The organism is Paenibacillus sp. PK3_47, from assembly GCF_023520895.1.
GTDB lineage: Bacteria > Bacillota > Bacilli > Paenibacillales > Paenibacillaceae > Paenibacillus_AQ.
In genome coordinates, this window is the sequence record NZ_CP026029.1 from 2,535,911 (window position 1) to 2,766,596 (window position 230,686).

At 50.4% G+C, this 230,686-nt stretch carries 215 protein-coding genes, 1 tRNA gene, 3 rRNA genes, 2 pseudogenes and 3 riboswitches (2 of these 224 cut by a window edge); of the genes and pseudogenes, 103 read left to right on the forward strand and 118 right to left on the reverse strand.

Annotation, left to right across the window (positions count from 1 at the left end; translation table 11 throughout):
• Positions 1-173 carry the 5' end (the start) of an S-layer homology domain-containing protein gene (locus C2I18_RS11340; RefSeq protein ID WP_249901283.1) on the reverse strand. Its footprint begins 1,411 nt before the window's first position, so only the first 173 of its 1,584 coding nucleotides appear in the window; the start codon lies at positions 171-173; the stop codon falls past the left edge of the window.
• 269 nt (positions 174-442) lie between these two features.
• On the opposite strand from C2I18_RS11340, the gene C2I18_RS11345 reads away from it, so the two are divergent.
• Positions 443-1,399: a catalase gene (locus C2I18_RS11345; protein WP_249901284.1), complete on the forward strand. Its 957-nt coding sequence runs from the start codon at positions 443-445 to the stop codon at positions 1,397-1,399.
• Between the two features lie 156 nt (positions 1,400-1,555).
• A complete protein-coding gene (locus C2I18_RS11350) occupies positions 1,556-2,449 on the forward strand; it encodes a diacylglycerol/lipid kinase family protein (RefSeq protein ID WP_249901285.1) in 894 nt (297 codons plus the stop codon).
• Positions 2,450-2,496: 47 nt separating this feature from the next.
• On the opposite strand, the gene C2I18_RS11355 is transcribed toward C2I18_RS11350, so the two are convergent.
• Positions 2,497-3,036 (reverse strand): hypothetical protein, encoded by a 540-nt coding sequence (locus C2I18_RS11355; protein ID WP_249901286.1) that lies wholly within the window; start codon positions 3,034-3,036, stop codon positions 2,497-2,499.
• 124 nt (positions 3,037-3,160) lie between these two features.
• On the opposite strand from C2I18_RS11355, the gene C2I18_RS11360 reads away from it, so the two are divergent.
• From C2I18_RS11360 to C2I18_RS11380, 5 genes are all read left to right on the forward strand, one after another.
• Positions 3,161-4,075 (forward strand): phosphatidate cytidylyltransferase, encoded by a 915-nt coding sequence (locus C2I18_RS11360; protein WP_249901287.1) that lies wholly within the window; start codon positions 3,161-3,163, stop codon positions 4,073-4,075.
• 156 nt (positions 4,076-4,231) lie between these two features.
• The gene (locus tag C2I18_RS11365; RefSeq protein WP_249901288.1) at positions 4,232-4,768 is read left to right on the forward strand and encodes an RNA polymerase sigma factor; all 537 of its coding nucleotides are present in this window, start codon (positions 4,232-4,234) and stop codon (positions 4,766-4,768) included.
• Positions 4,761-5,210, forward strand: a complete 450-nt coding sequence (locus tag C2I18_RS11370; protein WP_249901289.1) for a hypothetical protein — start codon at positions 4,761-4,763, stop codon at positions 5,208-5,210. The genes C2I18_RS11365 and C2I18_RS11370 overlap by 8 nt, the downstream gene beginning before the upstream one ends.
• 21 nt (positions 5,211-5,231) lie before the next feature.
• Entirely contained in the window at positions 5,232-6,458 is a 1,227-nt protein-coding gene (locus C2I18_RS11375) for a multi-tm2 domain protein (RefSeq protein ID WP_249901290.1), read from the forward strand.
• Positions 6,459-6,485: 27 nt separating this feature from the next.
• Positions 6,486-6,764, forward strand: coding sequence for a hypothetical protein (locus C2I18_RS11380; protein WP_249901291.1), 279 nt, complete (start codon positions 6,486-6,488; stop codon positions 6,762-6,764).
• Positions 6,765-7,200: 436 nt separating this feature from the next.
• On the opposite strand, the gene C2I18_RS11385 is transcribed toward C2I18_RS11380, so the two are convergent.
• From C2I18_RS11385 to C2I18_RS11395, 3 genes are read right to left on the reverse strand one after another with little or no spacing between them, the layout of a single operon-like run.
• Positions 7,201-9,411, reverse strand: a complete 2,211-nt coding sequence (locus C2I18_RS11385) for a carbohydrate-binding domain-containing protein (protein WP_249901292.1) — start codon at positions 9,409-9,411, stop codon at positions 7,201-7,203.
• Positions 9,412-9,432: 21 nt separating this feature from the next.
• Entirely contained in the window at positions 9,433-10,116 is a 684-nt protein-coding gene (locus C2I18_RS11390; RefSeq protein ID WP_249901293.1) for a DUF4956 domain-containing protein, read from the reverse strand.
• Positions 10,109-10,852 (reverse strand): polyphosphate polymerase domain-containing protein, encoded by a 744-nt coding sequence (locus C2I18_RS11395; protein ID WP_249901294.1) that lies wholly within the window; start codon positions 10,850-10,852, stop codon positions 10,109-10,111. Before C2I18_RS11395 ends, C2I18_RS11390 begins: the two co-directional genes overlap by 8 nt.
• A gap of 267 nt (positions 10,853-11,119) precedes the next feature.
• On the opposite strand from C2I18_RS11395, the gene C2I18_RS11400 reads away from it, so the two are divergent.
• From C2I18_RS11400 to infC, 4 genes are all read left to right on the forward strand, one after another.
• Complete coding sequence (locus C2I18_RS11400; protein WP_249901295.1) at positions 11,120-11,797, forward strand: response regulator transcription factor; 678 nt, start codon at positions 11,120-11,122, stop codon at positions 11,795-11,797.
• The gene (locus C2I18_RS11405) at positions 11,797-13,116 is read left to right on the forward strand and encodes a sensor histidine kinase (protein WP_249901296.1); all 1,320 of its coding nucleotides are present in this window, start codon (positions 11,797-11,799) and stop codon (positions 13,114-13,116) included. Before C2I18_RS11400 ends, C2I18_RS11405 begins: the two co-directional genes overlap by 1 nt.
• Positions 13,117-13,294: 178 nt before the next feature.
• On the forward strand, positions 13,295-15,025 hold the full coding sequence (locus C2I18_RS11410) for a methyl-accepting chemotaxis protein (protein WP_249901297.1): 1,731 nt from the start codon (positions 13,295-13,297) through the stop codon (positions 15,023-15,025).
• 75 nt (positions 15,026-15,100) lie between these two features.
• Positions 15,101-15,619, forward strand: coding sequence for a translation initiation factor IF-3 (infC, locus tag C2I18_RS11415; RefSeq protein WP_249901298.1), 519 nt, complete (start codon positions 15,101-15,103; stop codon positions 15,617-15,619).
• Positions 15,620-15,667: 48 nt separating this feature from the next.
• Here infC and C2I18_RS11420 read toward each other — a convergent pair whose 3' ends face one another.
• The 7 genes from C2I18_RS11420 to C2I18_RS11450 all read right to left on the reverse strand — a co-directional run bounded on the left by C2I18_RS11420 (position 15,668) and on the right by C2I18_RS11450 (position 22,609).
• Positions 15,668-16,618, reverse strand: coding sequence for an EamA family transporter (locus tag C2I18_RS11420; RefSeq protein ID WP_249902086.1), 951 nt, complete (start codon positions 16,616-16,618; stop codon positions 15,668-15,670).
• Positions 16,619-16,701: 83 nt separating this feature from the next.
• Positions 16,702-16,812, reverse strand: a riboswitch (purine riboswitch).
• Between the two features lie 89 nt (positions 16,813-16,901).
• Positions 16,902-17,297, reverse strand: a complete 396-nt coding sequence (locus C2I18_RS11425) for a tetratricopeptide repeat protein (protein ID WP_249901299.1) — start codon at positions 17,295-17,297, stop codon at positions 16,902-16,904.
• Positions 17,298-17,709: 412 nt separating this feature from the next.
• Positions 17,710-18,528 (reverse strand): anti-sigma factor, encoded by an 819-nt coding sequence (locus C2I18_RS11430; protein WP_249901300.1) that lies wholly within the window; start codon positions 18,526-18,528, stop codon positions 17,710-17,712.
• Positions 18,521-19,102 (reverse strand): RNA polymerase sigma factor, encoded by a 582-nt coding sequence (locus tag C2I18_RS11435; RefSeq protein WP_249901301.1) that lies wholly within the window; start codon positions 19,100-19,102, stop codon positions 18,521-18,523. Before C2I18_RS11435 ends, C2I18_RS11430 begins: the two co-directional genes overlap by 8 nt.
• An 89-nt stretch (positions 19,103-19,191) precedes the next feature.
• Entirely contained in the window at positions 19,192-20,004 is an 813-nt protein-coding gene (locus C2I18_RS11440; RefSeq protein WP_249901302.1) for an alpha/beta fold hydrolase, read from the reverse strand.
• A 65-nt stretch (positions 20,005-20,069) separates the two neighbouring features.
• Positions 20,070-21,821: a sensor histidine kinase gene (locus C2I18_RS11445; protein ID WP_249901303.1), complete on the reverse strand. Its 1,752-nt coding sequence runs from the start codon at positions 21,819-21,821 to the stop codon at positions 20,070-20,072.
• A 2-nt stretch (positions 21,822-21,823) separates the two neighbouring features.
• Entirely contained in the window at positions 21,824-22,609 is a 786-nt protein-coding gene (locus C2I18_RS11450) for a response regulator transcription factor (RefSeq protein WP_249901304.1), read from the reverse strand.
• Between the two features lie 289 nt (positions 22,610-22,898).
• On the opposite strand from C2I18_RS11450, the gene C2I18_RS11455 reads away from it, so the two are divergent.
• Together C2I18_RS11455 and C2I18_RS11460 are read left to right on the forward strand one after the other, a co-directional pair.
• Positions 22,899-23,861, forward strand: a complete 963-nt coding sequence (locus C2I18_RS11455) for a peptidoglycan DD-metalloendopeptidase family protein (protein ID WP_249901305.1) — start codon at positions 22,899-22,901, stop codon at positions 23,859-23,861.
• A 26-nt stretch (positions 23,862-23,887) separates the two neighbouring features.
• Positions 23,888-24,652 carry an alpha/beta fold hydrolase gene (locus C2I18_RS11460; RefSeq protein WP_249901306.1) on the forward strand — a complete coding sequence of 255 codons (765 nt, stop codon included), beginning with the start codon at positions 23,888-23,890 and terminating at the stop codon, positions 24,650-24,652.
• Positions 24,653-24,784: 132 nt separating this feature from the next.
• Here C2I18_RS11460 and C2I18_RS11465 read toward each other — a convergent pair whose 3' ends face one another.
• The 6 genes from C2I18_RS11465 to C2I18_RS11490 form a co-directional block, all read right to left on the reverse strand.
• On the reverse strand, positions 24,785-26,083 hold the full coding sequence (locus tag C2I18_RS11465) for a glycosyltransferase family 8 protein (protein ID WP_249901307.1): 1,299 nt from the start codon (positions 26,081-26,083) through the stop codon (positions 24,785-24,787).
• A 120-nt stretch (positions 26,084-26,203) separates the two neighbouring features.
• Positions 26,204-27,244, reverse strand: a complete 1,041-nt coding sequence (locus C2I18_RS11470; protein ID WP_249901308.1) for a sugar phosphate nucleotidyltransferase — start codon at positions 27,242-27,244, stop codon at positions 26,204-26,206.
• A gap of 211 nt (positions 27,245-27,455) precedes the next feature.
• Positions 27,456-28,757 (reverse strand): putative bifunctional diguanylate cyclase/phosphodiesterase, encoded by a 1,302-nt coding sequence (locus C2I18_RS11475; RefSeq protein ID WP_249901309.1) that lies wholly within the window; start codon positions 28,755-28,757, stop codon positions 27,456-27,458.
• Between the two features lie 216 nt (positions 28,758-28,973).
• Positions 28,974-30,986 (reverse strand): helix-turn-helix domain-containing protein, encoded by a 2,013-nt coding sequence (locus C2I18_RS11480; RefSeq protein ID WP_249901310.1) that lies wholly within the window; start codon positions 30,984-30,986, stop codon positions 28,974-28,976.
• 143 nt (positions 30,987-31,129) lie between these two features.
• On the reverse strand, positions 31,130-33,334 hold the full coding sequence (locus C2I18_RS11485) for a response regulator transcription factor (RefSeq protein WP_249901311.1): 2,205 nt from the start codon (positions 33,332-33,334) through the stop codon (positions 31,130-31,132).
• A 355-nt stretch (positions 33,335-33,689) separates the two neighbouring features.
• Positions 33,690-34,595 carry an EAL domain-containing protein gene (locus tag C2I18_RS11490; protein ID WP_249901312.1) on the reverse strand — a complete coding sequence of 302 codons (906 nt, stop codon included), beginning with the start codon at positions 34,593-34,595 and terminating at the stop codon, positions 33,690-33,692.
• Between the two features lie 431 nt (positions 34,596-35,026).
• On the opposite strand from C2I18_RS11490, the gene C2I18_RS11495 reads away from it, so the two are divergent.
• A complete protein-coding gene (locus C2I18_RS11495) occupies positions 35,027-35,569 on the forward strand; it encodes a MerR family transcriptional regulator (protein WP_249901313.1) in 543 nt (180 codons plus the stop codon).
• A gap of 25 nt (positions 35,570-35,594) precedes the next feature.
• Here C2I18_RS11495 and C2I18_RS11500 read toward each other — a convergent pair whose 3' ends face one another.
• The 3 genes from C2I18_RS11500 to C2I18_RS11510 form a co-directional block, all read right to left on the reverse strand.
• Positions 35,595-35,831: an alpha/beta-type small acid-soluble spore protein gene (locus C2I18_RS11500; protein ID WP_481857935.1), complete on the reverse strand. Its 237-nt coding sequence runs from the start codon at positions 35,829-35,831 to the stop codon at positions 35,595-35,597.
• A 198-nt stretch (positions 35,832-36,029) separates the two neighbouring features.
• The gene (mqo, locus tag C2I18_RS11505) at positions 36,030-37,532 is read right to left on the reverse strand and encodes a malate dehydrogenase (quinone) (RefSeq protein WP_249901315.1); all 1,503 of its coding nucleotides are present in this window, start codon (positions 37,530-37,532) and stop codon (positions 36,030-36,032) included.
• A 189-nt stretch (positions 37,533-37,721) separates the two neighbouring features.
• The gene (locus C2I18_RS11510; RefSeq protein ID WP_249901316.1) at positions 37,722-39,101 is read right to left on the reverse strand and encodes an SMI1/KNR4 family protein; all 1,380 of its coding nucleotides are present in this window, start codon (positions 39,099-39,101) and stop codon (positions 37,722-37,724) included.
• A gap of 172 nt (positions 39,102-39,273) precedes the next feature.
• Between C2I18_RS11510 and C2I18_RS11515 the strand changes: the two genes are divergently transcribed.
• Complete coding sequence (locus C2I18_RS11515; protein WP_249901317.1) at positions 39,274-40,068, forward strand: AIM24 family protein; 795 nt, start codon at positions 39,274-39,276, stop codon at positions 40,066-40,068.
• Positions 40,069-40,428: 360 nt separating this feature from the next.
• Here the strand turns inward: C2I18_RS11515 and C2I18_RS11520 are convergent, their stop codons facing one another.
• The 9 genes from C2I18_RS11520 to C2I18_RS11560 form a co-directional block, all read right to left on the reverse strand.
• Complete coding sequence (locus C2I18_RS11520; protein ID WP_342760340.1) at positions 40,429-42,024, reverse strand: ABC transporter substrate-binding protein; 1,596 nt, start codon at positions 42,022-42,024, stop codon at positions 40,429-40,431.
• Positions 42,025-42,081: 57 nt separating this feature from the next.
• Positions 42,082-42,963, reverse strand: a complete 882-nt coding sequence (locus tag C2I18_RS11525) for a carbohydrate ABC transporter permease (RefSeq protein ID WP_249901318.1) — start codon at positions 42,961-42,963, stop codon at positions 42,082-42,084.
• A 39-nt stretch (positions 42,964-43,002) separates the two neighbouring features.
• Positions 43,003-43,923, reverse strand: coding sequence for an ABC transporter permease (locus C2I18_RS11530; protein ID WP_249901319.1), 921 nt, complete (start codon positions 43,921-43,923; stop codon positions 43,003-43,005).
• A gap of 155 nt (positions 43,924-44,078) precedes the next feature.
• A complete protein-coding gene (locus C2I18_RS11535; RefSeq protein WP_249901320.1) occupies positions 44,079-45,659 on the reverse strand; it encodes a response regulator in 1,581 nt (526 codons plus the stop codon).
• Between the two features lie 6 nt (positions 45,660-45,665).
• Complete coding sequence (locus tag C2I18_RS11540; RefSeq protein WP_249901321.1) at positions 45,666-47,411, reverse strand: sensor histidine kinase; 1,746 nt, start codon at positions 47,409-47,411, stop codon at positions 45,666-45,668.
• 257 nt (positions 47,412-47,668) lie between these two features.
• Positions 47,669-48,544 (reverse strand): AraC family transcriptional regulator, encoded by an 876-nt coding sequence (locus tag C2I18_RS11545; RefSeq protein WP_249901322.1) that lies wholly within the window; start codon positions 48,542-48,544, stop codon positions 47,669-47,671.
• A gap of 71 nt (positions 48,545-48,615) precedes the next feature.
• On the reverse strand, positions 48,616-50,970 hold the full coding sequence (gene helD / locus C2I18_RS11550) for an RNA polymerase recycling motor HelD (RefSeq protein WP_249902088.1): 2,355 nt from the start codon (positions 50,968-50,970) through the stop codon (positions 48,616-48,618).
• Positions 50,971-51,139: 169 nt separating this feature from the next.
• Positions 51,140-51,466, reverse strand: coding sequence for a sigma-70 family RNA polymerase sigma factor (locus C2I18_RS11555; RefSeq protein ID WP_249901323.1), 327 nt, complete (start codon positions 51,464-51,466; stop codon positions 51,140-51,142).
• A 138-nt stretch (positions 51,467-51,604) separates the two neighbouring features.
• The gene (locus C2I18_RS11560) at positions 51,605-52,396 is read right to left on the reverse strand and encodes a GNAT family N-acetyltransferase (RefSeq protein WP_249901324.1); all 792 of its coding nucleotides are present in this window, start codon (positions 52,394-52,396) and stop codon (positions 51,605-51,607) included.
• A gap of 221 nt (positions 52,397-52,617) precedes the next feature.
• Here C2I18_RS11560 and C2I18_RS11565 point away from each other — a divergent pair, with 221 nt between their 5' ends.
• From C2I18_RS11565 to C2I18_RS11580, 4 genes are read left to right on the forward strand one after another with little or no spacing between them, the layout of a single operon-like run.
• On the forward strand, positions 52,618-53,712 hold the full coding sequence (locus C2I18_RS11565; protein WP_249901325.1) for an iron-siderophore ABC transporter substrate-binding protein: 1,095 nt from the start codon (positions 52,618-52,620) through the stop codon (positions 53,710-53,712).
• The gene (locus tag C2I18_RS11570) at positions 53,705-54,742 is read left to right on the forward strand and encodes a FecCD family ABC transporter permease (protein WP_249901326.1); all 1,038 of its coding nucleotides are present in this window, start codon (positions 53,705-53,707) and stop codon (positions 54,740-54,742) included. The genes C2I18_RS11565 and C2I18_RS11570 overlap by 8 nt, the downstream gene beginning before the upstream one ends.
• Positions 54,739-55,773 carry a FecCD family ABC transporter permease gene (locus C2I18_RS11575; RefSeq protein ID WP_249901327.1) on the forward strand — a complete coding sequence of 345 codons (1,035 nt, stop codon included), beginning with the start codon at positions 54,739-54,741 and terminating at the stop codon, positions 55,771-55,773. The genes C2I18_RS11570 and C2I18_RS11575 overlap by 4 nt, the downstream gene beginning before the upstream one ends.
• Positions 55,774-55,775: 2 nt before the next feature.
• Complete coding sequence (locus tag C2I18_RS11580; protein WP_249902089.1) at positions 55,776-56,591, forward strand: ABC transporter ATP-binding protein; 816 nt, start codon at positions 55,776-55,778, stop codon at positions 56,589-56,591.
• Positions 56,592-57,197: 606 nt separating this feature from the next.
• Here the strand turns inward: C2I18_RS11580 and C2I18_RS29815 are convergent.
• The 11 genes and pseudogenes from C2I18_RS29815 to C2I18_RS11630 form a co-directional block, all read right to left on the reverse strand.
• Positions 57,198-57,461 carry a YiaA/YiaB family inner membrane protein gene (locus C2I18_RS29815; protein ID WP_481857936.1) on the reverse strand — a complete coding sequence of 88 codons (264 nt, stop codon included), beginning with the start codon at positions 57,459-57,461 and terminating at the stop codon, positions 57,198-57,200.
• A 78-nt stretch (positions 57,462-57,539) separates the two neighbouring features.
• A pseudogene (locus C2I18_RS29820) lies at positions 57,540-57,674 on the reverse strand (YiaA/YiaB family inner membrane protein); the annotation flags it as partial.
• 254 nt (positions 57,675-57,928) lie between these two features.
• Positions 57,929-59,662 (reverse strand): family 10 glycosylhydrolase, encoded by a 1,734-nt coding sequence (locus C2I18_RS11590; RefSeq protein WP_249901329.1) that lies wholly within the window; start codon positions 59,660-59,662, stop codon positions 57,929-57,931.
• Positions 59,663-59,708: 46 nt separating this feature from the next.
• Complete coding sequence (locus tag C2I18_RS11595) at positions 59,709-61,343, reverse strand: extracellular solute-binding protein (protein ID WP_249901330.1); 1,635 nt, start codon at positions 61,341-61,343, stop codon at positions 59,709-59,711.
• A 46-nt stretch (positions 61,344-61,389) separates the two neighbouring features.
• Positions 61,390-62,280, reverse strand: a complete 891-nt coding sequence (locus C2I18_RS11600; RefSeq protein ID WP_249901331.1) for a carbohydrate ABC transporter permease — start codon at positions 62,278-62,280, stop codon at positions 61,390-61,392.
• Between the two features lie 27 nt (positions 62,281-62,307).
• Positions 62,308-63,234, reverse strand: a complete 927-nt coding sequence (locus C2I18_RS11605) for an ABC transporter permease (RefSeq protein ID WP_249901332.1) — start codon at positions 63,232-63,234, stop codon at positions 62,308-62,310.
• Positions 63,235-63,258: 24 nt separating this feature from the next.
• Positions 63,259-64,557 (reverse strand): 6-phospho-beta-glucosidase, encoded by a 1,299-nt coding sequence (locus C2I18_RS11610; protein ID WP_249901333.1) that lies wholly within the window; start codon positions 64,555-64,557, stop codon positions 63,259-63,261.
• 41 nt (positions 64,558-64,598) lie between these two features.
• Positions 64,599-65,582 (reverse strand): N-acetylglucosamine kinase, encoded by a 984-nt coding sequence (locus C2I18_RS11615; protein ID WP_249901334.1) that lies wholly within the window; start codon positions 65,580-65,582, stop codon positions 64,599-64,601.
• A gap of 21 nt (positions 65,583-65,603) precedes the next feature.
• On the reverse strand, positions 65,604-66,593 hold the full coding sequence (locus tag C2I18_RS11620) for a LacI family DNA-binding transcriptional regulator (protein ID WP_249901335.1): 990 nt from the start codon (positions 66,591-66,593) through the stop codon (positions 65,604-65,606).
• Positions 66,594-66,854: 261 nt separating this feature from the next.
• The gene (locus C2I18_RS11625; protein ID WP_249901336.1) at positions 66,855-67,505 is read right to left on the reverse strand and encodes an SMI1/KNR4 family protein; all 651 of its coding nucleotides are present in this window, start codon (positions 67,503-67,505) and stop codon (positions 66,855-66,857) included.
• Between the two features lie 17 nt (positions 67,506-67,522).
• Entirely contained in the window at positions 67,523-68,032 is a 510-nt protein-coding gene (locus C2I18_RS11630) for an endonuclease V (RefSeq protein ID WP_249901337.1), read from the reverse strand.
• Between the two features lie 804 nt (positions 68,033-68,836).
• Between C2I18_RS11630 and C2I18_RS11635 the strand changes: the two genes are divergently transcribed.
• Positions 68,837-70,936 (forward strand): 5'-nucleotidase C-terminal domain-containing protein, encoded by a 2,100-nt coding sequence (locus tag C2I18_RS11635; protein ID WP_249902090.1) that lies wholly within the window; start codon positions 68,837-68,839, stop codon positions 70,934-70,936.
• Between the two features lie 141 nt (positions 70,937-71,077).
• Positions 71,078-72,571 carry a peptide MFS transporter gene (locus tag C2I18_RS11640; protein ID WP_249901338.1) on the forward strand — a complete coding sequence of 498 codons (1,494 nt, stop codon included), beginning with the start codon at positions 71,078-71,080 and terminating at the stop codon, positions 72,569-72,571.
• 72 nt (positions 72,572-72,643) lie between these two features.
• Here C2I18_RS11640 and C2I18_RS11645 read toward each other — a convergent pair whose 3' ends face one another.
• Entirely contained in the window at positions 72,644-73,015 is a 372-nt protein-coding gene (locus C2I18_RS11645) for a FlxA-like family protein (protein WP_249901339.1), read from the reverse strand.
• Between the two features lie 227 nt (positions 73,016-73,242).
• Here C2I18_RS11645 and C2I18_RS11650 point away from each other — a divergent pair, with 227 nt between their 5' ends.
• Together C2I18_RS11650 and C2I18_RS11655 are read left to right on the forward strand one after the other, a co-directional pair.
• Entirely contained in the window at positions 73,243-74,049 is an 807-nt protein-coding gene (locus tag C2I18_RS11650) for a class I SAM-dependent methyltransferase (RefSeq protein ID WP_249901340.1), read from the forward strand.
• A 164-nt stretch (positions 74,050-74,213) separates the two neighbouring features.
• Positions 74,214-74,831, forward strand: coding sequence for a hypothetical protein (locus C2I18_RS11655; protein ID WP_249901341.1), 618 nt, complete (start codon positions 74,214-74,216; stop codon positions 74,829-74,831).
• Positions 74,832-74,940: 109 nt separating this feature from the next.
• Here the strand turns inward: C2I18_RS11655 and C2I18_RS11660 are convergent, their stop codons facing one another.
• From C2I18_RS11660 to C2I18_RS11775, 24 genes and pseudogenes are all read right to left on the reverse strand, one after another.
• Entirely contained in the window at positions 74,941-75,210 is a 270-nt protein-coding gene (locus C2I18_RS11660) for a hypothetical protein (protein ID WP_249901342.1), read from the reverse strand.
• Positions 75,211-75,264: 54 nt separating this feature from the next.
• Positions 75,265-75,840, reverse strand: a complete 576-nt coding sequence (locus tag C2I18_RS11665; protein WP_342760341.1) for an ABC transporter permease — start codon at positions 75,838-75,840, stop codon at positions 75,265-75,267.
• Positions 75,841-75,974: 134 nt separating this feature from the next.
• The gene (locus tag C2I18_RS11670; RefSeq protein WP_249901344.1) at positions 75,975-76,820 is read right to left on the reverse strand and encodes an ABC transporter ATP-binding protein; all 846 of its coding nucleotides are present in this window, start codon (positions 76,818-76,820) and stop codon (positions 75,975-75,977) included.
• 137 nt (positions 76,821-76,957) lie between these two features.
• A complete protein-coding gene (locus C2I18_RS11675; protein WP_249901345.1) occupies positions 76,958-77,893 on the reverse strand; it encodes a LytTR family DNA-binding domain-containing protein in 936 nt (311 codons plus the stop codon).
• A gap of 126 nt (positions 77,894-78,019) precedes the next feature.
• The gene (locus C2I18_RS11680) at positions 78,020-78,424 is read right to left on the reverse strand and encodes a collagen-like protein (protein WP_249901346.1); all 405 of its coding nucleotides are present in this window, start codon (positions 78,422-78,424) and stop codon (positions 78,020-78,022) included.
• A 120-nt stretch (positions 78,425-78,544) separates the two neighbouring features.
• Entirely contained in the window at positions 78,545-79,078 is a 534-nt protein-coding gene (locus tag C2I18_RS11685; protein WP_249901347.1) for a P-loop nucleotide/nucleoside kinase family protein, read from the reverse strand.
• An 81-nt stretch (positions 79,079-79,159) separates the two neighbouring features.
• Positions 79,160-79,582 (reverse strand): VOC family protein, encoded by a 423-nt coding sequence (locus C2I18_RS11690; protein WP_249901348.1) that lies wholly within the window; start codon positions 79,580-79,582, stop codon positions 79,160-79,162.
• Between the two features lie 89 nt (positions 79,583-79,671).
• Complete coding sequence (locus C2I18_RS11695) at positions 79,672-80,637, reverse strand: sigma-70 family RNA polymerase sigma factor (protein ID WP_249901349.1); 966 nt, start codon at positions 80,635-80,637, stop codon at positions 79,672-79,674.
• Between the two features lie 200 nt (positions 80,638-80,837).
• Positions 80,838-81,728, reverse strand: a complete 891-nt coding sequence (locus C2I18_RS11700) for a DegV family protein (protein ID WP_249901350.1) — start codon at positions 81,726-81,728, stop codon at positions 80,838-80,840.
• A 315-nt stretch (positions 81,729-82,043) separates the two neighbouring features.
• Positions 82,044-83,219: a discoidin domain-containing protein gene (locus C2I18_RS11705; protein ID WP_249901351.1), complete on the reverse strand. Its 1,176-nt coding sequence runs from the start codon at positions 83,217-83,219 to the stop codon at positions 82,044-82,046.
• A 153-nt stretch (positions 83,220-83,372) separates the two neighbouring features.
• Entirely contained in the window at positions 83,373-84,587 is a 1,215-nt protein-coding gene (locus tag C2I18_RS11710) for a hypothetical protein (protein WP_249901352.1), read from the reverse strand.
• A 158-nt stretch (positions 84,588-84,745) separates the two neighbouring features.
• Positions 84,746-85,033 (reverse strand): Dabb family protein, encoded by a 288-nt coding sequence (locus C2I18_RS11715; protein ID WP_249901353.1) that lies wholly within the window; start codon positions 85,031-85,033, stop codon positions 84,746-84,748.
• A 28-nt stretch (positions 85,034-85,061) separates the two neighbouring features.
• The gene (locus C2I18_RS11720) at positions 85,062-85,406 is read right to left on the reverse strand and encodes a nuclear transport factor 2 family protein (RefSeq protein WP_249901354.1); all 345 of its coding nucleotides are present in this window, start codon (positions 85,404-85,406) and stop codon (positions 85,062-85,064) included.
• A 24-nt stretch (positions 85,407-85,430) separates the two neighbouring features.
• On the reverse strand, positions 85,431-86,231 hold the full coding sequence (locus C2I18_RS11725; RefSeq protein WP_249902091.1) for an SDR family oxidoreductase: 801 nt from the start codon (positions 86,229-86,231) through the stop codon (positions 85,431-85,433).
• Between the two features lie 188 nt (positions 86,232-86,419).
• Positions 86,420-87,154, reverse strand: a complete 735-nt coding sequence (locus C2I18_RS11730) for an amino acid ABC transporter ATP-binding protein (RefSeq protein ID WP_275100977.1) — start codon at positions 87,152-87,154, stop codon at positions 86,420-86,422.
• A 19-nt stretch (positions 87,155-87,173) separates the two neighbouring features.
• Positions 87,174-87,905: an amino acid ABC transporter permease gene (locus C2I18_RS11735; protein WP_249901355.1), complete on the reverse strand. Its 732-nt coding sequence runs from the start codon at positions 87,903-87,905 to the stop codon at positions 87,174-87,176.
• Between the two features lie 63 nt (positions 87,906-87,968).
• Entirely contained in the window at positions 87,969-88,811 is an 843-nt protein-coding gene (locus C2I18_RS11740) for a transporter substrate-binding domain-containing protein (RefSeq protein ID WP_249901356.1), read from the reverse strand.
• 107 nt (positions 88,812-88,918) lie between these two features.
• Positions 88,919-89,100: riboswitch (Lysine riboswitch) on the reverse strand.
• A 203-nt stretch (positions 89,101-89,303) separates the two neighbouring features.
• On the reverse strand, positions 89,304-90,950 hold the full coding sequence (locus C2I18_RS11745) for a catalase (protein WP_249901357.1): 1,647 nt from the start codon (positions 90,948-90,950) through the stop codon (positions 89,304-89,306).
• A 262-nt stretch (positions 90,951-91,212) separates the two neighbouring features.
• Positions 91,213-91,545: a chaperone CsaA gene (csaA, locus tag C2I18_RS11750; protein ID WP_249901358.1), complete on the reverse strand. Its 333-nt coding sequence runs from the start codon at positions 91,543-91,545 to the stop codon at positions 91,213-91,215.
• Positions 91,546-91,639: 94 nt separating this feature from the next.
• Positions 91,640-91,963 carry a putative quinol monooxygenase gene (locus tag C2I18_RS11755; protein WP_249901359.1) on the reverse strand — a complete coding sequence of 108 codons (324 nt, stop codon included), beginning with the start codon at positions 91,961-91,963 and terminating at the stop codon, positions 91,640-91,642.
• 341 nt (positions 91,964-92,304) lie between these two features.
• Positions 92,305-93,156 (reverse strand): SDR family oxidoreductase, encoded by an 852-nt coding sequence (locus tag C2I18_RS11760; RefSeq protein ID WP_249901360.1) that lies wholly within the window; start codon positions 93,154-93,156, stop codon positions 92,305-92,307.
• A 351-nt stretch (positions 93,157-93,507) separates the two neighbouring features.
• The gene (locus tag C2I18_RS11765; protein WP_249901361.1) at positions 93,508-94,083 is read right to left on the reverse strand and encodes a TetR/AcrR family transcriptional regulator; all 576 of its coding nucleotides are present in this window, start codon (positions 94,081-94,083) and stop codon (positions 93,508-93,510) included.
• A 66-nt stretch (positions 94,084-94,149) separates the two neighbouring features.
• Positions 94,150-94,700, reverse strand: a pseudogene (locus C2I18_RS11770) (ABC transporter ATP-binding protein).
• Entirely contained in the window at positions 94,700-94,990 is a 291-nt protein-coding gene (locus tag C2I18_RS11775) for a hypothetical protein (protein WP_249901362.1), read from the reverse strand. The pseudogene C2I18_RS11770 and the gene C2I18_RS11775 overlap by 1 nt, the downstream one beginning before the upstream one ends.
• Before the next feature lie 310 nt (positions 94,991-95,300).
• Between C2I18_RS11775 and C2I18_RS11780 the strand changes: the two genes are divergently transcribed.
• The 3 genes from C2I18_RS11780 to C2I18_RS11790 are packed head-to-tail and all read left to right on the forward strand — an operon-like array spanning position 95,301 to position 97,522.
• A complete protein-coding gene (locus tag C2I18_RS11780; protein ID WP_249901363.1) occupies positions 95,301-95,891 on the forward strand; it encodes a TetR/AcrR family transcriptional regulator in 591 nt (196 codons plus the stop codon).
• Positions 95,892-95,907: 16 nt separating this feature from the next.
• On the forward strand, positions 95,908-97,044 hold the full coding sequence (locus tag C2I18_RS11785) for an FAD-dependent monooxygenase (protein WP_249901364.1): 1,137 nt from the start codon (positions 95,908-95,910) through the stop codon (positions 97,042-97,044).
• Positions 97,045-97,096: 52 nt separating this feature from the next.
• Positions 97,097-97,522, forward strand: a complete 426-nt coding sequence (locus C2I18_RS11790) for a DUF3995 domain-containing protein (RefSeq protein ID WP_249901365.1) — start codon at positions 97,097-97,099, stop codon at positions 97,520-97,522.
• A 181-nt stretch (positions 97,523-97,703) separates the two neighbouring features.
• Here C2I18_RS11790 and rlmH read toward each other — a convergent pair whose 3' ends face one another.
• The 3 genes from rlmH to C2I18_RS11805 form a co-directional block, all read right to left on the reverse strand.
• The gene (gene rlmH / locus C2I18_RS11795; RefSeq protein WP_249901366.1) at positions 97,704-98,183 is read right to left on the reverse strand and encodes a 23S rRNA (pseudouridine(1915)-N(3))-methyltransferase RlmH; all 480 of its coding nucleotides are present in this window, start codon (positions 98,181-98,183) and stop codon (positions 97,704-97,706) included.
• A 417-nt stretch (positions 98,184-98,600) separates the two neighbouring features.
• Positions 98,601-98,774: a hypothetical protein gene (locus C2I18_RS11800; protein WP_249901367.1), complete on the reverse strand. Its 174-nt coding sequence runs from the start codon at positions 98,772-98,774 to the stop codon at positions 98,601-98,603.
• A 153-nt stretch (positions 98,775-98,927) separates the two neighbouring features.
• Complete coding sequence (locus C2I18_RS11805) at positions 98,928-99,278, reverse strand: ArsR/SmtB family transcription factor (RefSeq protein WP_249901368.1); 351 nt, start codon at positions 99,276-99,278, stop codon at positions 98,928-98,930.
• 498 nt (positions 99,279-99,776) lie between these two features.
• On the opposite strand from C2I18_RS11805, the gene C2I18_RS11810 reads away from it, so the two are divergent.
• Positions 99,777-101,306, forward strand: a complete 1,530-nt coding sequence (locus tag C2I18_RS11810; protein WP_249901369.1) for an MFS transporter — start codon at positions 99,777-99,779, stop codon at positions 101,304-101,306.
• A 252-nt stretch (positions 101,307-101,558) separates the two neighbouring features.
• Here the strand turns inward: C2I18_RS11810 and C2I18_RS11815 are convergent, their stop codons facing one another.
• Positions 101,559-101,726, reverse strand: a complete 168-nt coding sequence (locus C2I18_RS11815; protein ID WP_249901370.1) for a CxxH/CxxC protein — start codon at positions 101,724-101,726, stop codon at positions 101,559-101,561.
• 267 nt (positions 101,727-101,993) lie between these two features.
• On the opposite strand from C2I18_RS11815, the gene C2I18_RS11820 reads away from it, so the two are divergent.
• Together C2I18_RS11820 and C2I18_RS11825 are read left to right on the forward strand one after the other, a co-directional pair.
• Complete coding sequence (locus C2I18_RS11820) at positions 101,994-103,355, forward strand: DUF2252 domain-containing protein (RefSeq protein WP_249901371.1); 1,362 nt, start codon at positions 101,994-101,996, stop codon at positions 103,353-103,355.
• Between the two features lie 254 nt (positions 103,356-103,609).
• Positions 103,610-104,815, forward strand: a complete 1,206-nt coding sequence (locus C2I18_RS11825; RefSeq protein ID WP_249901372.1) for an IS4 family transposase — start codon at positions 103,610-103,612, stop codon at positions 104,813-104,815.
• A gap of 432 nt (positions 104,816-105,247) precedes the next feature.
• On the opposite strand, the gene cydC is transcribed toward C2I18_RS11825, so the two are convergent.
• The 7 genes from cydC to C2I18_RS11860 all read right to left on the reverse strand — a co-directional run bounded on the left by cydC (position 105,248) and on the right by C2I18_RS11860 (position 113,695).
• Positions 105,248-107,041, reverse strand: a complete 1,794-nt coding sequence (gene cydC / locus C2I18_RS11830; protein ID WP_249901373.1) for a thiol reductant ABC exporter subunit CydC — start codon at positions 107,039-107,041, stop codon at positions 105,248-105,250.
• On the reverse strand, positions 107,038-108,801 hold the full coding sequence (gene cydD, locus C2I18_RS11835; protein ID WP_249901374.1) for a thiol reductant ABC exporter subunit CydD: 1,764 nt from the start codon (positions 108,799-108,801) through the stop codon (positions 107,038-107,040). Before cydD ends, cydC begins: the two co-directional genes overlap by 4 nt.
• Positions 108,801-109,817, reverse strand: a complete 1,017-nt coding sequence (cydB, locus tag C2I18_RS11840) for a cytochrome d ubiquinol oxidase subunit II (RefSeq protein WP_249901375.1) — start codon at positions 109,815-109,817, stop codon at positions 108,801-108,803. The genes cydD and cydB overlap by 1 nt, the downstream gene beginning before the upstream one ends.
• Entirely contained in the window at positions 109,804-111,207 is a 1,404-nt protein-coding gene (locus tag C2I18_RS11845; RefSeq protein ID WP_249902093.1) for a cytochrome ubiquinol oxidase subunit I, read from the reverse strand. The genes cydB and C2I18_RS11845 overlap by 14 nt, the downstream gene beginning before the upstream one ends.
• Positions 111,208-111,434: 227 nt before the next feature.
• The gene (locus tag C2I18_RS11850; protein ID WP_249901376.1) at positions 111,435-111,665 is read right to left on the reverse strand and encodes a cold-shock protein; all 231 of its coding nucleotides are present in this window, start codon (positions 111,663-111,665) and stop codon (positions 111,435-111,437) included.
• A gap of 193 nt (positions 111,666-111,858) precedes the next feature.
• Positions 111,859-112,059, reverse strand: coding sequence for a cold-shock protein (locus tag C2I18_RS11855; RefSeq protein ID WP_039878010.1), 201 nt, complete (start codon positions 112,057-112,059; stop codon positions 111,859-111,861).
• 385 nt (positions 112,060-112,444) lie between these two features.
• Complete coding sequence (locus tag C2I18_RS11860) at positions 112,445-113,695, reverse strand: S1C family serine protease (RefSeq protein ID WP_249901377.1); 1,251 nt, start codon at positions 113,693-113,695, stop codon at positions 112,445-112,447.
• 370 nt (positions 113,696-114,065) lie between these two features.
• On the opposite strand from C2I18_RS11860, the gene C2I18_RS11865 reads away from it, so the two are divergent.
• Positions 114,066-114,272: a hypothetical protein gene (locus C2I18_RS11865; RefSeq protein ID WP_249901378.1), complete on the forward strand. Its 207-nt coding sequence runs from the start codon at positions 114,066-114,068 to the stop codon at positions 114,270-114,272.
• Here the strand turns inward: C2I18_RS11865 and C2I18_RS11870 are convergent.
• From C2I18_RS11870 to rpsF, 21 genes are all read right to left on the reverse strand, one after another.
• Positions 114,241-115,047, reverse strand: coding sequence for an MBL fold metallo-hydrolase (locus C2I18_RS11870; RefSeq protein WP_249901379.1), 807 nt, complete (start codon positions 115,045-115,047; stop codon positions 114,241-114,243). The two genes, C2I18_RS11865 and C2I18_RS11870, sit on opposite strands and share 32 nt — an antisense overlap.
• Positions 115,048-115,065: 18 nt before the next feature.
• Positions 115,066-115,809, reverse strand: coding sequence for a two-component system regulatory protein YycI (gene yycI / locus C2I18_RS11875; protein WP_249901380.1), 744 nt, complete (start codon positions 115,807-115,809; stop codon positions 115,066-115,068).
• Between the two features lie 118 nt (positions 115,810-115,927).
• Positions 115,928-117,205 carry a YycH family regulatory protein gene (locus C2I18_RS11880; RefSeq protein WP_249901381.1) on the reverse strand — a complete coding sequence of 426 codons (1,278 nt, stop codon included), beginning with the start codon at positions 117,203-117,205 and terminating at the stop codon, positions 115,928-115,930.
• Entirely contained in the window at positions 117,202-119,034 is a 1,833-nt protein-coding gene (gene walK, locus C2I18_RS11885) for a cell wall metabolism sensor histidine kinase WalK (protein WP_249901382.1), read from the reverse strand. The genes C2I18_RS11880 and walK overlap by 4 nt, the downstream gene beginning before the upstream one ends.
• The gene (yycF, locus tag C2I18_RS11890; protein ID WP_275100978.1) at positions 119,034-119,765 is read right to left on the reverse strand and encodes a response regulator YycF; all 732 of its coding nucleotides are present in this window, start codon (positions 119,763-119,765) and stop codon (positions 119,034-119,036) included. The genes walK and yycF overlap by 1 nt, the downstream gene beginning before the upstream one ends.
• 160 nt (positions 119,766-119,925) lie before the next feature.
• On the reverse strand, positions 119,926-121,476 hold the full coding sequence (locus tag C2I18_RS11895) for a M23 family metallopeptidase (protein WP_249901384.1): 1,551 nt from the start codon (positions 121,474-121,476) through the stop codon (positions 119,926-119,928).
• A gap of 310 nt (positions 121,477-121,786) precedes the next feature.
• Positions 121,787-122,422 carry a hypothetical protein gene (locus tag C2I18_RS11900; RefSeq protein WP_249901385.1) on the reverse strand — a complete coding sequence of 212 codons (636 nt, stop codon included), beginning with the start codon at positions 122,420-122,422 and terminating at the stop codon, positions 121,787-121,789.
• Between the two features lie 162 nt (positions 122,423-122,584).
• Entirely contained in the window at positions 122,585-123,871 is a 1,287-nt protein-coding gene (locus C2I18_RS11905; RefSeq protein ID WP_249901386.1) for an adenylosuccinate synthase, read from the reverse strand.
• 212 nt (positions 123,872-124,083) lie between these two features.
• Positions 124,084-125,445 carry a replicative DNA helicase gene (dnaB, locus tag C2I18_RS11910; RefSeq protein ID WP_249901387.1) on the reverse strand — a complete coding sequence of 454 codons (1,362 nt, stop codon included), beginning with the start codon at positions 125,443-125,445 and terminating at the stop codon, positions 124,084-124,086.
• 1 nt (position 125,446) lies between these two features.
• Entirely contained in the window at positions 125,447-125,893 is a 447-nt protein-coding gene (rplI, locus tag C2I18_RS11915) for a 50S ribosomal protein L9 (protein WP_249901388.1), read from the reverse strand.
• Positions 125,890-127,899, reverse strand: a complete 2,010-nt coding sequence (locus tag C2I18_RS11920) for a DHH family phosphoesterase (protein WP_249901389.1) — start codon at positions 127,897-127,899, stop codon at positions 125,890-125,892. The genes rplI and C2I18_RS11920 overlap by 4 nt, the downstream gene beginning before the upstream one ends.
• Before the next feature lie 11 nt (positions 127,900-127,910).
• Positions 127,911-128,807 carry a DUF2232 domain-containing protein gene (locus C2I18_RS11925; protein WP_249901390.1) on the reverse strand — a complete coding sequence of 299 codons (897 nt, stop codon included), beginning with the start codon at positions 128,805-128,807 and terminating at the stop codon, positions 127,911-127,913.
• Between the two features lie 27 nt (positions 128,808-128,834).
• Positions 128,835-129,137, reverse strand: coding sequence for a MazG-like family protein (locus C2I18_RS11930; protein ID WP_249902094.1), 303 nt, complete (start codon positions 129,135-129,137; stop codon positions 128,835-128,837).
• Between the two features lie 205 nt (positions 129,138-129,342).
• The gene (locus C2I18_RS11935) at positions 129,343-129,768 is read right to left on the reverse strand and encodes a CBS domain-containing protein (RefSeq protein ID WP_249901391.1); all 426 of its coding nucleotides are present in this window, start codon (positions 129,766-129,768) and stop codon (positions 129,343-129,345) included.
• A gap of 187 nt (positions 129,769-129,955) precedes the next feature.
• Positions 129,956-130,993 (reverse strand): LCP family protein, encoded by a 1,038-nt coding sequence (locus tag C2I18_RS11940; RefSeq protein ID WP_249901392.1) that lies wholly within the window; start codon positions 130,991-130,993, stop codon positions 129,956-129,958.
• Between the two features lie 425 nt (positions 130,994-131,418).
• Positions 131,419-133,134 (reverse strand): oligopeptide ABC transporter substrate-binding protein, encoded by a 1,716-nt coding sequence (gene opp4A, locus C2I18_RS11945; protein ID WP_249901393.1) that lies wholly within the window; start codon positions 133,132-133,134, stop codon positions 131,419-131,421.
• A 311-nt stretch (positions 133,135-133,445) separates the two neighbouring features.
• Positions 133,446-135,410 (reverse strand): endonuclease MutS2, encoded by a 1,965-nt coding sequence (locus C2I18_RS11950; RefSeq protein WP_249901394.1) that lies wholly within the window; start codon positions 135,408-135,410, stop codon positions 133,446-133,448.
• 418 nt (positions 135,411-135,828) lie between these two features.
• Positions 135,829-136,203, reverse strand: coding sequence for a VOC family protein (locus C2I18_RS11955; protein WP_249901395.1), 375 nt, complete (start codon positions 136,201-136,203; stop codon positions 135,829-135,831).
• 150 nt (positions 136,204-136,353) lie between these two features.
• Entirely contained in the window at positions 136,354-136,626 is a 273-nt protein-coding gene (rpsR, locus tag C2I18_RS11960) for a 30S ribosomal protein S18 (RefSeq protein WP_019914552.1), read from the reverse strand.
• A gap of 21 nt (positions 136,627-136,647) precedes the next feature.
• Entirely contained in the window at positions 136,648-137,148 is a 501-nt protein-coding gene (ssb, locus tag C2I18_RS11965; protein WP_249901396.1) for a single-stranded DNA-binding protein, read from the reverse strand.
• Between the two features lie 48 nt (positions 137,149-137,196).
• On the reverse strand, positions 137,197-137,481 hold the full coding sequence (rpsF, locus tag C2I18_RS11970; protein WP_189028975.1) for a 30S ribosomal protein S6: 285 nt from the start codon (positions 137,479-137,481) through the stop codon (positions 137,197-137,199).
• Between the two features lie 217 nt (positions 137,482-137,698).
• Between rpsF and C2I18_RS11975 the strand changes: the two genes are divergently transcribed.
• On the forward strand, positions 137,699-137,896 hold the full coding sequence (locus tag C2I18_RS11975; protein WP_249901397.1) for a YjzC family protein: 198 nt from the start codon (positions 137,699-137,701) through the stop codon (positions 137,894-137,896).
• Between the two features lie 364 nt (positions 137,897-138,260).
• Here C2I18_RS11975 and C2I18_RS11980 read toward each other — a convergent pair.
• The 4 genes from C2I18_RS11980 to C2I18_RS11995 all read right to left on the reverse strand — a co-directional run bounded on the left by C2I18_RS11980 (position 138,261) and on the right by C2I18_RS11995 (position 139,927).
• Positions 138,261-138,351 (reverse strand) — tRNA-Ser (locus tag C2I18_RS11980).
• 43 nt (positions 138,352-138,394) lie between these two features.
• Positions 138,395-138,607: a DUF951 domain-containing protein gene (locus C2I18_RS11985; RefSeq protein WP_249901398.1), complete on the reverse strand. Its 213-nt coding sequence runs from the start codon at positions 138,605-138,607 to the stop codon at positions 138,395-138,397.
• A complete protein-coding gene (locus C2I18_RS11990) occupies positions 138,607-139,659 on the reverse strand; it encodes a mechanosensitive ion channel family protein (RefSeq protein ID WP_249901399.1) in 1,053 nt (350 codons plus the stop codon). The genes C2I18_RS11985 and C2I18_RS11990 overlap by 1 nt, the downstream gene beginning before the upstream one ends.
• Before the next feature lie 10 nt (positions 139,660-139,669).
• Entirely contained in the window at positions 139,670-139,927 is a 258-nt protein-coding gene (locus tag C2I18_RS11995; RefSeq protein ID WP_249901400.1) for a putative Se/S carrier protein, read from the reverse strand.
• Positions 139,928-140,085: 158 nt separating this feature from the next.
• Here C2I18_RS11995 and yyaC point away from each other — a divergent pair, with 158 nt between their 5' ends.
• A complete protein-coding gene (yyaC, locus tag C2I18_RS12000) occupies positions 140,086-140,694 on the forward strand; it encodes a spore protease YyaC (RefSeq protein WP_249901401.1) in 609 nt (202 codons plus the stop codon).
• On the opposite strand, the gene C2I18_RS12005 is transcribed toward yyaC, so the two are convergent.
• From C2I18_RS12005 to rpmH, 12 genes are all read right to left on the reverse strand, one after another.
• Positions 140,666-141,166 carry a DUF4446 family protein gene (locus tag C2I18_RS12005; RefSeq protein ID WP_249901402.1) on the reverse strand — a complete coding sequence of 167 codons (501 nt, stop codon included), beginning with the start codon at positions 141,164-141,166 and terminating at the stop codon, positions 140,666-140,668. The two genes, yyaC and C2I18_RS12005, sit on opposite strands and share 29 nt — an antisense overlap.
• Positions 141,167-141,186: 20 nt before the next feature.
• On the reverse strand, positions 141,187-142,350 hold the full coding sequence (locus C2I18_RS12010) for an aminotransferase class V-fold PLP-dependent enzyme (protein WP_249901403.1): 1,164 nt from the start codon (positions 142,348-142,350) through the stop codon (positions 141,187-141,189).
• A gap of 92 nt (positions 142,351-142,442) precedes the next feature.
• On the reverse strand, positions 142,443-143,285 hold the full coding sequence (locus tag C2I18_RS12015) for a ParB/RepB/Spo0J family partition protein (protein ID WP_249901404.1): 843 nt from the start codon (positions 143,283-143,285) through the stop codon (positions 142,443-142,445).
• Positions 143,278-144,039, reverse strand: coding sequence for a ParA family protein (locus C2I18_RS12020; protein WP_249901405.1), 762 nt, complete (start codon positions 144,037-144,039; stop codon positions 143,278-143,280). The genes C2I18_RS12015 and C2I18_RS12020 overlap by 8 nt, the downstream gene beginning before the upstream one ends.
• Before the next feature lie 160 nt (positions 144,040-144,199).
• The gene (gene noc, locus C2I18_RS12025; RefSeq protein WP_249901406.1) at positions 144,200-145,015 is read right to left on the reverse strand and encodes a nucleoid occlusion protein; all 816 of its coding nucleotides are present in this window, start codon (positions 145,013-145,015) and stop codon (positions 144,200-144,202) included.
• Positions 145,016-145,325: 310 nt separating this feature from the next.
• Positions 145,326-146,048 carry a 16S rRNA (guanine(527)-N(7))-methyltransferase RsmG gene (rsmG, locus tag C2I18_RS12030; RefSeq protein WP_249901407.1) on the reverse strand — a complete coding sequence of 241 codons (723 nt, stop codon included), beginning with the start codon at positions 146,046-146,048 and terminating at the stop codon, positions 145,326-145,328.
• A 2-nt stretch (positions 146,049-146,050) separates the two neighbouring features.
• Entirely contained in the window at positions 146,051-147,937 is a 1,887-nt protein-coding gene (gene mnmG, locus C2I18_RS12035) for a tRNA uridine-5-carboxymethylaminomethyl(34) synthesis enzyme MnmG (RefSeq protein ID WP_249901408.1), read from the reverse strand.
• A gap of 59 nt (positions 147,938-147,996) precedes the next feature.
• Entirely contained in the window at positions 147,997-149,373 is a 1,377-nt protein-coding gene (gene mnmE / locus C2I18_RS12040) for a tRNA uridine-5-carboxymethylaminomethyl(34) synthesis GTPase MnmE (RefSeq protein WP_249901409.1), read from the reverse strand.
• A 157-nt stretch (positions 149,374-149,530) separates the two neighbouring features.
• Positions 149,531-150,265: an RNA-binding cell elongation regulator Jag/EloR gene (gene jag / locus C2I18_RS12045; RefSeq protein WP_249901410.1), complete on the reverse strand. Its 735-nt coding sequence runs from the start codon at positions 150,263-150,265 to the stop codon at positions 149,531-149,533.
• Positions 150,262-151,182: a YidC/Oxa1 family membrane protein insertase gene (locus C2I18_RS12050; protein ID WP_249901411.1), complete on the reverse strand. Its 921-nt coding sequence runs from the start codon at positions 151,180-151,182 to the stop codon at positions 150,262-150,264. Before C2I18_RS12050 ends, jag begins: the two co-directional genes overlap by 4 nt.
• Positions 151,183-151,268: 86 nt before the next feature.
• The gene (gene rnpA, locus C2I18_RS12055; protein WP_249901412.1) at positions 151,269-151,619 is read right to left on the reverse strand and encodes a ribonuclease P protein component; all 351 of its coding nucleotides are present in this window, start codon (positions 151,617-151,619) and stop codon (positions 151,269-151,271) included.
• 327 nt (positions 151,620-151,946) lie between these two features.
• Positions 151,947-152,081, reverse strand: coding sequence for a 50S ribosomal protein L34 (gene rpmH, locus C2I18_RS12060; protein ID WP_019914530.1), 135 nt, complete (start codon positions 152,079-152,081; stop codon positions 151,947-151,949).
• Between the two features lie 675 nt (positions 152,082-152,756).
• Between rpmH and dnaA the strand changes: the two genes are divergently transcribed.
• The 6 genes from dnaA (at position 152,757) to gyrB (ending at position 159,082) form a co-directional block, all read left to right on the forward strand.
• Positions 152,757-154,103, forward strand: a complete 1,347-nt coding sequence (dnaA, locus tag C2I18_RS12065; RefSeq protein WP_249901413.1) for a chromosomal replication initiator protein DnaA — start codon at positions 152,757-152,759, stop codon at positions 154,101-154,103.
• A 198-nt stretch (positions 154,104-154,301) separates the two neighbouring features.
• Entirely contained in the window at positions 154,302-155,444 is a 1,143-nt protein-coding gene (gene dnaN, locus C2I18_RS12070) for a DNA polymerase III subunit beta (RefSeq protein WP_249901414.1), read from the forward strand.
• 48 nt (positions 155,445-155,492) lie between these two features.
• The gene (gene yaaA, locus C2I18_RS12075) at positions 155,493-155,720 is read left to right on the forward strand and encodes a S4 domain-containing protein YaaA (RefSeq protein ID WP_249901415.1); all 228 of its coding nucleotides are present in this window, start codon (positions 155,493-155,495) and stop codon (positions 155,718-155,720) included.
• Positions 155,721-155,742: 22 nt separating this feature from the next.
• Positions 155,743-156,861 carry a DNA replication/repair protein RecF gene (recF, locus tag C2I18_RS12080; protein ID WP_249901416.1) on the forward strand — a complete coding sequence of 373 codons (1,119 nt, stop codon included), beginning with the start codon at positions 155,743-155,745 and terminating at the stop codon, positions 156,859-156,861.
• Between the two features lie 16 nt (positions 156,862-156,877).
• A complete protein-coding gene (gene remB / locus C2I18_RS12085; protein WP_249901417.1) occupies positions 156,878-157,126 on the forward strand; it encodes an extracellular matrix regulator RemB in 249 nt (82 codons plus the stop codon).
• A 45-nt stretch (positions 157,127-157,171) separates the two neighbouring features.
• Positions 157,172-159,082: a DNA topoisomerase (ATP-hydrolyzing) subunit B gene (gene gyrB / locus C2I18_RS12090; RefSeq protein WP_249901418.1), complete on the forward strand. Its 1,911-nt coding sequence runs from the start codon at positions 157,172-157,174 to the stop codon at positions 159,080-159,082.
• Between the two features lie 111 nt (positions 159,083-159,193).
• On the opposite strand, the gene C2I18_RS12095 is transcribed toward gyrB, so the two are convergent.
• Complete coding sequence (locus tag C2I18_RS12095; protein ID WP_249901420.1) at positions 159,194-160,075, reverse strand: YheC/YheD family protein; 882 nt, start codon at positions 160,073-160,075, stop codon at positions 159,194-159,196.
• Positions 160,076-160,361: 286 nt separating this feature from the next.
• Here C2I18_RS12095 and gyrA point away from each other — a divergent pair, with 286 nt between their 5' ends.
• The 6 genes from gyrA (at position 160,362) to C2I18_RS12125 (ending at position 170,301) form a co-directional block, all read left to right on the forward strand.
• Complete coding sequence (gene gyrA, locus C2I18_RS12100; RefSeq protein ID WP_249901421.1) at positions 160,362-162,899, forward strand: DNA gyrase subunit A; 2,538 nt, start codon at positions 160,362-160,364, stop codon at positions 162,897-162,899.
• Positions 162,900-163,082: 183 nt separating this feature from the next.
• Positions 163,083-164,180, forward strand: coding sequence for an HD-GYP domain-containing protein (locus tag C2I18_RS12105; RefSeq protein WP_249901422.1), 1,098 nt, complete (start codon positions 163,083-163,085; stop codon positions 164,178-164,180).
• Positions 164,181-164,563: 383 nt separating this feature from the next.
• Positions 164,564-166,120, forward strand: a 16S ribosomal RNA gene (locus C2I18_RS12110).
• 368 nt (positions 166,121-166,488) lie between these two features.
• A 23S ribosomal RNA gene (locus C2I18_RS12115) occupies positions 166,489-169,415 on the forward strand.
• Between the two features lie 75 nt (positions 169,416-169,490).
• Positions 169,491-169,607, forward strand: a 5S ribosomal RNA gene (gene rrf, locus C2I18_RS12120).
• Together the 16S, 23S and 5S rRNA genes form the textbook arrangement of a ribosomal RNA operon.
• Before the next feature lie 280 nt (positions 169,608-169,887).
• Positions 169,888-170,301 carry a hypothetical protein gene (locus C2I18_RS12125; RefSeq protein WP_249901423.1) on the forward strand — a complete coding sequence of 138 codons (414 nt, stop codon included), beginning with the start codon at positions 169,888-169,890 and terminating at the stop codon, positions 170,299-170,301.
• An 88-nt stretch (positions 170,302-170,389) separates the two neighbouring features.
• On the opposite strand, the gene C2I18_RS12130 is transcribed toward C2I18_RS12125, so the two are convergent.
• Complete coding sequence (locus C2I18_RS12130) at positions 170,390-170,914, reverse strand: hypothetical protein (RefSeq protein ID WP_249901424.1); 525 nt, start codon at positions 170,912-170,914, stop codon at positions 170,390-170,392.
• Positions 170,915-171,120: 206 nt separating this feature from the next.
• On the opposite strand from C2I18_RS12130, the gene C2I18_RS12135 reads away from it, so the two are divergent.
• The 10 genes from C2I18_RS12135 to rsmI all read left to right on the forward strand — a co-directional run bounded on the left by C2I18_RS12135 (position 171,121) and on the right by rsmI (position 178,794).
• Positions 171,121-171,306 (forward strand): sigma factor G inhibitor Gin, encoded by a 186-nt coding sequence (locus tag C2I18_RS12135; RefSeq protein ID WP_249901425.1) that lies wholly within the window; start codon positions 171,121-171,123, stop codon positions 171,304-171,306.
• A gap of 215 nt (positions 171,307-171,521) precedes the next feature.
• Complete coding sequence (locus C2I18_RS12140; protein ID WP_249901426.1) at positions 171,522-173,192, forward strand: aminotransferase class I/II-fold pyridoxal phosphate-dependent enzyme; 1,671 nt, start codon at positions 171,522-171,524, stop codon at positions 173,190-173,192.
• On the forward strand, positions 173,193-173,834 hold the full coding sequence (gene tmk / locus C2I18_RS12145; protein WP_249901427.1) for a dTMP kinase: 642 nt from the start codon (positions 173,193-173,195) through the stop codon (positions 173,832-173,834). It begins immediately after the preceding gene.
• 67 nt (positions 173,835-173,901) lie between these two features.
• Complete coding sequence (locus tag C2I18_RS12150; RefSeq protein ID WP_151737885.1) at positions 173,902-174,231, forward strand: cyclic-di-AMP receptor; 330 nt, start codon at positions 173,902-173,904, stop codon at positions 174,229-174,231.
• Positions 174,232-174,271: 40 nt separating this feature from the next.
• Positions 174,272-174,715: a YaaR family protein gene (locus tag C2I18_RS12155; RefSeq protein ID WP_249901428.1), complete on the forward strand. Its 444-nt coding sequence runs from the start codon at positions 174,272-174,274 to the stop codon at positions 174,713-174,715.
• 17 nt (positions 174,716-174,732) lie between these two features.
• Complete coding sequence (holB, locus tag C2I18_RS12160) at positions 174,733-175,707, forward strand: DNA polymerase III subunit delta' (protein WP_249901429.1); 975 nt, start codon at positions 174,733-174,735, stop codon at positions 175,705-175,707.
• Between the two features lie 136 nt (positions 175,708-175,843).
• On the forward strand, positions 175,844-176,644 hold the full coding sequence (locus tag C2I18_RS12165; protein ID WP_249901430.1) for a PSP1 domain-containing protein: 801 nt from the start codon (positions 175,844-175,846) through the stop codon (positions 176,642-176,644).
• A 28-nt stretch (positions 176,645-176,672) separates the two neighbouring features.
• Positions 176,673-177,038, forward strand: a complete 366-nt coding sequence (locus C2I18_RS12170) for an initiation-control protein YabA (protein WP_249901431.1) — start codon at positions 176,673-176,675, stop codon at positions 177,036-177,038.
• 80 nt (positions 177,039-177,118) lie between these two features.
• Positions 177,119-177,889: a tRNA1(Val) (adenine(37)-N6)-methyltransferase gene (locus C2I18_RS12175; protein WP_249901432.1), complete on the forward strand. Its 771-nt coding sequence runs from the start codon at positions 177,119-177,121 to the stop codon at positions 177,887-177,889.
• Positions 177,889-178,794, forward strand: coding sequence for a 16S rRNA (cytidine(1402)-2'-O)-methyltransferase (gene rsmI / locus C2I18_RS12180; RefSeq protein ID WP_249901433.1), 906 nt, complete (start codon positions 177,889-177,891; stop codon positions 178,792-178,794). The genes C2I18_RS12175 and rsmI overlap by 1 nt, the downstream gene beginning before the upstream one ends.
• 1,062 nt (positions 178,795-179,856) lie before the next feature.
• On the opposite strand, the gene C2I18_RS12185 is transcribed toward rsmI, so the two are convergent.
• The gene (locus C2I18_RS12185) at positions 179,857-180,111 is read right to left on the reverse strand and encodes an AbrB/MazE/SpoVT family DNA-binding domain-containing protein (RefSeq protein ID WP_019914502.1); all 255 of its coding nucleotides are present in this window, start codon (positions 180,109-180,111) and stop codon (positions 179,857-179,859) included.
• A 305-nt stretch (positions 180,112-180,416) separates the two neighbouring features.
• Here C2I18_RS12185 and C2I18_RS12190 point away from each other — a divergent pair, with 305 nt between their 5' ends.
• From C2I18_RS12190 to C2I18_RS12250, 13 genes are all read left to right on the forward strand, one after another.
• Positions 180,417-181,700: an HD domain-containing protein gene (locus C2I18_RS12190; protein WP_249901434.1), complete on the forward strand. Its 1,284-nt coding sequence runs from the start codon at positions 180,417-180,419 to the stop codon at positions 181,698-181,700.
• 54 nt (positions 181,701-181,754) lie between these two features.
• Positions 181,755-182,525, forward strand: coding sequence for a TatD family hydrolase (locus C2I18_RS12195; protein ID WP_249901435.1), 771 nt, complete (start codon positions 181,755-181,757; stop codon positions 182,523-182,525).
• A 198-nt stretch (positions 182,526-182,723) separates the two neighbouring features.
• Positions 182,724-182,953, forward strand: a riboswitch (cyclic di-AMP (ydaO/yuaA leader).
• A 289-nt stretch (positions 182,954-183,242) separates the two neighbouring features.
• Positions 183,243-184,430, forward strand: a complete 1,188-nt coding sequence (locus tag C2I18_RS12200) for a resuscitation-promoting factor (RefSeq protein WP_249901436.1) — start codon at positions 183,243-183,245, stop codon at positions 184,428-184,430.
• Between the two features lie 152 nt (positions 184,431-184,582).
• Positions 184,583-185,134, forward strand: coding sequence for a ribonuclease M5 (gene rnmV, locus C2I18_RS12205; RefSeq protein WP_249901437.1), 552 nt, complete (start codon positions 184,583-184,585; stop codon positions 185,132-185,134).
• Positions 185,131-186,015 (forward strand): 16S rRNA (adenine(1518)-N(6)/adenine(1519)-N(6))-dimethyltransferase RsmA, encoded by an 885-nt coding sequence (gene rsmA, locus C2I18_RS12210; protein ID WP_249901438.1) that lies wholly within the window; start codon positions 185,131-185,133, stop codon positions 186,013-186,015. The genes rnmV and rsmA overlap by 4 nt, the downstream gene beginning before the upstream one ends.
• Positions 186,016-186,099: 84 nt before the next feature.
• Positions 186,100-186,999 carry a sporulation peptidase YabG gene (gene yabG, locus C2I18_RS12215; RefSeq protein WP_249901439.1) on the forward strand — a complete coding sequence of 300 codons (900 nt, stop codon included), beginning with the start codon at positions 186,100-186,102 and terminating at the stop codon, positions 186,997-186,999.
• A gap of 263 nt (positions 187,000-187,262) precedes the next feature.
• Positions 187,263-187,538, forward strand: coding sequence for a biofilm formation stimulator Veg (veg, locus tag C2I18_RS12220; protein WP_019914493.1), 276 nt, complete (start codon positions 187,263-187,265; stop codon positions 187,536-187,538).
• A gap of 127 nt (positions 187,539-187,665) precedes the next feature.
• Positions 187,666-187,848, forward strand: coding sequence for a small, acid-soluble spore protein, alpha/beta type (locus C2I18_RS12225; RefSeq protein ID WP_249901440.1), 183 nt, complete (start codon positions 187,666-187,668; stop codon positions 187,846-187,848).
• Between the two features lie 178 nt (positions 187,849-188,026).
• A complete protein-coding gene (gene ispE, locus C2I18_RS12230) occupies positions 188,027-188,881 on the forward strand; it encodes a 4-(cytidine 5'-diphospho)-2-C-methyl-D-erythritol kinase (RefSeq protein ID WP_249901442.1) in 855 nt (284 codons plus the stop codon).
• Between the two features lie 86 nt (positions 188,882-188,967).
• On the forward strand, positions 188,968-189,795 hold the full coding sequence (gene purR, locus C2I18_RS12235) for a pur operon repressor (RefSeq protein ID WP_249901444.1): 828 nt from the start codon (positions 188,968-188,970) through the stop codon (positions 189,793-189,795).
• Between the two features lie 198 nt (positions 189,796-189,993).
• A complete protein-coding gene (gene spoVG / locus C2I18_RS12240) occupies positions 189,994-190,281 on the forward strand; it encodes a septation regulator SpoVG (protein ID WP_020425826.1) in 288 nt (95 codons plus the stop codon).
• Positions 190,282-190,450: 169 nt separating this feature from the next.
• Entirely contained in the window at positions 190,451-191,851 is a 1,401-nt protein-coding gene (gene glmU / locus C2I18_RS12245; protein WP_275100979.1) for a bifunctional UDP-N-acetylglucosamine diphosphorylase/glucosamine-1-phosphate N-acetyltransferase GlmU, read from the forward strand.
• Between the two features lie 92 nt (positions 191,852-191,943).
• Positions 191,944-192,897 (forward strand): ribose-phosphate diphosphokinase, encoded by a 954-nt coding sequence (locus C2I18_RS12250; RefSeq protein WP_249901445.1) that lies wholly within the window; start codon positions 191,944-191,946, stop codon positions 192,895-192,897.
• Positions 192,898-193,024: 127 nt separating this feature from the next.
• Here C2I18_RS12250 and C2I18_RS12255 read toward each other — a convergent pair whose 3' ends face one another.
• Positions 193,025-193,225: a hypothetical protein gene (locus C2I18_RS12255; RefSeq protein ID WP_249901446.1), complete on the reverse strand. Its 201-nt coding sequence runs from the start codon at positions 193,223-193,225 to the stop codon at positions 193,025-193,027.
• Positions 193,226-193,326: 101 nt separating this feature from the next.
• On the opposite strand from C2I18_RS12255, the gene pth reads away from it, so the two are divergent.
• The 36 genes from pth to lysS all read left to right on the forward strand — a co-directional run.
• Complete coding sequence (gene pth, locus C2I18_RS12260) at positions 193,327-193,887, forward strand: aminoacyl-tRNA hydrolase (protein ID WP_249901447.1); 561 nt, start codon at positions 193,327-193,329, stop codon at positions 193,885-193,887.
• A 71-nt stretch (positions 193,888-193,958) separates the two neighbouring features.
• A complete protein-coding gene (gene fin, locus C2I18_RS12265) occupies positions 193,959-194,189 on the forward strand; it encodes an anti-sigma-F factor Fin (protein ID WP_249901448.1) in 231 nt (76 codons plus the stop codon).
• A gap of 134 nt (positions 194,190-194,323) precedes the next feature.
• A complete protein-coding gene (gene mfd / locus C2I18_RS12270; RefSeq protein WP_249901449.1) occupies positions 194,324-197,848 on the forward strand; it encodes a transcription-repair coupling factor in 3,525 nt (1,174 codons plus the stop codon).
• The gene (locus C2I18_RS12275) at positions 197,835-198,929 is read left to right on the forward strand and encodes a peptidylprolyl isomerase (protein ID WP_249901450.1); all 1,095 of its coding nucleotides are present in this window, start codon (positions 197,835-197,837) and stop codon (positions 198,927-198,929) included. The genes mfd and C2I18_RS12275 overlap by 14 nt, the downstream gene beginning before the upstream one ends.
• A gap of 231 nt (positions 198,930-199,160) precedes the next feature.
• Positions 199,161-199,703: a stage V sporulation protein T gene (gene spoVT, locus C2I18_RS12280; protein ID WP_249901451.1), complete on the forward strand. Its 543-nt coding sequence runs from the start codon at positions 199,161-199,163 to the stop codon at positions 199,701-199,703.
• Positions 199,704-199,857: 154 nt separating this feature from the next.
• Entirely contained in the window at positions 199,858-201,525 is a 1,668-nt protein-coding gene (locus C2I18_RS12285; protein WP_249901452.1) for a putative polysaccharide biosynthesis protein, read from the forward strand.
• Between the two features lie 71 nt (positions 201,526-201,596).
• Positions 201,597-203,096 carry a bifunctional methyltransferase/pyrophosphohydrolase YabN gene (gene yabN / locus C2I18_RS12290; RefSeq protein WP_249901453.1) on the forward strand — a complete coding sequence of 500 codons (1,500 nt, stop codon included), beginning with the start codon at positions 201,597-201,599 and terminating at the stop codon, positions 203,094-203,096.
• Between the two features lie 335 nt (positions 203,097-203,431).
• Positions 203,432-203,704, forward strand: a complete 273-nt coding sequence (locus tag C2I18_RS12295) for an HU family DNA-binding protein (protein WP_249901454.1) — start codon at positions 203,432-203,434, stop codon at positions 203,702-203,704.
• Entirely contained in the window at positions 203,704-203,982 is a 279-nt protein-coding gene (locus C2I18_RS12300; protein ID WP_249901455.1) for an RNA-binding S4 domain-containing protein, read from the forward strand. Before C2I18_RS12295 ends, C2I18_RS12300 begins: the two co-directional genes overlap by 1 nt.
• 158 nt (positions 203,983-204,140) lie before the next feature.
• Positions 204,141-204,425: a sporulation protein YabP gene (yabP, locus tag C2I18_RS12305; RefSeq protein WP_249901456.1), complete on the forward strand. Its 285-nt coding sequence runs from the start codon at positions 204,141-204,143 to the stop codon at positions 204,423-204,425.
• Entirely contained in the window at positions 204,422-204,985 is a 564-nt protein-coding gene (gene yabQ / locus C2I18_RS12310; protein WP_249901457.1) for a spore cortex biosynthesis protein YabQ, read from the forward strand. The genes yabP and yabQ overlap by 4 nt, the downstream gene beginning before the upstream one ends.
• A 23-nt stretch (positions 204,986-205,008) precedes the next feature.
• On the forward strand, positions 205,009-205,341 hold the full coding sequence (locus C2I18_RS12315) for an FtsB family cell division protein (protein WP_249901458.1): 333 nt from the start codon (positions 205,009-205,011) through the stop codon (positions 205,339-205,341).
• A gap of 124 nt (positions 205,342-205,465) precedes the next feature.
• Complete coding sequence (locus tag C2I18_RS12320) at positions 205,466-205,966, forward strand: S1 domain-containing RNA-binding protein (RefSeq protein WP_249901459.1); 501 nt, start codon at positions 205,466-205,468, stop codon at positions 205,964-205,966.
• 340 nt (positions 205,967-206,306) lie between these two features.
• Positions 206,307-208,814 (forward strand): stage II sporulation protein E, encoded by a 2,508-nt coding sequence (gene spoIIE / locus C2I18_RS12325; protein WP_249901460.1) that lies wholly within the window; start codon positions 206,307-206,309, stop codon positions 208,812-208,814.
• A 655-nt stretch (positions 208,815-209,469) separates the two neighbouring features.
• A complete protein-coding gene (locus tag C2I18_RS12330; protein WP_249901461.1) occupies positions 209,470-210,216 on the forward strand; it encodes a vWA domain-containing protein in 747 nt (248 codons plus the stop codon).
• Positions 210,206-211,144, forward strand: a complete 939-nt coding sequence (locus C2I18_RS12335) for a serine/threonine protein kinase (RefSeq protein WP_249901462.1) — start codon at positions 210,206-210,208, stop codon at positions 211,142-211,144. Before C2I18_RS12330 ends, C2I18_RS12335 begins: the two co-directional genes overlap by 11 nt.
• A gap of 76 nt (positions 211,145-211,220) precedes the next feature.
• A complete protein-coding gene (tilS, locus tag C2I18_RS12340; protein ID WP_249901463.1) occupies positions 211,221-212,663 on the forward strand; it encodes a tRNA lysidine(34) synthetase TilS in 1,443 nt (480 codons plus the stop codon).
• A gap of 45 nt (positions 212,664-212,708) precedes the next feature.
• Complete coding sequence (hpt, locus tag C2I18_RS12345) at positions 212,709-213,248, forward strand: hypoxanthine phosphoribosyltransferase (protein WP_249901465.1); 540 nt, start codon at positions 212,709-212,711, stop codon at positions 213,246-213,248.
• A 109-nt stretch (positions 213,249-213,357) separates the two neighbouring features.
• Positions 213,358-215,412, forward strand: a complete 2,055-nt coding sequence (gene ftsH / locus C2I18_RS12350; RefSeq protein ID WP_249901467.1) for an ATP-dependent zinc metalloprotease FtsH — start codon at positions 213,358-213,360, stop codon at positions 215,410-215,412.
• 268 nt (positions 215,413-215,680) lie between these two features.
• Positions 215,681-216,619 (forward strand): quinolinate synthase NadA, encoded by a 939-nt coding sequence (nadA, locus tag C2I18_RS12355; RefSeq protein ID WP_249901468.1) that lies wholly within the window; start codon positions 215,681-215,683, stop codon positions 216,617-216,619.
• A 39-nt stretch (positions 216,620-216,658) separates the two neighbouring features.
• Positions 216,659-218,275 carry an L-aspartate oxidase gene (nadB, locus tag C2I18_RS12360; RefSeq protein ID WP_249901469.1) on the forward strand — a complete coding sequence of 539 codons (1,617 nt, stop codon included), beginning with the start codon at positions 216,659-216,661 and terminating at the stop codon, positions 218,273-218,275.
• Positions 218,265-219,140: a carboxylating nicotinate-nucleotide diphosphorylase gene (gene nadC, locus C2I18_RS12365; protein ID WP_249901470.1), complete on the forward strand. Its 876-nt coding sequence runs from the start codon at positions 218,265-218,267 to the stop codon at positions 219,138-219,140. Before nadB ends, nadC begins: the two co-directional genes overlap by 11 nt.
• Positions 219,137-219,904: a type III pantothenate kinase gene (locus C2I18_RS12370; protein WP_249901471.1), complete on the forward strand. Its 768-nt coding sequence runs from the start codon at positions 219,137-219,139 to the stop codon at positions 219,902-219,904. Before nadC ends, C2I18_RS12370 begins: the two co-directional genes overlap by 4 nt.
• A gap of 47 nt (positions 219,905-219,951) precedes the next feature.
• Positions 219,952-220,836: an Hsp33 family molecular chaperone HslO gene (hslO, locus tag C2I18_RS12375; RefSeq protein ID WP_249901472.1), complete on the forward strand. Its 885-nt coding sequence runs from the start codon at positions 219,952-219,954 to the stop codon at positions 220,834-220,836.
• 8 nt (positions 220,837-220,844) lie between these two features.
• Positions 220,845-221,789, forward strand: a complete 945-nt coding sequence (locus tag C2I18_RS12380) for a peptidylprolyl isomerase (protein ID WP_249901473.1) — start codon at positions 220,845-220,847, stop codon at positions 221,787-221,789.
• Between the two features lie 124 nt (positions 221,790-221,913).
• Positions 221,914-222,852 carry a cysteine synthase A gene (gene cysK, locus C2I18_RS12385; RefSeq protein WP_249901475.1) on the forward strand — a complete coding sequence of 313 codons (939 nt, stop codon included), beginning with the start codon at positions 221,914-221,916 and terminating at the stop codon, positions 222,850-222,852.
• 178 nt (positions 222,853-223,030) lie between these two features.
• Positions 223,031-224,650, forward strand: coding sequence for an anthranilate synthase component I family protein (locus C2I18_RS12390; protein ID WP_249901477.1), 1,620 nt, complete (start codon positions 223,031-223,033; stop codon positions 224,648-224,650).
• Positions 224,647-225,228 (forward strand): aminodeoxychorismate/anthranilate synthase component II, encoded by a 582-nt coding sequence (pabA, locus tag C2I18_RS12395; RefSeq protein WP_249901478.1) that lies wholly within the window; start codon positions 224,647-224,649, stop codon positions 225,226-225,228. The genes C2I18_RS12390 and pabA overlap by 4 nt, the downstream gene beginning before the upstream one ends.
• Positions 225,225-226,106, forward strand: coding sequence for an aminotransferase class IV (locus C2I18_RS12400; RefSeq protein WP_249901479.1), 882 nt, complete (start codon positions 225,225-225,227; stop codon positions 226,104-226,106). Before pabA ends, C2I18_RS12400 begins: the two co-directional genes overlap by 4 nt.
• Positions 226,103-226,954, forward strand: coding sequence for a dihydropteroate synthase (gene folP / locus C2I18_RS12405; RefSeq protein ID WP_249901480.1), 852 nt, complete (start codon positions 226,103-226,105; stop codon positions 226,952-226,954). Before C2I18_RS12400 ends, folP begins: the two co-directional genes overlap by 4 nt.
• A 30-nt stretch (positions 226,955-226,984) precedes the next feature.
• Positions 226,985-227,347 carry a dihydroneopterin aldolase gene (gene folB, locus C2I18_RS12410; protein ID WP_249901481.1) on the forward strand — a complete coding sequence of 121 codons (363 nt, stop codon included), beginning with the start codon at positions 226,985-226,987 and terminating at the stop codon, positions 227,345-227,347.
• Between the two features lie 9 nt (positions 227,348-227,356).
• Positions 227,357-227,908 carry a 2-amino-4-hydroxy-6-hydroxymethyldihydropteridine diphosphokinase gene (gene folK / locus C2I18_RS12415; RefSeq protein ID WP_249901482.1) on the forward strand — a complete coding sequence of 184 codons (552 nt, stop codon included), beginning with the start codon at positions 227,357-227,359 and terminating at the stop codon, positions 227,906-227,908.
• Positions 227,875-228,069 (forward strand): helix-turn-helix domain-containing protein, encoded by a 195-nt coding sequence (locus C2I18_RS12420; protein WP_481857907.1) that lies wholly within the window; start codon positions 227,875-227,877, stop codon positions 228,067-228,069. Before folK ends, C2I18_RS12420 begins: the two co-directional genes overlap by 34 nt.
• 45 nt (positions 228,070-228,114) lie before the next feature.
• On the forward strand, positions 228,115-229,131 hold the full coding sequence (gene dusB, locus C2I18_RS12425) for a tRNA dihydrouridine synthase DusB (protein ID WP_249901484.1): 1,017 nt from the start codon (positions 228,115-228,117) through the stop codon (positions 229,129-229,131).
• 202 nt (positions 229,132-229,333) lie between these two features.
• A complete protein-coding gene (gene greA, locus C2I18_RS12430) occupies positions 229,334-229,813 on the forward strand; it encodes a transcription elongation factor GreA (protein WP_249901485.1) in 480 nt (159 codons plus the stop codon).
• Positions 229,814-230,018: 205 nt separating this feature from the next.
• Positions 230,019-230,686, forward strand: the beginning of a protein-coding gene (lysS, locus tag C2I18_RS12435; RefSeq protein WP_249902096.1) for a lysine--tRNA ligase. 850 nt of this gene lie beyond the right edge of the window; 668 of the gene's 1,518 nt are visible here — the first part of the coding sequence; its start codon is at positions 230,019-230,021; the stop codon falls past the right edge of the window.

The window sequence follows — 230,686 nt, forward strand, 5'->3', positions numbered from 1 at the left end:
TTGGCTGGAGAAAAGCTTGTCTCCGAGGTACCGGTCAATATCCTTTGATTATATAAATCTATGATTTCATTCCGGGCATAGCTGGCTGCGATATCGTCAAAAGGCAGCACAGCCCCGGCAGATGCATGCTGAATATACACTCCGCCTGCACACCAGACGGCTGCCGCTGCCACTGCTATCCGGCCCCATAATTTTTTTATTCCGATTGTTCTCGGCTCCCTCTGGCTGCAATTTGCCGAAAGTATACCAAATCCGAGGTCTGTTATCACCGCTAAAATATTGGAAGAACAGATAATTGTCATTTTATTCAGCAAATACTGCAGCGCAGCAGTTTAACAAAAAATCCACGTGGTAATGAATGGTAATATAGCCAATTATCCGCTCTACAAGAACCGGATCCATAGCTTTAAGCTGATAACATTTACGGGAGGAGAGCTTCGTTATGCATATTTCAGATTCACGCGGAGTTTCCGCGCAGGCAGCCGGCCCTGATGCACTGGCCGCCCATGCGGTAGATGCCATCGAGGGATTATCGGGCATTCATCCGGGTTACCGCCGCGCCCATGCCAAGGGGATTTGCTGCCGGGCTGTCTTCCGGCCGAATGGCCTGGCTGCAGCATTCACTACGGCTCCGCATCTCCAGCTGCAGGAATCAGAGGCCATTGTCCGCTTCTCAGGCAGCTCCACTGACCCCGCGCTGGCGGATGTCCTTTCACCGGCCAAAGGAATGGCGGTACAGTTCTCTCTGCCTGACGGAGAAGTGAGCAGCCTGGTCGGGGTTACGATACCGGTCTTTTTCGCCCGTACCCCGGAATCTTTCGTGGACATTGTTCAGTCCGTTCATCAGGCGCGCAAGGGTAAGCTGGGTCCCATTGATCTGGTCAAAGAAATTACGGCGCACTTCTCCGAGAGTAAGGAAGCAATGCTTGCCGTCCGGCGGCTGAAGCCCCCGGCCAGCTATGCCGAATCTCATTATTACTGTATTCATGCTTACTTCTTCAAGGACCATGAGGGTAATAGCCGCCCGGTAAAATTTGAGTGGAAGCCGGATGCAGGCGTGCGGAGCCTGTCCGCCGGGGACGCTGCCGCACAGCCGGACAATTATCTGGAGGAGGAACTGGAGCTTCGCCTTAAAGATGAGCCGGCCGTATTCCAGCTGATCGCCGTATTCGGTGAAAAGGACGATCCAACCGACGACCCGACCCGGGCCTGGCCGGAGGACCGGCGGAGAATCGGCATCGGACGCCTGTTCATAACCGGTATCACCGGTGAACAGGAGGGTCTGGTAATGGATCCTTCCGCAATTTCTGAAGGAATGGCCTTATCGGATGATCCTATTCTTCATTTCCGGCACGCTGCCTACGCCGATTCCCACCGCAGACGCAGCAGAGAGCGCTGACAGACCAGCGGCCGACGGCCCACATGCAAAGAAGCGTCCGGACACCTGAGTGTCCGGACGCTTTCTTTTTGCACGGCAAGCTAGATCAAAGCCGGTTATTTCGGGTAATGGGTTGAAAAGAACCGTAACCTATGCCAATCAGAGAGGACGTTATGTATGCAGCATGCCATGATTATTATCAACCCTTCATCCGGCAAAGAGCAGGCCCTGGAGCATATTGCATCCGTAGAAGAAATTTTGCGGGAAAAAGGATATACGGTTACAGTCAATGAGACGGCAAAAATAGGCGATGCTACTGATTTCTGCATCACTGCGTGCGGGGAGGCTTATGATCTGGTCGTATCGATCGGCGGTGACGGAACACTCCATGAGGTCATTAACGGGCTCAGCGGCCAGACCCACCGGCCCAAGATTGGAATTATTCCGCTAGGTACGGTCAATGATTTTGCCCGCGCCCTGCAGATTCCGCTCGACCCCCTCCAGGCCATACAGACTTTAACCTCCTCCAGCGTGCAGCAGGTGGATATCGGCCGCCTGAACGACCGGATGTTCGTAAACGTGGTAGCCGCAGGTTCACTGGCTGAAGCAGTATCCGCCGTAACATCGGAGGATAAATCCAGACTGGGGGCTTTTGCCTACCTCAAGGAAGGCCTTAAGGATCTTACAGGCGCTAATACCGGACACCCTCTGGTCATCCGTCATGATGATAAGGTCTGGGAGGGCGAATCTCCGCTGTTCATTGCCGCTCTGACCAATTCTGTAGGCGGATTTCAAAGGCTTGCCCCGGAAGCCGCGGTCGATGACGGCCTGCTGCACTGCTATATCATCAAAGACCTGAACCTGTTCAAAACCCTCACCGTCAGCCTGTCTCTCCTGCTGGGCAATCTCAAAAACCACAAGGATGTCATCTACTTTACAGCCAGACAGGTCCATGTCAGCTCTGCTGATACCATTATGACCAATGTTGACGGTGAAGAAGGGCCTGCCCTTCCCATCCGGCTTAGTACTATCCCGCAATATGTGCAGGTCATCGTACCGGAGCAGGCTTAACCAGCGGATTATGGGTTCTGGAGATCTCTTAGCCTTCCCCGGGAAGGCTAAGTTGTACTATATTCACTTAATTTCCCTTCGTACACCAGCCGCAGCCGGCTGCTCTGCCGGAAGTCATCCGGTGTCACCAGTGCAGGCAGCTTATTCCACAGCTTGATCCCCGACCGGTCCAGAATTTCCGCAACAAACTGTGAGCAAAAGTATGAATTGCTGAACTCCACCGGCTCCTTGAGCGCAATGCCGATCACACCGAGAATGTTATACAGATATTTTTGGCGGCTGCGGATAAAAATGTGCAGCACCCGCTTCATTTTTTCCACTTCACGTCCGGACACTTTCAGCTCATAGAGGACACAAGTCGTATTCGGGTATTTGCTGAATGTGCCTGTCTTGATATCCTCCCGCACAAATCCGCCGTTCAGCGGGTTGTTCGCGTGCTTCCTCCCGAAGCTGTACAGCTCGGACAACTCCCGGTTAAAGGAGATCGAAGCATGATTATACGGCGCTCTTGTGTAGCCTTGAATGAGTCTCGTAAACAGCGTTCCGGTATTTGTAAGCAGGATATAAACTGAGCATTCCTCTGCCATTTCCAAAATTTCCCCTTATCAAGTTTGAAGGTTTCCTTCATAATGAAAAAGCTGTATCCTTAGATATCTTAACATAAGATCCCTTTTATGGGATCCTATCTCCTGATAAGTTGGTGATTTGCTGGTGAACAGGTCCCTGTTAACATTAGTGCTTATTTTTGCCGCCCTGTCGGTAATCCATCTCATGTATGCGCTGGTCAGCAAGCTGCAGAAGGACAAAGACTATACAGGCATCGGCTTCCGTATCAAGACGTGGTGGGGCATGCTTTTTGTTTTTTGCCTGGCCACCTTGTTCAATCCCGTCGTCTCTTTGCTGTCCTTGATGGCCCTCAGCTTCTTCTCGCTCAAGGAGTATTTCTCCATGATCCGTACGCGAAAAGCCGACCGCAGGCTGTTCCTGTGGGCCTATCTGTCGATTCCGCTGCAGTTCTACTGGATCTATATCGAGTGGTACGGCATGTTTATTGTTTTTATACCCGTCTATGTTTTTCTGCTGCTGCCGCTTCCGCGTGTGATCAACAAAGGTACGCTCGGATTTCTGCGCAGCGTCAGCTCCACCCAGTGGGGCCTTATGCTCATGGTGTTCGGGCTCAGCCACCTCGCCTATTTCCAGTTTGCCACTCCGGAGTACGGGGCGGGACTGGTGCTGTTCCTGGTCGTGCTGACACAGCTTAATGATGCAGTCCACTACCTGGCATCCATCTATTTCGGCAAAAGAAAAATCGTCCCCACAGCCAACCCCAGCCTGACCTGGGAGGGCTTTATCTGTGCTTTTATTGTAACGGCCGCGGTATCGTATCTGACTTATCCGTATCTTACGCCGCTTACGCCGCTGTTCGGCCTTCTGTCCGGAATGCTGATCAGCCTTAGCGGGTTTTTCGGCAGCCTGACCGTATCCGTACTCAAGCGGGACCTGCTGATCGGGGATGACGACAAGTTCGCCGCCCTGAGCAAAAGCTACCTGAGCCGGGTCGACAGTCTGGCCTACACCTCGCCGGTATTTTTCCACGTCATCCGTTATTTCTTTGATTTTATGTAACCTTCCATTCATGTGAGTTGTTTATAATAGACATTCCTTATTGATAAGGGTGTCTATTTTTTATGGATTATTTTTTTCAGGAAAGTGCAGGGTTTCGTAAAAAGGGTTCGTCTATTGGGGTGGGGAAGGAGGAGAGAAGTCATTGATGAAGCGAGCTTGATCGATCAAATCGTAAAGGGTGACCATGCCAGATTCCGTGAAATTATTGACACCTATGGCAGGCATATATACCAGGTGACCTACTCTGTACTTCACCAGGCGCAGGAAGCGGAGGATGCCGCACAGGAAGCCTTTCTGCAAATCTTTAAATCTCTCCCCCAGTACCGTTCGGAAGGCTTCAAAACCTGGATTACCCGCATTGCCCTGCACAAGGCTATAGATGCCAAACGAAGGCTGAACCGCAGAGCAGCGGAGGTTAACGGACCGGACGATGGAGTTCTCCACATCCCCGACCTTCAGGCCGACATTGTACATCAGCTGATGAAAAAAGAGCAGAAGGACATGCTTTTGCAGAAAATATCGTCACTTCCCCCGCAGCACCGGGACATTATCGTAGACTTTTATTTGAACGGCAAAAACTATGAACAGATTGCTGAGCACTCGCAGATTGCGGTCAAAACCGTAGAGTCGAGACTTTACCGGGCGCGGCAGTGGATCAGAACACACTGGAAGGAGACCTCGTGGCATGAATAACCGTGATCAGCAGGACTGGAAAAGATATATACAGGGAGAAATGTCTGATAAGGAGCGGGACGGCATAGATGAACTGCTTCTTGAGGATCAGGAAGCTCTGGACGCCTATCTGAGTGCCTTGGCACAATTCCCGGTGTCGTCACTGCCGGATCAGGATTCTTTTGCAGAACAGGTAATGGCACGAATTGCACCTCCGGATGCAGAGACCGTACCGCAGAAGCGCACACGCTTCCGTATACAAGGCCTGCTTCATCATAAAATGCTCCATTATACTGTCGCAGCCTCCATCACCCTGCTGTTTCTCTCCACTGGCGTATTTGACTGGCTCGCACCCGGACATTTGGAGCTGAATGCCGGAATACAGCAGCCGTACAGTGAGAAGATGGTGGAGAAAGCAACCGGATGGCTGGATGAAATGAAACCAGAGCCTTATAGAAAATAAACATGGAAGGATGGAACCAGCATGCAGCATAACCGCAGCAAAATGATGGCTTTTCTGCTAAACATGATACCGGGTTTGGGCCATTACTATTATAGAAGCCGTGTGAAGGGGTTTATTTACGGCTTTATCTTTTTCGGGCTGGCCGGATTCGGCTTTATTCTGGGGGTGGACGGGGAGGAGGATGTCGCGCTATTTTTCTTATTTATGGCTGCGGTCCTGTGGATGATCAGCATGTTTGATATGGTGATCAAGCTCCTGCGGGAACCGGATGTTCCGGCACATTATCCGCAATATCCGTATTATCCCCATTATCACAGCCAGATGCCGGGTCAGCCGGAAGGAACATTTGAGCCGCCGTTCGGCTATCCTCCGCCTGAGAGCTATGTGTATCCTGAACAAGGGCGGGGACAGGGCAGGGACAGCGAGCGGTTTTATACGATTCTCTTATCCTTCGTCCCCGGCTTGGGGCATTTGCATTTAGGCCTTTTACAGCGCGGTTTATCTTTTCTTATCGGGTTCTTCGGGCTTGCGGTCATGCTGTTCTTTGTTGCTGCCATTTCCGGCCGGGAGATCTTCCTCGTCTTCCTGCTCCTGCTGCCGGTCATGTGGCTGTACTGCATGTTCGATGCGGTCCAGCATGTGAGCCGCAAGCAGGCTGGCGAGATGCTGGAAGACAAGACGTTATTCGAACAGCTTGAGCACGGCAGAAGCACCGGCCAGAGAAGCAAGGTGTTCGCGACTCTGCTGGCAGCTTTTCCCGGAGCGGGACATATGTATCTCGGACTGCAAAAAAGAGGCCTGCAGCTTATGCTGATCTTCCTCGGAAGCATTTATATCCTGGATTTGATGAACCTCTCCTTGTTCCTGTTTCTTATTCCGGTTATATGGTTTTACAGCTTTTTTGACGGCCTGCAGCAGAGCAGCAAATACGGCAAAGAGGTGCTGTATGACAAGCCCGTGATCGAGAGCTGGACCCGGTATCAGGGCTGGGTCGGCTTTGCGCTCCTGTTCCTCGGCGTTTACTATATCCTGATCCGGCTCGTGCTCCCGGAATTCGGCGGACAATTCTATTATGTCATTCATCAGGTACAGTCTAATATGAACACGATCGTCGTTTCGCTGCTGCTGATTGGCGGGGGCATCCATTTGCTGCTGAAGTCACGGAAAAAGAATCACGACGGTGAGGCGTTTCTTAGGGACCTGGAGCGGAAAGCCGAAGCCCCGAACTTTCGTGATCCGCTCAAATAAGCAGAGACAGCAGGAGGTTTATCATCGATGTCTGAAATCTATTATTTGATTATCATTCTGTTATTAGTGGTTTACATTTTCATTTTGCAGAACAAAGTAAGCAGGCTGCAGAGTAAACTAACTCATTTCCCGGCCGCCAGCATGGACTCCAAACTGGACGATGAGGTCAGGACTATGCTTGCGCAGGGGAAATCCAACGTTGAGATCATAAAGCATGTCAGACAGGCGGCCGGGCTGGACCTTCTCCAGGCAAAGTTATACGTGGACCGCATTATGGAACGCAAAGAGTCAGGGTCTGGGGAATGAGTGCAGCGAACTTCAAGCCGGCAGCCTCTCCAGCTAAGTGGAATTTCTCCACCTAATCCTCTGGTAAATATGAGCATTGTAATTTTAGCGGGAAAAAGTCCACTTAAATGTACTGAAATAGTCGCTAAAGACCATTATCCACCCAAATAGCTGGAGAATTTCCAACTAAAGCTCATAAATGCTGAAAAAGGACCGGATTAGGTGGAGTAATTCCCACTAACCTCTTACAGCCGCTCACTGAAGCAGACCTTGCCGCATTGCAGAAGGGTACTGTAAATCAGCCAATCGAACCGCCTCATATCTACCTTTTCATGGGAATCAACAGACCCGCACCATTTGCATCCGCTGCAATTATGTACGCAGTTCCCATCAGGGAATAACAAAGCAGCACGTCCCTTATTCCGGGGACGTGCTGCTTCTTTATGGGCCTTCCCGCTTACATCGGGCTGGTGCCAGTGTCTTCTGTCGCTGCTGCATCAGGTCTTGCTCCCCGGCCGCCCTCAGGTCTGGTGCCTCCGCCGAAGCCTCCCCGGCCGCCCCCGCCCATACCTTGGGTGGCAGTGGTGACTCCGGATTCATTGAGCCAGGTAGTGATGCCTGAGATTTCGAAGGACACTACTTCCGTACCGCCGCTGTAAGCACCGTCTGCATACAGGCCGTCTACGGCTGTGCCGGTCGAAGATCCGCCAGTGGAGAGTGTGTAAGAACCGCCTTGCTTAAGATCAGGAGAGCTGATAACAATCGACCGGTAGCTCTTGGATGGCGCGAAGGTTGCAATGGTATTGCCGTCACTGTCCTTCAAATTGACCAGCTGACCGGCCTCCTGTGATTCGGTAAAGGTCATGGCGACCGAGTATTGGCTGGATGTGTCCGTTGGGGCCTGCAGCATTCCCGCACTGCCTGCTACGACCAGATAACCGCCCGTAGTCTCAAAGGTGCCGTCATAATCCAATCCGCCATTGCCGTCATTGGTGGGACCATTGGTAATTACAGTACCGCCGGACATCAGAATCGAACCGTTCGAATCGAGTCCGTCACCTGCAGCATCTACAGTCAATGTACCGCCGCTGATCGTCAGCATTCCGCTGCCGGAGCTTGCGAACTGGCCGGCTCCGCCCGTGGCCTGATCAGCATTAGTATCGCTGCCGCCTGCTACGTTGACGCCGTCATCAGATGCTACTACATGTGTCTCGCCGCCGGAGATGGTAATGTTCCCGCCTTCAATGCCCTCGTAGCTTTTCGTAATATTGATGACTCCGTCGCTGATGGCTGTCAGGCTGTCCGCATGGATGCCGTCATCACCAGCCGTAATCTGCAAATCACCGTTTGTGATGGAGACATTGCTGTTGCTGTGTACCGAATCATCGGCAGAATCAATCGTGAAGCTGCCGCCGTTAACGGTAAGATCGCCGCCGGCTTTCAGCCCTTTCGCACTGGTGGATTCTGTCTCTGTTGCAGCTGCAGCAGCAGTATCGGCCGCAGCTGCAGATCCGCTGACTGCTGCGGAATCAGCGGCTGCATCATCAGGAATCTCCGGCATATCTGCTGGCGGTTCCGGCATGTCTGCCGGTGGCGCAGGTACACCTGCCGGTGCAGCTGCTGTACCCTCCCCGGCAGGTGCAGCTCCCGGAGCCTGTCCGCGCATTCCGCCGCCCATTTTACCGCCCATACCGCCGTCCATGCCAGGACCGCCCTGGTCGCCTGTCTTCACTTCGGCATTGGCACTGCCTCCGCCGGTAATCAGGTTGTACGTACCGCCGTCGATGACCAGTGACGTTTCGCTCTGAATTCCGTCATTCGCAGCGGTAATATCAAAGGTTCCGCCGGCAATCGCAATGAAACCCTTCTCCGCATCTTCATCATTCGTCGATTTGATGCCGTCACCCTCTGCATTAATCGTAATACTGCCATCCTGTACAGCGATCAGATCCTTACCGACAATCCCGTCATCGGCAGCCTTGACTTCAATTGTGCCGGATACAATCTTCAGGTCGTCTTTACTTGTAATTCCGTCTTTATAGTTAGCGGCCACTGTAAGCTTGCCTGTACCGTTAATAGTCAGATCCGCCTTGCTGAAGATCGCCGCAATCGGCTCATCAGTCGATGCATCATCAAATACATAGTTGGCTCCGTCTGTAACAGAATTGCTTGTACCCTCCTGCAGAGTCATGATCACCTTACCGGCTTCCTTGATGTAGACCGGTGCACTGTCTTTATTGGTCAGCGCAGCACCGTTCAGCACCAGGTGAACGCTGCTTTTGTCCTGAACATCAATGATAAGCTGTCCGTCATTCAGCGTACCGCTGACAACATAGGTCCCTCCGGCCGAAATGGTTACCGCAGAGCCGGAAGCTGCCGCCCCGGAACCGCTCACGGTTGCACCGGTACCATTCAGTGTAATTGCAGTTGTGCTGTCTGCACTCCACGCTGTAGCCGTATCCTCTTCATCAAAGCTCACGAGATCGGCTGTTTTGACATAGGCCAGCTGGACATTTCCTGATGTCCCGCTCTGGGCTGCTGCCGTTACTGCTGCCGTAGTGGCAGCTGAAGCTGACTGATTTGCCGTGTTCCCTGCAGAGCATGCGGTCACCGCAGCTGCCAGCAGCAGAACCATGCCTAATTTACTTCCTAAAATTAATTTACTCATTGTAATCCATCCCTTCAGCTTTTAGTATTCTGTGGTCGTCGGGCTCATTGTCAGCGACAGATCCAGATTCCCGTTGCGGGTACGGATCGCATCCAGAAACTCCTTCTGGCTGATGTGTTCATCGAGAGTGACGCTGTAGACCAGTTCATACAGGCTGCCAAGCTCGGTCGTACGTATTTTTTTCAGCTCATAAGCGACATTGAATCTGTTAAATACTTCGGCGAAGGCTTCTTCATAGCCCAGATTTTCCGGGATGGTGACCTTCAGTGTCTTTTGCATCGTTTTTCTGACGCCAAAACCTGTGCGGTTCAGGATAAACATGATGATGCAGAGAATAATGGTGAACAGGACAGCATATCCGAATGCACCTACGCCGCAGGCAAGCCCGGAGGCCATGGTGAACAGGACAAAGGTGATATCCTTGGGATCGCCGGGCGCGCTTCTGAAGCGGATGATCGAGAACGCTCCCGCCAAGCTGAACGCTCTGGCCACGTTGCTGCCAATCAGGAGAATGATGATGGCTACAATGACCGGCAGCAGCACCATCGTTAAGGTGAAGCTTTGCGAATAACCGGCCGGGCTGGTCTTCATATAAGTCAGGCTGATCGCTGCCCCGAGCACCAGGGAGATCAGGATGGTCAGAACCGCATTTCCAAAAGTTAGCGCCGCAGTATCGGAAACGGTGGTAAAAATGGAATCAAGCATACAGTGCACTCTCGCTTTCTACTTTGCTGTTTCTCAGCATTTTTTTGTATTCATTGCCGTATTTGGAGAAGCTGGTCCGGTACATCTGGTGTTCGGAGAGCATTTTGGACAGCCAGACCGGAATGGTCTTCTCGGCTTTGACTTCCATCAGCCATTGTCCCGGCTCCATCAGCAGCTCGCCATAGGTGCCGTGCTCCATATTCAGATCACACCGCCGGCTTCTGATATTCGTATCAAAGGTGATGCGGAGATCCCGGTTATTTTTGCAGAACAGCGCCTTTCGGTCATAGGACAGATACACCATCGGCTTCAGATCGTAGCAGCTCAGGAAGTACCTGATTTCCTCAACCACCTGCTTGTTCATGTAGTCCTTGTATTCCGGCGGGATGCCGGTGCGGACAAAATCGTAAGCTTCATGCAGCTTAAGCGATGTTCTTCTTTTGTTGACGAGTCCGAAGACCTTCTTCTTGATTTCCAGGTAGACCTTCGAATCCTTATCCGGAACACCGTAGGCTCTGAGACGGAGTTTCTCTTTGTACTTGGGCTTCGACAGGCTGTTGCGGATCAGCGTATTGCTCGGTGTGTCATAGTACAGATTAGTAATGGAATAAAACTCATGCTGTTTGTTGAAATCATCCGGTTCCATATATTCAAGCAGCTCATTATAGATTTTGAGATACGACTCATTATCAAGCAGATATTTGTTCTCGTACCGGTTGAATACCTCGATCGCCATGGGGTTCAAATCCTTTCTGGTTCAGTGTTTCGTGTGCCGCACTTGGCTTATGAATGTATCTTAGCGTCCGAACCTTTAGTGAATCTTAAATGGTTTTACATGGTTCTGATTTTTTTACACGGAGTTAACAATTGGTTTGATATATAGTAGAAGGCTTATAATTTGTCCTGAAAAAAGAATTCATTAAGTTTCATTAAAGGTAATGTTGTTATAATGGCGTAAGCTTAAGAACTTACCAATCAAGCACAAGCAGGGGATGACTGACTAATGAGAATACTGATCGTAGAAGATGAGGTGCACCTGGCCGAGGCCGTGACCCAAATCCTGAAAAAGCATAACTACTCCGCAGACGCAGTCCATGACGGCAGAACAGGCCTGGATTACGCGCTGAGCGGGATCTATGATCTGCTGCTGCTCGACATCATGATGCCGGAGATGGATGGGATCAGCCTGCTGCGGACGCTGCGGACCCAAGGTATAGCGACACCCGTGATCTTCCTGACTGCAAAGGGTGAAACTGCGGATATGGTAACAGGCCTGGACTACGGGGCGGATGACTATATTGCCAAGCCCTTTTCATCAGAAGAGCTGTTGGCCAGAATGCGGGCGGTGCTGCGGCGCAAAGGCGAGGTGCTGCCGGATGATGCGCTGAAATTCGGGGATCTGGAGCTGAACACGACGAATTTGCGGCTGTCAGTGAAAGGCAAAGAAATGAAGCTTAACCTTAAGGAGAATGAGCTGCTGGAGCTGCTGATCGTACGCAAACAGTCGGTTACCTCCAAGGAGCAGATCATTGAGAAGCTGTGGGGCTTTGATTCCGAAGCCGAGCATAACAATGTCGAGGTCTATATTTCTTTTTTGCGTAAAAAGCTTACGTTCCTGGGATCAGCGGTACGCATCAGCACGATCCGTAACGTCGGCTATGTCCTAGAGGTGAATGCCTGATGTTCAAAAAGCTCAGAAACCGCTTCTTAATCGTAAACCTGGCGACCATCTCCGTAATGATGCTGGCTGCGTTTGCTACCATCTATATCATTAACTATCTGAACGTCCGCAATGATATTAATATGGACCTCCAGCGGATTACCGAAGCCTTCCAGAAGCCGGGCATCGGCGAGCACCGCGGCGGAGGAATTGACGGCGGTACCGGTGGCGCTGCTGAAGCGGGGATAGACGGCGGCATGCCGCGTCTGGATAGCGGGGCCTTCGGCAGAATGGGCGGTGGCAATCCGCCGCCGGAGCGTTCCATCTCCTTCATGATTGAAACAGATAACGAGTGGAAGCAGACCGGTACACCGGCTTCACAGTTCAGCATGGACGATGAATTTTATGCGCAGGCGCTGCAGGAAGCGGTAGACATGGACACCCCTACAGGGCGGTTCGAGCTGGACGGCAGTCTCTGGGCCTTTGAATCCAACCCGACCGCTGACGGGCACATGCTTGTCTTCCTGGACATTACCGCCCGGCAAAAGATTCTCACGAATCTGATCTATACCTTCACCCTTGTCGGCCTCGTCATGCTGGTTATTCTGTTCTTCACCAGCCGCTACTTTGCGAACCGTTCTATTAAGCCCGTACAGGAAGCCTTCGACAAGCAGAAACAGTTCATCGCCGATGCCTCCCATGAGCTGAAGACGCCGCTGGCTATCATTAATACGAATGCCGATGTGCTGCTCGCCAACGGGGAAGATACCATTCTTCAGCAGTCCAAGTGGCTGCACTATATCAAATCAGAGACCGCACGGATGGCCAAGCTGACGAATGATCTGCTCTATCTGACGGAGATGGATGATTCCCGCACCGGCATGATCCATGCGCCGTTCAACATCAGTGAAGCGGTGGAGAATATCATCCTGACGATGGAGGCCGTAATCTTCGAGAAGAATGTCGTGCTGGAATATGATATTGAGCCGGATTTGACTGTGCACGGCAACAGCGAGCAGATCAAGCAGGTCGTAATGATCCTTCTGGACAATGCGGTAAAATATACGGGTCCGAAGGGCGAGGTTACCCTCTCCTTGCGCAAACAGCATAACGATGTGCTGCTGTCCGTCACCAATACCGGCGAAGGCATTGCGCCTGAGCATCTGAACCGCATCTTCGACCGCTTCTACCGTACAGATACTTCACGGGCCCGCAAGCTAGGCGGCCACGGCCTCGGGCTGGCAATCGCCAAATCGATTGTGGAGCAGCATCACAAAGGCAAAATTTATGCCAAAAGTGTAGTCGGGGAATCCGCTACGTTTTATGTGCAGCTCGGTTAGAAAAAATCTTTGTTATATTCAGCAAAACGCCCGGTTATTTTCAGAAAACGGGCGTTTTTCGCCGTGTAAAGGGCCTCTCCCTGGTACCCTTTGCCCATTCCCGTATCAACCGGAAATTTTATTTAAAATTTAAAGCTTTCTTCGCTTTCTGCCGATAAAATAGTCAGATATGTCGACTTTGTTCGACAACTTGAGCCTGAAGTGGAGAAGTGATAAAAGCGTGAAAGCACGAAGCATTGGCACCAAGATCAGCCTGATTGTAATCGGAGTACTGTTAGTCTTTTCGGCGGCCGTAGTTTATGTGGTTATTCATGAAATGCAGGGTGGGATTAAAGCCTTTGCCCGGGAAAAAGCCAAAAGCGACCTGGAGCTGGCCGGAGGACTGCTGGATTATAAATACCCGGGGGACTGGGCTGTCAGGGACAACAGTCTGTACAAAGGCACAGCCCGGATATCCGGCAATAATGAGCTGGTCGACGAGATCGGACAGCTGACAGGAGATACGGTAACGATCTTTCAGCATGATGAACGGGTGGCTACCAATGTCATGATAGACGGGGAACGGGCAGTCGGAACCAAGGTGTCGGAGACGGTTGGGGAAGCCGTGCTGAACAAGGGGGAGCAGTATTACGGCGAGGCTAATGTGGTCGGTAAAACCTATCAGTCCGCTTACCGGCCTATCCGGAACGCCGGCGGTGACATTATCGGAATTTTCTATGTAGGTGCCCCGCAGGACATCATCGATGTCATTATCTCTTCATTTGTGAAGCAGTTCATAGGCGTAATGATTATTGCCATTGCTGCTGCAGTTGCCGTCCTGCTGTTCTATATCCGGCGGATGAGCAAGCGGCTGGGAAGCGTATCCGCGGCACTGCAGCGTGCAGGCAGCGGTGACTTCACCGTCGTAGTCAAGGACCGTGCACAGGATGAGATCGGTGACCTGGTTCACAGCTTCAACCAGATGAAAACGAGCCTGCAGGGGCTGATCCGGCACGGGATGGATAATGCAGCCAAGGTAGCTGCTTCTACAACCTCCATCATGGAGATTGCCGGGCAGACCTCGGCAGAATCGAAGCAGATCGCTGCAGCAATCGATGAGGTTGCCCGCGGCGCCGAGATCCAGACGTTCAGCACTGCAGAGAATCTGAAGGCGATGGAAGAGGTCTCCGTGGGCGTGCAGCGGATTGCTGAGAGCGCCTCAGAGATATCAGAATCCGCCCGCCATTCCAGGCAGCAGGCGGAGTCGGGCGCCCGTTATGTCAATGACACCGTTCAGCAAATGGACAATATTCATGCTTCAGCCCGGGAGGCTGATGAAATCATGCACCAGCTTGACGGACAATCACAGGAAATTGCCGGGATTCTGGAGGTGATCACCGGAATCTCCGGCCAGACCAATCTGCTGGCGTTAAATGCTTCGATTGAAGCAGCCAGAGCAGGCGAACATGGCCGCGGCTTTGCCGTAGTAGCCTCTGAGGTACGGAAGCTGGCTGAACAGTCCGGCAAATCATCAGAGCAGATCGCGGCATTGATCGGGCAGATGGAAGGCGGCATGAAGCGTTCCACGGAGGCAATCGCCCGCATGGTCGGTGAAGCCCGGAAGGGACTGGAGGTGGCCCGGGTGACCGAGAACAATTTCCGGGAGATTCTGCTGACGAGCGGTCAAATCTCTGCCCAGACGGAGGAAATGGCGGCAGCCTCGGAGCAGATGTCAGCTGGAGTCGAGCAGATCACCGCATCTGTCACCAATATCAGCGGGATTGCCCGGACTACCAGCGCCCATACCCGCCGGGTAGTCTCGGCAACTGCAGGACAGCTGAAGGGGATTGAGAGCATTAACAATTCTTCTGCAGAACTGGGGAAGGCTTCGGCAGACATGCAGCAGTCTCTTGAGAGGTTCACGGTTTAAGTCTTCTGAAATTGAAATCCGGATGCGTTCTGTATATGATATGTACATCAATACTACCGGGAGGCATCATTTATCGTGGCAGTACTCATCAATGAACAAATCAGGGCATCCGAGGTTGTCCTTACAGGCTTGAAAGGCGAAAAGCTTGGCGTCGTCTCCAGAGAGGAGGCGCTTGCCATGGCCCGTTCGGCCGGTGCCGATCTCGTGTGCACTTCGCTTATGAGCAGCCCGCCGCCCTGCAGCCTGATGGCCAAAGGCAAGGCAAAGGCGGCAGCACAGAAAGAAAATGCTGCAGCCCGGAAGGCAAGCGCAGGCAAAGCTGCGGGCGGAGGCGGCAAAGAAAAGGTCAAGGAGCTGCGCTTCACCGCGCATATTGAGGATCATGACTATGAGACCAAGCTGCGCCAGGCGGACAAGCATCTTCGTTCCGGTAAACCGGTACAGCTCGTGGTCAAAGCTTCAGGTGCGAAGGAAGCTGCGGCTTCCAAGGCAGTCATCGAGCGGCTGCTTGCCGATCTTAAGGAAGCCGGTGTGAAGGAAACCGGCATCCAGACGGGCGGCAAGGGCTCACAGGTCAAGGTGAATCCGCGGTAAACTAAAGGCAGCCTGGGAATCCAGGCTGCCTTTAATTATATCCACATTTTATGCTGAGGTAACGGTCTTAAGGCCTCTCCTCCGCATGTTATACAGCTCCGGAAGTACAACTCCCAGCAGCACCAGCACGACCCCTGCCCATTGCAGCCCGCTCACATGCTCCTTCAGCACGAATGAGGACAGCAGCACCGCTACCGGCAGCTCGGCTGCACCGAGAATTCCGGCCATGCCCCCTCCGATATGCGGGACACCGATTGCGAACAGCACCGGCGGAATGAACGCTCCGAACAGCCCCAGCAGGAAGCCGAACAGCAGCAGCTGGCCCCACAGGAGACCGTTAAACAAGAAATACGGCGGGAATAAAATGCACAGCAGCACAAATCCGCCTGTAACCATCCAGGCACTCCGGTATGCCGGATGCACTGCCGGCACAGCCTTGCCGCTGAAGATAATGAACATCGAGTAGCTGACGGCAGACAGCAGTCCCAGTGCAATGCCCAGCATATTGAACCCGGCTGCACCTTCTCCCAGCACACCTGCAGCCAGCAGGGTTCCTCCGAACAGCAGCAGCAGGGTCAGGACCGTAATTTTATCCGGACGCTGGCGTTTGCTGACGGCCTGAATCAGCACGCTGATCCAGGTGAACTGGAACAGCAGAATAATGGCCAGTGAAGCCGGAATGTAGCGCAGAGACTGGTAATACAGCAGACCGGTAACCACCGTCGGCGCTCCGGCCATCATCAGCAGAAGCCGCTGCTTCCAGGTCATCCGTGGTAATGCCTTTTTGGCTGCGGCTTTCGTGATACCTTGGCTCCGCTGTTTCCGCGTTTCTTTTACCCTGGTGTATAGAGCCAGCAGCCAGGCCAGTATACAGCCGGTCAGCAGCTGTGTACCGACCACTTCACCCAGCTGGTACCCTTCCCCGTAAGCCAGAACAACAATTGTAGATAAAATTCCATAGCTCATCGCACCGACCAGCACGGAAAGTAAGTACTTCATATCTTTCATATCTGTTTTGCCTCCTGAATACTATGAATCTGCCGTAATACGCAAAAAATCCTAACTCCGGAGACAAGCGCCAATTTTCTTGGGCTTATCATCGTAGTTAGGAAGTATAGGCTTCCTGTAGAAACCCCCGCCCTGTTGATGCCTTACGGCTGCGGGGTTATACGAGAACATTATATGATTAATTTGCATGACGACTTTTCATATATTACAGGGCAAGTGAGGCAGTGTCAATCCCCGGATATCCGCAGATCGGGTGCTGCAGCCGCCATTCCGCTTAGGAATCAGACTCTTCATCCTCGTCCCCGGCAGCAGGAGATGCCGCAGCTTCATTCCGGCTCCACTCCAGCATAGTCAGGATATCTTCATCTTCAGGGTCCATGCTGTGTGCGATCTCAAACTCTTTTACAGCTTCCTCATTGCGGTCCAGATAGTAATAGGCATAACCTACACGGAAGTGCCAAAGCGGGTTGTTTCTTTCCTTTTCATCAATCTTCATGAACCATTTAAGCGCTTCCTTATAACGTTCCAGATTATTCAGTGCTCTCCCCAAATGAACGGCCAGTTCATCGTCGATTAACGGTGTGGGCACTTCCTTGATCCGGTCTACGATTTGTTGAAATTCATCCTCTTCATGCCAAGCATTCAATTGTGCAATAAGCTCACTTCTCATTCCTGACGCCTCCCGGTTATAGGTAAAAATAGGATTAAAAGATCCCTTGTGTTTCTGAGTATCCTCATAAGAAATACTTTACCATTGTTGACGCAGGTTTTTCCAATATATCCGGAAAATCAGCTGTAACCGTATCTATCTGCTTTAAGGGCATGCTTCAAAATATGTAGTTGGATTTCCTCCACCTAATCTAATCCTTTTGCATCATTTGTGATGATTAGTTGGAAATCCTCCCTTTATTTCGGCGGTTACCTGCCCTTGGAGGCGAATCCGGTACAATTAAAGGGAGTTATTCCGGTTAGCAGTGCAATCCGGGTATTTGCCGGAGAATTAGCTGGAGGAATTCCACTTAGCGCCCGGCAAAAGACAAAGCCCCCTCTACCGAGGGAGCTTTATCGCAGCTTTTATAGGGTTACCCGTTCTTAATCGGTGCAGTAAGCACGGTCTCACCCCGCGGGGTGTCCCCGCCAGCGTCCGGCTCAAGCGTAATCATTACCGTATCGTAAGATTGCGGCTGGAACGAATAATAGAGCGCCCCGCTTCCGTCAAGCGGCACAAAGGTTCCCGCGTTCTGCGGCTTGTCCCCTTTGATCAGCCATACCTGGTAGACCTCAGTTCCTGTAGGCTCCGGCAGATTCTCCGCCTGTACTACAAGATGGCTGCTTCCGCTGCCGGCAGCAATGGTTGCCATGCCGCTTGCGGTATTCCCCTCCGCTCCCGGACTAAGCCGGGCTGACTCATTCACCTTCAGCTCATGCGCTGCCGCTGTGCCCGGGGCCGCCTGACCCTCCAGCCGCTCCACATCCTGCCGCAGCTGTCCGTTATAAATAATCAGACCCAGCACCGCAGCAGCGAGACCAAGGCTTACATACCGCCATAGGGGAATCCGCTTTGGCGGTACGCTGTTCCGGGTCTCGGTCTTCACAACCGGCCCGGCGGGAACAATCTTAGCCGGTTCCTTATCTATAGGGGGTTCTGCCGGAGGAGGCGGAGGATCCGCTTGCAGCATCCGGGACAATACACGCGCTTTCATTCCCGGAGGCGGCACGAGCCGCGGAGAACCAAGCGGAAGCAGGTCCAGCACAGCACGGTATTCGCTTACAAGCTTCCGGCAGTCCCCGCATTCCTCCGCATGATCCTCAAATTTCTCCATTTCCTCTCTGGTCAAGGCATCCAGAGCATATAGTTCTGCCAGTTCACATACAGATTCCTGCTCAAACTCTTCAGTCATGTGCATGCTCCCTCCTTCCCAGGCGGATCAGTCTTTTTCTAAGCTGTCTCATCGCCATTCTGACCCTGCTTTTCACCGTACCTGGCGGAATGGATGCAAAATCGGCTGCCTCCTGCTGTGTAAGCCCCTGATAATAAATCAGATCAAGCACCTGCTGCTGATCCCGGCTCAGCTCGCGCAGCGCTTCCCTGACCTGTTCTCCAATCATAAGCATTTCTGCCTGCTCTTCGGTTATGTCCTCAGGAACAGCGGCCATCTCCGGCACCTCTGTCTCCCCGTCCGGCTGGTCTTCTGCCGGTCTCTGCCTGTGAAGATGTTCCAGAGCGATACTGCGCGTCACTGCGAACATCCAGGCTGAGGGCTGGCTCCGGGCAGCATCTGACTGCCCTGCACTTTTCCAGATCCTCAGGAACAACTCCTGCATAACCTCCTCGGCTGCTCGCGGATCCTTCACAATCTGGCAGGCAAAGCTGTAAATAACCTGTTCATACCGGTCATATAGCTTGCCGAGGGCATCCGAGTCTTTATGCGCTATGCGTTCAATCAACTGCCCGTCGTAAGCTGCATCGTTCACTTTCAGTCCTCCCTTTTCCTCTGTCACCTCTACGCTGAGTGTTTGATTACCTTACATTTCACTGAGTATACCCCCTTTTGTTAAGAGGCTCAACTTGGATCCAAGGACAGGGACCGGATAAATTCCAGATACACTTGATTAAAAGCAGCAGGATTGTCGATATTTGCACAATGTCCGGCGCCGCTGATTTCAGCATATTGGGATTTCGGCTCCAGTCTCTGTAATCTTTGGCCGGCTGTCCGGATCAGCTCCAGATCATATGCTCCGCATACGATCAGCAGCGGATATTCTGCAGGTTCCACTGCCGGTCTGAACAGCTTGCCCATTCCCCCCATGGCCTTAAAGGATTGCCTGGTGAAGTGCCGGATACCCTCCCGGAAGGCTTCCTTTCCATTCTCCGAGTGTACTGCCGTTTCCACTACGTAACTTTTAAATTTCTCCATGGAGAAAATAATATAAATCAGTGAACGCAGCATTTCCTTCCTCTGTTTCCTGAGGATGTCCTTGTTGTCCTTATGGATGGAATATCCCCCGACGATGCAGACTGACCGGACTATGGACGGATACTGGCATGCTGCAGCCTGCGCAACGAGCGATCCGAGGGATACGCCCAGCAGATGGGCTTTAGCCACTTTATTTTCTGACAGGATGTGATGGATAATCTCCGGCATATGGCTGAAATCCAGGTTGGACTTCTCTGCCCTGGTGCTTCCGTGGCCAAGCATATCAATGGCGATCAGAAAATACTGGCTGCCTAACGCTCCGAACTGCTCCCTGAAAATATGATGGTCACTATAAGCGGCATGCAGCAGCACAATGGCCTCTCCATCCGGATTGCCGGTTGTATAATAGTACACCTCTGTCCCCTGAAAGGAATGCTTCCGTTCCGTCAGCTGTCCCATTTTATCCCCCCGTTTATGATCAGCATCTCTTTAGACCAGTCCAGTGTATGACGCAGGCTGCCGTCCTAGACTTTATAGTTCCAGCCAAGAATAATCTCCGTGCCTTCGCCCGGAGCAGAAACCACGTTAATTGTGCCGCCCATAGCCTCAACTAACCCTTTGGAAATCGCCATGCCGAGCCCCGTTCCATTTGCCGTCGAAGCCGTGTCGCCCCCGCGGTAATACCGCTCGAATAAATTGGCCGCTGTATGTTCATCCATCCCCTGTCCGTTATCCCGGAAAATAATAGCTATACCGCCGTTATCCTGCATTGCCAGCGTTACGGTTAAACGGGTGTCCGGCGAATTATGCAGCAGGGCGTTGGCAGTCAGGTTGCCGACTACCCGCTCCATCCAGGGAGGATAAATCTGCAGAATAATCTCCTTGTCCGCCGGCTGGCAGATGATCCTGTTCTCCCCGTACCCGGGATTCGCTGCCGCCTGCTCCAGCGCACCGGCCAACCAGGCATTCATCTCTACAGCTTCCAAATGCGGAGCCCGGATACCCGACTTCAACCGGTACGTCATGGCCAGATCACTGATCAGCAGATCCATATGCGCGGACTTTTCCAGCATGATGCCGGAAAATTTGCGGACTTCCTCCGCAGACCAGTCGTAGGTCTCCTCGGCAAGCAGATGGGCATATCCTTTGATGGAGGAGAGCGGTGTTTTGAGATCATGGGTAATGCCGGTAATCCATTCTTCCCGCAGCGTCTCCGTCTCCCGGCGCAGCTCCTCATCACGCCGCAGAATGCCGGAGAGCTTCTCGACCGAGAGCAGCACATCGGCAAAGGTATGATAGCGCCTTTTCCACCTGCCCGACTGCTGCCTGCTGCGCGGTCGCCCCTTGCGGTCTGCCGGCTCTGCATAAGCTCTCCGCCCGAGCGAATCGAGCCAGTCCAGCATATGCAGCATCGGGGCACCGAAGCGGTGTGCGTTCAGGAAGGCCAGCAGGGCGAACACCAGCAGAATGGCCGCAAGCATCCCTGCGATGCCGGTAAGTACAATCCTCATTTCTGCAGAGATAAAGGACTGTTCGGAGGACGTCCGGTTCGCCCCTGACGGCAGCCCTACCACCCAGGTCAGGCTTGTTGCCTCATCATAGCGGAATAACATGCGGTAACCGTATCTTTCTGTATACACAGTGCGTAATGCCAGCTCCTGCACAGTATATACTGCCGGTACTGTGTCCGGACGGTAGAGAGAGGCCAGCTCATGACCCTGCGGATCCAGCAGCTGTACATACCCCCCGAGGGCTTTAACCCGGCTCCCGGTCCCCTCAGGCAGCTTAAGCCTGCCGCCCTCATAAGAAAATGGCCCTGCGGCCGCTTCCTTCAGCAAGGGTTCAATTACCTTGGGCTCCCCGTACAGCAGCGTGTACATCCGTCCGTGCTTTTCCTGCATCCATAAATAAATTTCATAAGGAAAATCAAGCTCCATCCGCCAATAAGCCATCAGTTCACCCGGCAGATACTGCTGGGGGACATCGGCAGGAGTATTGTAGGACTGCTCCACGCTTCCGCTCTCATCCAGACTTTGCAGCCAGCCGTGATTCTGCTTAACCTGATTCAGCAGCTCCGGATCAAACCGGATGCCGTCTTCTCTCAGCTCGGACGATTCTACAAGCTGCTCCAGGCCGAATGAGGCAAAATTATCGGAAAAGTTAACCTCTGCCAGCCGTTCCAGCACCCAGAAGACCGTGACGGCTGCAATCAGCAGTACGCTGAATCCGGCAATCGCCGAGTGCAGCACGAACCTGAGCGTTAGTCGCCTTTTCATCTTCATGACTGTCTCTTGACCCTCCCGCTGCGCTGTACCAGCTTGTACCCGAGACCCCTGACATTAACCAGGTACTGCGGATTTGCAGGTTCAACCTCGATCCGTTCACGAATCCGGTGAATATGTACCATAACCGTGTTGTCGTCCCTCAGTGCCGACTCGCCCCATACCCGTTCGTACAGTTCGCTTTTGGTGAACAGCCTGTTGGGATGCTTGCAGAAAAACAGCAGCAGCTGAAACACGAGCGCCGGGCACGGTATGACTTCTCCCTCCACTCTCAGCTCACCCGCTGTCTCATCGACCTGAAACCTTCCATAGTCATAGCGGATGTTGGGCTGAACCTGGCCCTCACGGTCCTTGTCGGAAATAAGCTCTCCGCTGTCATTAGGAACCTGAACATTCGGACCTCCGGCCAGGCCCAGATAACGGCGCAGCTGTGAGCTGATCCGGGCTACCAGCTCCAGCGGGTTAAACGGTTTGGTTATATAATCATCGCCGCCGACGGCAAAGCCGGTAAGCTTGTCAAAATCAGAGACACGTGCGGACAGGAACAGCAGCGGCGCATTTGTCGTTTGCCGGAGAAAGGGACAGATTTCAATCCCGCTTCGCCCGGGAAGCATTACATCCAGCACAATCAGATCGTATACCTTGGCCTGACAGGCCTGTATAGCGGCTTCGCCTGTACCTGCCGAATCAATATTGGTGAACCCTTCCTTATGCAGCACTGTTTTTATAAGTCCGACAATGGATTCTTCATCATCGACCAGCAGAATAGCAGCATTCTTCACACCGTTTCCCCCTTAACCGGTAATCGCCATTATCATACCATGAGTTGCCCGGTCAGAACCGAAACCTTGCCTTAACAGAAGCTTAATTTGCAGCCTCTTTGTCCCGCCAAAATTAAGAAAGGGTTAAGCAGATGTTATAATCACGGAAATACTGCCCATGTACACTGAAGGAGGTGGTAGAAAGACAATAACCAGCAGGAGGAATCGTTATATGGGGAGAATTGGACAGTTAATAGCGGGAAGTACGGTCATGATACTTATATTATCTGCATGTGGAGGAGAGAAGGCATTGAATAACAACCCGGAAGCATCAGCACAGAACACACAGGCGGCTGAGAACACCGCATCACCCTCAGCCTCTGCCGTTAGTGACAGGAATGACAGTACCGTTCAGCCGGAGAATCTGGCTGAGGCCCTCTTAAAAAATAACTTCAGCGGAATCTATGCACGGTTCAGCCCTGAATTCAAACAGCAGGTCAGTGAAGCGCAGGTTGCAGAGATGGGGACTTCATTCATTGAAGGTGTACAGTCCTTTGAGCCCTCTTCGAATCTGACCCTAAACGGCACAGAGCAGCGGTCCTGGAGAAGTGATGCCGGTGACAAAGGAATCACTGCCGTCTTTGATGAGGAGGGTATAATTCTTGGCCTGCAGCTTACAGGCCTTGCTGCCTATCCCGAAACAGACGGGGCGCGGACTAAGACTGCCATTACCCTGCCGCTTAACGGAGAGTGGCTCGTATTCTGGGGCGGCAGCAATGTGCTGGACAATTACCACTATGAACACGTAAGCCAGCGGTACGCTTATGACTTTGTGCAGGCAGTAGACGGTTATTCCTATACAGGAGATCCTCTGATCAATGAGAGCTATCATGCCTTCGGCAAGGATGTCATTGCTCCCGCCGATGGAGTAGTAACGGAAGTGGTAAATGACATCCCGGATAACTCGCCGGTAGGCGTGATGAATGAGAAGGTCCCTGCAGGCAATGCCGTAGTGATTGACCATGGCGGGGAGTACAGCTTTCTGGCACATTTGAAACAGAGTTCCGTGACCGTTAAGAAAGGCGATCAGGTCAAAACCGGCGATGTCATCGGGCAGCTCGGCAACTCCGGAAATTCCAGCGAGCCGCATCTGCATTTTCAGGTATCGGACGGAGCCGACCTGTTCAGCTCCCGTTCCTTGAATATCCGGTGGAACGACAATCTGCAGCCGGTCAGAGGCCGGACCGTAACAGGGGGAGCAGCAACTCCTTAGAAGGTATACTGGTAAAGAGGTGAATAATGAAGCCTATTCAGAGGAAAATGATTCAGCTGCCTAGCGGCCGCCTGGAGTACGCCTGCTCGGGTGAAGGAGCGCCTGCCGTTATTCTGATCAACGGGGGAAGCGGTCCGATTGAAGGATGGTATAACGTGTTCCACGAACTGGCCGGGGATACCTCCGTTTTAGCCTATAACCGGTTCGGGGTTGGAAAAAGCGGCAAGCCTTCAGGGCCCCAGCACGGTCAGGCTGTCCTGGACACGCTTAGAGAGCTGCTTCAGGCAGCAGGAGTCCGTCCGCCTTATCTGCTTTCAGGCCACTCCTTGGGAGGACTGTACGCAAATCTGTTTGCCCGGAAGTATCCCGGTGAAACCGCCGGGTTAGTCCTGCTTGAAGCCAGCCACCCGCAGGACTTGCTTATCAATGACACCCAGAACGGATTCATCCGGACCCTGAACCGGCTGCTCCGGACAGTTGACCGCCTCTCCCCGCACAAAAAATGGGGCGAAGTTAACTTTGTAGAGGATACGGTCCGGCAGATCGGGGAGGCCGGCCCGTTCCCGGATATCCCGCTGGTGGTAGTCGCCGGAAGCAAAAAACCGCCGATGATGCCGGAGCAGGCCTACCGTCTAAGAACTGCCCATCAGCAGGACTTCCTGCAGCTTAGCAGCCAGAGCCGACTTATCACTGCTTCCCGCAGCGGACATTTTCCTCAGCTCTCCGAGCCTGAAATTGTTATACAGGCCGTTAAGGAGTGTCTTGCCATGGTGAGACATCACCAGAATTAGAATCTGGCCGGATCGCGGTCAATAATTACTGCAAAAAAGCCTTTGCTCCTGGAGCAAAGGCTTGAGTACCGCGTATACTGTACAATCAGCAGCGGTCCGCCCGGATAACCGGGCAGGCCGCTCTGCATTCTCTTACGCCGTACGTCTTACACGGTGGATTTTTTTGACAGGCACAGCTTTTTTCCGGGCATGAAGCTTCTTCCTTCTGATCAGCGCCAGTCTTTTTCTGGCCGCCAGCAGCGCCCTTCTTCTTTTTACATACCGGCGTTTAATCAGTTTGATGCGCTTTTTGGTACGGTATTTCGCACGCAGGGCTTTTTTGCGTCTCAGCTTCAGCTTCAGTTTTCTCCGCAGCCGCAGTTTCTTTCTTAATCTCAGCAATCTGCGCAGCCGTGAGCTGCGGTGCTTGCGTCTATGCGGCTTCACCTTCACCGGAGTGCTCTCCAGGACAGGCGGCACGATTTCCGGAGCAGCAGCTGTGAACTGGGGCAAAAGAGGCGGCGGCAGAATAACCGGTTCCTGAAACGGCGGCGGCGGGGTGTCTACATGCTGAATTTCCGGTACAGGCGGCGGCTCATACGCTTCTTCCGGCTGCACAGGGGGCGGATCAAATACGATATTGACCTGCTCCGGCTCGGAAGCCTGCTCCTGCACCACTTCCCTCGCCCATGGCGTCATCGCAAGGAATTTATAATACAGCCAGGCTGCCGGAGAATCGGAATCCCACCATTTATTGTCTCCGGCGAAATGGACGATTTTATTATCCAAATCGAGATCGGAATGAGCGAACGTGTTATAACGTAAATCCAGCTGCAGATAGTTGGAGCTGTAGATCGCGTTCAGGACATCCTGGTCAGGCATCGTGACGGTCGGGAAATGACGGAGGAAAGCCAGCATTTCTTCATACCAGGTCTGTTTGGCACGGATATTATCCAGATGAAACAGAATAACTCCTGAGTTAAAATACAGCTCCGCACTCAGCCCCAGCGAAACGAAGTACTCCATCAGATTCTGGCCCTGGTCGATGACTGCACCCAGATAGCGGTCCCCCAGATCAATGCTCCACAGTTCGTTAATATCCATATTGACCAGAATGTCGCAGTCCAGATAAATAACCTTTTCCGAGTGGATAAACAGCGGCAGCAGCAGCCGGTACATGCTCGCCATCGTCCAGAAGTTGATTTTATGCACGCCCGATGCCACTTCATACAAATCGTGGGGAACCGTAACATGATAAAAGTGGATGTTATGCCCGAATGAATCGGTCAGCTGGTTAAGCTTTAGTTTGTTCTCTTCACTGACGGAATCGTCATGTACAATGTGTACATTGATTTTATGTGCGGTATTGGCGAAGACCGAGGCCAGCACAACCCCCGCATGCTCCGTATAGCTTCCGTCCTTATCGTTGATCGTCAGAACCAACTCAATCATTCTCAAGGATCACCTACCCTTAAAATTGTACTGCTGCATAGTTACCTGATGCATTTGACTACTTTAAGTGTATGTTTACCCTGATAACTGGATTGGACTATTCCCCAGTGGGCAGACGATTTATTTTGTATCCTCTTCCGCTCCGGCACTCATTCTTGTAACAGATGCCCGGTCTCCCAGAATATGGCGGGCAGGCTGCTCCTGGATTTCCTGCTCCTGCAGCTGCACCTGGGATCCGAATATACTATCCTCTGCGTGAATTCGGGACAAGCGCACCCGGTCGGTCAGAATACTGTTGGACAATAGGCTGTCCTCAACCACACTGTCCGGGCCAATATACACATAAGGGCCGACTGTACTGTTCGTTACCCGGGCGCTCGGATCGATCTTAACGGGAGGAATCCACCGGACAGAAGGATCCATGCCGGCAGGCGCTGCCAGATTCAGCGGGTCATGCTCCATCTTGTAGCGGTTCGCGGCAAGCCAGCGTTCATGGGTCCCGATATCAAAGAAAGGCGCTGCAGCAATGCTGTAGGTAACCTGTCCGCCGTCTGAGATTAACATTTGAATCGCATCCGTCAATTCATATTCCCCGCGCGCTGATGGAGCGAGCCGCTTAATTGCCGGCCAGATGGCTGAAGTCAATGCATATACACCGACAATCGCCAGGTCTGACTTGGGCTCGCGCGGCTTCTCCTCCAGCCCTGTAATCTGCCCGCCCTCAATAGCCGCAACTCCAAACTGGCGGGGGTCCTTGACCTGCTGCAGCAGGATGGAAGCCGCAGACTTGTCTGCCTGCAGAGATTCAATCAGCGGTTCCAGCTCCCCCTCATACAGATTATCACCAAGCATCAATACGAAGGGAGAGTCTTCCATGAAATCCTCTGCGCTTTGGACAGCATGGGCCAGTCCCTTGGCTTCATTTTGCAGCAGGTAGGTTACCGAGACGTCCCACCGCTTCCCGTCCCCTATCATTTCCCGGATCTCTCCCTGCGATGGATTGACTACGATTCCAATATCACGAATTCCGGCAGCAGCAAGCTTTTTGATAATAGAGACAATGATTAATTCCCCATTAACCGGCAGCATGCACTTTGGCCTGGTGTAGGTCGAAGGCTGCAATCTCGTTCCCCTGCCGGCGCACAAGACTAATCCTTTCATAAACGTCCCTCCTGCTCTTAAAATCTTAAAGCGCTGGACACATTATCCATGTGTTCTTTTTATTTTATGCACAAGCTGTAAGGGGGCTTGGGTATATATTGGACAGCAATAACCTATTAATATATTCAGTGATAGGATTGCAGAAATCCGGAAAAAAAAACCAAATAACCCATCGACGGAGTCGGTGGGTTACGCAGCTTTCACAGAGAGCTTATGAAGGGAAAAACTTATGCTCAAACGTATCGCTGTCAACCGGCTTGGAGAACAGGTAGCCCTGGCCTGAATCACATTCCAGATCCCTCAGCAGCTTCAGCTGTTCTATAGTCTCCACGCCCTCACCCACCACTTCAAGACCGAAGCGGCGGCCCAGCATAATAATGGCCGAGATGATCTTCTTCTGCTGCTTCAGATTACGGTTAAGGAAGCTGCGGTCAATCTTCAGGCAGTCTGCCGGAAATAACTCCAGATACTGTACAGAGGTATAGCCTCTGCCGAAATCGTCGATGGAAATGCTTACCCCATAGGTCTTCACTTCCTGCAGCAGCGGCACTGCTTCTTTCATATTTCGCACCATGGCGCTCTCGGTAATCTCCAGCTCCAGAAAGGCACCGTCCAGATTATGCTGCTGCAGCGCTGCAGAGACAGCGTCAATCAGACCGGGCTGCAGCTGATGCGGGGATACATTGACTGACATGCGGAAGGGCTGCTGCTGGCGCAGGCTCCAGAATCTGGCCTGACGGCAGGCCTCCTCCAGTACCCAGCGGCCCAGATCATCAATCAGTCCGCTCTTCTCGGCCAGCTCAATGAACCGGTTAGGCATAATCCGTCCGTACTGCGGATGGTCCCAGCGCACCAAAGCTTCCATACCTTTGAGCCCTCCGCTCAGCAGATCGATCCGCGGCTGATAGAACAGCACCAGTTCGTTCCGCTCAATGGCCTGCTTCAGATCGCTCCCATGTAATTGGGGTTCTTCATCTGCGTCTTTCTTCTCCTGCTCATACAGAATAAAACGCTCCTGGGAGCCTGGAGCAACTTCATTCATCGCCTGCTCCGCCTGGGCCAGAATAGTGATCCAGGAATTTCCCAGCTCTGCAGCAATGGAAGCTCCGACACGGACGGTCAATTCGTACCTGGTTCCCTTGAGTACATACTCCCCTGTAAGAATGGTTGTCAGCAATCTGGCGATTCCACTGACCGTCTGCACTTCCGTCTCCCGGCAGACGATGATCATCCGGTTGCCGTCGGCCTTATACTTGCAGCTTGTATTGTCGAGCAGAGGAGACAACCGGCTGCCGGCTATCCGCAACAGCCCGTCTCTTGTATCCTTGCCTTCCTGGCGGACAATCTCCGCCAGCTGGTCAAAACTTAAGGAGAGAATAGAAAACGTCATAAAATTACTGCCATACGTCTCCCAAAGCTCGGGCCAGCCCATCAGCTCCGAAGGGGGCGGTTCCACCGGACAAGCTGCCATCTCCGGCAGTACTGACTGTATAAAATCATTGTTTCCAGACATCGCTTAACACCTCCATGGATTACGGAATGGCTGCGGCAGATACAGCACTTGCATGCCTTCTTCCTGCTGATGCTGCATACAGGTTCCATATGATGCTTTATGCTATAACAGGGCTGCCATGGAGGCCAGTTCAATCTTTTTATACAAAAATTTCAGGTCCAGACCGTCCGGAAGTCCCGGAATTATAAAACTTTCAAACCATTTTGGGTTTAGCTCTCACTCTGCTATGGTCTCCCACAGATCCTCAATCTCCACAGAAAGCGCTCTGGAAATGGAAGCAGCCGTAGTGTACTGCGGCTTTATAATTTTGCCGGTCCGGAGGTTGGAAATGGTAGCCAGGGAGAGACCGCTCCGCGCCGCCAGCTCTGAGGTGTTGATATCCAGCTCAGCCATAATAATACGCAAATTCCGTCCCGGGTCAGGATTGCCGGATCTTCTTCCTTTTGCCGACTCTTCTTTTAAAGTCAGGAGAACCGTTCTGCTCTCTGCCCCGTATGCTGTCCCTGTAATCGTGACTTCCTTCATTCCCGGAGCTGTCAGCCTCACCCCGCTTAGCGTAAAGGAAGGGTTGCCTGTCAGCGTCAGCTCTGCAATCTGTCCGGCAATCTTCTCTCCGGTTTCCGGTGAAAAAATGGCCCGCCATACGAAATCGCATCCCATGTCATCAATAGACAGCAGCCTGCGCATCGCCTGATTGATGTAGGTGAAAGATGCTTCGGTCTCACCCGTATCATCAAAAGCCAACAGAGCCATTGCATTCGTCGCACTGTCCATCAGAAGGCGTTCACTGCTGTGGCTCGGTGCGGTCTGGATCATATCGTTAACCAGCTGAAGCAGGATATGCACATTTACTACAGTACCCTCTTCCGTAGTATAGCCGGGTGAGAAGGTGGCAATGACCGGAACATGTCCGAGCTGCCGGTCTTTGACTGTCAGCTGATGGTGACTTACATTCCCCTCTAATGCCAGGGTGATTCCGCCATCCAGCAACTGCTGGCAACCGGGATCGATAATTTCCGGCGCATACTGTTTTACACCATCGGGAGGAAATAAGGTCTGAAACTGGAGATTCGTGTATATAATTTGCTGCGTATTCGCTTCTACTACAAACATAGGAAAAGGTACCTCTTCCACAAAATCATAAGAAGGGAATGTTTCACTTACAGGCTTGAGCATGCAGTTAACGGATATCACCTTATCGTTGAACATTACAGACATTCCATACAGCTCTGCAGTGATCTCGTCGCCCTGCCGGCTGATAAATCTCAGCTTTTCTTTCTGCATTTGGCCTGTACGGACATTTCTCATGAATTCAATCAGGGTAAGCAGATCCTGCGGAGAGACCAGCTCCGCCAGCATCCGGTTAACCAGCTGTTCATCGGGATACCCCAGCATCAGCCCGATCCGTTCGTCAGCCTTGATAATTTCTCCCGAGCTGCTGAGGACAAGCATAGCTTCCGTCTCGTCGTCCATTAAAGACTGGTACATAATACTGCGCAGCCGTTCCTTATAGAATCCCCTCTGTTTCAGCAGGAAATTGGCAAATAGAATAATTGTGATCAGCTCTACCATAAACAGAGCCATATGTAATAGGGGGATTTCAAGCTGTGAAGGTTCAGCAGAGCCGTCTGCGACAATAACCGGCTTAACGGTCAGCATGCTGACTATACGAAGTACAACAAGTCCAAGGCTTGCTATCAAAGCAGCCGCTACCCGGATGCCTGAAGTCTTCGGATGAAGGCTGTATTTATGAATAAGACGGACTACACTTAGTGCACCAAAGTATACGCCTGCGGCAATACAAGCCATCATAATCCTGTTAACTTCCAGCGTACCGCGAAACTCAAGGCTGTAGAAGCTGCCGAAATTAACTGCAAGGAAACCCAGCGTAAAAGACAGGATAACCAGCTGTTTGTACACCGGATGGTTATAGTTGCGCTTGTACAGCAGCCAGATTCCCGTATAGAACAGGATAAAGGTTAATGCCGCCACAGCAGTCATCCTGAATATGTTCATATATGATGGAGCACCGGCGAAGCCCAGCAGTTGAATGGTGAATACGGTCTGCAGACCCAGACTGACCGTAACTGCACTCAGAACAAACCATCTTTTTTTGTTGTTCCGGAGAATATGATAGTGATCCGTGAAGTCCAGCGTCATTATAAAGACAATAAAGCTGAGGATAATTCCCATGTAAAAGTGAGCACTCTGCCCTAACAGGTTGTCCATTAACATATCTCCTATCATTAGATATTCCAATCCAATTAAGGATATATATTTTTAACCTGTATGAAGAAGGTTTATATAGTAACCCATTCCTTAAAATGTATAAGACAGAGGGAGTATATTCCTTAAAATTTAAATATGCCAAGCTAAATTTTATGATTATACACAAATGCTATCGCATTTGAACGGTCGCTGACTCCTAATTTACTAAAGATGTTGGTTACATGATTCTTGACCGTATGTTCGCTGATAAACAGGGCTTTGGCAATCTCCTTGTTATTCATAGCCTCAAGCATAAGCTTGAGAATATCCTTCTCCCGCTGGGTGAACTTGCGGTCCTCGACTACCCGCTCAAAGACAAGCTCCCGGTTTTCCTGAAGCGCAGGTACTGCCTGGGGAGCTTTGACCATAATGCTGTGCTGGACCACCTCCCGCTGCAGCATGAATCTGCGGAACTGCTTACTCAGCTCGTGATCATACCGGGACAGGTCTGCATACGGGTTCGTATGATCAGTACGGGAATAGTTGAACGCAAGCGCGATTGTCTGTGCCTCCAGAGAACAGCGGGCCGGCTCCCCCGCTTTCAAGGCATCCTTAAGCAGCTGGTATTCCTCAATAATCCCGATCTCCTTATCAAAAATATCGGGCAGGAGGCCGATGAACTGATGATCAATACAGGATAAAAGACAGCTTCGTATAAGAAGACCGGCTTCCTCCTCATCCATCTTTCTCCAATTGGCGTACTCCATAATTAAGCTTCGTGCTTTATGGAGTAACTCATCCGATTCAGGGCGCTTCAGGATCATTACCGCACTCAGAAACTGGGCGATTTCATTTCTCATATCCTGCTTCTGTTCAAGATCATAAGCGGTCTGCAGGGCCAGTCCGCTGACCGCTTCAAGCATCTTGAGCATGCCCAGGTCAGGAGACTTTTGTCCTTCTCCGGCTACTTCGGCCAGCAGAACTGCATGGGTATTGGAGCCATAGCGGATGGGAACCTCCATAAACTTTTTCCCTTTGTCCACACTTACCCTGTATCCGCTTTTGTCACCGTCCGGGCCAGACCATTGGCCGGACACCTCTGCCGAGAAATAGCGCTGTACGATCTCCTCCACCCGGCTGTTCCCTTCAGCCTGCTCTACTCCCCTTGCCGCCGTATGATACTGCCCGGAGTTCGCGCTGCGGTACACAATAAGCGAGGACTGCAGGTCATCAATCGTACTCAGGCTGGTATCGACAATTCTTGACAGCAGACCGGGAATTCCCTCTGATGCCTGGGCCGCAGCCGTGAGCTCAACCAGCGGCCTGTACATATTCAGCTGCCGTTCCTGCCTGGCGTAATCCAGATGTTTTCCGGCTGCCGCCACGTATTGGCTTAGATAATATTTTTCAAATTCGGCACGCGGCCTGATTTTCATCTCCTGACTGTTACCGCTGCAGGAGATCCCGAATAATAGCCCCACATTCCTTCCTCCGGAGGCAACGGGAAAGCAATATACAGCTTCGAGCTCCGGAACTCCCCGGTTCAGAAAGTAAATGGATCTGGGGTCACGTGAAGCCTCAAGCCACTGTGAAGACGTGCTGCGCAGCACGGATTGTCCCAGGAAGCCCTCACCGGCCCAAAAGGTAGCCTGCAGCAGCTCCTCAGAAGCAGCTCCGGTAATATCAGTGATCATATATTTCCCCGGACTCTTCTCCACGGCAATTCCATAAATATCAGCCAGTTCGCTGGCGGCCAAAAATGCCCGGATTTCCTGATCAAATGCCAGGCCGGCATGTACGGATACAGGAGGCGCACCATTCAGGACGTCAACGGCAGCAGATATATTCTGTTCCTGGTAGTGGGCCTTCATGATTTGGTGAATCATGTCCCTCAGCTTGACGATACGCTCCTGTATTTCCATAATCTCAACGTATGATCTTTCAGGAGTAGATTCCAGTCTTCGCTGAACCAATTCAAGCTGCTCCGGGGCCAAAGCCGCCGCTTGCAGATTAATCAGCGGCTTTGTATGCTCCTGAACCAGAAAACCGGCCCATAAAAAATACTTAATACCGCTATTAGCCGATATCGGCGCGACAATTATTTTCATCCCGGGAATCCAGTCCTCATAAATCATAACAGCAGTCTGCTGCCTGAATCTCACAACAAGCTCCTTAAGCTCCTGTTCAATATACTGGATCGACATTGCCGAATAACGCCCCGGAATGTTGTCATGAAGCAGTACCTCACCATGCATACTTGTGATTAACAGGTTCAGTCCAGTGGAGAGAGAATAGCTGTGCAGCAGCTCCTCAAGCAATACTGCGGTCTCGGTGCCTAATGCCCGGCTCTTGATATCAGTATCATTCATGTATGATCCCCCATAATAAATTGTAGTAAGACAAATGAAGAGGAGAGACTCCCTGCATGGATGATTGCAGAAAAATGAAATATATTGATTAAGTATTTTATGTAATAACACCACCCTTTTATTTTATAGGAAAAGTCAAAAATCAGGAATCTATTCCTGTATTTTTTTAGGTAAAAAATCCGGCACTAACAGGGGTTATATATCATACTATTGCATGGCTGCCAAAGAGAAGGGAAGTTCAAAGATTTGTTTTAAACTTTTAAAAGAATCTGGGGCGGAATTTGTAAATTTGTCTATTTACAATTCGCTGAAAATAGGGTAGCAAATCTGGCGGCTGTTGGATGATGATTCACTTTTATTCAAAGACCTGCCTGCTTCTTATAATAAGCCCCTCTGTATCAGAGACGTTAAGCGGAGGACTGTATAGACTGCCCTGGACACAGATGATCCTCCCGGATCCCATGATTCTGCTCCGCTGGCCTTCTGTCTCCACGTTCAGCGCCTCAATCTTGAAATTCAGCCGGCTTCCTATTTCAATGATCGAATCGACCTTCTCCCACTGTCTGTTGTGGCCGGTATCCGGAGGAACAGCAATCTTGAGGGATTCAATGGGTAATGCGCTCAAATACCGGAGGGATGAAATTCCGTCACCGAAATAATCAACCTTCAGCCGGACACCCAGCCTGTTCAAGCGCTCCATCGCCTTATTCATTTCACTCAGGGTGCGGAATGCCTGCTTCTCAGCCACTTCCACAACAAGTATCCGGGGATCAGCGGCATGCTCTGCAATGGACTGTTCCAGGAGCCTGACGGTCCGGAGGGTAAGCTGCTCCGCAGGCACATTCAGCGCCATAAAGTATGGAACCTCATATTGTGACCAGTCCTTGATCTGCCTGCAGGTCTGATCGAACATCCACTCCAGCATCAGCGGGGCAGCTTTTGTTTCAGCGGAGAGATCGACGCCCTGATGCGGAGCAGGGACTTCCCCTCCATCGTTCTTCCAATTCAGGAAGACCTCGAATCCGACCAAGTGAGGCGATTCTGCAGAAAATATCGGCTGGTATGTCAAACTTAAAAGCTGCTCATCAAACGTTCCGTGTGAACCCTTTGCTTCAGCTTTTTCCGTGAGAGAAGCCTCCTGCCCGTAATGACCGCGTCTGATCCATAGAATAATGAAAAAAACTGCAACAAAAGCCAGCGCCACGCCATATCCGAACGTTAAGTTATCTTCCGTCTGCAGTATTACAGCCAACATTTTCATGATGGGGCAGGACTCCTTTTTGATCATTTCGCTCTTGATACTTTACATACTAAAGGCCATGGAACAATTAATACAGCAAAAAGCCTTGCAGCAAAAATTTGAGCCGTAAATCGCTAAAAGGTTAAAGTTTTAAAGCTGGCGATGGATTTGAAAAGATTAAAGAACCTGCTGCACTGTGAAGCTTCATGCCATTTCGACACCGGAGCGTCATTATTCCTAAAGTTCAGACACAATAACAGGCCGGCAGGCAGCAAAAAGAGCGCCGCACCGTAAGGTGAGCGCTCCATTTCATAATTTGGAGGTAAAAACCCGCATGATTGCTCGTAATACCACTTTGTTTAGCGAATCGGCACTTCCTTTGTCACCCTTGCAGGGAGGCGCAGATAAACAACGAATTAGTATAGCAAAATCACAGAAGCGGAGGAATACACATGGATATTCTGAAAACGAAAGAAGCCGCCGATCTGCTGTCGGTCAGCCAGACAACCATCAAACGCTGGGCCGCTATTTTCCCTGAATTCTTTCCCAAAGACCGGTTTGGCCACTACACCTTCTCGGAGCGGCAGGTCGGCCTGCTTATTCATATCAAGGACCGCATTGATAACGGGGAACAGCTGGACAGCATTAACCTTCAGCTGGCTCCGCAGGAAGAGGAGACGGCGCCAGAGCAAAGTCATCCTTCAGCAGCCATGCAGGCCGAGCCTATACAGGAGATGCACAGCCGTATGGACTACATTGAGCGCCTGCTTGAGCATAAGGCGGATGAAGTCGTCTCGGTCCAGCTGCTCCAGCAGCGCAAGGAGCTGGAGGATATGCGCCAGATGATCCAGCAGCTGGCGGTATCGCTGGAACATATTCAAAAGCCTGCCGGCAAACCGCTGCAGGCGGAAGGACTGCATCCCGCTGCTGCGGCCAAGCTGCAGACTCCGCCCAAAAAGCGCAGCCTGCTGCGCTCCCTGTTCTCACTTCTCTAAGCCTGGTGCTGTACAGCCGCGTCCTTTAAGGACGCGGCTTGTTAGCCAGCTGTTCCTGGGCCATGCGGATCATTTCCCGGACCATAGAACCGCCGATGGTTCCGCCTACATGTCCTGCCTGTTCCGTAGTCAGGCCTCCGTTATATCCCGGCTCCAAGGGGACGCCAAGCTCTTTCGCCACCTCGTATTTCACATCATCAGGATGTCCCGGATCAACGGCATATCCCTCCCGCTTCATGACCTCTGCCTTAAAGGACTGCATTCCCTGCTCTGCTCCCGGCACTGCATATCTGCGCTTTCTTCTGGCCACCAAGAACCCCTCCTCTGATATTTTCCTATAGGATGCACTTTGCAGGTTCTGTTTATCCGGTGCAGGGACTGGAGATCAGAAGACGCTACAAAAAGAGGAAGCATGCAGATGGCCACCACCGCACACTTCCTCTACTTGTATATAAATGATCTACCGCTCTGCACTCACCGTTTCCAGACCCAGCGTCTTCGTAATGGAGGCCAGTGTTTTCTTGAGCAGTTCCGGGTTAGCCTGCAAAGACACCCCGTAGGTAGGAATCATTTCCTTGATCTTGGGCTCCCATTCTTTGATGCGCTGCGGGAAGCATTTCTCCAGCACCTCCAGCATGACATGAACGGCAGTCGAGGCCCCCGGAGAAGCGCCCAGCAGAGCGGCTACCGACCCGTCGGCGGCGCTGACCACCTCGGTACCGAACTGGAGCGTTCCTCTGCCGTCCGGTGTATCCTTGATGACCTGAACCCGCTGGCCCGCCACGACGATTTTCCAGTCCTCGCTTTTGGCCTTGGGAATAAATTCGCGCAGCTCGTTCATCCGCTGCTCATTGGACAGCATCAGCTGCTGGATCAGATATTTGGTCAGGGACATTTCCTTTGCGCCTGCCGCCAGCATGGTGAACAGATTGTTCGGCTTGACGGAACCGATCAGATCCAGATTGGAGCCTGTCTTGAGGAACTTTGGCGAGAAGCCGGCGAACGGCCCGAACAGCAGTGCTTTCTGGTTGCCGATATAGCGGGTATCCAGATGGGGTACGGACATGGGCGGAGCGCCAAGCTTGGCTTTGCCGTACACCTTCGCATGATGGCGCGCGACAACCTCCGGGTTATGGCAGACCATGAACAGCCCGCTGACCGGGAATCCCCCGATATGCCTGGACTCCGGAATGCCGGTTTTCTGCAGCAGGGACAGACTTCCGCCGCCGGCACCGATAAAGACGAATTTGGCTGTATGGTATTCGACTTTGTTGCTGTTCAGATTATGCACCTTGACCTTCCACATCCCGTCACTGTCACGGGTGCGTTTGATATCCTTAATCGCATGCCTGTAGTTAATCTCTACACCGCTGCTCTGCAAATGCTCGAACAGCATGCGTGTCAGAGCGCCAAAGTTGACATCCGTTCCGGAGTCAATCCGGGTGGCAGCCACCGGCTCCTTCGCCGTGCGGCCATCCATCATCAGCGGCAGCCACTGCTTCAGCTTGGCAGGGTCATCAGAATACTCCATTCCCTGAAACAGCGGGTGATTTGATAGCGCTTTAAATCGCTTGTTCAAAAAGGAGACATTCTTCTCCCCCTCCACCCAGCTCATATGGGGAATAGGCATAATGAAATCCTGGGGCCGGCGGATCCGCTTGCGGCTGACCAGGTAGGACCAGAACTGTCTGGAGAGCTGGAACTGCTCATTAATTTTGACGGCTTTGCTGATATCAACGGACCCGTCAGGCTTCTCGGAAGTGTAATTGAGTTCACACAGGGCAGCATGCCCCGTCCCCGCATTGTTCCATTCATTTGAGCTTTCTTCCCCTGCGCTTGCCAGCTTCTCGAACACTTTGATTTCCAATTCCGGTGCCAGCTCTTTCAGCAATGCTCCCAGAGTCGCGCTCATGACTCCTGCACCTATCAAGATAATGTCTGTTTTTTTCTGTACGCTGCTCATAAAAAACCTTCCTTATCTCTCGAATATTTGCAAAAAAGAGCCGTCCGCAAAAACTAGCCGTCCGGGCTCCGCCAACATCAGCTCACAGACTATTAAAAGGTAATGTACTATTTCAGAACATTATATACAATTTAAAAGAATTTAAAAATCAAAAGTTCTCAGGGCTGCCGTGTTTCCGGTGAAGCTTAATCAAGCGGCTGCAGCCTTCAGCCGTTCAATGACCTTCCGGCCTGCCTCTTCTGTAAATGCCAGTCCCCCGTTCTGCCGGACAATCTGCCCCTCCTTGATCCGTCTGTCCAGCCAATCACTGATGAATCCCGGAGCATACCCGCCCTGGCCGAACTCGCCGCCGAAGGCGATCATCTGCGGATACACCTCAAGGTATATATCCCGGCTTGGCTGAGGGTAGGCATTGGTGTACAGCCAGAACTGCACATCATACATCAGCAGCGACAGCTCATCCGCATGGAAGGAGAAATACCCCTTCTCCTCAACAACCCTGGTGCATACCGCACGAATCCGTGATTCTAACTGTTCTGGCTGATCTGCCTTGCTGCACAGCTCTGCAAGCAGCGGAGAGAACCGTCCCTCTGTTACCTTGCGCAGATCTTCTTCTTTATCCTCTGCGGAAGTGTCGTATTCCTCCTCATCCACCAGGCCGCGGATAAAGGTCTCGAAATCAGGTGCCAGGTAGGTAATTTCGTAGTTATCCTCCTGGTCCACATGAATAACCTCCGGCTCCCCGTCCTTTCCGCAGTGGCGGTAATCCAGCATCACTACATCATGGCCGGCGGACGGGCAGTCACAGATGACTACACCGATATCCGGATACCCCCATTCCTCAATCATGAACCTGCTGCCTAATCCGCCCCCGATGGAATAGTCCTTCTCACGCCCGATCCCCATTATGGAGGTGATGGCAATATGGTCCTCCGCCCAGGAGGTTGCCTGGTCTGTAGGATAACATGTGCGGCGCGGCGCGCCTCCATTATGCTGCTTCATCAGTGCGATATAGGACTCCGGCAGCTTATAGCCGAGCTCCTCTTCTATCGAGGCTATAAGCTCATCGCTCGGCGGTTCAGAGACATAAGCCTCCAGGGCGTAGCTGCTGTCATCCCAGAAATCCGCCAGGTCCATGCCCTCAAAAGGAGGCGCCGCCGGAAGTGCATTTCTGCGCTGCCGGTCAAGTTCTCTTTTCTCCGCAGTCTGCCGCTCCTTCTCCAGCCCGCTCCGGCTCCAGTCCAGAAACCGGGCCGACTCCTTGTCATCCGGGTCCAAAGCAAGCGCTGCACTGAATACCTCCTCAGCTTCCTTATATCTTCTCAGGTAATAGTATGCGTAACCGGTGCGGTAATGCCACAGCGGATCGTTCACGCCCTGTCCGGCAATCTCCATAAACTGCTCCAGTGCTTCTTCATGGCAGTCCAGGTTGTTATAGGCTCTGCCGAGACTGCTGATGATATCGTAGGTTCTTTCCGCCGGAGGGATTTCCAGAAGTGTGTCTACTATTTTCCTGTGTTCATCAGCTTCATGCCATTCTGCCAATTGTGCCTTCAGCTTGGTATCCATTGTCCGCCGCTGCCTCCCATTGTTTAACCTATGATTCTCTTATTCTACCAGACATGGGACAGGCAAAGAAAATCAGACCCGCTAGGATTCCGGCTTTTGCTGTCGAATACTTAAACTTTAATGATATATTTGTAAAAATGCGCAAATTACACTACAGGAGGCATGGACTATTATGGCTTTTACTATCAATAATCTTAAAGATAACAGCAACGTTGTGATCAGGGAACAGCTTGGCGGATTTTCAGTTATTGAATATAAAGAAGATTTGAGCAGCACCAACATGATGGAGGCCCAGGCGAACTACTTCATGAGTAAAAGCAATATGCGCAACAAGCAGCTGATGATCGAACTGAATAACAGCGAGGTGATGCTAAGCGCCGGTGCTATGCAGTATATGGTCGGCAATATTGAAATGACCTCAGGCGTCAAAGGCGTCGGCGGGCTGATGAGAAACATCGTATCCAGCGCCGTATCCGGGACGAGCGCAATCAAGCCGCTGTACAAAGGCACAGGAACCATTCTGCTGGAGACTACCTACAAATACCTGTGGTTGATTGATGTTGATAATGACCATATTGTCATTGATGACGGCATGTTCCTGGCCTGTGAGAGCTCGCTTGAAGTGTCTGTCGCAGCACGCAAGAGCCTGTCCTCTGCCGCACTCGGCGGAGAAGGCCTGTTCAACCTGAGCGCCCGGGGCAAAGGCATTCTGGCACTGGAAGCGCCGATCCCGTCGGAGGAAGCCGTCGTCGTCGAGCTGCAGAATGATGTGCTGAAGGTGGACGGCAACTTTGCGCTGATGTGGTCCAACTCCCTGGATTTCACCGTAGAGAAATCCGGGAAGACCAAGATGGGCTCGGCCGCTTCCGGCGAGGGTCTGGTCAACGTCTACCGCGGCACCGGCATGGTATGGCTGGCACCGCTGATGCAGTACAGAAATAGCCTGTTTACACCTGCCGGCCAGTAAGGGGAGAAGCTCTTTCTGTGGGCGTTTCTATGCGCCGCATAACGTTTAGTTGTATTCCTTACAGTTAAAAGACTTCTAAACGTCGGATTAGGACAGTTAACTGTATTCTGTACAACTAAAAATGGCGGAAAGCCCTCATTTACGGAATTTAGAGATTTTTAACTGCAGAAAATACAGTTAAAGCTCTCCTGCTGTAAAAACAGCTGACTTTAGCTGCACGAAATGCAGCTAAAGTCTATTCGAAGGTCCCGCCAGGCATTCTGCAGCTCAAGCTTATTGTCCACAGCAAAACCTCCGCCCACCCGGGCGGAGGTTTTCTGGCTTCCTGCTGTTGCTCACACTCTTACTTGTACCTTGTTCCTACTTATTGGCCAGGAACGCATCAATCTGCGCCTGCAGCTCCGTCTGGATTTTATCGATACCGGCCGATTTCAGCTGCTTGTTCAGGTCTTCAAGACCTTTGTCGATGTCCTTAATAACGCCGTATTCCAGCGGAATCGCATAGCGCAGCATCACGTTGCCGACATTGGCAATTTCAGATTTTACTTTGCTGTTGTCGAACACGAACGTCTCCAGATCATAATGGTACACGCCTGCTTCCCAGCCTTTGGCGAGATCGGAAGCTTCCTGCGGGAAGGCTTCATTGTCACGGTTCAGCGGCGAGTTGAAGTTCCAGTTGGAGAAGCCTGTGTAGTTCGGGTTCTTCTCGAGCGCTTTATATTTGTCGTCGCCGACCGGCTCATAGTGCACACCGTTAATGCCGTACATCATCAGGTCATGCAGTTCCCGGTCATTTTGCATCAGGTTGATGAACATCAGGGAACGCTCCACATTTGCAGAGGTGGCATGGATCGACGTACCGTTCTGGGTAGAAATCGCGATTGATTTTTTCTTGCCCGGATTGATGTCAGCCAGTGCTACCTCGTAAGGGGAATTTTCCTGGCGCATCAAAGCCATCAGCGCACCCAGCGTTCCGTTATTGTGGGTAATCGATGCGGTTTTGCCCGCTTTAAAGTCGGCCTGATGATCGTTTTTGCTGTTCAGTACGTTCTTGGACCAGGCATTGTTATCGGCCAGATCTTTGTAATAGACCAGCAGATCTTTGAACTCCTGTGTCTCATAGACATTGAATACCTTCCCTGCCGGATCATCCAGTTTGAAGGCAAACGGAAGATCCAGATCGAACATGTTCCACTCGTTCTCCTGCTTCAGCAGTACACGGTCCAGATTGTGATATTTCCAGTCGCCGGTTTCCGGAGTGAACGGTGTAACTCCTTTTTCATTCTTGGCAACGGCCTTCAAGTATTCGGCATAAGTCTCAGGACTGTTGATTTCGGGAAGATTGTATTTCTTGCGCAGATCCTCACGGTACAAAATCAGCTTCTCAACCGTTTCCCCTCTATTCTGCGGTACCATATACAGCTTGCCGTTCACCTTGGCCTGATCCCAGCTGACTTCCGGCATGGCTGCCACAGTCTCCGGCATATATTTGTTCAGCAGCTCATCGGTCAATTCCAGGAATCCGCCCTTCAGCGCCTGATCATTGTAACCGGCCCAGTTCGCCGAATAGATCAGGTCAAAGTCCTCGTTAGCCGCCAGCTTCAGCGGATATTTCTGCGCCCAGTCGGACCAGTCCAGGAACTCGCCTTCCACTGTCGCATTGATTTTTTCCTTCAGAATCTTGTTGATCTCGGCAAACACACTGTCATAGTCAATTGGCTTGGGACCGACAAAAATCATCTTCAGATTCACTTCTTCGGAGGTATCGGCGGTGCCGTCAGTACCTGCATTGTCTGCGGGAGCTGTGGTTGCAGCGGCGTTGTCGCCCCCTGCTTCCGATGCATTATTTGTTGCCTTGGCAGGTGTATTGGCACTGTTATTGCTGCCGCATGCACTTAGAATCATTACGAAGGTTAACACGAGTGCCAGCATGACCATTCTATGTTTCTTCATCATCTCAAGCCTTCCCCCTTGTAGTATAAAATATATTTGATAAACCGGGCTGCCCCGGACTCATCCTTTCACTGCGCCAATCGTCAAGCCCTGTACAAAGTATCTCTGTACGAACGGGTAAGCCAGCAGAATCGGCCCGGTGGCTACAACGGTCATCGCCATCTTCAGGCTTTCGGTCGGAATCGCTGTGGTGACTACGGCGCCCGCGCCCATCATTGCCTTGCGCATACCGTCCATATTGCCGAGCATCTTGTACAGATAATACTGCAGCGGCATCAGCTTGTCGTCCGAGATGAACAGCAGCGCGTTATACCAGTCATTCCAGTAGGCAAGGGCCAGGAACAGTCCGATCGTAGCAAGCGCCGGTTTGGAGAGCGGCAGGACCAGACGGGCATAAATCCGGAAGTCGCCTGCGCCGTCAATTTTGGCCGATTCTACAATGGCTTCGGGAATGCTGCTCATGAACGACTTCATGACAATGATATAGAACACGTTCAGCATCAACGGAAGCACCAGGGCCAGCGGAGTATCCTTCATATCGAGATAGTTGACCATCAGCAGGTACCACGGAACCAGCCCGCCGCTGAACAAAGTCGTGAAAAAGAAGAAGAAAGAAAATCCGTTGCGCCATTTGAAATCCTTTCTGGACAGCGCATAGGCAGTCATTGAAGTAAGGAACAGCCCTAGTACGGTACCTGCTGTCGTCACCCCGATCGTCACCAGGTAGGCCTGGATCATCTGCTCGGGATATTTGAACAGAATGCTGTAGGCTTCTGTAGAGAACACCGTCGGGATAAACTGGTAGCCGTCCGTTACGATCTTGCTTTCTTCTGTAAGAGAGGACGATACGACAAGAATGAACGGAAAGATACATAGAACTGCCAGTATAATCAGCGATACATAGCCAATGCCAGAGAATATTTTACGGTCGAGCTGCTTCATCTCGTTACCTCCATTATCAGAACTGTACTGCTGGCCGTGTTAGAATAGGGCCCGGTCTTTATCATATCTGCGGACAGCGTAATTCACGCTCATGATGGTTATAAAGCCGAGTACGGACTGGAACACCCCTGCCGCGGCCGACATGCCGATATCATTTGAAGTAATCAGTGATCTGAATACATAGGTGTCGATGACGTCCGTCGAGGAGAACAGCAGGCCGTTGTTGCCGATCATGTTGTAGAACATCCCGAAGTCTCCGCGGAAAATATTCCCGACCGCCAGCAGCACCAGTATGATAATTGTCGGATACAGATTCGGGATCGTCACTTTCATAATCCGCTGAAAAATGTTGGCCCCGTCAATCTCGGCCGCTTCGTACATCTCGGTATCAATGCCCGTTATCGCAGCCAGATACATCACTGTCCCATATCCAAGGCTCTTCCAGGCCGAGACGAGGACCAGGATATACGGCCAGTAGGAAGGGGTATTATAAATATCGATAGGCTCCATTCCGAACCCTCTCAGCAGCGCATTCACCGTCCCGATATCGTAATTGAGCAGGTTATAGGCAATCGCGCCGACAACAACCCAGGAGATAAAGTAAGGAAGGAACAGCGCCGACTGTGTAAGCTTACGGAACCATTTGCCGCCGACCTCGAACAGCATGATTGCCGCAAAAATCTGCAGCGCATTGTTGACCACAATGAACGCAATGTTATACAGTGCCGTATTCCGTGTAACGCGCCAGGCATCCCCCGATTCGAAGAAAAAACGGAAATTCTCCAGCCCGTTCCAGGCACTCCCGAAGATACCGCCGGCATAATCGTACTTCTTGAAGGCAATGACAATACCCGCCATCGGGACATAGGCAAACAGGAGAAAAAAGGCAACGGCCGGTGCCAGCATCAGTAAGAGAACCTTATAATTTTTCAGATCGTTCCAAAATGTATGCCTTTTCATTTTTGCTCTCCTCTCTCTTCTCTATAGCTATCATTATAGAATCGCCTGCCCTGCAGGATAATTCAGCGGAACAACTAAACTTAATACTAATTCAACGATTTTTATATAAAAACAGGCCCCTGCCCCGATGGGACATGGACCTGCTGGCGGCCTGTTCAGATTTTGTGCCTTTTGCGGTACTCACCGGGCGACATGCCCATGTACTGCTTGAACTGGCGGTTAAAGTAAATAATATTTTTGTAGCCGGCCTGCTCGGCGATTTCATAGACCTTTTTGGTCGGATCCCCGAGCAGCTCACATACCCGCTTCATGCGCAGCTCAGCAACAAAATCACTGAAGAGACTGTTTGTTTCCACCTTGAACAAGTGGCCGAGATAATTAGGGCTGAATTCGAAATGGGCGGCCACCTCGTTTAACGTCACCTTTTGATCGAGCCGTTCTTTTACATAGCCGGTAATTTCGTCAATCAGCTTCCGCTTCTGCCTTTGCCGCTTCATATACAGCCGCTCGGACAGCTCAAAAAATCTTCTTCTCAGCCATGACAGAATATCATGCACCGTTTCGAACTGAAACAGCACGAAGGGATCATGGGCGTCCCAGTTCAGAATCTCGTATAAATGCTCGTTCATCTGCCGCAGATCGGCATGGAGCTTGGAGGTGATACGGATGATGAGATCGTACACGTCATTTTTGCGGGAAATTGCACAGTCTCCGGTGAACAGCTGCAGCAGGCAGTCATCAACAGCCGTCAGGTCATAGTCAAGCATCGCCTTCAGCATCCGGTCTACCGTCTCCTCGATATGTGAAGCCATCCGCTCCTTCGGGTGCCATTCGGAAGCATCCTTAATCAGCCTGTTCTTGCCGACAATCCACTTGATACTGAGCGCAGCCTGGGCCTGCCGGTACGATTCATGCAGCCTCACAAGCTCTGTGGTGTACATCCCGCTTCCCACCGTGACCGAAAGGGAGAACTCCTCATAGAACGCCTTGATCAACGCTTCCAGCAGGGCTGTGAAGACCTGCTCCTGAACCGCGGCAACAATTACAAAATGATAATCATATGTCATGATAACCATGCCAAGATTATGCTCTTGCACAAACGACCTGATGAACTGACTCGCACGGCTGCTCCATGCATGCCGCTCTTCCTCGCCTAAGGTTTGGATTTTCCAGGCCAGATCGTCAATCTCAATGACCGCAACCGCAGTACCGCCCTGAAGATACGGTGCCAGAAGACCCTGAATATGCGCTTCAGCCTGCCCCGGGGCAGATTCGCTGAACCAGCGCAGCAGCAGCTCCTGATTGACCAGCGTCAGTGTTTCCGACAAGGCGCTGTGCTGCCTGCGCTCCTTCTCAATCCTGTTGCAGAGCTCCTTCAGCATGTCGTCCAGCTCATCGTCATCGACAGGCTTGAGCAGGTAACCGGATGCGCTGAGCTGGATCGCCTCCTTGGCGTAGCTGAAATCCTGATGCCCGCTGATAAATACAATCTGCACCTCAGGGTACAGCTCCTTTGCCTTGCGTGCGAACTCCACTCCCGTCATAATCGGCATCCGGATATCGGAGAGAATAATGTCAATCCGGTGCTGTTCCATCAGCTTGAGCGCAGCAAAACCGCTGGTTGCCGTCCTCACGCTGCTTAAAGGGAGATGGCTGCTCCCGGCTACACGGCGTCTCAGCCATTCCAGGTCAACCGCTTCGTCATCCACCAGCAGCACATTTATCTCTATCGTCATCGTACGTTATTCCTCCCCCATAACTTCCCGGATTTCTGCATTATTGACCGGCAGGATAATCTGCACGGTTGTCCCGGCACCGAAATAGCTGCCGATATGAATCCCGAAATCACTGCCGTATCTCAGCTTGATTCTCTCCTCCACATTCCGCAGGCCATAGCTGCCCGAATTAGCCGGGTTGGAGCGCATTTTCCGCAGCGTGTCCGGGCGCATTCCGATCCCGTTATCGATGACCTTAAGCTCGATGCGGTCACCCAGCCGCTTGCCGGTAATACGGATCGCAATGCTCTCGCCGAACCAGGCGTGCTTGAATATATTTTCCACAAACGGCTGCAGAATCAGCTTGATGACCGGAACCTCCAGTATGCCAGGATCAATATCGTAATAGACCTGGACAGCGTCCGCATATTTTACCTGCTGAATTTCCAGATACATCTTGACCTGCTCCAGCTCCTTGTCCAGCGGGATGTAGACCTGCCCTTCATTCAGTGTCAGCCGGTAAAATTTCGAGAGGCCCCGCACCATCTTGGTCACCTTCTCAGCTTCCCCCAGATTGGCCAGACTGCCTATCGTCGACAAGGTGTTGTACAGAAAATGCGGACTGATCTGCGCCTGAAGGGCGTCCAGCTCGGCTTGTTTTTTCTGAATGCCCTGCACATAGACATCGCGGATCAGCTCCTGGATACTTGTGGCCATCTGATTAAACGCATTGGCAATATAGACAAATTCATCATTCCCCGCGAACCCGATCCGCTTGTATAGATTCCCTTCCTGAAAAGAGCGGGCCAAGGAGACGATGCGCTTGATTTTTTTGCCGGAAATGCGGGCGACCAGAAGGCCGATCACCGCCATCCCCAAAAAGCTGATCGCACACACCGTAGTTATGGCCTGCTGCATCCGGCTTGCGTCTTTGTTCAAATAGGCCTGCGGCACCCTCGCCTCGATCACATAACCTGTGATAGAGATATTCTCGCTGATCACCAGATAATCGCCCTGCTCTGCCTGTTCACCCCGCTTACGGGCCCCCTGTTCATACAGCGTCAAGCCGTTAGCCTGGTCAATCAGGCGGAGCTCAATACCCTGTTCTATCGGAAAGGTGGCAAAATTGCCAAACAGCTCGTCTATTCTTGCCGTAACACGAAGGTATCCGATGATGGCCGGGGCCACGCTCGAAGTCACCAGCTTGCGGACATACGAAATGTTGCCCAATTCCCGGTCTGTCCCTGTCTGCAGCCAGAAATTGTCCTTCTCATACGTCGAAAGTGCCCGGTACCACTGCGTATCGTCAATCACCTTATCAGGCAGCACATAATAATCACTCCGCCCGATAGGCTCCGTCATCTCATCGCCGGTAATTTCCAGCATCGTCTCATTAGCCGTATAGAGCGCCAGCCTCAGCCTGTTCCCGTACAGCTGCGGCGGTGCCTTCATGTAGGGGACGATATCATCCCGCATCTTCAGCATGTTCTCCAGCGGATCGCCCCGGAACTGCAGCGCATTCTGAAAGTTGCCGTTCACAAACAGCGAATTGCTCATCCGTTTGATCTCGTCAGTCTGGTATTCAATATTGTTGCGCGTCTGCTTCAGTGCCGTCCTCACATTGGTCTCCGCCATCTCCGTCCGGGATTCCACGAGCATCGTGTAGGCGATATAGCCGACCAGCATATCTGTCAGCAGAACCAGAATAAGATACGGAATCATCATCTTGTAGGTGAACGGAATATACTTTTTCCTGAACAATAACCTCTCCATGCGCAGCTCTCCTGTACAACAGATCTATGGTCATGCGATATGTTCATTCATTTTACAATGAATTGTAAGCGGTTACTATACTTTATGTATGGAAAATAAACAGACCGGCACTGCTTGCTTACCGGCAGGTTTATTAAAAAAGGCCACCCTATGGGTGACCTTGAATTCTGGAGCAAAATGCAATCACACGCGCCGCAGCCATATTCGGCTCAACAATCTGCAGTTTCCCACTGTGACTATACATATCAATCATACCCTTACCCTGCCTTCTTCCGGACCGGAATCCAGACCTCGCAGATCGCTTCTTCCTGTGTGCCATCGGCCCAAAAATACTTCTCCAGGCAAGGTCCCTCTACCTGCTCGAAGCCGGACGAGGGAAACCATTCAGAGTAAATCCTTCTCCACACACCCTTAATCTCCGGGCCTTCGAAGACAGCATAGGTCTGAGTGGGAATATAAAGGGTGGTCAGTTCCCCAACAGCTTTTGCATCTTCCGGCAGCTCTATCCCCATCAGATACCGCCTGCTCCCGTCTTCCTTAAAGTCATAGTGATAGCCGAATAGCAGTGAGCCATGCAGTCTTCCCGCTGATTCGTTAATCCGGTCATGCGTACCGTCCTTCCAGATCCTCTCCACAAACGCCGGGACTTCGGTATAGGGCTCCTTATGGATAAGGACATCCTGCCCTATTACCGTAGCCGCCTGTTCCTCCACAATGCGGTAATTCATTTCGGTCTCTCCCTTAATCTGAATTTGAAAGGAGATTCGGGAGAACGACTTCAGCTTTACGTTCGGTTTCTTCGCCATTTGCGGCGTTACTCCATGCAGGCGCTGGAACGCTCTGGTGAATGCCTCCGGCGTCTCATAACCGTATTTAAGCGCGATATCGATGACCTTGCCATCCGAGCCGGCCAGCTCCTCAGCTGCGAGCGTCAGCCGCCTGTTGCGGACATATTCAGTCACAGTAAAGCCCGTCAGCGCGTGAAATACACGCTGGAAGTGATACTTTGATGTCTGGGCTGCTGCGGCAATATCCTCAACTTCAACAGCAGAGCCCAAATGATGTTCCACGTAATCAATCGCTTGCTGAAGCAGCCTGATCGTCTCCACAGCCTCTCCTCCTTTCAATTCCATTGTAGAAAAACCGCTCCACAGCTTCCTGACCGGAAATGCTTTAATCTGTCCAGCGTGATTGCCGAAGCGCCTTATTCCCCAGTCTCGTAGAGAGATGCGTCCAGCGCCTGGATATAAGGCGTCCATTCCCCTGGCGTGTAGAGCAGCAGCCGGTGCATCGCGCGTGTACATGCCGTATAAAAGAGCTTCCGCTCGCTCTCCCGGTAATAAGCCTGCGAAGAGGCGTCGTACATCAGCACAGCATCAAATTCAACGCCTTTTGCCAGATAGGCCGGAATAACCGCAATTCCCCTCTCAAACGTCAGCGTCTCCTTGGTGATGAGCCGCAGGCCTTCACAGCCCTCGGCTGCCAGCGCTTCATAAGCTTCACGGCTTTCAGCAGCCGTCTTTGTAATGACGGCCATAGAGTCAAAGCCGTCAGCCGCAAGCTTTGCCAGGTCCTCCTTCATCCGCTGCGCCCGTTTGCCGCTGCCGCCATCCTTCCAGAGCTGTGGCTTGCCGCCGCTCCGGTTGAACGGCACAATCTCTTCTCCGGGCAGCATTGCCTTGGTAAACTCCACGATTTCATGCGTGGAACGATAGCTCCGGACAAGACGGAACAGCTGTGTCTCCGCTTCACCGTACAGCGAAATTAAAGGCGAATCCGCTCTATGCAGATCCGTTGCCTGGGGAAAGATTGCCTGGCCAAAGTCTCCGAGCACGGTCATACGGGCGCGGGGAAACAGCTGCTTAAGGAACTGGTACTGGAACGGCGAATAATCCTGGCCTTCATCAATAAAAAGATGCCGCACCTCTGTGTTCATCCGTCTGCCTTCCAGAAGCTCTTTCAGATACAGAAATGGAGTTGCATCTTCATAGAAAAGCTCAAGCAATTCCAGCTTCCCTTTCGTTTGCCGGCAGATTTCTGTCCACTGGACAGGTACTTCTGTCTCGTTTGTCATTCTCCTGTAGGCAGTCTCGTCCCCGAACAGCTGTCCATATAGGCCAACTGCATCTATGAACATGAATTTTTTCATTTCCCGCTTCAGTGGCCTGAAGTGCTCCTTCACAATCATTCGGCGCAGCAGCTCTTCTTCCTGCAAGGAGAAATCATATACTTCCTCCTCCTTCAGGTCCTTCTTAAGCAAGGCATTGTAGGCTTCGGCGTACTGCTCGTTGTCTAGGTAATCCAGTTCATCCTGAACCCACGGCTCTTCATATTCCTTACGCTCCAGTACCGCCAGCTCACGCAGCAGCCATTCCTGCAGCAGTGCTACACGGTTCTCCAGACGGATGGCACGGTCGTAGCTGTAGAACTGCGTCTTCATCTGCTCAGCTGTAATCAGCTCGCGGTCCCGGAACCGGACAGCACGGAATAACATCCCCTCTTGTTCCAGCCACTGCGCGTATTGATGAAGGGCATGCAAAAATGCCTCTGAAGCCTTATATTTGATCCCCTTGATTCGGGCTTCGTATGCCGGTGATGTTTCTGCTGTCAGTATATATTCAATCTGCCCGAACGGGTCCTCCAACGTGAGTTCCGACCCCAGCCAATGCGCGAGATATTCCTGAAAGGTGGTCTGCTGCATATTCTCTTCACCGAGCTCGGGAAGCACCGTAGAGACATAGCTGTTAAACATCGGATTCGGCGAAAATAGAACGATCTGGTCGGCTTTGAGTGTATCCCGGTGCTTATACAGCAGATACGCTACGCGCTGCAGCGCCGCAGATGTCTTACCGCTGCCGGCTGCGCCTTGAACAATAATCATGCGGCTTTTATCATCGCGGATAATGGTATTCTGCTCCCGCTGAATGGTCCCCACAATGCTCTTCATCTGCGCATCGGCTCCCTTGCCCAGCACCTGCTGCAGCAAATCGTCGCCGATGGTTAAGCTGGTGTCGAACACATTCTGCAGCTGGCCGTCCCGGATTTGATACTGCCGCTTCAGCGCCATTGTCCCCTTGATGGTTCCTCCCGGCGTTTCATAAGATGCAGGACCCGGGGAATAGTCGTAGTACATACTCGCAATCGGTGTCCGCCAGTCATACACCAGGAAATTCACTCCATCAGTATCAATAAAGGAGTTTACACCGATATACACCTGCTCGCTGAAGCCCGTGCCGTCTTCCCGGAAATCGATGCGCCCGAAATAAGGCGACGGCAGCAGGCGTGTCATGCTTTTCCAGCGCTGCATCCGTACCCGGTGGCTCCGCTCCCGCTCCGACAGCAGCTTCTCCTGCTGCTTGATGCTGTAGAAGGTATCTGCGAAATCCTCATAAGAGCTCGTATTAACCGTAACTTCCTCCCAGAACCGCTTGCGGAACTCTGTCACCTGGTCACGCAGCCCGGCAACCTCCGGCTCCCACTCGGCAATTTGTGAACGCAGCTTTTCTGTAACGGAATCCAGCCGTTCCTGCTCCTGCCGCCAGCCCTTTTCGTCGATCATCTTCCGGCCACATCCTTCATTCAAATTTGATGAAAAAGAAAGTTTGACAAACAGCTTTTCCCCATGGTAAGATTAAAGTGTAAATAAGATGTAATACTTATGACTTTTTTTATAAAAAGTCAGTTGATCCTACTATAACACAGTGCTTCATTGTACGCAATCCATACCTCTAACCCGGCAGCTTCTGCCGGGTTTTCTTGTTTTGGTGAACAGTTTGATAGGTCCGTAACGCCTTACGCTTCCAATTCCGCACCTGCCTCACGATCAACCCGTTGAACCATGCTGCAAAATTTTTGCCGGGATCGTACGAATGCAGGCTGCGGAACAGTTCCACGTACACCTCGCTCACAATATCCGCTGCGTCCTGCTGGCTCGGCGCGAGATAACGGATCAGCCTGTACGCATGATCGCGCGTCGATTCATATACAGTGTGAAATGCATCTTCATCCCCCTGGCTCATCCGGATAAGCAGCGGGGTCCAATCTGTTTCCTTCATAGGGCCGGCCTCCAATCGGGTCTTACAACGGTATATTGGCTCTCAAGGCTCAGAAAGGTTCATTTTCCGGAAAAATAATAGTTCATACATAACAAAACCACGTCCGCATAACGAGTGCTGTGGGGACGTGGCTGTTTATTATCTTTTCATCCAAAATGTATTCAGAAAGGCAGTCCTGAACCCCGACTTCGCCATATTCCCGTGGCTGGCTGAGCCGAACACCACATCCGTATACACCGACTTCACGCCAAGTTCCGCTGCATCCGCCAGCCTGTGCTCAAGCAGAGCCAGCTGACATCCCCTTCCGCGGTAAGCTTCGAAGGTATAATCGTTGGCAATATACCCTTCCTCCCCGTTCAGAAACAGCGATCCCATAGCCGCAGGCTGGCCCTTGATCCGGATCATGTAATTCAGAAAATCCTTTCTATAGAAATATTCCTTCGACCTTGCGGCCATTTCCTTACTGATCTCCATCCCGCCGCCGGATTGTCCGATCCATGCTATAAATTCCTCTGCATTCTCTTTTGTAACCCGTTCTATCTGAAACTCCGAAGTTTTTACACGCTCCCCTTGAGGATGTACATACATAAAAACAAGCTGCTCTGCAGGATAGAATCCTTTGTCACACAACGCCAGGCTTACCTCCTCCGTCATATGGTCGGGGGTCATATCAAAACATGGAGCAGCACCGGGATAATAACCGAGCAGTTCATCCAGTTTCCCCAGATCCTCCGGCCCGAAGCCCTTAATCCGGTTGTAATATGGCGATGCAGGGTCAGTTGGGTCACAAAGTAGCACGCATTGGCCAAGCTGCAGCACCTCAAGCTGTCTTTCCACCGGAACCAGAGAACGGCTTGCGTTCAGCCTGGTAAGCAGAATCTCCATATTTTCAATTTTCTTCAAGTATTCCGTCGGTTTTGTCTTATTCACAGCATGTTGCTCCTTAGTCAAAATAATTGCATACGCGGCCTTAAGCCCCTTTGAAGTGATTGTTCTCCCTCTATTTTACATTAAGTCAGATATTCACATTCTAATTAATTTAATTTCATAATTATTCATTGACATTCTGTCCAACCGATTATATATTTAGTGACAATGAGAATCATTATCGTAGAGAACAAAAATATTTTATATTAAGGAAGGAACCTCCCATGCACACAAAAAGAAAGCTCTCCATGAAGTCATTATTAATTCCATTTGTGCTTATTCTGGCACTGGTTGGCTGCTCTAATAATGAAGCAAGTCCAGCACCTTCCGCAGCTCCGGCGGCAACCGAAGCAGCTAGCACCGAAGCACCGGCAGCAACTGAAGCACCGGCCTCTGATGCTGTCCAGTATCCGATCACAATCAAACATGCTTTTGGTGAAACTGTCATTGAAAGCAAGCCGGAACGGGTAGCCACCATCCAGTGGGCTAACCATGACGTTGTTCTTGCGCTGGGAGTTGTACCTGTAGGTTTCTCGGCAGCGAACTATGGCGTCCAGGATGACAGCGGACTGCTTCCTTGGACAGCCGAAAAGCTGAAGGAGCTTGGCGTAACCGAACCTAATGTGTACCAGGATACAGACGGACTTGATTTTGAAGCCATTTCTGATTCCAATCCGGATGTCATTCTTGCAGCCTACTCCGGTATTACTCAAGAAGACTATGATATTCTGAGTGAAATCGCTCCGGTTGTAGCTTATCCGACAACGCCTTGGCTGACTACATGGCGTGAGCAGGTTATGCTGAATGCAACAGGCATGGGCATGGAAGCCGAAGGCGAACAGCTCATTAAAGATACCGAAGCCCTTGTTAAAGAAAAGGCAGCCCAGCATCCTGAATTTCAAGGAAAAAAAGTCGTTTGGGTGAATTTCTCCGCTACGGATATGTCCAAACTGCATCTTTATACGCCTAACGATCCGCGCGGTGAGTTCCTGATTGAGCTTGGCCTGGAATACCCTGAGAGTGTGACCAGCCAGATCACTGATCCTACCAGCTATTCTATGACCCTCAGCGCAGAGAATGCCGATATGCTCAACGATGCTGACATTATCATAGGGTATGGCGGCCAAGACTTGTATGAAGCTGTGAAGGCGGACTCCCTGCTCGGAAAAATCCCGGCCATCCAAAGAGGCTCTGTAGTCTTCATTGGTGACGGCACTCCACTGGCAGCTGCCGGCAATCCAAATCCGCTGTCGATCGCTTATACGATCGATGAATATCTTGAATTAATCTCAGGAGCTGTTGATAAGCTCAATGAATAGTTCATCTCTTCCGAACAAACGGCCAAACCTGCTTATTCCGAAGCACTTTAAGCTGGTTCTGGTTGTTTGTTTTGTAATGCTGGTCCTAAGTGTTGTTGCCTCTCTGGTCTTTGGCTCCCGGGTTGTGAGATGGAATGAACTGCTGGACGGTTTATTTCACCCAGATGTAGACTCTTACGGAGCCAACGTGGTTCGCAAAAGAATTTCCCGGACCGTTTTCAGTTTATTCTGCGGTTCGGCACTCGGGGTATCCGGCGCGCTGATGCAGGCCGTCACCCGTAACCCGATTGCCGACCCGAGTATTCTGGGAGTGAATACAGGCGCTTCCCTGTTCGTGGTCTGCGGTATTGCTTTTCTCCACATCAGCACGGCAAATCAATATATATGGCTGGCATTAGCAGGAGCTGCAGTTACTGCAGTTTTTGTGTTCGGAATCGGCTCTATGGGGCGTGGCGGAGCCACGCCCATTAAGCTTGTTTTGGCCGGTGCCGCCACTACTGCCGCCCTGTCGTCGCTGGTTACAGCCATTATGATCCCCCGCTCCTATGTTATGGACCAGTTCCGGTTCTGGCAGGTGGGAAGCGTCGGATCTGCAACCTGGAGCGGTATTTCTACGTTTATTCCGTTCCTGATTGTTGGAATACTGATAGGCCTGCTTGCAGCGCCGGCCCTCAATGCCCTGGCACTGGGAGACGATGTGGCAACCGGACTTGGCGTGAAGACAGGAACCTTACGTCTTATTGCCGCTATTGCCGGCATACTGCTCTGTGGTGCAGCGACTGCACTGGCAGGGCCAATTGGCTTTGTAGGGCTGTTGGCCACTCATGCCATCCGCCTGATTCTTGGGCCTGATCTGCGGTTTTTGATCCCGATGTCAGCGGTATCGGGCGCGGTTATCCTTACATTGTCCGATGTAATCGGCAGACTCGCCGGCAGTCCCGGAGAACTTGAAGTCGGTGTAGTTACAGCATTTATCGGGGCTCCTATTCTGATCATACTAGCTATGAGATCGAAAGTGCGTTCATTATGAAGAGTACATCATCCCTTGACTTTATTATCGCGGGCAGACGTCTCAGACGCCGCCGCTGGTTGCTTGTCACCGGCCTTCTCACGGCCCTTGCCATCATTCTCTGCTGTGCCATGCTGTTATTAGGGAATACCATTTATCCTATAAAAGATGTGATCCGGGCCCTTTCGGGTGAGCAGATTAAAGGTGTGTCCTTTGCGGTCAGCACTATACGTCTGCCAAGAATGCTGGCAGGTTTGTTTGCCGGCTTTGCCTTTGGCGTCGCCGGTCATACCTTTCAGACCATGCTGCGTAACCCTTTGGCCAACCCGAACGTAATCGGGATTACCTCCGGCTCAAGTGCGGCGGCTGTTTTTTGCATAGTCGTGCTTCATACAAGCGGAGCTGTGGTGTCTATTGCTTCCGTAGTCGCCGGTCTTGCCACAGTAATATTGATCTATGTATTATCCAGAGGCAAAACCTTCTCGATCGGCCGGCTGATCCTGGTCGGGATTGGTATACAGGCTATGCTGGATGCGGTGATCTCCTATCTCCTGCTGGTCAGCGCAGAACAGGATGTTCCTTCAGCCATCCGCTGGCTGTCAGGCAGTCTTAACGGTTCGCAGCTGAAGGAGCTGCCGCCGCTTGTGATCACAGTGATTCTTTTTGCCCCTATCCTGATCATTCTGGGTAAGCATCTTAGTATATTGGAGCTTGGAGAACAATCCGCTTCTTCGCTCGGCGTGAGTACTGACAGAACAAGAATTATCCTTATTTTCAGTTCCGTAATCATGATTGCTATTGCTACCGCTACTACAGGGCCAATAGCCTTTGTCTCTTTCCTTGCGGGACCGATCGCAAAAAGACTCGTCGGAATCGGCTTTTCCAACATTATTCCAGCCGGCCTTGTAGGCATTAACCTGGTGCTCGCGTCTGATCTGATCGGGCAGTTTGCTTTTGCATACAGATTCCCTGTGGGTGTCATTACCGGATTGCTCGGTGCGCCGTACCTGATCTTTTTGCTGATCCGAATGAATCGAAAGGGAGAATTATGATGATGAAACCGACACATGTATTTCAAGCCGAGCAGCTCGTCGCTGGCTATGAGAACAAAACCATTCTCCACGGCATTGACCTGGTCATCCCCAGCAATAAAATCAGCGTAATTATCGGAGCGAACGGCTGCGGCAAATCTACGCTTCTGAAAGCACTGGCCAGGCTGATTAAGCCTTCATCGGGAGCCATTACCCTTGACGGAAAGCCGATCCATAAGATCCCTTCCAAACAGCTGGCCCGTGTCGTCGGGCTGCTGCCGCAATCTCCGATTGTTCCGGAAGGCATTTCGGTAGCGGATCTGGTGGGACGGGGAAGATTCCCGCATCAGTCCATGTTCACCGGCTGGACCAAAAAGGACTACGAGGCTGTTGACGAGGCCATGAGCATTATGGATATTACCGAATTCGCCAATTATGATATCGACGAGCTCTCCGGCGGCCAAAGGCAGCGTGTCTGGATCGCCATGGCGCTGGCCCAGCAGACGGATATCCTGTTCCTTGATGAGCCTACGACCTTTCTGGATATCACCTATCAGGTGGAAATTCTCGATCTGCTCACCGACCTGAACCGCAAGCTTGGAACCACCATCGTCATGGTGCTCCATGATATCAACCTGTCTGCGCGTTACGCCGACCATATCTTCGCCCTTCATAAAGGCAAGCTGATCGCTGAGGGTGCCCCTTCAGAGGTAGTAACCAGTACGATGGTAAAGGATATTTTCGGGCTGGATTGTGCAGTCATTGAGGACCCTGTCTCGGGTTCCCCTCTGGTAGTGCCGAAGGGAAGGTATTATGGAAGCGGTGTGAGCGGAAGTTAATTGAAGGATGCTCCCGACATGCAAGTTAGAGGCCATTCCAAAGTCATTAAATGACTGCTTGGAATGGCCTTTTCTGTATGATCAAATGATTGTTTAGGGATGCTGGACTTAAAATATGGTACAGTTTAACAGCGCACTTCCTGCGGATGAAAATTACCGTCGAGGAGATTAGTAAGGAACAGGAAGAGGGAACTACAGACGCTGATCCGTTAGATGCCCCTTTTCCTTTCTCACGCTAACGGACCCTGTGTCCGTTATTTGCCGAAAATCGCCCCGTTTCACCCGCTAATGGACCGTAGTTCCCTTATTCTGCAAAATGTTGAATAAATGACGCTCTTTCGGATGAAATAACGGATCTAGGGTCCGTTAGAATTTTAAAACACACCTCTGGCGCAAAATAACGGATCCTTAGTCCGTTAGCGTTAGCACTGCCAAGTAATCTATGGGTTTTGTTGCGCATTAGGCAATGGGTTCGAACCGGCAATCGTTAACGTGGCGTTGTATGAAATCAAATACATATAAATAAGGCTGCCGAGACTTTCTCGACAGCCTGAAGCCCATCATACGATGGGCTTCTTTACATATGTAATCAATGTCACGAAACCATTACCCCTGAAACTCCCGTTTCGCTTCCAGCTCGGCAAGGATCTCCTTGTCTTCCGCGTTATCCCGCGTCACCTTCTGAACGCCGATGGCGCTGTAGGAGATGAGCAGAATTACGGCGATGTAATACCCTTTTACATTTAACTGAAATGGAGCATTGTAGAGTCCAATGAAGAACATCGCATACCCGATGACCAGGCCGGCAACAGCCATACCGGTGAACGCCGGAGTGTTCCGCATGCGGTGTCTGGGATTCTCCAGGCGCATCTCTCTGTCTTCCGTATTGTCCCGGACCACCTTCTGCATAAGAATACAGCTGATTGTAATCAGCACCATACAGAGCAGGTAGTATCCCTTCACATTTAATTCCCAGTTGTCGTTATACACCCCCAGACAGAACAGGAAAAGACCTGCTGCAAGTGCAAAATAGGATACTAATGTAAAAGCTGTTGTGTTACGTTTGCGGTAAACCTGATTCATCTAACGAACCCTCTCCCCCGGCAGAAATGAATGGCTTTATTCCTTCTCCACTATACCGTGGAACTCCGGTGAAATTCTACCCTGATGAGGGGTATACTGGAAAATATTTTGCATACTCTTCTGTCCCGGACTACAGTGCCGGCAGCAATAATGTTCCACGGGAAACATCTGTGAGACCGCAAACATCCCCTGTCACGCCTTCTGTACACATAGGCAATGACAGGGGCTGTACCCTTGCATACTTTTATCTGAGCTTAGTTCGTAATCTTCACATCGCTAAATACAGCCTTATTCCGTGTATCCTCTCCCGGATTGCTGAGTGCCAGGCCGATATATACCTGGCGGTTCATCGGAATCTGAATACTGCCTACCGTCTGCCAGCGCTTGCCGTCTGATGAGATGGCACCGGTAAAGTTATTTCCTTTTCTGCTCAGCTTCAGCCATTTGGGAGCAGAGGCATCTGCAGTCTGGTCAACTGTGGTGCCTGCACTCTCTGTACGGTACTGGAAGGTTGCTCCATTCTCAGGAGTAAGCATCATGTCGGCATGCTTCGCACCGTGTTCCAGCGACTCCCGGATCATAACACCGGCCTTGGCCCAACCGTCCAGCCGCTCTGTTGTCCGCAGTTGAACCACAATTTCTGCATCGCCACTCACAGGCTTATACACGTAATTCAGCTGGTCCGCTCTCCCCCAAATATCAGAAGAGTTGCTGCTCAGCGTAAACTGCTTCTTTGAAGTATTGTAGGTGGTGTTCCCCGGCATGGAGCCGATGTTTCTTGCTTTCCAGCCTGTCGGCAGCTGCGCCGGATAGTCATGTTCACCCGGAGTTGACCAGTCCGGTGTCGGCCAGGTTGTGCGTTCATCAATCTTGGCCAGCTCAGATTCCGGCCAGGTGCCGTAAGCAAAGAACGACAGACGCTGGACATCCGGATAATTCTCGCGGATTTCCTGGTAAATTTCCTGATATTCATCATCGGTCCAGTCATTGTCCAGCGTCGGTACGATTTGTACCGGTTGCCCGCTGATCCGGTCACTTGTATCCTTCAGGATGCCGTACTCCGTGCTGTAGACCCAGTCGCTGTTGAAACCCCAATCGTCAAAATAGGCCATCGGTGCAACAAAATCGATATAATCCTTAAATTCGGCTACATTCTGCCCCACTTCTATAAATTCCGGAGGCAAAATATACACGCCAAGCTGCACATCCGGTTTTGAGGACTGGGAAATATCCTCACGGATATCGCCTACGTACTGTCCGATTTGCTCGGTTCTCCACTCATTCCACTGCTGCCGCTGCGGGGAATCTGCAGCGAAATTAATACTCAGCGGTGAATACCCGAACTCTGCCTGATATTTGGCCACCGTATAATCGCTTACGTCCATGTTGTAATCGTCAAAACGGATCCAGTCCAGCACCACGCCGTCGACATCATAGTTCTCAATAACTTCCTCAATGATAGAACGCTCATACTGCTGTACTTCATGGTGAATCGGATTGACGAAATACTCACTGCCGTTAGAGCCTGTAAACGGCGCCTGTACACCGTTCACCAGTGACTGCATCTGCCATTCCTCATGCTTCAGGAAGGCCTCCTGATCATGGAACTGGGGAATCCAGGCATGAACCTTGATGCCCGCAGCATGGGCTGCCGTAATTACCTCCTGCAGGGCATCGAAATTCTCGTATCCCTGCGCAATCGGGGCAATATCACTCTGGTAGAACACCCGGCCGGAGTGAACCTCATCATCTTCATCCTGCTTTACGTTCATGCTGATAACATCGACACCGTAGCGTTCGGACATGTCGATAAAATCCTGGACATCCGCGCTGTTCCTGAATTGGTTCACCGTTCTTACAATGACTTCTGTTTCAAAAGGGGGGTTATCACCCTCTGCGGCCTCAACCGGAGCGAAGATACCCGGTACCGAGGAAACCAAAACCAGACTAAGTGCAGTAATAAACGTACTTTTCAGCGCAAATGACATATTCTCGCCTCCATATAAATAGTGTTATTCATATTTCAAACTTGAATTACTTGGTTGCGTTGATCTTTTGGACATTCTCCTGCCATTTTTCGGTTTTGAACTGAATCAGTTTCTCCAGTCCGGCTTTTTCGGCGTTCTTTTTAGCGCCTTCCAGAGCCGACAGCACCTCTTCATCTGACTTCGCCTGCACCATCTGGGCAAATGCCAGGGTATGAATATCACCGATATTCTGGGCGATAATGCCGGCTTCCGTATCCGGAAGCGGGTCAGTATTTACGAATTCGGTAATATCCAGAGAGGTTTTCCAGGTCACTGTGGATTGCGCTATCGTCTCCCACGACTTCTGGTTCTCGGAGAGCGAAGCTTCGAGACTCATTTTGGCCGTATCGATAAAGGTCGTATTACCCGCCCAGTTAAAGTCCTCGAATTTCCGCATCGTTTCCGTACGCTCGTTGGCCGCGGTCGTCTTGTATTTCTCGTTCGGTACCGGTGCACCCTCCGCATCTTCCTCATCCCAGTACAGGCCTTTCGGACCGAAGAACAGCACCTTCTGCCCCTCAGGACCTGTAATCCAGTCAAAGTAAGCGAAGATAGCCTCCGGGTCCTTAGCCTTGGTCGTAATGACATTAACATTCCAGCCCAGTGTCTCAAAGCCGCTTACAAAAATTTTGTTCTTATCCAGTCCGGCCTTATGAACCGGCCAGATAATTTCGTATCCGCTATCCGGATTGTTCGCCGTCAGCGCCCGGTGCCCCTCGGCCCCGTACGTAGTAATGTTGGATTCGACCATGACTGCTACCCGTCCGGTATTGACCTTCTCCTTGACCGCATCCTGGGTTTGCTGCAGGGCATCCTGGGTGATCAGCCGTTCGCGGAACAGCTTATTGATATACAGCATCATCTCCTCAAAGGCAGGATCATCATAAATCGGGACCAGCTTGTCACCTTCCGGATATCCAAGAAGGGAAATGAATTTGCTGGTGGCATTCTCCCTGAACCCGCCGTACATAATCTCAAGCCCTGCCCCCTTCTCCCCGACCTCCAGAGGCACTACATCCGGATACTTTTCTTGCACCTGGAGCAGATATTGGTACAGATCATCGAAGGTCTCGAGCTGCGGTCTGCCGAGCGCGTTATAAATATCTTTGTTGACCATCCAGCCGCCGTTACCGAATTGCCCTGAGGTGTACCAGTTCGGGATCTGATAGATTTTGCCGTCCTCTGAGCGGAGCAGATTCAGGGTGGACTCCTTTACATATTTCTTAAAATTCGGATATTTCTCATAGTAATCATCGAGTGCGACAAGTCTTCCGGCCTGCACGAGCCGTTCCACCGTAGATCCCCGGTCTGTGAAGATGACATCCGGCAGATCACCGCTGACGATCATGGTGTTAAGCTTCTCTGCGGCTGCCCCCCCGGACTGGATCGGTTCAACGGTCACCTTCCGGTTCTCCTGAATCCATTTGGTGGCCTCATTCTCCCCCCATGGCGCTGTAGTCAGCCAGTCGTAGTTCCCATAGAAGCTGAAGGAAGCAGGCTTAATGCCGGTGCCGTCATCTGTAACTGCCGCGTTATTCGTGCCTGACCCTCCTGCATTCTCCGGGGCGTCCGAATTCCCGCCTCCGCTGCAGGCAGTGAGAAGAAGCAGCAGGGAGACCATAAGCGGTGATGCCCATTTCATAGGATTGCGCATTCTTTTCCCTTCTTTCTACACGGTATGGAGACTGCTATTCTTTCAATGAACCGATAAGTACGCCCTTAACAAAGTATTTTTGCAGAAAAGGGTACGTTAAAATAATCGGAATCGTAGCGATCATCATCGTAGCCATGGTCAGCGACTTTGTGGTAACCGTACGGTTCCGGTTCATATGATCCAGCGCGATGGCATTGGATGAACCGATCTCGGTCATAATGTTGGAGTTCATAATTTGCCGCAGGAGGGTCTGTATAGGAAGCAGATCGTCAGTCGTAATATAGATCGCTCCTGTAAACCAGTCATTCCAGTGGCCCACTGCTGTAAATAAAGCAATTGTAGCGAGCACAGGACCTGAGACAGGAAGGACAATCCGGAAGAAAATGCCGTAATTGCTGCAGCCGTCAATTTTGGCCGACTCCTCCAGACCGTCAGGCAGAGCCGAGAAAAACGTGCGGATGACAATCATGTTGTAGACGCTGATGATGCTGGGGATGACCAGCACCCAAAAGGTGTCCAGCATACCCAGAGAGCGGATCAGCATATAACTGGGGATGAGTCCTCCGCTGAAGAACATCGTGATCATGAAGAAAACCATATATTGCTTGCGGAACAGCAGGGTCTTTTTGGCCATCCCGTAGGCTAACAGAGCTGTGAAGAAAACGGACAGCGCCGTGCCGCTCAAGGTGCGGAGAATGGTAATGAAGAAGGAATTGAGCAGACGGTGATCCTGAAATACAATATAATAGTTCTCCAGCGTATACTCTCTCGGCCACAGGGTTACACCGCCGAGCGCCGTATCGCTCCCCTCGTTGAAGGAGATGACCAGCGCGTTCCAGAACGGATAGAGCATAATAACCGACATCAGTATCAAGAGGAGATAGATCGTCCGCTGCATCATTTTGTCGCCCAGGCTTAGTCTCATTTGTTTACCCCTCCTATGGTTGTAGGTCTACCAGAGACTGACATCGGCCCGGCGGGCGATCTTGTTGGCTGTCACCAGCAGAATTACACTGATTACCGCTTTGAACAGCCCTACCGCTGTCGCATAAGAGAATCTGGCATTAAGTATCCCAACACGGTACACATAGGTGTCGATAACATCGGAGTAAGGCCGCAGGATCGGATTGGTGGCCAGCAGCAAAATGTCCTCAAAGCCTGCGCTGAGCAAATTGCCGATAGCAAGAATCATAAAGATGATGATAACAGGAGAAATACTGGGGAGTGTAATTAAGTAAATTTGTTTGAACCGGCTTGCGCCGTCTATAGAAGCAGCCTCATACATGGCCGGGTCGACACCCGCAATCGCGGCAAGATAGACAATGCTTCCAAAGCCGATCTCCTTCCACACATTGACGCTGACCAGAATGGACCAGAAGTACTCAGGTATCGCCAGAAAGTTAACCGGCTCCTGGGAGAGGTTCAGCCGTTCCAGCAAGTAGTTCACTGTTCCGTTATCTACGGACAGCAGCGAGAACACGAGTCCGGATACAATGACCCAGGACAGGAAATACGGCAGGTAGCTGACCGTCTGGACAAACCGTTTGAAGGCCATATTCCCGACTTCGTTCAGCATCAGTGCCAGAAGAATCGGAGCAGGAAAGGTAATAACCAGCTTCAGCAGACTGATCACAATGGTATTTCGCATCACATTCCAGAATTCCGGTGCTTCAAAGAACATTCTGAAATTCATGAATCCTACCCAGGGACTTTCCATCATACCGTTAAAAATATCGTACTGCTGAAAGGCCATCACCACGCCATACATCGGAATATAGCTGAATACCGCCACAAAAATAATTCCCGGCCAAACCATGGATTGTAAATCCAACTGATTGGTCAATTTTTTCCATACACTTGGTTTAACGGCCGCCTTCATCCGCTTTTCCTCCTCTGGCGCCTTCTAGTGAAATAACGGCAGATACGATTTGTTCTTCTCAATCATTTCATCCAGCAGCTGCTCCGCTACAGTAACCGAAGGCACCAGCGGATGATGGACCATCGCCTGCAGAGCAATGTCCCGGTCTCCGTGTACCGCTGCCTCGACCGTCAGGCTCTCATATTGCTTGACCGCAGCCAGCAGGCCTTTGACAGACTCCGGAATTTTGCGCAGCGGAACCGGCAGCGGCCCCTGCTTGGTCACTATACAGTTCACTTCAATCGAAGCGTCGTCCGGCAGGAAGTCAATAATCCCGTTGTTACGTACATTCAGTGTCTGGATATCGCGGGAATCATTATAGATGGAGCGCATCAACAGCACTGCCGCCTCCGAGTAGTACGCTCCGCCGCGTTGCTCCAGCTGCTTCGGCTTCTCCTTCAGCTCCTCGTCCCGGTACAGCTCGAACAGTTCCTCTTCCACCTTCTTCACCACTTCAGCACGCGAGCCGGTTGTAGCCGCTGCTTCCTTCTGTTCCTGCAGCATGTCATCCGTCATGTAGTAATAGCTCAGGTAGTAGGAGGGTATCGCTTTTAATCCGCTGAGAAACCGGTGATCCCAGGAATCAAACGGCACATTGCTAGCCTTGTAGCTCTGGGGATAGTCAATAAGCTCCTGCAGCTTGCTCTTTCCGTCAATCACGACATCTGATACCCAGTGCAGATGGTTGATGCCGACGAACTCCGAGTAGATCTTCTGGGCAGGAAGTCCGAAGAAGCCGGAGAGCCATTTTTGAAAACCGATCGGAGAATTGCACAATCCCACGCTTTTGACTGCGGAATATTTGTGAACCGCTTCAGTCACCATGCCGGCCGGATTCGTAAAATTCAGCAGCCAGGCATCCGGCGCCAGCTCTTCAATATCCCTGCAGATATCGAGAATGACCGGGATGGTCCGCAGGCCCTTCATCATTCCTCCGGGACCTGTCGTCTCCTGCCCGATCACGTTGTACCGGAGCGGGATCAGCTCATCCCATTTCCGCGCTTCCAACATGCCTACCCGGATTTGCGTGCAGACAAAGTCTGCTCCGGCAATGGCCTCCCTGCGGTTAAGCGTCTCTGTGACGGTAATCGGCAGACCGGACTTCGCAACCATCCGCTTGCTCAGTTCGGCAATCGTGTGCAGTTTCTCCCTTCCCTCTTCAATATCTACCAGCCACACTTCGCGGACAGGCAGTTCTTTATGATGAAGAATAATACCTTCCATGAGCTCAGGTGTATATGATGACCCTGCACCCACGACAACCAGCTTCAATGTTTCCTCCATGACAGACCCTTCCTTCGTCTTTTTCATTTTGGTGAGGCTAATTAATAGCCTGTTTTGTTGTGTACATTTTCCATTGATAAACGGTCAAGGATTGCTTGATTAACCTGCATTCCGCTGCTCTCCATCGCCAGCACAACTGAGCCGACAACCGGCTCGCGGGTTAAAATGGTTAAAGTGCCATTTGGAGCCGACTGCTTCACTCTCTGCTCAATGGCATGCCGGATAATCCCGGAGCGGTCTCCCTTGGTCAGCAGACTGCCTGCAAGTACAATGTCAAAGGAGTCCTTCTCCATATTCAGCTGCCGGATCGTTGCCGCCGCAGCCAGCCCCAGCTCATCCCCCTGCTTAACCAGCAGGCCGGTGGCTACCTGATCCCCTTCCTCAGCCGCCTGGAACAGCAGCTCGGCAATATGAACCGGCAACTCCCGGTAATGGTCCAGGTAATCCGCTCTCAGCTCCGCAACATCATGGTAGCCCAGCAGCCGGGTCAAGCGCTCGGTCAGCACCGTCCTCTGCTCTCTTCCTTCATCCGCCCGGAGAACACTGCGGAAGACCTCCACACTCAAATCATAGCCGCCGCCAAAATCACCAAACCGGTAGCCGAACCCGCCGCACTGGTAAGCAGCCCCCTTCCGGTTCTTGCCTGCACAATTCACGCCTGAGCCGCAAATCAGCACGATTCCATAACTTTTCTCTGTGCCTGACCGCAGTGCATTCCAGGTATCGCAGGAAATCTCTGTCCGGGGAAGCGCGAGACGGCTGATCATGGGCCGTAAAATCTGGAAATCCGTCTCTCTGTCTGCCCCTGCCAGACCAAACCAGGAGTACTCCAGCTGATCTTTGGAAAGCCCTGATGATCTAAGCGCTTCCGATACCGCCTGCCCCAGGCTTTCTTCTGCCTGCTCACGGTTCTTCTGATGATTTCCGTTCCCTCCCCGGCCAGCACCGATGATTTTGCCCTGTTCATCCGCAATCACCGCGTACGTCTTGCTGCCTCCTGCATCCACTCCCAAGAAATACTTCACAGATCAATTCACTCCTACTATTCAGGTTAATTTTACAGCTGCGGTCGATTCACGCACGAGAAGCTGGGGAGCGAGCTTCGTTATCGCGGCCGGCACCACCTCCCCATTGATTAATTTCATCAGCAGATCCACCCCAATACTGCCCATTTGCGCTTCTGGCTGCCTGACTGTCGTCAACCGCGGGTAAAACTCACCTACAAACTGCTGGTCATCAAAGCCGACTACCGAAATATCATGGGGTACCCGGATTCCCTCTTCACGGAGCGCCTGAACTACACCGAGAGCAATAAAGTCATCTCCGCAAAAAAAGGCTGTCGGCAGCTTATCTTCACGCATCCATCTCTTGGCTACTTCGTAACCCCCGCTTACCGTAAACCCGCAGGAATCTGTGCCGAAAGGAGTTAAGCCTGCTTCATCCAGTGCCTGGATGTAACCCCGTTTGCGTTCTGCAACACTCAGGAACACCGAGGGGCCGCCGATATAGGCAATCTGGCTGTGCCCAAGACCAATTAAGTGCCTGGTTGCTTCATAGCCGCCCTGGTAGTTATCGATTACGACACTGGGAATATCCTCATGCTGAAACTGGTTATCCAGCAGCACAAAAGGAATATTCTTTCTTCTCAGTTCCTCTACATATTCCTGCTCTTCAATCGGGGACAACAGGATAATCCCGTCTACTCGGTCCTTCTGGAACAGGAAGTTAGCGCCGCCGTCCTCATGCTCGGCGATGGATAAAGCCAGAAAGTAGCCCTGTTCCGCCAGCTTCCGGTTCACTACGCGGATTACGCGGTCATAGAAGGAGTCGTTGAAGTTGGTGATTGACATTCCGATAATGCCGGTCTTGCCGCGCACCAGACTCCGGGCTGCGGAATTAGGCTGATAGTTCAGCTCCTCCATCGCCTGAAGCACCTTCCGCCTGTTCGATTCGCGGACCGACGGCGAATTGTTAAGCACTCTGGATACTGTTACTACTGAAAGCCCTGATTTTTTGGCTACATCATGGATGTTCATCTAAGTTCCTCCTACACGTCCATCACCCAAAAGTTTAAACGTTTTAACTTTTGGGGTAAATAAAAAGATCCTTACATATGATGATATATCTGCGCCACGACTAATAAAATGGACAAGACATGTTAGCTATGTCTCTAACAAACAAATGAAAAAACGCGCTTAAAGTTAAAAGGTTTTTACTTTGGTTTGATAGTACCATCAACCCCAATATCCGTCAATACAAAACCTTCCATCAAATTTAATATTCTGGAAACAAACTTATCAACCTCTATTACAATCCTCTTCCGGCCTCGTGCTGCCGAACCAGACAATGTTATGGCCAAGGATAATTTCATCCAGCCAACGCTCGTACCAGTCCAGAAAGCTCTCCTCATAGACAAAGAAAAAGGGATGATCCGGATGAAAATCCGACGTATACACGACCCTTCCCTTATGCTCTCCTTTCACTACAAGATACATTTCATATTCACAGCCTTGGGTACCTATGCACAGCATACCGCCCAGTACCTTATTGCGTACCTTATCGTACTCTTCATCAGAGATATCCTCATCCCCGATCATGGGCCCGAGCAGCCCGTTCCATTCCTCCGGGGCCATCCCGGGGTGAAGAACAGCTTTGGCATGAAGTGCCTCGGGCTCGGTAAAAGATGCCGCCTTTCCAAATGAATAGATTCCATAGTAAGGTCCTGCCCCCCCGTTGCCGATTTCCGTCAGGAACTGCATATACGGCTCAGGCAGCGTAATCTGATGGCGGGTCTGCCAATCCGCGAGCTCTTGGGCTGCAAGCTTTTCCTTAACTCTGTACTGATGAGACGATGCTCCAAACACGGAGAAGCCGGCGTCTTTCTGCTTAGCCTGAATCAGTTTGCTTTTGATCCGGTCCGGCTGTGTTTCTTTGTTGCTATTCGGCATAGTGATCCCTCCTGTGGTTATAGATTGCCTTCCTTGGTTTGCCTGTCCAGCAGCTTCAGCAGATGCGGAAAACGGTGCTCTCCATGCATCTTCTGTACGTTCTCAGCGGCAGCAGCCAGACTCATACCTGCAGCGGTGATGTAGAGGGGCTTGGCACTCTTCCCCCGGTAAATCTTTTGAACAGCAGAGCCGTTATGATGGAAGGGCGTTTTGGCAACGCCGATTACGGGGATGTTCTCCGAGAAGTGAGTGTACACATAATGCCCCAGTCCCGGCTTCTGCCCATCGTTCAAATACACATAGCCGTCTACCACAATAGTATGTATGCCTTTAATATCCGTAAGCTTCAACAGCTCCAGTATGCAGGGCAGCTCGCGTTTATAGAAGGCACCCGGTTCGTACTCCTGCGGGTTTTCCGTATAATTTATAATAATATCAAGCGGACGGGCATCTTCCCAGCGTTCAAAAATAACCCCTGCCGCTCTGGCTCTATGCTCCTCATAATACACATCGATGGCGATGATCATGAACAGGTTGAACCTCCTTCTCAAGAGTGCATTCTGCGCACAGAGTGTTGGGAAACCCAGCCTTTTAAGGGTCTTGGGTTTCTTTGCTGTGTTTCCATGTCTGCGGATGCTGCATCCGTTATAGGCCTCGTCCTCTTTCGAGCGCTAACGGACACTGCGTCCGTTATTTTGCCGAAAATCGCCCCGTTGTCATCGCTAACGGACTGCAGTTCCTTTATTCCGCTAAATGATGGGAAAATAAAGCCCTTTCGGATGAAATAACGGATCTAGGGTCCGTTAGAATTCCAAAACACACCTCTAGCGTAAAATAACGGATCTGGGGTCCGTTAGCATTAGCCTTTCCAAGTCATTAATAGGTTCTGCGCACGTGATTTGATGAGTTGGGGCCAGCAATTATTAACGCGATGTCGTGTGAGATCAAAATTAGCATTCTATTTTATTACCCTGCTGGAAGAGTATACAACCGGCACCGCAAAAAACACGAAAGAACTTATAATGAGATGACATATTATTCGTGTTTAGAGCATTTCCGGCATTATAAAAGCCCATTTTTTCACATTTAGTTTACATTTCCGTTAAACTCGTCCTATAATTAGAGTATACTTAAAAATTTTAATACACAACAGGAGACATCAACTCATGCACACATCAGCGTTCAAACGTTTTACCAGCTTGTCCCTTCTTGTACTTTTAAGCGTAACCACATTCTTAGGTTCCTTCGCGATTCCGCGTGCTTACGCCGAGGATGCCCCGTCTGAAACTAACATTACGCTGCTCGGTACTTCCGACATTCACGGCCGGTTCATGCCTTGGGATTATGCCCTGGATGGTCCCAATACCACCGGAAGTTTGACCCAGCTGTATACGATTGTAAAAAAAGTGCGCGCCGAGAATCCCAACACCATCCTGCTGGATGCAGGTGACATGATTCAGGACAACTCTGCCGAGCTGTTCAATGATCAGCCTCAGTCCCCGATGATGGTGGCTATGAATGAAATGAACTACGATGCATGGGTAATGGGTAACCATGAGTTCAACTTTGGACTCGATGTACTTGAGAAGATCTCCTCCCAGTTTAAAGGCCAGCCTCTGGTAGGGAATGTGTTCAAAGAGAACGGTGAACGTTACAAGCCGGCCTATACCATTATTGAACGTGATGGAATTAAAGTTGGCGTTATCGGTATGAATACACCCATGATTACCGAATTCGAGAAAGGCACCAACCACCTGGACGGTGTTATTGTCAAAGACCCGGTAGAAGAAACCAAGAAAGCCATCGCCGAGCTGAAAGGCAAAGTCGATGTGATGGTCGGACTGATGCATATGGGCCTCGAAAATGAGAATGGCAAGCCAGGCACAGGTGTTAAAGACATTGCTAATGCCAACCCGGAGCTTGCAGCTATTTTTGCCGGTCACATGCACACCCTCGTTGAATCCGAGACTGTAAATGGCGTACTGATCTCCGAACCGAACAAATACGGAAGTCATATCTCGCGAATTGACCTGACCTTCACAAAGCAGGGAGATAAGGTTGTTTTGAAGAGTAAAGAGGCGAAGGCTTTGGCAGTCAAGAATGCTGACGGTACTTTTGAGGTCTCCGATCCCTCGCTGGAAACCACTCTGCAGCCTTTCCATGAGTTCGCGCGGGCCGATGCTAACATTGTCGTGGCACAGCTGAAAGGCACTAACCTTGTTCCGGCTGATGAAATCAAGGGAATTCCTGCGGTTCAGATTCAGGAGACTCCTCTATCTGACTTTTTCAGTGAAGTGATGCTTTATTACAGCAACGCTGATGTGGTCGCACACCAGATCGATAATGATAAGGCGAAGCTCGATGTAGGCCCTATTAAGAAAAAGGACATTGCCTTCAACTACCAGTATGCACTGGGTGAAGTAACTGTCTATGAAGTAACCGGCCGTGATCTGAAGGATTATATGGAGTGGTCTGCAGGCTACTTCAACTCTACCCGTCCAGGCGATGTCACCGTCAGCTTCGATCCGAAGCGCCGTGCATCCAAGTACAGCACCGACGATTTCTTCGGCGGCGTAACTTATGAGATTGATCTGTCCAAGCCTTACGGCAGCCGGATTACCAATCTGAAGGACAGCAGCGGCAAGGCTATCCAAATGGACGACAAGCTCAAGCTCGGTATGAATGCTTACCGGATGGAGGCGCTGATTGCCAAGGGCGGCGCGCTTGAAGGCAGAACGTTCCCACAGCTCTGGTCGTCCAAGGATGCGACAGCTTTTGGTGAAGACAAGGGTACTATCCGCAACCTGGCGATTTCCTATCTAAAAGATGTGAAGAACGGCGTCTACGAACCGGTCATCCAGCACAACTGGAAGGTAACCGGCGTGGATCTGGATGCTCCGGCACGCAAGGATGTCGTCCAGCTGATCAACGACGGGATTCTGACTGTACCAACAACGGAAGACGGCAAGTACACCAACATTGCTTCCATTAACGTGCTGGATCCGGTCACTGCGGATGAGATTGGTGATCTGTCTGTCAAGGCCAAGGTCGACGCAGCCCAGTTTGCCGGTGTCAAAACCAAGGGTGACTTTTACCAGCAGTTAAATCAGGCGAGACAGGCGGCAACTGTCCCTAAGCCTGAGCCCAAGCCTGTAACACCGGCACCCGTACAGCCAGCTCCTGCACCCTCTCCGCAACGAAGCAAGCCGGGAACAGGAACGGTTAAAGATACGAAGAATGCCCAAGCAAAGGTAACTGCCGCTTACCTGAACATCCGGAGCGGTGCTTCCTCCAAATCCCGGATCATTACTGCGGTTCCACGTGGTACAGTGCTTACTGTCCTCGGAACAGACAAATACGGTTGGGTTAAAATTTCATACAACGGCCGCACGGCTTTTGTCTACGGAAAATATGTAACCCTGCTCCCGTAACACAATTCAGGACAGTCCCTTAAAGGGGCTGTCCTTTTTTCGTTACGCTCTAGTCCAAACCTTTGATGATAACAGTTGAAATTAACCCATATTGGGCATTCTTACTAAGGGATACTCAACATCAAGGGAGGAAGCAGCAGGATGAGCGATATAGACAAGCAGAGAATTGTGGACAGTGTTCCGCAGCGGGGGTTTTTTGGACATCCCAGAGGGCTGTTTACCCTGTTCTTCACAGAGTTTTGGGAGCGGTTTTCCTATTATGGCATGAGGGCTATCCTTGTTTATTATATGTATTACGAGCTGAGTCAAGGCGGACTCGGCATGGACGAGCGCATCGCTCTCTCCATCATGTCTATCTATGGATCGCTTGTCTATATGTCCGGAATTATCGGCGGCTGGCTGGCGGACCGGATATTCGGAGCGTCAAAGGCTGTATTCTACGGCGGCATATTAATTATGCTGGGGCATATTACTCTGGCTATCCCGGGAAGCATTGCGTTATTTTTTGTTTCCATGGTTCTGATCGTACTGGGTACCGGCTTACTGAAGCCTAATGTATCCAGTATTGTAGGTGAGCTCTACAGCGAACATGATGAGCGCCGGGATGCGGGCTTCAGTATCTTTTACATGGGGATCAACCTGGGGGCATTCATCGCTCCGCTGATCGTCGGAACCGTCGGCATGGATTACAATTTCCACCTGGGCTTCAGTATTGCCGCTGTCGGCATGTTTCTGGGATTAATCATCTTTGTCTTTACCCGGAAAAATAGTCTCGGCCTCGCCGGCACACTGGTCGCAAGCCCGTTATCGCCAGCAGAGCGTAAAAAAACGTTCCTGGTCATCGGCACCGGCGCCTTGCTTCTCGCTGTTATCATTGCCATTACGGTTCCGTCAGGCCTGTTAACGTTTGAATCCTTTATCGTAATCGTGGGTATTCTGGGACTTCTGATTCCCACCCTTTATTTTATTGTTATGTACCGGAGCCTGCGGACTACAAGTGTTGAACGATCCCGGCTCATTGCTTATATTCCGCTGTTTATCGCAGCCATTATGTTCTGGGCGATCCAGGAGCAGGGGTCCACCATCCTGGCCAGTTATGCGGATAAGCGTACACAGCTTGATTTTGCCGGGATTCATATCTCGCCAGCCTGGTTCCAGTCTTTGAACCCTTTGTTTATTATTACGTTAGCGCCGCTGTTTGCCTGGTTATGGGTGAAGCTTGGTAAACGCCAGCCGACTATACCAAAGAAATTTGCCCTCGGTTTATTGTTCGCCGGATTGTCCTTCCTGGTCATTCTCCTGCCGGCTTACTTTGGCGGTGAGCGTGCCCTGGTGAATCCTTTATGGCTTGTGCTCAGCTACTTCATCGTTGTGCTTGGAGAGCTGTGCCTGTCTCCTGTAGGACTGTCTGCTACCACAAAGCTGGCGCCCGCCGCCTTCTCCGCCCAGACGATGAGCTTATGGTTCTTGTCCAATGCTGCCGCTCAGGCGATTAATGCACAGATTGCCAGATTCTATTCACCTGAGACTGAGATGCTGTACTTTGGCATAATTGGAGGAGCAGCGATTGTCCTGAGTATTCTGCTCTACGCGTTCTCCCCGAAAATTCAGGGGTACATGAAGGGGATACAATAGACTATTTTCATAAAAAAGGTGCGAAAGAACCGGTCCATAACCGGAATCTTATCGCACCTTCTATATTTTCAGCTAAATCAGCGCATCAAAATGCCCCTCCGCATTTACCGTCGCCGTCCGGGGATCGGTCAGGCCGATGTCTCTGAAGCCTCCCTTTAACTCCGTCCGCGGGAGCACAGGCTGATCCTGTACAGCAGCCGTTAAGGCATCAACGGAAGCTGTGCTCCCGATTCTCTGGGTCAGCTGGGCTTCGATCAGCCGGATTTGCCGCTGCAGCTGCTCCCGGCGGTTCACATTCTCTCCGCCCTGCCCCGCATTCACCCTTTCAAGCTCCATCATCAGCCGGTCCCGCTGCTTCTCCAGGGAACTGACATCGCTCTGTGTGCTGCCGTAAGCCGTAACGGCCTGTACCGGGCTGATGCCTGATACCGTCTGCATTCCCATACGCTGATCCTCCGATCATTTTTTCCCTATCCGGATTGCATACATCCGCAGGTTCTATCAAACCTATTACCCCTCCAGCTCCGTTTTGACAACAACCAGGCGCTAGTATATGGATAAATTTAGGTGGATGGGCTCCCGAATTAATGGTAGATTATTCTATGTTACACCTCAGAATGTGTGTTCGGGATAGTAGGACTAATACTATTATATTTGAGGAGTGTGTCTGCATGAACAAAAATGCTGTGCAAAGAACAAACGTGATAGGTGGCAGCGAAGCTGGTGTTGCTGTATCTGTCGACATGGATAAGGATGTTATTCACCAGACTAACAGCTTATTCTGGGATACTGCGGGAAATGAGATTTTAGGAGCAACATCACTGCCTTTATACGGGGCATTCGTCTCGGAAGAGCAATGCCGGCTCTTCGGTGATGTGTCAGGCACAAAGCTGCTGGAAATCGGCTGTGGAAGCGGTCATTCCCTGCAATATCTGGGTGAGCGAAAAGCGGGTGAGCTATGGGGTATGGATATCTCCGAAAACCAGATTGAGAAGACCCGGCAGCACCTGGAGGAGCACGGGCTTTCAGCACAATTATTCTGTTCTCCCATGGAAGATAAGTGCGGCATACCTGAAGATTATTTTGACTTTGTGTATTCCGTTTATGCCATAGGCTGGACCACCGACCTTGAGGGTACTTTTGAGCGGATAGCATCTTACCTAAAACTGGGCGGCGTATTTATCTTCAGCTGGTCTCACCCTATACATAAATGTGTTGCTGCAGAAAAGGATACGCTTGTGTTCAAAAAAAGCTACTTCGATGAATCCTGGTATTCGGTTGCCCTTGGCGACAGTACACTGACCTTGGCGGACCGCAAACTATCCACCTATATCAATGCTCTGGCAAAAGCGGGATTTGTCATTGAGGAACTGGTTGAAGCGTCGGATGAGGATCTGATGCAGTCGCAGGATAACGCTTTTGCCCGGAAGGCAGGAATGCTTCCGGTTACTTTTGTGATTAAGGCTCGGAAGTTGTAGGATTTCTGGACCTGACCGTTATTAAGGAAGTAAAGCACTTACTTTTTTATATGTTATGAAGAAAATAATATAAAAATTTGAAGCATATAAAAATTAGTCTTTCTTTTGCCGATATAACTATCCTTGCACAAAATACATACAACATAGGATAGGGAGCTGCAGGCATGGACATCTTAGATAGCTTATTAAAAACATTGCCGTTTTTTACCCAGACATTACGTGAAAAGGTCAACCTGCTGGTATATGACCGCACAAAAGTTCTTTACTTCGTACAGACCCGCGGCTTTAATCTGGAACAGAAGGTGAGCGATCCGCTGATCCCGGAGTTCCAGAACTTCGGAGCCCTTACTAACGGACGCGAGCCAAGCCTGGTACATATCGATGAAAAGTTATACGGATTTCCAATGGATACGATTAATATCCCCATTACCAATGACAGCAATGAAGTTGTGGCGGTTCTCTGCGCTACTTACGACCAGAGCAACCAGTATCAGCTTAACGCTGTTGTAGACGACAATCAGCACATCTCGAATGAGCTCATAGATATGGTGCAGAAGCTTTCCGTACACTCCAGAGAAGCTACAGCCGGGATCGAGGCTGCCCTGAAGGACGTTCAGGAATCCATCCGCAAAATGGAGGCAGAAATCAGCCAGATCTCCGCATCAGCGGCGGAACAAGCTTCTCTCGTGGAAGCTTTTACCCGGGTAATTGAGCGCCTTCATGTATCCAGTGAAAAAATGATGAGCGTATCAGGCAATCTGATTGAATACTCCGTGGAGTAATTCCGTCAGGTCATATAGAACAACAGATTTAGCCCCTTTCTGCCACAGCGGCAGAAGGGGCTTTTGACATAAACCGGCGCTTATACAGCTCCGGTTCAACTGGTCCAGACTAGTCGAATAGTGATGTGATACCCAGTGCAGCGAGCAAAAGCACGCCGATCCCCAGCAGGATGCCTCCTGTCAGCGAATACCGGGCTTCCCGCTGAAACGAAGCGGTACCGGGTCCTCCTGGTGCGGGCGGGCCGGGTTTGCCTACCACGCCTTCCTGACCGGTACGCTGGCCGGCACGCCGGCGCTGGTAACCGATAATAAGCAATACAATTCCGAGCAGGCATAAGAAGCTGCCGGGATAGACGAACGCCATCCACAGGTTGCCCATGATACACCTCCCTGCTTAGTTGTCTTGCTTATACTTAACCGGGTGAGCTTTCCTCTACTCATCCTTTAACCGCCGCTGATACAAAACCACAGATACAACCGTCAGTACAACCGTCCAGGCCAGAATAATCAGCAGGGGTTGTAACACATCTCCCGCCGTATAGCCAGTGCCCTGTATCCCCAATAAATTCACCAGCTGACTGCTTGGCATATAGTCCAGCACTTTGAGAACCGGATAATCCTCCTCCAGAACTGCTCCCCAAGGGGCCCCCATGAATATGAATGCCACAGGAAGTATAGCTAAGGAGGCATCCAGCACCGATTTGGAGAATAACCCGCAAATCGTTCCGGCTGCTATGTATAGAATAATTGAAAGAATAACAGCCGCCGCAAATGCCCACATACTGGCCGGCTCATAGCCGAACAGATACACGGCAATAGCCAGATCCACAGCAGATATGATAAAGACCAGGCTGCTTTTACCGATAAGTACGTCCATGGTCGTGGCCGGGGTCAACATTAATGACCGTAAAGTGTTGCGCTCCTTTTCTTCCGCAATCAGGCATGCCTGTGCCATACATGTTACCATCACAAACGATGAATTCAGCAGAAAGCCGATCGCTCCGGGCAAAGACGAGCCTCCGGCCCGAAAAAGAACTGCAAGCATGATTGGTACAATTAAAATAACAGAAATTGCATAATTTCTTGAAAACTCTTTATAATCCTTCACAAATATCGCCCGGACACGCTTTAATGAGATACTCATCATAGTAGCTCACTTCCTGTCATTTTAATAAAAATATCACCCAGACTCGGCTCTTTCGTCTCTATCCGGTCAATTAACCCTGCTTTCATCCAACCGGCAATCTGATCAGCTGTTTCCTCACCAATCGGGAGCTCGTGTGCTTCTCCATTGTTCAGGTCAATACACACTACGTTTTCCCGGTGCTGTCTTTTGAGCTCCTTGGGTGAACCGATGGCCCGGATTTGTCCCTGATACAAAATCGCTACCCGGCTGCACATCAATTCTGCCTCAGCCATATCATGCGTAGTCAGAAAAATTGTGGTCCCCTGCTCATTTAAAAAGCGTAAGCCTTTATAAATATGTGCCGAGTTTACCGGATCCAGAGCCGAGGTAGGTTCATCCAAAAATAATAATTCCGGCTCATGAATAACCGCACAGGCCAACAGGACGCGCTGGCGCATCCCTTTTGATAATAGACTGACTTTCTTTTTGCGCTCTCCGCTCAAGTTAACAAACTGCAGCACCTTATCGATTGCTGATCCCGGCAGATCATATAATTTCCGGTACAGGTTCAGATTCTCCTCAATCGATAACCTCTCATAGAGACCGCTGTTATCCGTCAGAATGCCAAAACGCATCTTTTGTACAGACTGCTGCATCATCTCCGCCGGCTGGTTAAATACATGTACCTGGCCACTTGTCGGTTTTAATTGCGCCGTTAAAATCTTGATTAATGTTGTTTTACCGGAACCGCTCGGACCCAGGAACCCGAAAATTTCACCTTTTGGAATCGAAAAGGACACATCTGCTAACGCATCTTTCGGTCCAAATTTCTTTTGAACACGTTCTACCCGGATAACGTCCATTCACACCACTTCCTTAGCGTTGATGACCTAATTATCTGGAAAATCCATGCTTACAGCCAGCAAAACCCGCTGAAAAGTAGCTTTTATCGCCTGAATGGTACCATTATCTGCTGACTGGTCCGGCATTCCGGCTGTAATTAAACGTTGAGCAGTGCTTTTAACTCCTGCAATTTGGACCGGGATAACGGAACGACGGCATCTTTATCTGTGTTTAACCGCAAGCTGTAGCTGTTCTTCGTCCATGTAATGATCTCTCTTACCTTTTGCAGATTAACGATGTAGGAGCGGTGGCATCTGAAAAATCCGAAGTTTAACAGTCTCTGTTCCAGCTCCGTCAGCGTTAAAGCACATTCGTAATTTTCACCGCCTACATGTACAAGGATCGAACCATTTACACTTTCTATAAAGTCAATTTCAGGCGGATTAAATAAAATCACTTTGTCGTTACGTTTGGTAGATATCTTCTGCAAGGTTATACTGGGCTCATCTTGTTTCTGGACTTCCTGCCTGTCCTCTTCGGAGTCCCGGATATCAAGCGGATGAAATCCGAGCTCGTTAAGCCGGTAGATGGAATCACAGGAAATAAGGGCATCCTCTAAATTCGAGGTTAGAATCAAGATCTGCTTATCGCTTGAGAGGTCATCTACAATCCGCTTAAAATGGCGGCGTTCCTGTTCCTCCAGGTAAAAATAAGGCTCTTCCAGCACAACTGCAGGCTGATACGCAAAAAAGACACGCAGCAATGTCACATACATTCTCCGGGATGGACTTAAATCCTTAATTTTTAGCTTCCGCTCTTCTTTTAATGCAAAATAATCTATTAACACATCGGTATGCTCATGCCTCTCCGTTACTTTAATTAAGAAAGAAATTAGCTCCTCCACCGTTAAACGCATATATTCGCTTTGCCCGGCCCGAAACAGATAATATTGCGCGGGATTCCCCATCTGCTCCATTAAAAGCTGCTTTCGCTTCAAATCCGTTATGATGCCAATGGATTGGCCCGGTGTACTACTGAATTCAATCTCCGGTACAAATACTTTTCCGTCATAAAATACTGGCTGAAATTGCATACCTTCCCCCCGCTTGATTCCTCTATAGGTTATATACAGAAATTATAAGGTTTGGATACCTTTTTGTCAGTTCAGGGTCCACAGCAAAAAGAACAGCCCGCGGGCTGTTCTCTTGATTGTCTGCCTCTAGAAGCATGTGAACGAGCTGATCCGGTTCAAATCAATGCCGAAATATGTCCAGAAGAAACCGGTCCATCTGAACCCTGCAATCGAATTACGCCCGACGAATACCGGGAAGAACCAGAACTGCTCGCCGTTGTTCAGCCAAACGTATGTGTTGCGGAACAGGCAGCGTCTGATCCCTCCGGGGTCGACGGCGAATGCGGAAGCCTGCATCTGCGGTACAAATTGCGGTGGAGGAGACGTTGGCGCTTGAACGCCTCCCGGTCCACCTCCCGGACTCCCCGGAAATCCTCCAGGTCCTCCGCCTGGCCCTCCTCCAGGAAACCCTGGCCCTCCCGGCACTCCGCCTGGTCCTCCCGGAATCCCCGGGAAACCTCCGCCGGGTCCCGGCGTTGGAAAAAATCCCATATGTGATCGCTCCTTTCAACTCATTAGGCATAATCATCATATGCATTCGCGGAGAAGGCGCTTGGGCGGATGCCTATATAAATTTACAGACCAGCCGAAACTATGCAGTCCCTTGATAATCTAGTTGTCTATGACAATTTCTCCTTCATTCTGCGGCTCTTCGAAGCCGTTAAGAAAAACCGTTAACAGCTCCTCTGTAATCGTAAAAGCAGCATTTGCATCAAAACGCTGGCTGCGGATCTTAAGCCGCCTGCGCAATTCAGCCGGGTTCACCTTCAAGTAAAGGAGCCGCCATTGCCCTCCGGCGTTTCCGATAAGCTGCTTATATTCATTTCTCTCTTGTCTGCTCCAAAAGCTGGAGTCCACCACAACCTGTTTGTGGTTTTGAATACAATGCACAATTTGATTACGCATTCTTATATGTGCTTCGTTCAAGAATTCCCTGTACTTGTCAACGGGGTAATCAATCCCGTACCGGCCATTAGCTGCCCATACCTCCTCATCAATGGACAGACGGATATACCCGTACTCCTCCATTTTTTGCGAAAAGGTGCTTTTTCCTGAACCGGCTATCCCGCACATTAATACAACTAAGGGCTTGTCTGGCTCACGTTCTGCATCTATCAAACGCTCCAGCTCCGACTTTTCTAACATTATGTATTCCTCCCCGTACGGCTTTTTGCACTTTATAAAAAAAGAGCCGCACGATCATCCTGTGCAGCTCTTGTCGGTCATTTAGCCTTCAAGCTCAGTATAGATTTGAAAAGTCACGCCGAATTTATCCGTAACATCGCCAAACCCGGGGCTGAAGGGTTCTTCTCTAAAAGCCATATTGACTTGACCCTCCTGCTGCAGGGCTTCAAAAATTGTTCTAGACTGCTCTACCTCGTTTGTTGTGATACAAATGGTGACCCGTTTTCCGCTTTCAAGAGGTGTTCCGGGTGGAGCATCCGACAGCATGAGCTCTGCCGCGCCAATTTTTAACTTGGCATGTGCCACCAGACTCTTCAAATCATCAGTGAACGTATCCGGCATGTCCGGCATGTCACCATAGGTCGTAATGGAGAGGACCTCTGCACCGATGGCTTGTTCATAAAACCGGATAGCTTCGTTCGTGCGCCCTTCCAGAGTGATATAGGGGGTAAGTTTTACCGTCATACATTGTTCCTCCTCAAGTTTGGATTGAACCCGATTTGTGTGATTCATAAATATGACGTTTCTGCAGCCGTAAAATCATCGGTAGCTCTTTAAATTTTATTAAGATCCAATTCAGCCGGCAATCCAAATGTAACGAATAATTCCGCATCAATGAAATGGTGGATATGAGCGATCTTGTTATGGCTAATCTCGAGAACATGAACAGCCCACGGAGCCAGCAGCCCGTCTTGCCCGCCCGGAACATACTGGGCAAATGCGGGACTATTTCCGTTTGCCCGGACCGGCAGCAGCCGGGAACCCAGGCAATGATTGCGTGTTGTATGGTAGAATGTCGAGAGATTCGGACTGCCGTGAACCCACATCGTAAATGGCGGCATCGACAGGCTGCCGTTCTCATTGAATAAAGCTAGTAGGGCATCAATATTGTACTGTTCAAAGGCTTCCACATAACGGGCAATCAGATCTTGGTCTGTTTCGGCATCTGTATGGTGCAATTGATCTGACCGAAGGTTGGACTGGCTGATTGTCGCCCTCGCCCGCTGCAAAGCGCTGTTAACCGCAGCTGTGGTCATCTCCATCGCTGCCGCGGTCTCATTGGCTGACAACCGGAAGACATCCTGCAGGATCAGGACGGCACGCTGCCGGGGCGGCAATAATTGCAGGAGTGCAATAAAGGATAACCGGATCGTCTCTCTGCTGATCAGAAGATTAGCCGGGTCGTCAACTATATCAGGAGCCGGCCATATCCAGGACTCCCGGGGCAAGTTGTCCCTGGGCTCTGTTATAACGGCAGCCGGTTCCGAGAGATCCATCGGAAGGGCCCGGCGTTTTGCACTCCTCAGCCTGTCCAGGCAGATATTGGTGGCAATCCGGTACACCCAGGCTCTGCGGGAAGAATGCTCCCTGATCTGATCCCAGCTCTGCCAGGCGCGAAGGATGGTATCCTGCACGGCATCTTCCGCTTCAAAAATGGACCCCATCATCCGGTAACAATATCCGGTTAACTCCGAACGCAGCTCCTGGAGCATGTCTATTTCTCCATGCTTTTGGCTCATTTTGCGCTTCCTCCTTTTTTGGCATGGAAAGGCCACCTTAACATAGCTGTTTATCACAATTAATAAGGGATATTATACTAAAAAATCTCACTATCTGGTACCAATCTATGTAAAGCGATATCTATAGGTAATACAAAAAACCAGCAGATCCGCTCGGGACTTGCTGGTTTTGTACAATTCAGTATTCTGCCGGGCTGGACTCAAACACTGAGTACAGGCTCCAGCACTTTATTGTGATCAGGGATGCTGTTAATGGCTGTGTTATTAATCCATGAAAGTGCGAGTGTACCCTCACCCATATGAACGCCTACGACCGGAACAAAAGTCATGATTTCTGTCCGCACAGAAGGCGACATTTCCTGGATAGCCGACTCCAGAATCAGCGCCTCTTCCCTATTGTTGGCATGCATAATGCAAATATCCTGGATTAGCCCGATATCCTTCTGGAGTGTCTCCAACAACCGTTGCTTCGTCTTCTTAAAAGTGCGGATTTTATCCACGACAACAATTTTACCCTCATCGAACTTCAGCAGCAGATGAATCCGCATCAGCTGCCCCAGCAGTAGCTGAGAACCGGAGAGCCGCCCGCTGCGGTGCAGCTGGCTCAGGCTGGCCGGGATCAGATAGAATGACATCTCTTTAATGATGTTCTCAATTCTGCTCTTGATCTCCAGCGCAGAGCAGCCTGCCTGCTGCCAGTGGATGCCGCGCAGAATCATCTCACGGATCGGGTAAGCGCCTACTTTTGAATCAATGCTGATTACGTTAACTCCAGCGATTTCTGCCCCCTGCATCGAGGTATGGTAAGTACCACTCAGCTCGGAGGAGCAGTGTATCACAATAATCTCGTCATACTCTTCTTTCAGGCGCTCATATAATTCCACGAATTCACCAATCGGCGGCTGGGAGCTGCCGACCTTATCATTCTGGCGCATTTTATCATAGAATTGATCGGCGTTGATATCGATACCTTCTTTATAACATTCATTATTAACAATCAGACGGAGCGGAACAATATAAACATGGTTATTCATGGCGAATTCAGAATCAATTGTGCTAGTGCTGTCGGTTACCCAGGCGATGGATTTCATAGTCACTACTCTCTTTCGTGAGGGATTGGCTACGATCAGAAATCAGCAGCTTTAACTATCTGTATATTCATAAATTATACAGGAAGCTAAGTATCCATATAGTGATTACGAGAGGATTCAGGCACTTTTTTTCTACTTAATTCGACATATATTCACATTATACATGATAAATATACCTATTAAAGAGCAGTCTCTGTATGGTATGTAAAGGCGGTCAGAGCTGCCGGAAGCGCAAGTCATTTTCGTTACTCCATAACGGCACACACCTGCTCTAATCCCTGTCTGTAAAAGAGTACGCCGCCTCCCTTTCAAAATTCACATAAGCACAAGCAATTCTGACACGCAGGTATCAGCAAACTTTTTTCCCGGATAGGCCGACAGTATGGTTAACTTCATTTTACTGACCTCATGTTCGATCTGCCCCATATGCTGCGAAAGCAAATAGATGCTGTTCTGGTCTGCAGCTTTCTTGGAATCAAAAGGCAGGTCTGCAAGATTAACATCTTCCGTTATCCATTCTGACTTATTATTAGTCTTCACCAGGTACGATAAGCGGATAGTTTTGATCCTTGCATTGTTCTCGTAGGTCTCCTTGCTTTTCATATAACCATTAATAATCCGTACACCCTCTACATAGGTACCTTGTTTAAACTCCAGAGTAAGGGTCTCCCCGATCCCTGTTCCTTTGGCGCCCTCAGCCCAAGCTGTGTTCAGCTTCCCGTCAAATATATTTGTAATTTTGTACTCTTTTCCCAGCTCCGTAGAGGCAGTTGCGCTCTTGAACTGATTTACCGGTATTTTAGAGGCTGTAATATGTCTGGATAATAAATACGCCTCATACTCATACTTGAACTCAAGCCGGCCAAGTTTCTTCAAATCGGCATTTTCCAGCTGGAGTTTAAGCAATCCTTTTTCGGTTTCTTTTGCGGAGGGAAGTGAGAATTGGAGAGAAGATCCGCCTTTTCTGACAATGTCGCGGTAATCCAATGTGATGTTTAGTTTGCCGGCTTTCCCATTCCCCCAATAGCCTGCCGGTGCCGCATCGTAACTGAAATGCCGGTCCCCGGACAGCAGTAACGGCTGACCAGAAATCATCCAGTCGTAAAATCCGGCGTTTACCGAATATCGTACTGTAAGCTTTTTGGTTTCTCCCTTTGCAAAATGAATGTCAGTTATGTATTCGCGGGTGACTTTCTGGACGATATATTCATCATCTATTACTTGGTTTACAGTTTTGGTTGTAAGCTTATTTTGTATGGGAAGTACTGTGGTGCCATCGGTAATCCGGAAATTATCTGCTCTGAACTCACAATTCGGTTCGCAGCCATGCTCATTCACGTAGAAATCAACAGGAAAAATATACGCCGTTGTATCAGCTCCGCCTTTATTAAGCAAAGTATACGCTGCAGTGATTTCTACCGTATCTCCCTTGATAATAAAAGACAGATTTTCCTCTTGAAGAAGAATATCTTTCTTCTGGGTGAATCTCATTCCCCCTCCTTCAACATTTGGCGATATATCCCCGGGGCCGCCGTTGGCTGTCGTATGAAGCGGCATGGCAACAAGAGCAACTATTCCGGCAATAAGCAGGACAGATAATATGCTGGTGAATTTACGGATAGCGGATCACCTCTTTAGTGGAAGTTAATAATCACGTGCGGCATCGAACCAGCCTTGAGCCATCTCCTCCGGTATGGGCCGGCCAATGTGGTGATTGGATTGACTGAGCTGCCATACGGCTTCGCCAAGGTCTTCTCTTTCGGCGGTTTCAATTCCTTTGAGGGTATTAAAGCGAACGGTAAAGGCGGTAATGGCCGCCTCAGCATCGGCCAAGCTGCGGGCCTCGGCCAAGGCTGCTAGTGCAGTGTTGTACGCTTCGTTAGCCGTCTTCGCCAGACGTTTTGGCCAGGCTGAGAAAGGGCGGCCATATTCAGCCGTCCACCACTCCGGCTTCCGCAGCTGACTCACTGAAGCATGATCTCCCCATGGGCGGGTATTGGCGCGGGTTTTCAATTGCTGTCTTAGACGTTTGCCAACGGTCTCCTCCACATTATAAGCGATGAATCTGTCGAGTAACGGCCACGTATCCAATGGAGGCAGTCTCTCCAGATCAGGCATGAAGCGCAGCTCCAGATTGGTTAAACGGGCCTGCCGGGCCAACAAGTCCAACTTACAGAAGTTCCCCCACAGACTCAGCGAGTCAAGATTCGGAAAACGGTCCAGGATGTCCAGCGAGATCGGCTGTCCTAACGGCGTGTTTTGCAGCGTCAGGCTTGTTACCTGCTGCAATTCTCCCATGTCAGGCAGCATAAAAGGAGGATCACTCCTGCGCCGGCTGGTACGCGGGGCCAGTGTCAAAGAAGACGGCAAAATGCCAGTGGCCGATAATCGTGACAGATCGCCGGACACTTTCAGATGGCAGGCCTCCTTTGGAAGCTTAAAGCTCATCCGCGCTGACGAATGGTCCAGATCCATATGCAGGCCATGAATAATGGACCTGCTGGCGTCCACCACCGTATCGGCAGACATGACCGGAGTCCATGCCATTTCTTCAATAGGACGTGTCTGTGCCCAATCCAGGAAGCCTGTGTCGCTGCCCGTATAATGCAGAAACCGCGGCCATGGCGACCCCGCCGGCGTAGCAAAGATATCGAATACGTTCCAATTGATCTGCGCGTCTGACGCTACGTGAAGGTCTGCTTTTTTGCCCAATTGCGATGGTCCGATAGACAGGCTTCCCACGCCGGGTTTCCTGACAAGAGTGTGGCTGCGGGGACCCGTCAGGTCGATGGGATAACTGCCTTCCTCGCTTACAGCAGCAGAAGGACGGGCTTGGTTATCGTTAGGCACTTCGATCATCCTTTCTTCTACTTTTAATCCGTATGCGGCACTGTCGCTGCTTATAAACTTTTCCTATTTTACTATAAAATGTGGTACCTTTTCATGGTGCTTAAAAAGAAAAAGTACCGATCTCACCTGACAAGTGCTCGGTACTCTAAAATATGCAATAAGTTTTTTCAGATATCGCAGCAGACAGACGCCTGTGTCTCCAGAACCGTGCCAATCCACTTGGCAACCTCCTGATGGGCCGGGTGTATCAGATATTCATCCATGTCCTCTAAGGAAGCAAACCTGGTGATCAGGATCACATCATATGCTGAAGGACCCGGGCGAACGTTAACTTCAGCCTGAACATCGAGAAGAACATCTATTTTTCCCCGGAGGCCCAGCAGTACGGTTTGAACTTGCTTGATATGCTCTGGGCTCCGGTCCTTCAGTTTCAATAACACATGATTTACTATCATTTTCAGTAACACCCCGCTTTTTGTCTGGTTACAGCCGTATGGCAAGCTGCTTAATCTTATCGTTACGAATCTGAAAGTGAAAGTTCAAATAAAGAGGGTCCGGGAGACCCGTTTTATCAAAGTCCCCGTCAACCTTAAAAACCACTATGGTTTCTTCCCCATGCTGTTTATCCTGCTCGGGTTCAAGCGTTATGTTAGCAGCAAAGTGGTGTTCGTTACTCCATTTTGTTATAGCAGCTTTGCCTGCCCACTCTTTGCCTTCATCGAAGACGAGAGCATCTTCCGAAAAGCAGTCGACATAAGCCTCCGGATCAGGTCTATTAGCAGCGGTGATAAAATCTTGTATAACTTGCGGAAGCAGGTTAGTCTTCATAAGATCAGCTCCTTTGCAATTTTGTTAAACGGTGCGGATGGTTCCGCCGTCAATGACATACTCACTGCCGGTAATATAAGAGGCTCTGCTTGACGCAAGGAAGGCTGCAAGCTCGGCAACTTCCTCAGGTTTGGCCGGCCGGCCGAGAGGAATACCACCCAGCTGGTCCATTAACAGCTGGCGGGCAGCGTGATAGTCCGTTCCGGATTGTTCAGCCATTCTTCCGATTAACCGTTCCGCCGATTCGGTTTCGGTAAATCCCGGCGCGAGTGTGTTGATTCTGATCCCCATAGGGCCGAATTGGGTCGCCAGGTTCTTACTATAGTTAACAAGCGCGGCTTTGGCAGCCGAATAAGGCATGGTCATGTTGCCGGGAAGCTTACGCTGAATAGAGGATATATGGACAATCACTCCGCTCTGCTGTTCCACCATGTAAGGCAAAAATCCGCGGTCGAGGCGGACGGAAGAAAACAGGTTGGCATCAAACGTCGTCTGCCAGTCTTCATCCGTTAAAGCTAAGGCTCCTGCTGTACTTGTGGAGGAACCCCCTACATTGTTAATCAAAATATCCAGACCGCCGAGTTGCTGGATCGTTTCCTGAACAAGATGATCTACGCCTTCCGGGAGGCCCACATCGGCCTGAATGAACCCTGCACCCTCCGGTAATGAATCCGGCAGTGATCTTGCCGCAGCTATAACTTCAGCTCCCGCCGCATGCAGACGCTTTACGATGGCCAGGCCGATTCCCCGCGTTCCGCCGGTTACCAGTGCCCTTTTGCCTGCAAATTCTTTGCTCATATCCAATAAGTACGGACCGTTATCCATCATTCTGCTGAATCCTCCTTAGTATGTTTTGAATACAAGGCTAGTGTAATCAACAGAACCTGACAGCTGCGTGTCCAGTTATGTAAAATATTTTCCGTGCTCACCTCAGTGCAAACAAAGAAGGCTTACTCCATTTTCTGCAAGTGGAATACGCCTTCTAAGTGTGATCAAGTTTATATAATTAAATTTTACTCTAAAGTGCGTTTTAGGAATTGTCTAGTACGTTCCTGTGTCGGATTACCAAAGATTTGTTCCGGACTTCCTTCTTCCGCAATAACTCCCTTATCCATAAAGACCACCCGGTCGGATACCTCTCTGGCAAATTCCATTTCGTGCGTAACAATCAACATCGTAAGGCCCGATCCTGCAAGCTGCTTCATGACTTTTAATACTTCCCCCACCATCTCGGGGTCAAGCGCTGAAGTCGGCTCATCAAATAACATAACATCCGGTTCCATGGATAGAGCTCTTGCAATCGCCACACGCTGCTTTTGGCCGCCGGAAAGCTGGTTTGGCTTCGCGTTGATATACTTGTCCATTCCAACTACCTCTAGGTATTTCATGGCTACTTTTTCGGCTTCTTCTTTGGAGCGTTTTAAAACTTTTATTTGTCCGACCATGCAGTTGCTAAGAACATTGTGATTGTTAAATAAGTTGAATTGCTGGAAAACCATCCCCAAATGCTTCAGATAATCCACTTTATTATGCTTTTCATCCAAAATATTTGTGCCCTGATAGATGATTTGCCCGCCTGTCGGTTTTTCCAAAAGATTAATACAACGGAGCAGAGTGGACTTACCCGATCCGGAGGAACCAATGATGGAGACAACTTCGCCTTTGTTGACTGAAAAATCAATGTCCTTTAACACCTCATGAGTACCAAAGAATTTACTTAAATGCTGAATCTCAATAATCTTTTCCACATACTCTCCTCCTTTCCGTCTATTTTTGTTTTACAATATCTCCGACCACGGTATAGTTACTGGAGCCCTCTAATTTTTTTTCGAAGTATAAAAGAATTCTGGTAATAATAAAGGTCATAACAAAATAAATCATACATGCTACGAAAAAGGATTCGAAATACCTGAAGTTATTTCCGGAAATCGATTTGGTCACGAAATATAGCTCGGTCACTGAAATGACATTCAGTACGGAGGTATCTTTAATATTAATAACAAACTGATTTCCTGTTGCCGGAAGAATATTCCGGATCACCTGCGGCAGCACGATATTCCACATGGTTTGTACATGGTTCATGCCTATGGCATGAGCGGCTTCAAACTGTCCTTTATCGATGGAAACAACCCCACCACGGACAATTTCAGCCATGTAAGCACCAGTGTTGATCGATACCACGATGATCGCTGCCACAAACACATTCATATCCAATCCGAACGCCAGCGCAGAACCATAATAGAATACCATTGCCTGTACAATCATTGGGGTGCTGCGGAAGAATTCAATATAGATGGACAGAAGAATGTTAACCGTTTTTAAAAATACCTTTTTTGCGCCGCGTTCAGGTACGGGAATGGTCCGTATAACGCCTGATATTAATCCAATAATGGCTCCGAGAATCGTCCCTATGAGAGCAATTACAAGTGTTGCGCCAGCACCTCTGAGAAACATAGGCCAGTTCTCTGAGATGATTTTAATGACCCACTCCAGGCTCATTTTTTATCCCCCTATACGGTATAAAACCGACTGTACGAAGAACTACAGCCGGTTTCATTAGTTTTATTGTGCTGCTGGTTGGTTCTGGATAGCGGCATCCATAATGCTTGTCCGTTCATCCTCCGGAATACCGGCCAGAATCTCATTAATTTTTTCTGTTAAGTCACTGCCCTTTTTAAGACCGACAGCGATCGCTGTATCATCTTCTGAGGTTTCAAATCCGTCTTCAAATTCAACCATTACAAAGTTTTCGTTAGCTGCTGCCGCGCTTACGCCTTCAGGGCGTTCTGATACGTATCCGTCAATAATACCTGATTCAAGAGCAACCCTCATGGCCGGGAAGTTATCCATCGCTGTTTTCTTGTCTACGCCTTCGATTTGATCAATGACGGAATAGTGGAATGTATTCAACTGAGCGGTTACTTTGGCTCCTTTGAAATCCTGGATGGAAGTAGCCCCTGCATATTGGCTGCCATTTTTCACAACCATAATCAGATTTGATTTATAGTAATTTTCCGTAAAATCAATGGTTTCTTTACGTTCTGCTGTAGGTGACATCCCCGCGATAATCGCATCAATTTTACCTGATACTAATGCCGGTACAAGTCCATCCCATTCTGTTTTCACAATCACTAATTCTTTGCCCAGTCCTTCGGCCACTTTCTTGGCGATTTCGACATCATATCCGCCTGCATATTCCGCAGAACCATCTATTTTAACAGCGCCATTCGAATCATCGTTCTGTGTCCAGTTAAAAGGTGCATACCCGGCTTCAAGACCTACCTTAAATGTACTGCTCTCCGACGATCCCGAAGTAGAAGCGTTATTGGACCCGCAACCTGCCAAGAGAAGTACCGTTGACAACATTAAAGCTATAGCGATTGTAAACCTGTTTTTCTTTTTCATATTATTTTGCCCCCTGTTGATCTGTAAACTTACACAAACAAAAAAGACCTGAGATAAACTCAGGTCGCAGTATGCGCAGTCGCCTTAAAGTTCCTCTCTTTTATCCCGAATGAGATAGCACAACTCAATGAACCACAAGGTTCATCGAGACAGTTCTGCAGTTCTTAACTACAGACCCAGCATGTATTATTGAGTATAATACACACTTCGGCGACATTTCCTTCTCCTTAGCATCATTGCGTTCTCAAGCTCACTAAAGACTGTTAAATACCGCGCCTCTACCCCACCAATAAAAAGTGAGGTCTTATTCAATTATCCTTATACTTTACAGCATTTTGGCGAGAGTCGTCAACCTGGTGTTTGGTGGAATTTTTTGCCGGGGATGTGGGAGAATGAATTCCTATCTATTCATATGTGGTACAAAAAAAGGTTACCCGGCTGATGCTCTTACGAGCCCATCGGGTAACCTTTATCAGGATCGGAGATTCGATATTAATAAGGATCCGCTTCGTGGCTTTTTTTCACGGCGTCTTTTACCGCTTGATTGGCATCGACTGAACCTTCGCCATATTTTGAGATGCCCGCTTCACGGCCTGGAATATTGTTTACTGTTTTCGTTTGTTCAAATTCTTTCATTTTGCTTTCAATGCCTTCCTTCACACGCCGGCCGTAGTCTTCATCGGCCTGCGTGAAGTGTTCAATCATGGCCTCCTGAATACGTTTATCACATATTGCAAGGGCCTGCGACAGGTTTTTAATCAATTCCTCCCGTTCCCAATCCTCAAACTGGCGGTACGTCTCACCCGCTTGACCATAGTTGTTCGGACGATCGATAGGTTCACTCATCACAGCCGCATTGTATGTTGGACGGTGTGGAGGGCGCTCTGCTTTACTTGCTTCCTGAAGGCCGCCAACCATGGACGGTTCATAGTTAATATGCGGGCTTTCTCCAGATTCCTTCGGATTGCGGGTATCCATTTGGCCCCGCTGCTGGTTCGTATGCACAGGCACTTTCGGTGCATTTACAGGCAGCTGTAAATAGTTCGATCCAACGCGGTAACGCTGGGTATCGGAATAAGAAAAGGTGCGGCCCTGTAACATTTTATCATCGGAAAAGTCCATTCCATCGACAAGAACTCCCGTCCCGAAAGCGGCCTGCTCAATTTCCGCATGATAATCCACGGGATTACGATCGAGAACCATTCGACCGACGCGCTGCCAGGGAAACTTATCTTCCGGCCACAGCTTTGTATCATCAAGCGGATCAAAATCGAGTTCCGGATGGTAATCATCCTCCATAATTTGCACAAAAAGCTCCCATTCCGGATAATCGCCACGCTCAATAGCCTCATATAAATCTTGTGTTGCATGACTAACATTTTTCGCCTGTATCGTGTCAGCCTCATCTTGGGTTAAATTGCGGATTCCCTGCTTAGGCTCCCAGTGATATTTTACAAGCACCGCATCGCCTTTTTCATTTACCCATTTATAGGTGTTTACACCAGATCCCTGCATATAGCGGTAAGTCGCAGGAATCCCCCAGGGCGAGAACAAAAATGTTATCATGTGGGTAGCTTCAGGTGTACGGGAAACGAAGTCAAACATCCGCTGTGGATTAGGTACATTCGAGGCCGGATCGGCCTTAAATGCATGAATCATATCAGGGAACTTCATCGCATCGCGTATGAAAAAGATTTTCAGGTTATTACCTACTAAGTCCCAGTTCCCGTCCTCCGTATACATTTTCACAGCAAAGCCGCGTGGATCTCTTGCCGTCTCCGGCGAGTCCTTCGCCCCTGCTACGGTGGAGAATCTGACCATTAACGGTGTCCGCTTTCCAGCCCCGGAAAACACCTTAGCCCGTGTATACTTCTCAACCGGCTCATTCCCAACCTTCCCATAGGTCTCAAAGTATCCAAACGCCCCCGCACCACGGGCATGGACTACCCGTTCCGGAACTTCTTCCCTGTCAAAATGGGAAATTTTCTCGATAAAATGATAATTCTCAAGTGTAGCCGGTCCCCGGTTACCAACGGTTCTGATATTCTGATTATCCGTTACCGGATGTCCCTGCCGTGTCGTCAAGGTTTCCCGTTGTACGTCCTTTTGTTCCTTTTGTTCCTTCTGCTCCTCAGACATGAAATGCCTCCTTCAGGTTTTATTAATATCATTACCCCTTGCTGGAAGATTTATGTATGTGTGGTCCGGAACTAAATAATTTCTGATGTGTGGGTCCTTTGCTCCCCGGTACAGAGTAGCTATGATCATGGAACGCATCTCTCGCCCCAAACAACATTGAGGGGCCCACTTAAGGTTCGATTCTCACCCGTTGGGGTGATCACCGCCAGTTTATAAGGTCATCCTAATCCGGATGGTCCCGCTTTTATTTATAGGCTTATTTCTACGCAATAGGAGTACCGTTAGGTATTTCAGTATCTGGCTTTAAAAGAACAACATCTCCTTTTTCCGGGACTCCTCCCAAAACTAATACCTCCGATTTGAATCCGGCAATACGCCGAGGAGGAAAATTGACGATTCCTATAATCTGCTTTCCTACAATTTCATCAATTTTGTATCGCTTAGTTATTTGTGCACTTGAAGATTTCATCCCGATTTCCGGTCCAAAATCAATCTTAAGCTTTATCGCAGGGATCTTTGCTTCTTCAAAAAATTCCGCTTCCTTAATCGTTCCGACACGAATATCTAGTGCAACAAAATCATCGATCGTTGCCAATGTTTTGCCTCCTCCTCTAAAGTTTTTAACCGCTCATGAAAATATCTCTCACGCTTACCGGCAGAACTTATTACGTTCCGCTCGGTGTTGCATTTTACTGCGCTGGGCGGAACGGCTGCAGGAGTGGAATCCCTTCCTCAACGGATCCCTCCATCAGTTCTAAGAGCTGGGGTACGAGTTCCTGCATCCGGGGGGCGCTCAGGTGCCGATCGAGGGCATCCCTGTTTACCCAGCGCTCGTAGATGATGAATGTACCAGGCTGGCCTTCTACCTCGTGAGCCTCGTAGTCAATGTTGCCCAGATCGTTGCGCGACGGGGTGACAGCAGCAGTCATGAATGCCTTCATCTCACCTTCTCTCCCTGCCTTAGCTCTCGCCTCCCAAAGTACAGTAACGTAATGGTTCTTTGTTTCGTTCATACTAATTCCTCCTAATTTATAAATACTCCGTACTTTTTGCTTATCGTCCAAAAGAATGATTAAAGCATGCGCCCGTCATTGGTGACATAGTATGAGCTGCATCATCATGGCTATTTTTCCATTTGACAATATATTAGGGATGTATTCATTAACAGGTGCCCCGGTTAAACTGCGGTCCTTAATCGCGATTTGCAAAATGGCATCCTCTTCTTTGATAACGCCAGCCTGATCATTAGACCACCTAAAGATCCACCTACAATAATGGCGTGTTCAAACTTGTTTTGTGGCATGATTCATTCCCCCATTTTAGCTTTCTGTCCAAGAGGCTCCGAAAATGTCTATTACTGCAGTTTCATCTGGCTGCGAAGCATCCGGTCGAGGAGTCTGTCCGGGAGAACACGGACCAGTCGGGTCAGCAGTGCCGAATCGCGACCGACCGTATAACGGGTGCGTGGCTTTCTTTCGTGGATTGCGCGTGAAATCACTGCTGCCACTTTCTCAGGGCGGATACCGTCCTTTGCCCACGTTTCAGCCTGAGCCTTGACAGCGTCAAAAAGACGATCATGGCGTCGGTGCTGGTCCGGCGTCATCAACTTGGCCAGCCGCTCCGCTGTCGTAATCCCTTGCTCCGACAGGCCAGTGCTGACACCACCCGGAGTGATCATGATTACCTTGAGGCCAAACGAGGACATCTCCCTCCGGAGACTGTCACTGATTGCTTCCATGGCAAACTTTGCTGCCGAATATATTCCGAAACCAGGCATGGAGATCTTGCCGCCAAGTGAACCAATATTAACTACGCGTCCGCCGCTGTTCAGCAAGGCCGGTGTGAGCGCCTGAATAACCGCGACCTGTCCGATCACGCTGACCTCGATCTGGCGGCGAAATTCATCAAGCGGAACCATCTCAAGAGGTGCATTAACGGCGATGCCGGCATTGTTGACCACTGCCCGCAAAGGGCGACCAAGCGGATCTTGCTTCACTCTTTCGGCTAGAGCCTTTAGTGTGTCGTTATTGGTAACATCGACGATCACCGGCTCAATATTTTTGTGTTTGATTTTGTCGGCGTCTTCCTGACGACGAACCCCCGCCAAAACGTGAAATCCTTCAGCGGCCAGCTGCTCCGCGGTAGCCCTACCGATGCCGCTGGACGTACCTGTGACCATGACCAGTTCTTGAGTTTTGAATGACATAGTAACCCTCCTAGGTTTGATAAGATATGGATCACGGTATAGCACTGCTATATGGTTATTATAGCAGTGCTATACGAGGTAGTCTATAGCGGTGCTATACTTATTTTTGAAGTGTTGTTCCACGGCCTGAATATTGTATTGGCGGGCGTTGCGTGACCACCCGGCACTCACGAAGTATCAAGACCGGAGGGGATGAGTTAGCACAAATCCAAGAGAACTAATGCTCGCATCCTCCAAATATAAAAGAAAGATCGCCATCCTCCTGGAGGTCCAGGTTGGATAGGCGATCTTTCTTTTACGTCTTCTAAATCAGGGCTTTGCCTGAAGTCTCCAGGCTCTGTCATCGAATCCTCATTTTGAATCGGCGTCTGGCCTTTGGAGCAAAATGATCTGCATTACGCTTTCCCGAATGAGATCAACGACGTCGGGTTGGGGTGGGGGTGCTTTACGAATCTGGGCCGTCACATACAGCCATGAGGCCGTATTGGCGGAAGCCCAGACCAGATCTGTCGCAGTCTGGGCTGACACAGCCAGTTTGCCTTCAACGGCGACTCTCTGAATATTTTGCACTAATGCTTGGTACGAATGATCTGCCGCCTCGATATGGGCGCCCTCCAGCAACCGCCCCATCATCGCCGCATAAATCCGAGGACGGGCTGCCGCGAACCGGACATAGTGATCCCATCCTTGCCGAAGAGCCGTCTCTGGAATGGTGGATTCTACAGCAGCCATCTTGCTTTCGAATAACTGTTTGAACGCTTTCACTACGGCTGCACTCAAGAGTCCATCGGCATTTCCGAAATGGTGATAGAGCGTAGGAGCCGATACCTGCGCGATCGCAGTTACGGCCCGTGTGGAGAATTGGGCCCCACCGTCCTCTTCGAGAACCTTAAGAGCAGCTTCCAGTATTTTGTCATATGTGTTCATATCCTTATTATAGCGGTGCTATACACATATGTCTATGAAGAAGGCAGTAAGTGCTTAGCATACAACTTAATGAACAGGTTCCAGCTCTGACAGAGATAACTTCCCATCTTCCATTCGGTATATCTTGTCGCAGTAGGTGAGCAGCCGCTCATCGTGTGTGACCAAAATCGCAGCTTTGCGGCGTGTTCTCACCTCATGGGCAATCAAGGAGACAACTTCATGGGCCCTTCAAGCAACTTTATGGCCATTTCCTTATCTTCTGCATGAACTTTTCCCGACATCCGTTTCACCACAAGCAACTGATCAAGAACGTTCAGGTATGGAACTAAATTCGAGGCCTGCATGATGAAGCCAATCTCATGCAAGCGGATATCGGATAATTGTTTGTCTGAGAGCTTCGATATGTCCTTCCCGTTTAAAAGAACTTCTCCCGTAGTGACTTTAAGCAATGCACCTGCAATAGATGAAAAGGTGCTTTTGCCTGAATCTGACGGTCCCACCACTGCAACGAACTCTCCTGGCTCCACTTTTATGGACACTTGGTCTAATGCCGCAATACGATCTAATCCTTCGTTGTAATATTTGGATGCTGCTGTTATTTGCAAGCCTTCAGTCATTACTCTACCCTCCCAAGCGCCTTAAGCGGATCAGTTTTCGAAATCGTACGAACGGATACCAACGAACTAAGTAATGAGATCACCAACAAAATAAGGGAATAGATGAACACCAGCTTCGTTTCCAGCAGGAACCGCATTCCTTTGGGCATGATTGCTGCTGTCCCATATGCCAATAGGATGCCCACAACCAAGTCGACGAAGCCCCATGGATACATAGACCCATGGTATCCAAGTTCAGCGGCGATTTCATCGACCTTTTCTCGGCTCTCGAAAACCAATGCAATCGCCATCTGGCATACTTGCTCGTATCGACGGATTCCTTCTCCGTGAACGTATTAAAGAATGCTTGATTGATCAGCATAACCTGCAGGTTGCCGCCGATTACGATGGCTACCGAATTCTCATTCTTTCATTTATACCTTTGTTTGTATAGACGACAGCCGATCCGGGAATTCATCTGTCCCATGGATTCGGAAGCGTAAATTTTGTACTTGTTAATTGTTTAAAGTCACCGAGCCCATTTGACAAAGTGAAAAAACGGCATTATTATGACTGTAGTCATAAAGTGAACGCGGTCATAACAAGAGAGAAGGTAAAATCATGCTTAGGGAATCGCGAAAAAAGGAATTAAAAAAGCAAATATTTCTACAAGCTCTCCAGCTTTTTCATGAAAAAGGGTTTGAGCAGGTTACTGTTCAGGAGATTACAACCAAATGCGGCATTGGAAAGGGAACCTTTTTTAATTATTTCGCTAAGAAGGAAGACATCTTGCTTTATCTTGGAGAATCCCAGATCGATTTGTTGCAACACAGCATAGAGAAGCATCAGAATATCGACCCTCCCAAAGAACAAATTAGACGCGTGATGGATGATCTACTTCTTCATTTTTCAGCACATAGCGAACTCATGAAACTGGCTACCCTGGAGATCATTAAATCAGCTTCACTTGCCGGAAAAGAATCAAAAAGCGTTCAAAAGTTACATATTCAGCTGGCATCCATGATCGACCGTGCCAAACAAAACAATAAACTGCATAGCCGTTGGGAAACGGAGGTCATTGCCACAACGATTGTCGGTGTCTATTTCCACACGATCCTGTCATGGACCCTGATGGAAGTCCAATATACAACCATAAGCGAATCATTTAGAAAACAATTTGATGTTGTATGGGAAGGTATTGATCGTAACTAGGAGGTGGAGATAGGTGATGTCAAAGGCAATCCTAATTATAGGTGGCGGAATTGCAGGTTTATGTACCGCGATCACCTTGCAGCAAATAGGGATGAAGGTAAAAGTATACGAAAAAAATACACATCCATCTGTTGCTGGGGCAGGTATCATTATCGCTCCGAATGCTCTGCAGGCGCTCGGTCCATACCGTATATCGGACGAAATCATCCGCCAAGGTAATCCAGGCCAAGGCTTCTATATATTATCGGATCGAGGTCGGCCTATCACTCAACTTACAATACCCTCCGGCTATGGCAGCTTGTACTCCATTCATCGCAAGGACCTCCATCAAATTCTTTTATCTGCACTCCCTCCCGGCACTGTAGAATGGGGAAAACCATTTTTGCAACTTGAGCAAAAGGATCACCAGGTGCGGGTTGCCTTTAGTGACGGCAGTGAAGCGATGGGCGACTTGGTCGTCGCTGCCGATGGCATTCACTCCAACGTTCGCAAACAGATTTTTCACAAAGATACATATCGCTATGCCGGCTATACCTGCTGGCGCGGTGTTGTTTCTGGTGAAGCTCTTCCTGGTTCATCTCATCATTTTATCGAGACATGGGGAACGAAAGGTCGTTTCGGCATCGTCCCGCTGCCAAATAATAAAGTGTATTGGTACGCGCTCATCAACGCCCGCCAGGGTGACCCCCGCATTGCAAATTATACTACTAAGGACTTGCATCACCTTTTCAAAAACTATCATGATCCCATACCCAGTCTATTGTTGAAAACGACACCTCATGACATGATCCATCGCGATATCGTAGATATAGCACCTATGGAACGCTTCTGCTCAGATCGAGTTGTTTTTATCGGCGATGCTGCTCATGCGATTACTCCTAATATGGGACAGGGAGCCTGCCAGGCGATTGAGGATGCACGTACTTTGGCCGAATGCCTTAGTGTACAAAGCAATTATCAGAGAGCATTTGCAGATTATGAGAACAGACGCAGAAAGAGAATCAAACAAATATCAGATCAATCATGGAAGATCGGGAAAATGGCACAATCGGAAAGTTTCCTGTTCACCAGTGTCCGAAACCAACTAATGAAGCATGCCCCTAAATGGATCTATCGAAACCAGGCAAAGCGCTTGTACCAATTTCAGCTCTAGGAATTAAGCCTTCACACCGTTTGTAAAGCCAACATAAAGAAGAGGTGGTAGATTGATAGATATTTTAATAGTAATAACGTCTTGTCTATTTATATTCATTGGTATATTACACGTCTATTGGGGATTTGGTGGGAGTTGTGGAATAAATGCGGCTCTTCCAACTAAAGATGACAGTATATCACCAGTTTTGCGACCAGGAGTATTAGGTACACTTTTTGTCGGATTACTTTGCTTCTTTGCATCTGTACTGCTGTTAGTTCAGACTGAAGTGTTCACAGCCATCAAATCCTCCCTTCTAACAGAATGGCTTTGTATAGCTGGAGGAGTTGTTTTCTTTTTACGTGCTATTGGCGAAGGAAGATATGTGGGATTTTTTAAAAACATCAAACATACTAAATTTGCAAAACTAGATACCGCCTTCTATTCACCTCTTTGTGTATGGATTAGTCTAATTTTTGTGGTAGCCTCATTTACCTGAGACTTTGACAATCAACATATTGATGAGTTAACTGTATTTCGAACAAAAATAGTAAATCTAATAATAAAAGCAATGGAAAATGAGTTCCATTGCTTTAGCCATTCCCTCCAACCAAGTCATAAAAATTGCCGAAGGTCTGATCCTTTGACTTCTCACCCTAATTGCAGCAAAATTGTTCGCCCTATTTGTGGTACGGTTCCCCCCGATTGATCTTCACCGCGCGGTAAATCTGCTCCACCAGCACCAGCCGCATGAGCTGATGGGGCAGCGTCATTCGGCCGAAGCTCATGCGCTGCTGCGCGCGGCGCATAACCTCATCGGAGAGCCCGTGGCTCCCTCCGATGACGAAGACGACATGGCTCGTCCCGTAGGTGCCGAGCCGGTCGATTTCCGCGGCAAGCTCCTCGGAGCTCCAGAGCTTGCCGTCGATCGCGAGCGCAATGACATGCGCCTCGCTCTTGATGTGCGCGAGGATCCGTTCCCCCTCGCGCCCCTTCACCTGAACAACCTCAGCATCGCTGAGGTTGTCAGGCGCCTTCTCATCCGCCACCTCTATAACCTGGAACTTAAGGTAAGGCGTCAGCCGTTTGGCATATTCCGCGATGCCGCTTACCAAATATTTTTCCTTCAATTTGCCTACGCCGATGATCTGAATGAGCATGTTATCCTCCGTATGCCGGCCGGGAGCCAGCTGCTGTAATTGTTAATGTATGTTAAAAAGCATCCGTCTGTTGTCAGACATGCCCGTTTGTATGGTGTTATTATAACTTGAGCATCCTCAGAGCCAAAGACCTCATAGCAGAACCTGCTTCATGAGGGTTCATCCGTCCTTAGCTGGATTTCCTCCACTTAATTCTTCCGGTTCTCACCGTTTACGATGATTAGTTGGAATTCCTCCAGCTATTCAGCAGCATTTATCCCTTTATCGGCACGTTAGGCGAAATTAGATGGAGTTTATCCCATTAAAACCATTTCTCCGCTGATTATTGAAAAATTAAATGGAGAAATTCCCCTTAGCTTAATCCGCACACCTACCTCATCAAATAACACTTATTCAGACCAGCTTCATTGTCCCGTACTAATTCGTTCTAAAATAAGCAAACCCGTAAAACACAGCCACCACAACCACAGCCAGAATGATAAAAGTTATAATTCCGTTTTTAAAAGACTTTCCTGAAGCTTCTCTGTACTGTTCTTCTGCTCGGCGCTTGGCTGCTTCTTCCTCAGGACCATTCAGGTTGTTAGGTTTCATGAACATAGCACACCATCTCCTTTATGCCCATAGTTTACCATAACTTCCACGATGGTGCTGACTGGTCTGCTGCTCAGAATTCCGCTCCCACACACAAAAAGACCCTGCTCATTACAGGGTCTTCCTCACACTCCAAGGCTCAAGAGCACAACTCTAAGCTTGCTCCTCCGGCTTCTCTACAAGCGCATCCGCCCCGCCGGCAGACTCATATGCCTCTAATATGGAATCAAGCACTCCGGGAAAACGCTCATTGAGATCATCCGTGCGCAGTGACAGAATGCGTTGTGTCCCCTGCGCACGTGTATAGACAACACCCGCTTCGCGCAGCGTCCGGGCATGGTGGGACATGGTAGATTTGGCTATCGGTACATTGAAGCTATTGCAGGCCTGCTCGCCATGCTTGCGTATTTCCGACACTACATACAGACGAATCGGATCGCTAAGTGCGTAGAGCACAGAAGACAGCTGGATGTCTTTGCGGTCCGGATGATGGAGCAGCTTCATAAGTAAGACTCCTTTGAGATATAGATGGGTGCTGAATTAAATCTCCTATATAGCAGCTTAGACTGGTAAACAATCAGATTACCCCACTATGAACTGCCGGTTATCTGGGATAAATCCCTTGGCTAAGCTTTAACTGTATTTCGTGCAACTAAAAACAACTATTTTTATGCCTGAAGAGTTTTAACTGCAGTTTTTGCAGTTAAAAATCACCATACTCCGTAATAAAAGGCTTTCCGCCAATTTTAGATGTACAGAATACAGCTAAACTCCCAAATCTGGCTTTTCACCGTCTTATAACTGTAGTAAATACAACTAAACACAAAGCACATCACACTAGTTCATTCGCCGAATAGGCTGCTAGTGCTGAGTTGCATGAGGTTGGTTACTTTAAATACAATACTCAATCTCCTAATTGCATTTTACATCAGCCCATGCTATATTTCAATTGTTCGTATGTAATCGAACTATCTAACATATAGCCTAAAGGAGTGGCAACCCATGAACTCGTCACATACAGCAGAGGATAGCGCAGACAACAATTCACATAAATCAGAGGTCGGCTCTGACAGCTATTCACTTGCAGCAGAGGGCAGCGCAAACGGCAGTTTACATACATCTAATAGCCACGCACATAGCGGCTCTGACAGTAGCCATGCCGCCACTGACACAGAGCCCTCTCTTCCCAGGGAAGGGCTGCTGACTCTCCTCTTCAGCGTTGCTGTTGTACTTGTCATTATGAATACGGCCATGTTCAACCTGGCCCTGCCGGATGTGACTGAAGCCTTTGGCATTACGGCCGCATCCGCATCCTGGATTGTTACCGGATACTCCATCATGTTCTCCATTGCTTCAATAACGTACAGCCGGCTGTCTGACTTCCTGCCGATCCGCCGGCTGCTGATTATCGGCCTGCTGACGCTGGGTCTTGCGGCTGTGGTTGGTTTCTTCAGCAGCAACTTTATTTTCCTGCTGATCGTGCGGATTCTGCAGGCATCCGGAGCGGGTGCAGTCATGTCCTTGTCACTGGTCCTGTTCACCCGCTATGTTCCGCAGGCCCGCCGCGGCAAGGCGATGGCGACCATTATGTCGGCCGTATCGCTGGGGCTAGGCCTCGGACCTGTAGCCGGTGGCGCCATCGTAGAGTATCTCGGCTGGACCTGGCTGTTCGCCGTCACCGCGGCCATTCTGCTGCTGGTCCCGCTGTTCATGATCCTGCTGCCTAAGGAAGTCCCCGCCCGCGGCTCGTTCGATGTGCTGGGCGGGCTGTTCCTCGGCGTCGGCACCACCGGCCTGCTGCTCTTCCTGACCAGCGGCATGTGGGTCGCCCTGATCGCCGGAATTGCTGCGCTTGCCCTGTTCGTCGGCCGGATCCGCAGCACACCAGATCCGTTCGTGCTGCCGGCGCTATTCCGCAACCGTTCCTATCTCGTGCTCGCGCTGGTCGGCATCGCTTCCTACCTGTGCAGCTTCGCGACACTGTTCCTGCTGCCGCAGATTCTGACCCACCGCTTCGGCTTCAGTGCAAGCCATGCCGGGCTGGTCATTTTCCCCGGCTCACTGCTGGCGATCTTCGTCTCCCGCTCCGTGGGGCGGATCATCGACCGCTACGGCAATGCCGGTATTCTGCGGTTCGCACCGCTGCTGGTGCTGACTGCAACCGTGCTGTTCGCACTGCTCGCCGGCCAGTCCTGGATTGCAGTCATGCTCGTCTACATGATCATGAGCTTGGCCTTTACCGCATTGTCCAGCAGCGTGTCCAATGAAATCTCGCGGATTCTGCCTTCGTCACAGATCGGCTCCGGAATGGGGCTGTACCAGCTGCTGCAATTCTTCAGCGGAGCCTTCAGCGTGGCTATGGCTGCGAGTGCTCTGGAGTGGCAGCAGGCATTGCCGTTATCTGCGGCCTACTCCAATATTTATTGGGGTCTCTCGATTGCCGCTCTAATCGCCATTGCCTCGGCAGTGGCTTACCGCCGGAGCAGCCGGAACGGCCCGCTTGCCGAGATGGCGGATGCAGCAGACGCCTGAGTCCGGCAACGCTTCTGATCCCTTCACTGCCAGTCCCCACCCGCAACGTTTATGATCTGCTGCCAGTCTCCATCGGCAGCCCTTCTAATCCTTCTGCTGCAGTCTCCACCGGCAGCATTTCTGATCCCTCTGCTGCCATCCTCCGTACCGCAGCGTGCCTCAATCCGCTGCCAACCCCCGCGCACGCCAAAACACCCTGCAGTCCGTATTTACGGCTGCAGGGTGTTTTTTAACAAAAGTTACAGCAGTCTCTCAGACCACCAAAAACTCCGCATTCTTCTCACATTCCGCACATTTCGCCGGCGGGTCCCAGTCCGAGAATTCTGTCTCCTTCAAGTCCACAACATCAGGTGCATCCTCGTACTCGTCCACAAATTTGTCGATGGCCAGCTCAACGTGTTCCTTACATACTACATACATTCAATCAAGCATCCCTTTCTGTGCCGCTGCGGCGTATACTTCTACTACTGTTCTACCATACTTCCCCGCAAAAGGAAACCTTCCGCAGCGTAAAAATCCGGCATATTCCCCGTTATCCCTGTCACGCAAATTTCTCAATATTTTTTGCAATCAGCCGTAGCGACTCCTGCCGGAACTCTCCCAGTATATCATGCCTGCTGAAATAGAAGTCTATGGAAATATTAGATATAATCAACTGTACCAGGCTGTAATCGAAAGGAGTATCTCATGATTAATCCATCCATCACCGAAGGCGTTATCCGTACACGCACCAAGCTGCGCAGAGATCTGCTGATCTCCATTTTTGATGAATTTGACGGCGGTATTATGGGGCTAAGCCCTGCCAAACGTGCGGAGAAATACCGCAAAATGTCGCAAAGCGCCTTTTCCTTCTACCGGGGCAGCTCTTATCTGTTCTATTTTGATGCGACGAGGCAGTACTTTCCCTATCACAGCGCTCCGGACCGCCCTACCTGGATTCAGGGGGATCTGCATTTTGAGAATTTTGGCGCGTTCCGCAGTGAATCGGGCGAGATTGTATACGATGTCAATGATTTTGACGAGGGCTATGTCGGTTCTTACCTGTATGACCTGCTGCGGATGGCAGCCAGTATTGCACTTGTCGGCAGGCAGCAGGGTTACGGCGAACAGGAGCAGCTGGAGTTTATTGAGCGGTATGCGCAGGCATATGCCAGACAGATCCGCCGTTTCTGCTCAGGCAAGGATAATCCGGGCAATTTCCTGATTGATGAGAAGGCCGCCAAAGGTCCGGTCAAAAAGCTGCTCCGCAAGCTTGAGAAACGCAGACAAGGACATTTTCTCGAAAAGGTTACCGCGCAGATGCAGCCGGGCAGAGTATTCCTGGAAACGACCGAGCTGGCGATACCGGGTGCTGCCGAGCAGGAGCAGTTAGAGAAAGCGTGGAGCTTTTACACAGAAACAGTGGTTGTCCGGAAGCTGAACGAGGAGCATTACCGCATTAAAGACATTGCCGTCAAACACGGCTCAGGGACTGCCTCCATCGGTCTCGACCGTTATTATATTCTGATTGAAGGCGGAATGGAGCAGGAAGGTGCAGATGACACGGTGCTGGAGGTCAAAGAGGTACGCGTTCCCGTCCCGGCCTATTTCATGCCTTATTCGGAGTCGTTCTGGCAGTCCTTCGGGCATCAGGGCAAACGTGTAACGGTGACCCAGCAGGCGATGCACCATAAGGCTGACCCTTACCTTGGATATATGACGATGGACGGCAGGGATTTTTATGTCAGAGAGCGTTCACCTTACAAAAAAAGACTGAAGCCCCTGGACATCACCTGTGCGGAGGATATGATCCGGGTGCTCGAAGTGATGGGCAGTCTGACCGCCAAAATGCATGCCCGGGCCGACGCTGACGTGAACAAGGGAATTCTCCCCTACCACAGCGAAAAAGAAATTGCCAAAGCGATGGGGCCGGATGCTGAAGCTTTTGCCCGTTATATCGCGCATTGGGCCTACGGTTATGCCACCCAGGTGGAGCGCGATTATGCCATGTTCACCGAGTGGGTGCAGGAGCATTACGGAGACAACCGTTCGGAGCTGGCTGTTGAGTAATCTGCATCTGCTCAAAAGCCGGTTAATGATCCCATCCTCATCCTCAGCTAAGTTTGGAAGTGTAGGTGCTGTTCCAATCACCAGGTGGATTTTCTCCACTAGACATGCGGCAAAGCTAACATGAAAATTTATTTGAAATAGTTAGCTAATTATGGATAAAAAAGATGAGTTTACTCTGGTGAAAAAAGAAAAAAAGCCCTAATGTAGAGAGAGTAGGCAGGTTACCCACATCTCTCCACAAAAGGAGCTCAACCATGGGTAACATATCGCAAAATTCAGTTTTACGCAAGTACTTACAGCATTTAATGTTAAATTCTTTTCGTTGTCCGTTCGCAGATCATTATGCTAAAAAACTTACCGTCGGAGCCGCGATTACACTTTTTGTAGAAGCTCAGTTGCAGCAAAGGCGTACTCTCTCCGACATTGTGCTCAATTTGGAAACGAATGCGGAGCTTCAGGACATTACCGGACTCACGACCATTCACGAATCGACCATGAACCGTAAGCTTGACACCATCCCTCTCGCTTATCTCGAGTGGTTGTTTGCCGAACTCGTTCAGGAGTTAAAAATGCGAAAAGCGAAAGCTAAGGGCATCAAGCACTTTGGAACGTTGGCACCTGTCGATTCAACCAGCCTTTCGCTACCCAAAATACTCGGCGACTGGGCGTTTTATCAAAACAAGACCAAGGGTGTCAAAATCCATACACGGCTGCTTTCGCTGGAAGCCGGGTGCCATTTTCCGGATGAGATTGTCCTTTCCACCATCGGTGTGTCGGATCAACAAGCGGTCAAATATCTCGTTGTCCCCGGAGAAATCACCTACATTTTCGACCGTGGCTACGTGCATTACGGAAACTTCAGAGAATGGTCGGAAGGAACGGTGCTGTTTGTTGCCCGGATCCGTGCAAAAACAAAGTACACCGTGCTGACCGAACATCCCGTTTCGGGTAGCAGCCATATGACTCGGGACGCTGACGTTGAGATTTTGGATAAAAATTCGGGCCAAACGTTTTGTGTCCGCCTTGTACAATTCCAAGATAAGCATGGAAAAATCTACGAGGTCATCACCAATCGCCAGGATCTTTCAGCCAAAGACATTAGTGAAATTTATCGCTGCCGCTGGCAAATTGAGCTGTTTTTTAAATGGATTAAGCAGCATCTGGCCACCGTAACTTTCCACAATCACCACCCGCATGCAGTGTGGGTCCAATGTTATATTGGAATCATTACGGCGTTGCTATGTCAGCTCATCCATTTAGAAGTACAGCCTACCCTAAGTGTGTGGAGCATGCTGCGAAAGATGAGATACTACGCCATGAAAGACTGGGATGTATTTGTTGAAGCGCTGAATCGCGAACCGACCCGTCGTTCTAAAGGGCGGCAAAAGATTCCTAGGCCCGCAGAAACTCCAGTACAAACGAAAGAAAAACGAGCGACGGTAAAAATAATTCTGGAATAACCAATAACATATACCTTTATTTGGTAACTAAACCTACGACTTAAGGAGCCACTGTTCTTTTTTCGTTGAGTCCACAAAGCTTACTGTAAAATTATTACTTTCGGTTTGGTTTAGCTCCCATGTAAGTTTGTATGCATGTCTAGTGGATTTTCTCCACTTAATTTCACCACTTTTCATTATTTACCTCAATTAGTTGGAAATACTCCAGTTAATATAGGCTTTTTCACCTCTCTAGAGACGAATTCAGTAGTTTTAGTGGAGTTTTTCCTACTAACATCTAAATACGGAGGGTTAAGCATTAATTAAATGGAGAAATTCCAACTAGATTGCCTGGCGCATCCGATAGTTGGCAGCTTGGCATCACTTATATAAAAAGAAGCTCTTTCCGGCCCCGGCGGGCGAAAGAGCTTCTTCTTCATTCCTGGTACAGTATTATTGTCCCGCTGCTGCATTTCCGGAGTAACCCGGCCGGTCCAGCTCATACAGCTTGCGGTAGCGCGGCTCCCTGGCCAGCAGTTCGGCATGGGTGCCGCGCATTTCGATTTTTCCGTTCTCCATAAAAATAATCTCGTCCATTCTTTCGGCTCCCACCAGATGATGGGTCACCCAGACAAGCGTCTTGCCGGCCATGGCCTCGAACATGGTGGACAGCAGCTCACGCTCAGTGCGCGGATCAAGCCCTACCGTAGGCTCATCGAGCACAACAACCGGCGTATTCTGCAGCAGGATACGCGCCAGCGCCATCCGCTGGCGTTCACCGCCGGAGAAACGCTGTCCGGCTTCGCGTACCGGAGTATTGTAGCCTTCCGGCAGCGAGGAGATCAGGGTATCCAGCTTAGCCAGCTCCGCTGCCCGCTTCACGGCTTCATCCGACGCCTCCGGATCACCGAGGCGGATGTTGTTCGCTACCGTAGTGTCGAACAGGTGAGGGCTCTGGTTCAGCACGGCGATGAGCTGCGGGATCTTATCCCCGAAGGCGGAAGTATCTACGCCATTAAGCTGCGCGGATCCGCTGGACGGGGTGATTACACCTTGAATGACCTTCAGCAGTGTGGATTTACCTGCGCCGCTGCGCCCGATAATGGCAACTTTGCGTCCCTGCGGAATGTCGAGATTCAGTCCCTGGATTGACCAGTCATCTCCGGCTCCATAGCGGTAACCTGCATCTGTAATCCGGATATGCGCCTTTCCGTCTGCTTGGATACTGCTGATTGCAGCGTCCGCCTTAGCGCTTATCTCTGCCGAACTTGCAGCAGCAGCGGGCACACCACTGCCTCCCTTTTCAACGCCCTCCAGACGCTCAAGAGAATTCCTGTACTGCGGAATTTTCTCCACCGCATCCGAGACCGGCAGGAAGGCATCAGCTACCGGGAACACTACCAGCACGAACGCGGCAATCAGCGTTCCGGCGATAGCGCCGTCTGCATATTGGCCGGCCGCCCAGTAGATCATCGACAATACGGCGAGGCCGACCACGGCCTGGCCGATGAACATGCGCAGCCGCGCCCAGCGGCGCAGTGCGCCATCTGTACGGGCGACAGCCTGCTCGTCCGCTTCATAAGTGTCCACGAACTGGCTCTGCCGTCCGCTGATGACCCAGTCGCCCATGCCAAGCACGGCGTCGGTCAGCTTCTGGTAGAGCCGGTTGCGTTCCTGCTTCACCTGGCGCTGGCGCTTCTGCGTCAGCAGCAGTGAGATCAGCGGCAGCACGAACACCAGCACCAGCATGTACAGTCCCATCAGCAGTGCAAAGGCCAGGTCGAACGTGCCCAGTGTGATTACCGCCGCTCCATAGATCAGCAGCGCAATGATACCGGGAAAGACAGTCCGCAGATATACATTCTGCAGGTACTCAATGTCATCGGCCAACATGCCGAGAATATCTCCGGTACGGAACCGGGAAGCCAGAAACAGTGCCTGCGGTTCCAGAATGTTATAGAGCCTGATGCGCATTCTGGAGAGAATTCTCAGAATCGTATCATGGGAGACCAGCCGTTCCACATAGTGAATGACGGCCCGGCTTGTCCCGAAGGTGCGTACGCCGACGATCGGAACATAGATCATCAGGATATTTTCCGGCGGTGTGGATGCCTTGGAGATCAGAAAGCCTGAAGTATACATCAATGACGAAGCCGAGAATATGGTCAGCGCCCCAAGCGCGATAATCAGCAGGAACCGCCAGAAATAAGAGGAGACATAAGGAGCAAACCATCCTTCACGTTTCACTGGAATCCCTCCCATTGCACTTGAATCAGCTCATAATAAACACCTTTACGCGCTACCAGTTCTTCGTGTGTGCCGGTTTCTGCCACCTTCCCCTGCTGCATGACAACAATCCAATCCATGTCGGTCATCCAGTGGAGGCGGTGCGTTGCCAGGAAGACAAGCTTGCCTTCGAACAGCGGCAGCATCGTTTCCTTGAGCTCATACTCGGTCTCAATGTCCAGATGCGCAGTCGGTTCATCCAGCAGCATCACCGGACGGCTGCTCAGCAGTGCACGGGCCAGTGCGACCCTTTGCTCCTGTCCGCCGCTCAGTGTCCGGCCGCCTCCGCCAATCATTTCATCCAGTCCATCCGGCAGTGAGCCCGCCAGCCCGGACAACCCGGCGGCAGCGACCACGCGTGCGACCTCTTCGTCCGATGCCTCAGGATAGTAGAACCGCACATTATCTTTTAGCGTTCCGCTAAAAATATACGGACTCTGCGGGATATACGAGGTCTGTTTGCGCCACTCCTCATCGGTAAGGGCACTGAGGCGCTGCCCGTTCAGCGTCACGCTGCCCGAGCTTGGATGCAGAAAGCCGCCCAATATATCTACCAGTGTTGACTTGCCTGCCCCGCTCTCGCCGATGATTCCGATTTTGGTATGGCCCCTGAATTCCAGGCTCACCCCCTCAAGGGACGGGATTCCTTCCTCCTCATACTTCACGCCGGCCTGCTCCAGCTTAAGCACACTGTCTTGCTGCCAAGTGAACTCCGTCTTGCCGGCAGGGACGTTCCCGTTTTCTGTGAGCCCCTCCGCTCCCAGCACCTTCGCCTTCACAGCTTCACGTTCAATAATGCTTGTCATGGCTTCACCAGCCTCCTTGCCGTCCAGTGTGGCATGAAAGTCCGCCCCCACCAGCCTCACCGGCAGGAAATATTCCGGTGCCAGAATCAGAATGGTCAATCCGGTGACCAGCGTCATCTCTTCATTAACAAGCCGTAAGCCCAGGCTCACCGCCACCGAAGCCACGGACAGCATGGTGAAAAAATCCATGGCGAACGAAGAGAGAAAAGCCACTCTCAGCGTGCGCATCGTTGCCGAACGGTACCGGTCGCTGACAGCAGCAATACTCTTGCTGTGGCTGCGGCTGCGCCCGAGGAACTTCAGTGTCTCCAGTCCGCGCAGCGAATCCACAAAATGATTGGATAATGTACGGTAAGACTTCAGCTGACGGTCCATCTGCTTGCGGGCCGTCACGCCAATCAGAATCATGAATACTACAATAATCGGCATCGTCAGGGTGAGAATGACCCCGCTGGCTGTATCCTGCATATAAATGTAGACCAGCAGCAGCCAAGGGGTGATTCCCATCGCAACCATCCGTGGAATAATCAGTTCAATATAGGTACGGTATTTGGTGACTCCTTCGAGCACAAGTGTGACCAGATCTCCCGTTCCCCGGCTCCCAGCAAGCCGCGGACCCAGCTGGAACAGCTTATCCATCATTTGTCTCCGCATGCTGCTGCCGGTGGCTTCCGCGAACCGGTAAGAGACCCGGCTCATGAGCATGGCACAGGCATGGCGGACAAGAAACGCAAGAAGGAACAAGAGCGAATCAGCCCCTTGTTCCTTCAGCGGTGCTCCTGCAAACAATGCAGAGACAACCTCCGCCAGCGATTTGGCCAGCAGAAGAATGGACAGGCTTTGCACCAGGGTAAGGAAGCCCACGATCAGAAAGACCGGCTTAACTCCTGCAACCCTAAGCAAATTTTTATCCATTAATATTCAAGATGCTCCTTTTCATGAACCCGCTTGTGGAAGATGAAATAGCTCCAGATTTGATATCCGAGCACGAACGGCAGCAGCGTCAGCGCTACAATCGTCATTACTTTAAGGGAATAGTGCCCGGAAGCGGCATTCGTAATCGTCAAGCTGAACGCGGCATCGATCGAGCTGATCATCACACGCGGGAACAGTCCTACGAAGATGGACAGTACCGACAGTGCCATAACCGCCCCGGTCATTCCGAAAGCCCAGCCGTCTTTTTTCTTAGTCATGAAATAACCCGACAGAACAAAGGCAGCAATGCCCAGAATAACCAGCACCATAAGCAGTGCTCCGCGGTGCTCGAAGATATCTGTCATGTAGTAGGTCATCACAACAAAGGCAACCAGCAGCGCAGCCAGCGGGAGCAGCAGCTTCTTGGCCAGCTTGCGCGCCCGGAGCTGAAGATCGCCGGTCGTACGGAGCGTGGTGAACATCAAGCCGTGTACCAGACAGAGCATGACCACTGTAATTCCTGCTACAACTGTATACACATTTACGATATCAAAGAATCCGGCATACATTTGCATTTCGCCGTCTATCGGCAGCCCCTTGATGAAGCTCGCGAACACTACGGCCAGCAGGAACGGCGGGAGAAAGCTGCCGAAGAAAATGCAGGCATCCCAGGTTCTTTTCCAGGCCAGCGAGTCACGTTTGCCTCTGAATTCAAAGGCTACGCCGCGTGCAATCAGCGCAAGCAGTGCGAAGACAAACGGGATATAGAATCCGCTGAACAGTGTGGCATACCACTCCGGGAACGCCGCGAACATCGCACCCGCGCCAGTCAGCAGCCATACTTCATTCGCATCCCAGAACGGACCGATGGAGTTGATGAGTACCCGGCGTTCTGTGTCATTTTTGGCCAGAATCTGTGTTTCCATTCCGACACCGAAATCGAAGCCCTCCAGAAAGAAGAAGCCGATAAATAACACTGCAATCAGCACAAACCACAATTCATTAAGAGAAAGCATGCGATCCCTCCTTAGTGTACGGATCATGTGATTCACCGTGATCGTGATCCATGGCATAAGGGCCTTTTTTGATAACCTTGATGAACAATCCGATCAGTACAGCACCCAATATTGCGTAAATTGCATTAAAAGTAATTACAGAGAACAGGATCGAACCGGCCGAAACGTTAGGAGACACACTGTCTTCTGTTGTCATTAAGCCGAATACCGTCCACGGCTGGCGCCCGATCTCTGTCATAATCCAGCCTGAAGTATTGGCGATTGGCGGAAGCAGCAGCCCCCAGAGCATAAACCGCAGGAACCAGGTGTTCGGACGCTCCATCTTTTTGCGCCACATCAGATACATCGCATACAGGCCAAGCACGATCATTAGTGTACCTGCGAGCACCATAATCCGGAAGCTCCAGAACGTGGTCCGTACAGGCGGAATATAGTTACCCGGGCCATACTGTTGTTCATACTCTGCCTGCAGCGTGTTCATCCCTTTAACATCACCGGAGAATTTACTGTAGGACAGGAAGCTCAGCAGATATGGAATTTTGATCTCACCGGAATTGGATTTATTCTCAGGATCAATAAAAGCACTGACGGTCCAGGCCGCCGGGTCACCGCTATCTTCCCATAGCCCTTCGGAAGCAGCCATCTTCATCGGTTGGGTCTCTACCAGGTACTGTGCTTGAGCATGTCCGGCCACAGCCACTCCGATGGAAGATACGATCCCGACAATTGCGGCAATTTCAAAAGATTTTCTGAAAAAAGGAACGTCCTGCTTCTTGAGCATTTTGTAGGCGCTGATCCCTGTTACCAGGAAGGCGCCAGTCGCATAAGCAGCGAGCACGGTATGCGGGAATTCCACCAGCAGTTGTCCGTTCGTAATCAGCGCAAAGAAATCATTCATTTCAGCCCGACCGTTATTAATAGCAAAGCCTACCGGATGCTGCATAAAAGAGTTAGCTGCCAGAATCCAGAATGCCGACAGCATTGTTCCGAAGGCTACCAGCCAGATGGACAGCAGATGGATCTTCTTGGATACCTTATCCCAGCCGAAAATCCAGAGTCCGATAAATGTGCTCTCCAGGAAAAAGGCCAGCAGCGCTTCAATGGCCAGCGGAGCTCCAAATACATCACCCACAAAACGGGAATAATCCGACCAGTTCATTCCGAACTGGAACTCCTGCAGGATCCCTGTTACTACACCTACCGCAAAGTTAATCAGGAAAAGCTTCCCCCAGAACTGTGCCATTCTTTTGTACTCTTCATTGCCTTTTCTGACATACATTGTCTCCATGATCGCAATCAGGAGCGCCAGACCAATAGACACCGGTACAAAGAAATAATGAAAAATTGTTGTAGACGCAAATTGTATGCGCGACAGCATGACTGCATCCATTTTTTCTTCCCCTTCTTTCTCCCTATTCAATATGTCTATTCTGTCAAAAAAGCAGCGGCTGAAGTGTGATATTTATCACATAAAACATCCCGTTTTGACCTAAAAAGCAATAAATTTGTGACAAATATCACAATATAACGTAAAGAAAGCAAAAAAAATAAGACGGTTTAACCGTCTCGGATTTGTTCATCGTATTTATATAGCGTCTTGACTCATAAAGGCATTGGTCAGGTAATGGAAATACCCTTTTTCAGCGATTTAAGATCGCCGTTGGAATTGAGCAGTTGCGGCAGCATCTTCATGCTGCGGACCATTGGAGCATGACAGAGACGGCAAGAAGGTATAGTTTCAAAGGCAAAGTTATCCCTCATCCATCCGTTACATCCATCATTGGTACAGGCCCAAATTGCGGTATTTTCCTCCGGTACTTCCTCCATAGGCTTCTTCCGGTAGTTCATTGCCGTTCCTCCCTTCCTTTATGTCACCCAGATACATCTCCTGATACGTAAAAAAGCATCTGCCGATGCCCCTTCTAAGATGTGTCAAATCCTGTTGTACGGTTGCTCTTTCTGATCGGTCAGTATATTATACTGCTGATCTTATAAAAAAAGACCGTCCCAACTTTCACAAGCGGGACGGTATCTTCTATTATTACAGTTTTACAACGTTTTCGGCTTGTGGTCCACGGTTGCCTTGAACAACGTTGAATTCAACGCGTTGGCCTTCGTCCAAAGTTTTGAATCCTTCGCCAGTGATTGCGGAGAAGTGTACGAATACGTCGCTTCCGCCTTCAACTTCGATGAATCCGAATCCTTTTTCTGCGTTGAACCATTTAACTGTACCTGTTTGCATGTGTGTTACCTCCACAAATTTAAATTAATATGTTCTTTTTATCTTCAAACAAAGAAAAAATTCACACATTGAAAAAGGTTGTAATGCCATTGACAGCCCTTTTCAATACGAGAATTAGGTATCAAATGTATGATTACTAACATGTTACCACACCTGAATAACAAAGGCAAGCCAGACATCCGAAATTCTCCGGTTTTTCCGTTATTAGGTCATCTTCCCAATGTAAGGGTTATCAGGTCGTAATGGACAGGTGGTACTGACTTATACTTTATATATACCCTGTTCATTTCACGTTGAAACGGGCCGCTCCTAAAAATTTATAAGAGCGGCTGGACCGCTTCACTTCATTCTGCTGCTTCACTATTATATACCGCTGTTCCGGTTATTATTCTTCCGGCTTCTCAAGAAGTTTGACTGTAACCTGGTTCATCTCACCGTTACGGTAATACGTTATCTTTAGATCGTCTCCGATCTTGGTCTGGTCATACAAGTACTTGCGCAGCGACAGTGTAGAAGTAATCGGCTCATCATCGAACTTGATGATAACATCGTTGAGTTGCAGGCCTGCCTCTTCAGCCGGTCCCACCGCATCCAGCACGACTGCACCGTCCTGCACACTGCTTGGCAGCTTGAGCTCCTTGCGCTGATCCTCGGCCAGCGGCACGTACGGGTTATTAAGATCCACAGTGTACACGCCCAGATAGGAACGGGCAATTCTTCCGTTAGCTGCAAGCTCATCCGCAGTCTCCATCACATGGTTGGCCGGAATGGCAAAACCGAGTCCTTCAACGCCTGTATCAGAAATTTTCATAGTGTTAATGCCGATCACCTTGCCGTCCAGATCGACCAGCGCTCCGCCGCTGTTGCCCTCATTGATTGCAGCGTCAGTCTGAATGACCTCCTGCTCCCAGTCATAGACGCCGTCCTGGTTGAGGGATACCGGAATAGGCCGCTCTGTGAAGCTTACAATTCCGGAGGTCAGGGAATCGCCAAGCCCCAACGGATTGCCGATCGCAATGACAGTCTCGCCCAGGCGGACCTTGGAGGAATCGCCGATTTGGGCAACAGACGTAATTCCCTTGGCACTAATAGAGAGTACCGCAATATCGCTGACCTTATCGGCACCTACAAGCTCAGCCTTATGTGTCTGACCGTCGACGGTAACCACCTCTAGCTTGCCTGATCCTTCAATGACATGATTATTGGTAATAATGAAAGCTTTGCTGTCATCTTTTTTATAAATAACTCCCGATCCCAGTGCCGATTCATCGAGAATGTTAAGTTCCTCATTATCTTCTTTATGATTGATAATACTCACTACTGCAGGACGGGCTAGGGCCGCAGCCTGAATAATCCGGTCATACGGATCACCGCTGCTTACTGTTACCTTATCAATGACCGGGGTCTCCCGTGCCTGTTCCTGATTCAGCTGGCCTGTTACCAGACTGAACAGCAGCACCGCAACCACCGCACTGATCACTGAACTGATCACCGATACCTGCCATGTAGACAGGCCGCGCCGTGATCTGCGCACTGTCCATTTGCTGCGGCTGGTCAGAACCTTCGGCGGCTCCTGCTCCCTGCTGCTGCGCCGCGGTACTTTGGTTGAATAGAAATCATCATCAAACAATCCCACCGTTACATCCTCTCCCCTCTATTGCTGCTGCATTCAGACCTGAACGCCAAGCAACCACGCCCGAGCTTTCCTCTGTATCTCTTAGACTCCCGGAAGCTCTAAAAAGTTTCACTATATTCATTCACCACAAAATTAGGTCTTGTAAGCGCAAGGGGGCTTTGATTCTTGCAATATATGAATTAAGAATAAGCTTGTATCCGGAATATTTTGCAACTTAAAAGACTACAATAATAGAAGAGCCAATGTCTTACGCCTGAAGGCGGTTCTATATAATTGTATCACAGGCTGAGGCATCACCCGCATTTTTTCTGCCGGAATAGTGATGCGAATTTTTTACATCTCGGGCTTCGGCCGTACAGGAGGGCTTACCTTGGAATCTTTTTCGACAAGCATGGATCTCGTGCAGTTTATCAGCAAGCTTGGGGATCTGAAGGATGAACATTATCATCTGGTCCTTGTCCAAAGCGCAATGATTGAGCTGCTGATTGACAAAGGACTGATCTCACGCCAGGAGCTGGAGCACAAAATTGCTGAAGTCGACCAGCTTATGACTGGCTCACCTTATCCCATGGCGTAGGCCGGTCATAATAGGTGTCGCATAATTTGAATTCACTGTCCTTATAAAAGCAGCCCCGGTCCTCCATTGCCCCGCGTACAGACATTTTGGCCAGGTCCATCATGTTATGATCCCGGCTCAGATGGGCAAGATAGGTCCGCTTGGTCCGCCCGGTCAGAATTTCGCTGAGCGCCGCACCGGCAGCTTCATTGGAGAGATGGCCCATATCGCCGAGAATCCGCCGTTTGGTATTCCAGGGATAACGCCCCATTCTAAGCATCTCTATATCATGATTTGCCTCCAGGACCAGCACATCTGAACCCTCTATGGCCGTACGTACTTTATCGCTGACATAGCCCAGATCCGTCGCTACACACAGCTTCTCCTTACCGTCATAGAAATTATAGCCTACCGGCTCCGCGGCATCATGGGAAATCGCGAACGATTCTACACGCATACTGCCAAAATCCTTATGCTGACCGGTCTCGAGAATAATCCGGTTATGCTCCTCGATCGCTCCGATCCCTTTTTCAATCGCTCCCCAGGTGTTGAGGTTGGCATAGATCGGAAGATCGTATTTGCGCGCAAAAGCCCCGAGTCCCTTAATGTGATCAGAATGCTCATGCGTCACCAGAATGCCGTCAATATCTTTACCTGTCAGCTCCCGCATGGCCAGCAGCTCATCCATCCGCTTGGCACTGAAGCCGACATCGATCATTAGTGTTGTTTCCCCGTTACGGACTACCGTCGCGTTACCGGTAGAACCACTGGACAGTACTGTAAATGAAATCCCCATATTTCTCTCCTGCTCCTTCTACTCTGTTGTCTTGGGACTGATGATGTCCGCGCTGATGGCATCCACATAATAGGCGCTGCCGTCCTCAAGAATGAACCGCCACATCGGCGATGCCACCTGGCTCTCGGAATTGAACAATTCGCCGTAATAGCCGAGCTCAATTTCCTTGACCACCGAGTTCACCGGAAAATACTTCTCTATTAAACTGCTCAGCGCCTGCGACGCCGGCAGTACCTTCTGCACATCCTCTGTGCTGCCCATCGGTCCGATCTCTATCTGCGGCCAGCGGTAGGCTACAATTTTCTGGTCACTGTTGATCAGCTCCAGCTTTACCCTGAACAGAGACCATTTGTTATCCACAAGCGGATGCAGCACGGATTTGCCGGGCTCGCTCTCCTGCGCATCAAACCGGTAATTGGCAATATCCGGGATCTGTCCCGCCAGCGCATTGCTGAGATCGGTGAAGGAAGAATAGATCAGGCTGCTGTTGACCGGCTCCTTCAGCTCAACCGGGGGCTGGCTTTGCTCTTCTCCGGAATAGCGGTACGTAATATCAGGAAGCTGCGGTGTAGCAGCCGGAATGGGACACAGCACACGGATGTTCTTCTGATCCATGGCCGCCTGTGTCTCGGCAGACAGGGAAGTGAAGTCCAGGTTGGCGCTGGCCTGATCACGCAAATCTATCCACAGCTGATAACACAGCAGCAGATTCAGTGCCAGAAAGGCGTATATCAGCACATTTTTTGCTCTGCCCCAGTCCATACTGATCCTCCTAAAATGGAATTTTTGAACGTTTAGTAAGCAAACTATTGAACAAAGTGTATTCACAGCACCTTCTGAATTTGGTCATAAATACACAATACAGATTAATTTATATAGCCTAGTCCAGCGTAACCATACTGCCGTCACTAAACGTAACCCGCCATACCGGCTGCAGCAGCAGCTGTTCCTCTTTTACAACGGGAAGATAAGCAGGGGTCAGATCTTTAATCGGCAGATCCGGGCTCAGCCGGGCCAGCCTATTCTCCAGCTCTTCGCCGCCGGGCAGCTCGGCCAGCTGTTTGACTGCCTGATCCTCCTCGGTGTACATCAGGGAGCGTTCATAAAAAGACACTGTACCCTGCTGCAGCTCGAGATTAATTACACCATACTGCATCTGCGGCACGCTGATAATCGGATAGGAACCGTAATACTGCTGAAAAGAAACCTTGCGCTCCTGTCTGCCTTCCTCCGTTGCCGCCAGCCGGTAAGTTCCATTCCATCCCCCGTGCTGGTTGACGAAATCGACAGCTTCCAGCGCATCCTTCGCAGGTGTGCTGTCTCCGGCAGGAAGCGCGGCCGGATCGCTGTAGCTCATCCAGTTCTGCTCCTGGTCCACCTGCAGGCTCTTCTTGCTGTCCGTGTATATCTTTGAGCCATCCTTCTCCGGGATATAGCGGGTGCTTCCGGCATCGAAGAAGAGATTGCTCTGCATTTGTTCAATCGTGTACATCCCGGATGGCATCTCTACTTTGACCAGCGATACTTTGTCCTGCGGCAGATAATAATCGCCGTTCACTGCCGTGTAAGGACTCCAGTTCTTGCCGAAATCGACATGCTGCTGCACGTCCTGTACGGTCAAATCGGCCTTTGCCGCTTCATAGACAATGTCGCCCCGGGTACTGAAAAAGACGGCATGTGCTTTAGAGTCATTTTTGACATTGTAAATCCAGATTCGGTCTATACTCTCACCTTCAAACAGTGAATCCGGAGACAGCTGCATCACGCGCTGCAGCAGCGTTACCGGAATACCCGAGCCAAAGGACAGCTCAATGCCTGAATTCTCACTGCGGATCTTGTCCCAGTCAAAGTCCTGTACCGAGCGCCGCTGGAAGCTCTCAAAGCCGCGTCCCTTCAGCCGGTTCAGGATCAGATCATAGAAGGTAGTACCGGGATAAAACAGGGTGTGCCTGTCCTCACCCATATGAATGATCATTTTATCAGGATAGAGCAGATTTTCAACCTTTTCTTCCGGCCCCATATTATCTGTCTTTACGTACAGATTCTTTGACATTACAGCCGAGTCGCTGCCAGGCAGCCGGTAGATCAGGTAATAGCTCTCTATAAGACTTCCAAGAACCAGCAGGGCCAGAACCCATGATTTCACTCTTTCCTTCACAGCGCACTCCCCCTTTGCTCCTGCAAAGGCAGCGTAAATGTTACCAGAGAGCCCTCATTCAGCTCGGATTGAAGGGAAATAGACCCTCCGTGCGCCTTAACAATTTCCCGGGCAATGGAAAGTCCGAGTCCAGTTCCGCCCATATTGCGTGAACGTGCCTTATCCACCCTGTAAAAGCGTTCAAATATCCGCTCAATATCCTTTTTCGGAATCCCGATTCCGGAATCCCGTACAGAGACAGCCAGCATTCCGTCGTCGTTCTTCAGCGCCTCCAATTGGATCGTTCCGCCTTCCGGCGTATATTTCAGCGCATTGGAGACGAGATTGCCCAGCACCTGATCAATCTGATCACGGTCGAGCCAGGCTGCTGCCACCTCTTCATGCACTCTTGTGCTGATGTGAATCCGCTTCTGGCGGATCTGGAAGGAGAAACGGTCCGCAACATCCTCCAGCATCTCCGCTATATCCGTCTGCTGGATACGCAGGCTGGATTCTTTGGAATCCAGCCTCGAGAGATGCAGCAGATCAGTGACAAGACGGATCATCCGCTCCGTCTCATTGCGGATGACGCCCACAAACCTTGAAGCCAGCTGCGGATCATCGAGCGCCCCGTCGTCCAGCGCCTCCACATAGCTCTTGATCGTTGTCAGCGGAGTCCGCAGCTCATGCGAGACATTCGCAACGAACTCGCGCCGCGATTCCTCCAGATTCTCCTGTTCGGTAACATCCTGCAGTACAGCAATCGTTCCGGCGATTCCGCCGCCTTCACGCCGGTGGATCGGAGTGAAGGTCACCCGGACAATATTCGCGTCCTCTTCGCCCATTGGGGACAAATGCAGCATCGCTGACTGTGCGTTACCCTGGGCAAGTGAATCGGACTGCTCCCGGTCAAGGCCCAGCAGCTCATCAAACGGGGCACCTTCCGGCAGCGGACCTTCCGAGCGGAGCATATGGGCTGCACGGGTATTCATCAGAATAACGACACCGCTCTCGTCAGTAGCCACCACACCGTCACTCATATTGGCCAGAATGGACGCCAGCTTCTCCTTCTCCTCTTCATTCTGTGATAAGGCTTCGCGCAGCCTTCCGGTCATATAGTTAAACGCCTGGCTGAGCTGCCCGATCTCGTCATTGCCGAACACCGGCATTTTGCGGTTGAACCGGCCCTCGGCAACTGCAGTGGCATGCCGGGTCATTTCCTTGATGGGATGTGTGATCGTATGTGCAAGAATGACACACAGCACAGCGGTAAGAGCCAGAGCCAGCAGCAATCCGGTCAAAAACACGCTGTTAATCCGGCTCATCGTAGCATACAGATCCTTCATATCCGCCGCAATGTATATTGCACCTACCACCTTATCTCCGGAGAGCACCGGCTTGGCCACAACCTTCTTGCGTACATTGTCATCAGCAATAATGTATTCTTCATTATCGCTGATGCCCTGCAGGGCGCGGCTGACTACCGTCTGCGTGTTGCGCTGGCCCACATAGTCATTTTGGGAGGGAACAGAGGTTGTAATAATCTTGCCGCTTGCATCCAGCACCTGAATTTCAGCTCCGCTGATGTACAGGTTGTTCACCATGCCCCGCAGACTTTCCACTGCGGTCTCATCTCCGGCCGACCCTGCTTCGCTGCCCAGCTTGTCTGCAGTCAGGATCGAGAGCATTTCCGCCCGTGCCTTGAGATCCTTGGTGAAATTATCAGTCAGGGAATTCTTCATGGAGCTGACAAAATACACTCCGATCAGCTGCATGGCAATGAGGATCAGCAAAACATAAATAATGATCAGCTTGGCCTGAATCGTCCGGAAAAAGGACATTACCTTCATCACAGTCCCCCGCTTTTGGGGCTATGCATCAAATAACCGAGTCCGCGCCGGGTAAAGATATATTCCGGTTTGCTGGGGTTCTCCTCAATTTTTTCTCTCAGGCGGCGGATCGTTACATCAACGGTCCGCACATCACCAAAATATTCGAATCCCCATACGGCCTGCAGCAGATGCTCCCGGGTCATTACTTTGCCGGCATGACGGATCATATAATAGAGCAGCTCATATTCACGGTGCGTCAGATCAAGCGGCTCGCCGTCCTTATAGACCATGTACATATCGGTATCGACAAACAGTCCGAAATGATGAACCCCCTGTTTGCTCTCTGTCCGTTCACTGAGGATATCCGGCGGTGACGGCTTATGCTGGCGGCGCATCTGCGCCTTCACTCTGGCCAGCAGCTCCCGTGTACTGAAAGGCTTGGTAACATAATCATCCGCCCCCAGCTCCAGCCCCAGCACCTTGTCAATCTCCCCGTCTTTGGCTGTGAGCATAATGATCGGAAGATCCAGATGGGCAGAGCGCACCTCACGGCAGACGTCCATACCATCCTTGCCCGGAAGCATGAGATCCAGCAGCATCAGATCGGGCCGTAAGGATAAAGCCAGCTCGACAGCACTATGCCCGTCAAAGGCGCAGATTACTTCATATCCTTCTTTTTCTAAATTGAATTTCAATATATCAGCAATAGGCTGTTCATCATCTACTACCAGAATCGTCCCCATCTGCATATGCTCAGCTTCACCTTTCTAAGCGTACTTATCATTGATTCCTTTATTTTAACATACCTGTGACCCGGTGCCACATCCGTCGGAACCATATCAATATATTTCTAACTTCAATATATAAAGCCGCCCGGAAATCTCCGGACGGCTGTGCTTATAAGAGGAATTATTTCAGATATTTAAGCGGATTGACTGCTGTTCCGTTCTTGCGGATTTCAAAATGCAGATGAGTGCCTGTGGAACGTCCGGTGTTGCCCATGATTCCGATCTTCCCGCCCTGTGAGAGGCGCTGTCCGACAGATACGGAGATACTTCTTAAATGTCCGTAGTATGTTACATATCCATTCTTGTGGTCGACGATGACTACATTGCCGTAGCCGCTCTGTACACCGGCAAAGGTGACGACTCCGGCGTCAGCGGCTTTGATCGTCCGGTTGCCGGATACAAGATCGATGCCTTTGTGGGCACGCCCCCACCGCTCGCCAAAGCTGCTGGAAAGGGTGGCTCCTGATACCGGCCAGGCGAACATCCCTGTTCCCTCACCGACAACCTTGGTTCCACTGTAGACTACCTCAGGCAGCGAAGCCTTCAGTACAGTCTGTCCGAGCCATTCTTCCTTCACAACGAGGCCGTTTTCCTTCGTGACCCGATACTCCATTTCCTTCAATCCGGTCTGTCCGGGGCGTACCACCTTACGTTTGCCCGCGGCCAGCTGATCGCTTTTACGTACGATGACTTCCGGCTCTGTAACCAGCTGCTCTGTAACTTGCTCAACAGTAACTACCGTAAGATCAGGCTGCGGTACAGTCAGCTGAAGCTCATCTCCGATCTGCAGGGTCAATTCCTTGACTTCCGGATTGTTGCTGAAAATCTCCGCCTGCGTAATCTCAAAGCGCTTGGCAATGCCGGATACGGTATCGCCTTCCTGTACGACATAGACCAGCGGCTCCGCTTCACCTTCAGTCAATACTTTGACCGCTTCCTCTACAGTAAGCACCTTATTAGGGTCTGCCTTGACCGGTACTACTGTAACCTCTTCCTGAATCTCGGCCGATTCAATCTTATCCGGACCTGCAGAAGCTGCTGCAGCCGAGGTTGTTGCCGCTGTTCTCTTCAGCTGTGCTCCCTGTGAGGCCTCTACCTGAGGCGCATAATGTTTCTTCACACCTTCGAGTACCGCATTGGCTGTAGCCTGGTCTTTGACAATCCCCAGAGCCTTTCCGTCCACAGTGAGCTGGACACCCACCGCATAGGCCTTAAGCATGCCGTCCAGCTTGTCCAGTGTAGCCTCGGTATCCACCTCCGGCTTATAGGCCCGCTCCGGTTCTGTTGTTATACCGTCCGTCTGCAGGACCATTTCCGAATCCGGATATTTAAGCTGATATTCCTTGCGCTTCTCTTCAAACAGCCGTCCCAGCTCAGCCTCCTGGCTGATTCTGCCGATCTCTTCACCCTTTACGAGCACCTTGTAGTAGGTTACCGTATTAGCGGCTACATACTTCTTCTCCGCTCCGATGATAAAGGCAGTCAGCAGTACCAGACCCGCGGAAGCCAATAACCAGGAGCGCCGGATTCTCCGGGGCTTGGTTTCCTGATAAAAGACATTCGTATCTCCCGGGCCATTACTGCCCTTTTGACCTTTTGCACCGGCTTCTGCGGGTGTGGCTTCACTGCTCCGCAGCTTCCCCATCCGGCGCATGAATTTAAATCCCTTCATGAAACTCTCCCTTTCAGTCAGCCCTTACACTTTCGCTTAAGCAGCGTTCAAGCCAGTTGTTCGACCCCTTTTATATACAGTGCTGCATCTATTTGTACGTTTGCATGAGTATGAATAATCCTGCTGTAGAGGACTAAAAATCTCCATTAAAAGGTTACAAAAAATTAACCGCTTTTAGTCCTTTTTTACTGTACCATAGGCTGCAGAAAAATTTCAACTTTGTCCACAGCACAAAACCCGCGTTTTTCGCGGGTTTTGTTAGTATTTATGCACTTTAAACAGCCCTTCCGTGTCCAAAAAGTGACATTTTTTAATTAGGCAGTTCTTGCGCAAAATTTGGTGTAAGCATTTTCATCAATGTATTATATTCCTCGTCACTTACATATTTAGCAATGACCTGCTGAAGCTCCAGCACTTCATTCTCGGTCAGCCCGTCTTCCATGGCAGTGGAGATTTTTTGCATTTCCTCCTGAGGAAGCTTGGTCATCAGAATATTGAAAATATTGGCTTTCTCGTCGGTGGGCAGACTGTTCTTCAAATCACTCATATCACCGGGTGTCATTACCAGCTGCTGTTCCTGCCCACCGCTGCTTTGCTCCTCCGCAGCATCGGCCTGCCCCATGACCGCCAGAGCATCTTCAGGCACTTTTTCCTCTACGGGTGCTCCGGTATTTTCGTCCTCTTCCTCTGTGTCCGTGACAGCCGTCGGAGCAGCCTTCTGATCCTCTCCAGAAGCCGCAGTATCCTCCTTCACCTTCGTTGCCGTTCCTGTCAGGCTTTTCATGAATCCGCCGATTCCCGGTCCTGGCGTATCCAGCTTAATATCAAAGCTTGCCAGCACCGAATGAATGTAAGTATTGACCACATATGCCGTAGTCAATATGGACAGTCCGCTCGCAAGCACGGCAACCAGACATACGCCCAGCAGATACTTTGCTATCTTCATCTTTACATTTCTCCCCTCGCATTTGTTCACAGTCCATTTTCCTGAAGAATCAGTGCGCTCTTCCTATCCTTCCAGTATTGACTGGAACATGCTTGGGGAAACCTTCATCTGCAAAAATCAAAACAAAAAGGGACCCCGCAGGGCCCCTTCAAAAGCTGTAACTTAAATATAGATAGGCAGTACTTGATTCGTCTGCTCGCGGTTACGGCCGACAGAGAAGATGGCAATCGGAATGCCTGTCAGCTCGGATACGCGCTCAACATATCTGCGTGTGTTCTCAGGCAGATCTTCAAGCGTCTTCGCGCCTGTAATATCCTCACTCCAGCCTGGAAGCTCCTCATACACCGCTTCACATTCGGCCAGCATCTTAAGGCTTGCCGGATAGTGGGTAATGACTTCACCGCGGTATTTGTAGCCTGTGCAGATCTTAACTGTTTCCAGGCCGCTAAGCACATCCAGTGAGTTAAGGGAGAGACCGGTAATTCCGCTGACCCGGCGGGCATGGCGTACAACGACACTGTCAAACCAGCCTACACGGCGTGCGCGGCCGGTTACCGTACCGTACTCATGACCAGTCTCACGGATATAATCACCTGTTGCATCGTTAAGCTCTGTAGGGAAAGGACCATCGCCGACACGGGTGGTGTAAGCTTTGGCTACGCCGATAACCTGCTGAATCTTGGACGGGCCGACACCGGAACCGATGCAGACACCCCCGGCCGAAGGATTCGAAGAGGTTACATACGGATAAGTCCCCTGGTCGATATCGAGCATAACACCCTGTGCGCCTTCGAACAGCACTTTGGAATCCGCATCAATAGCATTGTTCAGAATAACAGAAGTATCTGTAACGTAAGGACGGAGCACTTCGGCGTATTCCAGATATTTTACCAGGATCTCTTCTACATCCAGCGCTTCCGCTCCGTATACCTGTGTAATGACCTGATTCTTCTCCTGCACCAGATGGCGGAGTCTCAGTTCAAATTCTTCAGCGTCCATCAGGTCGGCAATCCGGATTCCGTTGCGTGCAGCCTTATCCATGTAAGCCGGACCGATCCCTTTGCGTGTGGTACCAATCTTGTTCGGGCCTTTACGGTCTTCTTCCAGGGCATCCAGGACCATATGGTACGGCATAATGACGTGAGCGCGGTCGCTGATTACCAGGTTTTTGGTATCAAAGCCATTCTCATGAATATAATTAATTTCTTGAATCAGGGCATCCGGGTTAATAACCATTCCGTTACCGATAACACAAGTTTTCTCTTTATAAAATACACCAGATGGAATCAAGCTCAGCTTGAACTTCTTTCCGTCAATCAGAATCGTGTGACCGGCATTGTTACCCCCTTGATACCGGGCGACCACATCTGCGCTTTCTGCCAGAAAGTCCGTGATCTTCCCTTTGCCTTCGTCTCCCCACTGTGTTCCCACGACGACTACCGTTGACATGTTCATTCCTCCGTAGGTGCTAGCAAGCACCATTATTTTTCATAATATGGGCTCTGTACGATGTTCCTATGTACCCAGCCCTCCGGACACCAAAGCGGTTTAACCCGCTAAAGCACAATAACCAGTGTAACAGCGGTACTTTTTAAAGTCAAATAAAAACGAACGATTACACAATGAAATGTGCAATCGTTCGGGTATTATACAATATTGATTTATCCGGCAAAAGGTTCGGCGTGTGCCCGCTCGTAGTTAACGAACTTGTTAAAGTTTTTGAGGAACACGAGCTCCACGGTGCCAACCGGACCGTTACGCTGTTTGGCAATAATAATTTCGATGATATTCTTCTTCTCTGTATCCTGGTTATAGTAATCATCACGGTACAGAAACGCAACGATGTCGGCATCCTGCTCGATTGATCCAGATTCACGAAGGTCACTCATCATTGGGCGTTTATCCTGCCGCTGCTCTACACCGCGGCTAAGCTGGGACAGGGCAATGACCGGCACATCGAGCTCACGGGCAATCTGCTTCAGCGTACGGGAGATATCCGAGACCTCCTGCTGGCGGTTCTCACCAGGCTTGCCCCGTCCCTGAATCAGCTGCAGATAGTCAATGACAATCATGCCAAGGCCCTTTTCCTTCTTCAGCCTGCGGCATTTCGCACGGATATCGGTAACTGTAATCCCCGGAGTATCATCAATATAGATTTCCGACTCGGATAAGGCCTGGATGCCCATCGTCAGCTTGGACCAGTCATCATCTTCCTTGATCTGGCCAGTACGCATAATATTAGCATCCAGATTAGCCTCGGCGCAGATCATACGCTGTACCAGCTGCGCCGCTGACATTTCCAGACTGAAAATCGCTACGGTCTCTCTGGCGCGGACCGCCACATTCTGGGCGATATTCAGCGCGAACGCCGTCTTGCCGACAGAAGGGCGGGCGGCCACAATGATCAGGTCATTGCGTTGAAATCCGTTGGTCATATGATCGAGGTCAACGAAGCCGGTCGGAATCCCCGAGGTGTTCCCTTTATTCTGATGGAGCATCTCCACACGGTCAAATACTTCCATTACGACATCACGGATTGCAATAAAGCCGCTGCCGCTGCGCCGGTTGGAGATTTCCAGGATCCGCCGCTCGGCATCGCTCAGCATGATCCCTACATCCTCACCGCCGGTATAGCCTTCGCTGGCTATCTGCGTTGCTGTACGGATGAGCCGCCGCAGCATTGCCTTTTCTTCAATGATCTGGGCGTAGTAATCCACATTGGCTGCGGTCGGTACTGCATGTGCCAGCTTAGCCAAATAGCTGACACCGCCGATATCCTCAAGCTCTCCCTTATCCTGCAGCCGGGAGGTCAGTGTAATCAGGTCAATCGGCTGGCTCTCTTCTCCAAGCTGCACCATCGCCTCAAAGATCATCTGATGCGGTTTGTCGTAGAAGTCTTCGGTATTCACCCGCTCCATCGCGGTAATCAGCGCTTCATCGTGAATCAGAATAGCACCCAGAACGGCCTGCTCGGCCTCCAGGTTCTGCGGGGGGATCCGATCGAAAAAGAGATCTCCGCCCATTTTACTCCTCCGTTACCTGAACCGTGAACCGGGCCTTTACTTCGGTATGCAGCTTAACGCCAACCTGGAAGGTGCCTACATGACGGATTGGATCATTCAGTTCAATTTTGCGCTTGTCGATCGTAATGCCCTGGGAGGAAGCCAGGAATTCAGCGATTTGTTTGCTCGTAATGGCACCGAACAGCCGGCCGCCTTCACCAGCTTTGGCTTTCATCGTCAGCGTCAGCTCGTCCAGCTTCTTGCCCAGCAGCTGTGCTTCTTCCTTCTCCTGATCCTTGCGGCGCTGTTCTGCAGCATTCTGGTTCTCCAGCGTCTTCACATTGCCTTCTGTAGCCGGACGGACCAATCCGCGCGGGAGCAGGAAATTCGTTGCATAGCCCTCGGATACCTCTTTAACCTGGCCTTTCTTGCCTTGACCTTTAACATCTTTTATGAAAATGACCTTCATTCGAATAGCCCCTCTTTCGCTTCAATTTCAGCCAGCACTTCCAGCAGTCTGGCCTCTGCTTCCTTGCATGTTCCTTCCAGCTGGACAGCCGCATTGGATAAATGCCCGCCGCCGCCCAGCTTTTCCATAACCACCTGTACATTCATCCGTCCCAGTGAACGGGCACTGATGCCGATCAGGCCGTCAGGCCGCTCGCTGATCACGAAGGAAGCTACAACATTGGTCATTCCCAGCAGCGTATCCGCCGTCTGGGCAATCAGGAGCTGCGGAATTTTCATCCCCGGTGATGTTACAACAAGCGCTATATGGTCGTACACCATCCGCGCATGTTTGATGATTTCCGCCTTGGAGATATACTCCTGCAGATCCTCCTTCAGCATCCGCTGAATCAGAATGGTGTCTGCCCCGATCCGGCGCAGGAATCCGGCTGCTTCGAATGTCCGCGATCCTGTATGCAGCGCAAAATGCTTAGTATCGACCGTTATTCCGGCGAGCAGCATCGTTGCCTCCAGCGGGCTGAGCTTGATCTTGTCATGGATGTACTGCAGCAGCTCGGTCACCAGCTCGCAGGTGGATGAAGCGTAAGGCTCAAGGTATACCAGCACGGCATCGTTAATGAATTCTTCGCCCCGGCGGTGGTGGTCAACAACCACAATCCGGCTGGCATACTGCACGAGACGCGGCTCCATCGTCATTGATGCTTTATGTGTATCCACTACGATCAGCAGTGTATGCTCAGTCATGACCTGCAGCGCCTGCTCTGTAGTTATGAATGTTTTATACAGCTCTTCATCACGTTTGATCTGCTCCATCATTCTTGTAATGGACGGATTCGGCCCTTCCATGACAATACTTGCTTCGACATTATACATTTGTGCGGCCTTTAAAAGACCAATAGCAGCACCGACAGCGTCGATATCCGGTGTCCGGTGGCCCATTATCAGCACTCTGTCGCTCTCCTGCATAAGATCGCGCAGCGCATGGGCGATGACCCGGGCGCGTACTCTCGTCCGTTTCTCGGCAGCATTGCTCTTGCCGCCATAGAAGGACAGCCGCTGCCCCGACTTCACTGCAGCCTGGTCCCCGCCGCGGCCCAGGGCCATGTCCAGGCTGGATTGCGCAAGCGCGCCCAGTTCACTGGCGGATTCCGATCCGTAAGCAAGCCCGATGCTAAGCGTCATCGGCACCTTCAGATCAGCGGTCATTTCCCGCACCTCGTCAAGAATGACGAACCGGCTCTCCTCCAGCGCCTGCAGACTGCGGTGATTCAGCAGCATCAGATAACGTTCCGAGGATAGTCTCCGCAGATAGACATCGAACTGCCTGCTCCATTCCGTAATTTCACTGGTGACCTTGGCAATCAGCGATGTGCGCTGCTGATCATCCATGCCCTGGGCAGCTTCATCCAGATTGTCCATCATCACAATGCCGATCGCCAGCTTCTCTTCCTCGTAACGTTCACGGAGTACGACAAGTTCAGTGATATCATCGAGGTAGAGCAGCCGCTCGCTTGGAATGGCTACCACCTGATAATACCGATCATCGACAACCACTTCATGCCTGATATCCTTAAGTGCATGATGGTCTTTGGCAGCCTCCCGTTTGGCCGGGGCGCCTGCGGTCAAAGAAGGCATAATATCCGGCAGCAGGTCCTGAAGCGATTCGCCCACCAGGGATTTGCGGGAAAAAATATCCCCGGCATTGCGGTTATTCCATTCTATTTTACGGTCTTCGCTGTACAGGATAATGCCAAGCGGAAGCATGCTGACCGCTTCGCCTTCCACCCGTTTGATCCGGAAGGACAGCCCGTTGATATATTCCACCAGATTCCGGCGGAATGAAATCTCCGCCTTCAGCATGGAGAAGCACAAGGTGCCGGCCAGGAATAAACTGGTGACGCCCAGAACCCAGTTATAGATACTGACCACTATAATAAGGACCAGCAGCAGCATAAACGCCCATACGGTATGATAGCCGTGCCAGCGTCTTTGCAGAAATTTAGGCATGAGCTCTCATCCTATCGTTTCGATTTCGTCACAAGCTCCCGCAGCGGGAACGCCATGTCAATAATACCGATAATCCACAAGCCCGGCAGCATAAGAACCGGCACCGTGAGTAGTATTGCCACAATCTTGCTCCATTTGCGCTCATATACGAGGAAGAACAGGAATCCGATGGTCTGGATCATGAATCCAATGCGCAGAAGCGGCAGCAGATTGGCGGAGATCATTAACATAAAGCTGCTGTCCGAAGCGCCGAACAGCATATTGATTACGACACCGAGCAGATAATACCAGATGAAGGATCTTGAAAGTCTCCATTCCCGTGCAGGCTTTAGTCGGGGCACTGCATAGTCCATGCTGTTCAGAATGGGACGAACAATCGAATGGGTGATAACTGCCATCATAAAGGAACTCACAATCAATGTCATTGGAATAATCTGAATGGTCATGTAGCTCAGCGTGTTCACATCTTCTGATGTGAAATTCAGATCTGCCATCAGCGGATTGACGGTACCCAGATCCGAGAGCGGCGAAGTGACCATCTGCAGCATATCATTCACATAGGTGGAGAGGTCAAAATTGAACAATGCTGTCCCGAGCAGCAGCAGCAGCAAAAACTCGCCTAAAATGGTAACCATGCCTGCGAGGATCGTCGACATGGCCGAAGCCCTTTTCCTGTACCAGCGTCCCATAACAAGGGCCGGGATCAGGAAATAGACCGCTAACAAAATATAAACAGGCGTGATCAAACCGACGATGACTAGTACCGGCACAAGATGCATGATGAACTGCCGGGTACTCAGGGTAGTAAACAGCACTACGGCCGGAATAATTAAAAATAGAGTTGTAATAATGAGCAGCGGGGTTGATAAGGATAGCAGCAGCAGCAGGTAAGCAACGCTCCATGCCACAGATGTCCAGCGAAATTTCAACAGTATTCACCTCTTACGCATATGGTCTTCTAACGCAGATATGTCCTGGTACCACTCTTCGAGCTGATGGCCTTCTTGTCTGTGCTTTCTCAGCTTCTCTGTTAACAGATCATCCAGCTCACGGTAGGGGATTCCCAATCTGCGCCCCAGAATATATGAGCTCATAATCAGGCTGGCCAGACTGTCGCCCACACGGGCGGTGCTGCCTTCCCATAATGCCTTGAATAACCGCGAGATTTGATCAATCACTTCGGTCTTTAACCACTCAATTACCTTGGCGCGTTTGGCTACATCCAGATCCCTCGGCACATTGGGCACGTTTCTCTACCTCCGGCAAAAAGCATTATTCTCCATTATAGCATAAATATTTCCCAGCTACACGGGACGCCCGCGCTTCTGGAGAGGGGCGGTTATCCGGGTAAAATAAGTGACCTATTTCCAAAAAAGGCCCGCATTCCGAGAGTTGCCGGAAGTACAGGCCTTAAAGCATTCTGCTTGTGCCGCAATCAGTAAGTTATAACGATTCCTGTGACTGGCGTGAGACAACCTTTTCACAATATTCAATAATCTGGCTCCGCCGGACAATGCCGATGAACCGGTTCATATCATCGACCACCGGCACAAAATTCTGTACCTTGGCCAGGTTGATAAGGTCCTCCATGTCGGCGTCAATCGATACCGGCAGATTATTCATCCGCAGAGGCACATCCTTAAGCAGAAATTTGGAAGCATTCTCAAAAGTAACCGTTCCGCCCGAATCCTTCATGTACCAGAGCAGGTCACCTTCCGTTACAGTTCCTGCATACTCCCCGTTCCGTCCAAGAATCGGCACAGCAGTATAGCGGTGAAACTCCATCCGCTCCAGGGTCTGGCGCAGCGTCGAATCCAGCGTGACGCAGGCCACTTCCTGTTTCGGAAGCAAAAAAAACGCAATATTCATCTCTTGATCCTCCTCAAAGAGTTCCGAAGGAATTGTCTTGTCTCTTTCCCTTGGCATAGGGCCACTGTAGTCATACGCTTCAGTCAGCAATTAGTTCCACTCTATTATACCATGAAGACAGTAAGCAGCAGCCACTAACGTTGCAAATGGCTGCTGCTTTTGTGGATATTGTATAAATAAAGACGGTTTACTGTGCTTGTGCTGTAGCTTTGGGCTCCAGTGCATTTTCGGCTTTACCCGGTTCAATCAGCTGGCTTGCCGGCGTGCTGGCTTTCATCCAGTTGTCAATCATGGCCTGGGCTTCGCTAAGGTCCTCTTCATCAATGACATCATAATACACACCATCAATGCGCTTGCCTTCCCCCATGACAGTGAAGCTGGAAATATCCATGTCTTTGCCGCCCATGAATTTCTTGGCGAGATCGATAATCATGGAAGGCTCCATATCTGTCTTGAAGTTTTCGCCCATAATGTCCAGCAGCTCGGGAATTTTGCCGATTTGGCTGATCGATAACATTTTATTCGCAACAACATCAATAAATACCTGCTGGCGTTTGGTCCGGTTAAAGTCACTGTCCTCCCGGTAACGGGTATAATTGAGCGCCTCTTCACCGCTGTAATTGGATTTGCCGCCCTCAATCGTGAACTTCTCATGGTCCTTGCCCTTATTGACGATGGTCTTCTTGATCGGCAGCGGAACACCGCCAATGGCATCCACCGCGTCCTTCAGCCCCTGAAAATTAATGGTCGCATAATATTGGATATCATGGCCCAGCAGCGCCTCCATCGTATCTTTGGCCATTTGCTGGCCTCCGAACGCATAGGCATGGGTGATTTTATCCTTCTTGTTATCCTTATACCCGATAATCTCGGTGTACGTATCGCGGGGGATGGATATCAGCAGCAGTTTGTAATCCTCAGGACGGACAACAGCATAGATCATCGTATCCGAACGTGCGGTTTCATTGCCGCGCTGGTCCGTACCCAGCAGCATTAAGGAGAACGGATCACTTTTGTATACGACAGGCTCCGGCTTAACGGTATTATCTTCTCTAACCAGAGGCTGATACGATTCCTCGGCCAGCTTACTCTCGACCTGATCCGACAGAAACAGATCAAAGGCCAAAACCGCCAGCGGCTTCTGGAATATAAACCCTCCGGCCAAAATAACCACTAAGGCTATAAGGGCTATATACCTTTTTTTCATTTTTTTCTTCTTTTTCATAAATAAATTCCTTCTTTATGGTGGAATATACAGACGAATGTCTGATCTATTTATAATGCTTGCCTGTGTCATACCAAGCAGTCATGACTGAACTTCTCTCGGCTGTTATGCTCTACCCCATCCGGTCTTAGTGTTCCCCCTTTCAGGATTAAGGGTCATTCTAAAAATTAATAAACCTGGGAATTTCCTTTGACACACAAACAATATTTCTATTGTAATCACTTGGCGTGCAAAAAGAAACAACAAATAACGACAGCTTCCGGACAGCGGCGGCTTCTATTCTATAATGTATATGACGAACAAAACTTCATTTTGATGCCTGTTTTACAAAAAAATTATAGCTGTACCCGGACAGAACCCCTTTAAAAACGAAAAACTGCAAGAGCTTTCATCCCGGGGGATGCCGCTCCTGCAGTCTTCTTCATCTAATTGACTTCCTTAATCCACCACTTATGAGGGCTCACAATATTTGTGATGGAATTGACCGTGACACCCTGCAGACGCTCGCTGACAGCCGTAATGGTTGAACGCTCGGCAATAAAAATCATCGGAACCTCTTCGTTCACCAGCTTTTGCCACTCGTAGTACACCTGCTTGCGGTGCTCGAAATCATAAGATTTGTTGCTTACACCTTCACGGATCAGCTCTTCACTGCGCTCTGAGGACCAGCGGGAATAATTCCACAGATCGGTAGAGCGCCACAGGCCCGAAGGATCTGGATCACTTGCCAGTCCCCACACGCCATTAAACAGCTCAACCGTGGGATCGTCATTTTCCACTGCTTCATAGAACGTGTTCAGTTCCTTTAGTGCCCCGCCGTTAAGCCGCACATCCAGACCTACAGCCCGCCAGTTCCGGATAATGGCCTCCGTCCGCTGTTCGGCCGTCGTACTGCCGCTCATCGCATCATAGTTGATGACCAGCTTTTGCCCCTCCGGATTCTCCCGGAGGCCATCGCCGTCTGTATCCGCGTATCCGGCTTCATCAAGCAGCGCCTTAGCCTTGTCCGGACTGTAAGGATAGGTATTGATCTCGGAGTCATCGATATTGGCCCAGCTGGAGCTTGGAATCGGCGTTTCAGTCAGGGTTCCAAGCCCGTAGGAAAACTGGTCAAGAATGCCCTGCCGGTCCAGTGCATAATACATCGCCTGCCTTAACTGCTTATCCGCAAATTTGGGATTATCCATAACATTCTGCTGTGCTTCTTCATCCCAGTGCCCGAATTTGAAGCCGATATATTCATAAGACAGCTCGGGTGACTGCATAACCGTTACATGGTCAAGCTCCTTCAGCGCTGCATAAGCATCACGGGGCGCAGTAGCGATATCAATGGCCTGTTCTGCAAAAAGCCCGGTAAATTCCTTGTCATCAATAACTTTATAGACTACACCGTCCAAAAGCGCCTTCCCGCGGTAGTAATCGTCGAACCGTTTCATTTCCACCAGCTGTCCCGGCTGGATCGCCGTAATCTCAAACGGGCCGATACCAATCGGCCGCTTGCGCACCTGGTCGCTGTCCGCCATATCTTTTACGGCAATGCCACTATAATACTTCTTGTTCATTGGATAAGGCCAGAGATTGTCAATGGTGTTCACCCGTGCCGCATTTACCGTTATCCTTATAGTGTAAGGATCTATAACCTTAATACCGGAAATCTCCTCTGCCTGTCCGTTATGATACTCTTCCGCTCCCTTAATCATCTCTACACTGTAGTAGCGTGAACCTGTATAGTCTGGGCTGGCAATCGTTTCGAGCGCAAATTTCCAGTCCTCCACCGTCAGCTCGTCCCCGTTATGCCAGCGTACTCCCGGACGGATTCTGAACGTGAACACCGTATGGTCTTCTGATTCCTGCCAGGTGGCAATATTCGGGACGGTGGTCAGATCCTCTTTTACAGTGAACATGCCTTCTGTTATGAAATCGAGTACGTTGGAATCATCTTCTCCCTCAAAAAAGGCCGGCTCAAACAAGCCCTGAAACGGTGAAGTATACGCATAGGTAACTGTACCGCCCGCTACGGCTTCGTCCGCCTTTTTGGCAAATCGCATTGCATATGGATCACTGCCGGGACCTGAGGAACCGCATGCTGACAGCACTAGCGCCATGACCATAAGCAATCCGCCAAGTTTTCGTCTAACCATGTATTCTTTCCTTTCTCAAGTCAGCCAGTAAAGAGACTTCCACAGAAGCCGGCTAATTCTTAATCAGTCAATTGTAAGCGCTCTCTAATATTGATTTTACTAAATTGTTCCTCTAAAAAGTCTATTCCTATTTCAATATAAGTTATATATATCACAACCTGCATAAATTTTTAATTCATTAGTTTTAACAAACAAACTATATATAGGATATACAATAATTGCACTAATGTGAAGCTTCATAATTGTAACCTCTTTCCTGAAGTGTCAAAAGGCCTGCCCTCGCGGGCAGACCTCAGCCGGTATTTTAACCGCTACAGCTCCTCTTCCTTGTGGACAATCGTCAATCCCTCCACATGTTTTTTCCTCATCAGCTTGCGCTTTTTACGGGTATCCTTGCTCTCAAAAATAATATCAAAATCATAATCCTCAGGATAAAGCTCCTCTTTGGAAAGGTAAGGCTTCAGCCTTTTATGGTTGATACGCATTTTTTGCTGCCGGATCATCACACCGACCATTCCCCGCGTGTCCCGCTTCTCGTACACAATTCCCCGTCTGCCCAGCGAAGTGACATATACCGCATCCCCTATTTCAAAAGAATGCTGCCGGACGGCTTCAGCTTGAGAATCTGACTCCGGCTCCGGCTCCGCTTTCTGAACCTGTTCTGAACTTTCAGGTGAGTCTATACGGCCCGGCTCCTGAACGCTTCCGTAATCCGGTATCCGGCTGGTCCACAGACCGCTGTTTTCCGGCCTCTGCTGCCGGGCTGCCAACTGGCGTGAACGTTCGATAACATTCTCCGGAATACCCAGCTTCTGCGCAATCTGCAGCGCATAGCTCTCCCCTGCTTCCCCGATGGTCAGGCGGTAGAGCGGCTGCAGCGTATCCTTGTCGAACTCCATCCGTGCATTCTGGAAGCCGGGAGTTGCGGCTGCAAAGGCTTTTAGCTCGTTGAAGTGGGTAGTGACAATAACATTTGCCCCTTTACGGTTCAGCTCCTCCAGAATAGCAATGGACAGCGCGAAGCCTTCCCCCGGATCTGTGCCTGCCGCCAGCTCATCGATCAGCAGCAGCACCCCTTTATTGGCATCCCGCAGCATTCCCTCGATGCTCTTCATCTGTGCGGAAAAGGTGCTCAGCGACTGCGTCAGGCTCTGTCCGTCCCCGATGACACTGATGACATCCGTAAATACGGGGAAATCGCTGCCCTCTTCCACAGGCACCAGCAGCCCGGATTGCACCATTACAGTCAAAAGACCCAGCGTTTTCAGCACGACCGTCTTTCCGCCGGTATTCGGTCCTGTGACGATCAGCGATTTGTACTCTCTGCCAAACTCCAGACTGACCGGCACCATGCTGTTTAGCTTGGGATGTCTGCCTCCGTTCATTTTCAAATACCCGTGTTCGTTCAGGCTCACTCTCCGTGCCCCAAGCGTCCGTGCATATTTCGCTTTGGCAAAAATAAAATCATAGGTGCCCGTTACCTCAATGTTCAGCCGCAGTGCTCCCTGCTCCTGTTCCACGAGACCGCTCAGCATACTGAGAATGATGCCCTCCTCCCGCGCCTCATCCGCTGTCAGCAGCTCCAGCTCGCCTTGAAGGGCAGCTATCTCATAGGGCTCAACGAACACTGTCTGCCCGCTTGTAGACTGATCCAGGACTGTCCCTTTGATCTGCTTATGATACTCACGCTTGACGGGAATAACGTACCGACCGCCCCGCATGCTGACCAGACTCTCCTGCAGGATAGTTTGATGTCTGGACATAATGCTCTCCAGCTTCCTGTTCAGCCGGTCTTTGGCCACAGCAATACGCTTGCGCACTCTTTCGAGCCCCTTGCTCGCCTGATCTTCGATTACACCGAAGCGGATACAGCGCTCAATCTCTTCTCTTACAGCCCTAAGCTCCATCAGCGATGCTGCATAAGCGGCAATACGCGGTGCTGTATGCTCCTTGGAGGCCATGTACTTCCGCAGCTGGCCGCAGCTGTGCAGAAAGGTGGATACTGCCATCAGGTCCTGCTCGTTGTACAAGTAGCCTGTTCCAAGCAGTGACATCATCCATTCAATGCCTTCAAGCGAAGGCAGCGGCACACTTGAGCCCTTTTCCAGCAGCTCCTTGGCCTCCTCCGCTTCCTCCAGTGCCCGGTGAATGGCAGTCAGATGGGTCATCGGCGTCATTTCACTTACATATCGTCTGCCCTCATAGGATACGGCATATCCCGCCAGGTCCTCTTTGATGTCCCCGTATTCCAGTGTATTTAAGCTTTGCAGGTTCAACTTACATCCTCCTCTAATCTTCTCCTGGTTCAGCAGGCTTTTTTCCTAACGCAAAAAAGGGCAAAGAATGCCACTACGGCAGTCTTTGCCCTCATTTATATGGTGTTGTCACTCTTGTGGAAAACAGAAAAAACCGTGCTGCAAGAGCACGGTTAATCACAAAGAGAACAACAGCCGTAAAGAGGCCATTATGACGCTTCGCGTGTTCTTAACTAAATCATCCACCATCAGTAATATACCGCCTTAGAGCAAGTCCCTCGGGACACACTCAAACAGAGCACACGTATCGTAACAAACGGGCCTGCTGCAGTCATTATTCAGGTGATATGAAATTGCTTAGTTAAGAACGCTCACCAACATCAAAATTTCCCCTTTATTCATTAGGATACCTGTAATTTACTACATTTGCAGAAGAAGGTCAATTGGCGGTAAAACAATTCATAACCCAGGTAATCCTGTTTCTGCCGTCAGTAACTTGTCCATGAAGCGCGCCGAAGAAGGTTTTTTGCAGCTCGACTGCCGCTTTACCGCCGTCGGCAATCAGTCTATCATAGATTCCGCGCAGCTGATCTTCATTATCCAGCGTCAAAATAATGCTCACATTATCCGTCTTGGCACCTTTGCCATAATCATCGGAGAAATGAATCGGATTCTGGCCAAGCCACAGCTCAGCATGCAGCAGCTTGCCCTGGTGTTCATTGAGAACCTTAACTTCTCCTCCAAAAATACTCTGGTAATATTCTACGGATTCCCGTACATTTTCGATAATTACATAAGGGCCTGCGCTGATCATACTCCATCCTCCAGTTTGTTCATTAAGTACAGCCTCATTTAAGCTGTCACATTATATTATATGTAATTAGCCTTGCTTCAACCATAGCCAGACCTCTTTCAGACGCAGCAAAAAAGCAGCCGGCTGGGCCGGCTGCTTCTATAAAACGTCCTATTCCGTTGTGTAAGGCAGCAGCGCGATTTGACGCGAGCGTTTTACAGCAATGGTCAGAGCGCGTTGGTATTTTGCACTTGTACCAGTTACACGACGCGGCAGAATCTTTCCGCGTTCGCTGATGAACTTCTTAAGAAGCTCAGTGTCTTTATAGTCAATGTGAGTGATTTTGTTCACAGTGAAGTAGCACACTTTTTTGCGCTTGTTGCGTCCACCACGACGTGCAGGTCTTTTGTCGTTGTCTCCGCCTTCTCTTTGTTTGAAAGCCATGTTCGTTTCAGTCCTTCCTTATTAAAATGGCAAATCATCGTCCGATATATCGATCGGTTTTCCATCGCCGGAAAAAGGATCTTGATTATTGTTGTTACGCGAGAAATTATTGTTATTTCCGCGTCCACTGTTACCGCCACCGCCATAGGCTGGTTCTTCAGGCATGCCTGCACCACTGGATGTATTTCCGCCTTCACGGTTCTGCGAGGATTCCAGGAAACGGACATTATCAGCAATAACTTCAGTTACGTATACACGTTTGCCTTCGTTATTCTCGTAATTCCGCACTTGGATGCGTCCTTCTACGGCTGCCAGACGTCCTTTGCGCAAGTAATTGGCACAGGTCTCAGCCAGCTGTCTCCAGGTTACTACCGGGATAAAGTCCGCTTCGCGTTCACCGTTCTGGCCCGTAAAGTTACGGTCTACGGCAAGCGTAAACTGTGTTACGGCGACACCAGCGGGAGTATAACGAAGTTCCGGGTCACGGGTCAACCGACCGATCAGAATGATACGGTTCAACAAATCTAGTCCCCTCCTTTACAGCGATTCACTACAAAGCTTGTCAAGATCTTAGGCAACGTCGTTCGTAATGAGATAACGAATAACTTCGTCGGAAATCTTCATGATACGCTCAAGCTCAGTAACTACTGCAGGTTCAGCAGTAAAGTTAACCAATACAAAAACGCCATCACGGAATTTCTTGATCTCATACGCAAGACGGCGTTTACCTTGCACATCGTGCTTTGTAATTTCTCCGCCGTTGGAGATGATGCCTTGGAATTTTTCGACTGCTGCTTGAACGGCTTCTTGTTCAATGTCAGGACGAATAATGTACATGACTTCATATTTGCGCATAATTTTCACCTCCTTATGGTCTGCGGCCCCTGATCATTGCCAGGAGCAAGGAACGAGCACAAACATAGACTCGCACCAAATTAGTTTACCAAATTGTGAATCTGATTGCAAGTCAAAATAATATCCGCTGATTATTGGGAGCTAATGGGCTACATGAACCCCCCCCGCCTGGCACACAATATAACCGCATTACTACATCATCTGAGGAGGGATTTACATGGGTGAGCAGACTGAGTATGAAAAAGGCGATAAGGCGCCTAACCCCGGAGTCTATACAGAAGTAGGGGAAGCCCGCAGCTTCCATACCCAAATCAATAATCCGAAACGGATTACGATGGAAAAGGGCGATACCTTTCCGGAGACGACGAACAAAAACCGCAAGTGGAAAAAGGTTGAAAAAGCACGGGTCCATTAATTTTTATAACACATGTATAGGGCAGCACATTCCGGACCATAATAATATCAGGCAGTACAAAAGAGAGGTGTGGTTCCGTTGGACTTCGTAGTCGAACAAATCACTGGGATTTCCGAATCGGCAACTATCGTAACACGGGAAGTGTAAGGCTGTACCCTTAAAAAAGGTTATCAGCTTCAGCAAAGCCCAATCACTTTAGACGCTTTAGACAAAGATCTTCCGAACATCATTGATGTACTGCCTCTGGAGAGGGACCGCAAGGTCCCTCTTTTTGCATGTCTTGCTTCATGTAATTATGCTGAAAACAAAAAAGCCTCCGCATCTTAAGCGAAGGCTTGAATTAACGAATTATAAAATGCTGTAGTGGCGGAGAGGGTGGGATTCGAACCCACGCACGCTGTGACACGCCTAACTGATTTCGAGTCAGCCCCCTTGGGCCTCTTGGGTACCTCTCCACAGCATGATTTATCATATCATGATTTATTTACTTTGGCAAGCTTAATTATTCAGCTCTGGCTGCTGCGTGGATCTCAGCACTTTTTTCATGTTCTTTTCGAACTTTGCGCGGGGAATCAGGACACTATGCTGACAGCCCGTACATTTAATCCGGATATCCATGCCCATACGGATAATCTCCATCTCATTGGTGCCGCACGGATGCGGTTTTTTCATCAGCACAATATCCCCCAGCTGAAAAACCTTACGTTCCATCAGTTTTCCCCCTCTTCTCCCTTTTCCTCTCTGGTAACGGCGATCTGCCGTCTGGGACTGGGTTCAGCCCGGCCCTGTGTATGCTGATCTTCTGCCCCCTCTTCTGCCTCCTGCGCCAGTCTCGCCTTCTCCGCAGCCTCAGCTTCCTGTGCAGCCTGTTCACGCGCTTTCTGCTCAGCCTCAGCCGCCTCCAGCTTGGCCTGATGCTCCAGCGCCTGCTTGATATCAGCCTGAATTTGCCGTTCTGCAATATCTCTGGCATTAGGCTGGCAATTCGCGGCTACCCGGATGACATACTCGGAAGTGCTCATGGACTGGATTCCAAGAATATTGGGGTAAGCAAGCACACTTTCATTACGCTCTTCAATGCCTTTCAATGCCTGGCCAATCAGCGCAAGCGTTGCTTCAAGGCCCCGCTCCATCTTTACAGGAACATCCACAACCGCCAGGGCATTAGCCAGTGAATAATTGGTTACATTGATGATTGTACCGTTAGGAATGATATGGACCTCACCGGTAGTACTCAGCAGACGGGTTGTCCGCAGCCCGATCATTTCCACCGTTCCTTTAAACGTCCCTGTCTGAATCACATCACCCACCGCGAACTGATCCTCAAAAATAATAAAGAAGCCTGTAATAACATCCTTGACCAAACTTTGGGCCCCGAAACCAATGGCAAGGCCAATAACCCCTGCACCTGCAATCAGCGGTCCCAGGTCAAAGTTGAATTCCGCGAGAATAAGCATGATCATAACGAAATTACATATAACGGTCACCACATTCTTCAGCAAACCGCCAACCGTTGAGAATCTGCGGCTGTGGGCAAGCGATCTTCCCCCGGTTTCCCGTTCCATAGAACGGTCGATGACACTATAGACAAGTTTAATGATTATCCGGGTGACAAGGAAGATCACAAGAATTCGCAGACCCGAAAACAGTACATTCGCCCACATATCCGCATTGCTCGCCCAGTTCCATAACCTGTCCTTGAACCGGACCACTTCCTGCACAGCTTCATCTGTAGCTGCTGATGCCAAAATCCACTCCTTCATATGGCCCCTCCTAATCTTCAATCATAGTATATCCGCTGCCATCCTTCAGCTTGCCGAATATGCCGCGGATTTCCACATTTTGTTCCCTCACAATCTCCCGCACCTCTTCGAGTGCCTGCTGACCGAACTGGATTGACATCGCACAGCCGGCTGTTATTTCCTTGGGTGTGGGGAAAATATCAATCTCGATCTCGGCATATTCCAGCAGCATTTCGGCCCGCAGTGCCTGCTGGGTGGAATCAAACGCAATCAGAAGCTCTTCCTCCATATTACGACTCCCTCTGGGCTTATTGTCCTATCTCTTGCCCGTGTAGTATAAAAAGTCTCTTTCATCCATATACTAGGATCATTAGCTCAGTTGCCAGAGTGAAAGAAAGAGTAATACTGATGCGTACCCTATACGTTCTGTCCAGAAAGGAAGATGGTATGAATTTCTCTTCTAAAGCTGCGCCGCTGCAAGAACTGTCCTGTCTGAAAATATCGCATACCGATCCTGATATCTATTCTGCTATTACACACCGTCTGCTGTTCCACTTCTCACGGACCCGCCCGGACACCCCGATTGTGATTGTCTGTGTAGGCACTGACCGCTCTACCGGAGATTCCCTGGGGCCGCTTGTCGGCACTTCCTTAGCCCGCTTTCACAGCCCCCTGTTCCATTTGTATGGAACACTGGACGAGCCTGTGCATGCAGTTAATCTCGAAGAGACGCTTGGGGCTATTTATGCCAAATATAACGATCCTTTTATCATTGGAATCGACGCCTGCCTGGGGCATTCGACCAGTGTAGGAAGCATACAGGTTGTGGACGGACCCTTAAGACCGGGTGCCGGTGTTAACAAACAGCTGCCGCCTGTCGGTGATATTCATTTGACCGGCATTGTGAATGTCGGCGGTTTTATGGAATATTTTGTATTACAAAACACCCGGCTTAGCCTGGTAATGCGGTTGTCCGATATTATTGCGACCAGTCTTTACTCTGCCCTCAAGCAGTGGAAACTTCATGCTAAATCTGCTGCAGCGCTTGAGCAATAACCTCTTTTTCCTCCGGTGATAAAGGATACTGGGACTCTCCACCCTCGACCGGTTTGGAGTAGATATAAGAGTTTTCCCTGTTATGCAGGCTGGTGAGCACAATACCATTACGGTTATCATCAACAATAGCCAGTGAGAAGCTCAGGTCATTGCCGCGCTCTCCAAAAGCATTATAACGCTTCACGGCTACCTTCGATTTCATGCCGCGGATTTTGCCCTGTGCCGCTTCCAGCAGTGCCTGATGTTCACGCTGGCCTTCTTCCAGCATGTCGCTTTGGGTTTTCAGATCAATCAGCAGGCTCTCGAGATCTTCCACTCCAGAACCGGCCATCATGGCTTCATATCTGCGGCGCATCTTACGAAGCTTTACCGCTTGGGTGATCTGAATGATTGCCATCACAACAATAACAGCAGCAAAGGCCATGATTACCCCTGCTAATTGTTCATTAATAATCTCATTCAATTCTGACATGTATGGACCATCCTTTTTAATTATCTGCTGCGGGTACGGCCATATAATTCCACCATCGCATCCAGCATTTTTGTAATTTCTTCGTTTGTTGTGCTGGGGCCTACGCTCGCTCTGACAGCTCCGCTCTTCAGTGTATCTGCAGCCTGGTGTGCCAGCGGTGTACAATGCATACCGGCTCGAACAGCGATGTTGTAATCACGGTCCAGCCGGTACGCGATATCAGCCGAATCCTGTCCTTCAATTATGAAAGACACGATCCCGCTCCGCGGTGCACCGATATCCGGACCCAGAATTCTCATTCCGGGTATTCCGGACAGTCCCTCCATCAGCTTTTGCGTCAGCTGCCATTCCTGCTCATGAATAGTAGACAGCCCAAGAGATTTGATCTTTCTAACTCCTGCAAGCAAACCTGCGATTCCCACAGCATTCTGAGTACCTGCTTCATAGCGGTCAGGACGTACAGCAGGCTGTGCACTATTTTCCGACTGGCTGCCCGTACCTCCGAGCATTAACGGTTCGAGGTCAAGTGCCGGTGATATATATATACCCCCTGTGCCCTGGGGACCAAGCAGCCCTTTGTGGCCGGGAAAGGCAAGCAGGTCGATATTCATCTTCCCTACATCAATGTCCAGTGAGCCTGCGCTTTGGGCTGCATCTACCAGAAACACAGCTCCTTGTGATTTCACTATATCTCCGATTTCCCCTATAGGAAGGATACTGCCGAGAAGATTGGAGCTATGATTACAAATCACCATTTTTGTATTTGGCTTAAAGCTTTTTTTCAGCTGCTGAAGATTTAGCTGCCCCTGGCTGTCCACCTGCAGATAATCGATATCAATACCTATGGACTGGCGCAAATATTCCAGCGGCCTGCGCACAGAATTATGCTCTGTCATAGTCGATATCACATGATCTCCTGCTTGAAGTGTTCCCCTGATAGCCATATTTAGCCCCATCGTCGTATTATGGGTAAAAGCAATATCCTGGGGATTGGACGCACAAAAAAGCTCGGCCAGCTGGCCCCGTGCCCTTACCATCACTCTTCCCGTACCTATAGCTAATGCGTGATTTCCGCGGCCTGCATTTGCACCGGAATGCTGCATTGCATCTATCATCGCCGCAGTAACTTCAGGCGGTTTCGGCCATGAGGTAGCCGCGTGATCCAGGTACACCAGTTGCTCCATCTTTTCACCCCTCTGTTCAGTTTAAAAAACATACCCCTCCATATCCGTATTAAGGATATCTCAGGATATGTTATGGGTCACAGATATCCGCATTAGTTGCCTAACAGTTCCAGTAGTCTTTCCAGGTCTTGGGGGCTGTAATAATTGATCTCGATTTTCCCTTTTTCTTTACCCTGTTTAATTTTTACAGTGGTTTTAAACCGTTCACGCAAAGTCTCCTCAACATTGTTAATGTAAGGATCCTGCTTGACCACCTTCGCTTTAATTCCATTAATCGGCTTGCGGTCCAGGTTCTTCACGATTTCTTCCAGCTGTCTAACGTTCCACTCTTGCTCTACACATTGTTCAGCCAAATGCTTAATCGTCTCTGGATCCTTCAGCCCCACAATGGCCCGCGCATGTCCCATGGAAATTGTTCCACGTGAAACATATTCTTTTACCTCTTCAGGCAAGGTTAACAAGCGTAAAAAGTTAGCAATATGCGATCTGGATTTACCGACCTTCAGTGACAGTTCCTCTTGCGTCAGGGAGAACTGATCCATCAACCCTTGATAAGCAACAGCAATCTCCATGGCATTCAAATTTTCACGCTGTAAGTTTTCAATAAGGGCAATTTCCATTACCTGCTGATCGCTTAGACTGCGGACTACCGCCGGGATGGTCGCTTTGCCGCAATACTGGGAAGCCCTAAATCTGCGTTCACCGGCAATGATTTCATATCCCTTCAATACACTGCGGACAATAATCGGCTGAATCACACCATGCTGTCTGATGGATTCCGCCAGCTCCTGAATTGCCTCTTCATTAAAGTCTTTTCGCGGTTGGTAAGGGTTCGCACGCAACTGGCCCAAAGGAATCTCCACAACCTTATCATCTTCATTGATAGATAAGGATGGAATTAACGCATCCAGCCCCTTCCCTAAACGCTTACTCATAAGAGATCACTTCCTTTGCCAACTCTAAATATACCTCTGCTCCTTTAGAGCGGGAGTCATACGTAATGATGGATTGTCCATGCGAAGGTGCTTCACTTAACCGCACATTGCGCGGAATAATGGTTCGATATACCTTTTCTTGAAAATACTTCTTAACCTCTTCTATTACCTGTATTCCCAGATTAGTCCGGGCATCAAGCATCGTTAAGAGAACCCCTTCAATCTTCAAATGCGGATTAAGGTTCTTTTGCACAAGTCTCACAGTATTAAGCAGCTGGCTCAACCCTTCAAGTGCATAGTATTCACACTGAATAGGAATAATGACCGAATCAGCAGCAGTCAGGGAATTTATAGTAAGTATGCCGAGCGACGGAGGGCAATCGATAATGATATAGTCATAATTGCTTTTAACCGTATTCAGTGCCTTTTTCAATTTCAATTCTCTGGAGATTGTGGAGACCAGTTCGATCTCTGCTCCCGCTAATTGAATCGTTGCCGGAATAATATGGAGTCCTTCGATCTGTGTTTCCAAAATTGTATCTTTAGGTTCTGCATCATTAATTAAAATATCATACACGCAATTTGCTACATCCGCTTTGTTCACACCTACTCCGCTTGTAGTGTTGCCTTGCGGATCGATATCGACAAGCAGTACCCGTTTCCCCAAAGTAGCCATTCCGGCACCAAGGTTGACTGAAGTTGTGGTTTTACCAACCCCGCCTTTTTGATTTGCTATGGCAATAATCTTGGACACTTATTTCACCTCGAATTGTTAGGAAAAATCATCTTGTAGGTCGTGTACTATTATGGTGTGACATTGCAGGGTAGTTTTGATGTTCATTATCGATACCCCCTGGTCCAGGTCACAGAAAAGGCGGCCAATCACCTCAGGGCCGCCTTCAGCTTTGAACAATTTATCTTTTAGGAATCTGAATCACAATCTCGTAGTGGTCACCGCGGTCGTTTTCGGAGGTTTTGATTTCCATACCTGAGCCTGTAACCATATCTATGGATTGACGAATTGTATTAAGCGCGAGGCGGACATCCTTCGTATAGGATACCCGTTTGGACTTCTTATGCTGTGTAACGGTCTTGTAAAAAGCAATTCGGGCTTCAGTCTGCTTAACGTTCAACCCTTTGGATATAATCTCAGCCAACACCTTCAACTGCATTTCCACACTATCCAGTGAGAGCAGCGAGCGGGCGTGCCGTTCAGTAATCTGGCGTTCCATAAGAGCTGTTTTAACCTCTTCAGGCAGCTGCAGCAAACGAATTTTATTGGCAATGGTAGACTGGCTTTTCCCAAGACGCTGAGCCAAGCTCTCTTGAGTCAACTGATGAATATCAATCAATTTCTGATAAGCAATGGCTTCTTCAATTGACGTTAACCCTTCACGCTGCAAGTTTTCGATCAGAGCAATAGATGCGGCCTGTGAATCATTGAATTCACGGACAATAGCAGGAATAGTGTCGAGACCAAGCTTCTTGACTGCCCGCCAGCGGCGTTCACCAGCAATAATTTCATACTGTGAATCACGCAGGCGCACCACAATCGGCTGAATAACACCATGTGTCTTAATGGTCTGGCATAGCTCGTCTATCTTCTCATCATCAAATATGGTCCGTGGCTGATAAGGACTGCTAATGACCTCATGAACCGGGATTTGTTTGATTTCTTCTCCGCTGCTCCGCTCGGTAAATCCAAAAAGCTTGGTGAATTGTTCTTTCATTCCGTTCATAACCACCTAATTTCGTTATAGTACGATCCTCTTGACCTTGCTTCTGGAAAAGCTCATCGTACAGCAATAAAACAGCCTGTGAAAGCAGGCTTAGAACTCTTGATCCTGTGAATAACACCCGGTTAGAAATATTGTCATTGTTTAAAACTCTTACTATATTATTCTATCATCTTTTCTCTCATAATCCTATTCTCCATAAAGACCTATTTTTCCTGCATCCAAAAAAAGATCAAGCCCTCATCTTAAATGAGCAGCTTGATCTTGAAGTTAAGCAATATGAGGTTTGTTTCACGTGAAACAATTAAATAAGCGGAGATTTAGCCGGAATACCGGCTTTGCGCGGATACTTGGCTGGTGTTGCACCTGTCTTACGGATCATAACAATATGGCGTGATGACTCCTCGACAGGCAGACTGAAGGACTCCACCTTTTGAAGCTCAGCACGCAGCTCCTTAAGACTTCGTTTGGCTTCAGCCAATTCCTCGGAAGGATCATTACCCTTCATTGCTGCAAAGATGCCGTCCTTTTTAGTGAAAGGCAGGCAAAATTCATTCAGCAGCGATAGACGGGCTACAGCGCGGGCGGTTACGACATCATAAGCATCCCGATGGGCAAAAACCCTGGATACATCCTCTGCCCGTCCATGGATCAACTGTACATCCTTTAACCCAAGCGTATCGCAAATATGCTGTAGAAAGGAAATCCTCTTGCTGAGCGAATCAACAATCATCAGCTTCAAATGGGGAAAACAAATTTTCAGGGGGATCCCCGGAAAACCAGCTCCCGAACCGATATCTGCCAAGCTGCTCACTTCATTCATATTTATATAGAAGGAAAGTGAAAGAGAGTCATAAAAATGCTTCATATATACTTGATCACGTTCCGTGATTCCGGTCAGGTTCATTTTTTCGTTCCAGGACACCAGCTCCTGAAAATACAGCCCGAACTGTTCCAGCTGCTTCGCTGAAAGCTCGATCCCTTGTTCTTTTAATAAATCAATGAACTGTGCTGCAGTGTTGTCCATAGTTATCCTCTCGCCGCCGTTACCCGGTTATAGTGCTCCAGATATACAAGCAGAATTGAAATATCAGCCGGTGTTACACCTGCGATCCGGGAAGCCTGGCCTATAGAAATCGGAGCGATTTGGGTCAGCTTCTGCCGTGCCTCCATGGCTAATCCGTGAATCTCGTTATAGTCGATATCATCCGGAATCTTCTTCTTCTCCATCTTTTGCAGTTTCTCTACATGCTGAAGCTGCTTCTCGATATAACCGGCGTATTTGATCTGAATTTCGACCTGCTCCTTCATCTCTTCATCCAGTTCTTCCGGAGACGGTGACACTTGATCCACGAAGCTGTAAGCAACCTCAGGACGGCGCATCAGGACAAGCAGATTACTTCCATCCACGATTGGAGCCGAATCGAATCCGGCCAATGCTTCATTAACTTCATTTGGCTTAATCTTTGTTTCTTGAAGACGGGCAATTTCGCGGTCTACCCGTTCTTTTTTATCCAGGAAGGCATCATAACGCTGCTGCGGTATCAGCCCGATTTCATAACCAATAGGAGTCAGACGCAGGTCAGCATTATCATGGCGCAGCAGCAAACGGTATTCAGCGCGTGAAGTAAGCAGACGGTAGGGCTCATTGGTTCCTTTAGTCACCAGATCATCGATCAGTACACCGATATAGCCCTGGGAACGGTCCAGTACAACCGGCTCCTTATCCTGCACCTTACGTGCTGCATTAATTCCCGCCATGACCCCCTGCCCTGCGGCTTCTTCGTATCCGGAGGTTCCGTTAATCTGTCCTGCGGTGAACAGTCCAGGCAGACGCTTCGTTTCCAGGGAAGGCCACAGCTGGGTAGGCACCATCGCATCATATTCGATAGCATAACCATTACGCATCATTTCAACCTTTTCCATCCCCGGAATCGAACGGAGAACGGAAAGCTGGACATCTTCAGGCAGACTGGTGGACAGACCTTGAACGTAGTATTCCGATGTGTTTTTACCTTCAGGCTCCAGGAAAATCTGGTGTTTCGATTTATCGCTGAAACGGACCACCTTATCTTCAATAGAAGGACAATAACGCGGGCCGGTACCTTCAATGATTCCTGTAAACATCGGCGCACGGTGAAGATTATCATTAATAATCTGATGAGTGACTTCAGAAGTATAAGTCAGCCAGCAGGGAAGCTGTTCATTCTGAGAAGATTTGGTCTCAAAGGAGAAGAACTTTGGTTTGTCATCTCCTGGCTGAATTTCCGTTTTTGAGAAGTCAATTGTATCTTTATGCACACGCGGCGGGGTACCTGTCTTAAAGCGCACGAGGTCAAAACCAAGCTCACGCAGGTTCTCCGACAGACGTACGGAAGGCTGCTGATTATTTGGTCCGCTCTCATACTGCAGCTCGCCCATAATCACTTTGCCGCGCAGATAGGTGCCTGTAGTCAAAATCACCGTTTTGCTGCGGTAGACTGTTCCGGTCTTGGTAATAACGCCGGCGCAGACTCCATCCTCAACAATCAGCTCTTCGACCATTCCCTGACGCAGAGTAAGATTTGGAGTCTTCTCCATAGTTTCCTTCATGGCATGCTGATACAGGAATTTATCGGCCTGGGCACGCAGTGCATGTACTGCCGGTCCTTTGCCGGTATTAAGCATCCGCAGCTGGATGAAGGTCTTATCTATATTGCGGCCCATTTCGCCGCCCAGTGCATCAATCTCCCGTACAACATGACCCTTGGCAGGTCCGCCAATCGACGGGTTGCAGGGCATGAATGCGACCATATCCAGGTTAATGGTAATCATCAATGTATTGCAGCCCATCCGGGCCGCAGCCAGAGCAGCTTCGCAGCCGGCATGGCCGGCGCCTATGACCACAACGTCATAGCTGCCTCCTTCATAACTCATATCTTGTTACCTCCTAAAGGTGTAGAAATTTATATACAGCTCATGCCTTCAAAGGCATGTTATTTACCTAAACAGAACTGCGAGAAAATCTGGTCCAGCAGGGAATCAGCAGCGGTATCGCCAATAATCTCTCCAAGCTGTTCCCAGGCCAGCCGCACATCAATCTGAATCATATCAATCGGAACAAGCATATCTGCAGCCTCATACGCATCCTGCAGGGACTTATACGCTTTTTTGAGCAGTGCGATATGCCGGACATTGCTGACATACGTCAGATCTCCGGATTCCAGCTTGCCGCCAAAAAAGAGCTCGGAAATCGCCTCTTCCAGATGGTCAAGCCCCTTCTCTTCCAAGACAGACATCGGCACAAGGCTCGACTCGTTAAAGTACGTAAGCAGCTTGGCCTTATCCAGACGCGGCGGTAAGTCCATTTTATTCATGATGACCAATGCTTGTCTACCGTGGATTTGTTCCATTAGTGCCAATTCATCTTCATGCAGCTCTTCACTGGCATTAAGTACAAGCAGAATCAGGTCTGCATCGCTAAAAGCGGCCTTGGAGCGTTCGACTCCGATTTTCTCCACCACGTCCATCGTTTCACGAATTCCTGCAGTATCGAGGAGCTTCAGCGGGATGTTGTTAATCGTCACATATTCTTCAATGACATCGCGGGTGGTTCCGGGAATGTCTGTTACAATCGCCTTATTATCCCGTGCAAGTGCATTAAGCAGTGAAGACTTGCCGACATTGGGCCGTCCTACAATCGCTGTCGTTATTCCTTCGCGCAGAATCTTTCCTTCACTTGCCGTCTTCAGGAGCTTGTTAATGCCCTCCATAACTTCACTGCTCTTGTCTTTGATAAAATCAGCCGTCAACGATTCCACATCATGCTCCGGATAATCGATATTGACCTCAATATGCGCAAGTGTCTCAATCAGTGTATGACGAAGCTGCTGGATACGCTGGGACAAAGAGCCGCTGACCTGCTTAAGCGCAACGGAAAAAGCCCGGTCCGATTTGGAGCGGATCAGATCGATAACCGCCTCCGCCTGGGACAGATCAATCCGCCCGCCCAGAAAAGCGCGCTTGGTGAATTCACCCGGCTCTGCAAGCCGGATATCCTGCTGAAGAAGCAGGTCCATCACTCTTCTTACGGAGATAACGCCGCCATGGGCACTGATCTCCACTACATCCTCTGTCGTAAAGGAACGCGGCCCCTTCATCACAGTTACCAGCACTTCTTCCATCAGTTCCCCGTTATCCGGGTCTATGATATGACCGTAATGAACGGTATGGGATTCTACTTGGGTCAGCGGTGTACGGCTGCGGAACAGCGGCTCCACCTGGGAAATGGCCCCGGGTCCGCTAACGCGGATGATCGCAATTCCCCCCTCACCTAAGGCCGTGGATACGGCGGCAATGGTATCACTAAGCATACTATATTCACCTCTATATAATCGATACTTTCTTATATGAAGAAGAAACGGAACCCCAGCCTGAAATGGATGGATTCCGTTTCCGCCACTCTTCATCCCTTGTGTAAAAAAACAATGACCCCTTACGTTGGTCAAGGAGTCATTGCGGCATATAATACTACTTCAATGTTATAACGACACGGCGGTTCGGTTCTTCACCCTTGCTCAGGGTATTGACCTGGCGGTGATCCTGCAGTCTGGAGTGGATAATCTTCCGCTCCTGCGGGGACATGGGTTCGAGCACAACCTCTTTACGCGTCCGGATGACCCGTGCCGCGAGCCTGTCGGCCAGCTCCTCCAGTGTCTTCTTGCGGCGTTCGCGGAAATTCTCCGCGTCCAGCACCAGCCGGATAAAACTGTCTGAATAACGGTTGGCCACAATGTTGGCCAAATATTGCAAAGCATCGAGAGTTTGTCCTCTTCTGCCGATCAGCAGCCCCAGATCCGGACCGGATATCTGCAGAATGGTCGATTCCTTGGTATGAACGATTTCTACTTCCACCGTGAGCCCCATGCTCTTGGCGACATCCACAATGAATTGAACGGCCTCCTGATAGGCTTCCTCCACCGGTTGTCCGGAATCTTGGCGCGGCACGCCGCCGACAGCCTCCTGTTTGCTCTCTCTGGTTGACTGCTGAGGCAGTGACGGAGCACTCGCCGCTGACGCCGGTGCGGCTTCGGGAATCAAGGTCAATTCAACCTTGGCGCCCTTCGCACCGATCAATCCAAGGAATCCTCTTGACGGCTGTTCAAGTACGTTGACCGTTACCCGGTCCTTTTGAACTCCAAGCTGGCTTAGTCCCCGTTCTACAGCTTCTTCAATGGTTTTCCCTGTTGCGACGATTTTGCTCATTTTGACTTTTTGGCCCCCTTCTTCTTCGCCTTACCGCTGTTGCCTTTGGCAACGGGAGTAACATCCTTGCGGGCACTTGTATCCTTGGACTTCGTCAGATTCACTTCTTTGCTGCTGGCAGCGCCTGCACCGGCATTTGCAACAGCCAGCTTGGCTGTATCGTTGTTACGGTATAAGAAGTAGTTTTGAACTATGGTATAGATGTTGCTGTACACCCAGTACAGAGGCAGAGCGGCCGGGAAGTTGTACGACATGATGAAGATCAGAACCGGATACACCATCATCATGAACTGCATTGGACCCTGCTGTTGTACCGGATTCATTTTCATCATCATACGGGTTTGCAGGAAAGTAGTTGCGGCAGCGAGCAGCGGCAGGATGAACAAATGGTCAGGCTGGCCGAGCTGGAGCCACAGGAAGGAATGCTCCCGCAGATCAGGGTTATAATAAATCGAATTGTAAAGTGCGATAAAAATAGGCATTTGCACGATCAGCGGCAGACAGCCGGCCATTGGATTAACCTTATTCTCCTGGAACAGGCGCATCGTTTCCTGCTGTACCTTCTCAGGCTGATCTTTATATTTTTTCTGGATTTTCTGGAGCTCCGGTTGAATGGCCTGCATCGCACGCGAGCTTTTCACCTGTTTCATGGTAAGCGGCAGGATCAGCGTGCGGACAATAATAACCATTACTAATACGGCTAGTCCATATTGTCCATTGAACCACTTAGCGAACGTATCGAGGGAAATGGCGAAATAATAAACAACGTTACTCTGCCAGAAGCCTCCATTCTTCAAATCCTCTGTAGTGTGCGTAACCGTTGATGACGGAGCGCAACCTGACAGAACAGCAATCATCAAAACCATTAACCCGAGGAGGAGAAACTGTTTTCCTCGTTTAGTCTTCAATAGAGACACTTCAAAACCCCTCTCTTCAACATTCCATTGCACCGTAAATCATACCATAATTATGAATACAAATAAACAAGCCTCTTATGCCGTCATTACTTGCGTGAGGCCTTGAGCAGCTTGGCTTTGCGCATGACATGAAGCGCGCTTTTCTCGAGCTCGGCGTAATCCATGGCGAGGGCGCCTTTTCTAACGATAAATACCATATCCAGCCCGCCGGCAATTTCGGGTTCATGATGGCGGACAATTTCCTTGACCAGCCGTCTCATCCGGTTGCGGACAACGGCGTTTCCAACCTTCTTGCTGACCGACACACCAAGCCGGAACCGCTCCACCTCTTTTCGGTTGAACCAATACACCACAAACTGATGATTCGCAAATGACTTCCCATGGCGGTATACGCGGCTGAAGTCGGCACGGTTTCTTAATCGTAAGCTTTTGTGCACGGTAAATCTCCTATCAAAGACCGGATCCTGGGAGTCCGGAAATTTTTCTTCTAATAGTATAGTCACCGGGGATACACCATAAACAGCTTGGCCCCCCGATATAAATTCATAATTTGGTAACATTCTTATACATTAAAAAAGCCCCGCAAAGTGAAGCTATCATCCTCTGCAGAGCTTAAGTAATTTACAGAACGCTGAAAAAAGCAGCCTCTTCATCATGAACAGGGCAGTCATTTTTAAGCAATATATAAGGAAAGAAGAAATTCTGAGGGGTTAGACTTCCTTATATTTAAAAAGGACCACAGCAGTGGTCCCTAGCGGCCTAACTTACGCACTCAAAACTTTTCTGCCTTTAAGGCGGCGGGCTGCCAGCACTTTACGGCCGTTTTTTGTGCTCATTCTTTTGCGGAAACCATGTACCTTCTTGCGTTTGCTCACATTCGGTTTGAACGTCGGTCTCATGTATTGCACCTCCCTTACAGGATCTTAATTACTGCCATATTAGCAGAAACGGTCTAAGCCGCTCTTTTGAGTAGGGACAGTATCTACAAGTATCATCAATTAAATTTGGAGACATATCCTCACAGAAAACACCTTTATATATTTAAACACATAATTAGGCAGAAAGTCAACCACCACTGTGCTTCCTTCCTCCCTCTTTTTTAGAGGCTTTTATCCACAGCACCCCGGCAAAAAAAATTAATCCACAGGGCTTAACAGTTATCCACCTGTGACTATTCGCAAAAGTCGACTACTCACATATGAGCACAACCTGTGTATAAAAATATCGAACCGGTGACGGAACCTGTCGAACGATAAACAAATTATCAACAATATGTAGTGTTGTTCCTAAAAATTATACACAAGTGATTGAATTTGTGGATAAAATAGCTCGGCTCATTGAAAAACAAGGGTGATTTTGCTATGATGGTATTACTTTTGAATGTGAATAGATTTGTTTGTTCTATATATTATCAACAAGCTGTGGATAAAGTTGTGAACAATTCAAATTTATCCATATTTTTTTGTCTCTTTATATTGCATACTGGGGATAATATTCAGCAGTAACCCATTTTCTTCGACATTTCCACTTCATGGCTGATGCCACATTTGGAAGATTTAAAGGAGTGACAGTCTGTGGACAGCCATACTTCCGAATTATGGCAGCAAATTTTATCGATTATTCAAACCAAACTAAGCAAACCGAGCTTTGATACATGGTTTAAAGCTACGAAGGCGATAACCTTCAATTCTCAGGCCCTGATCATCTCGGCACCTACAACTTTTGCCGTTGAATGGCTGGAAAGTCGTTACACAAAGCTGGTAGGAGCGACCGTGTTTGAAGTCACCGGACAACAGGTTGACGTGAAGTTTGTGATTGAGGAGAACAAGCCGGCAGAGCCGGTGATCCAGCAGGCAGCTCCTTCTCCCGCGGTATCCCGCGAAGAAGCGCAGACGCATCTGCTCAATCCGAAGTACACTTTCGATACGTTCGTAATCGGTTCAGGCAACCGGTTTGCGCATGCGGCCTCACTGGCCGTGGCGGAAGCGCCCGCCAAAGCTTACAACCCTTTGTTTTTATACGGCGGGGTGGGCCTCGGCAAGACTCACTTAATGCATGCCATCGGGCATTATGTGCTGGAGCATAACCCTAACAATAAGGTTATTTATATCTCTTCCGAGAAGTTTACGAATGAATTCATCAACTCCATCCGTGATAACCGCGGGGAGAGCTTCCGGAATAAATACCGCAACGTAGACATTCTGCTCATTGACGATATTCAATTCCTGGCCGGCAAAGAATCCACGCAGGAGGAATTTTTCCATACGTTCAACGCTCTGCATGAAGAGCGCAAGCAAATTATCATCTCCAGCGACCGTCCCCCAAAGGAAATTCCCACCCTGGAAGAACGGCTGCGTTCCCGTTTTGAATGGGGACTGATCACCGATATCCAGCCGCCGGATCTGGAGACACGGATTGCAATTCTCCGTAAGAAAGCCAAGGCGGAGAACCTGGATATTCCCAATGAAGCTATGATGTACATCGCCAACCAGATCGACACGAACATCCGTGAACTGGAAGGTGCTCTTATACGGGTTGTAGCCTACTCTTCTCTGACTAACCAGGACGTGACTACGCATCTGGCAGCCGAAGCGCTGAAGGATATCATTCCATCCAGCCGGCCGAAGATGATCACGATCGGTGATATTCAGCAAAAGGTCGGTGAATACTACAACCTGCGCATGGAGGATTTCAAAGCGCGCAAGCGTACCAAAGCCGTTGCTTTTCCAAGACAGATTGCCATGTATCTATCCCGCGAGTTAACCGATTATTCCTTGCCGAAGATCGGGGAGGCATTTGGGGGAAGGGACCATACAACTGTCATACATGCCCATGAGAAGATTACACAGTCTCTAAAGGTCGATCAGGAGTTGTACAAAGTGGTAAATAATCTTGCGGAGAAAATTAAAAATCCTTCCTAAGAGGAACAAAGAGCCTATACACAATCTATACACATGTGGGTAGGCTTAATTTTATGCGGTTCTCAGGAGTTATCCACATAAACGGAGCCCCTACTACTAATACTATTAAAGATCTATAATAATTCATCTTCTAAACAGCCTGCAGGAAGAAGAATTCAAAAGCGGCAATTTCCCAATTTTTCAGCTAGGAGTGAAATCATGAAAATAAGCATTCTTAAAAATGAACTCAACGAATCCATCGGACACGTTTCCAAGGCCATTTCCAGCAGAACAACCATCCCGATTCTGACCGGTATCAAGCTGGAGGTTAATCACCAGGGCGTTACTTTGACGGCAAGCGATACCGATATTTCCATCCAGTCTTTTATACCGGCAGAGAATGACAGCCATACGATCGTCAAAGTGGAACGGCCCGGCAGCGTTGTGCTTCCCGCCAAGTTTTTCGTCGAGATCATCAAGAAGCTTCCCTCCAAAGAAATTCATATGGAAGTGAAGGAGGGCTTTCAAACCTATATCTCTTCCGGTTCCACCGAAATCCAGATCGTCGGCCTTGATCCTGAGGAATTTCCTGTGCTGCCAAGCATCGAAGAGAACGACACCATCTCGATTCCCGGCGACCTGCTGAAAAATATGATCAAACAGACTGCCTTTTCCATCTCCACCCAAGAGACAACACCGATTCTGACAGGTATTCTGTGGAATCTTCAGGATAATGAATTCAAGTTCACCGCGACTGACCGCCACCGGCTGGCAACAAGAGCCGCCCATCTGGAAGGTACGGAGAATGTTCACTTCGGAAATGTAGTTATTGCCGGTAAAACGCTGAATGAGCTCAGTAAAATCATCCCTGACCAGAATATGCTGGTTGATATTGTCGTTGCCGATAACCAGGTGCTGTTCAAAATTGACAAGGTCCTGTTCTATTCCCGCATCCTGGACGGCGTATATCCGGATACTTCTAGAATTATTCCGACCAGCTACAAAACAGAACTGACTCTTGATACAAAAAAATTAAGCGAATCGATTGACCGCGCTTATTTGCTGTCCCGTGAAGAAAAAACAAATATCGTCCGCATGCAGACGCTGGAGAACGGCGATGTTGAGATCTCTTCCAGTTCCTCGGAGCTGGGTAAAGTCCGTGAAGAGCTGGAAGTCATTGATTTCAAAGGCGAACCGCTCAAAATCTCCTTCAACTCCAAATATATGCTTGATGTGCTGAAGGTTGTAGAAAGTGAGCAGCTCGTTATCGCCTTTACGGGAATGATGAGCCCGATCATTTTGAAGCCGCTGGATGAAAGCAAGAGCCTGTACGTCATTCTGCCATACCGCACAACCAATTAACGCCGCTGTCCATGAACTTGTGGATAAGTGGTGGAAAGGATAAAAAACATGAAAAAAATACTTATCCACAGTGGATATATTAAGCTGGACCAGTTTTTGAAACTCTCCGATTGTGTATCCACAGGGGGGATGGCCAAAGCGCTGCTGCAGGAAGGGCATGTGCTTGTGAACGGGGAAAAAGAAGACCGGCGTGGAAGAAAGCTGTACCCGGGTGATACAATAGAGGTTCAGGACAACGGCGTTTTCGAAGTTGAAGGCGGCGGAATAAAAGAGTAGTCACCCAAGGAGGAAGGGCTTCGTGTTTGTTAAAAATATCGGCCTGCAGAATTACCGCAACTACGGCCTGCTGCGTCTAGAGAACCTGGGCGATGTAAACCTGATCCTCGGTCAGAATGCCCAGGGCAAAACAAACCTCATGGAGGCCCTATTTGTCCTGGCCATGACCAAAAGCCACCGTACCTCCAAGGATAAGGAGCTCATCTCATTTGATGCTCCAGGTGGTGCGGCACAGATTACAGCCGAAATAGAACGTAAATACGGGGATTTGAAGCTGGAGCTGATCCTGTCCGCCCAAGGCAAAAAAGCCAAGATTAACGGACTGGAGCAGCGCCGGCTTAGTGAGTTTGTAGGATCGCTTAATGTGGTGATGTTTGCCCCCGAAGATCTGGAAATCGTAAAAGGGACACCGGGAATCAGACGCCGGTTCCTGGATATGGAGATCGGACAGGTGCAGCCAAGCTACCTTTTTCACCTGCAGCAATACCAGAAGATACTGGTGCAAAGAGGGAATCTGCTCAAGCAGTTATGGGGGAAGGAAGCCTCGGGCAAAGAGCTGCTGGAAATTTGGGATGCCCAACTTGTTGAGCATGGTGTTAAAATCGTCAAAAAAAGGAAACAATTCATAAAGAAGCTGCAAATATGGGCCGAGACCATTCATAAGGGAATTACGAATGGCGGAGAAGAGCTCAAATTACTGTATGTCCCTTCTTTTGGAGAACGCGATACGGAAGATGAAGCTGTCTTATTAGACAATTTTATGTTAAAGTTATCACAAACGAGAGAACAGGAAATCAGGCGCGGCATGACGCTGACGGGTCCCCATAGGGATGACCTGTCCTTTTTTATCAACGGAAGAGAAGCTCAGGTCTACGGTTCCCAGGGGCAGCAGCGTACGGCGGCTTTATCACTTAAGCTGGCGGAAATCGAGCTGATCCATGAGGAGATCGGAGAGTATCCTGTGCTGCTTCTTGATGATGTTCTGTCCGAGCTTGATCCCTACCGTCAGACCCAGCTCATAGAAACTTTTCAGAGCAAGGTCCAAACCTTCATCACCGCCACCGGTGTAGAGGGACTAAGCACCGACAAGCTGAAAGGCGCAAGCCTGTATCATGTCCATGACGGAAAAGTGGAGCTATAAAGAGCGGAGGAAGTCTATGTATATACATTTGGGCGGAGAAAAGGTTATTCGGTCCTCAGAGCTGATTGCTATCTTTGATATATCGATTGAGAAATCCTCCAAAGTGTCGAAGCAGTTCATTATTCATTCCGAACAGGATAAAAGACTGGAACGAATCGGTGAAGAGGAAGCGAAATCCATAGTCGTCACCAAAAATACTGTGTACTACTCCCCCATTTCCTCCTCCACTCTCAAAAAAAGAGCCAAAATCTTGTTAGAAATATAAAGTTTTGAAGTTATAAGAGATAATCAGAAAGAAGTAGGTGAAGGCATGTCAATGAATCAACCGACATATGATGAGAGCCAGATTCAGGTACTGGAAGGGCTGGAGGCTGTTCGGAAACGTCCCGGCATGTACATCGGCTCCACCAGCTCCAAAGGTCTGCATCATTTGGTCTGGGAGGTCGTCGATAATAGTATCGATGAGGCGCTGGCAGGTTTTTGCGACCGGATTCAAGTGATTATTCATGAAGATAACAGCATTACGGTTATTGATAACGGACGGGGTATCCCTGTCGGAGAGAACGTAAAGCTGAAGAAATCGACTCTGGAAGTTGTAATGACCGTTCTGCATGCAGGCGGTAAATTCGGAGGCGGTGGATATAAAGTTTCCGGCGGTCTTCACGGTGTAGGTATATCTGTCGTGAACGCGTTGTCCGAGAAAGTGGTTGTAACGGTCAAACGTGACGGCCATGCGTACCGGCAGGAGTACAGACGCGGTGCCCCGCAGTATGATATCAAGATTATCGGCGATTCCGACGAGACAGGAACGACTACAACCTTCCTTCCCGATCCGGAGATTTTCACCGAAACAACTGTGTATGATTATACGACCCTGCTTACCCGTATCCGTGAGCTGGCATTCCTGAACAAGGGAATTGAGCTTTCACTGACGGATGAACGGACCGGGACTTCCAATACGTTCAAGTACGATGGCGGTATCGTGGAATATGTGAAATATCTCAATGAGAAAAAAGAGGCGCTGCACGAGGAACCAATTTACGTGGAAGGCTCGCGTGATATGATTGCGGTGGAAGTGGCTCTGCAATATAACGATTCATATACCGAGAATATTTATTCTTTTGCCAATAATATTAATACGCATGAAGGCGGAACACATGAATCCGGCTTTAAGAGCGCATTGACCCGGATTATTAATGATTATGCCCGCAAGACCGGCGTCATTAAGGACAGCAGCGGCAACCTCACCGGGGATGATGTCCGTGAAGGACTAACAGCGATTATTTCTGTCAAAATTCCGGAGCCGCAGTTTGAGGGACAGACCAAGACCAAACTCGGCAACAGTGAAGTCCGCGGGGTAGTCGAGTCGCTGTTCGGTGAGAAGCTTCAGGAATTCCTGGAGGAGAACCCGGCTGTTTCCCGCCGTGTACTGGATAAAGCGCTGCAGGCTTCACGTGCACGTGAAGCAGCACGCAAAGCCCGTGAGCTGACCCGCCGCAAGAGTGCGCTTGAAGTCAGCGCCCTTCCGGGCAAGTTGGCCGACTGCTCTTCCAAGGACGCTTCGATCAGTGAGCTGTATATCGTCGAAGGTGACTCTGCCGGAGGTTCTGCCAAGCAGGGCCGCGACCGCCACTTCCAGGCGATCCTGCCGCTGCGCGGTAAGATTCTGAACGTGGAAAAAGCACGGCTTGACCGCATTTTGTCCAATGCCGAGATCCGCGCAATTATTACAGCTCTGGGAACAGGGATCAGCGATGAATTCGACCTGTCGAAGGCGCGTTATCACAAAATCGTCATTATGACAGACGCTGACGTAGACGGTGCCCACATCCGTACCTTGCTGCTGACCTTCTTCTACCGCTACATGCGGAAGATCATCGAAGCGGGCTTTATTTATATCGCCCAGCCGCCGCTCTTCAAGATTGAGCGCAACAAGGTAATCCGCTACGCACAGTCCGAGAAGGAACGTGACGAGATCATCGCCAGCTTCGGCGAGAACGTGAAGGTTAACGTACAGCGCTACAAAGGACTGGGAGAGATGAACGCGGAGCAGCTCTGGGATACAACGATGGACCCTGAGAGCCGCACCATGCTTCAGGTTACGATTGAGGACGCTATTCTGGCTGACGGTATCTTCGATACGCTTATGGGAGATAATGTGGAGCCGCGGCGTGAGTTCATACATGAACATGCCCAATCTGTGCGCAACCTTGATATTTAAATCAAGAACCTGTCACACCAGGCTGTGACGATGTTTCATACGGAACCTCCGGGTGCTATTCTCCAGATGAATAGCTGCCCGGAGGTTCTTTTATTGGGACGAAGATGCTGGTTAACGTTTAGAGAGGGACTTGCGGCGGGAGGAAGCTTTGGCGGTTGTTTTGCTTTTCTTAAGGCGTCCGTAAGCTACAGCGTAGCGGTGAATTCTGCGGTAGATCGATTTATCGGGAAACTGCTTGAACACCATAATGGCAGGAAGCGTATTGACCTCGAGCAGCCAAGGATCATGATGCTGGTCCAGCGCTACATCCAGACCAATTTCCTTGATGTCAGGATAGGCGGTTTCCAGCTGGGCGGCGATCCGTACTCCAAGGTTCTTCAGGTTTTGAACCGCTTTTGTCAGCTCATCCGGAATCATATGGCCTTTAAGCAGCGCTTTTACGGGCAGAACGCTGCCGCCGCTATGATAATTGGTGACGATTTTGAGCGGAGCGGCGACTCTTCCCACCATTCCTGTTGTCTCCCAGCCGCCTTTCAGATTTTTTTGCGTAAGTATCCTGAGGTCAAAGGGGCGGTCGTCATGACGTAGAAGATCAATACCCTGCTGGATCAGATAGACACGTCCCTGAATCCGCCGCTTAATCGCTGCATGAAGCAGTTCCGGTGAGGAGAAAGCTTCTGCATCCATATTATATCTGAGGACATACATGATCTGCTGGGAGAGGAGGGCTTCATTTCCCTCTGATTCACTATGCTCGGTACCCGGCTGCTGCTCGCTTGAACTTAAATGTACTATACGCTGTTCTGCCCGCATGACTCCGTTACCGTAGGTACCGCGGTCGGGTTTTATAAACACTGTTCCATACAGCCCGAGCAGTTCCTTCAGACTGTCCAGGCTATACTTCCGCGTTTCCGGAATGAAGACTGACAGCGGACGGTTTTGCAAAATGACTTTTGTTTTGGCCCATTTACTGGAGACCCTTTGAATCCTCATTATCTTCCTCCTTCAAAGCTGAAAATTCAGGACAAGACAACTAAATAATGTTATAATATAAGGATATGGGGTTATGACTTTTTGGACAAAAACAGGCCAGAAAGCTACTCTTCATGTCCTTACAGTCTATGTACCGAAGACATAAGCGGAAAGGGCAAATACCCCTGTCAATGCTAAAAGAAATCAAAAATAGAAGATATAAGACCATGGCGTTTAATTGTGCTACTTTTGTGAAAGTAATATAATAAAGGGTAGCGGTTTTTAACTGAAGGAGGTCCAGCAACTCATGGCTGAACAAAATAACCCGCAAATCAAAGATCGGGACATTGGTGAGGAAATGCGCGAATCCTTTATGGATTACGCGATGAGCATCATTGTCAGCCGGGCTTTGCCGGATGTGCGGGACGGACTCAAGCCTGTTCACCGACGCATTTTGTTTGCGATGTCGGAACTTGGGATGTTCTCGGATAAGCCTCACAAGAAATCAGCGAGAATCGTTGGTGAGGTTATCGGTAAGTATCACCCTCACGGGGACTCTGCTGTATATGAAACAATGGTACGGATGGCCCAGGATTTCTCCATGCGCTATATGCTCATAGACGGGCACGGTAACTTTGGATCGATTGACGGAGATATGGCTGCTGCAATGCGGTATACAGAAGCAAGGCTGTCCAAAATTGCCGGTGAGATGCTTCGGGATCTCAATAAAGAAACGGTAGATTTTGCACCCAACTACGACGGTGAAGAGAATGAGCCGGTAGTATTGCCTGCACGTTATCCTAATCTGCTCGTTAACGGGGTAGGCGGAATCGCTGTAGGGATGGCAACCAATATTCCTCCGCATAACCTGGGTGAGGTTATTGACGGTGTGCAGGCAATGATCAAGAATCCGGACATTACGCCTATGGAGCTCATGGAGTATATTCAAGGACCGGATTTCCCTACTGCAGGGTATATATTGGGCCGTGAAGGTATTCGCCAGGCCTACCGGACAGGCCGCGGATCGGTTACGATGCGCGCCAAGGCAGTCATTGAAGAGAATAACGGAAAAGCACGGATTATTGTGCACGAATTGCCTTATCAGGTCAACAAAGCCAGACTCGTAGAGAAGATTGCGGAACTGGTCCGCGAAAAACGGATCGAAGGCATTACCGATCTTCGTGACGAATCTGACCGCAATGGTATGCGGGTCGTGATCGAGATGAGACGGGATGTTAATCCGAATGTAGTCTTGAACAATCTCTACAAGCATACTGCAATGCAGTCCACCTTCGGCATTAATATGCTGGCTATCGTCGGCAAAGAGCCGAAGATTCTGAATCTTCGCGAAGTGCTGTATCACTATTTGCAGCACCAGATTGAAGTAATCCGCCGCCGGACAATCTTTGATCTCAAGAAAGCAGAGGCACGGGCGCATATCCTGGAAGGTCTGCGGATCGCGCTGGATCATCTGGACGAAGTCATTGCACTGATCAGAGCTTCCCGTACAACCGATATTGCCCGTGAAGGCTTGATTGAGACCTTCAGTCTCAGCGTTGAGCAGGCTCAGGCCATTCTCGATATGCGGATGCAGCGCCTGACCGGACTGGAACGTGAGAAGATTGAAAATGAATATAATGAGCTGATGGCCAAAATTGCCGAGTACCGCGAGATTCTGGCTAACGAGCACCTTGTGCTTGATATCATCAGCAATGAACTTCAGGAAATCCGTGACAAGTATTCGGATGACCGCCGCACTGAGATTACCATCGGTGAAGAGAGCATTCTCGATGAGGATCTGATCCCGCGTGAAGAGGTTGTAATTACTATTACCCACACCGGCTACATCAAACGCCTGCCAGTCAGCACCTACCGCAGCCAGAAGCGCGGAGGCCGGGGTGTTATCGGTATGGATACGAAGGATGAGGATTTCGTAGAGCATCTCTTCGTAAGTAATTCCCACAACTATCTGATGTTCTTTACCGATAAGGGTAAAGTATACCGGATCAAAGCTTACGAGATTCCTGAGCTGGGCCGTACGGCACGGGGAACACCGATCATCAACCTGATTCAGATTGAGCAGGGCGAGAAGATCAGTGCAGTCATCCAGGTTGAGGAGGGGGACAGTGATAAGTATCTGTTCTTTGCGACCCGTGAAGGGATAGTGAAGAAGACCCCTCTGGAAGATTACAATAACATCCGCAAAGGCGGACTTATTGCTATCAACCTGCGGGAAGAGGATTCCCTGATTGAAGTGAAGCTGACTGACGGTGAGCAGAATCTGATTATCGGTACTGCACGCGGGATGTCCATTACTTTCTCCGAGAACGATGTGCGTTCCATGGGCCGCAGCGCAACCGGGGTTAAGGGGATTACCCTTGACGACAATGACCATGTGATCGGTATGGATTGTGTCGATAAGGATCTGGAAGTGCTTATTGTAACGACTAAGGGTTACGGCAAGCGGACACCAGCGGCCGATTACCGTTCACAGACCCGTGGCGGTAAGGGCATCAAGACGATTAACCTTACGGATAAGAATGGTCCGGTAGTCGGTCTGAAGGTTGTTAAGAAGGATGAAGACCTGATGATTATCACGACAAGCGGTACCCTGATCCGTACAAGCATGGATGGTATCTCCACAATGGGCCGTTATGCGCAGGGCGTTAAGCTGATTAATATCCGTGAGGATGATGCGGTAGCGACGCTGTGCAGAGCAGACAAAGAGGAAGAGCTGCCTGAGCTTGAGGATGGCGAAGAGGTTCTAGGTGAAGCAGCAGAAGAAGCAGTAACGTCTGACCAGCCTGAATCTGATAACCAAGATGAAGAAAGCAACGAAGAATAATAGATAAGATTACAGAAAGGGCATGGGTTTCTATCAGAAACTCATGCTCTTTTTATATATGTGTAAATTTTTATGAGTAATGTCCCTGCTCTATCTAGTCGCCTGCAATTTTCCATACTATAATTAACAAATTAAATGTAATTCCTAAAAGCCAAGTGCCACAGAAATAGAGGGGCTGAGTTTATGCCGAGCATATCGGTAACAGAAGTTAAACCGGGTTCAAAGATCACTAAAGATGTTGTCACTCCCTTGGGCGGGGTATTATTTGCAAAAGGAAAAATCATACTGCCGCGCGATATTGAGATTTTGCAGGCTTTTCTGATTCAGCAGGTAGAGGTTGAAGGGGTGCAAGCTGAGAATAAATCTCCGGAGCCGGCGGCAGCTGCCAAGCAGTCATCCGTCAAAGCAGGTGCTACGATTAACCAGTCGCGGCTTGCCAAGACGAATTCCCCTCTTCATGATGAATATGAAAAAATGCTGGCGCTCATTAAAAAGAGCTATCACTCGGCCGCCGCCGCCGCGCTGCCTATTTTTGAACTGCGGAGCCAGCTGGAATCATTGATAAGTCAGCTCAAAGATTATCATGTCCTGAAGTTTGCCCCTAGGGTACTGCTTGATCAGGATTATAATTATCATAACGCAGTTCTTTCAGCTCTAACCTCTTATAAGATTGCCCAGTGGTGCGGATATCCGCAAAAGGATTGGATGCAGGCTGCCTTTGCCGGCTTGCTGCATGACATCGGTAACGTGAAGGTAGACAGCTCACTGCTGCAAAAGCCAACACCTTTGACTGCAGCGGAAGTAGAGGAAGTCCGCAGACACACTACCTACGGATACCAGCTGCTGAGGGGGGTTACAGCGATTAATGAAGGCGTAAGACTTGCGGCACTGCAGCATCATGAGAAAATTGACGGCTCCGGGTATCCCCTGCGGCTTGAGGGAAGCCAGATTCACTTTTATGCGAAGATTGTAGCAGTGGCAGATATATTCCATGCAATGACACTGGAGAAAGCCTACAGAAGAGCCCAGTCGCCTTATCTGGTTTTGGAGCAGCTTTTGGCGGAAAGCTTCGGCAAGCTGGATCCGGCCATCGTACAGACTTTCATTCAGAAGACAACGGATCTGCACAGCGGGACCAAAATAAAACTTAGCGATGGTCGTCATGGAGAGATCATTTTTACAGACCGCAGTAATCCTACACGGCCTATGGTTCAGGTAGAAGGTATGATTGTTAACCTGATGATGGAACGGAACCTGTACATTCAGGAAATCATCGCCTGAGAGGATAATCTAATTTTATTATCGAGACCGCAATAACTGAAGAATGCCTTCACGCGGAACAGAGAGTTGCGGTCTTATAGTCTATATATGAGTCTTCTAAAAAAGTACTTGCAAAGATAATTTATACGTGGTATATTCTATATCTGGCCGCGAAACATCAACGCTAAGCTAAAATAAGAAAATAAAAAAAAGCTTGCATTGATCGGTCGGATGTGATATAGTATAAGAGTTGCTGGTGACGAGATAATCGACACTAACAACGAGCTTGATCTTTGAAAACTGAACAACGAGTGAGTACCTGGAAATCACTTCGGTGAGATCCAAAAATGAGAATGCAAATTCTCGTCAGATGTTTCAAAATGAGCTATCGCTCTTTTCAATACTAATTGGAGAGTTTGATCCTGGCTCAGGACGAACGCTGGCGGCGTGCCTAATACATGCAAGTCGAGCGGAGCTAACGGTTTCCCTTGGGAAACCGTTGCTTAGCGGCGGACGGGTGAGTAACACGTAGGCAACCTGCCCCATAGCCTGGGATAACTACCGGAAACGGTAGCTAATACCGGATAATTTCTTTTTTCTCCTGAAGAAAGAATGAAAGACGGAGCGATCTGTCACTACGGGATGGGCCTGCGGCGCATTAGCTAGTTGGTGAGGTAACGGCTCACCAAGGCGACGATGCGTAGCCGACCTGAGAGGGTGAACGGCCACACTGGGACTGAGACACGGCCCAGACTCCTACGGGAGGCAGCAGTAGGGAATCTTCCGCAATGGGCGAAAGCCTGACGGAGCAACGCCGCGTGAGTGATGAAGGTTTTCGGATCGTAAAGCTCTGTTGCCAGGGAAGAACGTCCGGTAGAGTAACTGCTGCCGGAGTGACGGTACCTGAGAAGAAAGCCCCGGCTAACTACGTGCCAGCAGCCGCGGTAATACGTAGGGGGCAAGCGTTGTCCGGAATTATTGGGCGTAAAGCGCGCGCAGGCGGCGATTTAAGTCTGGTGTTTAAACCTTGGGCTCAACCTGGGGTCGCACTGGAAACTGGATCGCTTGAGTACAGAAGAGGAAAGTGGAATTCCACGTGTAGCGGTGAAATGCGTAGAGATGTGGAGGAACACCAGTGGCGAAGGCGACTTTCTGGGCTGTAACTGACGCTGAGGCGCGAAAGCGTGGGGAGCAAACAGGATTAGATACCCTGGTAGTCCACGCCGTAAACGATGAGTGCTAGGTGTTAGGGGTTTCGATACCCTTGGTGCCGAAGTTAACACAGTAAGCACTCCGCCTGGGGAGTACGGTCGCAAGACTGAAACTCAAAGGAATTGACGGGGACCCGCACAAGCAGTGGAGTATGTGGTTTAATTCGAAGCAACGCGAAGAACCTTACCAGGTCTTGACATCCCTCTGAATCCTCTAGAGATAGAGGCGGCCTTCGGGACAGAGGAGACAGGTGGTGCATGGTTGTCGTCAGCTCGTGTCGTGAGATGTTGGGTTAAGTCCCGCAACGAGCGCAACCCTTGACTTTAGTTGCCAGCAGGTTAAGCTGGGCACTCTAGAGTGACTGCCGGTGACAAACCGGAGGAAGGTGGGGATGACGTCAAATCATCATGCCCCTTATGACCTGGGCTACACACGTACTACAATGGCCGGTACAACGGGAAGCGAAGCCGCGAGGTGGAGCCAATCCCAGCAAAGCCGGTCTCAGTTCGGATTGCAGGCTGCAACTCGCCTGCATGAAGTCGGAATTGCTAGTAATCGCGGATCAGCATGCCGCGGTGAATACGTTCCCGGGTCTTGTACACACCGCCCGTCACACCACGAGAGTTTACAACACCCGAAGTCGGTGGGGTAACCCGCAAGGGAGCCAGCCGCCGAAGGTGGGGTAGATGATTGGGGTGAAGTCGTAACAAGGTAGCCGTATCGGAAGGTGCGGCTGGATCACCTCCTTTCTATGGAGAATCGTCTTCTGCAATGAAGACATTCAAATCTTAAATCTAACCGGTCGGTTAGTTACTCACTCGTTGCTCAGTTTTGAGAGTTTAAGCTCTCAACATTCTGTAACTTCTATCGACACAGCTGTGATTGACCAGAACTTACAGAAACTTGATCCTTGAAAACTGGATACCGAAACGAATTTGCGTTTTAGAACATTCCTTTAAGCTGAACTTGTGTAAACAAGTGAAGATTTAATAGCGATGCTGAAAGCGAAGGTTTTCGATTGTGAAGCGACTTTTGGCTTTGAATATTCTAGCGTACGGAGTGATCCGGACGCGCTATTCAAAACAAGATGAGCAAACAAGCGAAACACCGTAGCGTTGGTTAAGCTAATAAGAGCACACGGAGGATGCCTAGGCGCCAGGAGCCGACGAAGGACGTGGCGAACAACGAAACTGCCTCGGGGAGCTGTAAGCAAGCTTTGATCCGGGGGTGTCCGAATGGGGAAACCCGGCTGTGGTAATTCGCAGTCACTCACATCTGAATACATAGGATGTGCAGAGGCAGACCAGGGGAACTGAAACATCTAAGTACCCTGAGGAAGAGAAAACAATAGTGATTCCGTCAGTAGCGGCGAGCGAACGCGGAACAGCCTAAACCAGGGGGCTTGCCTCCTGGGGTTGTGGGACGTCTCACATGGAGTTACAAAAGAATATGGTAGGTGAAGAGGTCTGGAAAGGCCCGCGATAGAGGTAAAAGCCCTGTAACCTAAACTGTGTTCTCTCCGAGACGGATCCCGAGTAGTGCGGGGCACGTGAAACCCCGTATGAATCCAGCAGGACCATCTGCTAAGGCTAAATACTACCTGGCGACCGATAGTGAAACAGTACCGTGAGGGAAAGGTGAAAAGCACCCCGGAAGGGGAGTGAAATAGAACCTGAAACCGTGTGCTTACAAGAAGTCAGAGCCCGTTTTATGGGTGATGGCGTGCCTTTTGTAGAATGAACCGGCGAGTTACGTTTAACATGCAAGGTTAAGGTGAGAAGCCGGAGCCGCAGCGAAAGCGAGTCTGAATAGGGCGACTGAGTATGTGGACGTAGACCCGAAACCGTGTGATCTACCCCTGTCCAGGGTGAAGGTGCGGTAACACGCACTGGAGGCCCGAACCCACGTACGTTGAAAAGTGCGGGGATGAGGTGGGGGTAGCGGAGAAATTCCAATCGAACTCGGAGATAGCTGGTTCTCCCCGAAATAGCTTTAGGGCTAGCCTCGGTGAATGGAGTGGTGGAGGTAGAGCACTGATTGGGTGCGGGGCCCGCAAGGGTTACCAAGCTCAGTCAAACTCCGAATGCCATTTACTTCTTGCCGGGAGTCAGACAGTGAGTGCTAAGATCCATTGTCAAAAGGGAAACAGCCCAGACCATCAGCTAAGGTCCCCAAGTGTGTGTTAAGTGGGAAAGGATGTGGAGTTGCACAGACAACCAGGATGTTGGCTTAGAAGCAGCCACCATTGAAAGAGTGCGTAATAGCTCACTGGTCGAGTGACTCTGCGCCGAAAATGTAACGGGGCTAAACACACCACCGAAGCTATGGCTTGATGCGTATGCATCAGGGGTAGGGGAGCGTTGTGTATGCGTTGAAGGTGTACCGTAAGGAGCGCTGGAGAGTACACAAGTGAGAATGCCGGTATGAGTAACGAAAAGATCAGTGAGAATCTGATCCGCCGAAAGCCCAAGGTTTCCTGAGGAAGGCTCGTCCGCTCAGGGTAAGTCGGGACCTAAGGCGAGGCCGACAGGCGTAGTCGAAGGACAACAGTTTGAAATTACTGTACCACCGTAATCCGCTATGAGCGATGGGGTGACGCAGGAGGGTAGTGACGCGGACTGATGGATGTCCGTCTAAGCAGTGAGGCTGGTGTGTAGGCAAATCCGCACACCGTAAGGCTGGGCTGTGATGGGGAGCGAAAATTACAGTAGCGAAGGTCATGATCTCACACTGCCAAGAAAAGCCTCTAGTCAGGAGAAGGTGCCCGTACCGCAAACCGACACAGGTAGGCGAGAAGAGAATTCTAAGGCGCGCGGAAGAACTCTCGTTAAGGAACTCGGCAAAATGACCCCGTAACTTCGGGAGAAGGGGTGCCTCGGTAGGGTGAATAGCCCGAGGGGGCCGCAGTGAAAAGGCCCAAGCGACTGTTTAGCAAAAACACAGGTCTGTGCGAAGCCGCAAGGCGAAGTATACGGGCTGACGCCTGCCCGGTGCTGGAAGGTTAAGGGGAGTGGTTAGGGGTAACCCGAAGCTATGAACCGAAGCCCCAGTAAACGGCGGCCGTAACTATAACGGTCCTAAGGTAGCGAAATTCCTTGTCAGGTAAATTCTGACCCGCACGAATGGCGTAACGACTTGGGCGCTGTCTCAACGAGAGATCCGGTGAAATTTTAATACCTGTGAAGATGCAGGTTACCCGCGACAAGACGGAAAGACCCCATGGAGCTTTACTGCAGCTTGATATTGAATTTGGGTACGATCTGTACAGGATAGGTGGGAGCCGTAGAAGCAGGAGCGCAAGCTTCTGTGGAGGCGCCGTTGGGATACCACCCTGATCGTATCTAGGTTCTAACCTGGTACCCTAAGCGGGTACAGGGACCGTGTCAGGCGGGCAGTTTGACTGGGGCGGTCGCCTCCTAAAGAGTAACGGAGGCGTTCAAAGGTTCCCTCAGAATGGTTGGAAATCATTCGAAGAGTGCAAAGGCATAAGGGAGCTTGACTGCGAGACCTACAAGTCGAGCAGGGACGAAAGTCGGACTTAGTGATCCGGTGGTACCGCATGGAAGGGCCATCGCTCAACGGATAAAAGCTACCCTGGGGATAACAGGCTTATCTCCCCCAAGAGTCCACATCGACGGGGAGGTTTGGCACCTCGATGTCGGCTCATCGCATCCTGGGGCTGAAGTAGGTCCCAAGGGTTGGGCTGTTCGCCCATTAAAGCGGTACGCGAGCTGGGTTCAGAACGTCGTGAGACAGTTCGGTCCCTATCTGTCGTGGGCGCAGGAAATTTGAGAGGAGCTGTCCTTAGTACGAGAGGACCGGGATGGACGTACCGCTGGTGCACCAGTTGTTCCGCCAGGAGCATGGCTGGGTAGCTACGTACGGACGGGATAAGCGCTGAAAGCATCTAAGCGTGAAGCCCCCCTCAAGATGAGATTTCCCAACTAGTAAGACCCCTTGAAGACGACGAGGTAGATAGGTTGGAGGTGGAAGTGCAGCAATGCATGGAGCTGACCAATACTAATCGGTCGAGGGCTTATCCAAAATTAAAACGCAGATTTGTTTCGGATTCAGTTTTCAGGAATCAAGTTCCTGAAGCATTTGCACCGCAGATGCGCGTTTGGTGGCGATAGCGGAGGGGTTCCACGCGTACCCATCCCGAACACGACCGTTAAGCCCTCCAGCGCCGATGGTACTTGGACCGAAGGGTCCTGGGAGAGTAGGACGCCGCCAAGCACATCAAGCCATTGCTGATCACTCAGCAATGGCTTTTTTGTTGTGTTTAGAGACTGTTACTGAAATAACACCCGTTCAGTCCGCATAGTATGGTTTTAAAAAGTAAATAAAACGCTTACAATTGAGTGACATTTTTGTTACCGACGTTATACCGGATCAAAGTATAATAGAAAAGTGCAAATATTAAGCAGCGCCTTAATACGAATGAACTACCGGTAAATTCTAATAGAGAATTTTTTTGTGTCTTTAGATGCATGGTAGAGGTAAGGAGGTTTAAGGTATGAAGCAAGCCCGCCCCTTTTGGATATTATTCATTGTTTGTATAGTAGGTGTAATGCTGGTTGGCTGCGGAACAAAGGCGCCTTCCTGGGACAGCTTTGAGGGTGCTATGAATGAAAAAAGCTTTCCTGTCCCTAAGGAAGCCACTTCTCCGGACAGTACAACCACAAATGTGGCTATGGATTATGTGCGTTACTCTTTGCCGGGGCTTAAAGAGAAGAATGGCGTACCGGAGCCATACTTGGAAGCTATCAAGGCCTGGGGATGGGAAGAACTGAAGGAAGACGAATCAGAGAATTCCCGTGTTTTTCAAAAAGAGGGTCTGATTGTACATTTAACCGTGCATAACGATTATTTTATAGTAATGATTCCGAAGGAAAACAAGGTTTCCGTAAAAGGGCTTAAAAGTAAATAAAATAAACGCCGTCCGCTGCCGGACGGCGTTTATTTGGTTAGCGTATAATGTAGACGATTCGCAGCCATATGTATGCAGCATAAAGAGGTTACTGGGCGTAATAAGATACATCGGTCGGATTGAACTTTAACATTCCGCTTTTATCTTCCTGTTGCAATTTCATCAGCGTATACAGTCTCGGGAGCAGCAGCCAAAGATGGCAGAACACCATGGAAGAGGTGAAGGCAGGCGGAGACCAGACGACAAAAAGCGCAGTAATACAGAGCCCGATCCAGAAGTTATGAAGCTGGACTTTACGGAAAATTCCGTAGCTGATGTATTGTTCAGGCATATAGCCCAGCCAAGGAAGGCGAAGAGAAATTTTCCACCTTTTAACGATGGGATGACCCGTAATCAGCAAAACAGAACGTGAGACCACATACTGGATCCACAACAGAACGGGAGCAGCAACAGCTGCATAGAGAATACTCCACCAGGACAGGAATACAGTTTCCAGTACTATGAAGATAAGAGGGAGCGCCAAATAAATACGCAGCTTAACCGGCGTTAAGTTGATTTTTTTGATAAGCTTGTATTGATAAAATGTAGCTGCACCCTTAGTATTCGGTTCCATAAAAAAGATCTGACCTCCTTGCAAATACTCATGTTACTAATATCGGCGGACAGCAGCATTTTGTTAAACTTATTAAGGGAAGGCACCGCCGGGGGAGTACAGGAATATTATATTTTAGGCTAGGCGGATAGGAAAACACTATGAAAAGGTTTAAAATAATAGAATATGTAACATACTGTTCTTAAAAGAGTCAAGGTGGGATGATTATGGAACAGCAAACCGGACAGCCCTGCATTATTTGCGGACAGGTCAAAGAGGAAGGTATTGTGATTGTCTCCCATTTCATTTGTGAGGATTGCGAGAGTGAAATGGTGCGTACAGAAGCCGAGGATGCCAAATACCGTTTTTTTATCAGCCGGATGAAAAAGATTGAGCTGCAGAAAAATGCGTAGGCTCCACAAAAGGTGAAGATATCCATAGTGGTTAACAAGATCAGGCGGTGGTTATGTGTCGCGCGGGCTGCATAAGAAGTACTCAAGATAACGGTTCTCTGCCCTAAATGGTAGTGAGCCGTTTTGTTGTGTGAAGGATCGTTTTGAACGGAAGCATAGGCGTTGAGGCAGATTTGCGTTAAAATAGAAGGTAACCCCCAGGGAAGGAATAAACTATGGACAATTTACAGCCTGGCAGGGCACCTCTATACGAAATGCTGGAACAATATAGAGCTACAAATCATATTTCTTATCATGTACCCGGTCACAAGAATGGACAAGCTTACAGCGGGTCCCGGGGTGCCGGATATCTCGGTGAGGTCATGAAACACGACGTGACAGAAATTACAGGCACGGATGACCTTCATCATCCTGAGGGGATTATTCAGGAAGCCCAGGAGCTGGCGGCGGATTGTTTTGGGGCTGAGGAGAGCTTTTTTCTCGTGGGCGGAAGCACGGCAGGTAATCTTGCACTCCTATTGACGGTCTGCCCTGAGCCGGGAATGACACTGATTCTTCAGCGCAACGTCCACAAGTCTGTGATTCATGGGTTGATGCTGGCGGGGGCCAGGGCTGTTTTTCTGGAGCCGCTGATCGATGACGCCAGCGGTCTCGCCGTTGCTCCTGCGGCTGAAAGTGTGCGGGCGGCCCTTGCCGCCTATCCCGAAGCCGCAGCGGTGCTGGTCACCATGCCGAATTACTACGGCATGGGCAGCGACCTGGCGCCTCTGGCAGAGGCCTGCCACGACAGCGGGGTGCCCCTGCTCGTCGATGAGGCGCACGGCGCCCATTACGGGCTGCATCCGGCGCTTCCGGCAGGGGCGCTGGCCTGTGGCGCGGACGGCGTCGTGCAGTCCACGCACAAGATGCTTGCGGCGATGACCATGGGCGCCATGCTGCATGTACAGGGGCCGCGGCTCGACCGCACGCTCCTGCGGCAGCGGCTTGCCATGGTGCAGAGCTCCAGCCCATCATACCCCGTGATGGCTTCGCTCGATCTGGCCCGGCGGCTGGTGCACAGCCAGCCTGCCGGTGCCTTCACGGCGGGACTTGCCGCCGTGGACAAGCTCAGGCGCGGCCTCGCAGAGCAGCCGCGCTACGGGCTGCTGCAGCCGGCTGTGCCGCTGCAGCGTTCAGGCGGCGCTGCTGCAGCCGCCGGAGAAGGGACGCCGCCGCAGGGCACGGCGGCGTACTGCACGCAGGACCCTTTCAAAGCCGTCATTTATGACGCCGCCGGGGTCCTGACAGGCTTCGAGCTGCAGTGCAAGCTCGAGGAAAAGGGCATTGTGCCGGAGATGAGCGATCACCGGCATGTAGTGCTGGCCTTCAGCCTAGGCTCGAAGGCGGAAGAGACGGAGCGGCTGCTGGCTGCGCTGGCAGAGATTGAGGCTGAAGCGCCAGCCCGGCTGCCTGTATCAGACAAGAGTGGTGATAAGGGGCATGGGCTGCCAGAGTCGTATTCAGCCGCTGACTTTACCGGGACGGTGCCTGAACCTGCGTTATTCGATACGCCGGAGAATGGGCAGACCAGTACCGCAAATAATTCCACGTGGAACAATTTTAGCGGACACTCTGTTTCGGCACCGGTGTCTTTTTCCCTAAAACCGGTTGATCCAAGGGAAACAGAACCCATTCCACTTGAATACAGTGTAGGAAGAGTGGCAGCAGAGATGGTCATTCCATACCCTCCAGGCATTCCGCTGCTTTATCCGGGCGAAATCATTACAGAAGCTGTACAGCGCAGGCTCAGCAGCCTCAGCAAAGGCGGAGCCAAGTTTCAGGCCTGCAGCGATCCGGCCTTACAGCATGTCACAGTATACAACAATAAGAAGGGCGGAGAGGAATAAGTGGGACGCGAGGGTTTCTTCATTACTCTGGAGGGAGGCGATGGCTCAGGAAAAACAACAGTACTGGGGCGGGTAGCCGCATATCTCCAGAACCACTCCATGCCTTATCTCGTTACCCGTGAACCGGGAGGCGTTGAGATCGCCGAGAAAATCCGTTCGATTATTCTCAATCCGGCACACACAGCCATGGATGCGCGGACAGAGGCACTGCTGTATGCAGCAGCAAGAAGCCAGCATTTGGCGGAGGTAGTCGAGCCTGCACTGAAGGAAGGTCTTACTGTACTGTGTGACCGTTTTGTTGACAGCAGCCTGGTCTATCAGGGGCATGCCAGGGGACTGGGTATAGAAGAGGTCTGGAGCATTAACCGTTTTGCAATCGGCAGCCGGATGCCTGATCTTACGTTCTACCTGGATGTTGATCCTGAAGTAGGACTGTCGCGGATTGCCGCTAATGGAGAACGGGAGGTTAACCGGCTCGATCTGGAAAGCCTGGCCTTTCACCAGAAAGTCCGGGAAGGTTATCAGCTCATTGTGCAGTCAGATCCCCGGCGCATTGTAGTGCTTGATGCCAACCGTCCTGTCCATATGGTGGAGCAGGATATTGTCCGGACGCTGGAGGAACGCTTATTAAAGGGTTTTTGACTATTCTTGTCTAATATTAATAAGTGTGCTGCTGTACAATAACTAAATTGTAGGAGGGAAAACGAAGATGAATTTGATCATTGCCATTATCCAGGATAAAGACAGCAACAGGCTGTCCAGTGAACTAGTCAAAGCAAACTTTCGTGCAACCAAACTGGCAAGTACCGGCGGATTCCTGCGGGCAGGCAATACCACGTTTTTGATTGGTGTTGACGACTCCCAGGTAGAAGCTGTACTCGGCGTTATCCGCAACAGCTGCAAAGTCCGTGAACAGCTTGTTACTCCGGTTACACCGATGAGCGGTACAACGGATTCCTATTTGCCGCTTCCGGTTGAAGTGCAGGTAGGCGGAGCTACTGTATTCGTGCTTCCTGTCGACCGGTTCGAGCATTACTAAGCATCTACAGGCAATAAACAAATAAGGACGGTAGATACCTTTGAAGATAAATCCGGGCTACAGGCCCTTAAAGAGTGAACTCCCGAATGCTGACGGGGAACGCCGGCCTGTCCAGCAGAAGACATTCACGGATATCTTTCAGCAGCAGGGTGAGCAAAAAACCATAGATGAATTGAACCGCCAGATTAAGGATATCCAGCAGCAGGGCGACCGGTTAGCCAAGTCAATGACCGTCCGTGAACTGGCTATTTACCGGAATATGGTCAAGAAATTTCTGGAGGAGACTGCGCGCCGCGGGGTCATTCTGAAGGAAACGAAGGGCTGGGACCGGCGCGGCAGAGGCAAGCGTTACAAGCTGCTGGAGGAGATTGATGCTGCGCTGCTGAATCTTGCTGATGACCTGCTGGAAAGTGAACAGGGCCGTATTGATCTGCTGGGCCGGGTCGGGGAAATTCGCGGGATGCTGATTAACCTTGCTTTTTAAAAGAGTTGGAGGAATTTATGCCTTTTCATGATATATTAGGCCAGGAGGATGCCAAACGCCTGCTGCAAAATGCTCTGCGTAAGGATGCGGTCAGTCATGCCTATTTGTTCACCGGCCCCTCCGGAAGCGGGCAGATGAAAACGGCTTTGATGTTCGCCCAAGCGATATTCTGCACCAAATGCCAGGATGACGCTTGCGGCGAATGTCTCGAATGCCGGAAGGTGGAGCATGGCAATCACCCGGATCTGACACTGCTGAAGCCGGATGGGGCGAGTCTGAAGATCGACCAGATCCGTGAGCTGCAGCGCGTGTTTTCCTACCGGTCGGAAGGAACTAACCCGAAGGTCTATATTATAGAAGGAGCGGACAAAATGACGGTGCAAGCCGCCAACAGTCTGCTCAAGTTTTTGGAAGAGCCGCCCGCTCCTGCAGTGGGTATTCTGCTCTCCGAGAATATTAGTTCCCTGCTTCCGACGATACAGTCAAGAACTCAGCGCATTCCGTTCAGCCCGCTGCATCCGGAGATCATGCTTCAGGCATTATCATCGGAGGGGGTTCCGGCTCCGATGGCCCGGTGTGCGGTATCGCTGACCTCAGGACTTGACGGCTGCAGGGAACTTTTGGCACAGAATTGGTTTGCAGAAATGAGAAATCTAGTGTTACAATTAGCAAAGGAGTCTTTGGGCAAAGGCAGCACCGCGGTGGCGACCGCCGGGCAGAAGCTGTTCAAGACCGGGCTCGGTGAACATTTGGATATTCTTTTCAGCATGTTCCACCTGTGGTTCAAAGATATGCTCCACTTCCTGTACCGGAGACACGAAAGTATTGTTTTCATAGATCAGGTAGACTTTATTTCCAAGGCTGCCCGTCAGCGGAGTACGGAACAATGGGTGGCTTATATGGAATTCGCGGCGGAGAGCACACGCAAACTCCGTTCCAATGCCAACGCCCAGCTGTGTCTGGAGCAGTTCCTAATCCGACTGGAAAGTTAAAGGGTTATTATATATATCCTCCGGATCAAGCTTTGCCTGGGAGTATGGGTTTAACGTATAGGAAGGACAAGCATGGATCACCAGGGAGCGGACTTGCTTAGGGGTTCCTTTTACCGGCAAACAAGGGGGTTAATTTTTGTACAGCGTAGTAGGTGTCCGCTTCAAAAAAGCGGGTAAAATATATTATTTCGATCCGCTTGATTTTCCGATTGAACAGGATCAATGTGTCATTGTTGAGACGGCAAGAGGGGTCGAATACGGTAGAGTAGTCGTTGGCAAAAAAGAGGTGCAGGAAGCTGATGTTGTACTCCCGCTCAAAAAGGTCATGCGTATCGCCGGTGATACCGATGCACGCGTGGTCGAGGAGAACAAGAGCGCAGCGAAGGATGCTTTTACCACCTGTTTAAATAAAATCCGCGATCACGGCCTCAAAATGAAGCTGGTGGATGTGGAGTTTACATTTGACCGTAACAAAATCATTTTCTATTTCACTGCCGAGGGCCGAGTCGATTTCCGCGAATTGGTTAAGGACCTGGCAAGCATATTCCGTACCCGCATTGAACTGCGTCAGATCGGAGTCCGTGATGAAGCCAAGATGCTGGGCGGTTTAGGGCCATGCGGACGGGTGTTATGCTGTTCTTCCTGGCTTGGCGATTTTGAACCGGTATCGATTAAGATGGCCAAGGATCAGAATTTGTCGCTTAATCCAACGAAGATCTCAGGTTTGTGCGGAAGACTTATGTGCTGCCTGAAATTTGAGCATGATAATTATGAAAGTGTGAAGGAAGAAATGCCGGCGGTGGGCAAGATTGTCATCACATCAATGGGTGACGGCAAGGTTGTAGGAATTAATGCCGGAAACCGCACAGTCCATGTGCAGTTGTTCGAAGTGGGCAAAGTTAAGGAACTTCCAATGGATGATGTTGTCGTCAAGTAAACCATAAGGTTACTTTCGGGGTGGAAACTTGGAGAAGATAAATATATTTGCACACATGCAGGAGATGGAAGCGCAGATGGAAACGATGCGCGCAAGTCTCGGAGACTGGAAACAGACGGTTAAGGAACTGATGGAAGCGAATCAAAGGCTTAGCCTAGAGAATGAGCAGCTTCGCAAAATACTGAAAAGGGACGCACCTTTGGATCCTGCTGTCGATACGGCTGAGGCGGAAGCGCTTCTGGCGGCGTCAGAGGGAGCGGAAGAGGTTGTGGGAGAAGGCTATGACAATCTGGCCCGTCTGTACCATGAGGGATTCCATATCTGCAATGTCTATTTCGGGCATTTGCGTACAGAAGGTGACTGCTTGTTCTGTCTTTCTTTTCTTAATAAATAAGGATATCCAGCCGTAGGAGATTTCGCCTACGGTTTTTTTTGAATTTTATATATACTTAACAAAGTTTGTAGGAGATGACGATGACGAATTCTAAGAATGATACCTCTGTTCCTTTGCTCCCCTCGGAGCGGGTGGATGATCTGCTGACCCATGATTTGCGTATTATCCAGAGCGATGAGGTTTTTAGCTTCTCTATGGATGCGGTGCTGCTTGCCCGGTCCGCGGGAATACCGCCGCGCGGCAGAGTGCTGGACCTCTGTACTGGCAATGGGGTTATACCGATGCTGCTGACCACGCGTACCAAAGCTTCTATTGAAGGAATTGAGATTCAGCCCCGTCTGGCGGATATGGCCCGCCGCAGTGTCACCATGAACGGTCTGGAAGACCGGATCACCATTCATGAGGGGGATTTGCGCGAGCTGCATACTACGGCAGGTTATGGAGTATATGATGCCATCACTGTAAACCCGCCCTACATGCCGCTTAACGGCAGTGATCTGAAACTGAATACGCATCAGGCCATGGCCCGCCATGAAATCGGATGCACTCTTGAAGAGGTTATTCAGGCCTGTGTGCGGCTGGTCCGCACCGGCGGCAAAGTAAGCATGGTTCATAAACCTCAGCGCCTGGCCGACATCATCAGTCTTATGCGGCAGTACCGGCTTGAGCCCAAGCTTATACGCTTCGTGCATCCGCGGGCGCATCTGGAAGCCAATATGGTTCTGATTGAAGCTGCACGGGACGGGAAGCCCGAGGTGCGTTTACAACCTCCGCTTATCGTATATAATGAGGACAATCAATACTGTCCGGAGATTATGGACATTTACTACGGAAACAAAGAGGGTAACTAATGACTATATCATGCCAAAGCAGCTTTCAAAGCAGCAGTGAGGAACATAAACGGGAAGGAAGCGGCAGTCTCTATCTGGTCGCTACGCCTATCGGTAACCTGGAGGACATGACCTACCGCGCAGTGCGTACTTTACAGGAGTGCGATATCATTGCAGCGGAGGATACAAGACAGACGCGTAAATTACTCAGCCATTTCGATATCACGCCTTCCATGCTGTTCAGCTATCATGAGCATAATAAGGCAGCGAGCGGACCTGAGCTGATACGCTATATAATAGAAGGTAAAAATCTGGCCCTGGTCAGCGATGCCGGTCTGCCGGCCATTTCCGACCCTGGTGCTGATCTCGTAGCCCTGGCCGTTGAACATCATATTCCGGTCATTCCAGTACCAGGAGCCAATGCCGCTCTGTCCGCATTGATCGCTTCGGGGCTTCCGACAACCAGCTTTACCTTTGCCGGATTCCTTCCCCGGGAGCGGAAGGATATCCGTGCTGTATTATCAGGGCTTCGTTCAGTGCAGGGAACATTGCTGTTCTACGAGTCCCCGCATCGTGTGGCCAAGACATTGGTACATTTACAAGAAGCATTCGGCAACCGGCGTGTCGTCCTGGCCCGTGAACTAACCAAACGGTTCGAAGAGTTCCTCCGCGGTACTATTGAGGAGTGCATAGCCTGGCTGGAGGAGCATCCTCCGCTCGGTGAATATGTTATTGTGGTTGAAGGAGAAAGCAAAGAAGAGGCAGAGAAAGCGGAAGCTGCGTGGTGGCAGGAGCTGAGCATTGAGGAGCATGTCAGTCATTATGAAAATGGCGGAGTAGTACGTAAGGAAGCTATGAAAAAGGCTGCTGCTGACCGCGGGTTGGCCAAACGGGATATTTATAACGCATTGCTGGAGAGGGAGTAAGGGGTTAGAAAAGCTGAGGATGGTTAAAAAATAATTGTAGTTGTTACATGTATTAGATAAAAAGTACCCTTATATTGGTCATTTATGAAATTAGTACATTTATATCTATGGAAACCAAAACACTATAAGTTATTACCTGGGAACAAAGGTGCAATTTACATTTAAATCAGCACAGCGAGTGATTTGGCCAAATTAACTGTTTTATACACATTTATCCAATTTTATCAAGGCCGTTGCCGCACCAGGGTAAAGCGCATCCCGAAGGGACAGCGGTCTCAAGCTCGCCCGTCAGTCGCCAGCCAGTAACCAGTAAGGACCAAGTGCCACGGACGTGCCGACGTTAAGCGCATCCCGAAGGGACAGCGGTCTCAAGCTCGCCCGTCACTCGCCAGCCAGTAACCAGTGAGGACCAAGTGCCCCGGACGTGCCGACGTTAAGCGCATCCCGAAGGGACAGCGGTCTCAAGCTCGCCCGTCACTCGCCAGCCAGTAACCAGTGAGGACCAAGTACCCCGGACGTGCCGACGTTAAGCGCATCCCGAAGGGACAGCGGTCTCAAGCTCGCCCGTCACTCGCCAGCCAGTAACCAGCAAGCACCAAGTGCCGCGGGCGCGCCGACGTTAAGCGCATCCCGAAGGGACAGCGACCCTAAGCTCGCCCGTCACTCGCCAGTCAGTAACCAGCAAGCACCAAGTGCCGCGGGCGTGCCGACGTTAAGCGCATCCCGAAGGGACAGCGGGTTCACCGTCATTCGCCGCACGGGAGTACCTGCGCAGCCGCCATAGGCGAATTGCCTATGGCGAACCCCTGGCATGGCAAGGCCCCGAGGGCTTGCCCGAAAGAGGGCCGGTCTTGCGCCGACCGTTACTGACTTCCGCACTGCCGGACAATTCGACAAGCTTCCGGGTGTCCAGAGGGCCGGGGCCCTTGGGGCCCTCCCTGCAGGGAGGGTTTGGGAGGGTCAAAAAGAGGCAAAAAAATACCCCCCAATCAAGGGAGGCCAAGGAGATATAAAAAGGTTAGAATTAACAATTTGATTAGTTCTTATTATACCCTATTTGTTTTAGTTTGTCACAGGGGTAGGGATGGCAGAAATACATTCGTGACAAACAATTTTGCCTTTGAAATAGGTAACGTTCTCAGCATTGCCGCAGAAAATGCAGGCAGGCTCATATTTCTTAAGCATGATCCGCTCACCGTCCACGTAAATTTCGAGCGCATCCTTTTCTCCAATGCCCAGTGTACGGCGCAACTCAATCGGAATAACAACCCGTCCAAGCTCGTCTACTTTTCTTACAATTCCCGTTGATTTCATCATTGCAATCTTGCTCCTCTCAATGTTCAAAGGCCGTCATTATTCGACATTGTTCACCGTTTTATGATATTCATAATACCAACCATTCCCAAAACAGTCAACCTTTTTTGAGCCGAATTTTAGGGAATTTTTGAATAAAACTTTGATCTGCTTACGGTTAACCTGATTCCTCAAAAATCAGGAATAAATTGACTTGTCGATTACACTCCTGATAAATTGTCATCATTCGACAAAGTGCGACATTATTCTTTGTTATACTCTTTATTCCAGTTGATTTCTAATCCTATTATCAAAAAGGAGTTGACCACATGAAGCAGCTGCTGTCAGAAGAAAAGGTATTTAAAGATCCCGTTCATAATTATATTCACGTACAGGACACAATTATCTGGCGTCTGATTAATACGAAGGAATTTCAGCGTCTTCGCCGGATCCGCCAGCTTGGCACCTCTTATCTCACATTTCATGGAGCGGAACACAGCCGTTTTTCACATTCACTTGGTGTGTATGAAATTACGCGGAGAATCATATCCCAGTTTGAACGGAGCAAATACAAAGACTGGATGCCGGAGGAGAGCCTGTTAACCCTCTGTGCGGCGCTGCTTCATGATTTGGGTCATGGGCCATTTTCCCATTCTATAGAAGAAGCTTTTGAAATGAATCACGAGGACTGGACCTGCCGGATTATTCTGGAGGATACAGAGATCACTTCGATTTTGAAGGATGTGGCGGAAGATTTCCCGCAAAAGGTAGCTTCAGTCATTGCCAAAACCTATGAACATGAAATTGTTGTCAATTTGGTGTCAGGCCCTCTGGATGCGGACCGCATGGATTACCTGCTTCGTGATGCATACTATACCGGAGTCAACTACGGCACGATAGATATCGACCGGATTCTGCGTATGCTTCGGCCTTACAACGGACGGGTCGTCGTGAAGGAATCAGGTATGCATGCGATTGAAGATTATTTAATGTCACGGTATCAGATGTACTGGCAGGTGTATTTTCATCCGGTTACACGCAGCTCGGAGATTATCCTGCGGCAAATTTTCCGCAGAGCCAAGGAACTGGTGGAGTCCGGTTATACGTTCGGCTTCATGATCGATCCTTTAAGTGATTTATTTGCAGGCGATGTAACGGTTCAGCAGTATCTGCTGCTTGATGAAGCGCTGGTACAGACAGCCTTTATGCAGTGGACGCTGGAAGCGGACGAGTTGCTGAGCGACTTGTGCAGCCGTTTTATTCATCGTAAACTGTATAAATATGTAGAGGTAGAGAATCTGGATTCTGACACGATCGACGAAATCCGCCGGAGCTTTTCCGGGGCCGGCCTGCTGCCGGATTACGACCTTGAAATCGATTATCCGACAGATCTCCCTTATGACGTTTTCCGTCCGGGAGAGGGCTTTGACAGCAAGCAGATTTTGCTGCTCGACCGTCATGACCAGCTGCGGGAAATCTCCGAAGTCTCGGATATTGTGCGCTCAATCAGCGGAATTCACCGCGGCAGATATCATCTGTATTTTCCGCAGGATAAGCTGCAGAAAGCCCTCCCAGGTCTTCCGGCATCGATTGCAGAAATCTTTGAAAAATAATACAAAAAATTATGGAATTCATCATAGAAATCAGAATATGGAGGGAATACCGCTATGCGTTTGTTCGACACTCATACCCATCTGGATGCTCCGCAATTCGACGAGGACCGCGAAGAGGTAATCGCCCGGGCCTTGGAGGCAGGCGTTACCAAGATGATCAATATCGGATTTAACCGGGAAACGATTCCAAGTACTATGCAGCTCGCCGAATCGCATGATTATATTTATGCAGCCGTCGGCTGGCATCCCCAGGATGCAATTGACATGAAGGAAGGAGATCTGGAGTGGATCGCATCCTTGTGCAGCCATCCCAAAGTAGTCGCCATCGGCGAGATTGGGCTTGATTATTACTGGGACACTTCTCCCAAAGAGGTACAGCATGAGGTGTTCCGCAAGCAAATCCGGCTGGCCCGCGAGCTGAAAATGCCAATTAGTATTCATAACCGTGATGCCCATGAGGATGTGGTGCGTATTTTGCGTGAGGAAAAGGCAGACGAGATCGGCGGAGTCATGCACTCGTTCTCCGGGAGCTGGGAAACGGCCAAAATGTGTCTCGATCTCGGGTTCCATCTGTCCTTCGGAGGGCCGATAACCTTCAAGAATGCCAGGGTGCCCAAGGAGGTTCTCGCCCAGACCCCGCTGGACAGATTACTCATCGAAACGGACTCTCCATACCTTACACCGCACCCGTTCCGGGGCAAGCGAAATGAGACTGCTCATGTGAAGCTGGTAGCTGAGGCAGCCGCGGAAATAAAAGGGATTGATTTACAGGAATTAGCTGAAATTACGTATGCGAACGCACTGGAACGATTTGGGATTGTCTGAAAACGGGAGTAAAACAGGTGAAAAATAGAGTATAGCCGACCTATTAAACTTTTTTAATAAAAAAATGGCCGATTATTACAAATTTTTAATCATTTTTTTGCTTAAACGTGGTTGAACCGTCCTTTACAACATGCATCAAAACAGGATATCATCTTTTCAGTGCAGTGAGCTGTTGTTACTGTGACAGTCACTGATTCATGGATCGTCTCGCTGAGTCTCCGTACGGAGAACGGGGGAACCAATATTGCACTGCTGCATGCCAGTACATAGAGTACAACACGTAATATGCGCAGACATTATTTGATTTCTTCACGTGGTCTTTGGGGTGAATTTGAGGGCAACCGCCATGAGCGGGTGACCTGAGATAGGGCGTCTCTCTTATGCCCGAACCCGACAGCTAACCCCGTAAGCGCAAAGTAAGAGAGGCAACCTCGTGCATAACATTCCCGCGTATTCTGACATCCGGAGAAGCCACGAAAGAGTCCTCTATGAACTCTTTTTAGGCTTCTTTTGTTTTGAATAATGCGAATGAACCCGGCATACTGTTATATAACAGTGTTCTGGAGCCACTATGCCGAGCAGGCGATCCATGAGCAGGAAACGCTGAAGCAATGCGGGCGTATCCTGTTGCAATCTCAAACCTAGTTTCGTCACAAATGATGCAGTCTACATGATATACAACTTGGACGACGGGGCTATGTAAGGAGGATGGAGAGAATGGGCGTATTCCAACCAGAAGTATCCCATGATTCGCAATCATCCAGCAGGTCTTTCGCATTACGGTGGAAGCAAGTGAATCCTCGCGTACTTTCGCTTGCAGGTGTGGTATCAATCGTTATCGCGCTGCTTATTCTGCTGTACGTACACGGTCAAGGCAATAAAGTAATAAATTTAGTAATAGACGGGAAAGTGCTGACGCTGGAGACGCGTGAGGCACTGCTCAGTGATGTGCTGGCCAAAGAACAGATTACAGTCCAGCCGCATGATAAAGTATCCATAGGCCTTGGCGATGAAATACAAGACGGTGACCGTGTCGTCATTACCCGCGCGCAGGCGATTAGTCTTACTGTAGACGGGGCAACCAAAACACTGTATACCACCGAGAAATCGCTCGGGGATGCCATTACCAAGCTGGGCTACAGCCTGGAGGGCAACGACAAGATTTTCCCTTCGCTTGATACCGCAGTATCATCCGGTATGGAGGCCAAGATTGTCCGGATCACCAAGCAAAAGGTAGAACGGACGGTAAGCTTGCCTTTCCGGGTTATCAAAACCGCAGACCCTTCCCTGTACGTAGGGGACAACAGAGTTGCACAAGCAGGCAAGCCGGGTGCCATTGTCCAGCACATCGAGAAGATCTATCAAGATGGTGAGCTGGTTTCCATGAGCATGGTCGGCAAGGAAGTTGAGACGGTTACCAAAGACAAGATTATTGCCGTTGGTACGAAGCCGGTTCCTAAGCCCGTTGTAGTTGCTGCAACAACATCCAAACCAAAAACAACTTCCAAAACCACCGCAAAAGCAGCAACAACTGCAAAATCTGCAAAAGCTGCAAAAACCAGCAACGTCGTGCACAAGGCAGGCGTAGACTTCCAGTACAAAAAAATGATTAAAAACGTATCCATGACGGCATACTCATCTGAAGAGCCGGGCATTGGAACACGGACTGCTTCCGGCACACGCGTAACGGAAGGCCGTACTATTGCTGTAGATCCGAATGTAATTCCTATCGGCTGGTGGGTGTACATTGAGGGATTAGGATTCCGCCGTGCAGAGGATACCGGCGGTGCCATCAAAGGCAATAAGGTGGATGTATACTACGATTCACTGAGCCATGCCCGTAACTTTGGGCGTAAATCCCGGACTGTTTATGTGATTGGACCTGTAAAGCCGGAGCTCAATTAGCATGTTACAGTCTTTTGCAAATTAGCAGGTAATAAGCTATAGTGAGGGTAGCACTTAACGAACGGATGCTGCTCATCACTTATACATTCTTTAGCCAATAAGAAGGGGAGCGAATCCTCTTCTTTTTGTGTTGTAAGGGAAGGAGCCGGAAGATGATCAAGGAATTAATTGTGGTGGAAGGTAAAAGCGATACGGTTGCCGTCAAGCGTGCGGTAGAAGCCGATACGATAGAGACAGGCGGTTCTGCAGTGGACCGCAGGGTGATTGCCAAGATTGCGCTGGCCATGGAGCGCAGGGGAGTTATTATCCTCACGGATCCGGACCATGCCGGTGAACGCATACGCAAAATTGTGTCTTCCAAGGTGCCCGGTTGCAAGCATGCCTTTATACCGGAAAAGGATGCTACACGCAAAGGGGACATAGGGGTGGAGAATGCTTCCCCGGAGGCTATCCGGCATGCCCTTGCCCATGTGCATACCTCCTTTGAAGGGGCTCCGGCACTGATTGGCATGGATGAGCTTATTGCTGCCGGAATGATTGCCCATCATGAGGCGGCTGAACGCAGAATGGCGCTGGGTAATCTGCTTGGCATCGGATACTGCAACGGTAAACAGCTATACAAGCGGCTGGCTATGTTTGGCATCACGCGGGAGGAGTTTCAGGCTGCTCTCGCACAAATTGAACAGGGAGGCATTACCTCATGAGCGGCAATGATCATATCTCATCTCCATCAAGGACCAAAGAAATTATCCAGCGCTATGGATTCTCATTCAAAAAAAGCCTGGGCCAGAACTTTCTGATTGATCAGAACATTTTGGACAAAATCGTCGACGCGGCAGGATTAAGCAGCGAAAGCGGTGCTCTGGAGATCGGGCCGGGAATCGGTGCCCTGACTGAGCGGCTGGCAATGACCGCCGGAGCGGTGACCGCTGTGGAGATTGACCGGAGACTGATTCCAATTCTGCGGGATGTCCTCTCCTCCTATCCCCATGTAAAGATCCGGAATGATGATGTCCTCAAAGTTGACCTTAAAGAGCTGTTCGCCGAGGATTTTGCGGGAGTGAACAAAGTCAGCGTTGTCGCCAACCTGCCCTATTACGTAACCACTCCGATCCTGATGAAGCTGCTTGAGGAGAAGCTTCCGCTGGATAATATCGTGGTCATGATCCAGAAGGAGGTTGCCGAACGCATGGCAGCCTCCCCGGGAGGAAAGGAATACGGGAGCCTGAGCATTGCTGTGCAGTACTACAGTGAGCCGGAGCTGGTTACGATTGTGCCCCGTACGGTATTCATTCCGCAGCCTAACGTGGAGTCCGCTGTCATCCGTCTGAAGGTCAGAGACCGTCCGCCGGTAGAAGTGGAGAATGAGAAGCATTTCTTCGAGGTGGTGCAGGCTTCCTTCACCCAGCGGCGCAAGACGATTGCCAACAACCTTAAGGCACGTTTCTTTCCGGGAGAAGGACGGGAACGCCTGGAGGCGCTGCTGGCCGAGGCTGGCATAGAGCCTACACGCCGCGGAGAGACGCTGAGCCTTGCAGAGTACGCAAAGCTAAGTGCTGTGCTGCTGGCTGCAGGAGTCGTGTAAGAGCAGGAAATACTTTTAAAATCATGCTCTATAAGAACCAACCGTGACCTTTGCCCATACGATGGGGGTAGAGGTGGTGTTGTCATGAATTTAGGAGATCTGGTCGTTCGCAAATCTTATGGTGGAGATGTAACGTTCAGGGTTGAGAATATTGTGCAGAACAGGGCCGTCATCAAAGGCACAGAATTCCGCCTGCTGGCGGATTCCCCCCTGAATGACCTGGTACAGGTGCCGCCTACCCGTATTACACAGCGGGGGCAGCGGGCACAGATCAAGGCTGATGAATCGCTGACCCAGCTGAGAAAGGACCGGCAGGAGCAAAGCAAGCGCAGCGGAGAGACTGTTACAGGCGCCTGGAACCAGTCTCCCAAGGAGCCGGCTTATTTTGAAGTGCCGGGCAAGGTGCTGCATCTGGACGGAGATGCATTGTATTTGAACAAAAGCCTCAGCCTGTATGAGCAGCTGCGGATTCCGGCAGAGGGCCATCATGTGCATGAATCCAAAATGGCGGATACCCTATACCGGCTTTTGCCCAGAGTACGTCCCGATATTGTGGTAATCACCGGACACGACGGTGTACTAAAGCAGCCCCATGCATACGATCTGTACAGTCTGGCCAGCTATAAGAACTCGCAGAATTTTGTAGCAGCTATCCGTGCGGCAAGGGAGTATGAGCGTAATTTTGATGCGCTGACTATCGTGGCAGGCGCCTGCCAGTCCCATTTCGAGGCGCTGCTGGGTGCAGGAGCCAATTTCGCCAGCTCTCCGGGGAGGATTCTGATTCATGCACTCGATCCCGTGTATATTGCAGCGAAGGCTTCCTTCACCTCCATACGCGAGTCTGTAAGCCTCAGTGATGTGCTGAACCATACAATCAGCGGCAACCAGGGGATGGGCGGGATCGAGACCCGGGGCAGCTTCAGAATCGGAATGCCGCGGCTGCAGGACCTGTCCTCGTTAAAAGTAACACCATCAGTGGTGTAGTCTGCATTTTTTTGAATGGCCAGGAGCGGAAAAGGGAAGGATAAGCGCAAAGCTTATCCTTCCCTTTTTGCTGCTGTGTGTGAATGGAGCAGGTTAAGCTTAGGCGCGATTATTACCGCTAACAAGGAGCCTTTATCAGTATGTACCGGGATCAAAAAAATTCCGTTGACATCCATTTTGGCATCCACTATAATTATTTGTTTGGTTTGACAATGTTTGTGAAAAGTTGTATAATGGACAAGGAAAGAGGTGGTCGTCAGGCAATGGCTAATAACGCGCTGTTGGAAATTAAACGCAGTCTCGAAGCTCACGTCGGTCATAAGATCACGTTGCGGGCAAACGGGGGGCGTCGTAAAACCGTTGAACGTACCGGTGTCCTGGAAGAAACGTACCCTTCTGTATTTATTGTCAAACTGGATCAGGAGCAGCAAACCTTTAAGCGTGTCTCCTATAGCTATGCCGATATACTTACCGAATCTGTGGAAATCACAGTTTGCGAAGATGACGGGCAGATGCGGATTATGTATATTAAAGCTTAATGTTACACAATGACAGCCCTCCTTGCGGAGGGCTGTTTTTATTGCGTCCTGAATGGTGAGTGTCAGCTGGCAGCATACTAAAGGAGTCTTAACTCATCATCTACTACCATGAAGGAGGAATTGTGTAATGAGCCGCAGAAGAAGGGGTATGATGTCCGAGGAACTGAAGACAGAGCTGGCCAAGGAGCTGGGCTTCTATGAGACCGTTGAGCGCGAGGGCTGGGGAGGAATCCGGGCACAGGATGCCGGGAATATGGTTAAGCGGGCCATCCAGCTTGCCGAGCAGGCTGCCGCTGCAAGAAAACTGTAATGCTTATCAGGCCAATACAGGATTACGGACAGGGAACCGCCTCGCGGCGGGACCCTTTTTATGCATATCTGAAAGTATATATATGGCTCCCGAACTTTTGTTAATGGACTTCGTAACAAGTTTCTCATATAATATGTTAAGTTGTTTTTACGGGAAAAGCTGAAGGTGGGTGAACGCCTTGAAAATGTATGAAAAAGCGCCAGCCAAAATTAATTTGATGCTGGATGTGCTGCATAAGCGTGCAGATGGTTTTCATGAAGTGGAAATGATTATGACGATGGTGGATCTGGCGGACCGTCTGGAGCTGTCGGAGCTGAAGCGTGACTCCATTATTATATCGAGCCAGGCGGGATATATCCCGCTGGATGAGAAGAACCTGGCCTTTCAGGCGGCGAGGCTTATTAAAGACCGTTATAACGTCAAGACTGGCGTACATATCCATCTGGACAAAAGAATTCCTGTTGCTGCCGGCCTGGCCGGAGGCAGCAGCGATGCCGCGGCTACGCTGCGCGGCCTGAACCGGCTCTGGCGCCTGAATATTCCGGCGCAGGAGCTGCAGGAACTGGGCGCCGAGCTTGGCTCGGACGTCCCGTTCTGTGTCACCGGCGGGACTGCCCTGGCCACGGGCAGAGGAGAACGGCTGACCCCGATTGCGGGTCCGCCGCAGTGCTGGGTCATCCTGGCCAAGCCGCCGATCAATGTATCGACGGCTGAGGTGTACGGACGCGTACGCGCGAATAACATCGCTGTGCATCCGTCCGCATCCCGGATGCAGCAGGCCCTCGAAGCAGGCGACTTTGCTGCCGTCTGTGCAGGCCTGGGCAACGTGCTGGAGGATGTAACCCTGAAGCTGCACCCGGAGGTGCAGCAGCTGAAGGAAGCGATGGTGAAGCTCGGCGCGGACGGCGTGCTGATGTCAGGCAGCGGGCCTACAGTATTCGGGCTGGTGTCGAAGCAGTCCAAGGTAGCCAGAATTTATAACGGTCTGCGCGGCTTCTGTAAGGAAGTCTATGCCGTCCGTTCTCTGGGCTGATCACCGGAAATCGTTTCTTCTTGTATAAATCCGTACAAAAATGATATTATTTGATAATAATATTCGGTTTTGGCGAGGAGTACTTTGTGAAAAAACTAAAAAGAAGCCAACGTTTGGTAGATATGACACAATTTTTACTGGAGAAGCCGCATGATTTGCTGCCGCTGTCCACATTTGCCGACCGGTATGGAGCAGCGAAGTCATCGATTAGTGAAGACCTGGCAATTATCAAAGAGGTATTTGAAGGCGAAGGCATGGGTGAATTACAGACCCTGGCTGGTGCAGCGGGCGGTGTCCGTTACATCCCCCGGATGCCTACAGATATGGCACTGGACTTTGTGAACCGGTTATGCGGACAGCTTGAACAAAGCGACCGGATTCTGCCCGGCGGTTATTTGTATATGTCCGATCTGCTCGGCCTTCCGTCACTGATGGAGCAGGCCGGCAAAATTATCGCCACAGCCTTTTATGGTGTGGAGATCGATGTAGTCATGACAGTGGAGACCAAGGGGATTCCGCTTGCCTACGCTACAGCGGCCCAGCTCGGCCTTCCGGTAGTACTGGTAAGACGTGACCACCAGGTTACAGAAGGATCGGCAGTAAGCATCAATTATGTGTCAGGCTCGCACAAGAGCATACATACGATGTCGCTCTCCAGACGTGCGCTGCCGGAGAAGTCACGGGTCCTGATCGTGGATGACTTCATGAAGGCAGGAGGCACTGTACGCGGTATGGTTGACCTGCTGGGAGAGTTCAATGCAGAGGTGGCCGGTGTAGGAGTGCTGGTGGAGTCCGGAGCCGTAGAATCCGAGGAGCGTCTGCTCCATGATTATGTGTCACTGGTCAAGCTGATCGAGGTGGATTCCAAAGTGCGGCGGATTTCGGCGCTGCCGGGAAACTATTTCTCTTCCTAAGTTAGAGGAATTCTTCGCAGAGGCAGTGGAAGTTAATGTCGAAACCGTAGATAAGCGAACGAAACCTGTCGAAAACAATGGCTGTGCAAAAATAATCTTCTTCAGCAGTCATTATTTGGAATCAAAAAGAAGGATTTCGCCTTGCAGTGTGGAATTATACACCAAGCTCTTGAAAGGAAAAAGGTGGTGAACACACACATGCAAATTACGGATGTCAGACTCCGCCGCGTTAACTCTGAGGGGAGAATGAAGGCAATCGCATCCATTACCATCGATAACGAGTTTGTTGTTCATGACATTCGCGTCATCGACGGTAACAACGGGATGTTCGTTGCTATGCCCAGCAAGCGTACACCGGACGGTGAATTCCGCGATATCGCACACCCGATCTCTTCGGGCACACGCGAGAAGATTCAATCTGCGGTTCTGGCCGAGTATGACCGCGCTGCTACTGAGGAAGAAGAAGTCATTGAAGAGGGAGCTTAAGCACTGATGCTTACTCTGAGCTTCAACTGCCCGTTTCGGGCGGTGTAAGGCCAAGCCGTTTTTATTGGGGTTCGAAGAAAAGGGAACCATGCCTGCATGGTTCTCTTTTCTTTTTGCCCGGAATGAGATATATTCAGTAGTGAACTCAAGAAGTGGGAGGTTGGCATTCTTGAAAAGAATGGCTGTTGTACTTGCTGCAGGTCAGGGCAAGCGCATGAAATCTAAATTATACAAAGTGCTGCACCCCGTCTGCGGCAAGCCGATGGTAGGGCACGTAGTTGATACAGTAAAAGCGACCGGATGCCAGCGTACGGTTGTCGTTGTCGGACACGGCGCAGAGAAAGTCAAAGCTTATATAGGCCAGGATGCTGAATATGTTCTGCAGGAAACCCAGCTGGGAACCGGTCATGCTGTCAAGCAGGCCAAGGATCTTCTCGGCGGTGAACAAGGTACAACCATAGTCATTTGCGGGGATACACCGCTGGTTACAACCGAAACACTGGAAGGAATTATGGCGCTTCATGAGGAGAAATCTGCTGCGGCAACGATTTTGACTGCTGTGATGGAGCAGCCGGCAGGTTATGGACGGATTATCCGCGGAGAAGACGGCAGCGTGCTGAAGATTGTGGAACAGAAGGACTGCACCACTGAAGAGGCCGCTGTTAACGAGATTAATACAGGCACCTATTGTTTTGATAACGCGAAGCTGTTCGCGGCGCTGGAGAAGGTAACCAACACCAATAACCAGCAGGAATACTACTTAACCGATGTAATCGGCATACTCCGGGCACAGGGGGATATCGTTCTGGGATATCAGGCTCATGATGCTGCGGAGTCAATTGGCGTTAATGACCGTCTTGCCCTGTCGGAAGCGGAACAACTAATGCGTCAGCGGATCAACAGAAATCATATGCTGAACGGGGTAACTTTTATTGACCCGGCCTCTACTTATATCGGTGCTGACGTTATCATTGGCGCGGATACTGTTCTTTATCCGGGAGTCACACTCAAAGGCAAAACTGTCATCGGAGAAGATTGCGCAATTGGACCTGCCAGTGAAATCGAAGACTGTGTAATCATGGACGGTGCCTCAGTGAAGCACTCCGTGCTGTGTCAGGCAGAGGTTGGCGCACGGACTAGTGTCGGTCCTTTTGCTTACCTGCGTCCGGGGGCTTCCCTGGGTGAAGACGTCAAGGTCGGAGACTTCGTGGAGATCAAGAATGCCACGATCGGCAACGGCTCCAAGGTATCCCATTTGAGTTATATCGGTGATGCAGAGGTCGGAACGAATGTAAATATTGGCTGCGGTGCAATTACCGCTAACTATGACGGGTATAATAAAGCTAAGACAACGATTGAGGATGATGCCTTTATCGGCAGCAATGTTAACCTGATCGCCCCGGTTACAGTGGGCAAGGGCGCATTTGTTGTTGCAGGATCAACAATCACGCGCTCTGTTCCGGAGAATGATCTCGCCGTTGCCAGAGTCAGACAGGAGAACAAGACGGGATATGCCGAGAAAGTGCGCGCCCGTGCCAAAGCAAAGAAGGAACAGTCTGGTCAATCGTAAAAGGCCAATGCTATAGCGCCGGCCGTAAGCGGATGATGCTTGCGGGCGGCGCTGCTTGGAAGCTAAATTCCGTCACGGAGGGTTTATATTTTATGACTTATTGTGATTCCAAACTCAAAATTTTTACCTGTAACTCCAATCCTAAGCTGGCCAGTCAAATCGCCGATTATATCGGAATTCCGATGGGCGAATCACACACCACCAGCTTCAGTGACGGTGAAATCCAGGTCAAGCTCTCGGAGAGTGTCCGGGGCTGCCACGTCTACATTGTACAATCCACCTGCGGTCCGGTTAATGACAACCTGATGGAACTGCTGGTTATGGTAGACGCGCTAAAGCGTGCTTCCGCTAAGAGCATTAATGTGGTTATCCCTTATTACGGTTATGCGCGGCAGGACCGCAAGGCGCGTTCACGCGATCCGATTACGGCCAAGCTGGTAGCCAACCTGATTGAAAAAGCAGGGGCTCACCGTGTAATTACAATGGACCTTCATGCGATGCAGATCCAAGGCTTTTTCGATATTCCGGTCGATCATCTGCTCGGGGTTCCGATTCTTGCCCAGTACTTCCGCTCCAAGCAAATTGAGAATCCGGTAGTTGTATCTCCGGACCACGGCGGTGTAGTACGGGCCAGAAAGCTGGCTGATTTCCTGAATGCTCCACTGGCGATTATCGACAAACGCCGTCCGGAGCCGAACGTCAGTGAGGTTATGAACATTATCGGGAACATCGAAGGCAAAACAGCGATTCTGATCGATGACATCATCGATACAGCGGGAACAATTGTACTTGGCGCCAATGCCCTGATGGAAGGCGGCGTGAAGGAAGTCTATGCCTGCTGTACCCACCCGGTATTGTCCGGTCCTGCACATGAACGTCTGGAGAACTCTCCGATCAAAGAAATCATCGTGACGGATACTATTCCAATCCGCAGCAGCAATCCGACGTCGAAGCTTAAAGTGCTGTCCGTGGCCCCGCTTATGGGCGAAGCCATTATCCGTGTACACGAGGAGCTGTCAATCAGCAAACTGTTCGAAATCGAATAAACTGTCTATGATGTCCTAATGTGATGTTATAACAGCTTGTTTTTGTATCAAAAAGGGTTACACCTCCGGTGAACGGAAGATGTAACCCTTGTCGGCGTGATGCCGGCTGAAGCTTGGCCTCCAGCCGCTAGTACCCCGGACGGGAGACAAAAGTGAACAAACTGCGGTTATAAAGCGTGCCCTGCAGTTCAACAAAGCCTTCATCCGCCGCTGTCACTATGCCGATGGCAACGTGCTCACCTTCCCTGTAAATCTGTACAGGCACAGCGAACTGGATATGGTACTGGAAATGGCGCTGAAGTGTTAAGATGTCACCCGGATGCAGCATCGTTCATCACCTGTCTTTGGAGTATAAACCTGATAGAACCCATTGTACCAAAAACAGAACTCTTCTGCTTAAGAGAACGAAGGGAAAGGATAAGCCTCATCATGAAATGGATTGTTGGACTCGGAAATCCCGGACCGCAGTACGCCAAGACCAGGCATAACGTCGGCTTTATGGCGCTTGACGAGCTGGCGGCAAGAAACGGGATTACCTTTAACCAGAATAAATGCAAGTCGGTCATCGGTGAGGGTGTCATCGGCGGCGTCAAAACCGTACTGATCAAGCCCATGACTTATATGAACCTGTCCGGTGAAGCGGTCCGCGCATATATGGAATACTATAAAGTGAATCTTGAGGATTTGATTGTCGTTTATGATGACCTGGATACCGAGATCGGCAAGATCCGGCTGCGTTACCAGGGAAGTGCAGGCGGGCATAACGGGATCAAGTCGATCATCCAGCATACAGGCACGCAAAGCTTTAACCGTGTGCGGATGGGGATATCCCGTCCGGAGCCGGGTTTCGCCATTGTGGATTATGTACTCTCCACCTTCCCCAAGAAGGAAGGAGAACTGCTTAAATCCATGATCCTCGATACCTGTGATGCTCTGGAGTACAGCCTGCAGCATACCTTTGAGCAGACGATGGCCAAATTTAACGGCTAAGGCTTTACAGGCTAAATACGTCCGGTGCAGGGCATACTGAACGGTATATACTACCTTCAGGAGGCATATAGATGGCAATACACTATGTATGCAGGCACTGCCGGACATTTTTGGGAAGCATCAATAGAAGCAGTATAACGGAAGCGCAGCTTGGACTGCATTCCTTGACTCCTGCGGAGCGCAGAGATATCATAGCGTATGATTCAGATGGCGAGATAACGGTAAAGGTTACTTGTGACTACTGCAAGGAAGCCTTGGAGAACAACCCGGAGCTCAGCTTACTGGCCAGTCCGCTTCAGTAAGGTGGAAGCGCCTGTCTCTATCGTCATCCGCAAGCCTTGGCTTTATCGCTGAGGCTTGTTTTCGATTCTAATCATAATAGGTGGCGGTGTTCCCAGGATCACCGTCATCCTGTTTAGTAAAAGAGGTGTCTTAAGTGTTACAAGGTCTTATAGAAGCTTTTTCCAAAGATCCGGATTTTCAGTCTATCACCCGCGGGATTGCTGCAGGAATGAAGGAGCAGCTTGTATCGGGTCTGTCCGGTTCAGCAAGACAAATTATGCTGGCGGCACTGCATAACGACACGGAGCGTCCGCTGCTCATCGTGACTCATAATATGTTCTCGGCGCAGAAAATGGCCGAAGATTTGCAGGAAGCGCTTTCCCCTGACCGTGTTCTGCTGTACCCTGCCAATGAGCTGGTGGCTGCAGAGGCCGCGGTATCCAGCCCCGAGACGCTGGCCCAGCGCATTGATGTACTGACAAGATGCGCCCAGGGCTTCCGGGGAGTGGTTGTTGTCCCGTACTCCGGCGTCCGCCGGCTGCTGCCGTCGCCGCATGTAATGGCAGAGGCACAGGTTACAGTCACTCAAGACGGAACCCTGTCTCTGGATGAATTCCTGATGTCCATGATTGAGATGGGCTATGAACGGGTGGAGCGGGTGGAAAACCGCGGAGAGCTGAGTGTAAGGGGCGGTATCGTCGATTTTTATCCGATGACCTCCTCCCTTGCTTACCGTGTGGAGCTGTTCGACGATGAAGTGGATTCCATCCGGACCTTTGATCCGGCGGACCAGCGTTCCATTGATAAGGTGCGCAGTGTAAAAATCACTCCGGCCAAAGAGATTATTGCCGACCAGTCGCGTCTAGACTCCGCTGCATCGGAGGCGGCGGCCATGCTGGAGCGCCAGCTGGAGAAAATGACTGACCGCCAGGCAAAGCTGCGCTTGCGTGAGGAAATCGGGCGTGAGCTGGAAATGCTGCGGGAGGGAACCTATTTTCCGGAAAACTATAAATATATCAGTCTCTTATATCCGGAACGTTCGCACTTATATGATTACATGGCAGAGGATACGCTGCTGGTGCTGGATGAGCCGGCAAGACTGCTTGAGACAGCCAGACAGCTGGAACGGGACGAGTCGGAATGGAATCTGCATCTCCTGCAGAACGGCAAAAATCTGCCTGACCTGCATCTTTCAGTAGATAATGATGTAGTGATGTATAAGCGTCCGTTCCAGAGTCTGTTTATGTCGATCTTCCTCCGCCAGGTTCCGCATATCCAGCCGCAGAATATCCTCAGCTTTATCAGCCGGGGAATGCAGGATTTTCATGGCCAGATGAATGTGCTGAAATCGGAGATGGAGCGCTGGCATAAATCCGGTGTGCAGGTGATGATGCTTGCCGGAAGCGAGGAGCGGATCGAGCGGGTCCGCCGGGTGCTGTATGACTACGGTATTGAGGAGCCGACTATTGTTCAGGGCAATCTCGGCTCCGGCTTTGAGCTGCCTTCCATCCATCTGGCTGTGATCACGGAGGGGGAGATGTTCTCCCAGAAGCAGCGCAAGGCACGCAAGGTTTCCAAGGGAATCGACAACGCGGAGCGGATTAAAAGCTATACGGAGCTGAAAATCGGCGATTATGTCGTTCACCAGAATCACGGGATCGGCAAATATATGGGAATCGGCACACTTGAAGTTAGCGGTATTCACCGTGACTATATGCATATCCTGTATGCCGGAGGCGACAAGCTCTCTGTACCGATTGACCAGATCGATCTGATCCAGAAATATGTCGGTTCGGAAGATAAAGAACCTAAGGTGTATAAGCTTGGCGGAAACGAATGGGCGAGAGTGACCAACAAAGTCCGCTCTTCCGTCCAGGATATCGCTGATGATCTGATTAAGTTATATGCCGAACGGCAAAGCGCCCTCGGTTACGGCTTTGAGAAGGACACGGAGGAGCAGCGTGAATTTGAAGAGATGTTCCCGTATGATGAGACACGTGACCAGCTGCGTGCGATCGAGGAGATCAAGAAGGACATGGAACAGAACCGGCCGATGGACCGGCTGCTGTGCGGGGACGTAGGCTACGGCAAGACCGAAGTGGCCATCCGGGCTGCATTCAAGGCGGCTATAGAGGGCAAGCAGGTGGCTGTACTTGTTCCGACGACTATTTTGGCCCAGCAGCACTATGAGACCTTCCGTGAACGGTTCGCTAATTATCCGCTGAACATTCAGGTGCTCAGCCGTTTCCGCAGCCGCAAAGAACAGAACGAAACCATTAAAGGCGTCCGTCAGGGCACCGTTGATGTGGTGATTGGTACACACCGGCTGCTCTCACAAGACATGGTCTTCAAAGATCTTGGCCTGCTTATTGTCGATGAAGAACAGCGTTTTGGTGTGACACATAAGGAAAAGCTCAAGAAGCTGAAGACGAATGTCGATGTTCTGACACTTACAGCAACACCGATTCCGCGGACGCTGCATATGTCCATGCTCGGCGTCCGTGATTTGTCAGTTATTGAGACTCCGCCGGAGAACCGCTTTCCCGTACAGACGTATGTGGTGGAGCACAGCCAGACGCTTACACGTGAAGCGGTGGAGCGGGAGCTGGCCCGCGGAGGCCAGGTCTATTACCTCTACAACCGTGTACAGGGCATTCAGGAAATGGCTGCACAGATCTCCATGCTTGTCCCTGAGGCGAGAGTCGGCATCGGCCATGGCCAAATGTCAGAGGCGGAGCTGGAGAAGACGATCCTTGACTTCCTTGACGGTGAATATGATGTGCTTGTCAGCACAAGCATTATAGAGACCGGAGTAGATATTCCAAACGTTAATACCCTTATTGTGCATGATGCCGATAAAATGGGATTGTCCCAGCTCTATCAGCTGCGCGGACGTGTCGGCCGTTCCAACCGGATCGCCTATGCTTATTTTACCTACCAGAGGGACAAGGTGCTGACAGAGGTGGCTGAGAAGCGCCTGCAGTCAATCAAAGAGTTCACAGAGCTGGGCTCAGGCTTCAAGATCGCCATGCGCGACCTTTCCATCCGCGGAGCGGGGAATCTGCTCGGTGCCGAGCAGCACGGGTTCATTGCTTCCGTCGGCTTTGATCTGTACTCGCAAATGCTGGCCGAAGAAATCCGCAAACGCAAGGTTACTGTACTGGGTGAAGAGGATACTTCGCTGAAGCAGGGCAATACGGTGATTGATCTGTCGATTGATGCCTATCTTCCGTCCGAGTATATTTACGACAGCATCCAGAAGATTGAAATCTACAAGAAGGTTGCGGCAGTATCTGCTTTTGAGGATACGGCAGAGCTTGAGGATGAGCTGCTTGACCGTTTCGGGGAGTTGCCTGAGGCTGTAGTCAATCTGTTATCTGTTGCCCGCCTGAAAGTATACGGCAAGCTCTATGGACTGGAATCGATAGTCAGACGCGGCGATGAGGTGCTGCTGAACTTCCATGAAGGCAGCACGAACGCCTTTGATACGGCAAAACTCGCTAAAGTTGGAAATAGCTTTGAAAGACGTGTACAATTTGATAAAGATGCTAAAGCAAGCATCCGCATTAAATCTAAAGATCTCAGTGACAAGCAGCTGCTTGATCTGCTGGAGCAGTTTTTGGCTGCGGCCAGACAGTCTTTAAAATCGAAGGGAGAACTACACAATGTCATCAAATAAATCAAAGTCCTGGAAAGTGCTGCTGGTCTCGCTGGCAGCGGCAATTTCCTTTTCTATGCTTTCGGCCTGCAGCAGTAATAACAACAATACTGAAGCTGCCGAAGATAATAGCACAGCTATTGCCACCTACAAGGGAGGCACCATCACCGAGCAGGAGTTCGATGCGGATACCCGCGTAATGAAATTCCTCTCCCCGCAGCAGGCACAATACCTGGAAATTGATGCGTTCAAAGAGTCGATTCTGAAGCAGGAGGTTGCTTTTGAATATCTGGCCGGCCAGGCAACGGATGAAGCAAAGGAGCAGGCGGAGAAGGAAGCCGAAGCTCAGGTCAGCGATTTGAAGACCGGTTTTGGCGACGCTTATGAGAGCGAGCTGGAGAAGCAGAATCTGACCGAAGCCGATGTTAAAGCTTATATGGTGCGCGTGCTGACCGTCTATCAGGACATGCTGCTCAAAGTGACTGATGATGAAGTGTCCAAGGAATTTGAAGCAACCAAAGGGGACTTTACTGTAGCTACGCTGCGTCATATATTGATCGGCCTGACAGATCCCGAAGGCAAGGAGCGTGCTGATGAAGATGCGCTGAAGCTCGCCAATGAAGTTAAGGCCAAGCTGGACGGCGGAGCGGATTTTGCTGAGGTAGCCAAAGAGTACACAGAAGATACAGCCTCCAAAGAAGCGGGCGGACAGATCAAGGACAGAGAGCTGGGCGACTTTGTAGAAGAATTCAAAGCAGCTGCACAGACGCTTCCGCTGAACACCGTCAGCGAACCCATCAAAACAACCTACGGATACCACGTCCTGTTGGTGGAGTCCCGTACGGAAACAACGTTTGATAAGCTGACCGACGAGCAGAAGGAAAAAATCAAGGGATCGCTCGCTTCCCAGAGCCTTGAGTCTTTCCTGGAGAATGATCTTGAAAGCCTCGACATCAAAATCAATCTGCCTCAAAGCTCCCCTGCAGCAGAGGAATCCGGAACAGCCGGTACAGAAACAGAGCCTACCGCTGCTCCAAGCGCTGAAGCAACAGATGCACCAGCAGCAACAGATGCCCCTGCTGCAACGGAAGCAGCTGAATAATCAAATAATTACGGACAAGCCATCCTGACGCTTCGTAGCGAGGGATGGCTTTTTTGATTGATGACTGCCTTGATTTTCCGGTATTTTGTTGATGAATGGCAGATGGATGTATAAGGAACTGGGAAGCGATGAATACTATGGGCAGATATTACGATAATCACTGGGATTATCCTTCCCATAATGACAGTAGTTGGAACCATTACTTCTTAAGAAAGCGGGGCAACATGTGAAATGAAAGCTACTGGTATTGTTCGCCGTATTGACGACCTCGGCCGAGTTGTTATCCCTAAAGAAATTAGACGCACGCTGCGTATTCGTGAGGGGGACCCGCTGGAGATTTTTGTCGACCGTGACGGTGAAGTCATCTTGAAAAAGTATTCGCCGATTGGTGAGCTGGGTGACTTCGCCAAGGAGTACGCAGAATCACTGTATGAAGGCACAGGGCATATCACAATGATCACTGACAGAGACAGCTTCATTACCCTTGCCGGAGGCTCGAAAAAGGATTACCTGGAGAAACCGGTAGGCCAGCTGCTGGAGAAGGTGATGGAAGGCCGCAAGACTGTGCTGGAAACAAACAGCGGCGGCTATGACATCAGCAAGGATCATACAGAGCAGCTGTCGAGCTATGTAGCAGCTCCGATCATCTCCAGCGGTGACCCGATCGGCTGTGTAGTACTGCTTAACAAGGATGATTCGGTAAAAATGTCGCAGCTGGAAATTAAAATGGCTGAAACCGCCGCCGCCTTCCTGGGCAAGCAGATGGAGCAATAACAGCATTGGTGCCTGAAGACCCCGCTTTCCTTTAAGCTATTCAAAGGGAGAGACGGGGTTTTGTGGTTTTTAGGGTATGGGGAAAGGGGAGCATGCGTTATAATATAGAAATTCATCCTATTATAGCAGTTAAGGCTGTAGAAGCAGGTATATTATGAAATCGAGCAAGCAAGGCTCCAGATTGCTGCAGGGTGCGTTTATTCTTAGCGCAGCAGCAATTATTTCCAAGCTGATCGGCACGCTCCAGAAAATCCCGCTGCAAAATCTGGGCGGAGATGCCGTATTCGGTATTTATAACACTGTAAATCCGCTGTATACGATGCTCATAACGGTTGCGATGCTGGGCCTGCCGGCGGCAATATCGAAATTTGTAGCCGAGGCTTCGGCAGGCAGAGATGAGGAAGCGGGCCGGCGTATTCTCCGGCTGTCCGCAATGCTGACCGCCATGAGCGGTATAATCATCGGGATATTGACCTATTTCGGTGCCCCGGTGATCGCAGCATGGGTAGGCAACTCTCAGGTCATCCCGGCACTGCGCCTCAGCGCCTGGGGATTGGCCATAGTTCCGCTGATGTCGGCACTGCGCGGTTATTTCCAGGGACTGCATAACATGGTGCCTACAGCCGTGTCACAGGTTATTGAGCAGTCTGTCCGTGTCTTTGTGATGATTGCACTGCTGCTGTATATGACGGACAGAGGCGCAGATGCAGCGAGCATTGCCGCCGGTGCGATGCTCGGCTCTGCCGGAGGCGGGGCAGCGGGGCTCATTGTTATGCTGGTCTTCTTGCGGCGGCACCGTTTACGCGGAAGCTTAGAAGCCGCTCCGCAGATTCCGTCAGCTTCTGAATCGGCGGAAGTCCAGCTTGCAGCAGGCATTGCAGGACAACAAGGCGGATTCAATGTACGCAGACTGCTGGCCTACGGGCTGCCGGTTATGCTCGGGGCGCTGGCCGTGCCGCTTATCGGCCTGGTCGATGTCTTTACCGTGCCGCGCCTGCTGTCGGAAAGGGCGGGCGAAGCGGAGGCGATGGCCCAGTTCGGGATTTATAACCGGGGCCTGCCGCTGGTTCAAATCGTAACCATGCTGGCAACCTCGCTGTCCGTGGTGTTCATCCCTGCCCTTGCAGAAGCGAAATTCCGCGGGGACCACCCGCTGATCCGGACCCGCTGCAGCCTGTCGCTGCGCTGGTTCTGGCTGCTGGGCCTGGCCGCTTCCGTAGGCCTGGCTGTTCTTGCAGAGCCGGTCAATGTGGCTCTGTACGGCGATGCTGCAGGCAGCAGCACGATGGCCTGGCTGGCCTTTACCGCCGCCGGCGGTACGGTCAGCATCATCTCTGCCGCGCTGCTGCAGGGGCTTGGCGCCGTGCGCGCGCCGGCGCTGCACCTGATGGCCGCCGCTGCGCTGAAGGCGGCCCTGAACCTGCTGCTCGTGCCGCAGCAGGGCATTACCGGCGCAGCCATCGCCAGCGTGGCTGCGCACCTGTTCGCAGCAGCGCTGAACGTGCTGCTGCTGCACCGGCAGGGCCATCTGCGGCTGCGCTTCGCAGATGCCCTGCTGAAGCCCGCGGCGCTGCTCGCGGGCCTGGGGCTTGGCGCCGTGCTGGTAAGCTTCGGCGCCGGCGCAGTGATGGAGGCCGCCGGGATTGGCGGCGGCCGGGCGGCAGCCCTGGTAGAGACCCTGCTGGGGGTGCTGGCGGGCTGCCTGGTTTTTGCCGCAGGGGCGATAGGCCTGCGGCTGCTCAGCGAAAGCGAACTGCGGCAGCTGCCAGGCTTCGGCCCTAAGCTTGCCGACAAGCTGAAGAAGCTGCGCCTGTTCCCTTAAGGCGAATCGCAGACTGGACTGCTGCAGCAGCGGCAGGACCGGAGACAGTATAAAGGAGTGGAATAATAAGCATGGGTGCTATATTAACTGTTGTCGGCCTCGGCTCGGGAAATCCCGACAGGCTGACGCTCGGTATCATTAAGAAGCTGAAGGGTGCATCGGCGGTGTATGTAAGGACCGCAGAACATCCGGTCATGGCAGCTTTGTCGGAACTTGGAATTGCCTCGCAATCCTTTGACAGCCTGTATGAGTCACTGTCTTCTTTCCCGGAGGTATATGAAGCGATCACCTCCAGACTGATTGAGGAGGCGGGCTCCGCGCCGGACGGTACGGAAATTGTCTATGCGGTTCCGGGTCACCCGATGGTGGCGGAATCGGCAGTTTCCCTGCTGCGGGAGCGCTGCCCCGGCACAGGGATCGAACTGCAGATTCTTGGCGGGGAGAGCTTTCTGGATGAAGCCTTTGTCCGTCTTGGCTTTGACCCGATTGAAGGCTTTCAGCTGCTTGATGCTTCCGGCATCCGCAGCTCCCAGCTTCAGCCGGAGCTGCATACGCTGATCGGACAGGTCTATGACAGCTTCACTGCTTCGGAGACCAAGCTCTGCCTGATGGAGCTGTATCCGCCTGAATATGAGGTCATTGTGGGACATGCCCTGGGGGTGGAAGGCGAAGAGAGCATCATCCGTGTCCCGCTGTATGAGCTGGACCGCCTGGAGGGTTACGGGAACCTGTCGCTCGTATATGTCCCGGCAAACCGTGCAGACAGTGCCCGCAAGCGCACCTTCGCCCGGCTGCATGAAATTGTTGATATTCTGCGCAGCCCGGAAGGCTGTCCCTGGGACCGGGAGCAGACTCATGAATCGCTGCGCAAGAACCTGATTGAAGAGACCTATGAGGTGCTGGAGACGATTGACGAGGACGATCCAGACCATATGAAGGAAGAGCTTGGCGACCTGCTGCTGCAGATTATGCTGCACTCCCAGATGGAAGAGGAGCTCGGGACATTTAACGTCTACGACGTGATTGAAGGCCTCAATGACAAGCTGATCTTCCGCCATCCGCATGTGTTCGGTGACAAGAATGCTGAGGATGCCGAGGAGGCGCTGCAGAACTGGGAAGGGATGAAAGCAGAGGAGAAGCGGCGCAAGGGCGTTAAGCCAGAAGCTGAATCTGCACTGAGCGGAGTGCCCCGCGATCTGCCGGCGCTGATGAAGGCGTACAAGCTGCAGAAAAAAGCCTCCAAGGTAGGCTTCGACTGGGATAACACCGGGGATGTGCTGGCCAAGATCCGTGAAGAGGTGGATGAGCTGCAGGAGGCCATTGAAACCGGGGCACCGGCCGAAGAGCAAATGCTGGAGCTTGGCGATCTGCTGTTCGCGGCAACGAATGCTGCCCGTTTTATTGGAGCGGACCCGGAAGAAGCACTGACACGCACCAACCGTAAATTCGTATCGCGTTTCCAATACATCGAGCAGCGTCTGCTTAGTGAAGGAAAAAGCGTGAAGACTAGCAGCCTTGAAGAGATGGAGCAGCTGTGGCAGGAGGCGAAGGCTGAGGAGCGTAAGGCCTAAACCCCAGCTCTATCTTTTCCTTCTATGATAGGAACTGGTATAGGCAGCGCAGCTTACGGCAATGCTGTGAATGGAGTATAGGCCTCTGATTTAAAACATAATGAGAGGTTTATATGGTAATAGGCACGAATGCCGCTTATTTCAGACACCGTTATTTGGGATAGAGCTGTGTTCTCCGGCTGTTCTCCTTTATTTTTTGAAAAAACGGGGAGCCATGGCAGGAATTCAAGGCGGCATCCAGAATATCATAAAGACGAAATGACGAATTGCGGCAGATCTTGGCGCAGCTTGGCGTTTCATTTATTTTTTCGTATCTATAGGAGGAACTTCAAATTATGAACAAGACAGATCTGGTCAACAACATTTCCGAAAAAAGCGGATTGGCAAAAAAAGATGTAGAAGCAGTATTGAACGGGGTTCTGGGCGAAATTACAGAAGCTCTGGCTAAAGGCGATAAAGTTCAATTGATCGGGTTCGGTACTTTTGAAACCCGCAAACGTTCCGGCCGCACCGGCCGTAACCCGCAATCGGGCACACCTATTGAGATTCCTGAATCCACTGTACCGGCCTTCAAGGCTGGCAACAAGCTTAAAGAAGCCGTTAACTAATGCGTCTGGACAAATTCCTGAAAGTGTCCCGTCTGATCAAGCGCCGCACAGTGGCCAAGGATGTGTCCGAACAGGGCCGGGTACTGATCAACGGGCGGGAATCGAAACCCAGCAGTACGGTAAAAATCGGTGATGAAATCACCGTGCAATTCGGTCAGAAACTGGTGACGGTCAAAGTGGAAAAGCTGGTTGAAACAACCCGCAAGGACGAGGCCGCCGGTATGTATACACTGCTCCGCGAAGAGCCCGTTGCCAAGAGCAACGGTCTTGACTGGTGAGAACGGATTGTCTCTGGAAAAAGAGAAGCGCAGCTCTGCTTATGCAGAGCCTGCGCTCTTTTTTATGAGGAGATACAGTCTCTCAATTTGTAGATGTTCTGTGTTCTATAACGCTCCCCTCCGCCATAGATTAGAATCAAGAAGGAGGGGTACATGCTATGATCGATCCAGCCAAGGTTACCAAACAACATGATCTGCACATGCGCAGCCGCAAACAATTGGAGCTGACAGGCGTGCAAAATGTGGAGAGCTTCGACAGTGAGGAATTTCTGCTTCGTACGGAGCTTGGTCATCTCACCATTCGCGGGAATCATTTACATATCAAAAATTTAAGTCTGGAAAATGGGCTCCTGTCTCTGGAAGGCAATGTCCATTCCCTGATTTATCTCGATCCCGGTTCACAGGCCAAAAACAAGGGAATCCTCGGCAAGCTGTTTAAATGAACCCTTCAATCCAGTGGATAACACTGCTCTACATGATGCTGGCGGGTACAGCCATGGGACTGACCTATGACGGCTACCGGGTGCTGTCGCTGAAGCTCAGCTTTCCCAAATGGCTTAACGCATTTCTTGATCTGCTGTATTGGATCTGGGCTGCACTGCTGGTCTTTCGCATGCTTTATGCCGGAAATCAGGGAGAATTGAGGTTTTATGTCTTTGTCGGACTCTTTCTGGGTGTATGGATCTATTTTTTGATCTTCAGTGTTACGGTGCAGCGTTTTGTGGTAATGTTAATTCAGTCGGTTCAGTATACGTGCAGACTGCTGTGGAGATTCATAGTGATATTGATAGGCGTGCCGTTTCTTTGGCTGTGGCGTCTTTTAAGAGGAACGCTGCTGCTGCTGGGCCGGATCCTGTTATTTATTTTGAAGATTCTCCTGCGTCTAACGAAGCCAATATGGGTACTTCCTGTAAGATGGATCTCTCCATATATGTCCCGGCTCTTATCCAGCGCATGGGCACGGAAATTCACTGCATGGATGGGAAGATGGCGGAAACGCTGACCTTGATACTGGAGGTACGCTGCATGAACAGATTTATTGCTGAAGAGAAGAAGAACAACAAAGCTTCGGCTACCGGGGCAAAAAGAAGAAAATTCATCTGGATTTCTGTAGTTGCCGTCTTTTTCAGCTGGGCCGGGTATACCTACTTTGCCCAGAGTGCAGCGATTGCAGAGAAAAGCGGACAGCTCGTGAAGAAGCAGGAAAGCAGTGAGAGCGTTACCGCTTCCCTCAACCAGCTGAAATATGAAGTATCACGTCTGAACGATGATGAGTACATCGGGCAGTTAGCCCGTAAATGGTACAATATGTATCCTCAGAACGAACTGCCGATCCGTACAGAGCAATCAGGACAATAAAGCAGGCCAAAAGGGGCTTCTGCTGTGTTGCCTTGCTTTGTTCTTTACTGTATAATCAAATCACCGCAGACTGGATGGACTTTATATTCGTCTGTATATTTTTAAGGGAGGATCATTTTATTCTATGGCAATTGAAGTGGGCACCAAGTTAGAGGGCAAGGTGACAGGCATCACGCATTTCGGAGCATTTGTGGATCTGTCAGGAGGTGTCACAGGTCTCGTTCACATTTCGGAAATCGCCGATAACTACGTCAAGGATGTTAACGATCATTTGAAGATTGGTGATGTAGTTACCGTCAAGGTGATCAATGTTGACAAGGACGGTAAGATCGGACTTTCCATCAAGCAGGCCGTTGATAAGCCGGCATCTGAAGTACGTCCCCCCAGAGCTCCAAGACCTGAACGTCCAAGCGGCGGAGACCGTTTCGGCGGCGGTGGCGGCAGTGGTGGAGGCGGCGGTGGTTACAATCGTGAACGGGGTGGGCGTCCATTCAAGCCTGCAGCCGGTAAACCTTCATTCGAGGATAAAATGTCACGCTTCCTGAAAGATAGCGAAGAACGGATGTCTTCGATCAAGAAGAACACAGAAGGAAAGCGCGGAGGCCGTGGAGCCAAACGCGTATAATTATTGCTAGCTCATCATAAATAACCGCAGGGCATCCGCCCTTGCGGTTTTTTTGTCGGTACAGAACAAATTGCCGACAGCATCCCTTGGATTCTCACAAACAACAAGGGCAATCGCTGACGAATACCGGATGTGAAAATGCGCCAGTGTGACGGAACTGTGATCTATTTATCTATCAACCTGCTGTGCCGCAAGGGTTACAGGAGTTTTCCCGGAGATTGTCGGGACAGGCTTTTTTGTCGGAAATTTTTTACAGATTGCCCTGTGATTCTGACAAACTTTCTTAAGACCCCCGCTATATAATGAGGACCATAAATTCTCAAACGGGTGGTGCAGAGGAATGAATAAAGGCAATGTGGTAAGTTTACCGGATTGGGTTAAAGCAGGAAATAAGGACAAGGTACGGAAAGAAGCGTGGAGTACACGGGTCAGAAACTGGAGTGTACAGCAGCCGTTCATACAGTTCATTACAGTGAAAAAGTGGATGCTCCTGCTGAGCCTTATGGGCTTTTTACTGGGCCGTGCCATGATTTTGGACGAGCTGACCCCCTTCGCTGCGGCTTACTTTGCCGTTATTATGTTCATGCGCAAAGATTCTGTACTTCCTGTAGCCGCAGCTGTTATTTGCGGAAGCCTGTTCACCCCGTTCCCCGGTGCTGTAGTCATTGCCTCACAGCTGGTTATTTTTTTCCTCTTATACAAAGGGCTGGAGAGCTTCCAGCGTGTAGAACTCTCCTACGCACCGCTGATGGTGTTCGTCTCTTCTTTTATGGTCGGACTGTTCCAGATTGTAATCGGTCCTTCCTTTGCCTGGTATCCGCTGATGATGTCTACACTGGATGCTCTCCTCGGTTTTGTGCTTACACTTGTATTCCTGCAGGCACTCCCCCTGTTTACCTTCAAGCAAAGAAGCCGGGCGCTGCGGAGTGAAGAGGTGCTCTGCCTGATTATTCTGCTCGCCTCCGTGATGACCGGTCTTGTAGGCTGGACAGTTAACGGACTATCTCTGGAGCATATCCTGTCCCGTTTTCTTATCCTGATCTTTGCCTTGGTCGGTGGTGCTCCGCTTGGTGCGGCCGTGGGGGTTGTTACCGGACTGATTCTCAGTCTGGCCGATATCGGCGCGTTCTATCAAATGAGCCTGCTGGCCTTTTCCGGTATGCTTGCAGGAATGATGCAGTCCGGACGAAAAGGTACAGTCTCCATTGGAATGCTGCTGGGATCATCCATACTGTCTGTCTATTTCATGGGCCCGGGCGATGTGATGTCCTCCACCTGGGAGACCTGTGCGGCGGTAATATTATTTTTGCTTACACCAAAAACAATGATTTCGGCTATTGCCAAATACGTCCCGGGAACCGCCGACCACAGCCGTTCCCAGCATGAATATGCACGAAGAGTAAGAGATATTACAGCTGAAAGGGTAACGCAGTTTTCACAGGTGTTCCAGCAGCTGTCCAGCAGCTTTGGCCAGATTCCCCGTGCTGCTGAAGCAGGCAAAAGCGACCGGGAAATGGAAGACTTCATGAGCACTGTTACAGAAGGCGCCTGCTCTGGTTGCATCCGGCGGTCGCATTGCTGGGATGCCAAGTTCTATCAAACCTACAGATATATGACGGATATGATGACCACCGTAGAAGAATGCCCGGATATCACCGCAGCCCAGCTTCCTCCGGAATGGAGCCGGATCTGCGGAAGAACGGGTGAAGTGCTGGAGGTAATGAAAGGCCAATATGAACTATACCAGCATGATATGCGCTGGAAGAAACAAATATACGACAGCCGCCAGTTTGTAGCCGAGCAGCTGTCAGGTGTATCACAGGTAATGGAGGACCTGGCGAAGGAGATCAAACGTGAGGGACAGGCCATGTACCGGCAGGAGGGCCAGATCCGTGAGGCGCTGGAGCAGCTGGGGCTGTCCATTCACAGTATTGAAATATTGAGCCTTGATCCCGGACGGGTGGAAATTGAGGTGGTGCATGCCTACACCCGCGGATTTGACGAATGCCGCAAAATGATTGCCCCGCTGCTCTCCGATATTCTGGAGGAAAACATTTCAGTGGTAAGCGAAACGGCTGTGCATCCGCGTGAGGGCCTGTCGATGGTGACCTTCGGATCAGCCAAGGCTTATGAGGTAAGCACAGGGGTGGCGGGAGCAGCCAAAGGCGGTGACATGTATTCCGGAGACAGCTTCAGTACAGTGGAGCTTGGAAACGGCACCTTTGCTGTCTCGATCAGCGATGGGATGGGCAACGGGGAGCGGGCGCGTCTGGAGAGCAGCGCTGCGCTGTCCATGCTGGAGAAGCTGCTCCAGTCCGGCATGGATGAGAAGCTTGCGGTGAAGTCCGTCAACTCCATTCTGCTGCTGCGTTCGCCTGATGAGTTTTATGCGACGGTTGATATGGCACTGATCGACCAGTATTCAGCCCAGACTACATTTATGAAAATTGCCTCTGCGCCAAGCTTTATCCGCCGCGGCAGCGAGGTGATCCCGATTACGTCCAGTAACCTGCCAATCGGTATCATCAAGGATATTGATGTCGATCTCATCAGCATGCAGCTGCGTCCGGGCGATATTCTGTTTATGATGACTGACGGTATTTACGATGCCCCCGGATATGCCGTTAATAAAGAAATATGGATGAAACGGCTGATCCAGGAGCTGGAGGGCGATGATCCGCAGGATATGGCTGACAGCCTGCTGGAAAAAGTCATCCGTTACCAGGGCAATGACATCCATGATGACATGACCATTGTCGTCAGCCGGGTGGATCACTATCATCCGCAGTGGTCCAGCCTGCATATGCCCGGGATCGGACGGATGGACCGCCCGCGCACAGTAAGCTAATCTGCCATTAAAGGGGGGTTTGATGCTGCACCGGAACCAATCTAGTCTTGTCGAAGAGGAATTTCTCCATCTAATTCTCTGATAAATAGCCGTATTAAGATGCTAGTGGGAAAAACTCCACTTATTTATACGGGATAAGTCTCTAAAAACATGTATCAGCCGAAGTAGCCGGAGGATTTCCAACTAAGCTTCATAAAACGGGAAAAATGATAGGATTAGCTGGAGGTATTCCAACTAAGTATTGTCTCCATCTATTTTGAACTGTGTTAGATCTATCAGGACAATTTATTATTAGAGATTCATTAGGATATGCGAGTCGAATCGTGAGACCTGCTATCCCTGCCCCTCCCCGTTTCAAAAGCCGCTGGCTCAGCGGATTAAAGGAACTGAATGATTTTGGATGAGAATATACGGATCGGAGAGGAATTTTGGAGCTGTAGAAGCGTTAGCGTTCGCCTTTGTCCCCGGATTTTTACCTTATAGCATAATTATTAAATCTGGGGACAACAGCGATCGGAAGCCCAAAAGTTCCTTGGAGTGACGCATTTCGCAGACTTTAATCTTTTAATTCTGTGTTTTCCGTTAAGCGGCGTTTGAAATCTCTCTACCTTGGATATGCTAGAAACAGATACAAGGCAAAGGGGAGTGTATGGCCGTGAAGCAAATCCTGCTCATTACTGACGGTTGTTCGAACGTGGGAGAAAGTCCGGTGATGGCTGCGGCACATGCCCGGCAAGAGGGGATCACCGTCAACGTAGTCGGAGTCGTTGATTATGGAACCATCGGGGAGCTGGGCAGCCGCGAGATTGCCGATATTGCCAAAGCCGGAGGCGGGCTCAGCCGGATCGTCGGTACGCCGCAGCTTGCCCAGACGATTCAAATGCTGACCCGCAAAACCGTGGTTCAGACCATTCAGCAGGCGGTTAATAAGGAGGTAAAAAAAATACTGGGTGAAGGCTCACTGGAGGAGCTTCCGCCGCTGCAGCGCTCACAGGTTGTAACAGTAGTGGATGAGCTGACAGAGACCACGCCGCTGCGGATTGCACTGCTGATTGATGCCAGTGCCAGTATGAAGCCGAAGCTTGGTGCAGTGGAAGATGCCATCCGCGATCTGGCGCTCAGCCTTGAGGCGCGCGAAGGGCAGAGCGAGATAGCCGTGTTCCATTTTCCCGGACGGCCGGGGAGTGAGGATGCCGAGCTTGATTTGGACTGGACGCATAACGTATCTGAAGTCCGCTCGCTGTTTACCAGACTGAAGATGAAGGGGGCTACCCCGACGGGCCCTGCTATTTTCAAGGTGCTCGAACATTTCCATTGTGATAAACTGGATGAATATCATGACAATCGCCATGGCGAGGATCGTAATGAAAGAGAAGGGATGATTGGTGGGTATGTTGTCTAATCCGCCCTATCCTGCAGGCACTGTGATTACCGGCAAATGGCGGGGAAACCGTTATGTCGTGGAACGGATGCTGGGAAAAGGGGCGAACGGAACTGTATATCTCGTGCAGAGAGAGGGCAGGCAGGGGCGGTATGCGCTGAAAATCGGTAACGATACGCTTGAGCTGCAATCCGAAATCAATGTGCTCACCTCTCTGCAGTCCTGCAGGAAGCGCAGCGAGCATCGTGCCCGCCGCGAATCGCCCATGTCCTCTTATTTGTTAGAGTCTGATGACTTCAAGAACGGAGATAATGTTCCCTTCTATGTAATGCGTTATGTGGAGGGCAGGCAGCTGCATCACTTTTTGGCCAAAAACGGGGCCTCCTGGCTGGGCCTGGTCGGACTCAAGCTGCTTGAGAAGCTTCAGAAAATTCACGAATGCGGTTTTGTGTTTGGCGACCTCAAGCCGGAGAATGTGATGGTCTCCAATTACGGTGAAGCTGAGCTCATTGATTATGGGGGAGCCAGTCCCATGGGGCGCAGCGTAAAGCAGTTTACCGAATGGCATGACCGCGGATTCTGGAATGCGGGAAGCCGTACGGGCGATGAGGGGTACGATCTTTTTGCTTTTGCTGTACTATGCCTCCGTCTGCTGAATGAAGAAGGGCTTAAGGCCGCTGCCCAGCAGCTGCCGCAGACAAGAAGTGCCGAGGAGCTTATGCGGCTGGCGAGAAGCCTGCCGGATAAGAAGCTGTCCTCATGGCTGTGTCTTGCTCTAAAAGGCGGGTTTGCCGGATCGGCAGAGGCCTTGCAAATCTGGAGGGAACATATTTACCGGATGCGCAAGCAGCCTAAAGACAGCATTGCTACGCCCCGCTGGCTGAAGAACACATTCGCCTTATCCTTGTTTGTACTGATCTTTACAATTTATTGGTTGTTCCGTTTTTGACATTATACATATACCTCGATGCCGGATGTGCCGGACTGAAATTACGGGATGGATCGAGTAAGAAGGGAAGCTGCGTATGGAGCAGATGAATGAAATCGTGGAATCCGTATTGGAGTCTGCAGCCGAGCATAAGCTGTTTGGCCCCTATGACACCATTGTAGTCGCAGTTTCCGGAGGACCGGACTCTGTGGCTCTTTTGCGTATTCTGCACGAGATATCCCTGACCCGGACACCTCTTAACCTGATATGTGCACATGTGAATCATGGATTCAGGGCAGAATCCCGGGAGGAAGCGGAATTCGTCCGGTCGCTTGCCGGAGAGCTGGGCATACCTTTTGAGCTGGCTGAATATGATATTCCCGCTCTGGCCAAAAACAGCGGGCTTGGTCCCGAAGGAACCGCCCGGGAGAAAAGGTACCAGTTTCTGATAGAAACCGCGAAACGCTACGGCGCCCGTTCTGTTGCGCTCGCTCATCATGCAGATGACCAGGCGGAGACTGTACTTATGCGGCTGCTGCGCGGCAGCGGCCCCTCCGGCCTTGCCGGCATGCGCTGGAAAAGAACTGAAAAAAATGTGGAACTGATCCGCCCCTTTCTGCGTATTAACAAAACAGCTCTTGTCACGCTATGCCAAACCGGGGGATTTTTCTATGTTGAGGATGCCACTAATCTGCAGACAATATATAAGCGCAATGCAGTCAGGCTGGAGGTTCTCCCCATGCTGGAACAGCACAACCCCAAGGTGAAGCAGTCACTTCTGCAGTTAGCGGAAATTGCAGGGGCTGAAGATGATTTTATGGAGGCGAGCGCAGCCAAATGCTTCGATGAACTTGTTTCGGTCGGGCAGAGTAAATACACCTTTAACAGAGCTGCATTTGCAGCCGTACCCTCCGCTTTACAACGGCGTTTGATTAAACTAATATTAAATTATCTGTCGGCGGATTCCTCATCCTTGGATTTTTCCAAGATTGAAGCGGTGCGCCGGGGGACGCTGCAGAATGATCCCACCGTATGGAGTCTTGATTTAGGCGGGGGTCTGGTCTGTGTGCGTCAATATGATACGGTTTTGTTCTCGTCCAAGCCTCAGCAGCGGAAGTTAAGCTATACATATCGGATGTCTTTGCCTAATTCCCGGCTTAAACTTAAGGAAATAGGAAAAGTAATGACGATGACGGTGCTGGAGAAAGAAAGTTTTGTGGTACAGGGGGAAGACATTGGGAAGATGTCAGCCTGGTTCGACGGCGATGAGCTTATCCTTCCGCTGACCATTCGTTCCCGATTGCCTGGAGATACCATAAGGGTTATGGGATTAAACGGAAGCAAAAAGGTAAAAGATATTTACATTGACGATAAAATACCTTCTTCCGAACGCTCAGCCATTCCCCTTGTTTGTGACGGCCTGGGCAATATCGTCTGGATTCCGGGCGTTAGACGCTCGATGCATGCTGCAGTAGGGCGGCACACGGCCTCGGTTCTTCTCTTATCTCTGGAGGAAATGGAGAACGGTGAAGAAGCGTAATGGTCGAAGTAAGTCTTTCATAGTATAACTTAGGAGGTTCGCAAGTTGCAGAATGATATTCAGGAAATCTTGATCAGCGAAGAGGAAATTCAACAAAGAATCAGGGAGCTTGGCGCCCAGCTGAGCGCAGAATATGCAGGACGCACGCCATTAGTCATTTGTGTACTAAAAGGCGCGTTTATCTTTATGGCAGATTTGGTTAAAGTGATTACAGTACCTGTTGAAATGGACTTCATGGCGGTATCCAGCTATGGCGGTACAACAAAATCATCCGGTGTAGTCAAAATCATCAAGGATCTGGATACATCGGTTGAAGGCCGAGATGTTCTGATTGTCGAGGATATTATCGACAGCGGTCTTACACTCAGCTATTTAATGGATATGCTGCAGGGCCGCAATGCTGCTTCTGTCAAAGTAGTCACTCTGTTCGACAAGCCGTCAGGCCGCGCAGTGAATCTTGAAGCCGAATATACCGGCTTTGTGATTCCGGATGCATTTCTGGTGGGCTATGGACTGGACTATGCCGAGCTGTATCGGAACCTCCCTTATGTCGGTGTGCTGAAGCCTGAAATTTATTCCAAATGAACTACTCGACAGCCTTAGATCTACGGATCAGAATCCCGGCCTCTGACAATTTGAGGACTCCGGGCAGGCTATGGTACAATAACTTGAGCGTTGTGAGAGGAGGTAGGGGATGAATCGGTTCATCCGGAATTCTGGTTTTTATTTGATTTTATTTTTAGTTGTGGTGGGCATTGTCCAGTTTGTCAGCAATGGAAATGAATCCGCCGATTTCCCTAGATACGATGAGTTAAGGCAAGAAATGAAGGACAACAATGTGAAGAGCCTGACGATTCAGTTTGAAGGTAACGCGTTTCTGGTTACAGGCGAATATAAAGAACAGCCGACTGATGCAAAGTCCAAAAACTTCTCCACATATGTTCCTCCTACAGATAATGCCGTCAATGAACTCATAGGCTTCAGTGAAGCCAACGGTGTGGAACTGACCCAGAAGAAAATGGAAGGCGACAGCATCTGGCTGACATTCCTTTCTTCCATTATTCCGCTGGTTATTATGTTCATCCTGTTCTTCTTCCTGTTTAACCAGGCGCAAGGCGGCGGCGGCAAAGTCATGAACTTCGGCAAGAGCAAGGCCCGGTTATATAATGAAGAGAAGAAGAAGATCAGCTTTGAGGATGTTGCCGGAGCTGATGAAGAGAAGCAAGAGCTGGTCGAAGTCGTGGAATTCCTGAAGGATCCGCGTAAATTCGCTGCAGTAGGCGCCCGTATTCCTAAAGGCGTACTGCTTGTAGGCCCTCCAGGTACCGGTAAAACGTTGCTGGCCCGCGCGGTAGCAGGTGAGGCCGGTGTTCCGTTCTTCAGTATCTCCGGTTCCGACTTCGTGGAAATGTTCGTCGGTGTCGGTGCTTCCCGGGTACGTGACCTGTTCGAGAACGCCAAGAAGAATGCACCATGTATCATCTTTATAGATGAGATTGATGCAGTAGGCCGTCAGCGCGGCGCCGGACTCGGCGGCGGGCATGACGAACGCGAACAGACACTCAACCAATTGCTCGTCGAGATGGACGGCTTTGGCGGTAATGAAGGCATTATTATTGTCGCGGCCACCAACCGCGCAGACATACTTGATCCGGCACTCCTCCGTCCTGGACGTTTCGACCGTCAGATTACGGTTGACCGCCCTGATGTGAAAGGCCGTGAAGCTGTACTGAAGGTTCACTCCCGCAACAAACCGCTGACCAAAGACGTTAAGCTTGACGTGATTGCCAAGCGGACTACCGGATTTACCGGTGCGGATCTGGAGAACCTGCTTAACGAAGCAGCCCTGCTCGCTGCCCGCCGTAACCGCAAGGATATCGGCATGCGCGAAGTAGATGAGGCGATCGACCGTGTAATCGTAGGTACCGAGAAGCGCAGCCGCATTATCAGTGACCGCGAGAAACGTATTGTAGCTTATCATGAAGCTGGACACACGATTGCAGGATACTTCCTGGAGCATGCGGACATGGTTCACAAGGTTACCATTATCCCGCGCGGACGTGCTGGCGGATATGTTATTATGCTTCCGAAGGAAGACCGGATGCTGGTTACTAAGCAGGAACTGCTTGATAAAGTAACAGGACTCCTCGGCGGACGTGTTGCCGAAGAAATGTTCATCGGCGAGGTTGGTACTGGAGCATACAGCGACTTCCAGCAGGCAACCGGCATCGTGCGCAGCATGATTATGGAATACGGTATGAGTGACAAGCTGGGACCAATGCAGTTCGGCACTTCCCAAGGCCAGGTCTTCCTCGGCCGTGATATCGGGCATGAGCAGAACTATAGTGATTCCATTGCTTACGAAATCGATCAGGAAATGCAACGCTTTATCCGTGAGTGCTACGAACGCTGCCGTGAGCTGCTGACGAAGTACTCCAAGGAAATGCACCTGATTGCGAATACACTCCTCGAGAAGGAAACGCTGGAACTTGATCAGATCAAAGAGCTGATCGAACAGGGTTACCTGACTGAGGACGGCAAACGTGAGGATGCTCCCGCAGTGACTCACGAATCCGGAGAACCGGTAATCGATTCTATCGGCGATGTTCGTGTCCGCATTCAGGGCAAGGATGATGTACCTCCTGCTGCTCCGGATCTGACCAAGGATATCCCGAACAATCCAAATCCGGATGATAACAACAATAATTCAGGAAATGGCAACCAAGGCGGAGGCGGCAACCTCGTCTAAATGGTCCGGTCTGAATAAATAAGAAGTTAGCTCAACCGGAGAACCCCAGGTTCTCCGGTTTTTTTTATTAGAGGCATCTTACATTACATTGTCCTTCCCCAGTTACATTGACAGGGGGTGGAACGTTGTGTACATTAGTGATTAAATATTAAATTATAGTTAAGTTTGGCAACGGCAGACGAGCAGCTGTGCAGAACAGTTATATTCAGGCATCTGGGGATGAAGTGCAGGCTTACAGGCTGTGAAGAAATAAGGGGGAGAACTAACCGTGGAAGCTCTGGCGCTAGAGCGCAAGCAGGAACAGAACCGAGAACTTCGTGTGCGCCTCGAACAGCTTAAGAAGGAGCGCAATGCAATCATTTTGGCTCATTATTATCAGCGTGATGAAATTCAGGAAGTAGCGGATTTCCGGGGGGACTCTTTTTTACTCGCTCAAAAGGCGGCAGAGACCGATGCGGAAGTAATCGTATTCTGTGGTGTTCATTTTATGGGGGAAAGCGCTAAAATTCTGGCGCCGAACAAAACCGTGCTTATTCCTGATGAGCGTGCGGGCTGTCCGATGGCTGATATGGTCAACGTAGACGGTCTGCGCAAGCTGAAGGCACAGCACCCGAATGCCAAAGTTGTAACCTATATCAACTCTTCAGCTGAAATCAAGGCAGAGACAGATATCTGCTGCACATCTGCCAATGCCGTTAAGGTAATAGAGTCGCTGGATGCCGAAGAAATCATTTGGGTACCGGATAAGAACCTGGGGCAATATGTTCAGGACCAGACAGGCAAAAAGCTGATTATCTGGGAAGGCTACTGCAACACGCATGATATGCTTACCGTCAAGGATGTAATAGAAATGAGATCGAAATATCCGGAAGCTGAATTTGTCGTTCATCCCGAATGCCGCCCGGAAGTGGTCGCTATGGGTGATTATGTGGGCAGCACCACCTCCATTATTGAGTATTGCCGGAAATCGGACCGCCGGCAGTTCATTGTCGGAACTGAGGACGGCACAGGGTATCAGCTTCGTAAGGACAGCCCTGATAAGGAGTTTCATTTTGCAACCAAATTTCTTGTCTGCCCTAATATGAAGGTTAATAATCTAAAAAAGCTGGTAAAATGCCTGGAGACGATGAAGCCGCAGATTTATGTACCGCCTGCTGTCGCCGACAAGGCCAGAACTTCCCTAGAGCGCATGCTACAAGTCCGGTAGCATGCGCTACTCTTTCGTTGAAACAGGTGAAAAGCGGTCATGATTCCTCAATATTTAGTTGATTTTGATCTACGCGAGCTTCCTGCAATAAAGACGGAGTGCCTTGTGATCGGCTCAGGTATCGCCGGAATGTTCACGGCCATCAAAGCCGGTGAAGACAGACATGTCGTCATGATTACTAAGAAATCGCTGCTGGAGAGCAACACAAGATATGCTCAGGGAGGTATTGCTGCTGTCATAGCCGAGGATGATTCCCCGGCTTACCACCGTCAGGATACGTTAATGGCCGGAGCAGGGCTGTGTTCATCAGCAGCCGTTGATGTACTGGTGAATGAGGGACCGGCTGGGGTGCGTGAACTAATCCGGTTGGGGACTATATTTGATGAGGAAGACGGAAATCTGGCCCTGACCCAGGAAGGCGCCCACAGCCACCGCCGCATTCTTCATGCGAATGGTGACGCAACAGGATATGAAATTGTACGCGCCCTGGGAGAACAGGCCCGCGAGCATGAGAACATCGAAATATGGGATGATCATTTCGTAATTGATCTGATTACCGAAGAAGGGGAATGTGTAGGCGCACTGGTCCAGCGGCCGGACGGCAGCAGGCTGTTCCTGCAGGCGGATGCAACTATACTGTGCTCTGGCGGAGCCGGTCAGTTGTACCGCTATACGACCAATCCTGAGGTTGCCACAGGGGATGGCGTGGCTATTGCCTACCGGGCCGGAGCGCATATCCGTGACATGGAGTTTATCCAGTTTCACCCTACAGCACTCAGTTACCCCGGAGCTCCAAGATTTCTGATCTCGGAGGCCGTGCGCGGAGAAGGGGCAGTTCTGCGGAATATTAACGGCGAGCGCTTTATGGAACGTTATCATGTTCTGATGGAGCTTGCGCCCCGTGATATCGTGGCCCGTGCCATTGTCAGTGAAATGGAGCTGACCAAATCTACATTTGTATATCTTGATATTACACATGAATCGGCGGATAAGGTCAAACACCGCTTTCCGACGATCTACGAGACATGCATGAGTTATGGACTGGATATTACAAGTGACTGGATTCCTGTGGCCCCAGCTGCGCATTATATGATGGGGGGAATCAAAACGGATCTGAACGGGGAGAGCAGTATCTCCCGCCTGTTCGCCTGCGGTGAGGTCTCTTCCACCGGTCTGCATGGCGCAAACCGTCTGGCAAGCAACTCATTGTCCGAAGCCATTGTATTTGGAGGGCGGATTATTGAGCGAATCCGCAGACTGGCTCCGCTGAGCAGAGAGGTAAGTCTGCCGGCTGTCAGTCATGGCCGCACGGGGTATCCGACACAGGCTATTGTGGAACGGCGGCTGAAGCTGCAGAAGATTATGGTCCGTTACGCCGGTCTGCGGCGCAATAAAGAGATGCTGAACAAAGGGCTGGAGGAGCTGAAGCGGCAGCTGCCGGTTTTTGCTTCAGCGCTGACCAGACGTGAAGAATATGAGTTTGCGAATATGCTTACCTGCTGTTTGCTAATTACCGGCTCAGCTTTGGCCCGGGAGGAAAGCCGCGGTGCGCATTACCGTGAAGACTTTCCGCAGCGTAATGATGAAGTGTGGCAGAAACATTTGCTCCAGATCCGCGATCTGGGCATAGTGGAGGAATTAAGTGATGATGTTTAACGGATATAATGAAGAGCTTGTGCAGTTAATCAAAAGCTGGCTTCAGGAGGATGTGGGATCAGGAGATATAACGACCCGCACGACGATACCGGCAGGACATGAGTCCAAAGGAATTATACATGCCAAGGAAGACGGTGTGATTTGCGGAATTCCTGTAGCGGAGCTGGTCTTTGAAATTGTCGACCCTTCGCTTGTATTTACGGCAATGGTACAGGAAGGGCAGCGCGTATCCAAAGGCACTGTCATTGCAGAAGTTGAGGGCAGCACACATGCAATTCTTACCGGGGAGCGGCTGGCGCTCAATCTGATGCAGCGTCTGTCAGGCGTAGCGTCACGTACGGCAGCTTTCGTGCAGGAGCTTGCCGGACTGCCGGCCCGTCTGGTGGATACCCGCAAAACCACACCCGGCCACCGGATGCTGGAGAAGTATGCGGTGCGTATCGGAGGCGGGGCCAATCACCGTTTTGGATTATATGATGCAGTCATGATTAAGGACAACCATATTAAAGGGGCCGGCGGGATTCTTCAGGCTGTAGGACGGGCCCGGGCGAACATTCCGCATACGATGACCATTGAAGTGGAGACGGAAAGCCTCGAGCAGGTGGAAGAAGCACTGACGGCAGGAGCCGACATTATCATGCTTGATAATATGGAACCGGAACTGATGAAGGAGGCAGTCAGAAGAATCAAGACCAAGTCCCCGCATGTCAAAACAGAGGCCTCCGGAAATGTCACTCTTGCGACTGTACGCAAAATTGCTGAATCTGGTGTGGATGTCATTTCAGTGGGCCGGCTTACCTACTCCTTCACCAGCCTGGATATCAGTCTGGACCTGAATGCGAAGAAGGAGGATTCTCTCTCATGATGCTCGCCGTTGATATCGGCAATACCAACATTGTACTCGGTGTATACAAGCAGCGTGAGCTGCTGCACCATTTCCGTCTGAATACTGCGCGCCAATCGACTGTCGATGAATACGGAGTGCTGATTTATAACTTGTTTAATATGTCAGGCCTTTCTTTAAAAGATGTGGAGGGGGTCATTATCTCCTCCGTCGTTCCTCCTCTTGTTCAGGTCATTGTGGAGATGTGTGAGAAATATATCGGCAAAGATCCGCTGCTGGTAGGTCCCGGAATCAAAACCGGGCTGAACCTGCGTTACGAAAACCCGCGTGAAGTGGGTGCTGACCGGATTGTAAATGCGGTTGCCGCTATTGAACGGTATAAATGTCCGCTGGTTGTCGTTGATTTCGGGACGGCGACTACCTTTGATTGTATTGACGCCGGTGCGAACTATCTGGGCGGGGCAATTGTACCCGGACTGGGGATTTCCACGGAGGCCTTGTATCAGCGGGCGTCCAAGCTGCCGCGGATTGAACTCGAGAAGCCTAAAAAGGTGATTGGCCGCAATACGGTGCATGCGATGCAGGCCGGAATTATTTTCGGATATGCCGGCCAGGTTGAAGGTATCGTACGGCGCATCAAGCAGGAAATGAATGCCCCAGTTCTGAAGGTGATCGCTACCGGCGGCCTAGCTCCGCTCATCGCGGGTGAAACGGATTGTATCGATGAAGTAAATCCAATGCTGACGCTTGAAGGTCTGCGTATTATTTATGACCGCAATAAATAAGATAAAGAAGCCCTGAGCGGCTATGAGACAGGAGGAGTATGTACCCGATGGAAAATAAAAAAGACCGGCTTGTCCGGGGAACTGCCCTGAACGGCAGAGTCAGGGCGTTTGCTGTCCGTACAACAGAGCTGGTGGATGAACTGCGGCGCAGACATGATACGTACCCGACGGCAACAGCCGCACTGGGTCGTACGGTTACAGCTGCGGCCATGATGGGCGCAATGCTCAAAGGCCGGGAGAAGCTGACAGTCATGGTTAAGGGAAACGGGCCGATCGGCCAGATTGTCGCAGAATCAAATGCGCTGGGAGAAGTGCGGGGGTATGTTCATAATCCGCATGTACACCTGCCCAGCAACAGTCAAGGCAAGCTGGATGTTGCGGGCGTTGTGGGAACGGAAGGTTTTATTGATGTCAGTAAGGATTTAGGGCTTAAGGAACCTTATCGGGGGAGTGTACCGATTGTATCCGGGGAGCTTGGCGATGACTTTACTTATTACTTTGCTGTTTCCGAGCAGACTCCGTCTGCGGTAGGACTCGGCGTTCTCGTGGAGACTGATAATTCCGTACGGGTTGCCGGAGGATTTATTATTCAGCTGCTCCCGGGTCTTACCGATGAAGAGATCACCGAGATTGAAAAGGCTATCGGAAGTATGCCTTCGGTCACCACCTTGCTGGATCAGGGACTGGAACCGGAGGAAATGCTGCGCTATCTTTTGCCGGATGCAGAAATTCTTGATGGCCTGGACATTCAATTTGTCTGCCAGTGCTCACGTGAGCGGGTGGAACAGACACTGGTCAGCCTGGGTGCCCATGAGCTGGAGCGTCTGATCGAAGAGGATGAACAAGCCGAGGTTGTATGCCATTTCTGCAACGAGGCATATGTATTTGATAAGGATGATATGCAGGTTATTCTTACGCAAGCGAAGTCGTAGGGCCACGGATGATAACAAGACAGGAGCGCGCACTGCGCAATGCCGTTATATTGCTGGCTGTTGCGGCTTTGGTGCTCGGGGGTCTTTTATTCTGGAGTCTGCGGGCCATGGCTATTCTTAAAGGCGGGACCGTAGAGGGCGATTCCCCGGACATTGCAACCGCAGGCGGACAGCCCGTGACTGAACGTCAGTGGATGGACGAACTCCGTAAAAAGCATGGTGATGAAGTGCTGCTGGGCATGCTTAATCATATTGTCGTCGGTATGGAAGCTAAAGCGCTCGGGATTTCCGTGACTGATGACGAGGTTGATCAGCAGCTTCAGCTCAACATGTCCGGTTATGAATCTGAAGAGCAGTATTATGCACAAATGCAGTCTGAGCTGGGGCTTAGCCGTGAGGAAGTGCGTGAAGAGACCGTCTACAGGTTAACGCTTCAGAGAGTAGCAACAGCAGGCATCATGATTAGCGAAGCGGATATTGATAATTACTTGGCGCAGAATGCTGAACGCTTCATTCCGAAAAAACAGCTGCAGCTCTCCATCATTGAGGCTGAGAACTATGAAGAAGCAGAGCAGATCATGGACCGGCTGGAGCAGGGGGAGGATTTTGCCGCTTTGGCCCGCGAGCTGTCTACGGATGAGGAAAGCGGGAAGCATGGCGGAAAGATTGGTATGCTGGAGGAGGATGACCCTTTCTGGCCGGAAGAGCTGCTGAACACAGCTGCGGGGCTAAATCCGGGAGATATAGCCGGGCCGCTGGCAACGGAGGACGGTTATGCAGTTATCAGGCTGGAGCAGGTAATTACCCCGGCAGCTCCTGCAACCGTTGATATCCGTAAGCAGGTACGTGAAGAGCTGGCACTGGAGAAGGCGGCACCGCTGCAGCAGGTCGAAAAAGAACTGCGCGAGAAATATCATACAGCGATATATATTGACAACAGCCTGCAAGATTGATAATATGAGATTAAATGTAAAACCTACCGTTTTAGTCGGAAATGACAGGCGGCAGATCGCAAAAAGCAGCGGAACAAATTTTGCACCCATATAATCATTTATCATCCCGAGGAGGTTTTTACCCATGGCTAAAGTCGTCAACAGTGTAACAGATTTGATCGGAGGCACACCGCTCGTTCGTCTTAACCGGATTGCTCCGGAAGGCTCCGCGGAAATTTATTTGAAGCTGGAATACCAGAACCCGGGCTCCAGTGTTAAAGACCGTATTGCCCTCAGCATTGTAGAAGAAGCTGAAAAGGAAGGCCTTCTGAAGCCAGGCGGAACAATTGTTGAAGCGACCAGCGGTAATACCGGTATTGGTCTTGCGCTTGTAGCAGCGGCCAAAGGGTATAAAGCGATTATTGTTATGCCGGAAACGATGAGCCTTGAGCGCCGCAACCTGCTGCGTGCTTATGGCGCAGAGCTGGTATTGACTCCGGGATCGGAAGGTATGAATGGTGCGGTTAAGAAAGCTGAGCAGATCCTGAACGAGAACCCTGAGTATTTTCTTGCCGAGCAATTTAAGAATAAAGCGAACCTCAAAATCCACCTCGAAACTACAGGTCCGGAAATTGTGGAAGCAATCGAATCTATTGGCGGACCGCTGGACGCATTTGTGGCCGGTATCGGTACAGGCGGAACGATCTCAGGGGCCGGTGAAGTCCTGAAGAGCAAGTATCCTGATGTGAAGATTTATGCTGTTGAGCCTGCTGCTTCGCCAATTCTGGCTGGAGGCAAACCAGGCCCGCACAAAATCCAAGGGATTGGCGCCAACTTTATTCCCGAGATTCTGAATCAGAACATTTATGATGAAATCATTCATGTCGAGAATGATGAAGCTTTTGAAACGGCACGCCGTGTTGCCAAAGAAGAAGGCGTATTGTCCGGTATTTCCTCCGGTGCTGCCGTATTTGCTGCACTCAAGGTAGCTAAGGAGCTGGGCGCAGGCAAAAAAGTGGTCGTCATTGTTCCAAGTAACGGTGAACGCTATTTGAGCACACCGCTCTATAACTTTGAAGCTTAATTGCTGGTAATACCAGTTTGTGAAGAGCTTTCGGATCACCTTAAATAAGGGACCCGGGGCTCTTTTTTATGTATTCTTTTATTTTTTGAAAAACTGGCGGTACAGGCTTTTCAAAGCCACCCCAATTACAGTATACTGACAGGCAATAACAACAACTATGGAACCGGAAAAGCGGAGGATGAAATTGGAGATTATAACGGCATTGCAGGACTGGGAGAATTGGGCAAAAGAGGACTACAGCCTGCTGCCCTTTATTATACAATCACCACAGGAACAAGGAGGGCTTCCCCATTCCTGGATGACAGCCTGGGAGATGGCCTCTCCTTATTCAGTAGTACTGGAAAGCGGCAAAGGCGGGCGTTATACGTATCTCGGCCTTCAGCCGGTTTCTGTATTAACCGGCAAAGGCGGCAAGGCAGAAGCAGTCACTTTTACCAGAAGGTCTTCGGACTCCTCCCTGCTGCCGGATGAAACAGTACAATTACAGGGGGAGCCCCTTAATGTGCTGGAGCAGTGGATGCAGGGCTACCGCGCCCCACGGATAGAGGGTGATGTGCCGCCGTTTACCGGAGGCTGTGCAGGATTCCTCAGCTATGATGTCGTCCGTTCCCTGGAAACCCTGCCTGTACTGGCGAAGGACGATCCGGGCTTCCCGGACTATCTCTTTATGCGGCTGGAGGAACTGTGGATTTATGACCACCAGGAGCATATCCTCTACGCCGCGGTTCATGTGCCGGTTGAACCAGGTACTGTATCAGACACCGGTAAGCTGAAGGAGCTGTATCAGGAAACGGCCGGACGGGCGGAGAAGATGCTGGAACGCTGGCAAGTTATTTGTTCAGCACCGGAAAGTGCGGAGCAGGAGAAAGCGGCCAGCGCTATTGTTGCTGCTGTTGAAGCCGGCGTACCTTTATCCGGAGTATGGCCCGGCATGACTTCAGCCTTCTCGCCGGAACAATTCCAGCAGGCTGTACTCGATGTTCAGGAATATATCCGCGGCGGTGATGTATTCCAGGTCAATCTGTCACTGCGCCAGGAGGCGCAGCTTAAATCCTCGCCGGAGGATGTTTACGAATGGCTGCGCAGGCTCAACCCCTCCCCGTACATGGGGCTGCTCCGCTCGCCCGGCTTCGCCCTCTCCAGCGCTTCGCCGGAGCTGCTCGTCAAGCTGCACGGGGAGAAGGTCAGCGCCCGCCCCATTGCCGGTACCCGGCGCCGGGGCCTGACTCCCGCGGAGGATGCCGCCATGGAGGCGGAGCTTCGCGGGAGCGAGAAGGAGATCGCCGAGCATATCATGCTTGTCGATCTGGAGCGCAACGACATCGGACGTGTCGCTGCCTACGGAACGGTCCGCGTGCCGGAGCTGCTGACCGTGGAGCGGTACTCGCATGTGATGCATCTCGTATCGCAGGTGGAGGGCACCATCGCCCCGGGCAAGGATGCGTACGATGTCATGGCCGCCCTATTTCCCGGCGGCACCATCACAGGCGCACCCAAGGTAAGGACGATGGAGATTATTGAGGAGCTGGAGCCGGTACGGCGCGGCCCTTATACCGGTTCACTCGGCTGGATTGACTACAGCGGGAATATGGAATTAAATATTATTATACGGACGCTGGCCGTGAAGGACGGAACCGGATATATCCAGACAGGAGCGGGCATTGTGATCGACTCTGATCCTTACCGCGAATATCGTGAATGCCATAACAAAGCCAAAGCGGTAGTGAAGGCGGTTCTCTGCAGTGAAATGCAGCATGAATCACGGATCGCCGGCGGCGAAGGGGGAGCACTACTATGATCATGGTCATCGATAATTATGATTCTTTTACCTATAACCTGGTGCAGTATTTGGGTGAACTGGGGGAAGAGGTCCGAGTATTCCGCAACGATGAAATTACTATACAGGAGATTGAAGCACTGGCGCCGGACCATATTCTGATCTCTCCCGGTCCTTGTACGCCCAATGAAGCGGGGATCAGCCTGGAGCTGCTCCAGCATTTTAAAGGCAGTATTCCGATCTTTGGCGTCTGCCTTGGGCATCAGGCCATCGGGCAGGCCTTTGGCGGTAACGTGATCCGGGCTGAACGTCTGATGCACGGCAAAACATCGCCGATCCACCACAACGGAACCTCTGTGTTTGAAGGCATGGAATCGCCGTTTACAGCTACCCGGTACCACTCCCTGATCGTGGAACGTGAGAGCCTGCCGGATTGCCTGGAGATCACAGCGGAGACTGCCGAAGGGGAAATTATGGCCCTGCGCCATAAAGAGTATCCGATTGAAGGCGTGCAGTTCCATCCCGAATCGATCATAACCGATCATGGACATACGATGCTGCGCAACTTTTTGAAACGGAGAGCCGGAGAAACGGCATGAAGTATGTAGGTCTGAATTATAGTATCGTTGAGGCCAAAGATGCCGTGGTTTCCGCTCTGGATCACGGCTTTTTGTACGGAATGGGATTGTTCGAGACGTTCCGTACCTATGGCGGTGCCCCTTTTCTGCTGCAGCGGCATCTAAAGAGGCTGGCTTACGGATGCGCTCAGCTGGGCATTCCTTTTGAACCTGATGAAGCCCTGCTGCTGAAGTGGATCAGGGAGGTAATGGACCGGAGCCAGCTGGAGGAGGCCTATATACGCTATACCGTTACAGCAGGTGAGGATATTCTTGGACTGCCTGCCGGAGAATATAAGCAGCCTTCACATTTGCTTTACATCAAGGAGCTGCCTTTGCACCCGGAAAGCTTATATAGCGAAGGCAAAGGGCTTCAGCTGCTGAAGCAGCGCCGCAATACACCGGAAGGACCAGTGAGGCTTAAATCTCTGCATTATATGAACAATATTCTGGCCAAGCGCGAGCTTGCCGGTTACGGCTCTGCCAAGAGTGGCGCAGAGGGCCTGATGCTGACGGAGCGGGGGGAGATCGCCGAGGGGATCGTCAGCAATGTTTTTTTTGTCAGCAAGAACAAGCTCTGCACTCCTGATATCGGGACAGGTATTCTTCCGGGAATAACCCGGGAAATAGTCATAGAGCTGGCTGCTGAAGCAGGACTGCGGGTGGAGGAAGGTTATTATACCTGGGAGCAGCTTCAATCGGCGGATGAAGTATTTCTTACCAACTCAGTACAGGAAATTGTTCCGGTTACTGCACTGTGGGATGAGAATAAAGCTGCAGGTATCAGCGGGGGACGCTGCGGCCGGTATACCGGGCAATTAATGACTTTATACAGGGAAAGGACGGTGCTGGCGAAGTGAAACCTGTTATATATAATCGAAGTTACAGCTGGCCTGGCGGAAGCCTGACCTTGGGAGACCGGACGCTGATTATGGGCATCCTGAACGTAACGCCGGATTCTTTTTCCGACGGCGGCTTGTGGAATGAACGTGATCAGGCAGTTGAGCATGCGCTGCAGATGGCTGCTGAAGGGGCCGATATTATAGACATTGGCGGGGAATCGACCCGTCCCGGTCATCAGCCGGTAAGCCTTGAAGAGGAATTGGACAGGGTAATCCCTGTGATTGAGAGTATCCGCCGGGCTGCTCCGCAGCTGGTGTTATCCATAGACACTTATAAAGCTGAGGTAGCCAGGCAGGCTCTCCGGGCAGGAGCACATATGATCAATGATATATGGGGCGGCAAAGCAGATCCGGATATGGCGGCCGTAGCTGCGGAGGCGGAATGCCCGTTTATTGTGATGCATAACCGTAAAGACCGTAATTATACGGATTTGGCTGCGGACATGAAGGCAGACTTGCTGGAGAGCATTGATATAGCATTAGCCGCTGGAGTGAAGCCGGAGAACCTTATACTCGACCCGGGCATTGGCTTTGCCAAAGATTATGCGGAGAATCTGCAGGCCATGATGTCGCTCGATCAGCTGACGGCTCTTGGGTATCCGGTACTGCTTGCCACCTCCCGCAAAAAATTTATCCGCACCGTGCTGGAGCTTCCGGCTGATGATGTTGTTGAGGGAACCGCCGCGACTGTAGCGTTCGGTATTGCCCAAGGCTGTCAGATTGTGCGTGTTCATGACGTGGCAAAGATTAAGCGGACTGTGCAGATGTGCGACGCGATGGTGTATCAGCAGATGGGGAATACGTAAGATCTATATTTTAAGAAAGTGGGCTGCATAATGGACAAAATGAAGCTGCACCGCATGGAGTATTACGGTTATCATGGTGTGTTCGAAGAGGAACGCAAGCTTGGGGCACGTTACTATATTGATCTCGAACTGGATCTGGATCTTCGGGGTGCCGGGCTTCAGGATGATCTGACCCTGACTGTTAACTATGCCGAAATCCATGCTCTGGTTAAAAATATTGTCGAAACAAAGTCCTTCAAACTGATTGAAGCTTTGGGAGAAAATATTGCATCCGCGGTACTTGCCACTTATACTGTTATCAATGCAGTAACGGTCAAAGTAACCAAGCCGCATCCGCCGTTCGACATTCATTTTCAGGGAGTGACCGTCGAGCTGCACAGATCGAGAAAGTGAGACAGGTCCATGACTATACATTCTACCTCTGAGGCTTCAGAGGCTTATATTGCTTTAGGGGCTAATTTGGGGGACCGTGAAGGAACCTTGAAGGAAGCGCTGATCAGACTGGACGATCATGAAGAAATTGAAGTGGCAGCCTGCTCAAAGGTATACGAGACTGAGCCGGTCGGCTACCTTGATCAGCCGCAGTTTTTGAACATGGCAGCCATGCTCCGCACTACACTTGTGCCGCAGGAGCTGCTTCAGGTTATGCTGGCGATTGAGACCGGGCTCGGGCGTACGAGAGATATCCGTTACGGCCCCAGAACGGTGGATTTGGATCTGCTCTGGATGGAAGGACAGGTCTTGGATACGCCGGATCTGACGCTTCCGCATCCCCGGATGATGGAGCGGGCCTTTGTGCTCATTCCGTTGAATGACATTGTTAAGCATAATGAAGGCTCTTCCGGACTTCGCCAGAGAGTTGCAGCAGCGCTGCAGGATATTGACGGAGAGGAAGGAATGCGCCTTTGGACATCAAACGTATGGGAACGCGGGTCAGAGCATTCCGGAAGCTGAAGGGTTATACCCAGCAGGAGCTGGCGGATTCTGTCGGAATTTCTCTGGCTGTACTTGGTGCAGTCGAGAGGGGAAACCGGCGGTTGGAAGATAAAATTTTAAATAAAATTGCGGATGTTCTCGGGATATCAGCCGATGAGCTGTCTAATCCCCATGACTAACTGGAAGTACACCGCAACAAAATAGGGTTAAAGGTTGTGAACGACATGCTGAAAATTGGCGGCATTGAGCTGAAAAACCAGGTAGTGCTGGCACCTATGGCGGGTGTATGTAATCCGGCGTTCCGTCTGATCGCCAAAGAATTCGGAACAGGGCTGGTCTGCGCGGAAATGGTCAGTGATAAGGCTATCCTGCATGGCAATAAGCGTACACGTGAGATGCTGTTTGTGGATGAGCGGGAGAAGCCGCTGAGTCTGCAGATTTTTGGCGGAGACCGTGCATCACTCGTTGAGGCGGCCAAGGTCGTGGATAAGGAGACCAATGCCGATATTATCGACATCAATATGGGCTGCCCTGTACCCAAAGTGACGAAATGTGATGCCGGAGCCCGCTGGCTGCTGAATCCGGATAAGATTTATGAAATGGTCTCGGCCGTAGTCGAAGCCGTTGAGAAGCCGGTAACCGTAAAAATGCGGATCGGCTGGGACAGCGAGCATATTTTTGTAGAAGAAAACGCACGTGCCGTAGAGCGCGCCGGAGGCCAGGCTGTCAGTGTGCACGGCCGTACGCGGGAGCAGCTCTACACTGGGCGTGCCGACTGGAATTATATCAAAATGGCCAAAGAGGCTGTCTCTATCCCTGTGATCGGGAACGGTGATGTTAACACGCCGGAGGACGCCCGGGCAATGCTCGACCAGACGGGTTGTGACGGTGTAATGATCGGCCGCGGCGCCCTGGGGAATCCCTGGATGCTGTACCGTACCGTTCAATATTTGAGCACCGGTGAGTTAATGCCTGAGCCGGGAGCGGAAGAGAAAATTAAGGTGGCTATTCTCCATATGGACCGTCTGATCGCCCTGAGGGGAGAAGCAGTGGCTGTGCGCGAAATGCGCAAGCATATGGCCTGGTATTTAAAAGGATTTAAATCAGCCGCACGTGTCAAGGATGTCATTATGGAAGAAACCAAACGTGACGAAATGGTGCGGATTTTGAAGGATTTTGTCGGTACCCTCAAAGATGAAGAGGAGCAGAAGAGCGCTAAAGCTTCACTTTCTGCGGTATAATCACCGGTTCTGCGCATTTTATAAGAGAACACTGAACATTATATGGGGCGTCATTGACATTTAGTAACGGTTCCAATATAATTTCTCAGTATAAAATCGCCGTTACAGCAAGAGCAATGCAGCAAGGGGGGTTCTTATCCCTCCATATTCGCATATAGTATGGTGTTTTCAATAAATGTATACGACAGGAGAATCGGTTGAGATGAGCGATAAAGAAGTCATCCTTACACCGGACGGACTTAAGCGTCTGGAAGAAGAACTGGAGACCCTCAAATCCGTAAAACGCCGCGAAGTGGCAGAACGGATTAAGGTGGCGATCGGCTACGGAGATATCAGCGAGAACTCGGAATATGAAGATGCGAAGAACGAGCAGGCTTTTATTGAAGGCCGTATCATTACTTTGGAGAAGATGCTCCGCAATGCTCGTATCATTAACGCTGATGAAATTGTTACCGATGTGGTAAGTATCGGGGCTACAGTTAGCGTTGAAGATCTGGAATATGGCGATATTATGGAATACACAATCGTCGGCACCGCCGAATCCGATCCGCTTAACAATAAAATTTCCAACGAAAGCCCGGTAGGCAGAGCTATTATCGGCAAAAAAGTCGGCACTATTGTAGATGTAAGTGTTCCTGCAGGCGTTATTCAATATAAAATTCTAGATATCACAATGAAGTAAGCTGCAGGCGCACCCGCGTCTGCCGGCAGGTTATGAAAGCTTCCTTAGGGAAGCTTTTTTCAAAATTAGTAACGTATAACAACAGAAAATATGGGTGAACACATATAGCTTATATTTTGTAACGGAACGGGCTGCCTTGCTATAGCGATGGCGGAGCCGTTTCTTCTTGTGTATATGACATGAGGGTTTAGAGAGGATGAAGAACATGACTGAGGAAATGAACAACGTGGAGAGCACCGAAAGCGAGCTTAGTGAGCTTCTGCAGATCCGCCGGGCGAAATTGGACGAGCTGCGTGCGCTGGGAATCGATCCTTTTGGCAAAAAATATGAGCGTACAGCTGCTGCCGGTGATCTTCTGGCGAAGTATGACGGACAAACCAAGGAAGAGCTGGACGAGCTGAACCTCGAAGTCAGCATTGCCGGACGTATTATGGCCAAACGGGTAATGGGAAAGGCAAGCTTCGCCCACATCCAGGACCTTAGCGGAAAAATCCAGATTTATGTACGTCAGGACAGCATTCCTGAGACGCAATACGCAGCTTTTAACGTTCTTGACTTGGGGGATATCGTTGGAGTCCGCGGTAATGTGTTCAAGACCAAAACAGGCGAGACTTCTATTAAAGCGTCAAATCTTGAGGTTTTATCCAAATCCCTGCTGCCGCTGCCTGAGAAATACCATGGTCTGAAAGACGTAGAACTGCGCTACCGCCAGCGTTATGTCGATCTGATCATCAATCCGGAAGTACAGCAGACGTTCATCGCCCGTTCACGGATCATTCAGTCCATGCGCCGTTACCTGGATTCTCTCGGCTATCTCGAGGTTGAAACCCCGACGCTGCATGCTATTGCCGGCGGTGCCGCTGCGCGTCCGTT

What these genes read in the sequence shown, in the direction of transcription:
- C2I18_RS11425 (WP_249901299.1), bottom strand. Translation starts at nt 17,297, where the DNA reads ATGAGAAGTGAGCTTATTGCACAATTGAATGCTTGGCATGAAGAGGAT.
- yycF (WP_275100978.1), bottom strand. Translation starts at nt 119,765, where the DNA reads ATGCAGATGGGGACGATTCTGGTAGTAGATGATGAACAGCCTATTGCT.
- C2I18_RS11870 (WP_249901379.1), bottom strand. Translation starts at nt 115,047, where the DNA reads ATGGGGATTTCATTTACAGTACTGTCCAGTGGTTCTACCGGTAACGCG.
- C2I18_RS11670 (WP_249901344.1), bottom strand. Translation starts at nt 76,820, where the DNA reads ATGGACGTTATCCGGGTAGAACGTGTTCAAAAGAAATTTGGACCGAAA.
- C2I18_RS11755 (WP_249901359.1), bottom strand. Translation starts at nt 91,963, where the DNA reads ATGAACGAAACAAAGAACCATTACGTTACTGTACTTTGGGAGGCGAGA.
- C2I18_RS11955 (WP_249901395.1), bottom strand. Translation starts at nt 136,203, where the DNA reads ATGATCAGCGCAGGCCCTTATGTAATTATCGAAAATGTACGGGAATCC.
- C2I18_RS11705 (WP_249901351.1), bottom strand. Translation starts at nt 83,219, where the DNA reads ATGAGATTCACCCAGAAGAAAGATATTCTTCTTCAAGAGGAAAATCTG.
- C2I18_RS11985 (WP_249901398.1), bottom strand. Translation starts at nt 138,607, where the DNA reads ATGGAACGTAAGGTTTTTCAGCTGGGGGATATTGTGCTGATGAAAAAA.
- C2I18_RS12400 (WP_249901479.1), top strand. Translation starts at nt 225,225, where the DNA reads ATGAAGTATGTAGGTCTGAATTATAGTATCGTTGAGGCCAAAGATGCC.
- rpsR (WP_019914552.1), bottom strand. Translation starts at nt 136,626, where the DNA reads ATGGCTTTCAAACAAAGAGAAGGCGGAGACAACGACAAAAGACCTGCA.
- C2I18_RS11660 (WP_249901342.1), bottom strand. Translation starts at nt 75,210, where the DNA reads ATGGGCAACCTGTGGATGGCGTTCGTCTATCCCGGCAGCTTCTTATGC.
- C2I18_RS12295 (WP_249901454.1), top strand. Translation starts at nt 203,432, where the DNA reads ATGAACAAGACAGATCTGGTCAACAACATTTCCGAAAAAAGCGGATTG.
- C2I18_RS11610 (WP_249901333.1), bottom strand. Translation starts at nt 64,557, where the DNA reads ATGGAGGAAACATTGAAGCTGGTTGTCGTGGGTGCAGGGTCATCATAT.
- C2I18_RS11470 (WP_249901308.1), bottom strand. Translation starts at nt 27,244, where the DNA reads ATGAAAGGATTAGTCTTGTGCGCCGGCAGGGGAACGAGATTGCAGCCT.
- C2I18_RS11935 (WP_249901391.1), bottom strand. Translation starts at nt 129,768, where the DNA reads ATGAATATTGCGTTTTTTTTGCTTCCGAAACAGGAAGTGGCCTGCGTC.
- C2I18_RS11680 (WP_249901346.1), bottom strand. Translation starts at nt 78,424, where the DNA reads ATGGGATTTTTTCCAACGCCGGGACCCGGCGGAGGTTTCCCGGGGATT.
- C2I18_RS11685 (WP_249901347.1), bottom strand. Translation starts at nt 79,078, where the DNA reads ATGTTAGAAAAGTCGGAGCTGGAGCGTTTGATAGATGCAGAACGTGAG.
- C2I18_RS11490 (WP_249901312.1), bottom strand. Translation starts at nt 34,595, where the DNA reads ATGAAAATGTTGGCTGTAATACTGCAGACGGAAGATAACTTAACGTTC.
- C2I18_RS12320 (WP_249901459.1), top strand. Translation starts at nt 205,466, where the DNA reads ATGGCAATTGAAGTGGGCACCAAGTTAGAGGGCAAGGTGACAGGCATC.
- C2I18_RS11650 (WP_249901340.1), top strand. Translation starts at nt 73,243, where the DNA reads ATGAACAAAAATGCTGTGCAAAGAACAAACGTGATAGGTGGCAGCGAA.
- dusB (WP_249901484.1), top strand. Translation starts at nt 228,115, where the DNA reads ATGCTGAAAATTGGCGGCATTGAGCTGAAAAACCAGGTAGTGCTGGCA.
- yycI (WP_249901380.1), bottom strand. Translation starts at nt 115,809, where the DNA reads ATGGACTGGGGCAGAGCAAAAAATGTGCTGATATACGCCTTTCTGGCA.
- spoVG (WP_020425826.1), top strand. Translation starts at nt 189,994, where the DNA reads ATGCAAATTACGGATGTCAGACTCCGCCGCGTTAACTCTGAGGGGAGA.
- C2I18_RS11495 (WP_249901313.1), top strand. Translation starts at nt 35,027, where the DNA reads ATGGATATTCTGAAAACGAAAGAAGCCGCCGATCTGCTGTCGGTCAGC.
- pth (WP_249901447.1), top strand. Translation starts at nt 193,327, where the DNA reads ATGAAATGGATTGTTGGACTCGGAAATCCCGGACCGCAGTACGCCAAG.
- C2I18_RS12105 (WP_249901422.1), top strand. Translation starts at nt 163,083, where the DNA reads ATGCCGAGCATATCGGTAACAGAAGTTAAACCGGGTTCAAAGATCACT.
- C2I18_RS11525 (WP_249901318.1), bottom strand. Translation starts at nt 42,963, where the DNA reads ATGAAGCAGCTCGACCGTAAAATATTCTCTGGCATTGGCTATGTATCG.
- jag (WP_249901410.1), bottom strand. Translation starts at nt 150,265, where the DNA reads ATGAGCAAAATCGTCGCAACAGGGAAAACCATTGAAGAAGCTGTAGAA.
- C2I18_RS11715 (WP_249901353.1), bottom strand. Translation starts at nt 85,033, where the DNA reads ATGATAGTAAATCATGTGTTATTGAAACTGAAGGACCGGAGCCCAGAG.
- folB (WP_249901481.1), top strand. Translation starts at nt 226,985, where the DNA reads ATGGACAAAATGAAGCTGCACCGCATGGAGTATTACGGTTATCATGGT.
- C2I18_RS12125 (WP_249901423.1), top strand. Translation starts at nt 169,888, where the DNA reads ATGAAGCAAGCCCGCCCCTTTTGGATATTATTCATTGTTTGTATAGTA.
- yyaC (WP_249901401.1), top strand. Translation starts at nt 140,086, where the DNA reads ATGAATTTCTCTTCTAAAGCTGCGCCGCTGCAAGAACTGTCCTGTCTG.
- C2I18_RS11535 (WP_249901320.1), bottom strand. Translation starts at nt 45,659, where the DNA reads ATGACGATAGAGATAAATGTGCTGCTGGTGGATGACGAAGCGGTTGAC.
- C2I18_RS11510 (WP_249901316.1), bottom strand. Translation starts at nt 39,101, where the DNA reads ATGGATACCAAGCTGAAGGCACAATTGGCAGAATGGCATGAAGCTGAT.
- hslO (WP_249901472.1), top strand. Translation starts at nt 219,952, where the DNA reads ATGGAAAATAAAAAAGACCGGCTTGTCCGGGGAACTGCCCTGAACGGC.
- C2I18_RS12335 (WP_249901462.1), top strand. Translation starts at nt 210,206, where the DNA reads ATGTTGTCTAATCCGCCCTATCCTGCAGGCACTGTGATTACCGGCAAA.
- tilS (WP_249901463.1), top strand. Translation starts at nt 211,221, where the DNA reads ATGGAGCAGATGAATGAAATCGTGGAATCCGTATTGGAGTCTGCAGCC.
- cysK (WP_249901475.1), top strand. Translation starts at nt 221,914, where the DNA reads ATGGCTAAAGTCGTCAACAGTGTAACAGATTTGATCGGAGGCACACCG.
- nadC (WP_249901470.1), top strand. Translation starts at nt 218,265, where the DNA reads ATGATGTTTAACGGATATAATGAAGAGCTTGTGCAGTTAATCAAAAGC.
- C2I18_RS12150 (WP_151737885.1), top strand. Translation starts at nt 173,902, where the DNA reads ATGAATTTGATCATTGCCATTATCCAGGATAAAGACAGCAACAGGCTG.
- C2I18_RS11775 (WP_249901362.1), bottom strand. Translation starts at nt 94,990, where the DNA reads ATGGCGATTGCATTGGTTTTCGAGAGCCGAGAAAAGGTCGATGAAATC.
- helD (WP_249902088.1), bottom strand. Translation starts at nt 50,970, where the DNA reads ATGATCGACGAAAAGGGCTGGCGGCAGGAGCAGGAACGGCTGGATTCC.
- C2I18_RS11975 (WP_249901397.1), top strand. Translation starts at nt 137,699, where the DNA reads ATGGGTGAGCAGACTGAGTATGAAAAAGGCGATAAGGCGCCTAACCCC.
- C2I18_RS11475 (WP_249901309.1), bottom strand. Translation starts at nt 28,757, where the DNA reads ATGTCTGGAAACAATGATTTTATACAGTCAGTACTGCCGGAGATGGCA.
- C2I18_RS11810 (WP_249901369.1), top strand. Translation starts at nt 99,777, where the DNA reads ATGAACTCGTCACATACAGCAGAGGATAGCGCAGACAACAATTCACAT.
- C2I18_RS11725 (WP_249902091.1), bottom strand. Translation starts at nt 86,231, where the DNA reads ATGGATAACGGTCCGTACTTATTGGATATGAGCAAAGAATTTGCAGGC.
- C2I18_RS11640 (WP_249901338.1), top strand. Translation starts at nt 71,078, where the DNA reads ATGAGCGATATAGACAAGCAGAGAATTGTGGACAGTGTTCCGCAGCGG.
- C2I18_RS11590 (WP_249901329.1), bottom strand. Translation starts at nt 59,662, where the DNA reads ATGTCATTTGCGCTGAAAAGTACGTTTATTACTGCACTTAGTCTGGTT.
- C2I18_RS11385 (WP_249901292.1), bottom strand. Translation starts at nt 9,411, where the DNA reads ATGAGTAAATTAATTTTAGGAAGTAAATTAGGCATGGTTCTGCTGCTG.
- C2I18_RS11630 (WP_249901337.1), bottom strand. Translation starts at nt 68,032, where the DNA reads ATGATCATCGCCATCGATGTGTATTATGAGGAGCATAGAGCCAGAGCG.
- cydB (WP_249901375.1), bottom strand. Translation starts at nt 109,817, where the DNA reads ATGCTTTCTCTTAATGAATTGTGGTTTGTGCTGATTGCAGTGTTATTT.
- C2I18_RS11370 (WP_249901289.1), top strand. Translation starts at nt 4,761, where the DNA reads ATGAATAACCGTGATCAGCAGGACTGGAAAAGATATATACAGGGAGAA.
- C2I18_RS11580 (WP_249902089.1), top strand. Translation starts at nt 55,776, where the DNA reads ATGAAACCGACACATGTATTTCAAGCCGAGCAGCTCGTCGCTGGCTAT.
- C2I18_RS11845 (WP_249902093.1), bottom strand. Translation starts at nt 111,207, where the DNA reads ATGGATGCAGTCATGCTGTCGCGCATACAATTTGCGTCTACAACAATT.
- nadB (WP_249901469.1), top strand. Translation starts at nt 216,659, where the DNA reads ATGATTCCTCAATATTTAGTTGATTTTGATCTACGCGAGCTTCCTGCA.
- C2I18_RS11575 (WP_249901327.1), top strand. Translation starts at nt 54,739, where the DNA reads ATGAAGAGTACATCATCCCTTGACTTTATTATCGCGGGCAGACGTCTC.
- C2I18_RS12185 (WP_019914502.1), bottom strand. Translation starts at nt 180,111, where the DNA reads ATGATGAAATCAACGGGAATTGTAAGAAAAGTAGACGAGCTTGGACGG.
- C2I18_RS11540 (WP_249901321.1), bottom strand. Translation starts at nt 47,411, where the DNA reads ATGGAGAGGTTATTGTTCAGGAAAAAGTATATTCCGTTCACCTACAAG.
- C2I18_RS11785 (WP_249901364.1), top strand. Translation starts at nt 95,908, where the DNA reads ATGTCAAAGGCAATCCTAATTATAGGTGGCGGAATTGCAGGTTTATGT.
- C2I18_RS11380 (WP_249901291.1), top strand. Translation starts at nt 6,486, where the DNA reads ATGTCTGAAATCTATTATTTGATTATCATTCTGTTATTAGTGGTTTAC.
- C2I18_RS11920 (WP_249901389.1), bottom strand. Translation starts at nt 127,899, where the DNA reads ATGCCTAAATTTCTGCAAAGACGCTGGCACGGCTATCATACCGTATGG.
- C2I18_RS11395 (WP_249901294.1), bottom strand. Translation starts at nt 10,852, where the DNA reads ATGGCGATCGAGGTATTCAACCGGTACGAGAACAAATATCTGCTTGAT.
- C2I18_RS11555 (WP_249901323.1), bottom strand. Translation starts at nt 51,466, where the DNA reads ATGAAGGAAACAGATTGGACCCCGCTGCTTATCCGGATGAGCCAGGGG.
- dnaB (WP_249901387.1), bottom strand. Translation starts at nt 125,445, where the DNA reads ATGGGCGGAGATCTCTTTTTCGATCGGATCCCCCCGCAGAACCTGGAG.
- noc (WP_249901406.1), bottom strand. Translation starts at nt 145,015, where the DNA reads ATGAAAGAACAATTCACCAAGCTTTTTGGATTTACCGAGCGGAGCAGC.
- C2I18_RS11675 (WP_249901345.1), bottom strand. Translation starts at nt 77,893, where the DNA reads ATGCAATTTCAGCCAGTATTTTATGACGGAAAAGTATTTGTACCGGAG.
- C2I18_RS11545 (WP_249901322.1), bottom strand. Translation starts at nt 48,544, where the DNA reads ATGGAATTGAAAGGAGGAGAGGCTGTGGAGACGATCAGGCTGCTTCAG.
- C2I18_RS12130 (WP_249901424.1), bottom strand. Translation starts at nt 170,914, where the DNA reads ATGGAACCGAATACTAAGGGTGCAGCTACATTTTATCAATACAAGCTT.
- ftsH (WP_249901467.1), top strand. Translation starts at nt 213,358, where the DNA reads ATGAATCGGTTCATCCGGAATTCTGGTTTTTATTTGATTTTATTTTTA.
- C2I18_RS12005 (WP_249901402.1), bottom strand. Translation starts at nt 141,166, where the DNA reads ATGTCAGAATTGAATGAGATTATTAATGAACAATTAGCAGGGGTAATC.
- C2I18_RS12225 (WP_249901440.1), top strand. Translation starts at nt 187,666, where the DNA reads ATGAGCCGCAGAAGAAGGGGTATGATGTCCGAGGAACTGAAGACAGAG.
- C2I18_RS11485 (WP_249901311.1), bottom strand. Translation starts at nt 33,334, where the DNA reads ATGAATGATACTGATATCAAGAGCCGGGCATTAGGCACCGAGACCGCA.
- holB (WP_249901429.1), top strand. Translation starts at nt 174,733, where the DNA reads ATGCCTTTTCATGATATATTAGGCCAGGAGGATGCCAAACGCCTGCTG.
- C2I18_RS11570 (WP_249901326.1), top strand. Translation starts at nt 53,705, where the DNA reads ATGAATAGTTCATCTCTTCCGAACAAACGGCCAAACCTGCTTATTCCG.
- C2I18_RS11710 (WP_249901352.1), bottom strand. Translation starts at nt 84,587, where the DNA reads ATGATCGAAGTGCCTAACGATAACCAAGCCCGTCCTTCTGCTGCTGTA.
- C2I18_RS11390 (WP_249901293.1), bottom strand. Translation starts at nt 10,116, where the DNA reads ATGCTTGATTCCATTTTTACCACCGTTTCCGATACTGCGGCGCTAACT.
- C2I18_RS12255 (WP_249901446.1), bottom strand. Translation starts at nt 193,225, where the DNA reads ATGCTGCATCCGGGTGACATCTTAACACTTCAGCGCCATTTCCAGTAC.
- C2I18_RS12195 (WP_249901435.1), top strand. Translation starts at nt 181,755, where the DNA reads ATGCGTTTGTTCGACACTCATACCCATCTGGATGCTCCGCAATTCGAC.
- C2I18_RS12175 (WP_249901432.1), top strand. Translation starts at nt 177,119, where the DNA reads ATGACGAATTCTAAGAATGATACCTCTGTTCCTTTGCTCCCCTCGGAG.
- C2I18_RS11895 (WP_249901384.1), bottom strand. Translation starts at nt 121,476, where the DNA reads ATGAAGGGATTTAAATTCATGCGCCGGATGGGGAAGCTGCGGAGCAGT.
- C2I18_RS11625 (WP_249901336.1), bottom strand. Translation starts at nt 67,505, where the DNA reads ATGCCGAATAGCAACAAAGAAACACAGCCGGACCGGATCAAAAGCAAA.
- yabQ (WP_249901457.1), top strand. Translation starts at nt 204,422, where the DNA reads ATGAACCCTTCAATCCAGTGGATAACACTGCTCTACATGATGCTGGCG.
- C2I18_RS11735 (WP_249901355.1), bottom strand. Translation starts at nt 87,905, where the DNA reads ATGAGCCTGGAGTGGGTCATTAAAATCATCTCAGAGAACTGGCCTATG.
- C2I18_RS11345 (WP_249901284.1), top strand. Translation starts at nt 443, where the DNA reads ATGCATATTTCAGATTCACGCGGAGTTTCCGCGCAGGCAGCCGGCCCT.
- spoVT (WP_249901451.1), top strand. Translation starts at nt 199,161, where the DNA reads ATGAAAGCTACTGGTATTGTTCGCCGTATTGACGACCTCGGCCGAGTT.
- C2I18_RS11995 (WP_249901400.1), bottom strand. Translation starts at nt 139,927, where the DNA reads ATGGAGGAAGAGCTTCTGATTGCGTTTGATTCCACCCAGCAGGCACTG.
- C2I18_RS11805 (WP_249901368.1), bottom strand. Translation starts at nt 99,278, where the DNA reads ATGAAGCTGCTCCATCATCCGGACCGCAAAGACATCCAGCTGTCTTCT.
- gyrB (WP_249901418.1), top strand. Translation starts at nt 157,172, where the DNA reads ATGTCAATGAATCAACCGACATATGATGAGAGCCAGATTCAGGTACTG.
- C2I18_RS11430 (WP_249901300.1), bottom strand. Translation starts at nt 18,528, where the DNA reads ATGACTGAAGAGTTTGAGCAGGAATCTGTATGTGAACTGGCAGAACTA.
- C2I18_RS11440 (WP_249901302.1), bottom strand. Translation starts at nt 20,004, where the DNA reads ATGGGACAGCTGACGGAACGGAAGCATTCCTTTCAGGGGACAGAGGTG.
- C2I18_RS11445 (WP_249901303.1), bottom strand. Translation starts at nt 21,821, where the DNA reads ATGAAAAGGCGACTAACGCTCAGGTTCGTGCTGCACTCGGCGATTGCC.
- C2I18_RS12010 (WP_249901403.1), bottom strand. Translation starts at nt 142,350, where the DNA reads ATGGAGCAACTGGTGTACCTGGATCACGCGGCTACCTCATGGCCGAAA.
- veg (WP_019914493.1), top strand. Translation starts at nt 187,263, where the DNA reads ATGGCTAATAACGCGCTGTTGGAAATTAAACGCAGTCTCGAAGCTCAC.
- yaaA (WP_249901415.1), top strand. Translation starts at nt 155,493, where the DNA reads ATGAAAAAAATACTTATCCACAGTGGATATATTAAGCTGGACCAGTTT.
- C2I18_RS11620 (WP_249901335.1), bottom strand. Translation starts at nt 66,593, where the DNA reads ATGAACATCCATGATGTAGCCAAAAAATCAGGGCTTTCAGTAGTAACA.
- C2I18_RS11900 (WP_249901385.1), bottom strand. Translation starts at nt 122,422, where the DNA reads ATGAAGATAGCAAAGTATCTGCTGGGCGTATGTCTGGTTGCCGTGCTT.
- greA (WP_249901485.1), top strand. Translation starts at nt 229,334, where the DNA reads ATGAGCGATAAAGAAGTCATCCTTACACCGGACGGACTTAAGCGTCTG.
- spoIIE (WP_249901460.1), top strand. Translation starts at nt 206,307, where the DNA reads ATGAATAAAGGCAATGTGGTAAGTTTACCGGATTGGGTTAAAGCAGGA.
- rnmV (WP_249901437.1), top strand. Translation starts at nt 184,583, where the DNA reads ATGATCAAGGAATTAATTGTGGTGGAAGGTAAAAGCGATACGGTTGCC.
- C2I18_RS12140 (WP_249901426.1), top strand. Translation starts at nt 171,522, where the DNA reads ATGGACAATTTACAGCCTGGCAGGGCACCTCTATACGAAATGCTGGAA.
- C2I18_RS11940 (WP_249901392.1), bottom strand. Translation starts at nt 130,993, where the DNA reads ATGAAAAAGAAGAAAAAAATGAAAAAAAGGTATATAGCCCTTATAGCC.
- C2I18_RS11515 (WP_249901317.1), top strand. Translation starts at nt 39,274, where the DNA reads ATGGCTTTTACTATCAATAATCTTAAAGATAACAGCAACGTTGTGATC.
- C2I18_RS11460 (WP_249901306.1), top strand. Translation starts at nt 23,888, where the DNA reads ATGAAGCCTATTCAGAGGAAAATGATTCAGCTGCCTAGCGGCCGCCTG.
- C2I18_RS12275 (WP_249901450.1), top strand. Translation starts at nt 197,835, where the DNA reads ATGTCATCAAATAAATCAAAGTCCTGGAAAGTGCTGCTGGTCTCGCTG.
- C2I18_RS11500 (WP_481857935.1), bottom strand. Translation starts at nt 35,831, where the DNA reads ATGCAGTCCTTTAAGGCAGAGGTCATGAAGCGGGAGGGATATGCCGTT.
- C2I18_RS11355 (WP_249901286.1), bottom strand. Translation starts at nt 3,036, where the DNA reads ATGGCAGAGGAATGCTCAGTTTATATCCTGCTTACAAATACCGGAACG.
- remB (WP_249901417.1), top strand. Translation starts at nt 156,878, where the DNA reads ATGTATATACATTTGGGCGGAGAAAAGGTTATTCGGTCCTCAGAGCTG.
- mqo (WP_249901315.1), bottom strand. Translation starts at nt 37,532, where the DNA reads ATGAGCAGCGTACAGAAAAAAACAGACATTATCTTGATAGGTGCAGGA.
- C2I18_RS11740 (WP_249901356.1), bottom strand. Translation starts at nt 88,811, where the DNA reads ATGAAAAAGAAAAACAGGTTTACAATCGCTATAGCTTTAATGTTGTCA.
- C2I18_RS11645 (WP_249901339.1), bottom strand. Translation starts at nt 73,015, where the DNA reads ATGGGAATGCAGACGGTATCAGGCATCAGCCCGGTACAGGCCGTTACG.
- C2I18_RS11480 (WP_249901310.1), bottom strand. Translation starts at nt 30,986, where the DNA reads ATGGACAACCTGTTAGGGCAGAGTGCTCACTTTTACATGGGAATTATC.
- C2I18_RS11745 (WP_249901357.1), bottom strand. Translation starts at nt 90,950, where the DNA reads ATGTCTGAGGAGCAGAAGGAACAAAAGGAACAAAAGGACGTACAACGG.
- C2I18_RS11765 (WP_249901361.1), bottom strand. Translation starts at nt 94,083, where the DNA reads ATGAACACATATGACAAAATACTGGAAGCTGCTCTTAAGGTTCTCGAA.
- C2I18_RS12015 (WP_249901404.1), bottom strand. Translation starts at nt 143,285, where the DNA reads ATGAGTAAGCGTTTAGGGAAGGGGCTGGATGCGTTAATTCCATCCTTA.
- gyrA (WP_249901421.1), top strand. Translation starts at nt 160,362, where the DNA reads ATGGCTGAACAAAATAACCCGCAAATCAAAGATCGGGACATTGGTGAG.
- C2I18_RS11780 (WP_249901363.1), top strand. Translation starts at nt 95,301, where the DNA reads ATGCTTAGGGAATCGCGAAAAAAGGAATTAAAAAAGCAAATATTTCTA.
- fin (WP_249901448.1), top strand. Translation starts at nt 193,959, where the DNA reads ATGGCAATACACTATGTATGCAGGCACTGCCGGACATTTTTGGGAAGC.
- C2I18_RS12370 (WP_249901471.1), top strand. Translation starts at nt 219,137, where the DNA reads ATGATGCTCGCCGTTGATATCGGCAATACCAACATTGTACTCGGTGTA.
- C2I18_RS11420 (WP_249902086.1), bottom strand. Translation starts at nt 16,618, where the DNA reads ATGAAGTACTTACTTTCCGTGCTGGTCGGTGCGATGAGCTATGGAATT.
- folK (WP_249901482.1), top strand. Translation starts at nt 227,357, where the DNA reads ATGACTATACATTCTACCTCTGAGGCTTCAGAGGCTTATATTGCTTTA.
- C2I18_RS12390 (WP_249901477.1), top strand. Translation starts at nt 223,031, where the DNA reads ATGAAATTGGAGATTATAACGGCATTGCAGGACTGGGAGAATTGGGCA.
- C2I18_RS11520 (WP_342760340.1), bottom strand. Translation starts at nt 42,024, where the DNA reads ATGATGAAGAAACATAGAATGGTCATGCTGGCACTCGTGTTAACCTTC.
- C2I18_RS11800 (WP_249901367.1), bottom strand. Translation starts at nt 98,774, where the DNA reads ATGAAACCTAACAACCTGAATGGTCCTGAGGAAGAAGCAGCCAAGCGC.
- C2I18_RS11600 (WP_249901331.1), bottom strand. Translation starts at nt 62,280, where the DNA reads ATGAGACTAAGCCTGGGCGACAAAATGATGCAGCGGACGATCTATCTC.
- cydD (WP_249901374.1), bottom strand. Translation starts at nt 108,801, where the DNA reads ATGGATAAAAATTTGCTTAGGGTTGCAGGAGTTAAGCCGGTCTTTCTG.
- C2I18_RS11375 (WP_249901290.1), top strand. Translation starts at nt 5,232, where the DNA reads ATGCAGCATAACCGCAGCAAAATGATGGCTTTTCTGCTAAACATGATA.
- C2I18_RS11700 (WP_249901350.1), bottom strand. Translation starts at nt 81,728, where the DNA reads ATGAAATCCATCGCCTGGGTAACCGACAGCACTAGCACAATTGATTCT.
- mnmE (WP_249901409.1), bottom strand. Translation starts at nt 149,373, where the DNA reads ATGCTTAGTGATACCATTGCCGCCGTATCCACGGCCTTAGGTGAGGGG.
- C2I18_RS12095 (WP_249901420.1), bottom strand. Translation starts at nt 160,075, where the DNA reads ATGAGGATTCAAAGGGTCTCCAGTAAATGGGCCAAAACAAAAGTCATT.
- rplI (WP_249901388.1), bottom strand. Translation starts at nt 125,893, where the DNA reads ATGAAGGTCATTTTCATAAAAGATGTTAAAGGTCAAGGCAAGAAAGGC.
- rsmA (WP_249901438.1), top strand. Translation starts at nt 185,131, where the DNA reads ATGAGCGGCAATGATCATATCTCATCTCCATCAAGGACCAAAGAAATT.
- C2I18_RS11825 (WP_249901372.1), top strand. Translation starts at nt 103,610, where the DNA reads ATGGGTAACATATCGCAAAATTCAGTTTTACGCAAGTACTTACAGCAT.
- C2I18_RS11905 (WP_249901386.1), bottom strand. Translation starts at nt 123,871, where the DNA reads ATGTCAACGGTAGTCGTCGTGGGAACACAGTGGGGAGACGAAGGCAAA.
- C2I18_RS11350 (WP_249901285.1), top strand. Translation starts at nt 1,556, where the DNA reads ATGCAGCATGCCATGATTATTATCAACCCTTCATCCGGCAAAGAGCAG.
- C2I18_RS11815 (WP_249901370.1), bottom strand. Translation starts at nt 101,726, where the DNA reads ATGTATGTAGTATGTAAGGAACACGTTGAGCTGGCCATCGACAAATTT.
- C2I18_RS12285 (WP_249901452.1), top strand. Translation starts at nt 199,858, where the DNA reads ATGAAATCGAGCAAGCAAGGCTCCAGATTGCTGCAGGGTGCGTTTATT.
- yabP (WP_249901456.1), top strand. Translation starts at nt 204,141, where the DNA reads ATGATCGATCCAGCCAAGGTTACCAAACAACATGATCTGCACATGCGC.
- C2I18_RS11400 (WP_249901295.1), top strand. Translation starts at nt 11,120, where the DNA reads ATGAGAATACTGATCGTAGAAGATGAGGTGCACCTGGCCGAGGCCGTG.
- yabN (WP_249901453.1), top strand. Translation starts at nt 201,597, where the DNA reads ATGGGTGCTATATTAACTGTTGTCGGCCTCGGCTCGGGAAATCCCGAC.
- rpsF (WP_189028975.1), bottom strand. Translation starts at nt 137,481, where the DNA reads ATGCGCAAATATGAAGTCATGTACATTATTCGTCCTGACATTGAACAA.
- rpmH (WP_019914530.1), bottom strand. Translation starts at nt 152,081, where the DNA reads ATGAGACCGACGTTCAAACCGAATGTGAGCAAACGCAAGAAGGTACAT.
- C2I18_RS11565 (WP_249901325.1), top strand. Translation starts at nt 52,618, where the DNA reads ATGCACACAAAAAGAAAGCTCTCCATGAAGTCATTATTAATTCCATTT.
- rsmG (WP_249901407.1), bottom strand. Translation starts at nt 146,048, where the DNA reads ATGGACAACACTGCAGCACAGTTCATTGATTTATTAAAAGAACAAGGG.
- rsmI (WP_249901433.1), top strand. Translation starts at nt 177,889, where the DNA reads ATGACTATATCATGCCAAAGCAGCTTTCAAAGCAGCAGTGAGGAACAT.
- C2I18_RS11655 (WP_249901341.1), top strand. Translation starts at nt 74,214, where the DNA reads ATGGACATCTTAGATAGCTTATTAAAAACATTGCCGTTTTTTACCCAG.
- walK (WP_249901382.1), bottom strand. Translation starts at nt 119,034, where the DNA reads ATGAAGGTAATGTCCTTTTTCCGGACGATTCAGGCCAAGCTGATCATT.
- C2I18_RS12315 (WP_249901458.1), top strand. Translation starts at nt 205,009, where the DNA reads ATGAACAGATTTATTGCTGAAGAGAAGAAGAACAACAAAGCTTCGGCT.
- dnaN (WP_249901414.1), top strand. Translation starts at nt 154,302, where the DNA reads ATGAAAATAAGCATTCTTAAAAATGAACTCAACGAATCCATCGGACAC.
- C2I18_RS11530 (WP_249901319.1), bottom strand. Translation starts at nt 43,923, where the DNA reads ATGAAAAGGCATACATTTTGGAACGATCTGAAAAATTATAAGGTTCTC.
- C2I18_RS11855 (WP_039878010.1), bottom strand. Translation starts at nt 112,059, where the DNA reads ATGCAAACAGGTACAGTTAAATGGTTCAACGCAGAAAAAGGATTCGGA.
- C2I18_RS11605 (WP_249901332.1), bottom strand. Translation starts at nt 63,234, where the DNA reads ATGAAGGCGGCCGTTAAACCAAGTGTATGGAAAAAATTGACCAATCAG.
- C2I18_RS11405 (WP_249901296.1), top strand. Translation starts at nt 11,797, where the DNA reads ATGTTCAAAAAGCTCAGAAACCGCTTCTTAATCGTAAACCTGGCGACC.
- opp4A (WP_249901393.1), bottom strand. Translation starts at nt 133,134, where the DNA reads ATGGTTAGACGAAAACTTGGCGGATTGCTTATGGTCATGGCGCTAGTG.
- C2I18_RS12200 (WP_249901436.1), top strand. Translation starts at nt 183,243, where the DNA reads ATGGGCGTATTCCAACCAGAAGTATCCCATGATTCGCAATCATCCAGC.
- rlmH (WP_249901366.1), bottom strand. Translation starts at nt 98,183, where the DNA reads ATGCTCATTCAGATCATCGGCGTAGGCAAATTGAAGGAAAAATATTTG.
- C2I18_RS29815 (WP_481857936.1), bottom strand. Translation starts at nt 57,461, where the DNA reads ATGCGCCTGGAGAATCCCAGACACCGCATGCGGAACACTCCGGCGTTC.
- C2I18_RS11850 (WP_249901376.1), bottom strand. Translation starts at nt 111,665, where the DNA reads ATGAACTACCGGAAGAAGCCTATGGAGGAAGTACCGGAGGAAAATACC.
- C2I18_RS12380 (WP_249901473.1), top strand. Translation starts at nt 220,845, where the DNA reads ATGATAACAAGACAGGAGCGCGCACTGCGCAATGCCGTTATATTGCTG.
- C2I18_RS12250 (WP_249901445.1), top strand. Translation starts at nt 191,944, where the DNA reads ATGACTTATTGTGATTCCAAACTCAAAATTTTTACCTGTAACTCCAAT.
- C2I18_RS12135 (WP_249901425.1), top strand. Translation starts at nt 171,121, where the DNA reads ATGGAACAGCAAACCGGACAGCCCTGCATTATTTGCGGACAGGTCAAA.
- mnmG (WP_249901408.1), bottom strand. Translation starts at nt 147,937, where the DNA reads ATGAGTTATGAAGGAGGCAGCTATGACGTTGTGGTCATAGGCGCCGGC.
- pabA (WP_249901478.1), top strand. Translation starts at nt 224,647, where the DNA reads ATGATCATGGTCATCGATAATTATGATTCTTTTACCTATAACCTGGTG.
- yabG (WP_249901439.1), top strand. Translation starts at nt 186,100, where the DNA reads ATGAATTTAGGAGATCTGGTCGTTCGCAAATCTTATGGTGGAGATGTA.
- C2I18_RS12300 (WP_249901455.1), top strand. Translation starts at nt 203,704, where the DNA reads ATGCGTCTGGACAAATTCCTGAAAGTGTCCCGTCTGATCAAGCGCCGC.
- C2I18_RS12420 (WP_481857907.1), top strand. Translation starts at nt 227,875, where the DNA reads ATGGGAACGCGGGTCAGAGCATTCCGGAAGCTGAAGGGTTATACCCAG.
- C2I18_RS12190 (WP_249901434.1), top strand. Translation starts at nt 180,417, where the DNA reads ATGAAGCAGCTGCTGTCAGAAGAAAAGGTATTTAAAGATCCCGTTCAT.
- C2I18_RS11990 (WP_249901399.1), bottom strand. Translation starts at nt 139,659, where the DNA reads ATGAAGGAGTGGATTTTGGCATCAGCAGCTACAGATGAAGCTGTGCAG.
- C2I18_RS11695 (WP_249901349.1), bottom strand. Translation starts at nt 80,637, where the DNA reads ATGAGCCAAAAGCATGGAGAAATAGACATGCTCCAGGAGCTGCGTTCG.
- C2I18_RS11595 (WP_249901330.1), bottom strand. Translation starts at nt 61,343, where the DNA reads ATGAAATGGGCATCACCGCTTATGGTCTCCCTGCTGCTTCTTCTCACT.
- C2I18_RS11690 (WP_249901348.1), bottom strand. Translation starts at nt 79,582, where the DNA reads ATGACGGTAAAACTTACCCCCTATATCACTCTGGAAGGGCGCACGAAC.
- C2I18_RS11720 (WP_249901354.1), bottom strand. Translation starts at nt 85,406, where the DNA reads ATGAAGACTAACCTGCTTCCGCAAGTTATACAAGATTTTATCACCGCT.
- C2I18_RS11820 (WP_249901371.1), top strand. Translation starts at nt 101,994, where the DNA reads ATGATTAATCCATCCATCACCGAAGGCGTTATCCGTACACGCACCAAG.
- C2I18_RS11465 (WP_249901307.1), bottom strand. Translation starts at nt 26,083, where the DNA reads ATGATTGAGTTGGTTCTGACGATCAACGATAAGGACGGAAGCTATACG.
- C2I18_RS11635 (WP_249902090.1), top strand. Translation starts at nt 68,837, where the DNA reads ATGCCTTGGGATTATGCCCTGGATGGTCCCAATACCACCGGAAGTTTG.
- C2I18_RS11760 (WP_249901360.1), bottom strand. Translation starts at nt 93,156, where the DNA reads ATGTCATTCAAAACTCAAGAACTGGTCATGGTCACAGGTACGTCCAGC.